Here is a 230,686-nt window from a genome sequence, read left to right as displayed (position 1 = left end):
AACGCCGAGAGTATTGGTCAACAACACTTAGGGCATATTATCGAGAATCGATTAATTCAACTGGCGTTGTGGCAAGTAGCGCAACAGCATCCCAATATTACTTTACTGTGCCCTGAGCAGTTAAAAGGTATTGAACAATTAGATGACGAGGTTTTGGTTGCCTTATCGGAACGCAGTTTTTCAACCAAGTTATTGTGTGCCTGCGATGGCGCTAATTCTCAAGTTCGTCAGTTAGTGAATATAGGCTTAACAGGGTGGGATTATCAACAATCCGCGATGTTGGTCAATGTTAAAACTGAGCATGAACAGCAAGATATTACTTGGCAGCAATACTTGCCTACAGGGCCAGTTGCTATGCTGCCAATGCCGGGACAGTACGCATCTTTAGTTTGGTATCACCAACGCGAAGAAATTAAACGCTTACAAGCGTTGCCTAATAAACAATTGGCTGAGCAGATGATGGCGGTATTCCCTAAACGCCTTGGCAGTATAGAAGTAATCGATAAAGGTGGCTTCCCATTGACTCGCCGTCATGCCAATTACTATTTCAAAGGCAACGTTGTGCTCTTAGGTGATTCTGCCCATACCATTAATCCGATGGCGGGGCAGGGCGTTAATTTGGGCTTTAAAGATGTTAAGGCACTGCAATCTGTTATCGCAGAGGCTATTGCTGATGGTAAGTCTTGGCACAGTGAAAATGTGCTACAGCGTTATGAAAAGAAACGACGGGCAGATAATTTGTTGATGATGTCGGGCATGGATGCTCTGTACAAGGGCTTTTCTCAACCATCGCCGATCATTAAAGGTTTACGCAATATCGCATTGGCTGGCATCAACAAAGTACCATTGGTTAAGAATAAAGTGCTGGCGTATGCCTGTGGTGTCGAATAGCAAATATCGTGAATTAAACAAACAAGGATGTTTAGGTGTTGAAACGCTTAGACGCTGAAACACTGTGGTCAGATAGTTATTAGGAAAGATCGAATAAAAAGAAGAAAAAAATGGTGGCTACACCGAGATTTGAACTTGGGACCCCATCATTATGAGTGATGTGCTCTAACCAGCTGAGCTATGTAGCCAAAGATTACTTAATGCCAATTTTTACATGTTAAAATTAGTGGCTGGGGTATGAGGATTTGAACCTCAGAATGACGGGATCAAAACCCGCTGCCTTACCGCTTGGCTATACCCCAATAAATATTAATATGCAAAGGTATTAAATATTTGAATTGCTGCTATTTGATTTAATAGCATGGTACGGGAGGAGAGACTTGAACTCTCACATCTTGCGATACTGGAACCTAAATCCAGCGCGTCTACCAATTCCGCCACTCCCGCAGAGTATAATTAACAACGACTTGTTACTAATTATGAGGCTATCACCTTAATCATAAAATTAAAGTGGCTGGGGTATGAGGATTTGAACCTCAGAATGACGGGATCAAAACCCGCTGCCTTACCGCTTGGCTATACCCCAGTAGGTATATTCGAAACATGTTGTTTGCCATTTTCTATTAATGATTAAGAGAAAATGGCTGGGGTATGAGGATTTGAACCTCAGAATGACGGGATCAAAACCCGCTGCCTTACCGCTTGGCTATACCCCAACAATGTTTCTTTCTATCACAACTAATGTTGTAAGAAATGGTACGGGAGGAGAGACTTGAACTCTCACATCTTGCGATACTGGAACCTAAATCCAGCGCGTCTACCAATTCCGCCACTCCCGCAGAACTATACTTTAAGAAAGAATGGTGGCTACACCGGGATTTGAACCTGGGACCCCATCATTATGAGTGATGTGCTCTAACCAGCTGAGCTATGTAGCCTTTCCAATCTTGCCTCTCAGCAAGTGGCGCGTATTATGCAAATGTAGCTGAGCTTCGTCAACACCTTTTTATAAAAATATTACCAGTTTTTGTTTGTTTGGATAAATAGGCAACAATTTGGCTAATTGCTATTCGAAACATCTATTGCCAGTCGACTAAAACAGCGTTTAAAGGGGCAAAACCTATCGTTAACAACAGATTAAATCTCGTTGAGTTAAAACGTGTTTATAGTATCTGAACGGTTAATGTTACCTATATTCTTGTCTGTGTGGTTATCTAGCGTGAAAATAAGGCATTAAAAAAGCCGTCAATCGACGGCTTAATCATTTATATCGTAAGGTTATTAAACGTTAAAGCGGAAGTGAACAACGTCGCCGTCTTTAACCAGATAATCTTTACCTTCTAAACGCCACTTACCAGCGTCTTTAGCACCAGACTCGCCATTGTATTCAACAAAATCGTCAAAGCTGACAACTTCAGCGCGAATAAAACCTTTTTCAAAGTCAGTGTGAATCACACCAGCGGCTTGCGGCGCAGTTGCGTTTTGCTTTACGGTCCAAGCGCGTACTTCTTTTACTCCTGCTGTGAAGTAAGTTTGTAAGCTTAACAAACCGTAACCTGAGTTGATCACGCGGTTAAGGCCAGGCTCAGTTAAGCCCATTTCTTCCATAAAGATCTCGCGATCTTCTTCGTCCATTTCAGATAGCTCGCCTTCAATTTCGGCGCAAACCGGCACTACTACAGCACCTTCTTGGGCGGCAATTTCGCGCACTTGATCTAAGTAAGGGTTGTTTTCAAAGCCGTCGTCATTGACGTTAGCAATGTACATGGTCGGTTTAACGGTTAAGAAGTTTAAGTACTTAACCGCGGCTAATTCTTCTTTAGCTAGTTCTAAAGAGCGAATCATGTGGCCTTCTTCAACGTGCTTAAGAATTTTTTCTAGCACAGGTAACTCAAATTTAGCGTCTTTGTCGCCGCCTTTGGCTTTTTTGGTTTGACGTTGAATAGCGCGCTCGGCGGTATCCATATCGGCAAGGGCAAGTTCCGTGTTGATAACATCAATATCTTCAGCAGGGTTTACTTTACCTGAAACGTGAACGATATTTTCATTTTCAAAGCAGCGAACAACATGGCCGATAGCATCTGTTTCGCGAATATTGGCTAAGAATTTGTTACCTAAGCCTTCGCCTTTTGATGCACCAGCAACAAGACCAGCAATGTCAACGAATTCCATGGTAGTTGCAATAACGCGCTCAGGGCTAACAATCTCAGCAAGTTGATCAAGGCGTGGGTCTGGTACCGGCACTACGCCAGTATTTGGCTCTATGGTACAAAAAGGAAAGTTTGCTGCTTCAATACCCGCTTTAGTCAATGCATTGAATAGGGTTGATTTACCAACGTTGGGCAAGCCAACAATACCACATTTGAATCCCATAATTAGTTACCTTACTTGCTTAATCGAGCGATTAATTTATTGTGCTTTAAATGAATGTAGGCGACTTTGCGCTTTTTTGACGCCGTCTTTTTGCCAAATTTCGAAACAACGGCTCGCTTCATCGATACTTTGGTCAATGAGTTGTTGTTCGTTGGCGGGTGCTTTGCCTAACACGTGACCGGTTACGCGATCTTTGTGGCCGGGATGGCCAATACCGATGCGCAAGCGATAGAAATCTTTGTTGTTTGCCATTTTGGCAATAATATCACGCAAGCCATTGTGGCCGCCGTGACCGCCGCCTTTTTTAATTTTACTCACACCCGGGTCAATATCCATTTCGTCGTGAGCGACTAAGATGTTATCAACGGCAATGCGGAAAAAATTCGCCAATGGGGCAACTGCTTGACCACTGCGATTCATAAAGGTGGTTGGAATGAGTAAATGTACAACTTGGCCGTCGATAAGGCCTTTGCCATAGAGGCCAGAATATTTCTTCTCTGGTCTTAGCGAGATGTTGTAACGGGCTGCGAGTTCTTCAACAAACCAAACTCCAGCATTGTGGCGGGTTTTTGTATATTCGGGGCCTGGATTACCCAGGCCCACAACTAACTGAATGTTTTCAGTAAGCGTCAAGGAATTATCCTCGCCGATTATTCTTCAGTAGTTTCTTCTTCAGCAGCTTCATCGCTACCACCTTTCGGTGCATTAGCGGTAACTACTGCTTGGTCGTGGCTCTCACCTTTAGCTAATTCGTCAGAAGTAACGCCTTCTGGGAATTTAACGTCAGATAAGTGAAGCGTTTGACCAACTTCTAAGTCAGCAACATCAACTTCGATGAACTCAGGTAAGTTACCTGGTAAACAAGTGATAGCAATCTCAGAGATGTGGTGAGCAACGGTAGCGCCTTTCTTAGCTACTGCTTCTTCGTTTAAGAAGTGAACAGGAACGTTTGTATGAACAGCGTGAGTTGCGTCAATGCGCATGAAATCCATGTGCATAACTAACGGCTTGTAAGGGTGACGTTGCATGTCTTTTAATAAACACTCAACTTTTTCACCATCAACGTTTAACGTTAATACGTGAGAGTAGAACGCTTCTTCTTCTTGAGCACGGAACACTTTGTTGTGCGCTAAAGTTAAAGAAACAGGCTCTTTGCCTTCACCGTAAAGGATAGCTGGAACTTTGTTCGCGTGACGTAGGCGGCGGCTCGCACCTTTCCCTAAGTCAGTACGTACTTCAGCATCCAAAGTAAAAATATCAGTCATTTTTATATACTCTATTTTAAAAATTTAAGGGTTGTTTTTTGCGACCAAAAACAACTATTTTGTTGCCTTTTTTATTCAACTCTATGCGAGTCGGTTAAAAAAGGCGCGGCATGATAACATTGCCGCAGTGAAACAACAATTAAAATGTCGGGCAACAAACAAAAAAAGCGCACTAGGCGCTTTTTAAAATAGATGATGTTACTAATCTAAGCCTTGAACTAGGCGTTGTCGAACATTGCTGAAATTGATTCTTCGTTGCTGACGCGACGAATCGCTTCTGACAACATACCGCTTAAGGTTAATTGACGAACCTTCTTCAATTTCTTAATTTCTGGTGATAGTGGAATTGAGTCGGTGACAATCACTTCATCAATCACTGAATCTTTTAAGTTTTGCGCGGCATTGCCAGAAAGTACTGGGTGAGTAGCGTAAGCGTAAACGTTTTTCGCGCCGTGCTGTTTTAATGCTTCAGCAGCTTTTGCTAACGTACCGCCAGTGTCAATCATGTCGTCAACAATAATACAGTCGCGACCTTCAACGTCACCGATAATGTGCATGACTTGGGCGACGTTTGCTTTTGGACGACGTTTGTCGATAATGGCAAGGTCGGCATCGTCAAGTAACTTAGCAACTGCGCGGGCACGAACAACACCGCCGATATCAGGTGATACCACAACTGGGTTGTCTAAGTTCTTTTCTAACATGTCTTCTAATAAGATTGGCGTACCGAAAACATTGTCTACTGGTACGTCGAAGAAGCCTTGAATTTGCTCAGCGTGTAAATCAACGGTAAGTACGCGATCAACGCCAACACTTGATAAAAAGTCGGCAACGACTTTTGCCGTAATAGGAACACGAGCACTGCGCACGCGGCGATCTTGACGGGCGTAGCCAAAGTAAGGCATTACTGCCGTAATACGACCAGCTGAAGCGCGGCGTAAGGCGTCGACCATGACGATTAATTCCATTAGGTTATCGTTGGTTGGCGCGCAAGTTGATTGAATGATAAATACATCGGCACCACGGACATTTTCAGTGATTTCAACACTGATTTCACCATCGCTAAAACTGCCTACTTTGGCATCGCCCAAAGAAATGTATAGGCGATCTGCAATTTTTTTAGCCAGTTCAGGGGTGGCGTTACCCGCAAAGATCTTCATGTCAGGCACTGTCGGTTCCTCAGAAACGTTCGACATTAATAGTTGTGTCATATTTCAATCTGGGAGAGATAAAACATAACTGCTTATTTAATTTGTTTGTTAATTTTTTAACGTTAAATTAGGGGGAATCAGTCGATGATAATTGGACCATTTGGTCAACTAACGGGGAGTGATTGAGCCCTTTTGCCACGAAAGACTCAATACCGGGAGGAAGAAGCTTTTCAACCTCTCGAGCAGCCTGCTCAGTTTCGAAATAAGAAAAAATACAGGCACCAGTACCTGTCATTCGAGACGGCGCGTATTCTATCAACCAAGCGTATAAGTTGGCAACCTCAGGATAGTGTTTTGTTACCATAGTTTGACAATCGTTATGGGTGTTTGCCATTGACCACTCACTTGCCGATATATGAGGGGTGTTGCGCGGCAAATCTACTGAGGTAAAAACACTTACAGTACTAATACTGACCTTAGGTTTAGTGACTAAATACCAATACTCAGGCGGCGCTACTGGTGTAAGCTGCTCACCAACACCTTCAGCAAAAGCAGCGTAACCGTGAACAAAAATAGGGACATCAGCTCCCAACGCTAAGCCAATATCGGCAAGCTCTTGCTTGGAATAATCGAGCTGCCATAATTGATTGAGCGCGACTAAAACTGTTGCTGCATTTGATGAACCACCCCCTAAACCACCACCCATGGGCAGTTTTTTTTCGATACTAATTTCTGCGCCTAATGAACAATCAGCAGCGGTTTGTAATGCTTTAGCTGCTTTGATGATCAGATTGTCTTGCTCGGCAACCCCTTCGAATTTGGTTAGTAAAGATAGCTTGCCATTTTCGGTGGGAGTAATGGTAATTTGATCGCCGTAGTCGAGAAACTGAAAGACGGTTTGTAAATTGTGATAACCGTCGGGACGTCGGCCAATCACATGGAGAAACAAGTTGATTTTTGCCGGCGAAAAAAATTGATAGCTCGCTGAATTCATATAGTTATTCGGTCATTAGTAAAAGAGTAAATAAGAACAAGGCAGTGAAATCACCACTAAACCTGCCATTGGTTTAAGCTAATTTTTATGGTCAGTTCACCTTGTTCAATGGTCATTTTTGTTGGCAATACGTAGCCGTTAAACTTGCGATAAACTTGATAGCGAATTTGCCAAATCTTTCCGTTAATCGCACTACTGATTGATTCAGCTAACTGATTATCTGCTTGATAGCTGACGATATCACGATAACGGTAGGGAATGCCTTTTAACCAAAAAGCTAGGGCTTCGGCGGGTAAATTCAAGCCAGTGAGCTGGGTAATAAGGTCTGATAAGTTTTGGCCTCGGTACAGTTTGCCATCAACCTCTATTTGATGTTCACCACTCATTGAACTTACTTTTAATACATTTATACCTAAGTAAGTGGTTAAATTGAGCTGTTGCTGGCCAATACTCTCGTTCATTTGCCAATTCAGGTTTGCTCGTTGGCGCTGCTGTGGCGTGATAAAGCCTATTTTTCCGGAAACTCGCCATTTTGTTAATTGAGCAATGTTAGTTTGGTGATCATTGCTTACCAACAAGGGCTCTGGTGCTGGTTTATCGGTCAATGCACTACAAGCGCTAAGCACTAATACGGTTATCAGAACAGCGAGACGCTGACAATATTTAGCGGAAAATGAGTAAAAATTAGCTAACATGACATTTTTGCCATAAGAAATTGATAGTAATATTTGAACACAAGCACTATGGTGCTTTCAATCACCTTGTTTATCTCGTAAAATTAGCGCCAATTTTTTGCCGAGAAAAACCATCTCAAACGAAAAAACGAAACGTTAACTTGTCAGAATAGGGGATAGCTCCTGCATTATTGCTATTTTAGCTATTGCAGCAATCGCTTAATTCACTTGGTTAGTTTTTTCAGCAAGCGTCATAATAGTTAATGAATAAATTCTGTTTTATTAATCATTAGTCTTAATTTATTGGTTTTAGCACAAACGGGTGAACGACACTTCATGTCCATAGTTACAGTAGGGATAAATCATAAAACCGCGTCAGTTGCGGTGCGTGAAAAAATTGCCTTTAATCCTGATCAACTGAGCACTGCATTGAACGACATGCTGAGCTCAGTGGGTTGTAAGGAAGCGGCGATTTTGTCTACTTGTAATCGCACTGAGCTGTACTTAGTGCAAGAAGGTGAACTAGAGCAAACTAAAGACAAGCTAGTTGATTGGCTTGAGCAACATCATGGCGTGCCAGCTAGTACGATTGTCCCTAGTTTGTACACCCATCAAGATCTCGGTGCAGTTAATCACATGATGCGCGTTGCCTGTGGCTTAGATTCATTAGTACTTGGTGAACCACAAATCTTAGGCCAAATGAAGCAGGCATATAGCCAAGCAAAAGCGGCCGGTTCGTTAGCCTTGATTATGGATCGCTTATTTCAGCGTACCTTTGGTGTTGCTAAACAAGTGCGCACTGATACCGATATTGGCGCCAGTGCCGTATCTGTTGCATTTGCTGCGGTTAATTTAGCCAAGCATATTTTCGCTAGCTTGAAAAAAGCGCGCGTATTATTGATTGGCGCTGGTGAAACCATCGAGCTAGTTGCTAAGCACTTGTACGAAAACCAAGTCGGTAAAATTACCGTTGCCAACCGGACTTTGTCGCGGGCTGAAGCGGTGGCCGAGCAAATTGGCGGTGATGTGATTACCCTTGCTCAAATTCCTGAACATATGGCACAGGCTGATATCGTGATTAGTTCAACCGGTAGCACTTTGCCTATCATCGGTAAAGGGATGGTTGAGCGAGCCTTGCAGCAACGTAAACATCAGCCAATTTTTATGGTGGATTTAGCGGTACCGCGTGATATTGAAGAACAAGTCAGTGAGCTTGAAGACGTGTTCTTGTATACGGTAGACGATTTACAAGGCATTATCGCGAAGAATATCGAAAACCGACGCAAAGCGGCCGTTGAGGCTGAAAGTATTGTCAACCAACAAGCCGATAGTTTTATGGCTTGGCTTCGTGGCTTAAATACTCAAGATACGGTAGTGAGTTTTCGCAATCAGTGTTTATCTGAGCGCGATCAATTGTTGGAAAAAGCGAAACAGCAACTTGAAAACAACAAGAATCCAGAAGCAGTATTAGCCGAGCTTGCCACTAAACTTACCAATAAATTAATGCACGCGCCTACCAGTGCCATGCAAAGAGCAGCACAGGGTGGCGAGCTAGACAAGCTGATTTACCTGCGTGATGTTTACGATCTAGATAAGAAATAGCGAGCTATAAATAGCTGCCAATAGTCTCAGCGTTAATGCTGGCGAGATAAGGTCATAACCAGACCGATTGAAAGATTAAAATAAAGAATATAAAGAGCATAAAATAGAATGAAAGCATCTGTTTACCAAAAACTAGAAGGTTTAGTTGAGCGCTTTGAAGAAGTGCAAGCCTTGTTATCTGATCCTGAAACCATTGCCGATCAAGACAAGTTCAAAGCGTTATCAAAAGAATTTTCGCAACTTGAAGAAGTCACTAAAGCGTTTAATGACTACAAAACTGCCGAGGATGATTTAGCAACGTCAGAAGAAATGCTAAAAGATGATGATCCTGATATGCGTGAGATGGCGCAAGAGGAATATAAAGCAGCTAAGCAAGCGGTTGAAGACTTAGCTGGTGACTTACAAATTTTATTACTGCCGAAAGATCCAAATGACGACAACAACTGCTTTGTTGAAATTCGCGCCGGTGCTGGTGGTGATGAAGCCGCTATTTTTGCCGGTGATATTTTCCGCATGTACAGCCGTTACGCTGAGAAAAAAGGCTGGAAAGTCGAAGTCATGAACATGAACGAAAGCGAGCAGGGCGGCTACAAAGAAATTATCGCAAAAGTAAACGGCGATGGTGTTTACGGCGAAATGAAATTTGAGTCAGGTGGTCACCGCGTTCAGCGCGTACCTGAAACTGAATCACAAGGTCGCGTTCATACCTCAGCCTGTACTGTGGTAGTAATGCCTGAAATTCCTGAGTCTGAAGCGATTGAAATCAACAAAGCAGACTTAAAAGTTGATACTTTTAGAGCTTCTGGTGCTGGTGGTCAGCACGTTAACAAAACTGATTCTGCTATTCGTATTACTCATATTCCAACGGGTATTGTTGTAGAGTGTCAAGATCAGCGCTCACAGCATAAAAACCGCGCACAAGCGATGTCGGTACTACAAGCGCGCTTGCAACAAGCCGAAGACGACAAACGCCGCAGCGAAGAAGAATCATCGCGCCGTAGCTTAGTGGCCAGTGGTGATCGTTCAGAGCGCATTCGCACTTACAATTACCCGCAAGGTCGAATGACAGATCACCGTATTAACTTAACTTTGTATCGTTTGAATGAAGTGATGGAAGGTAACTTGCAGTTGGTGATGGAGCCAATTATGCAAGAGAACCAAGCTGATCTATTAGCGGCACTGTCTGACCAAGGCTAATGGCATTTGAGCGATAGATTGTCAAAAACACTTGGTGTTGATGGTGGCGCTAGCAGCAACCTTAGTATTGCTGAGTTGGTGGCTGCTGGCAGAGAACAACTCGCAAACTGCTCTGATAGTGCTAAGCTTGATGCCCAAATATTACTGAGCTTTGTCCTTGATAAACCGACTAGTTATCTGTTGGCGTGGCCTGAAAAATCAGTAAGCGCTGAGATAGTCGAGCGCTTTATTGAACTCGTTGAGCGTCGCCTACAAGGTGAGCCAATCGCTTATATTATTGGTGAGCGCGAATTTTGGTCACTGCCGTTAAAAGTTTCGCCAGCAACCTTGATTCCAAGACCAGACACTGAGATTTTAGTTGAGCTGGTGCTCGATCATTACTCTGCTAAGTCATCGGCTCACTCAAACTTACGCTGTCTAGACTTGGGCACAGGCACCGGCGCAATTGCTTTGGCTCTAGCCATTGAGCAGCCTAATTGGCAAGTGGAGGCCATTGATTTCAACCCAGATGCCGTTTTATTAGCGCAAAGCAATGCGAAAAATCTAGCAATAGCTAATGTCGAGATTTATCAAAGTGATTGGTTTTCTGCGGTTAACCCAGCAAAAGTGTTTGATGTAATCGTTAGCAACCCACCGTATATCGACCAAGATGATCCCCATTTAAGTCAAGGTGATGTCGTTTTTGAACCGAACAGCGCGCTTGTTGCTGCTGATAATGGCTTAGCAGATATTCGTCACATTGCCACTCAAGCTAAATCCTATTTAATCGCCGGTGGCCGTCTTTATATCGAACACGGTTATCAACAAGGCCACGCAGTAAGAAATATTTTACTTGAGCTTGGCTATCACGATGTGGTCACCGCCAAAGATTATGGCGGTAATGATCGCATTAGTTATGGTACTTTTACTTAAATTTTCTTTGGCCTAATTTTTCTTTTGATTACACTGTTTTAGCGGCTACCCTTTTCGCTTACAATATTTGACGTCTTTCTAATCATTTTAACGCAGCACTTTGAAAAATAAGGTGTTGTAATAGGTAGCCTATGAAACATTTACATATGACACTAGCGGTATTGAGTATCGCTTTATTTAGCTTTCGCTTCTTTTTAACTCTCGCCAATTCGGCAAAGTTGCAGCAAAAATGGCTAAAGATCACGCCCCATGTTATCGATACCTTGCTACTTGCGGTTGGTATTGGTATGGCGGTTAAGCTTGCGCTTAATCCATTTGAGCAGCTTTGGTTAGGGGAAAAATTATTAGCCATTGTTGCGTACATTTTTACTGGTTTTTACGCGCTTAAATTTGCCCGCAATCGCACCATGCAAATCTTTGGTTACGTCGGCGCGGTCGGCTGGTTTATGTTGGTAGCTCGTATTGCCATGACTAAAGAAACCTTTATTTTTTAATTTTTTAATTACCGTTTAATCTAATAAGGATTTTTAATGAGCACATTACTCCGCTTCGCTGCGGTTATTTTACTGTGTCTAGGATCGCCTGTTCAGGCACAAAAACTGCCAACTGAAGCTTTTGCAAGCTTACCCGATGTTAGTCAAATAAAATTATCACCCGACGGCAAACAAGCGCTTGTATTGGTGAAAGTTGAAAACCCAAACGCGTCGGGTAATTTAATTCGTCTATTTGATTTGGAAAAGCGCGACATCAAAGATTTGATGTTTTCCGATAATGAAAAATACAAGATCACCAGCCTAGAGTGGGCAAACAATAAGCAAGCCCTGTTGTGGGCACATTTCCCCGCTGTTCGTTACGGTACTCCGGTCATTGAAACACGTATTTTGCGCTTAGATGTTAAAACAGGTGAAACCTTACATATATTGCCGCAAAAGTTTATGAAGCGTTTGAAGTTTATTCCAAATATTATGTCGAACGTCGTCGATATGTTGCCTCATGACGACGAACACATTTTGATGTCAATGGCTGGCTTATCTGAAAATTTAGACACCGCGGTTATTAAAGTTAGCTTGCGCGGCAAAGGTCGTGTGAAGGTCATTCAACATCCACGTACAGATGTTTACCAATGGCTAACCGACAGTCAAGAAAATGTTCGTATAGCAATAAAGCGTGAAGATAATGAAACTAAATTCACTATTTTAGAACAAAGTGAAGCGGGTGCTGATTTACGTGAGCTTTGGCAGTTCGAAGCATTTAGTGATCAACAAGTTTGGCCGCTTGCTTTTGGTAAAGATAAAAATATTCTTTATGTTGAAGCGTTATACAAGGGTAAAAATGCCATTTATAAAGTCGATTTAACTGACAAGTCGCTTACCAAAGAGCTGGTTTATTACAATAGTAATTACGATGTCAGTACTGATATTCGTCGTTCACATAAAACCGGTGAAGTCGTGGGTGTTGGTCGCGAGTTTTGGCAACCTGAGTTGAAACAATTACAAGCAGAACTCGATCAATTGTTGCCAAATACCGATAACTACTTGACCAGTTTTAGCGCCGATGAAAATCGCTATATTGTTATTTCAACTAGTGATACTGATGCCGGTAGTTTTCTGATTGGTGATAAAAAGGCTAAAAGCTTAAATCATCTGGCCTACCGCTATACTGCATTAGCACCAAATTTAATGGCTAAAAAGCAGCTTGTTAAATACGAAGCTCGCGACGGCTTGGAAATTGAGGGCTATGTTACCTTACCGCAAGGTGAAATTATGGATTTACCAACCATTATTTTCCCTCACGGTGGTCCAATTAGCCATGATACCGATGGTTTTGATTATTGGGCACAGTTTTTGGCCAATCGTGGTTATGCAGTATTTCAAATGAACTTTCGCGGCTCTTCTGGTTATGGTCACGACTTTATGGTCCAAGGTTTAAATGGCTGGGGCCAAGCGATGCAAGATGATGTTGAAGACGGCACCCGTTGGCTAATTGATCAAGGTATCGCTAATAAAGATAAAATTTGTATTGTTGGTGCGAGTTATGGTGGCTATGCGGCACTTATGGGCAGTATTAAAACACCTGAACTCTATCAATGTGCGGTTAGTTTTGCTGGAGTGACAGACATAGAATACTTAGTTGATTCACGAAAAGGTTTCAGCAACTATGAAATTGTCAAAAAACAACTTGGTAGTGACAAAAAATTGATGCGTCAATATTCACCTATCAACCACGTTGAAAAGATTACTAAGCCTGTTTTGTTAGTGCATGGTAGCGATGACAGGATTGTTAAAGTGAAGCATAGCCGGGCAATGGAAAAAGCGATGAAGCGTGCTGATAAATCAGTTCAATATGTTGAAATTGATGAAGGTGATCACTTTTTGTTGAATAATCAACACCGCCTTGCAACGTTTAAAGCAATAGAGCAATTTTTAGCGGAGCATTTACCCGCAGGTAATTAGCAGTATTAGGTCAATGTAGATATAAAAACGGCGAGCAACAATAGCTCGCCGTTTTTTGTTTAAATTTGTAACAAAATTGTTATATTATTTAATACAGTCATCAAATTAACAAACCTCGTTGTAATAAATAAGGTTTTATAGGGAATATAATGAGAAGCTACTTATTTAATATATTGTGTTTACTGACTTTGTTAGTAAGCAAGACCAACGCTCAATCCTTACCAGTAGAAGCATTTGCCAGTTTACCTGACGTCAGCAGTGTTGCGTTGTCTCCTGATGGTCGCAAGGTCATTTCACTTGTTAAAATTGAAACCAGAGAACATTCTGGCAAATTGATCAACTTGTATAACGTCGAAACTAAAAAGTCTAAACCACTTGTTTTTTCCGACAACCAGAAATACGTAGTAACTCAAGTTTATTGGGCAAGTAATGATTATGTCTTGATTGAAGCTAAATTTCCTGCCTCGAGATATGGCGTACCTGTCACTGAGACTAGGCTATTAAAAGTTGAAGTTAACTCCGGTAAAGTTTCTTCTCTGTTACCAAGGCACTTTATGAAGCAACTTAATTATATTCCTAATATTATGTCAAACGTTATAGATTTGATGCCTCATGATGACAACCATATTTTGATGTCAATGGCGGGGTTTGGTAGTGACGCGTCTGAGTCGGTAATAAGAGTAAGTTTGTCTGGTCGCGGTCGTACTCGCGTAATTCAAAAGCACCGCAGTGACGTCATGGATTGGTTGACTGACTATCAGTCTAATGTTCGTATTGGATTCAAACAAAAAGGCAGTCGCTACACTATTTTTGAATATCACGGTAAAGAGCGAAAATATCGTGAATTGTGGCAGTTTGAAGCGTTTAGTGAAGACGCTGTATGGCCTCTTAAGTTTGATAAGGACCCGAACATTCTATATGTTGAAGCTCACCATAATGGTAAAGATGCCATCTTCAAAGTTGATTTAAGCCAACCGGAATTGAAAAAAGAGCTTGTCTATTTTGATGACGAGTACGATGTCGTGGGTAATTTGCGGAGATCACCAAAAACAGGCGAAATCATTGGCATCGGTAGTCATTTTTGGCACCCTGACTACCAAAAGTTGCAAAAAGGTATTGATCAAGCATTACCCGATACGTACAACTATATGTTTGGTTTAAGTGATGATGAATCTCGTTACCTGTTGCTAAGCACTGACGATACTGATCCAGGTATGTACTTGATTGGTGATAGAAAAGCCAGAACAGTGAATTATATTGCCGCTAGGTACCCCAAGTTAACGCCAGAAGTATTGGCTGATAAAGTATCGATTAGCTACAAGGCAAGAGATGGTCTGACAATTGAAGGCTTTTTAACAACACCAAAGGGAAAAAGTGACAAAAATTTACCAACGATTATTTTTCCTCACGGTGGACCAATTAGTTATGATGGCGACGGTTTTGACTATTGGACTCAGTTTTTAGCTAATCGCGGCTATGCAGTTCTGCAGATGAACTTTCGTGGTTCATCTGGTTATGGTCACGACTTTATGAAGCAAGGCCTTCAAAGTTGGGGGCAGTCAATGCAAGATGATGTTGAAGATGGTACTCGGTGGCTAATTGACCAAGGTATAGCTGACAAAAACAATATTTGTATTGTTGGGGCTAGTTATGGCGGTTATGCTGCATTGATGGGGGCAGTCAAAACACCGGATCTTTATCAGTGTATCATCAGTTTTGCCGGCGTTACTGATGTAGAGTACTTGGTCAAATCTCAGCGTCGATTCACCAATTACGATATCGTTAAAAAACAAATTGGCGATGATTATGATCAGCTGTGGCAAGTTTCTCCATTAAAGCATGTGGATAAGATCACTAAACCTGTTTTGTTGATTCATGGTAGCAAAGATCGGGTCGTCAGAGTCAGGCATAGCGATAAGATGGCGTCTAAATTGAAACGCGCTGAAAAACCGGTTCGATACATAGAAATAGATGGTGCCGATCACTATTTAAGTAACAATGAGCATAGACTTCAAACGTTCAATGAGATCGAATCATTTCTCGCGAAACATCTTAAATCAGACTCAATAAAAAAATCATAATGTCGATTTTTTTATTGATATTCTTTATTCAATGAATATGGCTATAGTTCGGTAAACAACGTTAGGAATAATATGCGATTGTGAAGCAAGTAGTACTTTGGGCTTTGTTGGCCTTGAATCTATTATGTGGTTTTGTTTTTCAATCTAGTGCAGGAAAATTGCCGGTAGAAGCATTTGCCAGTGTGCCTGACGTTGACCACGTTAGCTTATCGCCAGATGGTAATAAGATTATTTCACTGGTTAAATTCACCAGTGAAAATCGCTCGGGAAAGTTTGTTAACCTTTATGATCTTGCTACAGGCAAAGCAAAAGCACTATTGTTTTCGGACAACGACCGATATGTGATTACTGATTTGGCTTGGGCTAACCGTAAAAAAGTGTTGGTGTGGGCGAAGTTTGCTGCGGCTCGCAATCGGGTCTTGACCACTGAAACTCGAGTTGAAATCCTCGATATTGACAGCGGTAAAGTATCGCCTATTGTCTCTCGCAACTTTATTAAACGACTGAGTTATTTGCCCAATCGAATGGACAATGTTATCGATATCATGCCCAATGATGACAATCATATTTTGATGTCGATGGCGGGTGTTGAGTCCGGCGGCAGTCATTCTGTGGTGAAAGTTAATTTGAATTACCCGGGCAAAGCTAAAGTCGTGCAAGCACCACGCAGTCATGTTATTGACTGGTTAAGCGACTATCAGTCGCGCGTTCGCATTGGTATCGCGTTAGACGAAGATCAATACACTATTTTCGAGCTAGGCAAAGGCAACGGTAAACGCCGAGATTTGTGGTCATTTGAAGCATTTAGTCAGCAGCAGGTTTGGCCATTAGCATTTGACCAAAATCCAGATATTCTCTTCGTAAAAGCGCTATATCAAGGTAAGGATGCTATTTATAAGGTCGATTTGAACGAAAAGACCTTGGCGAAAGAGTTAGTCTATTTTGATCCGTACTACGATGTTAGTGGTGATATTCATCGTTCACCAAAAACCGGTGAAGTTATTGGTATTGGCAATCATTTCTGGTCACCGAGCTACAAAAAGCTCCAAGCTGGCATTGATAAGGCATTAGCTGATACCAACAATGCTTTAATCAATTTTAGCCATGACGAAACTAAGTATTTATTGCTTAGCACCAGTGATAAGGAGTCAGGGCTTTATTTAATTGGCGACCGCGTTGCCAAAACCGTCGATTTTGTTGCTGCTCGTTACGAGCAGCTCGCGCCGGGGCTACTGGCGGAGAAAAAGGCCGTTAGCTATCAAGCGCGCGACGGCCTAGAAATTGAAGGTTTTTTGACTTTACCGAAAGGTCAACAAAAGAACAACTTACCAACAATTATTTTTCCCCATGGCGGTCCTATTAGTTACGACGGCAATGGTTTTGACTATTGGACGCAGTTTCTGGCTAATCGCGGCTACGCGGTATTTCAAATGAACTTTCGCGGCTCTTCAGGCTACGGTCATGACTTTCTCAAGCAAGGCCTGCAAAACTGGGGACGGGCGATGCAAGACGATGTTGAAGACGGTACCCGTTGGCTGATTGAGCAGGGGATCGTGGATAAAAGCAGAATTTGTATTGTTGGCGCCAGCTATGGTGGTTATGCCGCGTTAATGGGGGCAATAAAAACACCAGATTTATATCAATGTGTCATCAGTTTTGCCGGTGTCACTGACTTACCTTATCTGCTGAGTTCACAACGTTTCTATCACGGTTTTGAATTGGTAAAAAAACAGCTCGGTGATGACCAAGCGCAGCTACTAAGTGTTTCTCCCGTCGAGTTTGTCGACAAGATTAACCAGCCAGTGCTGCTGATTCACGGCAGCAAAGACCGAGTAGTAAAAATGCAACACAGTTATAAAATGGCAAGCCGACTTAAAGCGGCCAACAAGCAGGTTGATTACCTTGAACTTGAGGGAGCCGATCATTACCTGAGTAACAACGAACACCGACTGCAAACCTTTAGCGCCATCGAGGCATTTTTAGCAGAACATTTAGCTGACAAATAATCATGCTAGCCCTTTAAAAATGATTATTTGTCCCCACTTCATCAGTTTGTCGATTAAATGCTGATTTGTTTGTTGAGAATCTACCTAGTTAGTGACAACTAAGATCAAAAGTAAATCAGCGAATTAGTATAGTGGTTTTGTAGTTTTAATGAACGATTTGTTGTTGTCAGAAATTAACGCAGAAGAAATAGACCTGTTACAAGCAGTCGCGTTAATTGAAGAGTTTATTTTTGGTGAGCCGGTCGACGCGCTTGAATATGCCAAACAGTTGAGTGATTACTGTCAATCAACGGTGAGTAGCTTAACCGACGAACTCGATAAAGCTGAACAACTGATCAACGAACTCTATGTTCATCAACTATTTATCGATATCCACCGCCAAGTTTGGCCAGTTGTTAGCCACCAGCTTTCCCACGCACTCAGCTATCGCATGTTGGCGCCAATGCTAAAATGCATTCTGCTCAAACACATTATAAGTCACTGTGGTTTTGACACAGAAATTGTGTTTGTGCCAGAAAAAGTGATGCTGCGGATTATTTGTGAAAATGACTATGCGATTATTTTTGATCCGGTCACTGGCGAGTCATTAACTTGGCACGACTTAGATCAAAGGCTTGACGAATTAAGCGGCGACCCAAGTCAGCAACAAGTAGAAGTTATCGCTGACCGAGACGTAGTATACAAATACATATCTTCGATGAAAAATGCGCTGATTGCCGAGCAGCAATTCGATCACGCGCTAAAGTGTATTGATATCTTATTGGCAATGAGACCTGACGATCCATTTGAAAGAAGAGATCGCGGATTTTTGCTACATCAACTTGATTGCTTTAAAGTAGCTTACGATGATTATCGCTATTTCATTGAGCAATGCCCGCAGGACCCGGCAGCGCAACTGTTAAAAATACAATTAGATAATATAAAAATAGCTAATACAGTTTTGCATTAATCAGCAGCACGTTTATCGTCGATTGCTTTTGATACCTTGGGTATGACAACGTCTGCTCAGTGTTTTCTAGAGCCTAATGTCGGCGCAAAATAAAGGACGATTAATACTCAACTGATTTTAGGGGAGTTAGAATGGAACATTCACCATTAATTACCAATGATGCCACCATACTCGGCATTTTAGCCATTATGCTCGGCAGTGTTTTTTACACCGCTAACAGTACTAGTCCAATCTGGAAAAAGTTCTATACCATAGTACCTGCAGTGCTGGTGTGCTACTTTTTACCGTCATTACTCAATACCTTTGGCATTATTGACGCAAAAGAGTCCAACATTTATTACGTTGCTTCGCGCTATTTACTACCTGCATGTCTTGTCTTGTTGACCCTAAGTGTTGATTTGAAAGCCATTTCTCGTCTTGGTTCCAAGGCTGTTATTTTATTTTTAACCGGTACGCTTGGCATTGTTATTGGTGGTCCAATTGCGCTCTTAATCGTTGCCAGTTTTGTCCCCGATTTACTCGGCGTGAGTGGCCCTGAAGCCGTTTGGCGCGGTATGACTACGGTGGCCGGCAGCTGGATTGGTGGCGGCGCCAATCAAGCGGCGATGAAAGAAATATACGGTGCTGGCGATCAAATTTTTTCAGCCATGGTCACGGTTGACGTCATTGTTGCCAATTTATGGATGGCGGTGCTGTTAATTATGGCAGGTAACGCGAAAGCTATTGATGCCAAAAGTGGTGCTGATACTTCGGCAATTACTGAGCTTAAAGAGCGCGTTGAAAACTTTCAGGCGAAACACGCGCGCATTCCCCAGCTCAACGATTTAATGGTCATGGCGGCAATTGCCTTTGGCGTTACTGGTTTTGCCCATTTATTTGCCGATACCGTTACGCCATACTTTGTTGCTAATCATCCTGAATTAGCACGTTTTAGTTTTCACAGTAAATTCTTTTGGATGATTGTTTTTGCAACTACCGTTGGTATTGCGTTGTCGTTTACCAAAGCAAGAGAACTAGAAGGTGTTGGCAGCTCCAAGCTCGGTTCAGCATTTTTGTATATTTTAATTGCATCTATTGGTATGAAAATGGATGTCACCATGATCGCAGAGGCACCCGTTTACTTTATTATTGGTGCTATTTGGATGATCATTCACGCTAGCTTAATGCTGATTGTTGCTAAAATGATTAAAGCACCATTGTTTTATATGGCGGTGGGTAGCCAAGCGAATGTTGGCGGTGCAGCATCGGCACCTGTGGTCGCTTCAGCATTTCACCCGTCTTTAGCGCCAGTTGGCGTATTGTTGGCAGTACTTGGTTATACCGTAGGCACCTACATGGCATGGCTGTGTGGACAAATTTTACAGACCATCGGTTAAGATCAGCAGTTATATTTTTAAAAGGCTAAATAAATGAGTTTACAAACCATTAAATTGGATAACATTGAAGTCGCAAACGACAAACCGTTTGTGCTATTTGGTGGCATGAATGTGCTTGAATCACGCGATTTAGCGATGAAAATTGCCGAGCACTATGTTGAAGTGACCAATAAACTCAATATTCCTTATGTATTTAAGGCGTCGTTCGACAAAGCCAACCGCTCATCGGTGACCTCTTATCGCGGGCCTGGTTTGGAGCAAGGGTTAAAGATTTTTGAAGAAATCAAACAGACTTTTAACGTACCTGTGATTACCGATGTGCACGAGCCACATCAAGCTGCGCCGGTAGCCGAAGTTGCTGATATTATCCAATTACCCGCGTTTTTGGCGAGACAGACTGATTTAGTCGTCGCGATGGCAAAAACTGATGCCGTAATCAATGTTAAAAAGCCACAGTTTTTGGCCGCTCATGAAATGCGTCACATCATTAAAAAGTTTGCTGAGGCGGGTAATGAGCAAGTGATTTTATGTGAACGCGGTAGTTGTTTCGGCTATAACAACTTAGTGGTAGATATGCTGGCGATGGACGAAATGAAAAACTATGCACCAGTGATGTTTGATGCAACTCACGCGTTGCAAAGACCTGGTGGGCGCAGCGACTCTGCTGATGGCCGCAGAGCGCAAGCAGCTCAGTTAGCACGCAGTGGCATGGCATTGGGTATTGCAGGCTTGTTTATTGAAGCACACCCAGATCCTGATCAAGCGAAATGTGACGGTCCGTGCGCGTTGCCTTTAGATAAATTGGAACCGTATTTGGCTCAAATGAAAGCGGTAGACGAATTGGTTAAAGGTTTTGAGCCACTGATTACCGGGTAAATTAGGCTTTGGGGCAGGTGCGTTCTTCTTCACGTCCGTAAATGTATGCGCTCTTTGCCATCTGACATACATGGACGTATTAACGGCTTGAGAGCCACAGATGGCGTAAAAGGCCATGGCACTGCGTTATTGCCGAGATGGATGTCGGTACTTAGTTTTTGTCTGGAACAAAAAAACTGACCGTTCATCCTGAACATAAAAAAGCCGGGTTAGCTATTCGCTAAATCCCGGCTTTATTTTGCGAGCATTTTGTTGTTTGACAACAACATATTATTCAGCAAATGTATCGGCTTGTGCCAATTGTGCTGTTTTTTGAGAAGCAAGTTGGTAAGACTGCTTAACAAGGATTTTTTGAGCTTGTTTAGCTGTGTTGTCAACTTGAATCGTTAAACTAGTCATTGCAACGGTTAATTCTGCTTTAACGCTTTCATTTAAAACGTTTTTGTTTAACTGTTCAGCTTTAACCAAAGCGTTAGCTTGAACTGACATTGCGCTGGTTAATACAGCAATAGCTGCTAAAATTTTTACTACTTTCATTGTGCCTAATCCTATTTAGAGGTTACTACTAATACCCAAAGATAGATGTAGGACTTGCTTCTTTAGCGGTTGACTGCTGGTTGGGGGGACAGTCAATGACACTCTCATTCTGCAACGCGCTAATACCCTTGTCTCAATAAGTAGCCGTTAGCGGGTTTGGTTTGAGTTCAAGATTGAGTCCTCAATCTATGCTGCACATTCTAAAGAAAAGATGGCGTCTTGAGAAATGACGATTTATAATGTTATTCATTAGTTTTTCTAATGAATAAAAGCATGACGTTTAACGCTGATTTCACAAATCTGTCATTTTGTTTAGGTTACATAATAAGAATGCCACAGGGGAATTAACTTGGCTGCTAGACTCCCACCACTAAATGCGCTTAGAGCTTTTGAGGCCTCGGCGCGACATTTGAGCTTTACTAAAGCTGCTGAAGAGTTGTTCGTTACTCAAGCGGCGATTAGTCATCAAATAAAATCGCTGGAAGAACATCTTGGCTTAAAACTTTTTATGCGAAAAAATCGCGCTTTGTTATTAACTGAGGAAGGCCAAGGTTATTATCTCGATATCAAAGATATTTTTAATTCCCTGCACGATGCAACCGAAAAACTATTAGCGCGAGGAGCAAAAGGGGCTATAACTGTTAGTTTACAACCTAGCTTTGCGATCCAATGGCTAGTTCCCCGTTTAAATGAGTTTAATCGCTTGCATCCAGAGATCGATGTTAGGATCAAGGCGGTCGACCAACCCGACAGCTCATTGACTGAAGATGTTGATGTCGCGATTTATTATGGACGAGGCCGCTGGCCAAATGTTCACGCCGATAAATTACACACAGAGTATTATGTACCTGTGTGTTCGCCGATGCTATTAGCTGGTAAAAAACCGTTGTTAACGGTACAAGACTTGGCTAACCATACCTTATTACACGATGAAACCCGTCGCGATTGGAAGCGCTGGGTAAAAGACGTTGGCGTTAAGGGAATAAACGTTAACCATGGCCCGATCTTTAGTCATTCTGCGATGGTGCTACAAGCGGCAATTCACGGCCAAGGGGTTGCGATAGCGAATAGTGTTTTGGCAAAGCCGGATATCGACTCTGGTCGCTTGGTTTGTCCGTTTGAAGAGGTGCTCGTCAGTCGCAGCGCCCGTTACTTAGTTTGTCGTGAAAGCCAAATTGATGTCGGTAAAATATCGGCTTTTCGCGATTGGGTACTAACCACGGTGGCACAAGAAGAAGTAGCCAATGGAGATAATGCGTGATTGATGATGTTAGCTTAAATAATTTAGCCAAAGATATCGGCGTTAAACTCGACCTTGTCGAGCAAGCCAAAGCACTGATTGTGTTTAGCCATGGTGCTGGTGCCGATTTAAATCATGAATTTATGTCTAGTTTTAGCCAGTTGCTGAATCAGCAGCGGTTGTCAGTATTGCGCTTTAACTTCCCTTACATGGATAAAAGAGCGCAAGACGGTAAGCGAAGACCGCCGGATAGAATGCCCAAACTCATTGCCCGTTATCTTGAAGTGCTGAGCGCTGTTGACACTAAGCTACCTATTTTTTTGGTCGGCAAGTCAATGGGCAGTCGTGTTGCGGCAACCATAGCCAGTGATTTGTTACACGATGAACTGGGTGAGAAAATGTTATCTCAACTTGGTCAAGACAGCTGTATTACCGATATTGAAACGCTAGCGGGCAAGGTTAGTGGTGTGGTTGCCTTGGGCTATCCGTTTCATCCCATCGCTAAACCAGAAAACACCAGACTGGCGCCGTTGCAAGAAAGCTCAAAGCCAGTGCTTATTTGCCAGGGGCAACGAGATAAGCTCGGCAGTCAAGAAGAGATTGAAACGTACCCTTTACCAGCCAGTTGCCGCGTTGAATATTTTATTGATGGTGATCACGATCTCAAGCCAAGAGTTAAATCAGGGTTTAATCAACAGCAGCACTTAGACAAGGCAGCAGTGCTGATATCGGAGTTTATTGATGAACACAGCTAATATCAGTTCGGCAACTAATACCGACGTAATACACGCGCGTTATGGCAAAATCAGCGCCTTTTTAGTGTTTTTTGTTAGCGTCAGCGGCGCTTTTTCTGTACTATTCGGCGCTTGGTTGGCTCATGGTGGCCAAAGTTTAGCGGCTGAGCTGCTCTTTCGGTTAGAGCAGGCACACAGTTACCAGTTTTTACACACACTAGCACTAGCTGCTGCGATTATCGCTTATAGAGTCACTAAGCAACATTTATGGCTTATCCCTGCACTTGGGTTTTGTTTAGGTATGCTGTTATTTTGTGGCAGCTTGTATTTTAAAACACTGCTCGATATCGCATGGCTCAGTAAGTTTGCACCTTTTGGTGGCTTAACGCTTGCCATTGCTTGGCTGACGTTAGCTATTCCCTTGCTAAAAACACGCTAGCAAGTAAAAGTAATTGTGTAAGCAGCCAACAGCATTGAATTAAAAGAGTTTAGAGAAAGGTTATGACCGCGATCGTTTTGTATTGTCGCCCCGGCTTTGAAAAAGAGTGTGGCGCTGAAATTCAAGAAAAAGCCGCTTGGAATGAAATTTATGGCTATATAACCTTAAATAAAAACCAAGGCTTAGTGTTTTTTCACCTGCATAACCCAGAAGATGGCGAAGTGCTTATTGAGCGTTTGCCGCTAAAGCGTTTGATTTTTGCTCGCCAGTGGTTTTTAACGCTGACCGATAAAATAGAGCTGCCGGATTACAATCGAGTAGAAGCAATTGTTGATGCGCTAGGCGGTGATTGGCAGTACGCCGATTTACGTATGGAAACCACTGATACTAACGACGGTAAAGCACTGTCGAAGTTTTGCCGCAAGTTGGCCGTGCCACTGAGACAAGCGCTGCGCAAAAAGAAAATACTGACCGAACAAGGTGATGACTTTGGTGCTAACCTTCACGCGCTGTTCTTTAGTGGTCAAGAAGTTATTTTAGGCTATTCGCTCGGCAGCAATAGCTCAAAACACGTGATGGGTATTCCAAGGCTCAAGTTTCCGAGCCAGGCACCAAGTCGCTCAACCCTTAAGCTCGATGAAGCGTTTCTCTATTTTATTCCGAAAAAAGATTGGGACAGCCGCTTAACGTCTGGCCTCAATGCGGTTGATCTTGGTTCAGCTCCCGGTGGCTGGACCTATCAGCTGGTGCGTCGTGGCATGATGGTTTCTGCAGTTGATAATGGCCCGATGGCTGAATCTTTGATGGAAACCGGCCAAGTTAAGCATTATCAAATGGACGGTTTTAAATTTGTTCCTGCCAAACAAAATGTTTACTGGTTAGTTTGTGACATGATTGAAAAGCCGCAACGAGTTGCCAAGCTGATGATGAACTGGCTGTTACACGGCTACTGTAAAGAAGCCATGTTCAACTTAAAACTGCCAATGAAAGGTCGTTACCAGCAAGTGATGGATGACTTGCAAACCATTAAAGATGGTTTTGCCGAGCACAATGTTAAATACGAGCTTTACGCCAAACATTTGTATTACGACAGAGAAGAAGTGACGGTACACGCACGCCTGTTGTCACCGCCGCCATTGGCTAAATAATATTTGTAGCAACTCGTGTAGAGAAGTGGTTGTGAGACTTAAATCAGAGTATTGTAGATAACATTGCAATTCAGAGGGATGAGATGATGATGTTAACAAACAAACTGTCAAAGGCGCATCTACCTCTTATTTTTTTACTCCTGATATCTGGTTTTTGGAGTTACTACTATTTATCGAGTAATGCGCTTAATGATTATGGCAGCTACAAACCAGAATGGCTGTTAATGATTGATGGCTTTTTAGTGCTGCCTGTCTTGTGTTTTTTGTGTATAAAAGACAAAAAAGAGGCAGCGATTAAAGCCTTGGTATATAGCAGCCTAATTGTTTTGTTGGGCAGCTGGGTTATTCCCCAACATTCAAAAATGCTCTGGTCTTATTTTGAATCTGGCCGTTATTTGTTATTAGCGATTTTTCTAGTTGTTGAACTTGTCTCAATAACAACAGTGATTCTGGCAATAAAAGCGCGATTTAACCAAAATGTTGACCCTGATTTTGCAATATCTCACCCAGTAGAAAAATACTTGGGAAAAACCATTACCAGTAAACTAATTTGCTTTGAAGTGAGAGTATGGAGTTATTTACTGTTTGCCAACCGAATAAAGTCGAATCAGTTTATCGGAGGTCAACACTTTAGCTACCATAACAAAGATGATACTAAGACCAATTTACTTGGTTTTATCTTAGTTATTGCCTTTGAATTACCGATAACCCATCTACTTATACATTTTATTTGGTCGCCAATAGCAGCCAATGTCATTAGCGGGCTGACACTATTGAGTTTAGTGTTTTTTATCGCGGAGTACCGCGCGGTATCTCGCAGACCAATATCGATAACACCGACAAGCGTTTTAATTCGTTTTGGCATCTACAACAGTCGTGCAGTTGATTTTGCAACCATTGAAACCGTGCAAGTGAATCACCAACGCATTGCTAGAGCTAGTTATATCAAGCGCTATAACTTCTTTGGTCATCCCAATGTTCGTCTTAAATTGAAAAATGGCAACTTAATTTATCTTGGCCTAGATCAACCAGAGCAGTTTATCCAAGTAGTAAAGCGTCAATTAGAAATTAACCAAAGTACTCAGCCTTAGCTTGATACGCTTGCCTGATGTGCTCGATTAATTGGGCAATTTTGGCCGGTTGGTGTTTTGTGTAAGGGTAGAGGGCGTAAACGCCGAGTTCACGCGCTTGGTAGTCAGGCAATAGCTGTACTAATTTTTCAGCTTGTAGATCTTCATATACGCAACATTTAGGTATGTAAACAATACCATAACCGGCCAGCGCGGCTTTGCGCAGGGCTTGAGAGTTATTGGTCGAATAGTTACCCGAAATTCTAATGATCTGCTCTTCGGCTACTTTGCTTTTAGCGCTAGCGTTAACTTTGGCTTTAAAGCGCCAGTCATAGGAGCCAGCAGCTTGATAGGTGTAGGCTAAACAGTTGTGCTGGGTCAAGTCCTCTGGTTTGGTCGGGCTGCCATATTTAGCAATGTAGCTTGGCGCGCAGCAAACCACCCATTTTGATTGAATCAATGGTTTGGCTATCAAGCTTGAATCTTCTAAGATCCCCGTTCGTATTGCTAAATCCAAACCTTCTTTGACAAGATCGACAAAATCGTTTTCAAGTCGCATATCTATGGTTAGTTTCGGGTGCTGCTGACAAAAGTCTCCAATCGCTTCTGCTAGCAACAATTCACCTGAAATCGTTGGCACCGTCATTTTGATAGTACCAGTGAGACCCTCACTAAAACTACTGACCGCACTTATCGCGGTATTTACTTGCTGGCTAATCGCTTTACTGTGCTGGTAAAGCATCTCGCCAGCTTCCGTTAAGCTCAATCTGCGTGTGGTGCGATAGAGTAATTGTACGCCTAGTTCGCGTTCTAATTTTGTGATCTTCTTGCTCAAGGCTGGTGTCGATAAATCGGCGAGTTGGGCCGCTTTATTGAAAGACTTTGCCTCTACCACTAGGGTAAACAAGGCGAGATCATTGGCGTTAGGCATAGTGTTATTGCAAGTTCAAAAGGTTAATTCAACAATCGTTAAGTCAATGACAGAATATTGGCTTTATTAGGTTGTTTTAAGAAATAATAATTTAATTTAATCACTATATATTAATAATCGAATTGGCGCTACAGTGTTGAACCTATAACAATAATAACCAAAATTATTTATCGTCTCTTCCAGCCGTAAGCCAGCAATAAGTTGCCGCTTGAAGACGAATATCATTTACAACAGAGTTGAGATCATGAAAGACTATTTTGATGCCAGATATCCAGATGTTAGCGACTTAAAAGCCCGCGCTAAACAACGTATGCCTAAGTTTGCCTTCGATTATTTAGTCGGCGGCTGTATGGAGGAAATTAGCGTTGCTCGAAACCGCCAAGATGTTGAAGCCGTGCAGCTACGCAGTGAATTACTGAAACCCTTCGACGGCAGCAATTTAGAAACTGAAATATTTGGTCATAAATACAGTGCACCATTTGGTATCGCGCCGGTTGGTTTACAAGGTTTAATGTGGCCCAAAGCACCTGAAATTTTGGCAAAGTCGGCGAAAGAGAAAAACGTGCCTTACATTTTGAGTACGGTGTCATCGGCGAGTTTAGAGTCAATTGCTGAGATCTCTGAAGGCCATGCTTGGTATCAGCTTTACAATCCTACTGACGATGGCATTCGCAACGATTTGCTAAATCGCATTAAAGCGGCGCAATACAAAGTGTTAGTGGTTACCGTAGATGTGCCGACCTTTGGTTATCGACCACGCGATATTAAAAACGGCTTGGCGATGCCACCTAAAATGACCTTAAAAAATATTTGGCAAATGGTCACTAGCCCAGCTTGGTTTGTTGAAACTGCACTGGCGGGTAAGCCTGAAATGCAAACCCTTAAGCCTTACATGCCGAAAAATATGCCAACTGACGAATTAGCGGCATTTATGAATAAAACTGTGATGGGGCGCGTTGATATCGAAGGTTTAAAACCAATTCGCGATTTTTGGCAAGGCCCTCTGGTTATCAAAGGCTTAATTAACGAAGCCGATGTTGCCAAAGCCGTTGAGTTAGGCGCAGATGGCGTGATTATGTCAAACCACGGTGGCCGTCAGCTCGATGCTGGTGAGTCACCGATTAAGCCATTGCAAAACGTATCGGAAAAATACAAAGGCAAAATTAAGATTATGATGGACAGCGGCCTGCGCAGTGGCACCAATATCGCTGGTGCGTTAGCCAGTGGCGCCGACTTTACCTTTTTAGGGCGACCGTTCGTTTATGGTGTTGGGGCACTGGGTAACAAAGGCGGTTATCACGTGATTAACTCGTTAACCTTACAGCTCACCCAAATTATGAATCAACTTGGCTGTAGTAGCGTTGAAGACTTGCCCAATTACTTAGTTAAATAATCCAATCTAAAAAGCGCTGATTTTCAGCGCTTTTTTGTATTTGCAATCAATGATGACTTGGTTATCGGCTCGATAAAAATAGGATAATATAGCCATGTCTAATCGTTGCTGAGGTATCTACATGCCAGCTAAACTCAATATTAATTATCGCTTGCAGTTAATCACTATTTTGCCGCTAGTTATAGCACTAGCAGCCGTGCTTACCGCGACTCAGCGCGAATTTAAAGCACTAGCCGAACAGGCAGAAACAAGTTATCGACAAAACGTTATTGACCATCGCCAACAAGAACTCAAAAACTATGTCTCGATTGCTCGCGGTGCTATAGATCATCTTTATCAAGGCCAAGAGCTCAGTGAACAAGATTATCAGCAGCAGGTTAAACGAGTTTTAGCTGATATGCGTTTTGGCGTCGATGGTTACTTTTTTGCTTATGATTACGATGGCGTGAACTTGGTGTTACCTGGCCAAGAGTGGCGTATTGGTCAAAACTGGTATGAAATGGAAGACATTAACGGTGTTATGGTTATACAAAGCCTAATTGAACAGGGCAAAGCGGGTGGTGGCTTCTCTCGTTATGTATTTAATCAACCTTCTCGAGACCATGAAATCGGTAATAAAATGGCTTACTCTGAAGGGCTAGATAATTGGCGTTGGGTTATTGGCACCGGTGTTTATATCGACGATATCGATGAGCAAATATCGGTACTCAATACCGCGATGAGTACACACATTAGTAAAGCTTGGCGAATGACCTTGTTTATTGGTGCTCTCGCCATTGGTGTTGTATTTACCTCGGGATTGTTTATTCGTTACAGTGAAAAACGGTTGGCGAACAAAAAGCTCAGAGAGCTTAATGAGCGCATATTCCAAACCCAAGAAGAGGAGTGTAAGCGCTTTTCTCGGGAGCTTCACGACGGTATTAGTCAAACGGTTGCTGCGGCAAGGTTTTCACTGGAAACCGCACAACTAAAACACCAACACAAAGACGATGCCAGTCAAGACATTGATCATGCGATGACGCTAATTCGCAAAATTATGGTTGATATTCGCAGTATTTCTCATCAGTTGCACCCCGGAATTCTCGAAGACTACGGCTTAGGTGCAGCACTCGATGATTTAGGGCAAGAATTTAGTAAACGCACGGGGATAAAAGTTGAGGTCAAGCGACTATCAGTGCGCAATGTCCTAACAACTGAGCTAAAAACAACGCTGTATCGCATCGCTCAGGAAGCTATTACCAATATCGAGCGTCACGCCAATGCCACCGAGGTACTTATTTCGTTGAGCTTAGCCAATAATTGGTTAGTGCTGGAGATTACTGATAATGGCCAAGGTTTTGATTATGACTCAGTACAAAAATCCACTAAGGCATATGAAGGTATCGGCCTGCGCAATATGAAAGAGCGTTTGCACTTTTATCAAGGTAAATTAGAAATCACCTCGAACGTGCGTAAAACTAGTGTATTTGCTTATATTCCTAAAAGTCAGTTGCGCTATAATGCCGATGTTGACGACAGCATAAAGAGTTAGAGAATTGCTATGATAAAAGTGCTATTGGCGGACGATCATCCTTTGTTTCGCGAAGGGCTCAAGTATCGGCTCAGCCTAGAGCCTGACATTGAGGTCGCGCAAGAAGCCGAAAACGGCAAACAGGCACTTGAGCTATTGCAGCAGCAGTGTTTTGATCTTGTTTTGATGGATATTAATATGCCGGAAATGGACGGCATGTACGTACTTGAATTAATTCGTGAGCAAGAACTTGATTGTAAAGTGCTGATGCTGAGCATGCACGACAATAAAGAATATATTTTGGCGGCGATGCGCCACGGTGCCAATGGCTACATTTTGAAAGATGTGCCAGGGAATGAATTGATCGCCGCGATCAAAAAAGTTGCCAGCGGGAAGTCTTATTTTAGTTCTGAAGTTACAGAAATACTGTCAAAAGAATTGGCTGGCGAGCAGCGAGGTGTTGTTACTCGTCGCGAACAGTTAGTGCTCAGGCTAATATCCCATGGCTTAAATGACAAACGCATTGCCCAAGAGCTCAACGTTAGTGTTAGAACCGTTGAAACACACAAGCGCAATATCAAACAAAAACTCGGCATTGACTCTACGGCGGGTTTGGTTCGCTACGCTATTGACTACGGGTTAGATAAATAGTTTAGTAGGTCATCAAGTTTCACAGGACGTTTATTGATATGGATAATAAAAGTAGTGGTTTAGTTTTTTCAGCATTACTTGTCGCAAGTGGTATTGCTAGCGCAGGATATTTTATTAGCGAAACACTCTATAAGTCGAGGGTCGCGCTAAACACTGCAGTAGTAAAAGGCTTGGCAGAGCGCAAGGTTACCGCTGACAAAGCATTTTGGTCAATTAGTTACACCGTTACCGGCAGTAAATCCGACGACATAGCGCAGCTTTATCGCGACAGTGAATCTGATCAGAAAAAAATCGTAGAGTTATTAAAACAAGTTGGCTTTTCGTCTGGCGAAATCAAGCTAGGTGTTATCAATTACGTCAAAGAAGAGTTTCGCGATGAAAACCAAAAACTCGTTGATGAAAAGCACGTTTTAGTCGGCGAAGTTGAGGTGCAAACCAATAACGTACAGCTGGTTTCTCAGGGCAGAGCTAAGTTAAATACATTAATCGCTCAAGGATTAGATTTAAAAAACTACGCTCCGACTTACCACTTCACCAAGCTTAACGATATCAAACCTGAAATGCTAAAAGAAGCGACAACCAATGCGAGATTGGCAGCCAACGAATTTGCAACCAATGCTGGTGTTAAGGTTGGTGGCATCAGAAGTGCAGTTCAAGGTGGCTTTGTCATTAGAGATATTGGTGAGAACTACGGCGATACTCGCAAGATTGAGAAAAACGTTCGCGTTGTCACCAATGTTACTTTTCTACTAACCGATTAGTCTGAAAGTATGTTTAAACCAGCAACAAAAAGAATCGAATATGGCTTTTTGTTGCTCGTTTTTAGTTACTGAGCTGTAAAAATATATCAGTTATAAAACTCGGCACTCGACCCGACAATGACGGCGAATAGGGTAAAGTCTATACCCTCTGTGTTACATACTTTGGCTAAGCTCGTCTTCGAGTGAAAAGCGGACGTCTACTCATTCATTATTTGCTGCGTTTCAGTAAACCTCTCAATTCAGCAACTCTATACCGACTAACGGGGATTTTTTCTTGATTTGTCATTTCTAGCCAATACTTACTGCCTGGAGCTGACTTTAAGGTTCTAACCACGTTTAAATTTACAGCGAAAGACTTATGAACCCTAACAAAGTTAGCTGGCCCTGTATTCATAATTGCGCCCAACCCGTTTTGGTGTAAATATGTGCTACCATCTAATAACATTACTAAGGTATAGTTACCTTCCCCTTTTAGAGCGTAACATTCAGAGACTCGAATTACTTTTTCTTGACCGGCATCCTTTATGGTGAACTGCTGTAATTCATCATCAGCGTTTTGAGCACCAGCTTGGTTTTTTGTATCAACATAGGACCACCCCCAAGCACCACCAATGAGAATCAACGAGCCAATAAATAGGAAGCTATCAAGGAATAGACCGATGGATGATTCTATTGAAACTACACTGGCGATACAAAAAATGGGAAGTGTAGACAGATAGCCGATTCGTTTCTTTAATGATAAAACCGCAAATATAAGTGAAGGAGCTAACACCAGTAAAATAAAACTCTTTGCTAGTTGTAAATCTTCACCGTTAGTTGGTAAGTAATTGTTTATTAGCGAAATTAAAGCCCCCAATACAAGTGGTATTTTTGCAAACTTCGCGTCAATTACCTTGTAACAGGTGTATATTAAAGTTAATCCCGCAGCCATTAGCCCAAGCCACCCAACAACACTTCTTAATTCATGGTAGTGGTAGGGGTAGTTAATAATAGCTCGTGATACTTCTGCCAACAGTACAACGATGATAAATAAGCCATATCCTCCAAGGCCTGTGTGCATTATGTTGCCGGCGCTTCGTCCAATGCGAAGACTTTGTATACTAAGGAGAATAAGACCACTCAGAATGAGCAGTGGTGCCACGTAATATCGCAAATCACGTTGTCCGTCCTTACGGTACGGAGTTAACCAAACATAGTGCAAAATAGAGCTGTCACTCATTAACAAGTGTTGAGTTGAAAGTCGAAGCTCAATTAGGTGAATACCGGGTTGCAATAATCTTGGAGGGACAAATGAAGAGAAATCGATTGGCCCTATCGTTTCCTCATTAATAGTATTTCCTGCGCTTCCTTTGTTACCTATATTTTCCCCATCCCAAAATATTTCTGCACTAAAAGGGCCTCCTATCATTAAGCTAATCGGCTGTTTCCATTTTTCAGAATCATCAATATGTATGGTAAAGCGAATATTTTGAATCTTTTCATTATCACCAATCTTCATTCTATTGCTGTCTACCCAAGTTCCTTGATCGTTGAGAGCTTGAAGTTGATAACCAGACCAAAATATGGTTTCAAATACAGTTGTACGATGAGTAATAAATAACCCTACCGCGTACACTATTGTTATAAAAAGAAAAAATTGCCAAACGCTCATTGCGCTTTTGAGCTTTTTATCTGAGCTACTCATCAATTTCCTGAGCTATTCATTCATTTATTGTTGTCTATAAGCTTCCATGTTGCATATTACTCGGTATAGCAAGACAGGTACAGGCGCTCGACATGTAAACAGTTCCAAATACTGTTGAGTATGTTGATCAATCGCTATAAATCTCTGTTTTGGACTTGCGTACTGTAAAGGGTGATCAGTTTACCCATAGACGTTATTCAACTTTAACGCTAAAAGTAGCGCACAACTTTTAACCTAAAAAGGCACGTGGTTCAGGATAACTTTAATCAAGTAACTAAACGTCTCTTACACATAAAATACGGATTACAAATGCTTAAAAAACTATTAATTAGCATGGTCACTTTCGCTATTACTTTATCGACTAAGGTAGTAGCAAGCCCTAATTTGAACGCGAGTACTTTAAATGAAATGGAGTCAATTCGCTCAGAATATAATTTACCGTCATTGTCTGTTGCCATAGGTATCAAGGATGAAATAGTTTTTGCTCAGGCGATTGGATATGCTGATATCAATAATTCACGACTTGCAAGTAAGGACACTCAGTACTCTATTGGTAGCCTGGCTAAGCCAATGACAGGCTTGGCTCTGGCCAGTTTGATAGACTCAGAAAAGATTAGTTTAAAGTCACCTGTTAGCTCCTACGTGAAAACGCCAAAATATACCGAACTTTTTAATGTCGAAGAATTAGCTGCTCATTTAGCTGGTATTCCTCATGATACACCAGAGCGGAATATTGCAGAGTTTGAAGAGGTGAAAGATCATAAAAAACCTATAGATGCTTTTTATGTATTTGATAAACACCCGTTACTTTTCGAACCCGGCACCGATTATAAGTATTCATCCAATGGGTATATCCTTTTATCCGCGGTAGTCGAAGCAGCAGCAAATACAGATTTTGTAGGCTTTTTACAACAATCTTTATGGTCTAAATTTGGTATGGAAAATACAGAACTAGATACTTCAGTTGCGGGTCTGAAGAACGAAGCAATGTATTACTCAGATTACAGTAAAAACGGGACATACATCGAATCCGTTAAGCATAGAGACCGAAGCTTTCTCTTCGGTGGTGGTGGCTTTATCTCTACTCCTTCTGATTTAGTAAAAATGGCTCAAGCCACGTACGATAACAGCTACCTTTCATACAAGGTAAAAAAATTATTGGTAACACCAATAAAAATGAGAAACGGGAAGGTAAATTCAGAAAACTACTCGCTTGGTTGGCGGGTTGGAAAGATAAAACTAATGGACACAGAAAAACGTAAAAGAACAGTTTTACATCATGGAGGTGTAACAGATAGAGCATCCAATGCCTACTTATTGGTTATTCCTGAATGTAAAGCTTCAATTGCTTTCGCGACTAACTACGTGCCAAATAATTTCTGGCGAATACGTGGGAGAATGGCAAAATTACTTATAAGTAATATTGATGCAAATACCTGTTTAAATTGAGTGCCAGCTTCTGGCACAAAAATAGACCTAAGGCGCAGGCTCATTTAAGAGCGAGAAGCTGACTCTACGTCTGGTTTATACACAAAGCGGATGGTTATAGTTATATTTTTAATCCAAATTGTTGAAAACAAAATCGAATCTACGATTGTTAATATAACGGTTAGGGACAGCAAGCTTAGCTTTAAAGTCAGGGCTTTGTTAAGCGTCAGATTCCAGTTTCAGTCTTAATTCGTTTAAGTATAGCTGGAGTGCTTTAGACGAATTGTTTTCATGCCATGCTGCGCCAATAGTTGGTTGGTTATTTTCAAAATTGAATGGTTTGTGAACGAGTCCTGTGGGTAAATCGGAAACCACATAGTCAGCAACTATAAATGCCGCAGATTCATTGGCAACCATGCGCAGCGCTGTGCTCACTTGTTTTGGTTGCAATATTATATCAGCTGAAACCCCGGCGTTATCAAATTTTTTCATCCACCACTGATACAGTTGCGGATTCATGGCTTTATTAAAAAATACGCATGGCAGGTTATTGATATCCTTAAGAGAAATATTTTTTTGCTGTGCCAATGGATGATTGGCAGGCAGTACAATTCCCCACTTGCCGCTGACAATAGGCCTGTACTTTAAGGTAGGATGAAGAGCGGGTAATAAGGCAAAACCAATATCAATCTCACGCTCTTTTACTGCATCGAAGATCCTGTGTGTAGGTAAATCCAGTTGTTGAATAACAATGTTAGGATGTACGGCTTTTGTTGCTAAAATACTGCTCAGCACAATATCTAAATTAAGGTATTCTGCAAAACCAATGGTTAACTTCGGTTGCGTAATTTCACTCTTTTCTTGTGTGGTGCGCTCTAAGGTATTGAGGTCTTTAATTATCTTTTGGGCGCCTTCGTAGAAATACTTACCTGCCTCAGTCAATTTAACACTGCGCCTGTCCCTTTCAATCAATTGCACATTCAATTGAGACTCTATTGACTTTAGCTGATACGAAAGAGCCGGTTGAGTAAGGTGCAAGCGTCTAGCCGCACGTAAAAAGTGCAGCTCCTCAGCAAGGGCAATGAAATATTTAAGCTGTCGTATTTTCATATGCTCTTTATAAAAAAATTTATAAGAAGTACAACTGTATTAATTGGCTAATTAGCGCTAAGTCAGAAAAAATCGCAGGGTCTTGTTATGAGAATGTCACTATGAAAAAAATAGCTACAACCAGGGGTGCAGCGTTTATCACAGTATTGCCCATACTGTTTGTTCTTGAACCTAGAATATTTGATTGGCCTGTCGCGCTAAAAGCACTGATTGTTTCGGGCATCATGGTTTTGACAATGACGTACATTACCATGCCATTGATCACGTGGTTGAAAAAACTGTTAGGTCTCTCAGTTAAATAGCGTGTTAAAAAATATTTGCTATACAATGGCTTACCGATGTTGCTTCAGTCTATGAAGACATGGCCTTAAAAAAACAGTGTTTAGACACGTGAGTTTTGTTAACGAACTTTGCTAAAAGCATTAGTTCTGAAGGAGGAACTTTGAAAATATTATTACATGCTTTACTTTTGTTTCCATTTACCTTATTTGCATCTGAAAAAAGGCTCGTTGAAGTAAATGGGTTTAATGTCGAATACCAAGTTGCAGGCTCGGGGGAACATGTAGTGGTTTTAGAGGCTGGTGGAGGCGCTTCTTTATCCGATTGGGATCCAGTGTATGAAACGATTTCTTCGATGTATAAAACAATCCGTTATTCAAGGGTTGGTAATGGCAAGTCCAGTAAGACTGACCGACACTTTACTTCAGATTTATATGCTCAACATTTAAAACAACTTCTAGACATATTGGATGTAAATTCACCATTCACGCTCGTCGCTCATTCATACGGTGGAAGCATTGCAAGGGATTTTGCAGCGCTATATCCAGAGAAATTAAGTTCTTTGCTTTTAGTTGAACCTTCATCAAAACATGATGTGGATATTCTTCGAGCTATAGATCTCGAAAAAGGTAATAAAGAAATCGAACAAATAAAACTCGACGACATGAAGAATGGAATGTCTAATATATACTTGGATTTTTGGAGTAAGCGCCCTTTACCTGATTATCCGCACATTCCTGATATACCATTAACAGTCATCGTATCTGTCAAAACAATGAAACCCCGCCAAACCTATTCTTTTCATACTCTGGCAGGAGGATGTGGGGAGAATTATGGAAGAATTGGGCGAGCCAATTTCCTAGGGGAGAAGTAGTTTTGACAACATTGAGCGGTCATCATGTACAATTCGACGAACCAGAATTGTTGATTAAGGAGCTAAAAAAGCTCATACACAGAACGTATGAGTACTAAGAAAAACAATTGTCTGTGGGATGTTTTCGCTTTCACTATTTACTAGTTTGCTTCTGAAACAATAAGTCCGCTTAACGTACAAAACTTATTAACACATATAGAAATTAGAAAGGCTGTTTTTGGTATGAGGCAGAATATCTGCCTCATTTATTTATACATCAAGCGGGTGTCGCCGAAGTCCGCTTTTGATACAAAACGGACATTTCGCCTTGAAAGTCCTAAAGACTTGTTAAACGATAAATTTATTAATCGCGCCATTTAACGTGCGGTTACTATCAGCCAACTCTTGATTACTGGTCATAGACTGCTCGCCGTTTTGATATAAATCGGTGACAACCATCTGAATGTTATTCATATTACCGCTAATTTCCTCGGTCACTGTACTTTGTTGCTCAGCCGCCGCAGCTATTTGTGTGTTTAAGTCGTTCACTTCGGTGATTGACTGTGAAACTTTGGCCAAGCTACTAGACACTTCAAAGGTATTGTCGGTGGCTAATTGACAACTGGTTTGCGTTGCTTTCATTGCCTGTACGGCAAGCTCGGCATCGGTTTGTACCTTGCTCAGAATTTGATTAATTTCTTCTGTACTGGTTTGCGTACGAGAAGCAAGTGCACGCACTTCATCAGCTACTACTGCAAATCCTCGACCTTGCTCGCCAGCCCTTGCAGCTTCAATTGCCGCATTGAGGGCGAGTAAATTGGTTTGCTCTGCAATTTCACCAATAACTGCCAGCACGTTGACGATTTCTTGGGTGTTGTCATTCATTGTATTGATGCTTGTTGCCGCTTGCTCAATTTCTGTTTTAAGGGTTTCAACACTTGCGGTGGTGGCATCAACAATATGTTGCGCTCTATCAGCGTCTTGATTGGCAATTTGAGTGGCCTGTGCCGACAAACTCGCACTTTCGGCGACACTTGCTGCCGTTGCACTTAATTCTGTAATTGCGGTGACCACTTGCTCGGTTTCTTGGGCATGGCTACTGAGCGCTTGATGATTGTATTGAGCCTGTTTACTCAAGTTGTCTATATTGTGATTGATTTGCCCTGATGAAGCCGTTAACTCTTGTAATATTGCCTGCAAGTAGGCAATAAACTTATTAGAAGCATGAGTAATTTCGGTAATTTCGTCTTTGCCCTCAACAGACAACCGAGAGCGCAAATCAGCTTGCCCGCTGGATAGGTTAGCAATGCGTTCTTTAAGTAAGTCTAACTGGCTAACAATTTTATTAGTAAGCCAAATGAATAGCGCAATGCTCGATAAGGTAATAAGGGCTAGTAGAACAATGCTCTCGGTGGTTTTTTGGTTAAAAATCGTTTTAGTTGCTTGGGTTAACTGCTGTTGCGCGGTTTTTATATCGCTTTCATAGGTGCCGGTGGCAATAATCCAGCCCCACTGAGGAAAAATTTTACGCGCGTAAGCAATTTTGTTTTCTGTTTGATTAGTTGCTGGGTTGTTAAACGCCATATCGACAAATGCATCGTCTTTACCCAAGATTAAACGAGCGACTTTTTCAGTGTTTTTTATACTCGTACCAACAATTGCTTGTTTGGGATGAGCGAGAATAACACCGTTGTGATCTTGCACCCAAAAATAACCATTATCGCCAAATCTCGCTTTGGTTAACATAGTGAGTGCGTCGGCCTTTTTGCTCTCTTGTAAGGCTTTTATATAGTCGCCGGTGGCGATAATAATATTCAATGGCTCAAAGTACATTGAGGCGGTAATCTTACTCTCAATATTGCCTGATTTAGGGTTTTTAAACGCGTACTGGCTAAAGCCTATTTCAGTGTTTTTAGCTGCTTTGACAATTTCCTGTGCGAAGTAAACGCCATTGATATCGGTAGCGTTTTTAGCTTCAGTACCAATAGCAGCAGGGTTCAAACTGTGATGGCGATAAACCAAAGAGTTAGCATCATAGCTAAAAACGTAGCGATCTTTACCCCATAAGTATCCATTTAAAAAAGCGTCAATGTATTTTGCTGCAAGCGCTGAATTGGGCTCATTGTGATATATGGTATTTGCTGTTTGCCATATTTTGGTGAGCTCGGCGCTGAGCTCTTGTTTAATGTTTTCTATCTGTGCTTGTTGGTAGAAAATATCGGCAGACAGCGTTGCGGTATCTATTTGCGACTTGAGGTTGCGTTCTAGTGTGCTTTTAACAGCAAGGCCAACGTTGTCAAACTCGGTTTTTAGCACTGTCTTTTGCGTAAACAATGTTTGCCCGATAAATACCGCGCCAAGCAATAATAACGATAGGCTAGCGAGCAATATCAGCTTTGCTCTAATGGTCATGTTCATGTTTATTTCCTACTCCTAAATGATAATAAACGGCTAAAAACAAAATTAGCCATGCTCTAAAAAGAGGATGGCTAATGAGAAAAATATACTTTTGTGACAGATAGTTAATTAATCACCATAGATGATTGACGGCAGCCACAGTGCGATATCCGGATAGATGATCAATAAGGTCAAACCGAGTAGTTGCAGTAAAATAAACGGCACAACACCTTTGTAAATATCTGTTAGTTTTATATCTGGAGGACATACGCCTTTGAGATAAAACAGGGCAAAGCCAACAGGTGGTGTTAAAAATGATGTTTGCAAAGTCAATGCTATTAGCATGACAAACCACACCAGTGTCGGTTGGTCTAATACGCCGTAACTGTCAACGTTAAAGGTTAGTTCGGCAATTACCGGTGCTAACAATGGCAATACAATTAACGTGATTTCAATCCAATCAAGTAAGAAACCCAACAAGAATACAATCACAAGTATCGCGATTAACACGCCGTAGTCACCAAACGGTAAGCTGGTTAGTGCCTCAGTAATCAGTTCGTCACCACCGAGCTCTCTAAGAACAAAAGAGAAAATGGTGGCACCGATGAAAATAGCAAAAATATAAGCAGTGGTTTTGTATGAACTCATTAGCACTTCTTGAAATACTTTTAAGTTTAAGCGCTTGTTCCACCACGCCAGTAATGTCGCGCCTAGTGCACCAATACCACTGGCTTCTGTCGGAGTTGCAACACCTGCAAAAATAGAACCTAAAACCACGATAATTAATGTAATTGGCGGGGCAATCGCTTTAAGTACATCGACAATAACGTGCCAATCTAATTCACGACGATCTTCAGACAAAGGCGCAACTTCAGGCTTGAAAAAGGCCATTAATAAAATGTATATCAAATATACCGCGCCTAGCATTAATCCAGGGAACACCGCAGCAGTGAACAAATCACCTACCGACAGTGCTAATTGGTCAGCCATGATAACCAACATAATACTCGGTGGAATTAAAATGCCCAGACAACCCGCGCTACAGATGATGCCGGTTGAAAAGGTTTTCGAGTATTTTTGCCTCATCATTGCTGGTAGCGACATTAAGCCAAGCAAGACGACTGACGCCCCAATAATGCCGGTTGATGCGGCGAGAATAATACCGATTAACGTGACTGTAATACCCAAGCCGCCGCGCACTCGGCCAAAAAGTTCTTGCATCGCGAGCATCATGCGCTCGGCAACACCAGACTTATCGAGCATTAATCCCATATAAATAAACATGGGCAGGGCGACCAAGACCCAGTTTTCCATCAGTGAGAAAATTCTCGATACCGTGATCCCCATTACATTGAGATCAAGGCCAGTAAAGGTCTCTAAATAAATATCTGAAAAGTAACCGATGGCGCCAAATAAAACGCCAATACCGCCTAGTACATAAGCAATAGGAATACCGGTGAACAAAAAGCCAATGAAAGAAACAAACATGGCGATGACTAAAATTTCATTAAATTCCATGTTTAATTCTCCGTTTCTAAAAGCTGAATAACATTGCGAATCATGCGAGCAATAACCGCTAGTGCCAGCATGATAAAACTGCTTGGGATAACGGCTTTAATCAGCCAACGATATGGTAAGCCCAAAGGGGATACTGATGATTCGTTGAGTCGATAGGCGGTGGCGACATAGTCGATGCTGTTATAAGCAACCACGTAGACCATAGGCAGAGCAAAGAACAGGGCACCAAAAATTTCCCATTTGATCACTGTGCTTGGTTTTAAACGAGATGCGATAACATCAACCCGTACTTGTGAGTTAGTGATTTCGGCGTACGAGAGGCCAAACATGATGCCAATGGCGTAAAGGTGCCATTGAATTTCTTCAAATAAAATGAGGCCATTGTTAAAGCCATAGCGCATGACAACATTAACAATGATGACCAGAATAAGTAGTGCTGACGACCAACAAAATAGATTTGCACTAGCAATGATAAGTTTTTCGAGCTTGTTGGCTAGCGATAAACTGGCGTGTTTCCAGCCAGACGTTTGCGCGGTAAGCATTGCGAAGTCCTCTTAAAGTAAAAAGGCCCGAGGTAGTAGCTGAGGGGCGCTATAAACCTCGGGCAAAGGCAGTAAAAACTGCTTAGGTTGGCGTTACAAACTCGGTTTGGCGCGCGGTAAGAAAGCGTTTGATTCCCACAAATCGTACTCTTTTCTAAACGCCGCTAGATCTTGATAAATTCTCTTGAAGTCAGGGTCTTGTGCAGACTGCTCGGCAACAACTTCACGCCATTTGCTGTCAAAGGTTGCCAGCATTTGATCTGACCAGTATTTGTTAATAACACCTTTTTCAACATTTTCTTTGATAACCGGCGCTTGAATCGCTTCACCGTAGGCGAGGGCGTCTAAGGTTGCTGATTTACAAATGTGCTCAATTACCGCGTGTTGACGTTCACTCATTTTGTTCCAAACGTCTTTGTTGATGATCAGTTCCATCATAGTGGCTTGCTGATGCCAGCCAGGGAAGTAGTTGTATTTTAATAACTTATTTAAGCCGATACGCTTATCGACAACTGGCATTGAAAACTCAGTCGCGTCGATGACTTTTTTCTCTATCGCAGGGAAAATTTCGCCACCCGGCAGGCCAACAGTACTAACACCAAGTTTTTCCATCACTAGCGCACCTAAACCAAAAAAGCGCATTTTTAAGCCTTTTAAGTCTTCCGGTGAGTTAATTTCTTTACTGAACCAGCCAGATGTTTCTGGTGGCAACATACCGCAAATTTGTACTTTTACGTTGAGCTGTTTGCTGTCGTAAAGTTCTTGGTGCAATTTGTTACCGTTACCTTGGTAAAACCACGCTAAGTATTCTGGTGCTTCTGGGCCAAATGGAATTGACGAAAACAAACGCGCAGCGGGGATTTTTCCGCCCCAGTTACCGGCAGTAGCAAAGCCAGCTTGAACTTTACCGGTAGAAACGGCGTCGAGAATTTCTTTAGGGTTGACGAGCTTATTTGGCTCGTAGATTTTCATCTTAATACTTTTGCCGCTTAAGGTTGTGATGTTGTCAGCAACGTACTTAATGGGTGAACCAAGTCCGGGCAAAACTGTGTTGTAGTAAACTGGGATTTTTAACAGTACGCGTTTCTCAGCAAGTGCTGAGCCAGAAAACATACTAAGTGCAAGTGTGCTAAATAAAAGGGTTTTTAATGGTTTCATTGTGATTCTCCACAGCAGGCATTAGGCCTGCTGGCTAAATTAGGTAAAATTAAAGAACGTATTTGGCTGATAGCTGGAAGTAATCTGAGTCTCCAGATTCGGTTTTGTAGTTACCTAACTCACCGCCGACACTGAAATGAGGGGTAATGCTTTTGATCAGGTTAACGCCCCAGTGTTTGCGGTCTGCGCCAATTTCATCAATTTTTACTGCACCGTAATACGCACTTGAGCGCCACGATTCATTCCAAAAATGTCGATAGGCAAGGGTATACGCTTGAGCTTCGTGGATATCACCGTTAGTGGCTAAGTCGTTGATGTTAGCGGCAGGGCTAACGTAGCGGCCTGAACGGCCATCGCTGTATGAAAAGCGAAAATCGTCTTTGCCGAAGGTTTTGATGCGACCGTGAACGTTGTAGGCAAACTGTGTACCGTCAGCGGCGGTAACATCGTCATTGTTGTCTAAGTTACGCATTAAACCAGCGAATGCGACCTGGCCCCAGTCACCTTTGAAAGTATAGCGGGCAACAACATCTGGAATGGATTGGCTTGCGCCCGATTGCGTTGATGGATTCTCCAAAGCTAACTCAAGGCCACCGTTAGTGTAGCGAATTTGACTTTGACGGATAAATACTTGGCCGACATGGGCACCACCAAAATCAAGTGCATCAGCAATTGATACCAATGGCATAAAGGTTGACCACGTTTGGCCTAACGTCCACTTGTCGTATTCAACATAAGCGTGGCGTAAACGCAGCGAATGACCACCAGTGACCGTTTCAGAAGCGCCAGTAGGTTGTTGGTCGTCGTAGAAGTCCCACTCGAGAACTGCTTTGATTTTAGTGTTTAGGTACTTGATGTTAAAACGAGACTCTCGAACGTTGAAGCGAGTTTCATTGGTGTTAGGTTGTACGCGATTGTTGCCAATCCAGAAATCTAAGTAAGCTAAATCGCCCTGAACGTTGCGCAAATCCGCTTTAAAGTAACCACCAAAAGACAAGGTATGGTCTTCGTTAATATCTACGCTATATTCGGCGTTTGATGCTGTGCTGGCCAGTGCCGAACAAACAGCTAAAGTAATTGCTAGCTTTTTCATTGTTTCACCTATTTGTATTATTTAGCACTGCAACAGCGGCGGAGTTTTTATAGTTGAGCCACGCAAACAGTACTGTCCCCAAGTCGAGGTAAACAATAAAGCAGACGCCTAGTAGGTAAAATCCGGAATACTACGGAGTTTTTCTACGGGTTTTCCCGTAGTTTTTTAGTGAAAAAGTGTAGGTGAAATAAGTGAAAGCTAGATGCATTGGGAACTAGCGCGAGTTCGAGTAAAAGATGAAGCCAACTTACTACTTTAGTCGTAAATTTGCCGATGTTGTCAATTTACTAATGCCAATGTTACTAAAAATACGTGTGAAGATATTTTAGATACAACTGTTTACCGCGGAAGCATCAATTTCTAGCGAGAATATACTTTTAATAGATAAATAAAATGCTTTATGGTTGGGCTTTGCTGCGAATTTACTGGTTAATAAACGGTCCTAACCAGTAAATTATGATCAGTTTAGAGCTCTGAAATTAAGTGCTATGAGGCAATTGATATGTTGCTTGAGGCGAGCTCTAGGTCTGTATCTTGGGCAGTGATATCACTGTCGTTATCACTCGCTCTTTTTGCAATGCTATCTAACTTTACGGTGTCTTTGGCAGGTGTTGAAGTGGCTTTAGGTGCAGCGCACGCCATTAACGTATACGGCGAAAAAATCATGGTGTTTACCTTACTGTATGGTGATCAATAACGGTGACCACATCAACCAATTGCTGATTATTGATTGCTTGTTATTGATGTCGCGAGCTAATTGTGATTTTGCCACCTAGTTTTCGGGCGCGATTTTAGAGTAAAAACTCATTTTCTGCAACGTTGAAGCTAATAAATTGTTTAAAAAATTAGCATTGTTAGTCCGAATAATGGCGCGCTTGACTCGATATAGCTTCATCGTAAAAGGGTAAAGTAAACTTAAGTGTTTTAAGGCGGATAGCGATGCTTAGCGTAGCCTTGGAGTTAAGCACCGCTGATATCAATTTTACAAATTCAAACGCTTTGCCTTAATGGTCAACATTTATCACTGGCAAGTGTGCAACGCATTTTGGTTTGTGTACGCACTAAACTACACCATTTACCTTTTTTGGTTTTGCAAAAATCATTTTCAAAAGGATCATCAACTTCATGACAGCACTTGTCGTTGCTGAGTGCGAGGAAGCCAACTTTCTTGGCGGCACTAATGGCTTCAGCAGCATTGCAGCCTACTTGGTCACTAGAATAGCTAAATAACTGTTTTATTGTAATGTCACCAGCTTCTTGAATTAAGCATTTTAGAATAAGGAATACTTCTTGGGTGGGGGCTGCGTCAGCTAAACTATCAAAAATTGCTTGATCAGGAATGTTTTCTGCTGGTGTACTCGTTTTAGGGCAGTTACATGGGCTTGCGCTAGCGGTTGTTGGCCTTTGTTCAAGTTGCTCAACTTTTTGCATTAACGCACCAATATCTTTGCCCAATTGATATTCGTTCATGGTTTGGCTCCTGTTGATCTTATTGAGTTGCCAAGGTTTCTCTCGCGATTGCGGTAAACCAACAGCTAGCAACAGGTAATTAATACTCTCTTAGTATAGCCAATACGTGCTATGGTAGGCTGATGAAATATAACATTAGAAAAATGGACTGGGCCAAGCGTAGGCCTAGCGATGAAAAACCAACGATTATTGATGTAGAAGTAGAAAATTTAAAGCCAGAGCACAACCACTTTTGTCAAATGATAGTGACTTATCAAAACGGTGACCAACAAACTTTGTTTAGCAGAGTCTTGTATAACGAAAAAACCGGTAAGTGGAGTTTAGATGGGATGCACGTGGTGTTAGATATCATCGAGTTTTAGCGGTAGCGGTTTCGGGTGTTTTAGATTGAAGGGCTGGCTATACCGTTCGTCCTCGGGTCTGGCATCCTGCTTTGCTCTACCTCGTATATCCATATACTCGTGAGCATAAAAAAGCCATCGCAATGCGATGGCTTTTTAGTCTTTACAAAATAGGTAAATCGTTTATAAGCGTTCTAAAACAGCATCAGTAAAGTCTGTTGTACCGTGGCTGCCGCCTAAATCGCGAGTAGTGCGATCACCAGACTCAATAACGTCTTTAATTGCGCGACGGATATTGTCTGCTTTATCGGCCATGCCTAAGTATTCAAGCATTTGAATTGCCGCTAAAATCACTGAAGTTGGGTTCGCTAAGTTTTTACCAGCGATATCTGGCGCACTGCCGTGAACTGCTTCAAAAATAGCACAGTCTTGGCCAATATTGGCGCCTGGTGCCATACCTAAACCACCAACGAGGCCAGCACATAAGTCAGATAAAATGTCACCAAATAGGTTAGTAGTAACAATCACGTCGAATTGCTCTGGGTTCATTACTAACTGCATACAACAGTTATCAACGATCATCTCGCTTGATTCGATGTCAGGGTATCTTTCGCCAACTTCACGAGCAACTTTTAAGAATAAACCTGAGGTTGATTTTAAAATGTTAGCTTTGTGAACAGCGGTAACTTTTTTGCGACCTTCTTTACGGGCAGTCTCATAAGCAAACTCAACGATGCGCTCTGCACCTTCACGAGTGATTTGGCTCATTGCTTCTGCAGTTTCGCCACACTCAGAAACGGTTTGACCTAAACCAGAGTACATACCTTGGGTGTTTTCACGAATGGTAATAATGTCGATGTTGTCGTAACGCGCTTTAGTACCTTTGAATGAAAGTACTGGACGAACGTTAGCGTATAACTGAAATTGCTTGCGCAGGGTTACATTGATTGATGTGAAGCCTTCACCAACGGGTGTCGTTAATGGACCTTTTAGGGTGATTTTGTTCTTTTCAATTAACTTTAACGTTTCTTCAGGAACTAATTCACCGTGGTTTTCTAAAGCAGTTAAACCTGCGTCAGCAAATTCGTAGTCAAAGTCACAGCCAGCTTTGTCTAAAACTTTGATGGTTGCATCGATAATGCTCGGGCCAATGCCATCACCAGGGATGACCGTAATGGTTTGTTTTGCCATACAATTTGCTCTTTTAAATGATGTTCATAAACTAAGGTGATCGGACTTTAGCCAATCACAGGGCGCAATATTATACACTAGAGCAAGGGCTTGCTCTAGCTGAAAGCTATGATAAAAGCTTTTAAGGCCTCAATCATAGCTCGACTTTAGTCGTATCAGGGTAAAACAGGAAGGTTACGGTTGTGTGAACTTTGAGCAGGTTGAGGCTAGCCTAACTCGACAAAACGCTGATAAGCCGACTGACCAATGCCCATCAGTACACCGTTGACAAATAACAGTGCGGTACATTCATCTTGCGTGGTAATACCATCAGACTTCATGTGCTGAGTGCGATAGAACATCACTTGATAGTTTTGGTTATCCACCTTTTTAGCTTCGGTAATGTCTGGGCTACCTAACTCAGTCAACGCTTGGTCAAAGGTAAAATTATCGAGTTGAAGTTTGGCGATGTATTGTTTGTTGTAGGCCTCTCGATCTTCCCATCTCATTTTGGCGGGATCATCATCGTAGAGCACCACAACTAGCACCACAAAAATTGCGTAAGCAGCTAATGCCAGAAAAATAAAAGAAAGTACTTTTTTGTTCATATTTGATTTTAATACAACGTTAATAGCTTAATAATAACGAGCATCAAGCTTTTTTAAAAGAGTGATTCATCGGTTTTTTATACCACTACAGCTTTATCGTAACCTTAGTATTTAAGGCTTTAGTATTTAAGGTTTTAGTATTTAAGGTTTAGTGCTCAAGGCTTTGCTCTACTTCCATTTCACTAGCGGCAGGTTCTTGCGCTAAACGGATGTCTTTTAAGTTAAAGCCAAGCGGAATATCCTGTTTTAAGGTCAGTAACTGCCTAGTTAATTCAATTTGCTCATTGGCTTGTTCAAACTTGGTTTTAACACTGGCCTTGAGGCTATCACAAGCTAATATCGCCCCAAGTGAACCGTGTTCCTTCAATAGCTCTGCCGCTGTGATTTGACCAATACCGGCAACACCGGGAATTTTATTGGTGGTATCACCAACCATGGTCCAAAAGTCGAGTAGTTGACTGGCGTTGACTTGAAACTTTTGCTGTACGTAGTCTGCATCTAAGTAACGGCGATTAAAATAGTCGTATACCTTGATATGTTCAGATAACAAGCTCAAAAAACATTTATCAGTCGAGATAATCGTCGTGTATTGTGCTCTAAGTGCCACTTTTACTGACAGGGTTGCAATCAGATCATCGGCTTCGTCTTGCTCTGACTCTAAGGAGTCGACCCCTAAATTCATAAAGCTATCTTGAATTTCGTTTAATGCTTGAGCGAGGTGCTCAGGCATTTTCTTGCGACCTTTTTTGTAATCGGGGTAGAGCTGATAGCGCCAACAGGGTTGTTGACTGTCAAAGACCGCTAGCGCGTGACTGGGCTGATGAATATCAATAATGTTAGAAAGTGCTTGTAAGCAAGCTTGTTTGGTATTGTGAACTACTTGTTTTTTGGTGTTTTCAGCCAGCTCGTGATTCAGCAAAAACGGGCGTTCCTGAACCGCGTAAATACGCCGAATCAGGTTGAGAGCATCGATAAGTACTAAATGAGCTGGCATGATTCCCCTTGTTCTTAGAACGCGTTTATCTGTCGTTATTTGTTGCTAATGATGTAGCAAGGTACGTATTTGCTGCCCGGTAACTTCATTCTTTGTTGGTCTACAAAAGAGCTCAGCAGTTTATCCATCTTAGCCATAATATAGTTTTCACCGCTAAGTTCAAACGGGCCGTGTTCGCGAATGGCTTTTATCCCTTGCGACTTAACATTACCTGCAACAATCCCTGAAAAAGCTCGGCGCAAGTTGGCTGCTAACTCGGCGGTATCAAGTTCGCGACTGAGCACTAAATTAGACATATTGTCGTGGCTCGGTTCAAACGGTTGTTGAAAATCAGACGCAATTTTTAGTGACCAGTTAAAGTGGTAGCTATCGCCAGTATCTTTTCGATAAGCCATGACTTGCTCTAAATCAGCCTTAAACGTTTTGGCAACATGCTCAGGATCGTCAACAATAATTTGGTAAAGCTTTTGTGCTTCACTGCCAAGGATTGAACCGATAAAGTTATCAATTTCCTCAAAATAAGCAGCGCTCTCTTTTGGCCCAGTAAGAATTATCGGCAGCTTTTGTGCTTTATTGTCACTGTGTAGCAAAATACCTAGGATATATAACAACTCTTCTGCGGTACCAGCGCCGCCAGGGAAAATAATAATACCGTGCGATAGTCGAACAAATGCCTCAAGGCGTTTCTCGATATCCGGCATAATCACCAACTCGTTAACAATGGGGTTTGGCGGCTCGGCGGCAATAATGCTCGGTTCAGTTAAGCCTATATAGCGGCCATCATTGTGGCGCTGTTTAGCATGGCCGATAGTCGCGCCTTTCATAGGGCCCTTCATAGCGCCAGGACCACAGCCCGTACAAATATTAAAGCCGCGCAAACCAAGTTGGTAGCCGACTTCTTTCGTGTACTTGTATTCTGTTTGGTTAATTGAGTGACCGCCCCAACAAGTAATTAAATTGGCATCGGTATCAGGCTTGATCACTTCGGCGTTGCGCAAAATATCAAAGACGATATGGGTAATTTGCTCACTGCTGTACTGATTTGTTGAGTAAGCCTCACTGTAGCGACTATTGGTAAACAAAATATCGCGAAGCACTGCCGATAGATGTTCTTGAATGCCGCGAATCATCTTACCGTCAACAAAGGCGTGTTCTGGCGGATTTTTTAAGTCGAGTTTAATGCCTCGCTCGCGAGGTTGTACTTCGATGTTGAAGTTGAGATATTGTTGATAGATTTCTTCGGCGTCGTCGGTATGACTACCAACGTTTAATACCGCAAGTGAACAGTTTCGATACAGTGTGTATAAGTCACCTGTGGTTGATGATTTTAGTTGGTCCACTTCAAGTTGTGACAATAAATTCATATTGCCAACAGGGTTGATTTGAATATCCATAAGCGCACTCCTGTTTATACTGATTGTCAAGCTATTTAAAGCATTGGGCTTTCCATGAATAACAATAGCTGATGAGAATAGCGACGGTAGTTATGCGTAAACCACCGTATTTTTTCCTTCTTTTTTCGCTTGGTAGAGGGCTTCGTCAGCGCGCTCAAAAGCGAGGTGAACATTGTCGTTATTGTTGATGTGGGTGGCTCCGACAGAAACCGTAATACTGACCTTATTGTTTTTAAATTTAAACGGCAGTCGAGCGATTTTGGTTTTTAAGCTATTTAACGTTGTTGTTAAGGTGTCTTGATCAACGCCTGAAAAAATAAGTACGAATTCTTCGCCGCCATAACGAGCAATAAACGCTTGTTCGTTAAGTTGTTTTTTCATGGTGTTGGCAATCACTTGAAGTGTTTTATCACCAGCTGTGTGGCCATAAGTATCGTTAATGCGTTTAAAGTCGTCCAAATCTAGCACCACTAATGCTAAGTCAAACGGCTTGTTTTGGTAACGTACCATCTCTTTGGCAAAGTGTTCGTCAAAGGCGGCGCGGTTGTTGAGTTTGGTCAGGCCATCTTGGCTGCTTTTAACCAGCTGCTCATGTAAGCGAGCTTCAAACTGTTTACTTTCTTGCTCCAACGACTTTATTTTTGACGACATTTGATTGAGCTGAGTTTCTAACTCTGCCTGCGCATTAGATTCGTGAGCCATTTTTTGCTCGAGAATTTGAGTAATTTGCTGCAGTTTATCGTTGATATCGTTTTTCACTTCAGTCAGTGAATCGGCGCTTTCAACGGTCGCGCTCATCTCGGCAAACTGCTGCTGCAGCTGGTCGTTAAAGTCGTCGTGTTGTTCTTTGTTTTTAGCCGACGACTGCAGTGAACTTTTAACAGCGAACTGCGCTGTTTTTAGCGTTTTACTCAGCGATGATAAAAAGTTTTTCGCAGTGTCGCGCTCTTGCTTTAAGTCGGCAGCAATAATCTGGAAGACTTCGAGCAAATTGCCTTGTAAATCGTCAAAGGTTTTACTTTGGCTAATTTCGACTTTTAGGCTAACGAGCTTAGTTTGGTGACGCTCAGACAGTTTTAAGTGGGTGAGAATGGTTTCAACACGCGCTAAAAATTCGCTGTCCAAGGCACCTGACGCTGTCAGCTTTTCAATGTCGACGGCCAACAGGGCATTGTCGGCAATATTGGCATTGTTCTTCACTGCTGAATCGTAGATTAGTAACAATTCAGTGAGCAGTGGAATATATTCAATTTGCGTATCTTTCGATTGTTGATTGCTATTGAGCAGCGATCGCAATTCTCGTCTTACTTTGTCTGGCAAGCCGTTGGCTTTTTGCAGGCCTTTACCTGCTTGAGTAAATTGCTGATGCAGAATTCGAACGTTAACGTCATTTTTTTGCGTATACTGTTGTAGTAATTGAGAAATGACATCAATTTGTTTTTCTATGTCGCTAAACGAGGCTGACTTAGTTAAGTTGGCGCGCAAAATCGCAAGCTTGTTATCAAGCTCAATACTCATCCCTTTGCACACTAATGAAAACTTACTAATAAATTGCAAAAGTAGGGAGGATTGATGTTTTAGATCTTCTTCAACCGCCGCTCTAGATTGTATGGCGTTATCGAGCTTTTTTTGTAAGGTTTGCAACTGTTTTACTGCAACAGAGTCATTACTCATAAAGTTATTGTCCATTAATCCATTGGCTAGCGCATCGCGAGAAAATAAAGGATAAAGCCGCGCTAGTTAATAATCCTCTAGTATATGCCAATTCACCTGATAACCAAGGATTTTTTCAGTAATTCTAATGAAATTTTTTGTCTGGGCTTACCAAAGTTTAAGCGAGCGGTTACACTGATAGAAAATAGTTATATGTAAGTTTTTATGTCTTCTTTAATTTCTCATTTCTCTTTACCTCGTGCTGTTAGTAAGTCGCTTTCTGCACTTATCTTGGCAGCGTCAAGTTGCACGTCATTAATCGCGTATGCTGAGAAAACAAAAGTTAATATTAATATTGACCAAGCTGAACACCATTTGGCAAAAGTCAGCATAGTGTTGCCGTCTGAGCAGCGCGGTAAATTAACTGTTAAGTTGCCGACTTGGCGTACAGGCCGCTACGAAATTTTAAATTTGGCCAATGGTGTTAGGCACTTCAACGCTCATGACAGTAGTGGTCAAGCATTAGCTTGGACTAAATTAGACAAAGATACGTGGCAAATCGCAACCAATGACGACAAGCCAGTTAAAGTTAGCTATCAGCTTTACGCCAACCAGTTGGGTAAGCGCACTCGCCATATTGATGATAGCCATGCGTTTTTAGATGCTTCTGCAGTGGTTATGTACAGTGATGAATCACGCGAGCAAGAACATCTTGTCAGTTTGCAGGTACCTGAAGGTTGGCAAAGTGTCAGTGGCCTAGCCACGGGTGATAAACCGCATCAATTTATCGCACCAAACTACGACGTGCTTGTGGATTCGCCGATAGAAACCGGTGATCTTGAAGTCCACGACTTTGCTGTTGATGGTCGCGATTACCAATTGGCGATTTGGGGCAAAGGCAATTACGACAGCGAGCAAATGGTTAAAGACTTAACTAAGTTGGTTCAAACGGGGGATCACATTTGGTCAAGCTATCCTTACGAGCGCTACGTTTTTATGGTCCATGCAACCAGCGGAGCACGCGGCGCTACCGAGCATCTGAACTCAACCATTATTCAGCGTTCACGTTATAGCTTTTCTGATCGCAAAGACTACTTGAGCTTTTTGTCGACGGCATCGCATGAATTTGTTCACACTTGGAACGTAAAACAGTATCGCCCAGAAGGATTAGTGCCTTACGATTACCAAGGCGAGAATTACTCGAATTTGCTGTGGTTGTCGGAAGGCTCCACCAGTTACTTCCAAAATCAGTTGTTGTTTAAAGCCGGCATCATGACTTCTAAAGAGTTTTTAGAAGATCTTGCCAAACGAGTTGACCGCTATACTCGAAAACCAGGGTTAGACAGTCAAACCGTTGCAGAAACGAGTTTTAACAAGTGGATAGAGCAAGGTGGCGATTATGGTCACAACCACGGTGTCAATATTTACAGCGAAGGCTATTTGGTGTCTTGGTTATTAGACTTTGATTTGATTGCCGATACTAAAGGTAAAAAGTCTTATCGCGATGTTCACAACGAGCTTTATCGCAACTACAGTATTCCAAAAACCTTTAATGAAAAAGACATGCTGTCGGTGTTGCAAAAGGTTAGCGGCAATTCTTATCAAAACTGGTGGCAGCAGCATGTGCACGGCCATTTAGCACCAAATTTTGATAATTTGTTGGCAAATGCGGGGTTGAAAATTGTTTACGGCGTCAAAGCCAAAGCCGATGCTAAACTAAAAGCTTGGTCTGGTTTATCAACTAAAACCGACAGTATGGGCTTAAAAGTCATTTTAGTTGAGCGCGACAGCCCAGCATGGCAAGCGGGGATGACCACTGATGACATTATTGTCGCTGTTGATGGGTTGCGTATGGTTGATAAAGACTTATCAAAACGGATGAAAAACTTTAAACCGGGACAAAAAATTACCGTTAGCTTTTTCAGGCGTGATCAGCTTGTTACCAAAGAAGTCACCTTGTCCGGCTTACCTAAAGATAAGCTCAAAATCGTGCCAGTGGCTAAGCCAACTCGTAAGCAAAAAGCGTTTTTTAAAGCGTGGACGGGCGTAGAGTTTCCGGAAGCTAAATAACGGATAGCGACAAAATAAGATATCGCCGAGCTTCGGCGGTATCATGTAGCAAAGCACAAATAAAAAAAGAGGTTCGTTACTAGCAATCTAGTAAGACCTCTTTTTTTATTGCCGATACTTTTACTACAGAAACTAGGTGTAAATTACTGGCGCAAGCCTCTGGCATTTGGCGCGCTGATATTTTCCGTTGAGCGAAACGGGTTAATATCTAAACCACCGCGTCTGGTATAACGGGCGTATACAGTTAGTTGTTGTGGTTGGCAATACTTTTGAATATCACAAAAGATTCGTTCAACACACTGTTCGTGAAATTCGTTGTGCTGTCTAAATGAGATCAAATACTTAAGCAGCGCTTGTTGATTGATTTCTGTGCCGCGATAACTGATATACACGCTGGCCCAATCCGGCTGGTTGGTGATTAAACAGTTAGACTTTAACAAATGGCTAACCAGTGTTTGTTCAACAACCGCATTATCTTGCTCGCTTTGTGAAGGCGCACTCTCAGCCAAATGTTCAGGATTGAACTGGTAGTCGTCAATAGTGATATCAATATCGTCAATGCATTGCCCTTCGAGCGCTGCTATGACGAGCGCAGGGCAATCGTCTACTTTTGATAAAGTCACTTGTGCCGGCGCTTCAACAAGCGCTGATAAATCGCTAATCAGTGTTTCTTGAACTTGTTGCCAAGAATCAAAGCGCGACTGGTTAAAGCTGTTTAAATAGAGCTTAAATGACTTAGACTCAACAATATTGACACTGCTGCACGGGAAGCGAAACTCTGCTACCGCCACAACTGGCTTGCCCGACGGCGTTAACCAAGAAAGCTCATAACCGTACCAAACATCTTCGCCATAAAAAGGTAAGTTATCGTTACTTAACGCTAAGTCGTCACGATTTAAACTGCGGGGTACTGCTTGAAGTAATTTTGGGTTATATTCGCTGCTATATTCGGTTGTTTGGCCTAAGGTCAAAGACTTAAGGGCTTCAGCCCCTTGATATGTAGACATATTTTTTGGCAATTAATTAATAGTAATTGATAAACGGTTACTATTTTATAGGAAAACACCTCTCGATGAAATCTTCAGCTCAGCAAGTTAAACAAGCACTACTGCAATTTGCTAACCAGTACACGTTGGCACACCGTGAAAAGCACGGCCAATTGCCAACCATTGAGCGCGACACAGATTGGCCATCGCCTTGTTTACAAGGGCAACAAGATAAAGATAACGATTTTTGGCAGCCGGTTGAAGTGAATGACGGTCTCAGTTTTGACAACGTAGAACAAGCACTTGAAATGGAACTTCATCAAGACTTTAAAGCCTACTTCACTAGTATTTACAGCGAAAGTTTAGCGGCCACGTGTGAGCACGGCGGCTTAGAGTTGTTATTTATTTGGAGTAAAGATGACTTAGCCCGTTTGCAAGAAAATATCATCGGTCATACGGTGATGAAACGCCGACTAAAACAACAAGTTTCGCTATTTTTTGCGGTAACCGATGAAGAAGATAATATTCTTGTCCTTAATAATGAAACCGGTGAAGTATTTGTTGAACAGGTGGGTCGAGAGCCAAGCAGGAAATTAGCTGATTCATTGGCCGAGTTTATTGAACAGTTAACGCCCGTGGTTTAATTCAAATGTTTAATGCTAATCTCGAATGGTGATGTGAATACTCGATTGAATAATTGTTTGATTGATAAAATGGAGTGAGAGATGAATTTTAATACGAGATTGTTGTTATCGACGTTATTGGTGTCTACGCTAGCTTTTTCTGGTTTTTGCACTGCACAAACAGGTGATTCAGCAAACCAAACGGCCGGGACTGAATCACAAGCTAAGGCGTCTGAACTCAATATCGATAAACCGCTCTACAAGCCATTTATTGAGCGTTATATTCTCGATGAATTAAAACAGTTACGCCAAGATCAGCAAGCGATGCGCGCCGAATTAACGGATAAAGTCACCAATGCGCGCTTAGATGTTTCTGATCGCGCAATCCGCTACACAGCCGACACCACTAATAACGTTTTTTACATCATCACTACGGTTGCAACGCTTCTGGTGTTATTGGGCTGGAAGTCCCTCAAGGATATTAAGGACAACTTAGTGTCAGTGACTGAACAGCGACTTGAGCGTATGACCCAAGAGTATGAAAAAAGGCTCAATGCAATTGAATTAGCGTTAAAAGAGCGCTCAGATCAAATCGTCGCCGCTCAACAAAATATCTCCGATAATGCACTGATTCACTCATTGTGGATGAGGGCAGGGCTGGAAAAGAGTGAACACGAGAAAATTAAGATTTACGACCAAATTTTAGATGTAAATCCCAACGACGTTGAAGCGCTTACCTACAAGGCTGACACTTTACTCGATTTAGACGAAGACTCATGGGCACTATCGCTCGCTAACCAAGCCATAGAAAACGACAGTGATTACGCATTGGCTTATTGGCAAAAAGGCTGTGCCCAAGCCAAGCTCGGTTTTGAAAATGAAGCGGTTGCTGATATTAAAAAGGCAATAGAATTGTCGCAATCGCTGCAATCAGAGTTGCCTATTGAGTCGTATTTTGAAAACTTAAAAGAGCATCCTGAGTTTTCAAAACTGGTTGAATCGAGTGTCGTCGCGGAAGAGCAAGCGTAACAAGCGTAAATAGTTTCACATTACTCATAGGGATATTTGGAGAACAAAACCTTTCGTCTAGCTCATTGGTGGATTTACTGTTTATGTGGGTTGGTATAGCACTTACCAAAAATACTGGTATGTAAGTGAACAAAATATCTTGAGACAATGTTCCTCGCCAAAACTGAAAGGAACATATACCGTCATCTTTACTTTGAATTACGGAACCCTAAAAGCTAAATCCAGATAAATTAGAGTTTACTTAACCATTCTCGTAATGATCCAATCATACAAGCGATCGCCGCCCCATTTTCTAATAAACATGATAGGTTTAACCATAGCGCCACCCGCATATCGTGGTTTAGGTCGCTTAGCTCGAATAGCCTTTAATACAATATTTGTGATCACTGATGGTGGCGAACTGTTTTTGTTGTCTTTTTCAGCATCTCGTGAAAAATCAACTAACGAATTGACCATTGCGCTATAAGGACCATTTCCATATTGTTCTGCGAGTGGGTTGATTGATACATCATTAAACTCAGTTGATATTGCTCCAGGTTCAATAATGACAACATCAATATTAAAAGGCTTAAGCTCGACACGAAGGCTATCGCTCCAACCTTCCAGTGCATGTTTAGACGAAACGTACCAAGCGCCCATTGTAAAGTAAACCTTGCCTGCACCTGACGAGATATTGATGATCTTGCCAGACTTTCGCTCTCTCATACTTGGCAACACTTTCTGAGTTAACATACCCAAACCAAATAGATTGACTTCGAACATACGTCTAGCTTCGCCAATAGGTACTTGCTCAACTGGCCCTTGAGTAGCATAGCCTGCGTTGTTAATTAAAATATCTATGTGACCTTCTAACTTAATAATGTGGTCCACAACCTTATTTATGTCTTCTTCCTTGGTTATATCCATGCCCAAAGGAAAACCGCCGAGCTCAGCTAAATCAATCATTTGCTCTACTCGGCGTGCCACTGCATATACCTTAAAGCCAGATTTAGTTAGTGTTTTTGCCGTTTCTTTGCCAATGCCTGACGATGCACCTGTGATAAGCACAATTTGTTTTTTGTTCATAATATCTCTCTAAGCGTTTTAACCTTGTTTGAATTCAAAATGGTTACGGCAATTAAAATTGACCGTACCAATCAACCATTTGCTTAGGATTTTCGGCGTGATAGGTATAACCTCTAAAACGTTGCTTAGTGCCTTCTATCCAATACAACTTCTTTTGCTCTGCTGGAATAGCATTAAATATTTGTTGAACATCATCTGAAAAGGTAAATGAATCATCTTTTACCTGCGTTACTAGCGTTGGAATTTGTACGACTGCGGCATCAATAATTGGCGAAGAGTCTTCAATTTGATAACCCCAAATTTCTCGGTATTTTTGCTCAAATGCTCTGTAGCCTTTTTCTCCTAGCCACATATTTTTACTCAGGCGCCGGATAAGCGCTTCGCCAGAAATTGGCTGTACCAGCATCATGGCTTTAATATCTTTGAAAGCTTCAGGCTTTTTATTCATCGCCACTAACGTTGCATTGGCACCTAAACACATACTATGAAGGTAAACATCCATGCTCTTGGTCGTTGCACGGCCTTTAATAAACTCCAAAGAACCCAACACGTCTTTATATTCGAAAAACTTAGGGTTATAACCGCCATTTTGTGAAGGCGCACTGAAACCATGATTTCTTAAGTCATAAGCTAAGATGTTATAACCTGCTTCATGTAACGCTTTGTATTTAGGTAAAAAGTTTACTTCAAACCCACCGGCATTTTTCCAAGGTTTAATATGGCCTGCATAGCCGTATCTATTGCCCGATGAGAAGTGATTACAAATCACAACTTTATTAGACTCGACTTTAGCAGGTATAAACCAACCTTCTAAATTAACGCCATCTTCAGCTGGAAATGAAACATCTTCGTACTCCATCCCATACTCGTCTGGTCTTCTTAAGATAGGGGTTCTCGGTACTTGAGCAATCACTTTTGCCACTTTACCCATTAGAAATTCTGAGATCATAAATAACTCCATCATCGACTTCACCCATCATTAGGATGGTGTGCGTTTGTTAAGATGGATGCAGTTTATAATTTGTTTAAAAAATCGACTTAAACATATTCAGAAAAAAATTATACATTTTAATAAGTCGACCATTTAATGATAAATAACTTATAATTTACAGTCACTTATAAGAATGTATACGTGTAAGTAGAATATGTATACGCAACTTATTAGAGACAAAAATATACTGCCTACATCGAGTTAACTTGAAGAGGTAGAAACTATGCCAATCACACCTATTGCCGGCTTATTTGAAATCGCGCTTTCTGTTAGCGCTTTACTAGGCCACAAGTCAGTCAAAGCTGAAATAATCATCTCATCTGAACCAGAAGTCGTATGGCAAGTTCTAACGGATCTTGAGTCATATCCCCAGTGGAATCCAGTATTTGTGGTTCTAGACGGCGAGTTCAAACAGGGTGGTAAGGTGAGCTACCAAGTGACTGAAGCAGAAAATAAATCAGCAACTATTTCCGCAAGTGTAAACAAGATTGTTCCTAACAAATTGATTAATCAATCTGGTGGTCTTTGGGGCGTCATTACATTTGATCATACTTACACTCTTACTGAAGTAGAACAAGGCACGAAAGTGACTATTTATGAAGAGTACACTGGTGCCTATGTTCATTTTTGGGATGAGAGCCAAATTGCTGAACAATACAAAAAACTTGCCCAAGCATTAAAAACCCGAGTTAATGAGTTAAACTGAAATGTATAACCTAGTCAAAAGTGCAGGACAGATGAAAAATATTGTTCATATATCAACTATATCTGAGGTACATCAGGCACTTGGTTTACCATCACCAAAGCATCCACTTGTTTCAGTTATTGAAATTGACAAGGCTGTGACAGGTTATGACTATGGCGATCATACCTATATATATGGCTTTTATCAGGTAGCGTTTAAAGCGGGTATAAAAGGCGAAATTATCTATGGCCGTAATAGTTACGACTTTGAGCAAGGTAGCTTGGTTTTTAGTAAGCCTGGTCAAGCTCAAAGTTATGCTGAAACCGAAGAAATGGAAGGAGAAACAGGCTGGGTATTACTGTTTCACCCCGATTTAATTCGACGCTTTGATGTTGGAAAAAATATTGAGCAATACTCCTTTTTTTCATACGAAACACATGAAGCATTGCATGTTTCAGAAGATGAAAAAAAAGTTCTACAAGAGCTAATTAGTCAAATTGAAAAAGAGTACTGCAACAATATCGATAAACACACGCAAAAGCTGATTGTGTCGAATATTGAATTAATTCTGGACTATTGCACCCGTTTTTACGACAGACAGTTTTACGTTCGCGCCAATCATAATCTCGATATGTTAGCAAAGTTGGACAACCATCTAAAAGACTACTTTGACCAAGAAAAGTCACTCGAACTAGGCTTACCTACCGTTAAATACTTTAGCGAGCTAATGAATATGTCTTCTTCATATTTAAGTGACATGTTGAAAAATGCAACAGGGCGTCATGCTCAACAGTATCTACAAGATTATTTACTAGAAAGAGCAAAAAACCAGTTACTGGCCACAGATGATCAAATAAGCCAAATTGCATATGGCTTGGGCTTTGAATATCCGCAGCACTTCAGCAAGTTATTTAAATCAAAAGTTGGGTTAAGTCCTGTCGAATACAGAAAGATAAGCTAAGTATAATAGTCAGTAAACGTCATATATAAGACTGTCAGATTTGCTAGAGTATTACTAATCAAACCTGACAGTTTGATTTAACTATATTTTGTGCGAGTTGATGCGTTGTTCTAACTTTTCTTAACCGCAGTGCATTCTATTTCAACTTTTGCACCAATGGCGAGGCCACTTGCCGCAAAAGTTGTTCTGGCTGGATAGGGCACAGTAAAGTGACTGCGGTAAACTTGGTTTAAGTCTGCAAAGTCTTTCATATCGTCCAGTATCACCATGCATTTGACGACATCACTCATTTGATAATCGTATTTATTTAAGGTTTGCTTAATATTTTTTAGCGCCTGATCTGCTTCGGCTTTAATACCACCCGCAGGCAATTTTCCGGTACTTGGATCAACGCCGAGTTTACCAGCAAGATATAAAGTGTCCCCCACTTTAACTGCTTCAGAAAAAGGTGAAGTACTTTTACTGCCTTTATTGAGAAATGTCACTTGCTCAGCCGATGCACTGCCGAGCGAGCTAAGTGCTAATACCGATGTTGCCAGTAACGTCATTGAGAGTTGCTTAAGTGTTTTCATAGCTGCCTTCTTTATTGTGATTTTGTTTGGGCTAGAGTTGATTGTTTTGCCTAACGTACTCGTTATTTGAGCGACTTACTAAGACCTGAAATTACAACTTTTAGTTCATCAATTTCACGCTGTAATGGCGTGATCAGTTCCGTAATTTTATCGTTAACCGCTTGATCGATTAATTGCTGTAATTGCGCTTGGTCACTATTGAGCGCTTTATATTCATTGGTTAACTCATTATTGCCTTTGGCAGGCGCAACAAAGTCAGGTTCGTGTTGCCAAACTTTCAAGGTCTTAATTATTACGGGCAGTGGAGTCGGTTCCGTCAGTTTTGTTTTTACTAAAGCAACCGTTGGCTTTTTACCTTGGTTGGCAAGCTGGTTTGCTATGATGAAAATTTGCTCATTGGTGGTCATTTTGCTTAAAAACCTTTTTTGAAATTAACTAGATATTAGCGCTTTCAACTAAGCTTGTCTCGATAAAATTAACTGAATCCAAAATTATTTTAATAAATTCAATTGTTTATGTTTTTGGTTTGGCTTTTGCTATTTCAAAAGCAAGTTTCAACTAATTGTTTTAGATAAAAATATTCATTGAGGGAGTTCATCATGAAAAAAGTTTTATTAGCGAGTTTAGTCGCATTGCCATTAGTCACTGGTTTAACTGGCTGTGTTATCGCTGTTGGTGGTGATGACGAGCGCGGTCACTACAGTTATAACGATCACGATCGCGCTTACAAAAACCGCCAAGCGATCAGCAAAATTAGCTTGGGCAGCAGTTTTGCCGATACCCAAAACCGTTTAGGTGTTGCAGACTTTAACGAAACCTTTAAAGAGGGCGACGATTTGGTCAAAGTATTGTTTTATCGCACTCACCGCGTTCACAAAGACGACTTAACCACCAAAGACGAATGTACTTACTTAAAGTTTGTTAATGGTGAGTTAGTGAGCATTGGCGCTGGCGAAGAGTTCGCAAGAGGCTAACAGCTTTACGCTTTTAAGGAAAAAATGTGATTTAACGCAAAGCCAGTGGTTATTACCACTGGCTTTTTTAGTGACTAATTTTTTAGTGCTAGAGTAAGTAGCGCTTGGTCAGCTAACTGCATTTTGCTAGTGTTTCTTTGGGAGCGTTAGTGATTAAGCGAACGTCTAAGAAGCTTATGGTAAACTTGCCTTCAGTCGCGAGTACTAGTGGCGCACTAATTTTACTGAGGTCTGCGCCAGCTTTGTCAAAACACGATAAATTGACACTAATTCTAACCCATTGATTTAACGGTAATGATTGAAAGAGTTTAGTCATATCCATGCTACCGGCGCACGGGTAGCCACAATCCATTTTTAAATCAACTTTCTTGCTTGGCTTTTGTTCAACTTTCAGCGCCATCGTGATAGCACCGTTTTGGTCTGACAATGCTTGATAGTCTTTGGGCTCTGCACTTTGCCAAACAAATTGGCCGAGCTGGCCGCGCCATTCTATTTTCAGGTGATCGCCTATTTTACTGTCTTCTTGTAAGCTCACAGTCACTTTTTCGCCGTCTACGGTTGATGTTTGTGGATCGTAGTGGGGCACCATCCAATTTTCAGCACTGCCAACAAATGGTTGCCATGGCGCAAGGCTTTGCTTGGCAAAAATAATACTTTCTGACGGTGTTATTGGAGGATAGCTGACTTTTTCGTCGTCGGCGTAGCTCAGCAACGACCAACAAGCTGATAGCAGTAGTAATGTCGTAGCTACAATTTGTCGGTGAAAGCGTGCAACTGTAGTCGTTTGGAAATCAATCTTCTTCATGTGTAGCCTCTGCCTTTAGCGTATTTTTATCTCTGTTTTTTTAGAATGAGCACTAATACTTCAAACCAAAACCATGCGGAAATAGATAATCAGCATCGCAGGTTTGATGTCGTGAGCTCATTGCTTGTTTGTTGGTTTTTGGCCAAGAAAAACTCAATTTACCGTGGAAGTTGTAGTCACCAAAAAGAACATCCGCGACGCCTTGGCCTTCAGAGCCCGGTAGCCAAGCAGCGACAAAAGCATCGGCAATAGCAAGTTCAGGGTTAATAACTAAAGTACGGCCTGAAATTAGCACCACAACTATTGGAATTTTTTTAGCGTGAATACTTTCAATTAAGGCGAGATCTTCTGGGTGTAGCTGAGATAATTCAAGACTTTTGCCGTAAGCTTCAAGTACCTTTAATTGGCCCTTAATTTGAGAGCCTGCTTCGATAATGACATCGTCGTTTTGTCGAATATCACCCATGCCTTCGGCGTAAGGTGTTTCACCAATAACTACAATGGCAACGTCGTGTTTACTGGCGTCGGCCTCGATAGCTAGTGGGTCAGTGCTGAGTTCTGCGTGAGGAGCTAGCGCTTTTATCCCTTGCCAAATTGAGCTGCCACCTTCTATTTTTTCGTTACTATCAACTCCTTGCCAGTCTATGGTAAAACCGCCGCACTGATGGCCGGTATTGTTGGCATTTTTTCCCGCAACCAATACATTAGCGTGTTTACTCAGGGGCAAAACGTCATTGTCGTTTTTTAACAGAACTAATGATTTACGCACCGCTTCTTGTGCGACCGCTCTGTGCTCAGCACTGCCGAAGCTTTCACTGTTAGCGTGTTTTCGCTGTGCCGGGCGTGGTTTATCAAATAGACCATAGGCGTATTTAACCGTTAAAATACGCCTTACTGCATCGTCTATTCGGCTGATATCAACATTGCCAAGCTCAACGTGTTTGATCAGATGCTCAATAAAAAGTTGCCAGTTTTCCGGCACCATAAACATATCAATACCAGCGTTAACACCGAGAGCGACGGTATCAAAATAGTCTTTGGCGAGGTAATCGATGCCGTCCCAATCGGATACAATAAAGCCGTCAAAGCCCATTTCACCTTTCAGTACTTCGGTCAGCAGATAATAGTGTCCGTGGCATTTTTCGCTGTTCCAACTGTTAAACGATGCCATGATCGTCAAGACACCGGCATCGAGCGCTTGGTAATAAGGCGTAATATGAGTATTGCGTAAATCTAGCTCAGGCAAGGTGGTTTCACCTTGATCAATACCATTGGTGGTGCCGCCGTCACCAACCCAATGTTTGGCACAGGCGATTACTGAGTTGTCGTCTAAATTTGCTTGTAAGCCATTAACAAAAGCTTTGGCGTATTGACTAATTATTTCTGGGTATTGCGAGTAGCTCTCGTAAGTGCGACCCCAACAGTTGTTTTGTGCTACCGCCAGTGTTGGCGCAAAAGTCCATTCAACACCTGTGGCGAGCACTTCTTTAGCCGTTACTTGAGCGATGCGTTTTAGTAAGTCCACGTCGTGGCTTGCGCCCAAGCCAATATTATGGGGGAAAACGGTAGCACCGCGGACATTGTTATTACCGTGAATAGCATCGACACCGTAAAGCAACGGGATGGCAAGGTGATCTTGGTCTTGCTCCATCGATGCCGCCCAATATTCATCGTTGGTGTTAACCCAGTCTTGCACGGTATTGTCGCCGGGACACGAACCGCCACCGCTTAAAATTGAGCCTAAGTGGTATTGTTTTAACTGAGCTGGCGAGCAGGTCAAACGCTCAGCTTGAGTCATTTGACCAACTTTTTGCGCCAAGGTCATCTTACTCAGCAGTTGTTCAACTTTGGCTTTAATATCAGCCTTGTGTAAATTTGCATATGACATAGTAGTGTTTGACCTTGGTTATTGCATTAAACGTTGAGTTAACGACAAGTACTCAACGAACTGGGCTCAACGACTTACGCTCAACGAACATAAAATGGAATATTGGCGTGCGCGGCGTGACCTTGACCATCGTAGGCATACACAAATAGTCGATAGGCGCCCGATTTTTTTGGCGCTTTTAGGGTAATTTGCGCTTGCTCATCCTTGTCAATTAGCCCCGTTAACAATGGCGGGATTTCTTCTTTATCACCGCCTTCTTGCTGACTTTGGCTTTCTGGCCGAACTTGCCAAAGGTAGCTAATGTTATCGCCATCGGGATCTTTAACCACAACTTTAGCTGGATAGTTTTTATTGGCTTTGAGTTTAATGTTGCCGTAAGCGTTTTTACCGGCTAGCTCCATTTTTAGCAGTTTTGGTGTTCTGTTATTCGGCCACTGGTTATTCCAAATATAGTGCATAACATCAATGGTTTCAGTGGCCTCGCCAGTGTCGGTAAACATGCCGTACCAAGTTGGCGTGCGCTCTTGCTTTTGTCCCCAAAGAAAAACATATGAACCCAGAGCCTGCTCGGGAAATGGTTTGATAACTTGGCGGTAACTTTTTAAATAATTAGCCGCTTTTTGGCTGCTGTTTTGTTCAATTGGTGCGCCCCATGAGGTTTTGCCGACTTCCCAATGACCAATGGCACCCCATTCAGTAATAAAATACGGCATAGTGAAATTGTCGCGTCTAATGTAGCGCGGCAGGTTAATCAGGTCGCCGTAAAGCTGAATGCTAATAAAATCTAACGCCGGGGCACGGGTTTGCAGCAGTTCAATAATTTCTGGGCTGTAGCCAGCAAGAGTGGTGGTGGTTGGATGGTTGGGATCAACCTGTTTGATCATCTTGGCAATGTCATTGACTGCGTCGTAAACCTTCGGATTTTTGTAGTTGTAGTTGAGTTCGTTACCGATTATCCAGGTGAGTAATGCTGGGTGGTCTTTGTATTTTAAAACCTCTTGTTTTACTCGCTCAAACTGGGCGGCAACTTTGGCCTCGTCGTTGTAATCAAAGCCCCAGCGCTCTGCCATCACGAATAAGTTTAGTGAAACGGTTAGGTCTAACTTGTGTGCTTTGTCTAATAATTCACGGCCTGAAATTTCTTCGGTGTCGGTATTCCAAGTTCGAAAAGAATTGCCGCCGTTTGCAGCAAATGCTTCAAGCTCGCCAAATTCAATACCAGCTCCTTTAACCGCGTAGGGTTTACCACCCCTGAGTAACTGATATTTGCCATTACTACCGACAATTTCAACCTTGATTGCTGAGCTTTTTTCATCGGCTGCCGCGTTATTGGCAGCAACAACTGCAAATAAAGTAACCGTTGATAAGAGTAGGGCGGTAATGGTTCTCATGGTTTATTCCTAGTTTTCAGTTAGGGTAAATTCAACATAATTTGTGCTTGCTGAGTCACCGGCGATCCAAAGCTGAAAATCGCCAGCTTCTGTCACTAGTTGCATTTGGCGGTTGTAAAAAGCTAGCTCATCAGTATTGATTTCAAAGACAACTGTTTGACGTTCTTTGGCGGCTAGTTTTACCGTTTTAAATGCTTTTAGCTCTTTGACTGGTCGAGTGACGCTGGCGACCAAGTCACGGGTGTAGAGCTGAACAACTTCTTCCATCTCTCGACTGCCAGTATTGGTTATTTCAACACACGCTTTAACAGTGCCGCCAAGGCTCACGCTTGGTGTCAGTATGGTTAGATTACTGTATTCAACAGTGCTGTAACTGAGGCCAAAGCCAAATGGAAATAGCGGCGTGTAATGAGTGTCGAGATGCGACGCGGTCATGCCCAGCGATGTTTGCGGCGCTCTTGCTTCGATGTCATTCATATGAATACAAGACGCATCAGTCACTGGGCGCCCAGTATTCTTTTGGTTGTAATAAATCGGGATTTGCCCCAATACGCGAGGGAAAGTGACCGGCAGTTTGCCCGATGGCGCAGCTGTGCCAAACAGCAAGTCAACAATTGCTGGGCCGCCCATTGAACCGGGATGCCATGCGTATAAAATAGCGTCTACTTTGTCGATGATATTACCTAACGTTAACTGGCGACCGGCCATAATTACGAGTACAATCGGTTTCCCTGTTGCGCTAATTGCCTCGATTAACTGCTCTTGAGCACCGGGTAAATCGATAGTCGAGCGCGAATGTGCTTCTCCCGATAGTATTGATTCTTCGCCAAGTACCATGACCACGGCATCTGATTGTGCCGCGCAATTTACCGCTTGTTCAAAGCCATCGCAGCTTGTCGTTCTTGAGTTTTCAACACCTTTGGCAACATGCAAAGTAAGGTCGGTATCAGTATCAGCAATAAGCTGTTTGATTGCCGATAAACAAGTTTGACTGTGTTGTTCTTCACCGTCGAAGATCCAAGTGCCGAGCTGTTCGTAACCGTCGTCGGCAAATGGACCAATCACCGCTAGAGAATTAAGTTTGTCGAGGGACAGTGGCAATAGCGGTTGGCTGAGCTTACTGCCCGTTTGACCTTGGTTTTTCAATAAAACACAGCTTTTAATGGCGGTTTCTTTGGCGAGCGCAAGGTGTTGTGGATTAACCAGTTCTGGCAATTGCTCTGGGTTAGTAAATGGCTGCTCAAACAAACCTAAGTCAAATTTTAGTTTGAGAATACCACTGACCATATCGTCAATTTGTGCTAACGATATTTTGCCTTCACTTAGTAAGGTCAATAAATGGTCTTGATAGGTTGAACTGGCCATTTCCATATTAATACCGGCGTTGAAGCCGGCCAAAGCCGCTTCTTTGTCGTTAGCAGTAAAACCGTGCACGCTGAGCTCTTTTATCGAGTCCCAATCACTGACCACCATGCCAGAGTATTGCCACTCTTCTCTGAGCACGGTTTGCGTTAGCCAGTCGTTGCCTGAGGCAGGTACGCCGTTGAGGTCGTTAAATGCGGTCATAAAGGTTGCAATACCATGGTCAGCAAGCGCTTTAAAGGGCTTTAGGTAAACATTGCGCAGCTCATTTTCAGGTATGTTGGTGGTGTTGTAGTCGCGACCACTTTCGGCGGCGCCGTAACCGACAAAGTGCTTGGCACAGGCGGCAATTGCGCCTGTGTTTGCTAAATCTTCGGTTTGATACCCTTCACTCATGGCAACACCCAAGACACTGGTTAGATATGGGTCTTCACCAAAGCTTTCGGCAATACGGCCCCAGCGCGGGTCTCGGCTTATGTCGATCATTGGCGCAAACGTCCAATTGACGCCAGTGGTTGCTGCCTCTAAGGCACTGACATGCGCCGCTTGGCGAATCAAATCGGGTTGCCAGCTTGCCGCTTGACCAAGTGGAATCGGGAAAATAGTTTTAAAACCGTGAATAACATCGCGACCAATCAGCAAAGGTATACCAAGCCGTGATTCTTTGGTGGCGACGTACTGCATCGCATTTACCGTATCTAAATCGACCTCGTTAATAATCGAGCCAATTTTTCCAGCTTTAATATCGGCGGCCAGTTCGTCGGTTAACCAGCCCGCATAGCTTTGCACTTGACTCATTTGGCCTATTTTTTCTGCTATTGTCATTCTAGACAATAGGTTTTTTACGCGTTGTTCTGTAGGCATTTTTTCATTGTCGACTAAATGTAAGTTAGGACTCAATGACATCTGTAACTATCTCTTATAACCGCTGAATTATCTGATGCGCTGCTAGCTGTCACCATCTATTGGAGGTGCTGACGCGTTTTAGTATCAGATCTTCGATAACATAAACTAATAGTGCAAAGATAAGGACTTGGGTATTAGTTACAATCTAAACGAGATAAAGCGGATTCGAACTGAGATAGCAGGGACGGAACATAGCCAATCAAGGACAATAAACCTTTTGGTCGTATGTGTGGGACTTTTGGCCGTATGCTTCTTGTTTGCGCACAAGTGCCGAGTAGGCTGGTGGTAAGCACTATCACAATAAGAAGAATTTATTATGTCAGATCACCTTGCTTCAGCATCAAGTAATGAGGCCAATGACCCGTCAATCGCATCTGATATTGGTGTGGCCAGCGATGAACTAGCCATTCATCACGAAACAGCAGAGCGAGATAAAATTCCGTTTATCCAAAAAGTGATTTATGGCTTTGGGGCGTTCGTCAATAATTTACTGGCAGCGGCAATTGGCGGCATGGCGATTATTTTAAACCTCGGTTTGGGGATGAATCCGGCGCTTGTGGGATTATTGGGCGCTTTACCTCGGCTTACCGACGCCTTAACTGACCCGTTAATGGGCTATATTTCAGACCATACTAAATCTCGTTGGGGCAGAAGGCGCCCGTATATTTTTGTTGGTGCAATCGCTGCGGGTATTGTCTTTGCACTGCTCTGGCAATTACCTAGAGGAGAAAGTGAAAGTTATTATTTTTGGTTTTTTCTGCTCGGCTCATTTTTGTTCTACCTCGCCTACACGGTCTTTGCGACCCCATGGGTGGCTTTGGGCTACGAGCTAACAACGGATTATCACGAGCGCACGCGCTTAATGGCGGTGCAAAACTTTATGGGGCAGCTAGCTTATTTAGTGTCGCCGTGGTTTTTGTGGTTTATGCAATATCAAGTGCTCTTTGATGATTTGTTAACAGGGGCGAGCTGGCTAGCCATTATTATCGGGGCTTTCACCATTTGTGTTGGCGTGTTACCGGCCATTTTCTTAAAAGAACACTTTCAACAAGAGGCGAAAACAACGGTAACTGTTGACAAAGACAAGGCTCCAACAGGCGATGAACAAGCGGTTAGGCCGCACGTAAATGAAGGGTTCCCAACTGGTGTCGCGGGTTTTTTTCGCGGTTTTGCCGCTACGATAAAATTCCGGCCATTCCTTTATTTATGTGCGGCAACTTTTTTGGTGTTTAATGGCTTTATGTTGGTCTCGTCATTCCAGTTTTACGTGATTATTTACTACGTGTTTGCCGGCGACCAGTCACTAGGCGCAGAATACGCTGGTTGGGCCGGAACTTTATCGGCGATATCGACCTTTTGCGTTATTTTTATTGTCACTAAACTCTCGAGCAAGCTAGGTAAGCGCAAGGCATTCTTTGTGGCAATATCAATTTCAATGGTTGGCTATGGCCTAAAATGGTTTTGTTACACCCCAGAGCAGCCGTGGTTACTATTGCTACCAACGCCATTTATCGCCTTCGGTTTAGGCGGCTTATTTACCTTAATGGGGTCGATGATTGCCGATGTTTGCGATTACGACGAATTGCAAACCAATGAGCGCCGCGAAGGGATGTTTGGCTCCATTTATTGGTGGGTAGTCAAATTGGGTATGGCTGCGGCACTTGCTGCCGGCGGTTTCTTACTCAATGCCACGGGCTTTGACGTCGCGCTTGGCGGCGCACAATCAGATCAAACCCTGTTCTTAATGCGTTTATTTGACGTGGTTGTGCCGCTAGTCGCCTCAGCGATCGCGATTTGGATGATAGCTAAGTATCCGATTTCTGAGCAAAAAGCGTATCAAATAAGAGCTCAGTTAGAGCAGCGAAAAGCGAATTAATCGAATTGAGTAGCCTATCTGCGATAGGCTACTAGTGTTCTATTTCAATATTATCGACACAGCTCTTTTTCTAATGCCTCGAGGCTTTTCCCTTTGGTTTCTGGCAGCCATTTTAGGATAATCAATAGTCCAAGCGCGGCAAATATACCATAGCCAGCAAAGGTCCATGCTGCGCCCAATTGCGCAAGTTGCCAAGGAAATAACAGCTGCACTAAAAAGCTTACCGCAGAGTTAATTAAACCAACCAGTGCAATCGCGATACCTCGTATTTGATTGGGGAATAACTCCGAAAACAATACCCACATTACCGGGCCGAGTGAAATCGCGAAACAGGCGACAAAAGCTAAAATGGCCAACAAAATTAATTGGCTATTAATAGTAATCGCCGATAAGGTCAGCTCTGATTGATATTGTTGAAACTGCTCTTGATTAAGGACAACTAACAAAGCTTGCTTAAATTCCTGCTCTTGGCTGAATGTTTGACCTACTAGCGCTAGTAACGATTGTTGAATTTGCTCGGGGAGCGGCGCAATTAATTCGGTTGTCAGTTGGTAGCTTGCTGAGTTAAAGCCGTAAGCTAGGGTGAACATACAAAGTGCAATGCCGCTAACACCAATGACCAGTAACGGCTTGCGTCCCAATTTGTCGATAACGGCGATCGCCACTAGGGTAAAAACAAGGTTGGTCAATCCGACGTAGACAGCTTGCATAAAGGCTGCATCAGTCCCCAAGCCGGTTTGCTCAAAAATCATTGGCGCGTAGAAAAACACCGAGTTTATGCCTGTGATTTGCTGCAAAATAGCGATAGCAACACCCACTAACAGCACTAAACGCAGCTTTGGTGACAGCAATTGTTTTACTGATTCTGTTAGCGCCAATTGCTGGCTATTTTTTTCGCTATTGAATTGGTCGTTAGTACTAATTTCGCCAATCAGTTGCTGAGCTTCGGTAGCCGTTAGTGTCTTGCGTAAAGTCTCGGTTGCAGCGCCTACTTGCTGATTCATCATTTGCCAGCGCGGGCTTTCAGGAACAATAAATAGCGCCAGAAAATAGATGATTGCGGGGATAAACTCGACCCCAAGCATCCATCGCCATTGGTATTGACTTAGGTTCAGCGCGACGAGCCAATCAGCACTTGAATTTGCCAGCTGTAAAATAACATAGTTACTGAAAAACGCTACCGAAATACCAATCACGATATTGAGTTGGTTAAACGACACCATGAAACCGCGTTTTTGTGCTGGGGAGATTTCGGCAATATAGATTGGAGCAATGATTAAGGCGGCACCAACACCAAGACCGCCTAGCATACGGGCGATGACTAAAATAACAAAAGACGGTGCCAGTGCCGATAACAACGCCGATAAGGCAAATAGTATCGCAGCCAGCTGTAAAACCCGTTTACGGCCGATTTTGTCGCTTAATGGCCCTGAAACCAGCATGGCAAAGGTCGCGGTTAGTGCCAGCGAAGCCACTGACCAACCAAGCTCAATTTTACTGAGTTGAAATTCGGGTTCTATAAATTTAACAACGCCGGAAATCACCGAGGCGTCAAAGCCCATTAAAAATCCACCCAGTGCGACGATTAGGGCAACCCGTATCGTATAGAAATTAAGGTTTGCGCTTTTTTCTTGATTTACAGCATCTGACTCTGTGTTCATGTTTCACTCGTTTATTGTTATAAGGCGAACTTGCCGTGCGCTTGTTAAATAATCTTAGTTCGCGAAGTGCGCCAATTGTATTAATTAGCTTATAAATTAGTGCTTTGATAACAACTGAGATGCGTTTAAGTGGACTCGCTGTGCGTCCGTCGGTGCCAAAACTCAGTGATTGTATAACGATAAGATCAGACCAAGTGGATTGCTGTCGAGATAAACGGGATTAGCATTGCGCTTGCGAGCGACTTTGTCCTGTACTATAAAAGACCTGTAAATATTAAGGTGTTGAAATGTTTGATAAAACAAATAATAGAATATGGTCTTTGCCAACCAACGCTCATATTGTCCAGTTTTGGTACATGCAAGGCGTGTTTTGGTTTGGGCTATCTGTTATTTCGTTTTTTACCTTAACCGTTTGGTATCACCAAGTCAGTTTGTTACATGTTGGCCACACCTTTTTACAGGGCGTTTTTGGCGTGTTGTTGTCATTACCTCTGTATCTGATTTTTATGCGAACGTGGGAATTGCCTTGGCTTAAACGCGGCGTGATTGCCTTTAGCTCTGTCCTCGTTTTTTCGGCGTGCTGGACGCTATTGCGAATGCTGATGTTTATTTGGCTGACTGCAGAACAAGGCATTTGGCAAGATTTCGGTGGCTGGTACTTCGGCAGTATTTTTATTTTTTTGTGCTGGAGCTTTTTGTTTCACGGCATTCGCTATTACCAGCTACTGCAATTTGAACATCAGCAAATGTTAGAGGCTGAGGCGTCTACTCGAAAACAACAATTAAAAGTGATTCAGGCGCAAAATATCGCGCGTGCCGCTCAGCTCAAAATGCTGCGCTATCAACTCAATCCCCACTTTTTGTGTAATACCTTAAATGCGATTAACGCCCTGATTGAAGTTGAAGAGCCGGATAAGGCGCAAAAAATGACGGTGCAATTAAGCCAATTTTTGCGTTATTCACTGGATAACAACCCAGACGTTAAAATTCCGCTGGCGCAAGAGTTCAAAGCACTAGTGCTTTATTTGGATATTGAAAAGACCCGATTTGGCAATCGCTTGCAGTTAGCGTTTTCAATCGAGGAACGAGCTAAAGCCGCTTTAGTGCCAAGCTTGCTCTTACAGCCATTAGTTGAAAATTCGATTAAATACGCGATTGCCAAAAGCGAGGCCGGCGGCACCATCAGTTTGGCTGCTCGGGTCGAAGATTTTTCGCTATATTTAACGTTAAGTGACAGTGGTGCGGGCAACAAGGTCGCCAGTAGCAAGATTAAAAGCACCAATGGCCGAGGTGTTGGCTTACACAACACTATTGAGCGCTTAAAAAACTTATACGAAGCGAGCTACAGCTTCGATTTAGACTTTCAACCAAGTGGCGGATTGGTCGCTAAAATTCGTATACCTTTTGAATTAAGCAACACTAATAACTAAAGCAACAACAATAACTAAAGCTATAAATTATGACTCAATTGAAAACTGTTATCGTCGACGATGAACCCTTGGCGATCAAATTACTTAAATCGAAATTAAGCAGCATCGCGGATATTGATGTAGTTGCCGAGTGTGCCAATGGCCGCGAAGCGATTGCCGCGGTCTTAGCGCACACGCCCGATTTGGTCTTTCTCGATATTCAAATGCCCGGCATGAATGGTTTTGAAGTGGTGAAAAACTTACAGGCAGATGTCTTGCCTTTAATTGTCTTTGTTACTGCTTATGAAAAATACGCACTTGATGCCTTTGATTTGCACGCCGTTGATTATGTTTTAAAACCGATTGATGCCGAACGAGTTGAACGAGCAGTGCAAAGAGCCTTAACTCGTTTACACGGCGAAAATATTGACGCAATTCGAAAAGAATCTGTGATTGGTGCCATTGATAAAATTGCTCAAAAGGTCAATCTCGATGAAGACAGTGAACCTGAGCAAAGTACTAATTTTTCAAGCTTGGGCAGCAATAGCCAAGAGCGCAAAATTATTGTTAAAGACCGAGATGCCATAGTGTTACTTGAGCAAAAAGACATTGAGTGGATAGATGCCGCCGGTGATTACATGTGCTTACACGTTGGCGGTATCACTCATATTATGCGCAGCACCATGAAGCACTTGCTCGACGAATTAGATCCTCATATGTTTAAGCGTATTCATCGCTCGACCATAGTTAATTTGTCGTTTATCAAGCGGATTATTCCGCACACCAAAGGCGAGTGCTTTTTAGAGCTAAATGAGTTTGATCGAATAAAAGTTAGTCGCAACTATCGCGATGTGATTCAGCAGTTTTTACTGGAGAATCCGAGCTTTAAATAGCTTAATTAATGATGATTGAGTTAACCGAATCTCGAGTGTTCTTGATACTGTTTGTTGCTTTTCTTTTGTGTTTTGGGCTCTATGAACACTTAAAACGCAAAGGGAAAACGCTGTTTGAGTTGCGAGACAATCGATTGTCTATTCATCAAACCAAAGAGTTTTTATTCAGCTTTGAAGAAGGTGTTAAAATACCGATTGACCGAATTTCACACGTCCAAGTTGCCAGTAACTGCCTCAGTATTTTTGAGCACGGCGGCACTGCTCACGATGTATGGCTGAAGAAAAAGCATCGAGACCAGGCTATTCTAGAGCTAAAACCTTTATTGCCTGATGTTGACTTCGTTTATCTCTAATCCATTAATTTTAAATGCTTTATAGCTTTCAATGGCAGTATTTCTGTAAGACTTATACGTCAAAAGCTGCAAGCTTTTAGCACCACGTAATAAACATTTTTTCCTATCGTTTTCCTGCCATTTTACCTGCTGGGCTTAGCTCAAGTCCTTTTGGGCTTATTGAACTTGTTTGACGGGCGGCAGCTGTTAAAACAAACAATAACCAAATTTAATTAATTTGGTTTGGCTAACACAATGTCAGTATTTGTTAGTGGGTATGAATCTTTATCACATGTTTCGCGTACAGATAATCGAAGTAAAAGTAAATATGTGCCTGTGATAAAGCATTCAGTTATGTCAAACCTGGGGGCTAGTATGAGGATTTTGCAATACAAACAGCTATTGCTAAGCACGTCTATGGCAATAACCGCGATGAGTTTAAGCGGTTGTGGCGGTAGCGGTAACGATAACGAAATTATAGGCGGTTCACTCGCCAATCCACCTGCGCCAACCTCGGCGCGTTTCGAGCTGGTGTGGAGTGATGAATTTGACGGTGCGAGCTTAGACACCACCAAGTGGGATATTCAGCTTGGCGACGGCAGCTCTGAAGGTATTCCGGGTTGGGGTAACAACGAGCTTCAATATTACACTGCCGACAACATTTCGCTAGTTGATGGCAACTTGGTGATTACCGCTAGAGTGGGGGACTCACCAGATCCTAACTTTGATTTTACTTCGGCTCGAATTAGAACTCAGGGTAAATTTGATTTTACCTACGGCCGGGTTGAAGCCAGCATCAAAATGCCTGAAGGACTTGGTCTGTGGGGCGCTTTTTGGATGTTGGGCTCAGATCCTTCGCCGTTTGGTGCCTGGGCTGCTCGCGGTGAGATCGATATTGTTGAATCGTTCGGGCAGGCTACTCAATTTGCTCAAGGTGCCGCTCATTTTGGTATGCAGTTTCCACTTAACGAAACCGTCCATAAAATTCGCGACGACGTCGACCCAACCGATGGCTTTCATCAGTATGCCATTGAGTGGGATAGCGAACAAATTCGCTATTTTATCGATGGTGATCATTACTTCACAATAAAAGCTGAAACCTACTGGAACTATTTTTACGAGGATAGAACGCAAGGTTTTATCTCTGGCGGTGACAATGCACCGTTTAATGCTGACCAGCACATTTTATTAAATTTAGCCGTTGGTGGTAATCCAGCTGGTGTGCCAAATGCCAGTGATACAGACGTTTTCCCAGGTGAAATGCTGGTCGAATACGTGCGTGTCTATCAATGCCCGCTAGATGCTAGTACTGGACTTGGTTGTGAAGACTCTATTGACCAAGTTGACCCATTTGTTATAACCCAAGGTGGCGATGGTACGCCGCCGCCACAAGATGTTGCCCGTGTCGTGTACGATTTATATACCGATGCACCGGGCACTTTGTTTGCAGGCACCAACGGAGAACGCCCGTTGGGTTTTGGTGTCTTTGACAATGATGGCGCTTTAGCATTAACCGAAGTCGAAGTGGCTGAGCGCGGCATGGTGATCGACGTATTAAGCACCGGCGGTGGCAATATTTCGATTAATGATCCCAACCAAACAACCTTTGAATTATTTGGTATGGGCAGCGCAACCGACCCAGCATTTTTCGGCGGTGAGTTGAAGTTTGACGTTCGCGTGATCAGCGGTGATGACACCGATGCCAGTGGCGCTTTACAAGTTAAAATGGACAGTGGCTTTCCAGATGTTGGCTTTTTAGAGTTGCCGTTAAGTACGATTCCCGCCGATGAGTGGACAACAATATCATTGAGACTAAGCGAAGTGATTCGCGGCGGTATTGGCACCTTTGGTGGTGGTCCGCTTGATATCACCGAAGTGCTGAATTTGATTGTCTTCGAGCCAACCAGCAAAGCACATTTGCAATTTGACAATGTTCAATTGGTTTGCGGCGCACCTGAGTCACGGCCATGTGGCATAGTGACTGTGCCAACGGTGCCACAAAACGTATTTATTGATCAGGTTGATGAACTTTGGACCGTTGGTATCGGTGCATCTGACAGTGGCTCGGGTTTCCAAGACTACACTGACGGCACTAACCCTAACGGCACCAATAAAGTTGAATGGCGCGAGCTTGCCGACGAAGACACCGCTAGAGGACAAGTGATTGAAGTCACCTTTAACGACAGCGCTGAAACCGGCGTTTGGTTTATTCAAAGCAGTGAAGTTGTCAATTTAGCCGGTTACGGCGATGGCGCAGTCGTCTTTGATTTAAAAGTCATTGATTATGGTAACAATACCAGCGGTATGACCATGAAAATTGACTGTGTTTTCCCTTGTACCAGTGGCGATCAAGCCTTGGGTGTAGTGGCTGATGGTGAATGGGAAACCATTGAAATTCCTGTGGCACAGTTGGTTGATGGCGGTTTGAGTTTAAGTAGTGTAAACACTGGGATTGTCTTACTGCCCACTTCACAAAGCGGTAATATTACCTTCCGCGTTGACAACATTCGTTGGGAGCCGACAACCACTGTGGTTATTGGTCCGGCGCCTATGTTGAGCTATAGCGCAGACTTTGAAGCGTCAGACCCAGCTGCCGGAACAATTGGCGACGGTTGGACCAGCTTTGCCAGTGTTTTTGATGCCGATGGTAACTTTCTCTACAACTACGGTACCTTTGATACGCCAAATGGTACCAATGCTTTTGCCGGTATCGCAAGCGGTGAAGGCGGTCCAGCGCAAGGTAATCAGCACCTCAGTATTTTTAGTGATTACAACAACGGCGATCACGGCAACAGCCTAACCATTGAAACGCTGAGCTTCCAAGAGCGCACTTTGACCGAGCAAGATTCGGGTAACTATCGTTTTACATTTGACGCGAAGGCACCTAATGATGGTGGCATTGCGCCACCTTCAACCGCACTGGCGTTTGTTAAAGTGTTAGATCCAAACGCCGGTTTTAGCACCACGATTAATGTTGAGTTAGATTTATCCAATGTCACTAGTGCCGATTGGACAACATATAGTCTTGATATCAATTTGGATGGTGCGGCGTTAGCGGGACAGATTTTGCAATTTGGTTTTCAAACCCGCGCGACCGACTTTAACCCATCGGCCATTTTGTACGACAACCTAGATTTCAATCTCGCGGCTGGAGGTATTAGTTACAGCGCTGATTTTGAAGCATCGAATGCTAGTGCTGGAACCATAGGCGATGGTTGGACGAGTTTTGCCAGCGTTTTTGATGCCGATGGCAACTTTGTTTACAACTATGGCACCTTTGATACGCCGAATAACACGGGCGGGTTTGCCAGTATTGCGACCGGCGAAGAAGGGCCAGCGCAAGGTACGCAATACCTCAATGTCTTTAGTGACTATAACAATGCCGATCACGGTAATGGCCTTACGATTCAGGCGTTGACCTTTCAAGAGCGCACCATTACAGCAGCCGATGGCGGTACTTATCGCTTGAGCTTTGATGCGAGAGCGCCTATGACTGGTGGTATTGCCGCGCCAACAACCGCGTTTGTGTTTATCAAAACACTCGATCCGGCAACAGGTTTTGCCACTACCACTAATGTCGAGCTTGATATGTCATCGGTCAGCAATACCGAGTGGGCGAGCTTTACTTTGGATTTAGCGATAGATGCGACAGCACTTGAAAATCAGCTATTGCAATTCGGCTTCTCAAATTCGGCGACGGGTTTTAATCCATCGGGCATTTACTACGACAACATAGAGTTTGGCTTACTGCCATAGCCTGGTCAGGCGCTGATTAACAACTTGTTGTTAATCAGCGCTATTGCAAGCGGATATGCTACTGACCACTTGGTCTTTTGCACAGTCCACATCAGCTTGTCTAAATTGCCGATGCGCGGGTGTTGTGAAAAGATAAAGTAAGCAAAAACAATATAAAAATTAAGATTATAGCTTCGGCTACTAATGAGTCATTAAAGCTATAGCAATAATAAACGCTGAATTGGTCCTTGTGACCAATAAGTAGGAAACTATGAAAAATAATCACAGAGTTGTGGGGAAGCTAAGCAGGTTATATTTGCTGTTAGCAACAGCTGCTGCTAGCTCATTTGCATGGTCACAGGAAGCAGAGCCCGATAAGGAAGACGAAACCGAGGGCATGGAGGTCATCGAAGTAACAGTTGAACGTCGTTTAACCAGTTTACAAGATCTCGCCGGTACAGCGATGAGTTTTAGTGGCGATGACTTAAAACTGCAAGGGGTACAAAATTTAACGGACTTGAGTGAAAGTTCACCGGGATTAGAAATTAACAATAGCGGCGGCAACGTCGAGGTCTGGATTCGCGGTATTGGTTCTTCAAACAATACTGAGCTTGGCGACCCTGCTGCAGCCACACACCTTGACGGTGTTTACATTCCAAGACCCAGCGGTATCGGGTCAATGTTTTTTGATATAAACCGCGTTGAAGTCAACGTTGGTCCACAGGGCACGTTAAGAGGGCGTAATGCCACTGCTGGTTCCGTTAATATTATCCCTTGGCAACCAGTGTTAGATAACTGGGAATACGCCCTAGAGCTTGAGTCGGGCAACTACGACTTGATTTCTTATTCGGGGATGGTCAATGTCCCAATCGGTGATGATATGGCATTTAGATTTGCCGGTAAAATTTTAGAAAATGATTCCTACTACAACGATGTTGGACCATTGAATTTAGGTACTGCCGAAGCACAAGACAACACGGGGTTACGGGCGCAATTTTTATATGAGCCCGATGATGACCTGCGGATACTGTTGTCGGCTGACTATGCAACTGAAAAAGGTACGGGTTATACCGGTACTAACTTCGCCAACCCTCTTGGCAATGATATTGACCCAGACACCATAGATGATCCTCGCGATGTTATCGCGCGGGGCTTTGAACCGAGACAAGATACCAAACACTGGGGCGCTAAACTGCAAGTGATCTATGATTTAGGCTTCGCTGATTTAGAGTACAACCTCAGTTATCGCGACTTGCTTTATGATTATGAGGCGGCAACACCACTAACACCTGATTATCAGGGGGTGCTTGAAACCTTTGATAATTTAGAGCAAGCGTTAGATGACTTTTCTCGTTTTCAGTTTATTACTGATTCAGAGTCAGTGATTCACGAAATTCGCTTAGTATCACCTGAAGAAGAAAAATACTACTACACCGTTGGCGCTTTCTTCTTTAAGGAAGATCAACGTACTTTCTTAGCATCGGCCGGTGATCGCGGCGGTTTTTTCCAAGGCGCTGAGTTTAACCAACCCAACACTGACACCGATTCTTTCTCTGTTTATGGTGACTTTACCTACAAGCTTAACGACAAAACCCGTTTGACCTTTGGTTTGCGATATACCGAAGATGAAAAAACGCGCCAAGGGGTTAATGCCCGTTACGCCTTTGCACTTGGTGGATTTGATACTAATACAGGTAATCAGTTTGGTTGTTGTTTAGGTGTTCGAGTTGGTACTGAGGGCTTCCAGTTTGCCGGCACCAGCCGAACTATTTACGATCCTGACACCGACGGCGATGGCACTATCAGCGACGCTGAGTTCTTAGCTTTTTACTTCGACGGTATCGCAAGTTTCGGTGCACGCGATAACATCGATGACATTTTTGCTAATGGTCCAGTACCAGGTGGCTCAGAAGTACGTCCTGAATGTCTAGATACCGATACGACAGACGATCTCATTTGTAACCAAGATGGTACATTCTCGTTTGCGGTGCCGATCTCGCCAAACGACTCAATCACGGTTCAAGATGGTCGTATTGAAAACGACTTTATCGACTGGCGTTTGCGCCTTGAGCACGATTTAAACGACGATAGCTTGGCTTATTTCTTAATTGCGACAGGTCACAAATCAGGTGGTTTTAACGATTCGTTCAGAGACCCAGATATCGGCATTAACTTAGCGCCCATTTACGACACTGAAAAAGTTACGTTTTACGAGCTTGGTTGGAAAAATGAATTCAATTGGGGCGAAGTACCATCGCGACTAAACGCGTCGGCTTTCTACTACGATTACACTGACCAAGTCTTCACATCACTGTTGTCAGTGCAACAAGCGTTGGATTTTAACGCCGGTGGTTCAGGCGCTGTTGACCCAGATGATGTTGCGCCGGGCGCGCTAGTGGTTTCGTTCAGCTTTAATGCGGCAGATTCAGAAATTTACGGTATGCAGCTCGATGGCCAATTCGACTTGCCTTATAACGTTAACTTCAAGTGGACGGCGTTATGGCTTGAAGCTGAAATCAAAGAAGCAGAAGATATTCAAGACTTCCGTTTCCAAGCTGATGTTGCACCAGAAGAGGCGGTATTTAGACCGATTACCGGTAATCGCTTACCTCATACACCTCGTTTTCAGTTGAACGCTGCGCTTTCTCAATACATTGAACTTGATAGCGGTGCGCTTGATTACGTTGTATCAGTAGGCTGGCGAGATAGCCAATTCTTGACTATTTTCAACAGCATTGATTTTGCCCAGCCTGACGATCCGAGAAGACGCCTAGACGATACCGTTGATGCCTATTGGACTGTGGACGCTGGTATTGGCTACAGTCATGGCGATGGCCGCTTGAGATTCGAGGCTTATGTTAACAACTTGTTTGATGATGTTCGTACTGCTGCCAACATTATCACCCAATTTGACAACACTCGTTTCTTTACCCGCCCTAGAACTTTTGGTGTTCGGGTTAGGTACAATTATTACTAGCCTTTGCCTTGGTTTTGACCAAAGCCCCAACGAAGTAACTGAGTTGGGGCTTTTTTGTCTCGATAACTTTTTGATTGGCAAGACTTGCTAATCAAACGCGCGCTGATTATGGTAGGAGCATTATTAGAATAATTTGAGTTAACTTGAATTTATTATGCGGTTGAAGCCTTACTTACTGCTTTCTGCGTTGTCTTTTTCTGTTGTGATGTCGGCAATATCAGCTCATCCTGCCGCGGCTAGCCAAGATTTGTTTAGCGCAATTAAAGATTCGGCACTGAAAAATTGTTTGCTCAAAGGTGCTAACAAGCACAATTGGCAGCAAGCGAATCAAGTGACAAAAATTAAGTGCCACGGCAAAAAAATCAATAGCTTACAAGGCATTGAGCAATTTACTGAATTAACCTATTTGTCTTTGTTTAACAACAATATAGCTAGTGCCGATTTAACCCCATTGAGCAAACTCGAATACCTTAATCTGGCCAGCAATCGTTTGTCTTCATTACAAGTTGCAGGCTTATCTCAACTATCAACCTTGTATTTGTTTAAAAATAAGCTGAAAACCCTAGATATGTCGGGCTTAGCGCAAGTAAAGAAATTGCGACTGACCAATAATTTACTGACCGAGTTAGATATTCAACCGCTGTTGGCGTTAGAAAAAGCCTATTTGTTTGACAATAAGTTGGAAGATCTCACTGTTAAAGGCTTAACTAAGCTGACCTTGATTGATTTGAAACAAAATCCGATGCCGGACGAAGTGTACGATCGCTATGATCAAATCGACGGCATTACCATTATTCACGATGGTAACGCCGAAGACTGGCAATAAAACGTTACTCACCAGACTTAACCGTGCACGTCGATATGGAACGCACATAGTTTCGATCGTTAGAACTTATAACTAATCGAGCCAAACGTTGTGCTGACATCGTCATTGGCGCGGTTGAAACTGGTCAAGCCATCAATGCTGTTGAACCTTGCATATACCAGCCTTGCTTGCCAATGGCGATTAAAGCGGTAGGCAAGCTCTAAATCGATTTCTGTGCCTATGTGTTGGTCGCCAACATAGCTATTAAAGTTGTGAAATCTTACTCGCCATCTCAATTTTTTATGGCGGCCGCGATAGCTGAAGTTTTGCTCTTTTAAGCCTTGCTGCATGCCATAACTGGAAAATACATCGGTCCAGCCCTGAAAGTTGTGGAAACTGGCGAGCGGCGTAATAAAACCGGCATTATTTGCCGCAGAAAACATTTCTTGAGTAAATTCAAAGCGATGACTTTTGTACTGAAAACCGAGATTTAGCTCGTGATAATCGGCGCTGTAATCAAGCGGGTTCGCTTCAATATCCCGTTGCTTGGCGTAATGCAGGCGATAAAAGTACTTAATGCGAGCGGGCTTGACCTCACCACTTAATATCAATCCTTGGGTGTTGATTGAGAACCGAGCAAAGTCTTGATTATCAACCCAGTAATTGTAGGCACTGATATTGAGTAAGTCTTGCCATTGGTAGTCGACGTTGAGTAAGTGGCCGTCGAGTCGATGAACACCAAGTTGATTGGCTGGTCTGATTGTTTGCGCCGGAAAGCGAACGTCATTTCTCGACAATTGCGCTTTTGCCCGCCGGCTAAAAATGCGATGAACTTTACTAGTGTAGTGATAGTTTATTTTAAAATTCTGATAGTTGTCGTAGTAAAAACTCGCAGCGTCAAAGGTTTGCGGTGTTTGCCAAAAATCGTGACTGCCGATAATGCGCTGGTTGTTAAAGTCGAGCTTTTGGCGGCCAATGGCAAGTGACCAATAATTTTGGCTGTCGTATTTGGCATGCCACTGGTGCAAGCTTTGGTTGGCGGGGTCAGCAATTGGCGCGGTTGGCCGAGCAACCGCCATCGAGTTATAACCATTTTTGTTGGCCGCTACAACAATATTCGCTTTGGCAAAAAGCTGCCAATTGCGCTTGTCGTCTAAATACCAAGTAAGCCCTGGCGCTAGCCTGGTGGTAAAGGCTTGGGCATCACCTAGGTTATTGTCCTTAATTTGGTGGAACCGAGTTCTTGCATTAAATTCTGGTTCAAGCTCATTCGCATTGGCAAGTTCAGCAGAGGCCAGCGTGGCCAATGGCACAATGGCAAGCGGTGTCAGTGCTTTTTTCAATGGCTTACGTGAAGCTGGAAATAGTGCTTTTGGTCTCGAGTTCATTGAATATTATTTCCTTTGCTGCTTATGATTATTTGTTGTTTCGCCTCAACAGCGGACTAGGTGCTCGCCTGACGCCAATCAGTAAGACGAACACATAAACCCCGAGAAACAACATCGTCACTTGGCTCACCAATTGCGGCACCGCCTTTTTCCTCTAGCGTAACAATGAGTGAATGTGAGTCTTTAATCAGACGCCACTGTGCATCCGATAGCTGCTGTTCAACAATTTCTTGGCCTTGAGGAAGTACACCTAGGCTGCGCGCTTGTTGATCGGTTTTGGAAATAACCCAAAGCTCAAGGTCTTGTTCTTGATCTAACGGTGTCGATTTCACTATGTTGAGCACCAGCTTTTTCGACTCGCCATAGGTGCTAGCAACTAAGTGAGCATCGTCTTGTTGGTTTTCCAATACCGCAACATAGCTCAAAGGATCGGCACTGTTAAGCGGGTTAACGACCAGAAAACTAATTAACGCGACAAAACTAAACATAAAGCTGGTTAGTACTAATCTCGGTGTGGTTAACCATTCACCAAACTGAGATAACAGGCTTCTCGGTTTGGTCGCCGAATGGGGTTTAACAAAGCCGAGTTGCTGTTCGATTTGCTGCCAGTTTTGTTCATCGACATCGAGCTCTGGTGTTGTTTCGTCAAAGCTAACAAAGCGGTTTTGCCAATCGTTAATCGCGTATTCTAAGGCGAAGTTTTGTAGTCTTAGTCGTTCAACACGTGCCCGCACTCTTGCCGGCAGCGCACCAATCACGTATTGACTGGCTAAGTGCTCAATAATTGTTGGATTTTGGTATCTATTTAGCTGTTTAGACATAACTGCAACCTCCCTAAACCGCGTTTCAGCCAAGATTTAATCGTGTTTACTGGGCTGTTAAAATGTTTGGATATTTCTTCACGGCTGTAGCCGTACAAATAAGCCATTAAAATCGATTGTTTTTGACTTTTTTCGAGATTGTCTAAACAGTGTTCGAGGGCTTGAGATGTGTGTACTTGATCTTCCGTATTGAGTAACTTTTGCCATGGCGAATGGGTGTCGAGTTCATTGAATTCGACACTGTCGTACTGATGGCGACGCTGCTCGGCTCGCACTTTGTCGTATGCGCGATAGCGAACAATGCTGGCGAGCCAAGTAAAGACTTCGCCTTTCATCGCCTGATATTCTTGTTTGTTTTGCCAAATTTGAATAAATGCTTCTTGTAAGACTTCGTTGGCGCTTTCTCGGTTATTGGTAATTCGATAAGCAATGCCATTTAGTCGTGCTGCGGTCAGCTGATAGAGTTTGGCAAAAGCCGCTCTATCGCCAAGCTGGCAAGCACTAAACAGGGCAAATAAATGATCTTTAGCATGTTCCATGTGAGTTACTCATTTTATCAATAACGGGTCAGTTGACCGTGCTAGTAACAAATTTTGTTTTATTAATTGGTTGAGTGTATTGGGCGTATTGATCTTTCAGGATTGTTTTGCAGTAGTCTGTTTGGTTTTTATACAAGGCGGAGCAGATGTTGTGTAGTTGTTCTACACAAATTCTGCGACAACGCCGTAGAAAAGCCAAACAGGTGCTGCCCTGCGGGTTCATCTAAACGCTTCCTGCTCATTGTTGCTCGGTTTTTACATAGAATAACTATGTTACAGCCCGAGCGCCGCGATCAGAAAGCGTTTAGATTGAACAAAATTCAATCTCGAAAGAGCAACACGCCCTAAACCAACGTTAAAACATTTTGCTATAGATAACTACGCCTGTTAATAGTGAAAAGTTGCAGCAATTTAAAATAACTTCACTTTTGGGTTAAATTTCACCGCATTGTTTGATTGGTGAGCTTTGTCGGGGCGAAATAAAATCGATGGTCGGGAATCTGAATTTTTGTTGTACAGCGCGAAGACCTTTTACAGCTTTAATAGGGTATTGAGTTGGTTGACAATAGGTAACCAGTTTGAGTCACTTTGTTGAGCGCTTCGAAGGAACTTCTTTTGCGATGGTGACCAAAATTTGGCATCGACGATATTAATGTCGTCTTCTCGGTGTTTGTTGCGATAAATAAATTCACTAATCGCTTGTTCGTCATTAGCTAAGCCGAGTTCGGCAAACAAGGTAGCTAGCGTATACTTTTGAGTATCCATTGTCAGCCTCGCTGGAATAGGAATACTTTAGCTAAATTATATCTGTAGTTTAAAAAATCACCATCTCAAATATTGATCTCAATGTCAGATCCTTTTAATGTGAGAATAACGCTTTTTTCAAAAAGGCGTTGAGACAAATAAAAAATAAAATAATAAGTGGTTGCAACCACAACATACTCAATCATTCGCAATGGGGAATAATGATGAATAGTGTTAGCAGTGAAGCGTTAGACAGTGAGGTTAGGGCAGCGTATTTGAGCGCAGAAGATTTAAAGCTTGCGGCATCTTTGTTATATCAAGCCTATCATGACGATCCGGTTTTTTTGTCGATTTTTGATGGTGAAAACGAAGACTATGAACAAAGGTTACGAGCTTCTATTCGAGAAGAGCTCAGCGCCTTTTGGCAGGCCAAACAGCCAATGGTAGGCCTTTATTTGGGTGAAACTATGGTTGGTGTTGCTTGTTTAAACAGTCCTAATGATGGTGTTACTTCTGGGCGATATTGGCACTGGCGACTTAAAATGTTGCTCAGCGCAGGGTATTTCAGCACCAAACAAATGATTGAAAAAGAGCAGCGTATACTTGATGCGGTGCCACTTAAAAAATTTCATATGTTGTCTTTTATTGCTATTCACCCATTACATCAACACCACGGCTTTGGTCATTACCTGATGGCTGCGGTTAATACTGTGCTAGAAGAACACCCAGATAGTGAGGGCGTTGCTGTTTACGCGACCTCTGAAAAATATCGAGCTTTTTTCCAAGACACCGATTATCAATTAATTGAACAGTTGACAGTAGGTGATGTCAGTGGTGCTTTGATGATCCATTATCGCGAGCAGGGCGTCTAGCCAACCTAAGTTGTGTTGATGATTTTAATAGATGTGTCAGTGCCTTATTTAGGCCAAGTTGTCACTGATAACATCGCTATAGTTGAGATTTAATCAATTCGTAAAAATAACGCCTTACTTACATGGATGTAGGTATTTAGGTATTGTCACGAGCATATATCGGTGTTAGTGACTGATCGTATTTTGCCTGCGTTAATCATTTAGCCAATCAATTGCCACTAATCGGGAGCTTGAAGTTATGCATCAGCAATCACAAGATAACGTTGAACAATACAAAAGCTTTAAAGAGTTTTATCCATTTTATCTTTCCCAGCATCAAAACCTGTGGTGTCGACGTTTTCATTATTTGGGCAGTACAATTGCGATAGCTTTTATCATAGCTGCGTTTTACTTTAGCAATGGCTGGTTCTTACTTTATGCTTTATTAGCTGGTTATGGCTGTGCTTGGGTTGGTCATTTCTTCTTCGAGAAGAATCGACCGGCGACATTTAGCTATCCTATTTACAGTTTTATCGGTGATTGGAAAATGTTTTTTAATAAAATATTTAACATAAAATCATAGGGTTATAATTTTTTATCGAAAAAATTTAGAAAAATAGTAACCCGGCCGCAACTTTTCAAAACTCCGTGGCGTAATCCCTAAAAACAACAGCAAATTCGCTAATTTAGGTGAAAACGGAGAGAACCATGAAAAAAACACATCTGTCTATTGTCCTCACTGCACTTATGCTAAGTGCTTGTGGTGGCAGCAGTAATAATGCTGCACCGACGCCAACCCCAAGTCCAACACCTGCTCCGGCTCCAGCACCTGCTCCGGCGCCAGCACCAACGCCAACAGCGTCAGTATGTCCTGTTGTTGGTAATTTAACGCCAGTTGCTCTAGAACAACAGGGCGATCGCAACAAATGTCAGTTAAGCGGTGTTTTGACTGAAGACGGTGCGATTAGCGCAGAAAATAATACAGACTGGATGTTAGAAGGCTTACTGCAAGTAGGTAACGCCGCTAGCACAGCAACCTTGACTGTTGCTGCCGGTACTAAAGTATACGGTGACAATGAAGGTGAGGTTGATCACCTGTTCGTTTACCCTGGCTCAGGCATTCAAGCATTAGGTACTGGTGCAAACCCAGTTCAGTTTTTATCTGACGATGATAACACCGACGGCAGTGGCGAGTGGGGCGGTTTGTTCATTCGCGGCGATGGTGACAACTTACTTGACTATGTTGTTGTTGCTGAAGCAGGCGCAAGTGTTGAAGTTGCTGGCACAACATATAGCGATAACATTGTCTTGAACGGCGTGAGTGAAGACACTCGTTTGACCTTTGTTCAATCACATGACTCAGCCCGCGATGGTATTCGCATTCAAAACGGTAATCCGCGCATGAGCTGGATTCTTGTTACGGGTGCTGAACGCGACGGTATTTGGTATCGCGATTTCAACGGTTTGATTAAAGATCTAATGGTTATTCACCGTCCAGACAGCGGTCGTGCTGGTATTTATGCTAGTGAAACCGTCGATGGCAATTCAAATCCGCGCATTGTTAACGCAACCTTAGTTGGTCGTGACGGCGCCAGTGAGAGTGCTGCCTCTGATACGAGTGCTCGTGAATTCGGTATTCTTTTCGCCGACAACACAGATCAAGGCCGCTTTGGCAATATCTTAATTAGTAACTTTAGAAATGGTTGTTACGAAACCTCTGCTGATGCCAACCTAAGTGGTATTCCTGCAGTTACCGGTGGACGTTTAGGTTATATCAGTGGTATTCACTGTGCTAACGAGGCTGGTCGCAATCCAAACTTTGCAGTGCTGCGCGATGGTACCAACGGTTTTACCGTTCAAGGCATTGGCAATGGCGAAGGTATTCGTTATTACAACGGTGAGGCTCAGCCAATTACCTTCACGGGTGAATTTGCCGATAGAGGTTTTACCGCAGGTTGGTATTTGGCACAAATTGGCGCGATTACTAATGGCTTAGCGGCCGATGCCAATGCGCTAGTTGGCTTTAACGGTGGCGATACTAACAACGATGGTGTTGTTGATGCCAGCGATATTGGTGCATCTCCATTTTTAGGTAATGCGGGTCCTAACGACTTTAACAATGATGTTGCTGCCGATACTGGCGGTTACGACCTTACCCATATTGGCGCCGTGAGAAGTGGCAGTGATGCCAATGCAGCCCAGTTTAACAACTGGACGGTATCTACTGCTGCTGGCCAAGGTTTCGCAGTGCCAAATAGCGGCGTTGTTTTACCAACTGCGCCAGAAGTGGTTGCCTCGACTTGTCCTCAAGTGGGTAACTTAACGCCAGTTGCACTTGATACAGTTAATGGCCGTAATGTTTGTCAGTTAAGTGGTACTTTGACGACTGATGCCAGTATTGACGGTACAGTTAGCTGGCAATTAGAAGGCTTGCTACAAATTGGTGACGCGAGCAACACTGCGACGCTAACCATTAGTGCAGGTACTGATATCTACGGCGATAATGTAGATGCGGTTGACCACGTTTTTGTTTACCCAGGTTCTGGTATTCAAGCTTTAGGTACAGGTAGCCAACCAGTGCGCTTTATGTCTGATGACGCCGATCAAAATGGCAGTGGCGAATGGGGGGGGTTATTCATCCGCGGTAATGGTAATAACTTACTCGACTACGTCGTAGTTGCTGAAGCAGGTGCTGATACTTCAGTTGCTGGCACCACATACAGCGATAATATTGTACTGAACGGCGTGACTGAAAACACTCGCTTAACCTTTGTTCAATCACACGACTCAGCACGCGATGGTATTCGCATTCAAAACGGCAACCCTCGTTTAAGCTGGATTCTAGTAACAGGTGCAACACGTGACGGTATTTGGTATCGCGACTTTAGCGGTTTAATCAAAGATCTGATGGTTATTCACCGCCCAACAACTGGCCGTGCAGGTATCTACGCAAGTGAGACTGTTGATGGCGACTCTAACCCGCGTATTGTTAACGCTACGCTAGTCGGTCGAGATGGTGCTAATGTTCCTGTTGCAGACCCAGCGCAAAACACAGACGCTCGTGAAATGGGGATCTTATTTGCTGACAACACAGACCAAGTTCGCTTTGCTAATATCGTTGTTGCTAACTTCCGCAACGGTTGTTACGAAACCACTGCTGGTGCTGACTTAAGTGGCTTAGATGCAAGCTTACCAGGCCCAGTGTACTTAGACGGTATTCACTGTGCTAATGAAGCAGGTGCAAATGGTAGCTTTGGCGTAGTTCGCGCAGGTTCAACAGGTTTAGGTAGCTTACAAGGTATTGGCAACGGTGACGGTTTCCGCTACTACAATGGTGTTAACAGCCCAATAACCTTCACAGGTGAAAATGCACCACGCGCCTTTACTTCTGGTTGGTACTTGTTCCAAATTGGTAACATTAGCAATGGTTTAGCAGCAGATGTTAACGCATTAAATGGCTTTAACGATGGTGACACCAACAACGATGGTACTGTTGATAGCAATGATGTTGGCTTCTCAGTATTCTTAAACATGACAGCGAACGCTTTCAACAATGATGTTGCAGCTGATACTGGTGGTTACGACTTAACTCACGTTGGTTCAGTTCGCTCAGGTTCAAGAACTTCAGCAATGGCTCGTCAATTCGACAACTGGACAGTGCAAACAGCTGCAGGACAAGGTTTCGCAGTACCAGCACCAGCTCAGTAAGCCATAACAAACAATACTTAACTCAGTTAAGTTAAAGCCAAAGGCCAACTCGTAACGAGTTGGCCTTTTTTGTTTTTAGCGTCAGGTAATACGAAATTTTATCGATAATACCGTGCAATAACCTGGTGGTTAACTATCTCTTGGCTGTTGTGCTCATATCCTGAGCGTAATACCTTTTAAACCGCTTGAGATGAAATAGTCATTTTTACCTAACCGTGTAAGACATGTCTTACATTGCTGTGAGAAAATATGGCAAAAAGTGTCAGTGATAAATTTTGTTCTTATTTAAGGTTTTGATTTTTTATGGTTTTTATTCGTTTTTATAATTATTTCAAATTTGTGATGAAATTATTTTTTCATTTCGTCGGTAAGAAAATTTTGAAAATTGTTTAATATTAATCATGTCAGGACGACAGAGGGCAGGAAGCTCTTAAGTAACGGAGCTAACAAATTAAGGAAGACTTAAACACTTGGATGTGGTTTCAGGATGAAACATTAAGGACTATATCACAAGGATTAGGAAAAGGGAGCAAGGATAGGACAATAGTGAGATAGGAAATCACAAGTGGCAAGGAAACCTCGTTGGAAATAATGGATGTGTTAGGGATAACCAACTAAAGGAATAAAGGATAGGATGCGAAAGGACGCAAACTAAGGACAGTAACTCTAGCAAAGAGTGTTATAAGGATAGGAAAGGCATGGATGTTTGACCAGGACGGTCGAAGGGACGGCTTTTAAGCGTTCGTACTTCAGGGGCGGAGTATGAGCACGGAATGCAAAGGAACACCATGGCGGTAATGGATAAAAACATTGGATGTTACTCTATGGAAGGTGATTTAAGGATAAACTGAGAGACACTGAAAGTATGCAGGATGCCATAAAGCTAGTTAAAGAAATGCGGCTCTGATCAGCCGCATTTTTTATGTCTGAATTTTTTATAAATCATTGTCAATGATAAGCCTGTTTCCATCCAGTACAACTTAAATAACTTGTGCTATGTAGAAGAACTGCTAACTATTGTTGCGCCCGGACAGTCATTCTTTACTATCAATAAGTGGTATTAAAAAACCTAGTAATTGGCATCTCAATTGCCCGCCATAATTGATAATCAATTTCCATCACCTAAAAATAGATTGATTTGATTTTCATCGAATAAACATTAGCCGACTTTAGTTGTAAAAGTGATATTGAAACGCCCTTTAGGTTTGCGAATACAAATTTTATTTGTCACTTTGTCGGCATTTTCAGTTCAAAGCACTGAGATGAACATAGCATCAATAGCATAACTCAATTACTTTCATCTATTTGGCTATTAGAGCATTTATTCCCATTGCTCAAATAATGTCAAAAATTGATCTATCTCAAACTCTTGTATCTTTATCGAACACTGGTAAAATGCGCTGCGATTTTTACTTGCAGGAACTGTTTATGTCACACCACGAAGATTTTCAAGATAGCTCATCACTAATGCACTTGTTTTTAGCACTTGTTGCGATGGTTTCTATGCCTTTACTACCTATGTTAATGGGCTGGTTTACTGTTTTGTCTTAATAGTAGCAATTCTTGTAATTACGCTGGTTGTTACAGCAACTAGCGTTAAAACTCTCACTTTATTTCCCCATAATTTAATTTGTAACCCTCTCGTTCACAGTATATCTGCCGAATTATTCAACATTCGCAACACATAAATTAATTTAACTCTTTAAAAGCTATTTCTGCGCTATAAAATTGGTAAAAATTGCTTTATCCTTTAGCCATTCAAATTTTTTAATATTGTAAAATGATTTCTGAGCAAACCTTAATTCTTAAAAACGCCGTACACACTATTCCTAACTATCCTGTTGAAGGAGTCATGTTTCGTGATGTAATGGGCATTTTAGAAAATTCTGAAGCCTTTAAGTTAACTATCGACTTACTAGTCGAAAAGTATAAAAATCAGGGTTTTACTAAAATTGTCGGTACTGAAGCACGCGGTTTTTTATTTGGTGCACCGTTGGCTTATGCGTTAAATATCGGTTTTGTACCTGTGCGCAAACCTGGCAAATTACCAAGAGCAACATTTCAAGAGTCTTACCAGTTAGAGTACGGTCAAGACACCTTAGAAATTCATCAAGATGCACTGACTAGTGAAGACAAAGTGCTTATTATTGATGACTTGTTGGCAACAGGCGGTACGATTGAAGCAACCACGAAACTCATTCGACGCCTTGGTGCAAGCGTTGCCGATGCTGCATTTGTCATTTCTTTACCCGATCTTGGCGGTGAGAAAAAATTAGCTGACCTATCATTATCAGTGCATTCGTTATTGCAGTATGAAGGTGAATAACGCGTTGATTTATAAAGCGTAAAAATAGGATTTAAATGAGCTATCAAGTTCTAGCGAGAAAGTGGCGTCCCAAGTCATTTCAAGAGTTGATGGGGCAAGAGCACGTTGTTAATGTCTTGACCAATGCCTTGGCACAGCAACGTTTGCATCACGCTTATTTGTTTACCGGCACTCGTGGCGTCGGTAAAACGACTATCGCTAGAATTTTTGCTAAAAGTTTAAATTGTCAACAGGGCGTTTCGGCAACCCCTTGTGGCCAGTGTGATATTTGTCAAGATATCGATCAAAGCCGCTTTATCGATTTACTCGAAATTGATGCTGCATCAAGAACAAAAGTCGATGATACTCGCGAAATTCTCGACAATGTTCAATATGCGCCTAGCCGCGGTCGTTACAAAGTCTATTTAATCGACGAAGTACATATGCTCTCGCGCAGTAGTTTCAATGCTTTGTTGAAAACATTAGAAGAGCCCCCTGAGCACGTTAAGTTTATTCTTGCCACCACAGATCCTCAAAAACTGCCCGTTACTGTCTTGTCTCGTTGTTTGCAATTTCATTTGAAGGCATTGACAACAAGTCAAATTAAGCAGCAACTAGAGATTATTTTACCGCAAGAGCAAGTGACTTTTGACGATACTAGCTTGTTGCTGTTAGCGAAGGCGGCTAAGGGTAGCATGCGTGATTGCTTGAGCTTAACCGATCAAGCGATAGCGCAAGGCCAAGGTCAACTGATTGCTGACAATATTCAGCAAATGCTCGGTGGCGTTGATCAAAACTGGTCATTTAACATCTTGCTAGCACTGGTCAAGCAAGACAGCCAAGGCTTAATGGCGTTGTCACAGCAAATTGCCAGTTACGCGCCCAATTATCATCGATTACTAGCTGATTTGATTCAGTTATTGCATCAAGTCGCCTTAGCACAAATTATTGAGCACTCGTTTGATTTGTTACCTGAGCAAGAAAAACTGTTTACCAGCTTTTGTCGCGCACTAAGCCCAGAAGATGTTCAGCTCTATTACCAAATTGCTTTAAACGGTCGTAAAGACATGCCTTACGCTGCTGATGAGCAAGCCGCGTTTGATATGGTGTTATTGCGAATGTTGGCATTTGAGCCGATGACGCACAGTAATCGTCAGCGTCAAACAGCACAAACTGAGAACTCGGCTGATAACTCAAAAGTACAAGCTAACGCTAAGCCTGAAGTTACAGATGATTTAACCGAGCTTTCACCAATAGGGAGTTCAGTATCGAATTCGTCATCGGTCAGTGAGCACAATCGTGCTGACCAAAATACGGGTGAAAAATCAGTAGCTGGTCCTAACATTGAAGATATTAAGCATTCAGCTCAAGATTTGACGGCACAACAACCAGCCGAAAATCAGCCTGAGCACGTTGTTGAACAAGACAGTGCAATAGTTGAGCGCCAAGAGCAGCAACATCAAGAGGTTTTAGCACAAGAATTAGCCGCAATTGAGCAAACAGCGGCATCGATGATACAAAATGATAACTTGTCATCGACAAGTGTCGGTGATAACAGTGAATTGCTCGATACGCAACAAACAGCAGCTCAGAACTCGGTTGCCCAAGAACCGTTAATGCTGGCATCATCAGTACAAGAGACCGATGTTGAATCAAACGCCAGTATTGCTAGTAACATTAGACAGCAATCTTCAGTATCTGATGTGCAAGATAACGATGTCAGCTCACCTGTTGAACAGATACTTGCTTCTCGCAATATGCTCAGAAGCCGAAAGAAACAGCTGGAGCAGCAACAAACAAAAAAGCCTAGTGGCGCAGCGGCGCCAACCCAACAAACCGTTAATGTTGATACGCCGCAAACCCCACAATCAATTGATGAGCAAAACGGTGCAACGGTTGAACCGACACCAGAGCCAATCAATATTGCTGAAATACCTGAACAGGTCTATCACCCTGAGATTATCGATCCGGCCAAGATCAGAAATGCCAATCAAATTGATAAATGGGCGAGTATGATCGACGCAATGGCGTTGAATGGTCGAATTCGTCAGCTTGCTATTCACGCGACAATTTCAGCTAACTCGACCGACGACCAACTTGTTTTGTCGCTTGACCAATCAACTAAACATTTACAAAGTGAAGCGGCGCATCAACAGCTTGAGCAAGCAATTTGTCAGTACTTGAATCGCCCGATAACAGTGGTGATTAATGTTGTTGAACAAACAATTGCTGACCCTTATCAAATTCAAAATGATATTAACGACAAGCGTTATCAGTATGCAAAGCAAGTACTTGAGCAAGACGATATTGTTGTCGCTTTTCAGCGAGACTTTCAGGCCGAGCTCGATCCTGAAACAATAAAGGCCTTATAGCAGTGCAGCTGAGGCTAAGTTAACTAATTTTGATCAGAACTTGCTTTTTTTATTGTGAAGTTCTATCGTTGCCGCAAATAATTTTGGAGATGTCATTATGATGAAAGGTGGTATGGGCAACCTGATGAAGCAGGCCCAGCAAATGCAAGCAAAAATGCAGCAAGCACAAGAAGAAATCGCCAATATGGAAGTCACTGGTGAAGCGGGTGCAGGTATGGTTAAAGTCACTATGACGGGTAATCACAGTGTGCGTCGTGTTGACATCGATGAAAGCTTGATGGAAGACGACAAAGAGATGGTTGAAGACCTAGTTGCCGCCGCCTTTAATGATGCTGTTCGTCGCGTTGAGCAAGTCAATAAAGAGAAAATGGGCGCGTTAACAGGTGGTATGCAAATGCCGCCGGGTTTCAAAATGCCATTCTAAGTAATACTAAAACGCCCGGTTATCCGGGCTTTTTATTTTTAAAACCCCGTTCATTAGTGTTAGGCTATAGTTTTGGACAATAGGGCAGTTAATAAAATAGCGTTGTGATTGGTTTGTTAAAGTTTACTAGGTTATTACTAAGCTTGTTGTTTTTATTGACAGCGCCATTGGCCATGGCAAATCAATGGGCAGGGCAAAGCATCCAAATTTGTGATGATGGTGCTGAGTTTGCGCCATTAACTTACTATAAACGCGATGGTGGTGATAAGACCAAAGAGCTGATTGGTTCAACGGTTGAATTAATCGATTTGATTTTCCGCAAACACAATATTCGTTATCAAATCACTTTATTGCCCTGGAAACGTTGTTTACACGAAGTAAAATATGGCAAAAATTTCCAGCTGATATTAAATGCCGTTCACACTAAAGAGCGAGCTGAAAATTACCTACTCACCCAGCCTCACTTTGATAGCAAAAAACATTACTTCTACAGTAAATCAAAGTATCCACAAGGTATTACAATCAATACTAATCGAGATTTTGAACAGTATTCACTCGGTGGTGTTCGCGGTTACGCGCAAACTGTTTTTGGCGTTGAAGATGGTCAGGTTGAATTTTATACCCACTCTTACGGCAATTTAATTGAAATGATGTACCTTAATCGCTTTGATGTCTTTTTAGCCGGCGAAGAGTTGTATTTTTGGCTACGTTTAACGCGCCCAGATCTAGCAGTAAACAATAAACTTGGCTACGGCGCTATTAATTACTTGCCAGACACCGACTATCACATGCTTATCTCCAAAGGCTATTCAAAAGCTGAAGAGCTTAAAGAATTAATTGATCGCGAGTTAGACTTAATGCGCGAGAGTGGTCAATTGCAAGGGCTGAAAGAAAAGTACTTTCACTAGTCTGGCTCTTTTTTACTTTTTACAAAGCTAATACATTCATTTATTTGTCAAATTACTTGGTTAAATTAGCGGGCAATTGGCTCGCATTTTAAAATCTGTTTAGTTTGGTCATCAATATGTCTAAGTTGGTTAACTCTTTTCATCTATTTTTAGCGCTTCTGTTGTTAACTGCTTGTAGCCAAACATCGAACACTGGCAGTGCTAAAACACATCGCGAAGTTGTCGCTCAGATTGGTTTAAGACCGCTTTATCTCGTTGAACAATTACCGACAGGCCAGTTAAAAACTGAACTTGAACAGTGTCGTGGCAATCAACTTTATCGTCATGATTTTTCTATCGGCCATCGCGGTGCGCCATTACAATTTCCTGAACACACGAGAGAATCTTATCAAGCGGCGATTGATTCAGGTGCCGGTGTTTTGGAATGCGATGTTACTTTTACCAAAGACCAAGAGCTGGTCTGTCGCCACTCACAATGTGACTTGGCTGAAACCACCAATATACTTGATATTCCTGAATTAGCGGCCAAGTGCCGTCAGCCTTTTGAACCGGCTGATCCAGCACTAGGTAGGCAAGCTAGTGCTCAATGTTGTACTAGTGATATCACCCTTGCTGAGTTTAAACAGCTCAAGGGCAAGATGGACGGTGTCAATCGACAAGCGACCACAGTCGCAGAGTACCTGAAAGGAACACCGAATTGGCGCACTGATTTATACGCAGCCACTGGCACTTTAATGACTCATCGCGACAGTATCGAAATGTTTAAAGCGGCAGGAGTTAAAATGACACCTGAGCTTAAAGCGCCAATGGTCACCATGCCGTTTCATGGTTTTAGTCAGCAAGACTATGCTGACAAAATGATCAATGAATATCGACAGCAAGGCGTTGCGCCGAGTCGTGTTTATCCGCAGTCGTTTAACTTGAAAGATATCCAATATTGGCTCGCGAAGCATCCGAGCTTCGGTGCGCAAGCGGTTTACCTCGATGACAGGTATGAACATAACGAAGCGGGTGTCGCCGTATTTGATCACATGAACCCACAAACTTGGTCACCCAGCATGACTGAATTGGCCGAACAAGGGGTTACTATTTTAGCGCCACCACTTTGGGTGTTGTTAACCACAAACGACAATGGTCAAATTGTACCTTCAGCCTATGCGCTTGCCGCAAAAGCCGCGGGGTTAGAGTTGATTAGTTGGACTTTAGAGCGTTCAGGTCAGCTTAGTCAGCAGCAGGGCGGTTGGTACTATCAAAGCATTCATAAAGCGATAAATGGCGAAGGCGATACCTATCAAGTACTCGATGTTTTGGCCCGTCAAGTCGGCGTTAGTGCGATCTTCTCCGATTGGCCCGCTACCGTTACTTACTATGCTAACTGTGTTAATCTACCCGCTAAATAAGCTGTTCTGAGTGTGTTTGTGTTTACCCGTTTGCCGATTAAAATAGTCAGTTGCCATCTACTGTGTTTTATTTTCTTAATGTCTGTTCCTATTACCGCACAAGCACAGTGGTATCAACACAGTTTTGAAGTAATGGGCACGCAAGCCCACGTCGAATTTTGGTTAGAAAGTGAAACATCAGAGCAAGTAGCTATAAAGGAAGTGCCACTAGCAGCACGCAATATTATTGACAGTGTTGTCGCTGAAATGCAACGTATTGATCAAGGTATGAGTCCTTACAAAGCAGACAGCGAATTGTCTAAACTGAACCGTTTAGCTGCTATGCGACCGGTAGTGATCAGCCCAGAACTATTTGATTTACTGAAAAATGCCGAAAAAATTGCCGAACTTAGCGACGGCGCTTTTGATATTACCTATGCTTCCGTCGGTTACCAATACGACTACCGCAACAAACAAAAACCTAGCCAAGCGCAAATTGAGCAAGCACTTCCGGCGATTAATTATCGTGGCATAGTACTCGATCAATCAAACAATTCCGTTCGCTTCAATCATCCTAAAATTAAAATTGATTTAGGGGGAATCGCCAAAGGTTACGCAGTAAAAAATTGTTTGGCCTTGTTAAAAGCGGCTGGCGTTAAACATGGCTTAATCAGTGCCGGTGGCGATACAGGCCTGTTAGGGGATCGCCGCGGTCGACCTTGGCTAGTGGGCATTAAACACCCAAGAGCAGAGCAAAAAAATGCCGTGCACTTACCACTTGCCAACGAAGCTATTTCAACCTCAGGTGACTATGAACGTTACTTTGTCGAAGACGGTACTCGCTACCATCACATTATTAACCCCAAAACAGGTAAATCGGCGTGGCAAGTAGTCAGTGTTTCGGTGATTGGCCAAGACCCAACCTATGTCGATGCTTTGTCTACCACCATTTTTGTCCTCGGCTTAGAGCGGGGCATGGCGTTAATTAATCGCCTCGACGATTATGAAGCGATTATTATTGATAATCAGCAAACGCTGCACTTCTCTCAAGGTTTACAGCAAAACTAGTAAGGTATTTTGAGCATTTAAATTTGGTTTAAGGTGCCGCTAACAATTGGTTGAAATGCTGTCAGTGAGTCAATTAAGGCGCTACTACCAAGGCCTTGGCCAGGCACTAGCTGACTAAATTGACCTTGTTCGCCGTGCAGTGCTAGGTAATTTAACAGCACGGTTTCCACCAATAAGTTGACATTGTTGGCTGAAGGGGCCGAAGCGGTGTCAACAGAGGCATCAGCGCGCATAAAGCCAATTTGCTGATGGCGCGCTGCTTGTTCAGGAGTTGCCCCCATTAATGCTGGTCTGCCATTGGGGTTGTAAACTAGGAAGAATGAAGCGCCAGTCGATGAATTATCACCAGTCCATTCACCTTTACCACGTCCTTCTATTGAATCATCAATACGGCCGTTACTGGCCACTGAACCATCGCTGAATACGTACATCATCAAGGGCATATTGCGTCTGGCGGCATATTCTAAACAAGCGCCCATACAGCGACCGGCGCGCAAGTCTCTGAGTTCTCCCGTTGCTCGTTCACCCGTGTGATAATCAAAGCCGCCCATGGTCACGGTGCCAGCACCAGAAAAGCCGTTGACCACTAGTTTCATTATCGACGAGGTCTTGCGAAATTCGCTGTCGCCGTCAAACTCCGCCAAGCTAAAAATACCACCGGGGCCAACGATATCAGGGTCGAGCAAAGGATTTAAGGTCGCTGGATTACCGAAACGGTCGGCCAAGTCAGCACTTTTGACATAGCCGCAATTCACTAAATCTTTAATTACGTCATCTCGAGTGACTTGGGTATTTACCTGTGCCATTTTTTGCGCACTGACCCGTTGAATACTTTCCATAACTGCCACAGCGTCGGCTTGTGACAACAAGCTAAACAGGTCGCCAGTATCCACTAAGCCGGTAACATCACTCGGCCGGTCAATTTTGGTTGGTCGCTTGCTTAGGTCGGTGAATCGCGTCGGTGCCATCGAGTTTCCACCTGAATCGGTATTGCGCGAACCAGATAACGTCATCAATGAACCATCAGCACCAGCACTGGCAATCGCGTACATCGGGTTATGCGGATTGTTACTGGTATCGTTGTCGGAACGACACGGAATAACTGCACCATTGATGCGGCTGCGGGTATCGGCAGAAGTGCGCTCTAAAATCCCCCGTAAAAACGCCGAATCTGAGTGAAACGCCAAACCGAGTTCGGTGTTGATAAAATCGGATTGCCCCGAAGCTGGGTTGGCAATTGACGGTGCCATATCACCCGGCAAACCGAGTTTGTTATAACCGCCCGTTGATAAAAAGTCCAGTTGGCCGCCAGCGCCACCCACTAAGACATTCGAGCCAGCGATATTGGCACCGCCGGCTAAATCAAACGAGATAAACGGAATTTTGCCAGCACCTTGTACATTGATTCCACAGGAGCTGCGCAATGCTTCTAAGTCAGCCGATAGCGTCGCATGCGCTTGGTTAGGTTTGTTAAACATGCCAAACAGTGACATACCACCGACGACACCAGCGCCTTTGCGCAGCCCAGAGGCGATAAAATCACGTCGGCTGACTGGCTTTTGATGATCAGCAAATAACAAGGGTGTGTCTGGATGGTAGTGTGAAGGTTTTTTCATTGTCTTATCCTGATTTCTGAACCCATGTTATTGAACGAGTGTCACAGCACTGGCAAGTACCGCGGCACAGCTCGATTTGGCGATGGTGCGAGTTCGCTGTTCGTCACAGCTGACACCGTTACACTGACTCAAGCGGTCAATTAAGTTGCCTATTTCAGTGCTTACTTGACTCTTCATCGGTTGGCTGCTCGGTTCAAGTGGCATTAACCTGTTGAGCAACGGTTCAACAAATTGGTTTCGAGTACTCGGCGCGAAGGCGCTGGCAGGCGCTTGGCTAAAGTCGAGGTTGGGGAACCAAGCGCTGCGCAGGCTGTCATTTTCAATGGCGCTATCACAATAAGCGATTGCTAGCTGTGTAATCGCCATTTGTTGGGCTGAAATAAAGGTTTCGATGTTGTCTATACCCGGTAGCTGACGCTGAATAACTCGATAAACATCAAATACTTTGCCGTTGTTTTGCGCTACACCAGTTAACGCACTCATCGAGGCAAAAATTTCAGCAAAGTTGCGAATACCAATGTCTGCGCTGTTGCTGCTATCAAAAGTCTCTGGCGTCAGTACCAAATCAGCTTCAACTTTAATGTTGCTGTGCTCACCCAAACGCTCGAAAGATAAGAAAAACTCATCTTGCTCTGGGCCTTTTTCTATTGGGAAAATAGTGCCAAGTGGTGATAACGACAGTGGCGTCGCTAACGACGTTTGGCCAGCAATGGTTTGCTCAAAATTGGCATAGGCTTGGCCTTGCTGACTTTCCTGACCGTTGATCCCTATGTTAATGCCTTGAATAGCCAATGGTTGGGCGAGGGCTTGTTGGTCTAAATTGACTAAGGCCGGTTTGCTAAACAAATAGCTGAAGCTGTCAAACTCACTGACTTCAAACATTAAATAGGTGTTGGCCAAGTCAATTAAATCGCCAATGCTAAACAGCAAGAAGAAGCGCTCGCCGACGCCAATCTCAAAGTTTTGCTGCACTTGTTCTGTTGTCAGCGCCGCATTGTAGATTGCTAGTAAGCGAATGTTACCTTGCCAAACGTGATTGTTTGACGCTTCGCGGCCAAGAATTAAGGCAAAACTGCTATCCCATGAGGCCAGTGGACTTATTTCATCATCACTAACCTCAATCAAGTTGCCATTGACATAAATACGGCGACCATTGGCTTGGCTGTAGGTTAAGGTGACGTGCTGTAAGCTGGCCTGCAGTACTTCATCGGCATCGGGTGTACTCAGCGCTGGCTCGCCGTTAACCGACGTTGCCGCTGTTCGCAGCATAAAATCATAGTTGTACTGGCTTTGACCTAAAGTAAAATTGCGCTGATCATCACCGGCAGAGTAGCTAATAATGCGTGCAGGTCCTTCTTGCACAACATTAGCGGGAGTAAGCCAGGCTTCAACGGTAAATTCCCCCGTTGCGGTAATTAAATCGTGAAGCTTTTTACTGGTAGCTGTGCTCGCTTGCGCCTTACCGTTGTTAAACACTAAGCCACCACTGCCAAGCCAGTCGATATCGCCGGTTAAGGTCAGGTTAGCAGCAGGGCTAACGCCAGAAGTATCGTAAGCAATATTGCCACTACCGGTTTTAAACTGGTAAAGGGCAATCATATCACTTTCAAAACGACCGCCATTTGATGCGACCACGCCGTCGGTTAAACGCAGTGCCTTTGAGGTCACCATCGCCTCGTCGACTTGGCTCAGTGGAATTTGCTCGCGAAAGGCGTTAATTGCCTCGCGCATGGTGTTACTGTTATTTTGGCAGTCACTCCAACAATTGTGAAATTCACTGCCGAGTCTAACCACTAAACGAGACAGCTCGGGTTGGTCCAAATTTATCACCCGCGTTGCCGCTTGGTAGGCACTGGCTAAGTCGCCGCTCGCGAAAAATGGCGATTGCGCCGTTGCTGAGGTTTCGTTGTGACAGTCGGCGCAGTATTGTTGAACAACTGGGTAAACGTGTTGATTAAATAAACTCGCGTCTTGTGGAAATACGCGGCTACTGCCAGGTTCTCGAATCACAGGTGCAGTCAGCTCAATGGTGGTGGCAACACTGACCCGATCGTCAGACCACTGCTTTATCCATTGAGTCATGGTATCGGCGCACGCTTGATCACTGCCAAGCCAACAGTTGTGACCTGAGCCCACTTTAGTCACTAAGCGCGATTGGCTTGGCTGACTTAAATCTACTAGCGGTTGGCTAGCAGCGTAGGCTAAATTAACATCGTCAAAGCGAGCGAAATAGGGCGCTTGATCATCGGGTTTGTGACAACCACCACAACGCTCACTAATGGCAATATTATCAAATAATGCCGTTCTAAATTTTTGAATATCTTCAGTTTGTGGTGCCGGGCCAGTGTATTCTTGGTTAGTTGCTGTAGGCGGTGCAGGGGGATTAGTTTGTACCTCGCTCTCACCACAGCCAGTTAATAAAACCGCTGTGCTGATGATACCAGCCCAGAACACCTGCTTTTTAGTTGAAAAGCGGCCTGTAGAATGCCTTGCAAAATCAGTTATTATCGACATCGTTATTTTCTCGTGCACAACATCACTCTCCCATGCAGTAGTTGCCAAGCTCAGCAAATACTCGCTTGAGTTGATAGCCGTTTTGTTTAAATGATGCCGTTGTACTGGCAAGTTGATTAATATCGGCATCACTTTCAGCCGAGCGTAAACAGACGTTTTTGAACACTTTTTTCACTTGGCACTGGGCAAATGCTTCGCTGTTGGCAAGCTCTTGACCGAGCGATTTAAGACCTGCACCTGAACCTGTTAACGCAGGATCCCAACCTAAACTGCGGTTGTTACCGCTGCGCCAATAGTTCTGCCATTGGTCATTAGTCGTGGTGAACCCGAGTGGAAAGGTGGTGTTGTTATTAAAGTATTTAGCTTGTACTCGGGTGCCGGTAACTGGGTCGGTAGTGCCAGTTTGATTGTAGGCAATATTACCCGCATCGCCCTCGGGGTCTGCGTCTTGATTAAAGTCGTAATCGTAATAGGCAAACGCTTGTGCCAGTGGGTCCATACCGCTGTGGCAAGCCAAGCAGTTGTTAACAAACAAGCGACTGTCGCCACCTGGACTGCGACTGACATCTTGGCGAATGCGATCTGGTGGTAAGGTGTTGTCTTTGATCGGCTCTAAATCGGTACACAGGTGATTGATCAAAGTGAATCTCAACATAGCGCGGTTAGTGCCAAGATAGAAAAACGCCTTGGCACCGGCTCTACTGGTTAACACACCAGCAGTTGCCTCAGTGGGCAAACCGTTTAAGCTCGATTGTGTGACTTGTACTAAATCTGCTTGCAAATCAATAGCATTATCTTCAAGAGCTTGATAATGCTGATTGTTATTGATGTTATAAGCGGGCAAATTTAATGTCGGCCGGCCGACATAGGCAATGTCTGCTTGCAAGAGTTGGCGAAAGTCTAAATCGTCGCGCACCATGCCAATTACCGTCGCACTGTAGTCGTTAAGCGGTAGAAAAATATCTTGGTCAATATTGGTCCACGGGGTTGAAAATAGCTTTAACGTGGTGTTGTAAAAGTGCTTTGACTCCATCGCGACATAGGCGGCATCAAGTCCGTTGCCTTGATCAATCAAGTCGCGCATTTGGCCTAACGTCGAGGCATCAGCAGGGACGCCGGCAAGGCGATCGTGCAAACGCTTTGCTTGTTCCAGAGAGCCTGCCCAACTGGTGTTTACGTTGATCAAAAGGGCTGCGGCTAACAGTTTTGCTAGCGTAGAAAAACTGTTTTTTGCGCTCGCTTTGCTGTCGATTACTTTGTCGACAACCGCGACTTTTTGGCCGGTGCTTTTTTGGTTGGCACACTTTTCATTGGCACTGCGGTTATCGCAAGTACGACTGGCTTGTTCACCGTTACAACTATCTTGGTGATAATGTAACACCTTCATACAACCCCCTTGAAGATGTTTAGCGATTCGCTAAGGTCTAATTTTATTTGGCTTTGATTAAACACCATTATCGAGTGTCAGAAATTTTTACAATAAATTCAATTTAAAACAAGTGCTTAATTGTTTTTGTGTAAAAAATTCTGACATTTTAACGGTGTTTTTAGCTTAAAAAACGAGCTAAAAGCCATCTCCTTTTTTAGGTTTAAGCCATTTTAAAAGGCTTGTAAACCGTTTTTTGTTTATTTCGTTAAAATAATCATTTTTTAAAAATAAATTAAAAACTGGTTGTAATTCGATCGTTTTATGTATTATTGTAAAAAAAGCTGACACAGCTTGACTACTAAGACACGTAATTAACACTTTTGAGTAAGAGCTTTGTTAATTCGGTCTTAGCTGTAAATATCAACTCGTGTAACAGCATTGAATTAATAATGCGTTTAGTAAAAATGGAAACTTGTATGAATCCGAAGATGTGTTGTAGCGGATTTACTGGTTTGTTTTTTCTTACCAGCTTACTGATGAGCGGTTGCAATTCAGAAAGTTCGTTAACGGAAGATAGATCAGATCCAGTGTTGGAAGAATTCCCTGTGGTCTACATAGAACGTAGCCTACAAGCCAATTTTGCTGAGCAAAATTCAGAAGCTGTTAGTTTTCCCATAACCCAGCCAAGTCGTTTTAACCCCGGCGCTAGATTAGTGTTAAAAGCTAACGCGACCGCAAATGCCATTCAAACAGATTTAACCGCAGGCTTATTTCAAAACGCTGAGCAAGAAGGTGATTCTGCGAACACAGATGCCAACGCCAATGCCAACCAAAAACTACCATCACGCATTGATATTAGAGATTTGTCAGTATCGCCAGATGGCCAAGAATTTTTGGTGTCGATTAGAGCACCTGAGCAGCCAGATCTTGATGAAGACCAACAACCACGTTGGAATATTTGGCGCTATAACCGCGAAGATAGTCGTCTTTCGCGTTTAATAACAAGTGATATTATCGCAGAACAAGGCGATGATTTAATGGCCTCGTTTTTACCCGACGGCCGGATAATTTTTGCGTCAAATCGACAACAACTGTCACGCGCGATTTTACTCGATGAAGGCAAACCTCAATATCAAGCCTTAAATGAACGCGGCAACCAAGCAGCGTTTAATTTACACATCAGCGATAGTGATGGCACTAACATTCGACAGTTGACCTTTAATTTGAGTCACGATTTTTATCCCTTGGTACTTCAAGATGGTCATATTTTGTATAGCCGCTGGGACGCCATGGGGGGCGACAATCGCATTAATTTGTACAAGATGCGCCCAGATGGTACTGAAAACCACTTGGTTTACGGCTGGCATTCACACCAGTTGAGTATCAATCAATCCGCCCCTTCACAGAGCGATAGTTCTCAAGGTGATCAATCGCAAACCACAACCGCTATCGTCGATTTTATCAAACCTCAGCAGCTCCCAAGCGGCGATATTTTATTACTGCTCAACAGTCGTCAACCAAACGTTTATCAGAAGCGTCCACAAGTCATCAATATTCGTGACTTCACCGATCAAAACCAAGCCATTGCCGCTAATAATCCCAGTGCATCGTCAGCATTGTCTGATCTGTTTGACCGTCAGCAATTTGATTACAGTTTTTCCGAGCAAGTCTCGCCAAGCGGTCGCATTAACCATTTATTTGCCTTGCCAGATCAAAGCCAACGCTACTTAGTCAGTTGGGATTTGTGCCGTGTCATCATTGATCAGCAAGTAAGAGCCTGTGGTCAACTGAGCGCAGAGCAACTCGCTGATCCTGAGTTAGTGCAAGCGACCCCGTTTTATGAATTGTGGCTGTTTAATCAAGTGAACAATACCCAGCAACTAGTCGCGAGTACCAGTGAAGGTAACTTCATTACCGAAGCGATTGTGATGCAAGCTAGCACGGTCGCACCGAGTTTTGTCGCCGACAAAACGCCGGGTAATGAGCTCGATAGCGATTTGTTCAACCAACAAGCGGGTGCCATTCACATTCGCAGTGTTTACGACTTTGCGGGCGTTGACAGTACTGCCCAAGGTCTTGAGCAGCTTAAAGATCCCAGCCAGACGAGCGCCGCACAAAGACCGGCGCGCTTTTTGCGATTGGTCCGCGGCGTGCCAATGCCGCCAGAAGAGGTTCGCGAAATAGAGAATACTGATTTTGGTCGTAGCCGCGATCAGTTAATGCGCGAAATCTTGGGTTATACGCCAATCCAGCCAGACGGCTCAGTTAAAGTGAAAGTACCTGCCAATATTCCTTTTGCCTTAAGTGTTGTCGATCAAAATGGTCAACGCATTGGTGGTCGTCATCGCCAATGGTTAACTGTACGTCCGGGCGAAGTGATGCAGTGCCAAGGCTGCCATACTCGAAACAGCGAAGCGGCCCACGGTAGACCTGATGCTGAATTAACCAGCATTAATGTTGGCGCGCAAAGCGATGGCGTGCCGTTTAACAATACCAACCCAAGCCTAGTACCTAGTTTTGGTCAAACCATGGCTGAAACGGCAGAGAAGACCTTAGGACTGGCCGAGCTTAGCAGCGATTTAAGTTATACCGATATTTGGACCGACCCAGCCCGTGCGCCATTAAATCCATCGACTAATCTGAGCTACCAAGCTCTGACCACGGCGGTGCCCAATGGCGTGAGTTGTTTCACTAATTGGACGGCATTTTGTCGCTTGCAAATTAATTACCTAGAGCATATTCAACCGCTGTGGCAACAGTCGCGCTTGGTGCTTGATAGTGTCACTGGCGAAACCTTGCAAGATCAAACCTGCACTAGTTGTCACAACACTTTAGATAGCGATGGCACTGCGCAAGTACCCGCAGGGCAACTTGATTTAACGACTGCGCCATCAAGTGATGAACCTGCACATACCAATGGCTACCGAGAACTGTTTTTTGCCGATGTTGAACAGGAGCTAGTTGAAGGTATTTTAGTTGACCGCCGCGTACCCCTGTTAGATGACAATGGCAATCCCGTTTTTCAGTTAGGTCCTGATGGCGAGTTACTGATCGATGAAAATGGTCAGCCAATTCCAGTATTAACCACAGTACCGGTTAACAATATTTTGTCGACTGCCGGTGCCCGTGCCAGTGCGCGCTTTTTTGAGGTCTTAAACAATGCCAATCACAGTGGCGCGCTCAGCGTTGACGAAGCTCGCTTGATCAGTGAATGGCTTGATATTGGCGGCCAGTATTACAACAACCCGTTTTATCAGGAGGCGCAGTAATGACTAGCCGACTGAATAAGCGCATGTTAGACACTGGCTTTGTCACGCTAAAGACTTTGTTAATAGTTCTGTTTACGGCTTTATCGACGGTATTAGCTCCGACGAGTGCCAACGCCAGTTTTTGGTCAGAACAAGAATTGGTCAACATCACTATTGAAGCGCCATTTGTTGAATTGCGTTCAGGTCCTGGCCGAGGTTTTCCGATTGTTCATGTGGTTGAACAAGGCGAACAGTTAACTGTGGTGACCAAGCGTACCGCCTGGTTCAAAGTCATCGACAAGCGCGGCAATCAGGGCTGGATCAATCAAAAACAACTTGTTCAATTTAGTTTCAATCAAGGCGCTTTAGCGACTGAAGAGCAAGACCAAAATGACTTTCAAAATCGCCATTGGGAAGGTGGTATTGCTTATGGCGAGTTGGAAGATGCAAACTTTTATCGCGTCAGCCTCGCTTATGCCTTTAGCCCTGTGATTAGCAGTGAAGTTTCTTTTGGTAAAGCCAGTGGCAGCATTTCAGACAGCGATTTAGTTGAACTTAGTTTACTGGCACAACCCTTTCCCGAATGGTTAGTGAGCCCTTATTTATCGGTTGGCGGCGGTTTAATTGAAACTACGCCAATTAGCGTTTTAGCCGACGCTGAAAGTCGACGTGACACCCTTATTAGTGGCGCACTTGGCGCTAAGTATTATTTGACCCGCAACTTTGTGCTGCGCGCCGAATACAAATATGCCTTGGCCTTAACCGACCGAGATGACAACGAAACCTTGAGAATTTGGACCTTGGGTTTTAGCGCATTTTTTTAATGTGCTAGCCAAGTGCCAAAAGCGAACAATTTGATCTGGAGAATTGACCATGAACAAGCAAATCAGCAATCAAAAGCAACTCGCTAGCGTGACCAAGGTTTGGGTGCGAGCACTTACTGCTTTATTGGCATTTGCATTGACGAATACAGTTTACGGACAAACAGAAACAAATAGCGAGCAACCCCTTGAAGCCGCAACTGAACCTCAAGTTAAGCCTCAAGTTGAACGCCGCCAAGTACTGGAAGATTTACTCGACAGCGAAAACTTTGAATTTGGCGTGAAAGTTGGCTTGATTAGCATCGAAGACTTCGAGTCAAGTACGTGGTACGCGGGTCACTTTGCTTATCACATTAGCGAAGATTTCTATCTAAAAGCCGAATATGGTCAAGCGACCGCTGGTACCAGTAGCTTTGAACGACTTGCCAATACTGCGCCACTGCTGACCGAAGATCAGCGCGATTTAACTTACTACGGTTTGAATCTTGGCTACAACGTCTTACCGGGCGAGGTTTTTCTAGGTGATGACTTAGCGTTTAACAGTGTTTTTTCCGTTGAGCTTGGCGGCGGTACCACAGAATTTGCTGGTGAAGATCAATTTACCATTAATTTTTCCACCAACTTTCGCATTTTTATGAATGACTGGATTGCGTGGGATATTGGCGTCACTGATTACGTTTTTGACAATCAAATCACCGGGGAAAACAAAACCACCCATAACTTAAATTTTACCACTGGGGTCTCGTTTTATTTTTAAGGTCCTCCCGCTATTTAGCGAGTAAACCTGAGTTTGGTGGCGACTAGTGAAAAGCTAATCGCATACACAGCAATGATGGAAATCACGATGAAAATACACAGCACATTCAAGAAAATAAAGTTAATCGCCGCAAGTTTAGCCTTGCCGCTAGCCTTGTTGCTCAGTGGGCATGTCCAAGCGTTGTCGGCTGCACAAGCTGCGCCAGACTTTACCTTAAAGTCGATGGCGGGCGGCAATTTTAATCTTGCTGAGCAACGCGGCAATATCATCATTATCAACTTCTGGGCGTCATGGTGTGGTCCGTGTCGTATTGAAATGCCTGTTCTGCAAGAGCTACACAACAAATATCAAGATCTTGGCGTTGCCGTTTGGGGTGTTAATGTCGAGCAAGAAAATCAAGCAGGTCGCGATTATATCGCGGAAATTGGCGTTGATTTTCCGGTTTTCTTCGATGCGAGTAATACAGTCTCTGCCGCTTATCAAGTCGAAGCGATGCCGACCACTGTGATTGTTGATCGCCACGGTAAAGTGCGTCACGTTTTTCGCGGCTATAAAAAAGGCTACGAAAAGAAATACGCCAAAGCTATCAAGCAGTTGATTAGGGAATAACGGGTGATTGAATTAGTTAAAAGACGCTCGGCGCGACCTTTGGCTTTGACGTTAGCTTTGGCAAGTGTCATTGCACTGTCTGGTTGTGCTCAGCTCGGCGTTAAGCCTTGGGTAAAACCATACGAGCGCCAACGTTTGGCAGATCCGATTATGTCGGCGAATCGCCACGATATTGCCAACCGTCATGTTGCCCATGTTTACGAAGCGCGTGAGTCTGGCCGCGGTGCTGAAGGCGCAGGAGGTGGCGGTTGTGGCTGTAATTAAATCGATCACCGAAACAACCCGTGAGAAAAAAGTAAAAGTATTACCCATGAGTGGTGTCAGCTGCCAAGAGCAGGAGCAGTTTCAAGCAGTTTATAAAACGAGCACACGCAGTAAAGTGGTTGCAGTTTTAGTCTTGGTCGCCGCGGTTATTTTACTGATTATTAGTAAGTTAACTTATGGTGCCGTCCTCGACCCAGATAGAGCCGATGTACTTTATCACAGCTATCAAGGTGGCGGGATGAAAATTGACGGGCCAGCGGTGTTAATTCGCAAAAAGGCCAATGACAATGTCGCGGTATCTGCCTATTACTACGTTGATACTATTTCGTCCGCCTCGGTAGACGTGTTAAGTACTGCCAGCCCTTATAGCGAAGAGCGCAAAGAGTTCCAATTGGGCGCCGAATATCTGCACGATAAAACCGTGATTGCCGTCAATGTCGGTCAAAGTGATGAAAGTGATTATTTGGCCAAATCGGTAGCGCTTAACATTGCCCACGATACCTTTGGCGATTTAACCACGGTTAGCTTAGGTGTGGTATATGGCGACAACGAAATTAAGCGCAACGGCGATGACAACTTCCTTGAAACGAGTCAGCAGTATCGAATTCGCGCCGGTATCAATCAAATACTGACACCGAGTTTGACTGCCGGTATCAATATTGAAGCGGTTGCTGACGAAGGCTACTTAAACAATCCATATCGCACGGTTCGCTTTATCGATAACAGCAATGCTGCTGGCGTTGGTTTTCAGGGTGAAGTCTATCCAGATACCCGCAACTCGTTCGCGGTAAAATTGTCGTCGAGTTACTACTTGCCGTATCGCGCTGCACTATTCGCCAATTACCGTTATTTTACCGACAGTTGGGATATTGAATCGCAAGATTTTGAACTCGCTTATCGCCAGCCGTTTTGGGGTGACAAGTTCGAGCTAGAAATGAAGGCGCGGGTTTATCAACAAACCGCGGCTAACTTCTACAGCGATTTATTTCCATTTCGCGACGCGCAGAATTTTCTCGCCCGAGACAAAGAGCTTAGCGACTTTGACGATTTAACCTTAGGGTTAGGGCTTACCTATAAAATTCCAAGCGCGTGGTCGCCATTTAACTGGCAATCAGAAGCCAGCTTTCAATGGGATCACCTCAGATTTAACTACAACAACTTTCGCAATCCTAACGATCCTGGTGGCGTTGGTGCTGAGCCGTTATACCGCTTTTCAGCTAACGTGGTTAGGGCATTCGTCAGTGTTTATTTTTAGCCGATTAGCGCCAAAACCAATGCTTATCGCTAGCGAGAGTATTACCAAAGAAAGGCAATAGAGGAAGAGTTATGAAAACAACGATAAGTTCAGGGTGCCGCATTGCCTTAGCATTTTTATTTGTCGTCTTTGTCATTGGACAAGCGTCTGCTAACAGCCAGAAGGAAGCCGGTCAAATGAGTAAAAAATCAAACGCGAGTCAGCAAAGCGTTAGTTTGAAAGAGAGTGGTTCTAATGACACTAATGCCAACGACACTAATTCTAATGACACGAGTGCAATTGCCAATGAGCTTGCCAGTATCAAACAGCAAGTGCTGAAATTGAATCGAGATCTTTTCATTTTGGAAGAAGACTTGCTGTTTCCCGCTAGTAGCCAAGTGTCAGTATTTGTCTCGGTCGACATTGGTAAGTTTTTTAGCCTAGACAGTGTTGAATTAAAAATTGATGGCAAGAATGTCGCGGGCTTTCTCTACACCGAGCGTCAGCGCAAGGCGCTAGAGCAAGGCGGTATTCAGGGCTTGTACCAAGGTAATATCAAAAAAGGCGAACATGAGCTAACTGCGATTTTTACTGGTTTTGACAATGAGCAAAGACCGATTAAACGCGCGGCCAACTATCAGTTTAGCAAAGATGATGAAGCTGTCATGATTGAGCTTAAGCTTGAAGATCGAACTAACAACTACCGCGCTCAGGTCGTGGTTGAAGAGTGGTTGCTGTAAACCATGATGATGCGCTCACTACGATTCGTCCCGTTGCCAACTGTCGCAAGTGCAGTGCTCGCTGCCGCCTTGATATTTTCTGCGCTAAGCATCGCGGTAGTAGGGAATAGCATAGCGGCAGAGGGAGATAGCGAAGCGACAGCAGGAGATAAGGTAGCGGTAGACAAAGATGCTGTCGCCACTAAGTATTATCAACGAGCGTTATTTTATTATTTTCAGCAGCAACCTGAACTTGCCTTGAGGCAGCTAGAATACAATGAAACCCGTTTGGCTGAGTTAGCACAGCAAGACGACGGTACCTACAATAACGCCTTGTTATTTAAAGCGGGCTTGCAAGTGCACCTTGGTTTACACCTCGACGCCGAACGTAACCTAAAAACGCTAATTAGTCGTTTGTCGAGCCATGCTAGCGCTAGTGATATTAATAGTGATGGTCAATTATCGAATCAGCAAGCGAATAAAAAGCAACACACACCTGAACAACTGGCTGAGGTTAGGCTAAAACAACAAACATTATTAATGGTCGCGCTGCTTCAACTTGCTGAACAACAAATTAATCAAGGTGCACAGCAATTAGCTCAGCAGACCTTAGCGCGGATTAGTTTTACATCCGATTATGATGAATATTATGGCCAATATTACACGCTGATGCAGCTTGCTTATTGGCCGCAATCAGTGCCTGAACAAGCATTATTGTCGATGCCTGCACCTTTTTCAAAAGCCTTAAATGCAGCTCTAGACAAAGACTCAAGCGCTGGCTTAGATATTAGCTCAATTGATTCAATCAGCTCAAACAAGAGCACCAGCCATAACAATATCAATCAGCAACTGGCTTATATTTTGGTGAATAGAGCCCTTAGCACTATAGAAAGTCTCAGTGTTGATAATGACTCAAAGGCTTCCAGCCAAGCTCAAGCTGCCCAATTTACTCAAATCACACAAGCTAAGCAGGATTTACAACGGGTTAAAACATTAACTTGGCAGCGCACCGAACAAAGCTTTTGGCAACGCTTATTTCAGTCTGAAAACGATGACAGTGCCACAGCTAAGGCGACAGGCAATAACCGCGAGGTTACTCAATCGTTAAAAGACTACGCGAGCCTGCTGCTGGCACAACTTTACGTCAAACAGCAAGACTTTGACTTGGCGTATCAAGAGTTAGCGCAGTTTCCAGAACATAGCCCGTATCGGCAACAGGCAATGTTTCTATTTGCGTTGTCAGCGCTTAAAGTTGAAGATTATGACAGCGCTCAAGCGATTTTTCATTTATTGGTTGAGCAATATCCAAACAGTTATTTAGCTTGGCAATCGAGTGGCTTATTGGCAAAACAGTTTGCTTTACAAAATCAACTCGAACAAGCCTACCAGCACTATCAAGTGATTGAAGCTGACTATCAACGTCAGTTGACCGATATAACTGGCTTATCAGGGCAATTAAAACAAGTGGTTGAGCAGCTTCAGCGCCAAGCTCAAGGGCAGTCGTTAAATAAAATCCTTCGTGAACCTGCTATTCTCGCTAGGTTTAGCGCGGGAGAAAAAACATGGCTTGAACAAGCGCTACTCGAGATAAATCAACGGGGTTGGCAGGGGCATCAGCACGATTTAAGGCAATTGACCGATGACATTACTGAACTGGACAGTAAGCAACAATGGTTGGGTAATAGTTTGGCGCTTAATCAAAGTCGGCTAACTAAAATAAAACAACAATATCAACAAGTAGATTTCCAGCAGCAAATTGAGCAGCTCAGTGAAGTGAAAGATGATTTGACCGCATCACTAGAAATCGCTCGTCATCAACAGCTATCACCACGCAGTGCTCAGCGCTTTGCCAACCAGCAAGAACAAACTTGGCTCGATAGAATCGAGGCGAGTAACAAGGTTCTTAGCATGATGAAAAACTTTAAGGATTATCAATCTAGAGTGCAGAGTTATCAAGAGCGTCTTGAGCGAGTCAGCGGTGTCTTAAACTGGCGTTTACAACAGCAGTTCCCCGATCGTTTATGGCGGCAAGAATACCAAGTTCAGCAGCTTAGTAAGATTATTACTGATGTTGAGCAGCAAGCGGATCGAGTATCGGAATTACAGCAGCGCAGCCAACAGAATCCACTACTTGAACAGCGTTATCTCAATATTGTCGGGCAACAACGGACCTTGTCAGCTCGTGCACAACAGTTGAACCAAGTGATGTCGCAAGATTTTGAGCAACAACTGGCGGGTTTTATCGAACAGAAACAACAACAGTTGAATTATTACCTTCACCATAGCCGCCGCTCGATGGCAAATGTACTTGAGCGTTTAACCGCACAAACAGATTCGGACTCAGCTTCGACACTCTCAACCACTAAAGACTTTAATGCTAAAGGCTCTGTGGTTGATAAAGCACCGATACTAGCAGCGGGGCACGAATAGATGATGGCGAAACATGATTCCAAAACTAGCTTTTCAGTAAAACCTTGGTCGCCAATATTGATATTGGCCGTGAGCTTGCTGACAGGATGTCAGCTTATTGATAATCGAGCTGATGATGATCAAACAAAAGACACAGAAAAGCAAAGCGCGAATAGTCAAACTAGCAGTAGAACAACTCTCGCTCAGCTCGCTCGCGACAACCGTTACCTTGTTAAAACTCGGGGCAATGATAGCACTGGTGCTAAAGAGGCTATCATTAATGAGAGTAGAGCGCAACGCAGTACTAAGCTCAGAGCGATTTATCAAACCATGCTAGCGATGGAGCCGAGCGAAAATGTTAGGGCGCAGATGAAATATCGTTTAGCAGAGCTAAATACCGAGTATTTTGAGCAGCAAATATTGCCTGCTGAAAACTCTCGGCAACTGGCTAATGTCGATTTTGAACTTGATAGACTGATCACTAGCTATCAGCAATTATTAGCGGATTATCCAACACGCGCTGAAAACGAACAAATACTTTATCAGCTCGCCAAAGCCTTTGAGCTTAAAGGTGAACTCGATAACAGTTTAACCGTTAATCAAACACTGTTAGATCAATTTCCAGCAACCCGTCATCGCGCAGAGTTACTGTTTCGACAAGCTGAACATTATTACAATTTACAAGATTATTCAGCAGCGTTGGCCTTGTATCAAAAAGTGCTCGATGCTCCAGAAAACCAGAACTACCAGCTTAACAGCCGCTACATGTCTGGTTGGGCCTTGTTTAAAGCCAATCGCTTAACCGAAGCTAATCAGATGTTTATTCAGGTATTGGCGCGTTTGGTAGCGACAAGTTTGACAAGAATAGGTCAAGAGCAGGTTGTTGCTGCGAATCAACAGGGTACTGATTTAGCTTCCGAAACTCTAGCCACTGATAAACCTACTTCTGATATTCTCGCCTTTGAAATGCTTGAAAAAGCACAGCAAAGTTTAGCGCGCGACACCCAACGCATTTTAACAATATCACTGAGTCAACAAGTTCAGGCGAAAAGTCTCGTCACCTTGCTTGACGATTATTATCGTCAACATTCCGTTGCTAGTGAATTAGCTGGCTTGGCAAGCATTGAGCATGTTTTGTTTCAAGGTTTAGCGCGGTTTTTACAAGAAAAACAGTTGGAGTACGACGCCGAAAAAGCCTACTTAGCCTATATTGAACGACGTCCGAAAAACATTTGGGCAAGTCGTTTTCAGCTGGCGTTAATCGATTTGGCTAATCAACGAGGCGATTACCCTAAAGTACGAGAATTACAACAGAGTTTTGTCAACAACTATGGCTTAAACAGCGAATTTTGGGCTGATATTTCGCTTGAAGATCGAGTCAGTGTACTGCCCAAATTATTAGACTTTAGCTATCAACACGGTCGCCGTTTATATGCGGCAGCACAAGACATTGTGCAAGGCTTAACTCAAGACAAGGCTCAAGCCTCTAATGAGAATAACCAGCAAAGTAATCAGCCAAGTCAACGTCAGCTTGCCTTTGCAGAAGCCGCGCGGTGGTTAGCGCAATACTTGGCAAGTGCAGCTTATGTTACAGAATTAAGTGCAATAGATGTAAACGTTAAAAAACTATTGGCGGAGCGAGATTTATATCAAGATCGCTATTTGTTTGCTGACGCCAGTTACGAAGCCGGTGATTACCAAGCGGCGCTGACAAATTATCAACGTTTGGCTTACAGCCTTGAGCCACAGAATAGCCTTGAGCAAGTTAAAAGCCCTGAGCACCTAAAAATCAAGCGTGAATCTGCCTACGCAACCACGTTAGTTATTCGAGATTTACTGGCACAGACACAACAAAAAAGTGAAAAAGCCAATGGTTTTGTTGCTTTGGAAAACCAGCGCAACCAACTTGATCGTCAATTTATCGATAGCTATCCAAGCGATGAACGCGCCCATGTTTTAGCCAGTAAAGCGGCGCAAGACGCTTTTGAGCGCAAAGATTATGAGGTGGTTTTTTACTACAGTGATTTTTTACTGACCGCACATGGCATTAACCAAGCCGACGCGCTAGCCAAAATCAATCCGCGAGCAAACTTCACTAATCGCACTGAACAGCTGAGTTCTGCTGCGCTTAAACAAGTGCAAATTGCTAACGAGCTAATCGCCAATAGTCACTATCAACAAGGGGCTTATCAGCAAGCAGAGCAGAGTTATTGGCTGGCGTTAAGCTACTTACCTCGAAAACATCAAAATGCGGCAAATAAGCGAGTAGAAATCAAGGAGCTGATCGCGTCATCAATTTATCAACAGGGTGAAGCCTTAAAGTCTACTCAGCCATTACAAGCGGTTGAGCAATGGCTGCGATTAACTAAGTTGATGCCCAAATCGAGATACCGAATCAATGCTCAATTTGACGCAGCCAATTTGTTATTGGCAGCTAAAAAGTGGCAAGCGGCTAATGAAGTATTGTTGAGTTTTCAACAGAGCTTTCCAAAACATGAGTACAGCGACAGTATTCCTGCAAAACTCGCTAACAGCTATCAGGCGCTTGGTCAGTTTAACGAAGCCGCCAAGCAGCTAACGGTGATGCAAAAAGCGACTAAAGACCAAGCATTGAAGCGCGAGCTTCAGTACGAAATCGCCGACAATTATTTAAAAGCCGGTGACTTGGCTCAGGCGATTATTCAGTTTCGAACTTATGCCCATAGCTACCCCGAACCATTTGCTATCGCCCAAGAAGTGCGCTTTAAAATGTCGGAATTTTATCGTCAGACCAAAGAGCCCAACAAACGCTATTTTTGGTATCGAAAGTTACTCAGTTTTCATCGCAAACAAGCAGATAAACAAAGCGTAAAAGTTCAAGCGCGATCAACCTATTTGGCCTCGTTATCGGCACTTGAATTAGGGCAAGCTCATCAGCAAAGCTTTGCTCGCGTTAAACTTAAATTGCCACTCAATAAAAGTTTGAAACAAAAACAAAAGTCGTTAAAGCAAGCGCTTAATTACTATCAGCAAGTATTTGATTTGGCTTTGGCAGACTTTGTCCCGCAAGCTAACTATCAAATTGCCAACATGTACCAGCAACTGGCTAGCGATGTTTTGCAATCGCAACTGCCTAAAGGCTTAGATGAGCTGGCGCAAGAAGAATACAAAATTTTGCTCGAAGAACTCGCTTATCCGTTTGAAGAACAAGCGATAACACTTCATCAAACCAATGCTGAGCGCGCTTGGCAAGGGCTTTACGGTGACTGGATTGCCAAAAGCTTTGCGGCATTAGCCAAATTAGAACCAGCAAAGTATGACAAAACTGAACAACGAGAAGCGATTATTTATGAATTATTTTAGTTGTTTAAAGGGAATTCAAAACACAGTGTTGTCATCGCGAAATGCCTTGTCGGTAGTTTTTGGCACAGTAGTTTTACTCGCCAGTGGTTGTAGCCAGCTAAAGCAAAGCAAACCAGTGGCAGCGAATGACTCGGCTTTGACTTCAGCAGCATCAACGTCAGCACCAATGACTAATGCGCCAAGCGCACTGCCTGAACAAAAAAGTGAGTATTTAGTTGCTAAAGAACAAGCGCTGGCCAATACCTCAGCCGAAGTACAGGCGCGATATAAAGCGGGTGTTGAAGCGATGGAAAGCCAACAATGGCAATTAGCTGAACAAATTTTTACCGAGCTTGTTCTTAGTGAGTCTAGGATTACTGAGGTTAGCGCTGGGCAAGGTGATTTGGCGCCATCATTTGCTGGCGCATATTTGAACTTAGCGATTATTGCTGAGCAGCAGGGAGACCCGCAGCGCGCGCAAGCATATGTTAATCAAGCGCTAAAAGCGAACCCGTTAAACCCTTACGCCCACAACTTTAATGGGGTATTGGCGCGCCAGCGCGGTGATTTTGCCTTGGCACAAAAAAGCTATCAGCAGGCCTTGAGCAGCATGCCAAATTATCAGCAAGCCCATTTAAACTTAGCGATTTTAGCCGAACTTTACCAAGGCGATTTTGTTTTGGCAAAGCAGCATTATCAGGCTTATTTGGCGATTGTTTCTGACGATAAAAAAGTACAGCGCTGGCTGGCCGTACTTGAGCTTAAACTCGATAAATTAGCCAATAAAAGCAATGGGAGATTGTGATGAATAGCGGCGCAAATAACCCGTATCAAAGAAAACCGAGAGGTTTGGTTAAGCGCTTGCACGCTTGCTTATTTGGTGTAATCGCTTTGAACAGTGCAATTAATCCTGTTTACGCGCAGCAACAAGAGCAAGAACAGGAAAAAAGCGAAGTTAGCCAAGCAGTCAAGGTGTCAGGTTATGTTATTGAAAGCCAAGTACAAGGCTCGCAAGAGCAACCAAAAGTGCTTTATATCACACCTTGGCAGGAGTTGGCGTCGGTGGTTGATATTGACGATCCAGAACTGGCGATTCGCTTACCTGCGTTTAAGCCAATTATGCCTAAAGCCTTTAAGCAAAAAGTGCAGGCGTATTACAGAGAGCAAGCTGAATCAAAATAACCAATTTAGCTGTTTTTACTGACAAATGGGCGCAATTTAAAGCGCGCAAAACAATACGTAAACCAATAACAGAAAAACAAAATAATTTTTAACCCACTCAATAGGCATAGCCTTAGCAGTTACGAGTAAGGAATAAAACATGTTCGATACAATCATAGCTTTTTTACAAGACGGTGGCGCATTTATCTATCCAATCGCCTTAGTGTTGGTCGTTGGTTTGGCGATTACGCTAGAGCGCTGGTGGTTTCTCACCTCAACCTTAAACGCCAATAAAAAAGCACTGACCAAAGTGCAAAAAGCCTTGAGTCAAGGCCAATTGTCGCAAGTCAGTGAAGCCGCGAAAACTGACAAAGCACCTATTTTGTCGGTATTGCAAGCGGGGATTAACCGCTCAAGTCAATCTCGCCGTCGTGAAGACGTCGAGTATGCAATGGAAGAGACCTTGATGGAGCACATGTTGCGCTTAGAAAAGCGAACACCATTTCTCGCGACATTGGCCAATATCGCAACCTTGCTTGGCTTACTGGGTACCATTATGGGTTTGATCGCGGCGTTTTCTGCGGTCGCCAGTGCCGATCCGGCGGAAAAAGCAAATTTGTTGTCAGCTAGTATCTCAGTAGCGATGAATACCACCGCCTTTGGTTTGATTACGGCAATCCCGCTTATTTTGTTTCACACAGGTCTACAAAGTAAAACTGTGTCGATTATCGACTCGTTAGAAATGGCTGGCCGCAAGTTATTAAACGCTTTGGCCGCTGATAGTCAGCGAGGATAGAGCAATGAAAGGCTTACGCCGCTCTAGTCGGCAAGGGCGACAGCAAGAGGCTGAACTTGATATCACGTCATTTATGAATTTGATGATAGTGTTAGTGCCAGTTTTGCTGCTGAGCCTAGTGTTTTCACAAGTGAGAATTTTGAATTTACAGCTGCCGATTTCATCGGGTGAAAACCAAACCGATAGTCCTGAGCAAAAACAGCTTGAGTTGATCATTAATCAAGACGCCATGGTGCTCAATTACCCCAGCGGTGTCTTGCTGAAAAGCTTTACGGTTGAGCAATCGTCTGTTCAAAAGACAGCTGTTCGACAGACGAGTGATCAGCAAATCGCGCCATATCAATACGATTTTCAAGGGTTATCGCAGTATTTGCAGGACTTAAAACTGACTTTTCAGCAAAAAGAGATTGAGAAGAAAGATATTGTTTTGCTACTTGGTGAAGATGTCGATTACCAAACTATCGTCACGGCAATGGACACAGTGCGCTCGTTTAAAACCGTCGTTGCTGCCAGTGTCGTTGATGCCGAGCTTTTTCCCGATATTTCTCTTGGTGATGCGCCACCAGTTACTGTTAAGACTCAGCTTAGTGCTGTGACAGGAGGCTGATATGAAACAATCTGCACGAGCAAAGCGTTTGGCACGTCATCATCGACGACTGGCCGGTGCTAGCAAGCTCAACTTAGTCTCCTTGATGGATATTTTTACTATTTTGGTGTTCTTCTTAATTGTCAATCAGTCTGAGGTCAGGGTGTTACAAAATGCCGAACAGCTCAATTTACCGGTTTCAATTGCCGATGAGCTACCAACAGAAAATATCGTGGTTTCGGTGTTTGACAATCGCGTTATGGTGCAAGAGCGCGCGATTTGGCGAGCGACAGATGCTGAAACGAGCAGTATCAGTGAATCACTTAACGTCGCTAGTGACCAACAAGAGTCGAGTTTAATTGCTGCGCTAAAAGCCGAACTTGCTTATCAAGCCAGTAAACGACCTGAGTTAACTGAGCAAGAGCAGCAACTGGGCCGGGCAGTTACTATTTTAGGCGACGCCGGCGTTGAGTACCGTGTTTTGAAGCAAATTATGGCGGTGTGTGCTGAAGCAAACTTTCGCAATATGTCGCTAGCGGTTGAGCAAATAGCCGCGAGCGATTTAAATGCTAGCGCGTCAGGCACAGGAGGTTAGTTGATGAGTGCAGCAAACCTTATCGTCGATAATCATGGTCGTAAGTGCTATCAGCAAGGCGCTGATAGCTCTTACGACCGTTATAGCGACAATTTCAACGACAAGCTCAACGACAGTGCCAAACAAGCGCTTTCGGGGTTGGCGGCGAATCTTTCACAGTACAGTAAACAGGACAAAATGTTTGTCCGTATTCTGATTGCGTTAGTCATTGTCTATTTAGCTATCGCCGTGATAGTGCCCTTTATCGAACGGGTTGAACAAACCCGGGAACTAAAAGAGCAAGTACCACCAGAGCTGACGCGAGTTGTTTTAGAGCGAAAACAAAAACCTAAACCACCACCGGAGCCGAAGATAGAGGAAGTAAAACCTGAGCCGAAACAAGAACCGAAAAAACCACCAGAGGTCAAAAAGCCGAAGCCTGAGCCAGTAGTCAAGCCAAAGCAGCCGTTAACCAAGCGGCAGGCCGCCAAGCAAAAAGCACAGTCTTCAGGGCTTGCGGCGATGAAGGATGAGCTACTAGCGATGCGCGAAGTCTTGGTCACGGCACCAGTTGCTAGCCAACAGTTGGCCAAAGGTGAGCGCGATCAAAATCGCGCGCAGCGAAAATTGCTCGCGGCCAAAGCCGATCAACAAAGTGTTCAATTGGCCAAAGCGAAAGTGAGCCAGACAGTTTCAAGCGATGCCTTGAGTAGCCATAGCAGTCAACGGATTAGACTATCTGAGCAAGAAGTTTTGGCGAGCGGCAATGGCGAAGCGAAATACGCCGATGTAAAAACACTCGATAACTTACGTTCTGAATTGAGTATTAGACAAACCCTAGAGGCAAGTAAAGCAAGATTGTACGCTTTGTACAATCGCGCCTTACGCAAAGATCCTTTGTTACAAGGGAAGGTAGTGTTTAACATTGAAATTCAACCCTCTGGCGAGATTAGCCAACTCGATATTGCTGTTAGTGAGCTAAATAATGCCAAGTTAGAGCGACAACTCTTGGTAATTTTGCGCTCGATTAACTTTGGTCAAGAAGACGTTGATGTGATGGCTACTGCTTGGTCAATTGAGTTTTTGCCAAGGTAACCGAGACAATGTGTAAATACGGTATTTTATAGAGCGATAATTGAACAAAACTATTCACCCGATTGTGTTATTTCTTTGAATAGTCTTGTCGGCTAATACCGTATTTTTTCATTCTTGAGGCCAGCGTTGTTGGCTTCATACCTAGCAATTCCGCGGCACCATCTGTGCCGTAAATTTTACCCTGGCAACGCTGTAATGCCGCTTCAATGTTTTGTTTATCCCGCTGTTTTTGTTGTTTGTGAGTCAATAACTCAGCGTTTGGTTTTGCTGTTTGCTGCGAGTTAAATGCCGTATTGTTTTGGTATTGCCGCTCTTGGCTGAGAAAGCTAAACGATAGCTTGTTGTCTTTAGCTAAAATAATTTGTCGCTCGATGATATTTTCGAGTTCGCGAATATTACCGGGCCAATGGTATTGATGAAGGTGCTGCATCTGTGCTAATGACACTTGTGGGCTTTCTTGGTTAATGCGGGTGCAAACTTTATTGATAAAGTGTTGAACGAGTAATGGCAAATCGTCGAGACGCTCGCGCAGCGGCGGCGATTGAATCGGAAAAACATTAAGTCTGAAGTATAAGTCCTCTCTAAATTTATTAGCTTTAACACTCTGGACTAAGTTTTTATTGGTGGCGGCGATGACTCTGACATCAACTCTCCGAGTAGTTGACTCACCAACCCGTTCAAATTGTTGCTCCTGTAATACTCTTAGTAACTTACCTTGTAAATTCAGTGGAATTTCACCGACTTCATCGAGAAAAATCGTACCGCCATCGGCGAGTTCAAAGCGGCCGATGCGATTGCTTACCGCGCCAGAGAACGCACCTTTAACATGGCCGAAAAACTCACTTTCAAACAACTCTGCCGGAATCGCAGCGCAGTTAACGCGGATCAGCGGCCGCGCTTTGCGCGCACTTTCTTCGTGAATGGCGCGGGCAATGAGCTCTTTGCCGGTGCCAGACTCGCCTATGACTAAGACGTTGGCACTGGTTGCCGCGACTAACTCAATTTGATTAACCATGTGCTGTATTTGATGGCTTTGGCCAATAATTTGATGATGGTTAAAGTCGGCGTTGATTTCCTCTTGCAGGTAAGCGTTTTCTTGCTCTAAGCGCTGCTTGAGTTGGTCAACTTGCGCCAATGCTTTGATCAATTTTTCTTGGGTGCGTTTGCGCTCGGTAATATCGCGAAATATGACGACAGCGCCGATTAATTCACCGTGTTCAGTTAGCGGTGTGCTGGTGTATTCAACCGGCACAGGTTGTCCTGATTTCGACCAAAACACTTCGTCGTCAACCGTGTGCACTTTGCCGTCGCTAAAAGCGGCGTAAATAGGGCAGTCGTGAACGTGATAGTGGCTGCCGTCAAGATGGGTGTGATGCATGATGTCGTGAATTTTTTTGCCAATTAGATCGTCTTTTTGCCAACCGACGATTTGTTCTGCCGCGCTGTTAACAAAGGTAGTACAGCCTTGATTGTCGACACCATAAATACCATCGCCAACGGCGCCAAGTAGCAATTTGTTGTGGCGTTCAATCTCTTCAAAAACGGTCTCGTTTTTTTGCCAGTGAAATAGCCCTGAGCGAAATTGGTAATCAAGATTGGCTTTATAGCGCTGCTCAAAGCTGATTAAGCTATTTTCACAGCAAAGTAGGAGATCATCGTTAACCTTATTGGCTTTGATTTCTAGTGGAACGATTTTTTCGCCTACAGTAATGGCGAGATTTTCATTCCAACCGTAGCCCAAATAAAGCACCTGTTGGGTAAAGTTAAAGAGCTCGGCTTTGTCGGTGAAGAGCTCGCTGGCGCGCTGGTTTTTAAGTTGTTCGGGGGCGATGGCAAAAAGTTGATAAGCCGCTTGGTTCATGTTTTTAACGAGATCTCGAACTGGATCTATGTGCACGATTGCTGTTGGTGCTAGCTGGTAGAGTTGTTGCAAATTTTGTTACTCATGGTCAGTGATAGCCAGTGGCTGCGTTGCGCTAGCCAATAGCTAATCAAGTATCAAGCCAACCAACGAGTTTTCGTGAATAAGCAACGAAAACTCGTTAATCACGATTTTACGTTGCTTTTTTATTTTTTATAAATTCCATTAAAAGTAAATTAATTCAATTGCTTAAATTTGTTTTATGGCTTGGCATAGTTGTGGCTATCACAGAGGTTAACTTTATTAAGTTACTTCACCGTTAGTGGCTTGCTTTGTTCAGTGTGGTCTGTTGCACCATTGTCGATCAAGGTTTGCCCTAACAACTAAGCAACAACTTTAGGAGGCTTTATGAATAAGCTGGATGTAACCGAAGCGATTTTCGCGATTAAAAAAGAGAAGGGGCTAAGCTGGCAGGAAATAGCCGACGGTATTGATATGTCGATAGTGTGGACAACCTCAGCCTGTTTGGGCATGAACAGCTGTCCGCCTGCAGCAGCCAATAAACTGGTGAGTTTTTTGGGGTTACCGACAGAAGCTGTGGCTGTGCTCATGGAATATCCAACTAAAACTTGGGATCAAGCCGTGCCACAAGATCCATTGATTTACCGTTTGTACGAAGTGGTTGGCGTTTATGGCGACACCTTAAAAGAAGTGATTCAGGAAAAATTTGGCGACGGCATTATGAGTGCCATTGATTTTTCGATGGAAGTCGACAAAGAAGAAAACCCAAAAGGCGACCGCGTTATTTTAACGCTAAACGGTAAGTTTTTACCCTACAAAGCGTGGTAAGACTCCGTTTTATGACCATACCAGTAGTGCGGTTTTTTGGTGCGGACAAGTATCACCTAGGTGCACCAAAGTAAAAATCGACGAATACAAGAATATAAAAAACCAATAATATTAATTAGTTAACGTTTTGGTGTTGTTTTTGCTGAACACTTTATAGGTAGAGTATTAACACTAAAAAGACGTTAGGGAGAAAAGTTTATGGCTTACATCGAACCCAGTGAATTTGTCAGCAAAATGGTTGACGCTGGCGAACAAAAAGTATTTATGTCAACCAAAGACACCTTAATTCGCGCCTTTATGGCGGGCGCAATATTAGGTTTGGCGGCAATCTTCGCCATTACCATTGCCATTAAAACCGGTAGCCCATTAGTGGGCGCAGTGTTGTTCCCGGTTGGCTTTATTATGCTGTATTTAATGAAGTTTGATTTGTTAACGGGCGTATTTACCTTAGTGCCTTTGGCTCTATTTGATAAACGGCCCGGAGTTACCTTTAATGGCGTAATGCGCAATTGGGGCTTGGTCTTTGTCGGTAACTTTGCTGGTGCATTAACAACCGCGTTCTTTATGTCTTTTATTTTAACTTATGGTTACTCGATTGACGGCGGTGCTATTGCTGAGAAAGTAAGCGCCATTGGTGAGTCGCGTACAGTCGGTTATCAAGAGCATGGTGTTGCCGGTTGGTTTACTATTTTTATTCGCGGTATGTTGTGTAACTGGATGGTGTCAATGGGCGTTGTTGGTGCCATGATTTCAACCTCAGCAGGTAGCAAAATGGCGGCGATGTGGATGCCAGTCATGTTGTTCTTCTTTATGGGCTTTGAGCACTCAATTGTTAACATGTTCTTGTTCCCGTTTTCAATGATCATGGGTGGTGACTTCACGGTTGCAGATTACTTATTGTGGAACGAATTGCCAACGGCATTAGGTAACCTAGTGGGCGGTTTGTTATTGGTTGGTGTGCCACTGTATTTCACCCATGTAAGAACATCACCAGAGCGCAGAATCGCTTAATTGAACTAATCAGTTAGCGCGCACAAACAAGCTCTCTTTCGGGAGCTTGTTTGTTTTTAGCGTGTTGCTTTTTTATCAGAGGCTGTCGCCATGTCACAACCACTTACTTTAACCATCGGTCAAGCTAGTAGCCAAGGTGTTAAAGCGATTAATCAAGACACCATAGGTTATAAGGTGCCGAAAGAGCCTGAACTCAGTGCTAAAGGCGCGGTACTGGCGATGGCCGATGGTATTAGCTCAAGCAAGGTTAGCCAAGAGGCCAGTCAAACGGCGGTGAACAGTTTTTTGCAAGATTATTACTGCACGGCTGAAACGTGGTCGGTAAATACCTCAGTGCAAAAAGTGATGAAATCGATCAATTACTGGCTTTATGCACAAACCCGTAACAGTGAACATCGTTACAACAAGGATAAAGGTTACATTACCACCTTTAGTGCCTTGGTGTTGAAGTCAAATACCGCTTATTTGTTTCATTGTGGTGATACTCGCATTTATCATTTTGCCAATGACAAATTAGCGTGCTTAACCAAAGATCACCGCAGAGTTGCTTCATCCGAAGTCAGTTACCTAACTCGCGCCCTGGGTATCGAACAATTACTAGAGCTTGATTATCAGCAACAACAACTCGCCCTTGGCGATATTTTTGTGCTGGCAACCGATGGCGTTTATGAATTTGTTGATGATCAGGTTTTTGCACAGGCGATCACCGATAGCGCAAGTTTGAACCAAGCGGCTGAACACATCATTGAGCAGGCGCTTGCTAATGGTAGCGATGACAATTTAAGTGTTCAGTTAGTACGAGTAGAAAGTCTGCCGAGTTATCAGCTTGATGAAATTCAACAAGCGGTGACAAGCTTACCGCTGCCGCCAAGACTGAAAGCGCGCATGCACTTTGATGGCTATCAAATTCTACAAGAATTACACATTACCAGCCGCAGCCATGTATTTTTAGCATTAGATACTGTTAGCAATGAAAAAGTGGTGATAAAAACGCCATCGACTGAGCTTGCGAACGACAGCGATTACTTGGAAAACTTTGTTTTAGAAGACTGGATTGCCAAGCGAATTAATAGCCCTCATGTTGTTAAGGCTCATGCGCCAGAGCGCAAGCGAAACTATTTGTATTTGGCGACTGAATATCTCGATGGCTGCTCGTTGCAACAATGGCTGATTGATAATCCCAAACCGTCGTTGAATCAAGTGCGGGATATTATTAGCCAAATTGCTAAAGGGTTACAGGCATTTCATCGGCGAGAAATGTATCATCAGGATATCCGTCCGCAAAATATTATGATTGATAGCAAAGGTACGGTAAAAATTATCGACTTTGGCTCAACCTTTATTGCTGGCGTTACGGACGCTAGCGCTGAGCAGGCGGTGCGCGGCACCATGCGCTACGCCGCGCCAGAGTACTTTTTGGGGCTGCAGGGCAGCCAAAGTGCAGATATTTATTCCTTGGCGGTAATTTGTTATCAAATGCTCAAAGGGGATTTTCCTTATAGCCATAAATTAGTGCAAGAGCGCAGTTTATCAAAGCAACGAAAATACAATTACCAGCTGTTAGTCGATGATGACAGTGAATTACCCGTTTGGCTAGATGACACCCTAGCGCGAGCATTGGCAATTGAACCCTATAAACGCTATCAAGAATTATCTGAATTTGTTCGCGATTTGCATCAGCCCAATCGTCACTTTGTCGCTAGCAATAAACCGCCTTTAATGGCGCGTAATCCATTGTTATTTTGGCAGCTAACTAGTTTGTTTTTACTTTTAATTGTAATCGGCCAAGCGCTTAGTGATTGATGCTCGACAATGGCTAGGATTAACAGCAACAAAAATGCTGTGCTACACTAGCGCGCTAAAATACTCTTTGTTTACCTAAAGCGATGTGTGAAGTATGAAGTTTAGCCCGTTAGTTCAGCAGTTGATTGATTCTTTTAAGTGTTTACCCGGTGTTGGCGCAAAGTCTGCGCAGCGGATGGCGTTTCATTTGTTAGAGCGCAATCGCCACGGTGGTGAAAAGCTGGCACAAGCACTCGGCAAAGCGATGGTTGAAATAGGGCATTGTCGTCAGTGTCGAAATTTTACCGAAGATACTTTGTGTAGTATTTGTCAGAGCTGTAAACGCCAATACGCCGAGCAAATATGCGTTGTGGAATCGCCGGCTGATGTTATCGCCATTGAGCAAACCGGTGATTACCAAGGTCGTTACTTTGTCTTGATGGGGCATTTATCACCGATTGACGGTATTGGCCCTGAGGACTTAGGGCTAGATTTACTAGCGAAACAGCTCAAAGGTGGTGAAATTAAAGAGGTGATTTTAGCCACTAATCCGACTGTTGAAGGTGAGGCGACCGCTCATTATATTGCTGAGCTGGCAAAACAATACAATGTCACTATTTCACGTATCGCTCACGGTGTTCCAGTTGGCGGCGAGCTTGAATACGTTGACGGTAATACTCTTTCTCATGCTTTAACGGGACGTAAAAACTACCAGCTTTAAATAACCTTAAATACATAAATGTGCAGATGACCAGCATCTGCACATAATTCGAGCTTATAGATTATTGTAAAAAAATTAATGTTAAAACTGCAATTAAAGTTAAGCTGAACTCAACTAGGTTTGCACCCTCAAGCCAAATAGTGAAACATACTACGATCCCAAGCGTTGCTATACCAAACATAAACTTTCTCCTGTTTATTTAAAGTTATAAGTTTCAATTTCAGTTTACTCATTGCTCGCAAAGCCATTGATCAAGATTTTTTATTAATTAGTGCAAAATCTCGACCTTGTGTAATTTTATAAAAGGATTTTGTTCAATTTAAAAATTTTTTCTTAAAATTTTTTCTTAAAATCTTTTCTTGAAATCCTTTTCACTATCCCCACATCAAGAACAAGTCTTTAGTTGAATGCCGACACGGTCAGCGATTCAACCCGATACGTTAAATTGATATTTAAAGGAGATGTTTCAGATGGCTGAAACTGGTCACCAAGAAACTCATGGTTTTCAAACCGAAGTGAAGCAACTGCTTCAACTTATGATCCACTCACTTTACAGCAACAAAGAAATTTTCTTGCGCGAATTAGTGTCTAACGCGGCTGATGCCTCTGACAAATTGCGTTTTAAAGCGCTTTCAAATGCCGATTTATACGAAGGCGACGGCGATTTACGCGTTCGTGTAAGTGCTGACAAAGACAACAATACCGTCACTATTTCTGACAACGGTATTGGTATGACTCATGATCAAATCATTGAGCATTTAGGTACTATTGCCAAATCTGGCACCGCTGAATTCTTCTCAAAATTATCAGGTGACCAAGCGGCTGACTCACAATTAATTGGTCAGTTTGGTGTTGGTTTCTACTCAGCGTTTATCGTTGCTGACAAAGTCACCGTGCGTTCACGTGCTGCTGGCGTTGCTGCTACTGATGCCGTTGAATGGTCAAGTGAAGGCGAAGGTGAATTCACTGTAACGGCGATTGAAAAATCAAACCGCGGTACTGACATTATTCTTCACTTAAAAGAAGACGAAACTGAATTTGCTGACGACTGGCGCTTAAAGTCAATCGTGACTAAGTACTCTGATCACATTTCTGTGTCAGTGGAAATGTTAACGCCAGAAGTGCCTGCGGTTGAAGCGCAAGAAGAGCAAAAAGATGACGAAGGCAATGTTATCAGCCCAGCGATAGAAGCGCGCGATGCAGTGCCAGCGAAATGGGAAGCGGTTAACAAAGCAACGGCCCTTTGGACGCGTGAAAAAGCAGACGTTTCAGAAGACGAGTACAAAGAATTTTACAAGCACGTTTCTCACGACTACGCTGATCCACTACTTTGGGAACACAACAAAGTAGAAGGTAAAACTGAGTACACCTCATTACTTTACGTACCGAGCAAAGCGCCGTTTGATTTACACAACCGCGAAAAACAGCACGGTTTAAAACTTTACGTACAGCGCGTATTCATTATGGATGACGCTGAGCAGTTTATGCCAACTTACCTGCGTTTCGTTAAAGGTTTATTAGACTCAAACGATTTACCACTAAACGTATCGCGTGAAATTTTACAAGACAACAAAGTCACTCAAGCGATTCGCAAAGGTTGTACTAAGCGCGTCTTGAAAATGCTTGAAAAGCTTGGCAACAAAGACAAAGAGAAATACCAAAGCTTCTGGAACGAATTTGGTCAAGTGCTAAAAGAAGGTCCAGCAGAAGATTTTGCCAACAAAGAAGCAATTGCTAAGTTACTGCGTTTTGCCTCAACTAATGAAGATTCAGCGGTACAAAATGTATCACTACCTGAATACCTTGAGCGCATGAAAGAAGGTCAAGATAAGATCTACTACGTGGTTGCCGATAACTTCAATGCTGCGAAAAACAGCCCGCACTTAGAAGTGTTCCGCAAGAAAGGCATCGAAGTATTATTGCTTTCAGACCGCATCGACGAGTGGTTAGTTAGCCACTTAACCGAGTTTGATGGCAAGCAATTGCAATCTGTTGCTCGTGGTGGTGTTGATTTAAGTGATTTAGACGACGCTGAAACTAAAGAAGCGCAAGAAAAACTTGAGCAAGAGTTTGATTCAGTGGCTAAGCGCATGAAAGACGCGTTGGGCGATAAGGTGAAAGAAGTGAAAATCTCTAACCGCTTAACTGACTCACCAGCGGTTGTTGTTACCGACGACAATGACATGAGCGTGCAAATGCAAAAATTAATGGCATCAGTGGGGCAAGAAGTACCTGAGTCACAGCCAATTTTTGAAATTAACGCTGAGCACGAGTTAGTGAAGCACGTTGCTGATGAGCAAGACGACGCTCAATTTAACCAATGGGTTGAAGTGTTATTTGACCAAGCGATGTTAGCAGAGCGCGGCAGCTTAAAAGATCCAGCCGCTTTCGTTAGCCGCTTAAATCAATTAATGCTCAGCTTAGCCAAGTAACAGAAAGCTAGTAAAAGCTAGTTAAGTAAAATGATACAAGGGCGCTCAATTGAGCGCCCTTGTTGTATTGACAAGTTTTATTATTTCTTAAATTTAATTTTTTAGGTTTGTCATGAAGCAGTTTAAACTCCAAGCGTCTAATGAACAAGATGAGCATTTAGGCGAGATTATTGTCGATATTACTGAGGATGAAAGCTTCGTCTTAAGCGAGTATTTAGAGAATTATAATAAGCTTTTAAAATGCAAAATATTAGAGTCACCATTTCCTATGATTGAAGAATTTAGCTTTAAGAATGGGAGCCTATCTATTAAGGTCACAGAATTTGAGTATCGAGATTTATATGAACTATTGCATCTTTCAAGACCTCTATTCCTTAAAAAAGAACCTGCATCTTTTGAAAAGGTCTGTAACATTTTCGGGAAAAAATTTGCTCGAACCGTATTTGCGAAACACATTAAAGATGTGAGACTTTTATTTCGACATGGCGAACACCGCCAATTTATGCAATTTTCAATAAACGGTATAAATTTGTTCGATGAAAAAATAATAGACCAATGGTTAAATGGTATGGAGTACCATCATGACCCTGAAAAAAAGCAATTTATTAAAGAACTTGAATCCACTTTAGGCGAAGAAGTAGCTGTAGGTGTTTTTGTTTCAATTCTAAAAGGTAGATTAAGAGCTTTAGGCCATATTGCCCACTTAGCAAAAACATGTACAAGTTAAAAAATTAAAAGGTATACCCACTTCTTATCGCAAAAAGCTGATTGGTAGAAAAGTCACTTCACTATTTTCCATGTGCATCTAGCTTCCTTGGTAATTAAGGAATTATTTTTGCCTGAACTGTCGTTACACAAATACTGCTTAGGTTTATATTCTCTGCGAATGTGAATTTTGCCGCCGTAGCGAATATAACAGTCGTGCTTAGCGCCTTTTTCATCTTACAAGCCTTGGTAAAGAGTCAGTTTTGTTTTTTAGTTTGCTCGAGCGCAAGATAAAATACTTTTGTTTTAGTTCTGGCTCTGTTCCCACAGGTACCGTTGTAAAAATAATTAATATTCAACTGCTTATGAGGGTGAAAAGGGGGCTGTAAATGATATGCAAAAGCGATTTTTAGTGAATATTTTGCTTGTCTTTTTGACAACAATACGGGCGTAACCGTTTGAGTTCGCGTTCAAATTTTTCTATTGAGTGTCTAGCTTTTGCGACAAAGAATTGGTCACCTTGCTGTTTGAAAGCTTGCCATTTTTCGTCAATTTTAACTGTAGCCATAGCAATGGCAACCGAGTGGTCAATGGCACTGCTAGAAGTCATGTCATTTGCTTTGATTACAAAGCTTAGGCAATTTTGGTAGCTCCTTAATACTTTGTCGTGTGATTCAATTGCCAAATATCCGTCAGCCAAGCTAAAGTAGCTAATTACAATAGTTGCGATTGCTTTTTGAATATCACCTACAGCAACTTGGCTAAATGCACGACTTGCCATGGTTAGGGCTTGGCCGCTTAGTTTTATCGCCTTGTCAAACTGTTGTTTCTCAAAGGCAAATTGCGCTTGTTTAATCTTGTTTTCCCAATTGTCCATGTTAAAAAGTTTTTAAAGACCAAGGTTGGCTAGGGTAAGCCCGATAGATTGTCTTATATCGGGCACTGGGTATTCGTTATTAAGTGATTATTGCCCATACAGTACAATTTCTGCTTTAGCTAACATTGCCTTTATCTGTTTAGCCGTTTTTGCCACTCGCTACCTTGTGGGTAGGTGTATGCGGCAATTGAATCGTCAAACATTTTTATGCTGTAGCCCGGCTGCGTTGGCGCGGCATAGGCACCGTTCACAATTTTACACGGGTTTTCGAAATGTTCGTGTAGGTGGTCGACAAACTCAACCACTCGATCGGTTAAATCAGCTGATATTTGCACGTAGTCAATCATTGATAAATGTTGTACATATTCGCATAAACCAACGCCACCTGCGTGAGGACAAACAGGTTTGCCGTATTTCGCGGCGATCAGATACACGGTTAATATTTCGTTGATACTGGCGAGGCGACAAGAGTCAATTTGTACGATGTCTAACGCATTATTGGCTATAAACTGTTTGAAAATAATCCGGTTTTGACAATGTTCACCCGTGGCAACTTTTACCTTGCCAATATTGTCCTTGATTTTTTTGTGACCGAAAATATCGTCTGGGCTTGTGGGCTCTTCAATAAACCACGGATTTGTAAAGGCGAGTTCGTTAATCCAATCGATAGCTTGATCGACTTCCCAATTTTGGTTGGCGTCAATCATCAGTTTAACGTCATTGCCAATTACTTCACGGGCAATAGTACATCGACGAATATCTTCTTGTAAGTCGACACCAACTTTGAGTTTGATGTGCTTAAAGCCTTGACCTACTGCTTCTTTGGCCAGTCTTTTTAGTTTTTCATCACTGTAACCCAACCAACCGGCAGATGTGGTATACGATGGATAGCCGTTTTCTTCAATATACTTGATACGCTCGTTTTTGCTCGCTTGATTTTTTTTCACCATAGCCAGCGCTTCTTGTTTGGTTAAGACATCGGTAACGTATCTAAAGTCTAAACAATTGATGAATTGCTCGGCACTCATATCGGCCAGTAAGCGCCACAAAGGCTTTTGTTCTGCGCGAGCCCACATATCCCATGCCGCGTTAACTATCGCTCCAGCAGCCATGTGAATGACACCCTTTTCAGGGCCTAACCATCTTAACTGACTATCCGCTCTTAGTGAGTCATAAAATTCACTGATATTAGCTTTGATATCGCTAAAATCGTAGCCAACGACTAAATGTTTCATACTTTCAATGGCTTGGCAGCAAATGTCATTACCACGACCTATGGTGAAGACAAGGCCGTAACCTTTATCGCCTTGTTCGGTTGTTAACTCGACGTAGGCTGCAGAGTAATCGGGATCTTTGTTGATAGCGTCAGAGCCGTCTAAGTTTTCTGAGGTTGGAAATCTAACATCATGAGTTTTGAGGGTAACAATTCTATTGGTTTTCATTTTTTGTTCCGTTCTTTTAAATGTAAAACTTGGTTTTATATTTAAAAGATAATGAAATTGATTTGTATTTGCAACGTTGTTTTATGGTTTTTTTTACAGCGCATTGATAATGAATACTTTTAATTTTACAGCTAAGCCTCTTAAGCTTATGTGATTTAGCGTATTTTTATGTAAAATCTAAACTCTCGTTTAGTGATAAAACTTGAGGTAAGAACATGGCAAAATTTCTCGTTTACGCAACCGCAGTGGTCTTCTTCTTCTACGGTTTTTTATTTGCTATTTTTTCTGCTGAAATGTCGGTGTGGGCGACGGGAGCTAGTCCAAGTACCCCATCTGGTATGATCGATCTTAGAGCCACCTATGGCGGTGCGCAAATGGCAATAGGCGCGGTACTACTTTACTTGGCTGCGGTAAGAAAAGAGTTAGACACAGCGTTAGTGATGGTTGCTTTTGTCTTATTGTTGATGGCAGCGAGCCGAACGCTAGGCATATTCACTGATGGTGAGCCAAATATTTTAATGTACGTCTTTTTGAGTACAGAGGTTGGTTTTGGCGTGTTGGCTTTGATCGTTAGAGAAAAAATTAGCGATTAACAGCAATCAGCATTTAAACGCTCTTGTGCCATGCATTTAAAAAATTAACATAGTACTAAATGAACTATTCTTTGCTTGCCTATCTGCTATGATCACTGGGCTAATAATGTTTCCGTTATAGAGGTCAACTTGAGTATTACCGTTGAAAAACAACTCGTGACATTAAACCAAGATATTGCTGGTCAAGAAATTGGTATCCCGGTCTATCGCATAGCAGACTCGTCAAAACCTGCTAGTACCCAAGTTTATATTCAAAGCGCAGTGCACGCGGCAGAAATGCAGGGCAGTGCGGTTATTTTTAAGTTGATTAAACAATTACAAGCACTTGAGTTAAATGCCGAGTTTGTTTTGGTGCCTAATTGTAATCCGTTTGGCCGAACGCAGCGAGCAGGCGAGTATCTGCAAGGTCGTTTTGACGCAACGACAGGTAATAACTGGAATCGCTTTTATCATTACGACCAAGCAGACGCAGAGAGCTTTGTTGAGGATAACTTAGATGAAATAGCTCACTGGAGTGAAGCTGAGCTTGTTAGTCGCTTTAAAGCGCATTTGAAACGCAAGCTGACCGAGAAAGTTGACCGTGAATGGGGAGTGAATACCGCTCAGTTTTTAAATACGACATTGCAGCAGCTAGCGGTGAACGCTGATCTCGTCCTTGACCTGCACACTGGGCCATCGTCAACCCGCCACATTTATGCGCCGGAATTTTTGGCTGAGCAAGCTCAGTATTTTAATATTGAAAACATTATCTCTATTCCAGTGTCATTTGCTGGTGCCCTTGATGAAGCGAGTTTTACCCCTTGGGTTGATTTGGCTGAGTTACTTTCACAAAAAGGTATTGAATTTAGCTACCGAGTCAAGGCGTTTACCGTTGAACTTGGCTCACAAGAGAATATTTGCTTAACCCAAGCTAAGCAAGACAGTTTGGGGGTCTTGAATTATTTGCAACAAGTTGGTTTAGTTGATGGCTTTGCTGGTGTCGAGTTAACTGAAATTACCACGACCTTGTTAAAAGACTATAAAACCTTATTTTCTAAACACGCGGGTATGGTTGAATACCTTGCTAAAGCGGGTGATAAGGTTAACAAGGGGCAAGTCATTGCTCGGGTTCTAAATTCACTGGAATTTGATAACGATAGTGCAATTACTGAGGTTATCGCACCAGCAACTGGTACGGTAATTTTGCACTATCCGTCAGCCGCGGTGCAGGTCGGCACCCAATTATATAAAATAGCCATTGATAGCTAATATATGCGGTGCGCACTGGCAATTGAGTGTTCAATTGCTAGCACATCGATTGTTTAATTGTTATCTACTTTGACTTGTTCAAATTCAGTTAAACACCATTGGATTAATGCCTTGGTGTAGTCATCGCCAGCATCTTCCGCGCTAAAATGCGAAGCATTGTCAAAAATCTTTTTTTTACTGTGCGGGATATGCTCGGCCAAGTAATCAGCATTACTTGCATAGACAAAAGGGTCGTGTTGGCCCCAAGTCACTAGGGCTGGTACTTTTAAATTGCTTAAATGATTACCAATCCAGCGCAGTTCTTGCTGATATGAACCGAAAAACGCAATGGAATTTTGATGAGCTTGCTGGTCATGGGTGATCTGATAATACTCTTTTGTTGCTGTTTTGGTTGGTCGGTAGTGATGATAACCATCGCGAATTGCCGCCATAAAATTGGTTTTCATGATCGCTTTTTTATTGATACCTGCCGCTAACCACCGAACTAAACGAAAGTTAATCACTGCCTTGAGAATTGGTGACATAGCTGGCGGAAAGTGGCCAGGTCCGTCAAAAATATTGATGCTGTGCAATCGCTCAGGGTGGTTGATCGCCGTTGCTAGCGTGATTGGCACGCCAACGTCAGGGCCGACAAGGTGAGCTTTATCAAAACCGAAGTGATCGAGAACGTCAATAACAATTGCACTGAGCTTGCTTGGGCTCATATCACTCGGTGAGGCACTGCTGAGGCCAAAACCGGGAATATCAAAAGCTAACAGGTTAAAATGCTCAGTCAGCGCTGGCCACGCGCTTTGCCACATTCTAATACTTTGCGGAAAGCCGTTGAGTAGCACAAGGTTAGGTGCGCTTTTCTTTTCACTGAAAACATAACGAACCTTGAAACCTTTGATATCGGCAAATTGTGGCTCAAAAAGCTGATCTGAAGCATCGATGTCGTTTGACGTGTAACGAGTTAAGGCATTACTTAGCAATTGTTCTGTCATTTTGGTACTCTATATAGTGTTAGTTACTAATGTATACTAAGTTAATGCATTTAATAATTTGGCACAAGAAGGCAGGATTTTCTGCCTAGGTTACCTTTTGGTAACTGATATAGCTAAATCATGATGGCTTTTAGAAGGTAGAGAATAGACAAGATGGCAGCAGATAAAGCACAAAAAAGAAGAATCTTCGTCAACGATGAAAATTGTCCCATTCGCAATGTTGTTAGTCACATTGGCGATAAATGGTCATTGCTTATTTTGTTTAGTCTGGTTGATGGCGCAGATCGATTTAATTCAATAAAAGCACGCGTTGAAGGTATCTCGCAACGGATGTTAACGCAAACCTTGCGCGACTTAGAGCGCGATGGTTACGTTAATCGCACGGTATATCCAGAAGTGCCGGTGAAAGTGGTTTATGAGTTAACAGACTTGGGCAGAGGCTTGGCAAAACCGGCATGGGGACTGGTTTCATGGGCTAATCAACACTTGGAGCAGGTTAAAAACGCGCGTGCTCAATATGATCAAGAAAGCGAATCTTAACCTATTATAGTGCGTTCATTGGGGTTAAAACGGTGCCTTTGCAGTTATCACTAAAAGTTAACTGCAAAGGTAAATAGAGGTTTTAGCTCTTGTACTTTATTGAACAGCCGTACGGTGGCGTTAGCTTTTTCGCGATAGTTTCGCCTTTGGCTAGGCTCGCCATGCTGGCATCAACATAGTTAGTTGCTTTGGCAATATCTGCCGGGTTAGCTGACTTTATACTATCGATAGCGCCAGCATAACGTAATGTACCTTGTTGATCGACAATATACATGTGTGGTGTTGTTTTGGCGCCGTACAACTTGCCTATTTCGCCGCTTTCATCAAATAAAATATGACTTGGTGCGGCATTTCTGCTTTTACTGAGTTGTTCGGCTTTATCAGGGCTGACATGACCTTGTTTACCCGGAGCTGAGGAAATTATAGATAACCAGACGACGTCTTGGTCAGTGTATTTGCGCTGTAACGCTTGCATATTATCACTGTCGTAGTGCTTTTTAACGTAAGGGCATTGATGGTTGGTCCATTCAAGCACAACATATTTACCGCTAAAGTCGGCAAGTGACACTTGCTCGCCCTGACTATTGGTTAACTGAAAGTTTGGTGCCGCTTTATCAACCTTTACGGCCGCCGTCGCGGTCAATGATGCCATTGACACTAGGGCAATGAGCCAATATTTACTGCTGTACCACTTATTGGTATTCCGTCTATTTGTTTGCATGGTTAAGCTCCTGTTGTGCTTGCTTTATCGCGTTTATCACGATTTCTGGTGTTAGTATTTGCGGCAGTATGCGCGCTGACTTTGAACCAGCGTATACCACGTATAAAGGTACTCCAGATCGTTGATATTGGTTTAAGTACTGCAAAATAGTGTTGTTTTTGTTGGTCCAGTCGCCGACGAGGTAGTGAACGTCTGACTGTTGCAGCAGTTGGTTAAGTTGTGGGTCTTTAAAGGCGACGTGCTCGTTAACTTTACAGGTTATGCACCAGTCTGCGGTCATATTGACGATAACGACTTGTTGCTGGTTGCGCAGTTCACTGAGCAGTGTTGGATCGTAAGGTTGGCTGTTTTGTTTCGCCCTTGCTGATGGTAGCTGCTGATTTGTAGCGTTTTCATTGACCTTATTGTTGGCACTAACACTGATGTAAATGGCGGTTATTACGGCAAGTATTAGCGCTATCAATGACTTCTTACCGCGGCTTTTGTGAGCAAACCATATCAGTAAAGTAAACAACAGCAAGCCGCAGAGCAATATCAGTTGTGCCAAGCTATTGGTTTGCCCTAAAAATACCCAAACTAGCCACACTACTGTTGCCAGCATGGGAAAGGCAATAAACTGTTTAAATGTTTCCATCCACGGGCCCGGTTTGGGCAGTGCTTTGGCAAATTGTGGCGATAAGCTCAGAAGACTCAGAGGCAGCGCAAAGCCCAGTGCTAGCGCGGTAAAAATTAACAAGGTATCTAGCGCAGGACTGACCATGGCTACGCCTAACGCTGTTGCCATAAATGGCGCGGTGCAAGGCGATGCCACAATAACAGCCAGCACCCCGGTAAAAAATTGGCTACTAAATCCTACCCCTTCAGTGAGTTTGTTGCCCAAGTTGGCAAAACCAGCGCCACTTGGGGCTATGTCCCAGAGCATTAGCGCAATAAAAACAAATAAAAAGGCAAGGGCAGCAATGACAGCAGGTTCTTGCAAATGAAAACCCCAGCCAATTGCGTTGCCGCCTGATTTCAGAACCAGAATTAAACCAGCAAAGAGCCAAAAACTCGCTAAAATACCAAGCAAGTAGCCCCAATGGCTGAGAGAACGGTTTGAATCATGTTCGTTGTTGGCGTGGTGAGCGAGCGCCATTGCTTTTAGTGATAGCACAGGCAACACACAAGGCATAATATTGAGTATTAAGCCGCCAATGAAGGCAAAGGCTAATAATAGCCATATAGGCGGTTTGTAAGCACTGTTAGTTACTGAAGGGCTTTGGTTATAGTGAGCGGTTAGGTAATAACCATTGTTGCCATCAGTCATTAAAAACTCTAGTGGTTCATCGACCACTGAAAAATAATCAGATTTCGCTAGCAATACGTTGGCGCTATTGCTGTTGTTATCGGCTAACCACTGTTGTTTTTGATTGTGTTGGACTAAGTCAGCCCGCAAAGGCATTAATTGCCAATTGGCTGAATGGGGAGGCTCTACCGATAACGTCAGAAATTGTTCGGTAATTTCATATTTTCCGTTTAACTTTTGGGGGGCAGGTAGTCGCTTTCTGGTTTGTTGAAATAACCCAGCATCGACACTCGTATGGTTAGTTACAGAAATCGGTAGTTCGATAGTTAAGGTTGCCCAACCCGGAATACAATCTTCTTTACAGACCAACCATGACAGTTCGGCGCTAATTCTAGCTGTGGTGGCATTTTCAGTTGTCGCATTTAAAGTGTCGATCGAGTTTAACGTTATCGGCACCATCAGAAGTATATCGCCACTGTAGCCGTAATTAACTAAGTGAGCGACAGGAATTTGTTCTGGAAGTGGCCATTGAATTTCGCCAAAATTGATATCGGCATTGGTTTGCCAGCTAACGTTAGGGGCCTCGCCTGAATCACCAGCATTTCGCCAATAGGTATGCCACTCAAGCTCTGGCGATAATCGAATACCAAGCCATTGTTGCTGACCAACCACTAAGCTTTGATGCTCAGATAACAAAGACACGCGTATGTGTGGGCCGCTTGCTGAATGCTGGTTGCCAGCAGCAACAGTGCAAAACGACAACAGTAGCAGTAGCGATATAACGCGAACAATTGCAGTAGTCATACCATGAGTCAGTGGTCGAAATTTAATCCATATTACCCTACGGCAGAACTAATTTTGAAGATCACAGGCTGCAACTGAGCTTAATTATTAGGCAGTTCGTATCATCTAGTTAAAATTTAGTTTTAGATAATGGTAAACGACATGGCCTATCAAAGATTATTGACCTCATTAGCAGTAACAACTTCAGCGCTGGCACTGTCGGGCTTTATCTTGATAGAGCAAGTAGCAGGTGTTGGTGGACAAATGACAGCTGATCAGCAAAACACTGCCGATCAGGCCAATCACTTGTGGCGTCATCGACTTTTGCTGGTTAAATTAGCCGACAAAGAGCAATTGCAACCGTTAATTGATTCGCTTAAAAGTATTGAGCAACAGCAAGCGTTAAGTGAACGCAAATTGATCATTTACACTGACATAGATAACAAATATTATCAATTACTTAACCAAGGGCAGTTAATTGAAATGTCGTCGCTTTCTACAGAAGTGCAAACCAAGTTAGCCAGTGAACAAGGCGTTCGATTAGTGGGCTTAGATGGCCGCGTTAAAGCCTATTACTCAGCAAGCGAGTTTAACCTTCAAGCAGTGATTGCTTTAATTGATACTATGCCTATGCGCCAAGCAGAAATAATAGTTCAAAGCGCTCAGTGACCCTTGCAGTGAATTGAGATAGCAAGTCAATTATTAAGCAAAACGCCAACGCAGGCATAGCAAGCGTTGGCGTTTTCAGTGAGCGATTAATAACTCGTATGACGAGTTTTAAGCGTTTTTGGTAGTGTCGATATATTGATTAACCATGTCTTCCAAAACGTTCAGTGGCACTGGCCCTTGGCTTAGAATCACGTCGTGGAATTGGCGAATATCAAATTTATCGGCAAGCGCATCTTTTGCTTTTTGACGCAACTCTAAGATTTTCAACATGCCGACTTTGTAGGCGGTTGCTTGGCTTGGCATTACGATGTGGCGTTCGACCATTTTAACCGCGTCAGACTTTGCATTCGGTGTGTTGCTCACGTAGTAATCAATACCTTGTTCACGCGTCCATTTTTTGCTGTGAATACCTGTGTCGACAACTAAGCGACACGCGCGCCATAGTTCCATCGCCAAACGACCAAAGTCATCGTATGGGTTTTGGTAGAGGCCAATTTCTTTTGGTACCAATTCCGAGTACAAACCCCAACCTTCGGTGTAAGCCGTGTAACCACCGAACTTACGGAATTTTGGAATGCCTTCGAGTTCTTGTTTTAATGCGATTTGCATATGGTGGCCAGGCACCCCTTCGTGGTAAGCCAAGGCTGCCATTTGGTAGGTCGGCATAGCTTCCATTTTGTAAAGGTTAGCGTAATAAATACCAGGGCGGCTGCCGTCTGCAGCAGGCTGGTTGTAGAAAGCTTTACCGGCAGATTTTTCTCTGAATGCTTCAACGCGCTTAACTAATAACTCAGCTTTAGGTTTAGTTAAAAATAACTGGTCGATACGGGTTTTCATATCGTCAATCAGTGCAGTCGCTTCAGTTAGGTAGCGCTGACGACCTTCTTCGGTATCAGGGTAGTAGAACTGCGGATCATTGCGCATAAATTCAAAGAATTCATTTAAATCACCTTTAAACTCAACTTGTTTCATAATTGCACGCATTTCGTCGTGGATGCGGGCAACCTCATCTAAACCAAGCTGATGGATTTGCTCTGAGGTTAAGTCAGTGGTTGTGGTGCGGGCTAGCGCATTGTTAAAAAATGCTTCGCCGTTTGGCATTTTCCAAACACCATCGCGGGTATCGGCTTTTTTCTCAAGTTGTTCAACGTAAGTAATTAGCTTGCTGTAACCCGGTTTAACATTTTCGATGAGTGCTTTTTTAGCGTCTTCTATCAAGGTCGCTTTAGCGCTGTCGTCGAGCTCAAGTTTTTCTACCTTGCGTTTAAAGTCAGCTAATAAAGTGCTGTCGTCGCCATCGGTGAACGGCGCACCATTTAAAATGTTTTTTGAGTCACGAATCACATGAGCAAAGACAAACTTAGGGGCAATAATGCCTTTTTGTTCGCGTATTTTTAGTTGCTCAATTAATTGGTCAAATAACGGGTTAATACCATTGAGACGAGAAACATAAGCTTGTGCATCACTTAACTCAGTTACTCTGTGCTGGTTGATTAACAAGGCTGGAATTTGCGCATGTAAGCCGCGCATTTGGTTAACTGGGTAGTTGTGATGACGCCATTGGTGGTCGCTAATTTGATTTTCTAAACGCTGCACTAGTAAGTGATAACTCACCAATGTCTGTGGATCTAGCTTAGAGGTGTCAAGCTGCTTCACTTTTGCTAAATCTTGTTTGGCAATCGCTAGTTCTTTTTCAGCGTTTTGCTCTGAGATATCGTTCCACTTGTCGTAGTCTTTTTTCAAACCGAGATAAGTTTGCCAAATTGGGCTGCGATCAACACCTGCATCAAAAATTTGGTCAAATAACTGATTAGCGCGCTCTGATTCTGATGCAACAGTTGTAGTGCTCGACTTCGCTGGAACTTCTGAACTGGCAGGTGCTGGCGAAGTTGTGGTTTGCTCACCGCAAGCAGCGAGTAATACGCTTGATACGGCCAAAGCAATAATGGACTTTTTCATGACGGTTCAACCTTTTTACGTGTCTTTTTAGGTTATTGTTTAATTATTGTTAGATTTCTGTGATCTTCTCAGTCATTTTGCCCTTAAGCATGGTGTAGATGCAAATAGGGCAAGGTGAAGTGCAATTAATTCAGGGTGAATGTGCGTTCGTTATTGGCTGCTTGAAGATTTGTTGAGGTGTTCGAACAAGCCTGATTGTTCAATACAAGTGTTAAGCGCTTTAATGAGCTTTGCTTTGTCGTGATGGTGTTTGACTTCATCACTTTGTAAGTCGTGGTGTACCACTCGTGTTTGTTCTGACGACAATTGGTTATCATTTGTCAGCACACAGTCTATTGGCATACAACCAATGTTATCGGCAAGCCAGTCGAGCTTTTGATCTAAGCTAATGTTCGAAGCAGGGCTGTTTTCAGCGACTATGTTGTCGATATAGACACAGTGTCCCTTGCGCTTATTCAGAGCTTTGGCGATATCGCGTACCAGCAGTGGTGGGACAACACTGGTCAAAAAGCTACCCGGTCCTAAAATGATTAAGTCCGCTTGTTCAATGGCGCTCGTTACTTGTGGCAAAGTTTTCACTAAAGGAGCTAACATTAAGTTCTGTGGCATAATCGGCATTTCATCTACCGACAGTTCACCGACGCGACAGCGACCTTCAGGATAAAATGCCATTAAATCTGTTGGAGTTTCTGACATCGGTAAAACTTGAGTTTTTACCCTCAAAATCCTGCGTACTAGTTTAATAGATTCAAGCGGCCTCGATTGAATTTGTCCTAGTGCATATAAAACTAGGTTACCTAAGTTGTGACCACCCAGCTCATCTTGGCCATCAAAGCGAAAATTAAATAATTGACTACCTACTGAGTCAGGATCGACAAGTTGCGTTAAGCAATTGCGCAAATCACCCCAAGCAATTGTGCTACTGCGCTTGCGCAAACGGCCGGTTGAGCCACCGTTATCTGTTGTTGTCACTATACCTGTGAGTTGATTGCCTAAAAAAGAGAGGGTACATAAAACTCGTCCTAAGCCGTGACCACCACCTATGGCAACAACATTGAGGTTTTCTAGTTGCATTGAGTTATTGTTCTAATCATAAGTGTTTTTACCTTACCTAGAATTAATCGAGAAATAAAGCGAGTTAACCAATTAGTAAAAGTTCTCGGTTTATTTATGCGTGTTAGTTACTGACAAGTTCCTTACTATAGCCGTTGATATTGCTGTAAATTTGCTCAGCTAAGACCTTGATAACCCAAAAAATAATCATTTTGGTGGGATATTGAACGTTCAGGTAAAAAGATCACAAAAAAACACTTTTTTTTCGAAATAATTGTTGACACTAGAGCAGGGGGTGCTTAGAATGCGCCTCGCTTTCAACGAGTACTAGGTCACTCACTGAAAGTACCTGTAAAAGGGGCCATAGCTCAGCTGGGAGAGCGCTTCGCTGGCAGCGAAGAGGTCTGCGGTTCGATCCCGCATGGCTCCACCATTATTACTCTTTGAGTGATTTTGAAATAACAGTGTCCCTATCGTCTAGAGGCCTAGGACACCGCCCTTTCACGGCGGTAACAGGGGTTCGAATCCCCTTAGGGATGCCACTTCTTCGGAAGTAAAAAGAAAATGAGTAACGTGTATCTAAGCCAGTACACAATTGAGATTAATTAGGCCATTAGCGCAAGCTTTTGTTTAATCTTAATCACTTATTTAAGAATATGCTTAAGTAAGTAAATTGTGTCCCTATCGTCTAGAGGCCTAGGACACCGCCCTTTCACGGCGGTAACAGGGGTTCGAATCCCCTTAGGGATGCCACTCATTTTACATTGTTGGGAAAAGTGTATCTGAGCGAAAGCAATATAGTACACAATTGAGATTAATTAGGCCATTAGCGCAAGCTTTTGTTTAATCTTAATCACTTATTTGAGAATATGCTTAAGTAAGTAAATTGTGTCCCTATCGTCTAGAGGCCTAGGACACCGCCCTTTCACGGCGGTAACAGGGGTTCGAATCCCCTTAGGGATGCCACCAACAATTAAAATTTATGTTTAGTGATGTACAGGTCATTAAGCAGACACAAGTTTGTGTCCCTATCGTCTAGAGGCCTAGGACACCGCCCTTTCACGGCGGTAACAGGGGTTCGAATCCCCTTAGGGATGCCACTAAATTTGGCGTTGTTAATGCTAAAGAAAAAAACCGACGCAAGTCGGTTTTTTTTCGCCTGTAATTTAATATCTAATGTTACTTCTTTATCTCGAACCTTTATTGCAGTTATTTAGCTGTCAGTAAAAATAGCAAAATGTTCGATATTTACCGACAGCTCAAGTGCCTGAAGCTGAATCTATTTGATCATTGCCATACTTTCTTCAGCGAAACCAACACCGGCTTCGGTGTAAAAGTTGAAAACTTTATCGATCCCCAAGGCTTCTAGTTCTTGCCTCTCATCGTCAAATCGGGCAATAGCGGCGGTTTGGCCACAGTAATTTGCTTTTTTGAGTTGTTTATTAATATTAATCGTATCTTGTACTTTCGGGACTGCGATCAAAATTAACTTTACTCGGGTTAAATCAACATTCTCCCAAAAGTCGCGATCTTCCGCATCGCCCAAATAAGCTTGGAAGCCTCGGCTATTTAACCAGTCAATTTTAGTTCGCTCAGCATCTAGCCCCCACACCTGTTTGCCGACCTGTTCAGCAAGTGCTTGGTATGCACCCATACCAACTCGACCTAAACCAACCACGACAATAGGTGAGTCACACGGTTGATTAAAAACGTCTTCCGCTAGGCGAGTTGAACGCTCTGCGCGTTTCAAACTGCCTTTGCAGTGGGCAAAAATACTATCTGCGTATTTATATAAAACATTGGTCAAGACAAATGACAGTGATACTGCCAATGCTAAGATCACCAACCATTCTTTGGTTAGCCAGCCGGCGGTAACACTCAGTGAAGCGACTATCAAACCAAATTCACTGTAGTTGCCAAGGGCAAGTGCGGCGAGAAAAGAAGTACGCGTTTTTAGCTTTAACGCGCTAAACAGCAAATAAAACCCAGCAAACTTAATGGGTAACACTAACGTGAGTAGTGCCGCAATAGACAACATTTCTAGCGTAGGTAATGCGGTAAAGCCAATGAGTAAGAAAAAACCAATTAAAAATAAGTCTTTAAAATTGAGTAGCGATTTATTGATTTCGCTTGCTTTTGGATGTGAAGCTAACAACATACCGATAATCAAGGCACCCAAATCGCCTTTTATTTTTACCAACTCGAATAATTCGTATGCCCCTAGAGCAAGGAGAAAGCCAGTTAATGGAATTAGTTCTCCGTGACCTACTTTATTGATTATTAGTGAGACAAGTGGGCGAACAAACCACAAGCCAATCAAGGCCAACGCCCAAACAGAAGGTGTTTTACCAGTTGCTAACACTAAAAATGCCACGGCAACAATGTCTTGAATAACTAATACACCAATGGCGAGTTTACCGTGGCGGGTGCGCATTTCCCCTTGTTCTTCAAGCAGCTTCACAACACATACGGTGCTGCTAAAACTCAATGCAAAACCAATTATTGCGGCATTAGCCAGCGATAGGCTGGCAAACTGGCTTAAGCCAATAATGGCAAATAGTTTCACTAACACTAGCGAAAAGATAAGCCATAAGCTCGAGTGGCTTAATGCGCCGCCCCATACTTCGGTTTTAATCAAATCTTTAACGTTGAGTTTTAAACCAATAGTAAACAGCATTAGGGTAATTCCTAAATCTGCTAGTGTCTGTAAGTTAGCGTCTGGGTTAAAACCTAAAAAATGCAGAACAAAGCCTGCGAGCAGGTAGCCAATAGACGGCGGCAGTGACACGACCTTAGCGGCCAAGCCACAAACAAATGCAAACAGAATCCAAATAAATTCCATATTACGACTTCCTGTACAAGAAAATTAGACAGCACTTGTGGTTGAGCGCTGACACTTTTAGCATTAATGCGGGATTATTTCGGCCAATTGATCTTTCATAATATCGACAATCAGCGGTTGAGCTTCAACGGTTGGGTGAATACCATCTGCTTGCATCAGCTCAGACTTAACCGCAACCGACTCGATGAAAAACGGTAACAATTGCACTTGCTTTTCTTCGGCGACTTGCGCAAATACATCACCGAACATTTTGTTGTACCTTGGTCCGTAATTTGGCGGAATGCGTATATTCATCAGGAAAACTGGCACTTTTGCCGCATTAGCCAGGTCGATCATTTGTAACAAATTGTTTTTAATCAAGTTAGGAGGGAAGCCTCGAAGGCCGTCATTTCCGCCTAGTTCAATGATTAAATAGTCGACTTTTTGTTTCGATAATATGCCCGGTAAGCGAGATAAACCGCCGCCTGTGGTTTCACCACTTATGCTAGCATTGACAATAGTGTATGGTTTCTCTTGGGCTTCAAGCTCTTGATTAAGCAAGTGAGCCCAGCCCTGATTTTGTTTCATACCATAGCTTGCGCTCAGGCTATCACCTAGTAATAAAATAGAGGCTTTAGCCCAAGCGTTCGCTGCGAACAGGGTGTTGAGCAGCAAAATTAATAACAGAAAAGTATTCTTTATCATGAAATTAGCTTCCGAAAATATATTGTCATTGCGCGAACTCACTAAATCAGTTGAGCTTGATGGAAAATCGTTAAATATCTTACAACCTATATCCTTAGATGTTAATGCCAGTGAGACAATTGCCATTGTAGGCGCGTCGGGTTCGGGTAAATCAACGTTATTGTCGATCATTGCTGGCCTTGATACACCAAGCACCGGCGAGGTTTATTTAAAACATCAACCTCTGCACCAGTTAAACGAAGAGCAGCGCAGCGCCGTCAGAGCAAAATACGTCGGCTTTATCTTTCAGCAGTTTTTGTTGGTAAATAGTTTAACCGCGCTAGAAAATGTCATGCTGCCGGCTGAACTGGCCAATATTCCTAATGCCGAGCAAAAGGCGAGGGAATTATTAGCACAAGTTGCCTTGGCTGATCGGGCAGATCATTATCCGTCTCAGCTGTCAGGAGGTGAGCAGCAGCGGGTTGCTATCGCTCGCGCCTTTATTTCTCAGCCAGATATTTTGTTTGCCGACGAACCAACCGGCAACCTCGACACTCGCACTGGGCTTCACATCGCAGAGTTGCTGTTCGATATGAATAAGAAATTTGGCACTACCTTGGTATTAGTAACTCATGATCCTAAACTCGCTGCCCGTTGCCAACGTCAAGTGGTGATGGATTCTGGCCAGTTAACCGAATCTTCTGCCGAGTCCTACGATAATCAGGCATCAGACCTAGCCAATGTTGCGCAAGTGAGCTAAGGGAATCAATCGATGTCGACGAACACTTCTTTGAACAGCTCTGGCAGTCAATCAGTTGAAAGTAGTAGCAAGGGCAATAAGCACTGGCTAAAACACGCACTATTGTTATTAAAACACGAGCTCAAACGCGGTGAATTGACCATTATTTTGCTCGCCATCGTGCTAGCGGTGTCGGCGGTGTTTTCACTGTCGGGCTTTTCAAGTCATATCAAACGTGCGCTGATAAATGAAAGTACAACTTTTATTGCTGCTGACCGAGTGTTGGAATCATCAAGGCCAATAGCGCCCGATATTTTGACCGAAGCTGAGCGTAATGCTGTGGTTCATGCTCAGCAGCTAGAAATGTCTTCAATTGTCTTTGCTGGCAACAATATGGCTTTAGCTGATTTATCAGCAGTGTCGGCAGCTTACCCGTTAAGAGGGGAGTTACTGGTAAGCGACAGCGCCGATTTAGCCGACGCAAAACCCGTTAATGCACCGGCGCGTGGTGAGGCGTGGATTGCCGTAAATGGCTTAAAGCAACTTGAAATTAGTGTTGGCGATGAGATTGAAGTGGGGGGTTCCACTTTTAAAGTGGCAGGCGTGATTAGCCAAATTCCTAATGCTTCATTCAGTGTCTTTACCTCTGGACCACAGGTTTTTATCAATATTGACGATATTGCCCAAACCGAGCTGGTGCAGCCGGGCAGCCGTTTAAGCTACAGTTATTTGTTTGCCGGTGAGCCGTCAGCGATTGAGAGTTTTGAAGACTGGCTTAAACCTCAAGTTAACGAAACCCAACGTTGGATTGATATCGAATCTGGACAGTCGCCATTGGCTGGCGCGTTAAATCGGGCGCAAAAATACTTATCTCTTGCCAGTATGTTGGGGATTGTATTGGCGGCTGTGGCGGTAGCGGTCGCCAGCAGGCGTTACAGTCAGCGCCATCAGCCCAGCGTTGCTATTTTTAAAGCCATGGGGGCATCAAAAGCTTACATCACCAAACTGTACTGTTTGCACTGGTCGCTGCTTAGTATTGTCAGTATTTCGATTGGTTTACTCGTTGGCTATGGCATATTACAGGTTGGTCTTAGCGCCATGGCTGAGCAGGTAGAACTCGATGAAAACTACTTTGCTTGGTATCCATTTATTGTTGCCATTATTACTGGATTAATTTGCGCCTTGGCATTTGCCATTGAACCACTGAAAAGTTTGGTTGCGACTAAGCCTTTGAGTATCTTGCGCGGTTATCAAGACGAAAATCGCAAGGCGTGGTTGAACTATTTACCGGCTTTTGTTGCCTTGTTTACGTTATTGTTTGTCTTTAGTCGCGATTTAATGCTCAGTGTCGCGCTGTTAGCGGGCGGTTTAATCGTGGTGGGCATTTTACTTTTGTTCAGTCGAGTATTAATTAATGCAGGTCGGCGAGCTGGTAGCCAAGCGGGCAAGTCATGGCACTTGGCTATGGCTAATTTGCAAAGACGAGCGAAAGAAAACAGTGTTCAACTGATCAGTTTCACCATTGCGATTAAGTTATTGCTACTGATAGTGGTCATGAAAAATGCCTTGATAGATGAGTGGCAACAGCAGTTACCCGATAATGCCGCCAACCGTTTTTTAGTTAATATTTCCGGTCAGCAAATTGACCGTGTTAACGAATTCTTATCTGACAATAATATTGTTTCTAGTGGTTTGTACCCAGTTGTTAGAGGTCGTTTAACCGCGATTAACGACGAGCGAGTCGCGCGCAGGGTAAGCAAGGAAGAAGATGAAGAAGCCGATAACGGCCGCCGTGGTGTCGGTCGTGAGTTAAATTTGACTTGGCGGGCATCATTGCCAACTGAGAACGAGGTGATTGACGGCAGCTGGTGGTCTGAACAAGACCAAAAAACACAAGTGTCGATTGAGCAGGGCGTCGCTGAAAGATTGGATATTGGTGTTGGCGATACACTGACGTTTCAGCTAGGCAGTGAAGAGTTCAGCGTGCCCGTTACCAGTGTACGGGAAGTAAACTGGCAAGCACTGCAACCAAATTTCTTTATGATTTTTAGTCCGCAAGTGCTGGCGGATTTTCCCGCCACTTATATTACTTCGCTGTATGTTGAACCGTCGAAAAAAGAGCTACTGCAAGACTTTCTCAGCCAGTATCCAACCATCAGTATGATTGATGTTGATGCCCTGATTAACCAATTACGCAGTGTTATTGACAAGGTTTCAATAGCCGTTGAGTTCATTTTAGTACTGGTCGTTTTGGCGGGCAGTTTAGTGTTAGTGGCACAAGTACAAGCGAGTATGGAAGAGCGCGAGCGCGAGCTGGCAATATTGAGAACACTTGGCGCCAAGGGCAGTTTACTGCGTAATAGCGTTTTGTTCGAGTTCGTCGCTCTCGGCGCATTGGCAGGTTTTATGGCAAGTGTCGCCATGGAAATTGCGGTTTATGTCATTCAAAGCCGAGTGTTTGATATGACCGTGAGTTTACACTTGCCTTATTGGTTACTAGGCATTGTTGCTGGCGCCAGTTTTGTTGGTTTTATTGGTTTACTCAGTTGCTGGCGATTACTCAATTTGTCGAGTGTCACCCTTATTCGTCGAACCATGTAAAACTTCGAGCTTTTTGAATTAACTGACTGACAAAACACCTTTTTATTGATAGTAACCCGAGCCATTGTGCTCGGGTTATTTTTATTCTGACGACTGATATCTTTTAACACGTATTCACGTCAGCATTTTGCTAGCGAGTATTTTGATAGCTAGTACTTTGATATAAGTGGCGAAAGCTACTCAGTTGTCTTTGTTTGTCGTATAGTAGCGCTATTGCAATGATATGGATTGATTATGGGAAAAGTAAACACGAGTAGTGTTTTAAAAGCGTTAGTTGTTACCGCGGCGCTTTTTGTTATTTTTGCAGGCATTAAAACTGCAACCAATATTTTAGTACCGTTTTTATTGTCGGTGTTTATTGCCATTATTTGTAATCCTCTAGTGGCTAAACTAACCAGTTATCGGGTGCCAAAAGGGCTTGCTGTGATTTCTGTCATTGTCATTTTCGTAGCAATTGCCTTGTCGATAGCCGGTTTAGTGGGTAACTCACTCTCACAGCTCTCACAGTTACTGCCTGAGTACCGAGCACAGCTAACCGAGCAGTTTACTTGGTTAACTGAAAAACTTGCCGAGTACAATATTCAGGTGTCGACCGATTTGTTGTTTGAATATTTTGATCCTGCCGCCGCAATGGGGCTCGCCGCAACTATGCTCAATGGGTTAGGTGGAGTGATGGCTAATTTATTTTTAATCATCATTACCGTCATTTTCATGCTATTTGAAGCCTCTTCATTGCCGAAAAAAGTACACTTAGCGTTAGATGATCCTGAAATGCGTTTAAACCAAATTGATCGCTTTTTGAGCTCAGTTAATAACTATCTCGCAATAAAAACTTTAGTGAGTTTGGCAACCGGTGTTTTGGTGTCGACTATGCTATGGGCGATGAATTTAGACTTTTTCTTACTTTGGGGCGTACTAGCATTTTTGCTGAATTACATTCCCAATATCGGCTCTATCATTGCTGCGGTACCTGCAATGTCGCTGGCATTGTTACAGCTTAGCCCTGCCGCTGCCGGTTTAATTGGTTTGGGTTACCTCGCCATTAACACCGTAATGGGCAATGTCGTTGAACCGCGTTATTTAGGGCGAGGCTTAGGCTTGTCGACATTAGTGGTGTTTTTATCGTTAATTTTCTGGGGCTGGCTGCTGGGAACTGTCGGTATGCTGCTGTCTGTACCATTGACCATGATCATTAAAATCGGTCTGGAAAGCTCTGAAGAAGGGCGTTGGTTTGCGGTAATGCTTTCGGGGGATGACGACCCTAAGCAGGCCTAAGTTATTGAGTGAACACAGTGCGCTTCAGAAACTATTAGTGTTTCTGAAGCTCGTCAATGCGCTCTTGGGTTAAACGAAGATAACACTCTTTGTAATAGAGATTGGCATCGTCGTGTGGCAAACGCTCTAAATAGTGCCAGCGACAATTGTTTTCGCGATAATTTACAAAACTCTTTTGAGATTTGTTGAACATATTAAGCGCTGACTTTCTACCTGTTGATTTGACGGTTTCTCCCAATTCAAACACGTGATTATTAACCCAAGTAGTTAACAACCTATCGAGTTTTGATTTCTCGTTATCAAGACAACGACCGTATTCTATTGGCTTTTTTGGATCGCGCTGACAAGTTTGCATCATCATCTTTTTATCGTGCATTTGCATTGTTTTATCGCCAGCCATCATTTCTTTTTTTTCCATTGATGACTGGGCAGCATAAGCAATTGCCGAATTTGCCAGCAGGCTTGTTAGTACCGCAAGTTTAGCGAAGCGAGTGATGTAGCTAGCCATGTTAATTAAGCCGGTAATACTTTTTTATAAGGTTTAACCGAGACTTTTTGATAGACGCCAGCGTCGACATAAGGGTCTTGGTCTGCCCATGCCTGTGCATCTTCTAGGCTGTTAAATTCTGCAACAACCATTGAACCGGTAAAACCAGCTTGTCCTGGGTCTTCACTGTCAATGGCAGGACATGGACCGGCGATCACTAAGCGACCTTGATTTTGCAATTCAGTTAAACGAGCAAGGTGAGCCGGTCTTGCTTCCATTCTCAGTGGTAAGCTGTTTTCAATGTCTTCGCTGTAAATTAAATAAAGCATTTAATCATCCTATTGTTTTGGCGTTTGTATTGGCGATTAGTATGGGTAATTATTCGGTTTTATCTGATTCTTCGTCTTGCGGTAAGTATTTGTACAGAGACAAGACCGAGCCAAGTGCGAAGACAAACGTCATAATGGTTAAACCAAACACTTTAAAGTTGACCCAGATTTCTTGTTCGAAATTAAACGCAATATAGAGATTTAAACCACCACACAAGACAAAAAAGCTCACCCATGCAAGGTTAAGACGACGCCAAATTGGCTCCGGTAGTGTTAACGATTCGCCGAGAAATTGTTTGATTAAGTTTTTCTTAAAAACAAAATCTGACACTAATAATGCGATGGCAAAAACGCCATTAATCAATGTTACTTTCCATTTGATAAAGGCATCGTCATGAAAAAATATGGTTAAACTGCCAAATACCGCAATCAAACCGAAGAATATCCATTGTCTTGTCGGCACTGGCTCTTTTTTAATGAGGTAGTAAAGAATTTGTAGGGCAGACGTGACTATGAGTGAGCCTGTTGCCCAATAAATGTCTGCAAATTTAAAAACAACGAAAAAAACAATAAGGGGGATGTATTCGAAAATGGCGTGCATATTCAGTTGAAACTACTATGTGGAATAAATAACTAGCGCTGATTCTATCGAATGTAGAGAAAATATCCACTGTATTTGTTATCATAGCAGCGCCTTGGAAGAACAGTATGGGATAGATGGAAGAGTAGTTTATTTTACGTTAGGTAATCGCGCAGTGTTTCGACAGTTAACCGTATTCGCATTAGTAGTTTTTAGCATAGTAAGAACCGCAGTGGCTGAACCACTAGATATTGTTATTTCAAGCTATCCTCCCTTTAGTTATCAACATGCACCAAATTCCTCTGAAAGCTTTATCACTAAAAAAATAATTGATGCCTTTGCCGCGGTTGATATCGAAGTGAATTTTCACTTTGTCGATTGGTCAGAAAATATCGAATCTGCGCGAGGTGGCGTGTATGACGCCAGTGCCTTTTGGTTTTGCGACCAGCAGCGACAACAACAATTTATTTGCAGTGAGCCGCTTTCTTTTGAAAAAATTGTCTTAATGCATCGCAAAGGTGAGAGTTTAAACAACTGGCATAGCTTGTTAGATTTATCTGACTATCGCATTGGTGCGATACGCAGTTTTACCTACACCAGCGAGTTTTGGTCGCTTACCGATCGTTCGATGTTGGATATTCGATTTGCCGACTCCGACCAAGAAAACATTAAGCGTTTGCTAAACAGCGATGTCGACGTTATTCTCGTCTCGGAAATAGTCGCCTCATATTTACTTGATCAAGAATTTAATTCTTCGCAACGCGAGCGGTTGGCAGTGCACTATCGACCGTTTATCCGAGGTACAACGCATTTGTTATTCCCAAGAGGTAATGCAAAGAGCGAAGCTTTAGTGGCTTTGTTTAATCAAGGCTTACAAACCATAAAGTAAGCTGAATAAAAATATATAGACACTCTGCAGGTAGTAAAGTGACAGAGCACAAAATTAGCGTCAAACTAAGTTATCGCAGCGCACAGCCGCAAGATATTGAGTTTTTATTGAATTTGCGCAAGCTTTCAATGAACGATCACCTGAACAAAGCCGGTTTTGACACATCAGATCAATATCATCTATCACGGATTCACGAGAGTTTCGGCGATTCATTGATTATTGAAGTCAACGGGAATGCCGTTGGCTTGTTAAAGTTGGCGCGATTTAGCGACCGTTTACACATTCGCCAGTTCCAAATTTTACCCAAATTCCACAACAAAGGTATTGGCGCTAAGGTACTCAATTCGGTCAAGAACAAAGCGAATAGTTTAAAGCTGCCAATTACCTTAAACGTGTTGTTCGACAACCCTGCACGCAGTTTATATTTGCGCCATGGTTTTGAAGTCATTGGCCAAACGGAATTTGAATTTCAAATGCGTTATCAAAATGCATGACATTAACAAATTGGCGCAGTTTATATTCGTTATATTACTGCGCCACAGTTGGTATGGGATAGTGGGGCTCTCTAGCGTTTTTAGTTAAAAGGCGTTCTTATGTATTCAAAGCCAAATAAGCTAGTTTTGGTTTTCTTGTTGTAGTATTGGCAATAGAGTTTCTCGCCGCCTTTGGGCGCAAGCATACTTTGCTTAGCTAAAACAGTTAACATCGTTTTACCGCGGCTGTCTAACACATCATCCCAAGCGCGGCTGCGCGAGCCATTAGAACCTTCTGCACAAGCTTCGACGTGTTCTTCACTGTGACCACAGTGCAGCATAATATCTTTACCTGCTAAGTAGGTGACTTTAACTGGATATTCACTTCTCGCCTCTTTCAAAACGCCTTCCTGCGGCTTGTCTGAACGTACACACTGCATCGTCCAGTTGTAGCCCATGTCATCGTATTTTTCGGTATCGACTTCCATATAAACCACTTGCAGAGGCTTTAACGATGGCAAAATACAGTCGCTCGACACTTGGTGCTTACTTCGATTAACAAGGCCTGAACGTTCTTCGGTAGAGAAACCTTGTTGGAAAGTGTAATCGCCGTATTCACCGACCATGACATTACTTAGGTCAAGACCAGCACACTTGGTAAACTTAGTTAAATTTTCACTTGGGCCATCGCCCAAGCTAATAGTTTGGTCACTATTTGTTGCTGTTGCCGAAGCTGTGGGCTGTGCAGGTGCGGATGGCTGTTTTTTGTCGCCTTGTTTGATCAGTTTTTTAGCTGCTTGTTCTGATTTATTTTTTAGCTTATCAAATAAGTCAGCGTGCGCTATTGATGTAGTTGTTAAAAAACAAACGCTTAACGAGATAAGTAACGATTTTTTCTGCATGTTGTTTTCCTATTTTATACTCAATTAGTTTTTTGATGGGCGACCAGCATGTTATGTCCATAGCGCAGGCTTTCGTGACAAAATCATACTTTAGTAGTAATGATTTTTATTTAGCTGTCGTTTGCTGGTATTGTTAGAAAAAACAGAGCTAGAATAGTTTTGCTATCACTTGGGTTTAATTGCACTGTGAAAATACTTAATTTAGATGACCACCCGCTGTTTAGTAGTGGCTTGAAAGCATCCTTGTTGTCTTCTGAGCACAAATTTGATGTTGTAGTGATGGAAGATGCTCATTGTGCGTTGAGCTATTTAAATCAGAATCATGATGTCGATTTAATTGTCTTGGATATAGCAATGCCTAATATGGACGGTATCTCGTTTATGCGAGCATTGCTCAACAGAGATATTTACGTGCCAGTTGCTATTATGTCGGCAAGTGAAAATATTCAGCAACTCAAGCAGGCGTTCGAGTTGGGAGCGCTGGGCTTTCTGCCAAAATCTCTATTACCTGAAGAGCTTGTTAATGCCTTGCTCACTATCTATCAAGGTAATACTTTTATTCCGCCCAAATTGAAAGCCGCACTCAACAATATGACTAAGTTTGCCGAGGAAAATACGCAAACGGTATTGAGTAATAGGCAGTTAGAAATTTTAACTATGGTGCAGCAGGGACACTCCAATCAAAATATTGCCAATGTTTTGTTCATCAGTGAAACTACGGTTAAATCTCACTTACAAAGCATTTTTAAAATTATTGGTGCAAAAAACCGCGTTGACTGTGTGCAAAAGTCTGTTGAATTAAAAATTCTATCAACCGGTTAGCTCTGAAATAACTTTCTTTGTATCACTGCACGTAGTTGCGCTGGCTTTACAGGTTTATGGAGCAAGGTGTAGCCGCTTGCTTTTACTTGGTCGATAACTTCTGGCGCTGTGTCCCCACTAATGATGATGCTAGGAATATGAGTGGTGCCATAGAGCGCCTGTAAGTTTTCGATTGCTTCGACACCAGTGCAGTCGACTAGTCTATAATCCGACAGCACGATGTCGGGTTTAGGTGCCTCTATCACCAACTTACCTATATCTGCTTCCGACTCTGCGGCTAGCACTTCCATGCCCCACAAAGCCAATTGTGAACACAAGGCTTCTCGAACATTTTTGTTATCTTCAATCACTAACGCACAAATATTGTTTAGATCACTATCAAAGAGTTTTTCTTGTTGAGTCGGTTGAGGTGCTGTCGCTGGTTTGTCTGCCTTTGGCAGGACCAAACTAAACAGAGAACCAGATTCTGGGTGAGAATCGACCAAGATATTGATATTCATGAGCAAGCAAATACGTTTCACAATTGACAGGCCAAGGCCAACACCATGTTCGCTATTGCGTTCTTTATTGCCAACTTGATAAAACTCATCAAAAATGTGCTGTTGTTGCTCGTCGCTAATACCAATACCTGAATCTCGGACAGAGATTGAAATAGCCTGTTCACTTTGCTCGTCAACTGAAACCGCTACTTGACCTTCGACGGTGTATTTAATGGCATTATCGATCAAATTTGCTAGAGCGCGCTCCAGTAAAACTTTGTCAGCACATACCCAGTCCTTGGTTTTAGGTATAACAAGCTCTATATTCTTTTTCTCTGCTGCATGGCTAAATCGTTCTTTTAGTTCGTCGAGTATGTTGTCAATGGCAATTGGTTGGATGTTGATTTCAACAGAGTCGGCATCGAGCGCTGAAACATCGAGCATATGATTCAATAGCGCATTGAGCGAGTGGGTGCTAGATTTCAGCTGTTTGAGTATTTGTGTGTTGTCGCTTGAGCCATTGTTCAATGCAGACAAAAATAGGTTTAGAGCTTGTAAGGGTTGTCGCAAATCATGACTCGCCGCGGCTAAAAAATCGGTGCGTGATTTTGCTAAAACCTCGTTTTGTTTTCTTAGCAGTAAGTTTTGAATATTCCCTTTGTAGGCGACGTAAACAACTTTCGACAAGTACAAAGTAAAGGCGAGAAATATTGCCGCCAGTAAAAAGTTTGGCTCTGGTACCCCCACTAAAAAGGCAACCATAAACACAGTCATAAACGTGACGGTATAGGTTAAAAAGTAGCTTAACCAATAGCCACCAATACCAGTACTGCCAATGCCAATGCCTAGGTTTATGGTAATAAGAAATACAGACTCTTGCGGGTATTGTTGAAAGTCGAGATAAAACGCTGAAGCCCCCCACAGTAAGCTATTGATAAAACACAAGCACAAAGAAAGCGTTGTAAATGTTTTATTTAAAACAGTTGAACCTTTGATTTGAAAATACCAATGAGTCAACGCAAAGCGCATAGATAGCACAAGAAACTGTAGCGACAGCCAAATGAGAATAATACCGCGGTCAACGACATCGGCAAAAACCCAAGCACAGGCGATGATGAAAATTGCCTGCATCATTAAGGTTTGCTTGTGAATGGCAACAACGCGTTGTGCTTTTTCACGCTCGATAAAGTTGTTGACTTCTACTTGGTGAAAACCGAGGGATTGAGCTGCGTCTTTGTACATTGAAGATAGTTGAGCTTGGCGATAATAAGCTATCTAGCGTACTACATATTACTCTTTAGGTAAGCCTACTAAAGTATGATTTTTATTTCTTACAGTGATGTTGTGCCGTTTTTTTAGCTGTCGTTTTGTATACAAGTTTCGCAGTTTTGTGCACTGACTTACTAGACCTATTCAACAATAATGAACCCCATAAAAAGTCCTTCGCTGTTTAAGCACTAGTTGACATTGATTAGAGCATTCAAACAGAAGGTTAGTTGAAACAGCAGAGGCTGTGCTCTGCGACTATCGCAATCCGTCAAAGCATATAACGTTGCATACATTGCTCAACAGATATGCTTTAAACCAAAACTAGAGGTGTTATATGAATATTAAGAGCGTAACGTTTAAATCATTTGGTGTTGAATTAGTTGGCAACTTATATCTACCAGAAGGCTTTGATGAGAACAAAAAATACAAAGCGATTGTTGGTGCTAGTCCGTTCCCGCAAGTTAAAGAACAAGTACTCGGTACTTATGGTCCAGAAATGGCAAAAAGAGGTTTTGTCTTTTTAGCGTTTGATTATCTGGGGATGGGCGATTCGCCAGTATTAGCCGGTGAAAACAAGCAATCTCGTTACATGTTCAGACTGATTGAAAATACTTGGGATGCGGTTTCATACTTAGGCACTCTGCCGTTTGTTGATGATATTTATGGTCTTGGTATCTGTCAGGGTGGCTCGATTATTTCGTCAGCGTCTGTTACCGACCACCGTATTAAAAAGCTAGCAACTGTTTCAGGCATGATGGCAGCAGACCCATTTCAGTGGACAGACAAAACAGTTGTACATCAAATGATTGCTGCGGCTAACGCGTCGAAACAGAAAATTTACGCATCTAACCAAGCTGACTATGTTGCGCCTTTTGGCCTCAACGACGAGCAATCACGAGAAGAGTTTACTGGCACTGCTGATTTTCCTGAAATGGCTGGTGAAACTTACGACTATTATGGTCGAGATGGTGTTAAAGGCCCTAAGGCAGTCGAGAATTTCACCAATATGCATATTGGTGACCAGGCCATGCAATCGCTATTTTCATTGTGTGAACACTATGCCGATAAAATTGTTCAACCAACACTTGTTGTTTACGGCAAAGATGCGCCAACGGCGATTTGTTCGACAGCATTTATTGAGAAGCTGACCAATAACCCGGAAGTGCTAGCGGTATCTGGTTTCAGTCACGTTGACTTTTACCACAATCCTGAGGCAGTCAAAGTATCCGCAGATGCATTAGCGGAATTTTTTAACAAGTAGTTATTCAAAACAACATTAAAGGCAAGATTATGGGACTAAGAGTATTGATTACCGGAGCAACTGGCTTTCTCGGAGGCGGAGTATTACAAGAGTGCCTTGAAAACGATCAAGTTAGCTCTGTGGTCAGTATAAGTCGTAGCTCGGTAAATATATCGTCAGACAAACTCGAAGAAATAATCTTGCCTAATTTTTCTAATCTCTCTGCAATAGAGCAAAAGTTAGAAGGCTTTGACGCATGCTTCTATTGTTTGGGCGCTTCCTCAAATGGTATGAGCGAACAGGCATATCGAAGCGTGACCTTAGCGCTATCGCAGACATTTGCTGACAAAATACGGCAACTGAACCCCGAAATAAGCTTTAGCTTTATATCGGCTGAGGGTGCGGACATTAATGGCAAAGCTATGTGGGCGCGAGTTAAAGCAGAAGCAGAACAGGCGATCCTTAACACGGGCTTTAAAAGCGCTTATGTTTTCAGGCCTGCGATTACTTACCCTGATAACAATGTTGAAATTAGGTCTAAAATGAATCGATACGCCACTTATGTGATTAAACCTTTGTATCCGCTATTGAAGCGTTTGATACCCAATATGGTAACCACAACCAGTAAATTCGGCAAAGCGATGATTCATGTCACCAAATTTGGCTTTGACAAGCAGGTACTGGGTTGTAAAGAAATCAACCACCTTACTCAATAGTTATAGTGCTTGGCTGCAAAAGAAACACTGATATGTATACAAATCTTGTAACTTTGTTTAACGACTTGTGAGTTGTGTTTCTTTATCCTTTAGCTATTAATAAATTCTTAATTATTCAGGTGAGTTCATGAAAACTTTGCTCAAATTAACACTACTCGCCATTGCGGCAGTAGCCATAGTCGGTTGCACGCTGCTGAATAGCGAAAATAAAGCACCTCTGTATCAATCGCCTGATTACTACAACTATCTCCAGTCGTCTTACAGTGATTACTTAAAATCGACAAAAGCTTGGCTTGAGATCAACAGAGACTTTATTAGTCCGGACAGGGAAAAAGAGTTGGCGATGAATATGCCATTTGAGCTCGGTGATAAAAGTGCTAGCGAAAAAGCTATTTTGCTCGTCCACGGTTTAGGTGATTCACCTTTCAGTTTTTCTGACTTAGCAAAGTCACTAGCAAACCAGGGTTTCTATGTGCAAACCTTGTTATTGCCTGGTCATGGCAGTAAACCAAGCGATTTAATGTTGCCTACTTATGCCGATTGGCAAGGTATTGTCGACCACTATGCAAGTTTGTTGAAACGCGACTTCGATAAAGTGTGGTTGGGCGGCTTTTCAACAGGAGGTAATTTAGTCACTATTCACTCGCTTGAACAAGGTGATGTTGACGGCTTAATGTTGTTTTCTCCAGGCTTTCAATCTAAAACGCCAAAACTTGAACGGTTAGCGCCATTTGTCGCTTTATTTATTGATGGCTATGAGGCTGAGGAAAAAAATTTAGCTCGTTACACGTCTGCGCCGTTAAAAGGAGCTATTGCGTATTCAGACAGTGCAGTGAAGCTGCGCAGTTTATTGAACTCGCAAACGTTGTCGATGCCAACGTTAATCGTACTTAGTGAAGCCGATAGCGTTGTTGATCCTGAGGCAGTAAGAAGTTTGTATCAAACACGCTTTAACAACCCTAATAATCAATTGATATGGTATGGCGAGTCGACATTTGACGATAAATCGATTCAAACTTTGACCATGAAATTAGCGTCGAGTAGGGTGAGTACTGGCTCTCACATGAGTCCGTTGTTTGCAAAAAACAATTCGTATTACGGTGTTAACGGCGAGCACTTGATGTGTATGAATAGCTTTGATGATGATGCCAATAGCGCTTGTGAAAATGGCGCTGAAGTGTGGTATTCGGCATGGGGCTATGAAGAGCAAGGCAAAATCCACGCGCGATTAACGTGGAATCCGTATTATTCTGCTTTAGAGCACACGATGGCAACTATTGTCCAGTAATGCTAATAAAAGCCTCAATAGCAACAGCCTCCAATGATTGGTCGCTGTTGCTTAATGATTCTCAGTGTTTAGCTTACCAAGACCCCGTGTTTTCCATGCTCAACCAAGGCTCTTGAGGTGGTAATGGCTCACCGGCTTGCAACAGCTCAATTGAAATGCCATCAGGACATTTAACAAACGCCATGTGACCGCAGCGCGGTGGTCGATTAATGACAACACCTGAGTCTTGCAACTGTTGGCAAAGCTGATAAATATTTTCAACGCTAAATGCAAAGTGACCAAAGTTTTTACCTTGGCTATAGGCTTCAGTTTGATCCCAGTTATGGGTAAGTTCAATTTCTGCTTCGCCTTCAGCGGTAGCAAGGTAGATGAGGGTAAATTTACCTTGTGGGTAGTCTTTGCGGCGAATCTCGGTTAAACCGAGTTTGTTAACGTAAAAGTCGAGTGATTTGTCAACGTCTTGCACTCTGATCATGGCGTGTAAATATTTCATTGTTAAATCCAGCTATTTTTTCTTTTTGCTCTGTTCTTTTAATACTTGATTAATAAAGCTTTTACGACCAAATTTTTGCGTGATAATACATTTATCTAGCGAAAACCCACGGGCGGGGCAGTACTCGCGGCCGTAATAGATAATTTGTAAGTGAAGGTCGTTCCACTTTTCTCTTGGAAACAGGCGCTTACCGTCTTTTTCGGTTTGCTCAACACTTTTGCCATTTGACAAGCCCCAGCGATACATCAGGCGGTGGATGTGAGTATCCACTGGAAATGCTGGTACGCCAAAGGCTTGTGCCATCACTACCGATGCTGTTTTGTGGCCAACGCCTGGCATCGCTTCCAGCGCTTCAAAGTCTTGCGGCACTTCACCGCCGTGCTGTTTGATAATCATGTCAGACAGGTGCCAAATGCCTTTCGACTTCATCGGCGATAAGCCACAGGGCCGAATGATTTCTTTAATTTCATCGATGCTCAGTAACACCATATCAAAGGGATTGTCGGCGCGGGCAAAAAGCTTAGGAGTAATTTGGTTTACCCGCTCATCAGTGCACTGGGCTGACAACAAAACGGCAACGAGCAGGGTGTAAGGATCTTTGTGATCTAGCGGAATAGGAACTTCGGGGTACAACTCGTCCAGAATATCGATTATCGCCTGAACTTTTTCTTTTTTAGAAATCGGTTTGCTGAGTTCATTCATCTTGATGTATCTATCTTGGGTCAGTTATCTCGTTGGCTTTAGTTTTCTTAGGAGGCGTCGAAGTTCACTCTGACACGCTCAATGGCTTTTTCTTCAGGTTTAGGCTGGCGCTCTGCTATTTTGCTGTCAATGGCATTTTTAATTGCGATTAAAAAGCCCATCGCAATAAACGCGCCGGGCGGTAGTATTGCCAACAAAAACTGATTGTCTAGATTGAGCACTTGAATTCGTAAGCCGCTCGCCCAGTCGCCAAGCAATAACTCAATACCATCAAACAAAGTACCTTGACCAAGTACCTCACGAATAGCCCCCAAGACAACGAGTATTAGCATAAAACCGATGCCCATCATTAAACCGTCAAAACTCGCTTGTGCCAGTGGATTTTTTGATGCATAAGCCTCTGCGCGACCAATAATGGCACAGTTGGTGACAATTAATGGCAGGAAAATCCCCAGCGCTTGATATAAGCCATAAGTAAAGGCATTCATTAGCAATTGCACACAAGTCACAAATGCGGCGATGATTAATACGAAAATAGGAATGCGAATCTCTTTCGGCACCCAGTGTCTGATCAAAGATACGGTCGCGTTAGAACCAATCAGTACCAACAAAGTCGCCAGCCCCAATCCCAATGCGTTAGTAACGGTGGCAGTGACCGCTAACAGCGGGCATAAACCAAGTAATTGAACTAAGCCCGGGTTGTTCTTCCACAAACCTTGCCAAGCCAATTCTTTATACTCAGACTTTAGTGCAGCTCGCTGAGCTTGAAGCTCGTTATCAGCTGGTTCACTGTCGGCTAATTCTGGTGTTGCTACTTCTTGTGTCATAGGTTTTCTCGGCAACTGTCGGTGCGGCTAAATAATTCAGCTTTGTGCTGTTGAAAATACAATGCAGTGTTTTTCACGGCCTTAACTACGGCTCTTGGTGTAATGGTTGCGCCAGTAAACTGGTCAAACATACCGCCGTCTTTGCTAACTGCCCATTGATGTTGATTATCTGCGGTCACGAGTTTATCGGTAAAGCTGGTAATCCAATCGCTTTTTTTAATTTCAACTTTATCGCCTAAGCCGGGTGTTTCTTGGTGTTTAAGTGTTCGAACACCGCTGACTGTGCCGTCGTAGTTTAGTGCGACAATCAACTCTATGTTACCGCTGTATCCATCCGGCGCGGTGGTGGTAATTGCTGCCGCCACTGGTTTTTCGTCGTGTTTCGCTAGGTAAACCGTATGGGGCTCATTGTTGCCCAGTAGTTCGTCGGTGACTAATAGGCAGCTTTGATACAAATCGTTGTTAACAATTTCGGGATCAATAATATCGTGTAGCGTTTTAAGCAGCTGTGCTTGCTCTTGGCGCGCAATTTTTCCTTTGGTTAGTTCATTGACCAAACCAACTGTCGCTGTACATGCGATGGCAAATAAGGCTAAAATTCGTGCGTTTTTTTCAATTGCTTTGCGCATTGTATTTATGTTCTCGTCACTTTTTGCTTATGGCTGTTTTCTGCTCAAGGCTGTTTCAAATTGCTCAAGGCTGTTTAACACTATGGCCGTATGTTCTCGGTCTTGTGTACTGGTCAATTAATGGTGCTGCCATATTACAGAGTAATACCGCAAAGGCGACAGCATCTGGGTAACCACCAAATTTACGGATAATAAAAACTAAAAAGCCCGCTAATGCACCAAAAACGATTCGACCTTTGGTACTGGTGGCACCTGAAACTGGATCCGTCAAAATAAAGAATGCCCCGAGCATCGTCGCGCCAGATAACCAGTGAAACATGGTTGAGGCATTGCCGTCAGGGTTAATGCTATAGGCAATAAATGAGCAAACCAAAATACTTGCTAAGAAACTGAGCGGTGTTGCTAGCGGAATTGCCTTGCGTGCCAGTAGGAACAAACCGCCGAGTAAAAAGCCGGCATTAACCCATTCCCAACCGAGTGAAAAATGTTGACCAAATACTGGTTTAGTAATGCTTTCAGCAACGGTAAGTCCTTGTCCAATATCATTTTTAAGGCTATCGAGTGGTGTTGCCATGGTGTAGCCGTCGATATGTGTTCTCAATTGTTCAACCGAATAACCTTCAGAAGTAAAGCCGGTTAAAATCGTGGTCAGGGTGTTGAGAAAGTCGAGTTCGACTGACATTAGGCTTAACGGTGGCTGCCAACTGGTCATTTGCACCGGAAATGACACCAGTAACATCACGTAAGCAGCCATCGCTGGGTTAAAAGGGTTATGACCTAAGCCACCGTAGAGCTGCTTGACGATGGCAATAGCGAATAAGCTGCCAAGCACGGTTATCCACCAAGGCGCGAGCGCAGGTAAACAAATACCTAATAGCACAGCGGTCAATATCGCACTGCCGTCAAAAAGCTGTTTGCTAATCGGTTGTTCGCGTAGTGATAAAACAAAAAACTCAGCGACTAAAGCGGTAGCAACCGCTAAACCAATGTGAATTAAGTTGCCCCAACCAAAAAAGTACCACTGGGCAAAAATCCCGGGAATGGTCGCGTATATCACCAAACGCATCAATTTTGATGTTTGATTTTGCGTGTGGTTGTGAGGCGAACTTGCAATCCAAAATGCCATATTTTATTGAACTCTAGTGTTATTCGTTTGTTTGTCTTTGTTGTTACGTTGGCTGATTAAGTACTCGTTCAATCAGTTGTTTGCTCCGCACGCGCTTGCTTTTTTGCTTTGGCTTTTGCAATAGCTGCGGCAATTCGCGCTTTTTTATCGTCACCGGCAGTTGCGCTATCAGTGGATGCTATCTCACCTGTAGGCTCTGCGTTAACGGTCGGCGCTACTTGTTTAACACTGTCAGAGGCATCTGCTGCACTAATGTCAGTGTTAATTGTTGTTGCAGTACCGTTATTAGCGGCTAACTTTTTAGCCTTAGCTTTGGCAACCGCTGCCGCAATACGGGCTTTTTTGTCATCAGCCGTCGAGTTAGTAGCTACCGATGTTGAATCTTTCGTTGTACCTTGATCACCGTTAACCGCTGAGCTAGCGTTTTCGACTGCATCAGGTTTAGGAGATTTTTCTTGCTCGGGACTGTTGTTTTGCTCAGGGCTGTTTTCTGGCTCAGGGCTTATATTAGGCTCAAGGCTGTTGTTCTTCTTAGCAGCTTGCTTGGCTTTGGCCTTGGCGATAGCTGCGGCAACTTTTGCCTTTTTGTCATTATTGGCATCAGTTGGCGCAATTGCTGGTTGTTGCTGCGGCGAACTGTTTGTTTGAGCATTTGTTGCATCGCTTATCTGTGATTGGCTTTCAACATCGTCAACAGTTGCTTTTTGCGCCTGCTCTGGTTCAGCAGCTAAACGGGCATTGGCTTTTTTTGCCTTTGCTTTAGCGATGGCAGCAGCGACTTTGGCTTTCTTGTCATTGTTAGCATCAGTAGGTGTTATTGCTGGCGTTTTTTGTCCAGCGTCACTTTGTACTGGTGCTTGTTCAGCATTCGCCGCAAGTTTTTTTGCTTTTGCCTTGGCAATAGCTGCAGCAACTTTGGCTTTTTTGTCACTTACTTCACTAGTATCGATTTCTACTTGTTGCTGAGTTTCACCACCACTGCTACTTGCTGGCGTTTTTGTCGGCTTAGCTGTCTGTGAGGGGGCTGCTGCTGGCTGAGCGTGCTGCTGCTTTTCTTGCGCAGCAAGCTTTTTCGCCTTGGCTCGGGCGATAGCTTCGGCTACTTGCGCTTTTTTGTCGGCTGCTTTGTCTACGCCGGTTTGTGTATTTGTCGCTTGAGCAGGTTCAGCATCATTTGCCTGTTTGTTATCAGGTTGTGTGTTACTTGACTGGGCGGCAAGCTTTTTCGCTTTCGCTCGAGCAATGGCGGCGGCCACTTGACTCTTTTGATCGCTTGCTTGAATATTGTTGTTTTGTTGCTCTGGGCTACTGTTTTGCTCAAGGCTGTTATTTGGCTCAAGGCTGTTGTTAGCAGGAGCAGCGTTTTGTGCTGTTTGTGGTTGCGCTTTTTTCGCTTTAACACGGGCAAGCGCAGCTGCTACTGCTGATTTAGCATTAGCGCCTTCCGCCGTATTGGCGTTCATTTTGGCACGCCTTGCTTCTGCAGCGGCACGTTGTTTTTCTTCTCGAATCTTTTTCTCGCGCTCTAGGCGTGCTTTGCGGGCTTCAAACCGTGATTTTGCTTTTTCTGCTTTAATATCTTGCAGTTGTTGTTGCCTGATTTCTGCTTTGGCAACCCGATAATACTGCACTAGTGGTATTTGGCTTGGACAGACATAAGCACAGGCGCCGCAGTCGATACAGTCGAACAAGTTGAGTGCTTTTAGTTGATCGTAGTCTTTTGCCTTTGCGCTCCATTGCAGCTCTTGCGGCAATAATTGGCTTGGACATACTTCGGCGCACTGGCCACAGCGAATACACTCAACTTCTTTGCTGTCCGCCGGTATTTCTTTTTCACTCGGCGCTAAAATACAGTTGGTGGTTTTAACGATTGGCACTTGGTCGGTTGCTAAGCTAAAGCCCATCATTGGACCGCCCATAATCAAATGCTTTTTATCGCTAGCTTGATAACCGCATTGCTCCAACAAAAAAGCAACGGGAGTACCAAGTAGCGCCCATAAATTTTGCGGTTTATTAAGGGCTTGACCAGTAACGGTAACCACTCGGCGCAGCAGAGGAATATCGTTAATTACTGCTTCTGCAATGGCGAAACAAGTAGCAACGTTTTGCATAACCACACCAAGTTGGCTGGGTAAGCCGCCGCTGGGGACTTCTTTACCTGTGAGTGCTTTGATTAGCTGTTTTTCACCGCCCATTGGATAAATGGTTGGGACAACACAAACTTTGACTTTGTCTAAGTGCTCAGTTGCTTGTTGTAGCGCTTTAATTGCTTCTGGCTTGTTGTCTTCAATACCAATCAGGATGACTTCAGGCAAAAGCAGGTGGTCGAGAATCTTGATGCCATCGACAATGGTGGCGCTGTGCTCGCGCATCAATAAATCGTCAGCGGTAATGTATGGTTCACATTCGGCAGCGTTGATGATTAGAAAATCGATTGCCGGTTTTGTATTGACTTTGATGCTGGTTGGGAAACCTGCGCCGCCCATACCAGCAATGCCAGCATTGGCAATTTTACTGACGATTTGCTCTCGTGATAATTGATAAAAATCAGGGCAAATGTGGCGTTCACGCCAAGAGTCTTCGCCATCTGGCTGTAAAAATAAACACAGCTCTTGCATGTTTGATGGGTGAGCAATGGTCGCGGGTTTTACCGCGAGTACTGTGCCACTTGTTGGTGCGTGAATAGGCACCGCCATCGGGTGTAGGCTGCGGGTAAGCGCCTGACCTTTGAGGACGTGATCGCCCGTTTTTACCAGTAGTTCACCCGCTTGGCCTATGTGCTGCTGAAGCGGGATAACCAACTGTTCAGGTAAGGTCAATGGTCGAATAGGTTTATCCGTGGTCAGGAATTTTTGCCCCGGCGGGTGAATACCGCCGTGGAATTGCCAAAATTGGCCGCGTTCAATTCTCGATAAAATATTTTCCACAGTTTTACTTATTCCGCTGACTAATTTATTTGAGCTAATCTATTTGAGTGATGGCGATGCTATCGAGATCCCACTGCCAATTGTGGGTTGTTTGAGCGATTGGTAACATCTTAATACAATCGACAGGGCAAGGTGCGACACACAAATCGCAACCTGTGCACTCATCACTAATAATTGTGTGCATTTGCTTGGCAGCACCAATGATGGCATCAACAGGGCAGGCCTGAATACACTTAGTACAGCCAATACAGTCTTCTTCAACAATAAAGGCGACTTTTGGCGTATTGTCTTGTTCATGGCTGCCGTCCATCGGTTCAGGCTCTACGCCCATCAGATCGGCAATTTTCTTGATGGTATCGTCGCCACCCGGCGCACATTTATTAATAGCTTCGCCATTTGCCATAGCTTCGGCGTAGGGTTTACAACCGGGGTAACCACATTGACCACATTGAGTTTGTGGCAATAGTGCATCGAGTTGTTCTACTAACGGGTCGCCTTCCACTTTGAACTTGACTGAGGCAAAGCCAAGCAGGGCACCAAACAATAGGGCAATAATCCCTAATACTAAAATTGCGATAATTAGGTTCATTTTACCAGCCCAGTAAAGCCCATAAATGCCAGTGACATTAAACCTGCGGTGATCATCGCAATCGCTGAGCCTTTAAATGGTGTTGGTACATCGGCATTGGCGAGTTTTTCGCGCATGGCGGAAAACATGATTAAGACAAGTGAAAAACCAGCAGCTGCGCCAAAACCATAAATAACCGACTCAAAAAAACTGTGCTGTTCGTAAATGTTAAGTAGTGCTACCCCTAACACTGCGCAATTGGTAGTAATTAATGGCAGGAAAATACCAAGCAAACGGTAGAGATTAGCACTGGTTTTGTGAACCACCATTTCAGTGAATTGCACTACCACGGCGATCACTAGAATAAAGGCCATGGTGGTTAAATATTCTAAACCAAACGGTGCAAGTAAATAATTATTGACTAAATAACTCAGCACTGACGCTAAAGTCATAACAAAGGTGGTCGCGAACGACATACCAATAGCGGTTTCCGTGCGCGACGAAACCCCCATAAATGGACATAAGCCCAAAAATTTTACTAAAACAAAATTGTTAACCAGTACAGTACCGACTAACAACAGTAAATAATCAGTCATTTAACACACTTGCAATGTTACCCAAGCGGTTATTATCCGTTTTTATTTACCAATAAACAACCTGATAGCAGTACGGGAATTATTATTAGCGTAAAGATTGCGCAGCACAGTATGTATGGGTGTATGAGAAAGAAATAAAAAAGGTGCTGATATTAGGGCGTGTTGATCTTTCAGGATTGTTTTTGCAGCAGTCTGTTTGGTTTTTATACAAGGCGGAGCAGATGTCGTGTAGTTGTTCTACACAAATCCTGCGACAACGCGGTAGAAAAGCCAAACAGGCGCTGCCCTGCGGGTTCATCTAAACGCTCCCTGCTCATTGTTGCTCGGTTTTTACATAGAACGACTATGCTACAACCCGAGCGCCGCGATCAGAAAGCGTTTAGATAGAACAAAATTTAATCTCGAAAGATCAACACGCCCTAGCACCTTTGTGTTTTTATGTCTTGTTATGGCTGTGTAGCGGTTACATAGGCTTTGGTTTACCAATATAGAAACCTTGGCAACCATCGACGAATAACTTCTCAAGCGTATGCTTTTCTTCGAGCGTTTCAACACTTTCAGCCAACACACTAATACTCAACCTATGGGCTAAATCAACCATCACTCGAATAAAGTATTGATTGTTTTTGTCTTCGTCGATATCGCGTGTGTAGCTGCTGTCCATCTTTATAAAATCGGGCTTTAAGTCGCGGAAGAATTTAAACGAGGTTAAGCCGACACCAAATCTTTCAACCGTTAGGCGAGCGCCAACACGGTGTAGCATTTCGATAAAGCGCTTACTGGTTTTGATGTTTTGCTGTAAACCGTACTCAGTAATTTCAAAGACAATATGCGGTGCGATATCGGGTTCACGCAACAGTTTGCGCTCTAACCAAATGACAAATTGTTGGTCGTGAATACTGCGAGGGCTGATATTAATACCAAAGTGGTTGGCTTGTAAGTTTTTCTGCTTAATTTCGCTAATCGCTTTACTGATGATAATCTGATCAATAGCAGTGATTTTGTCGAGCTTTTCAGCCATGGCAATAAATGACGCTGTTGGCAGTAACTCGTCGCTAGCATTGAGAAAACGCGCTAGTACTTCACCATAAACCTTGCTGTTGCGGGTGTTAGGTTGAATTGATTGAACCAATAACGACACGCGTTGGTTCTCAATAACGTTTTCAATTTCTTGACGCCAGTTTTGGTTGCCGTAGCCCGCGCTAGCATTGTCGAGAATGTCTTGTTCTTTTTGTGAATACCAAGCGTTAACCCGTTGGGTTTGAGCGACACTAATACCTGTGTCGGCAAGGGCGAGTATTTCACCCAGTGGTTTTTTCTCGTCAAATGCTACTAAACCCGAGTAGGCGACCGAATCTAAATCAGCAGCCTGTTGAAAGTCATTAAATTTAAGCGTTAACTCTTGGGCGTATTTTTCAGCTTGTTGCAATGTGGTGTTCGGTAACAAACTAGCAAAGTCGGAGCTGTTTAAACGGTATAATTCACCGCCTTGATAACGAGCAATTTCGCCTTTCATTATGTTGGCAACGTTTTTAATGTAGTCGTCGCCTTCGTTATAGCCTCTGACCTGATTGATGGTTTGCAACTCTGAGCAGCGGGTAATTAACAGAACGCCAAAGACTTTTTTATCACTTTGGTGAATTTTCTGCTCAAAGTGTTTAATAAACTGATTGCGATTTGCCAAGCCCGTTAAAGGCTCTGTGTATGCTTCGCGTTCTAATTCAACGCTATCTTGTTTTTGTTCGTCAATCAGTGATTTAATTTCTTGTAAGCCCGCTTTTAAATCGGGAATATCGAACAAGTCTAAATCTGATTGCGCTTGGGTGTTTTTTTCATCGGGGAGAATAAGCGAGAGATCTTTTTTAATCTGCCAGTTAATCGCGTTAAAGAAAGCTTTGTAGCGGCGAGTACTGGCAACACCTGCCACGATAATAAAAAAGGCGGTTGCAGCAACGTATAATAGAATTAACTGAATAGCCAAGTTAGCTTCTTTGTCACTGGTCACTTGCATGGTAATAATAGTGTCGAGGGCAGGCAGGCTAATTTCTGTTGTCTCAGGTGAAATAATCCCACTTAACAAGGCAGAACCCGGCTCAGTGAAGTGGTAGAGCTGTTCACCGGCTTGAGTCGTAATGGTAATTCGTTGGTAAGCGTTCTTTTTTCTCAACACTTGGCTGAGGGTTTTAACGTCTTGGTGGCTAATAATTTGTTCTGCCAAGGTCGTAACAACTTGCTGCTGTTGCTCTTGTTTGTCAGAGACATAAAGGCGAAACATAAATATCATCAGCACGGCGCTGATAAGTGAGAATAACAAGCCTAAAATGGCGTTTCTAATCAGTAATTGGCTAAAAGTGTACATGAGCTGTAAGTAAGCCTTCCCTAATAGATCAAAGTATAAGTCAACATCACAACTAACGGACGAGTGCTAGCGTTTTGATAGTATTTTTATATCACGAACAAAATCAATATTCTAACTGGCTTTGTGTTAATTGTAGATGAATATTTTCCGGTTTAGTAAATAAGGTATTAATAAGCGACCGCGATTATAGAATTTTTACTCACTGAAATTGTTATAAATTGTTGCCAGTCTTTGACTTGGCTTTGGTATCATGGCGCTTTTTTCAAGAGTATTGAGTATGTCTGAGCCCACAGAGCGAAATATCGCCAACATTGCACTTATTGTTGATGACTATCAACGCGCCATTGAATATTACACGCAATGTTTACCCTTTGAACTGGTTCAAAACGAAGACTTGGGTAATGGCAAACGCTGGGTAAGATTGCTTCCCACTAATAGCTTTGGGGCCGGGTTAATTTTGGCCAAGGCAACTAATAGCGAACAACAACTAGCGGTTGGTAACCAAGCGGGCGGCCGGGTGTTTTTGTTTTTGCACACACAAGACTTTTGGACCGATTACAAAAGCATGCAAGCCAACGGTGTCTGCTTTCTCGAACAACCCCGCGAAGAGCCCTATGGCATTGTTGCTGTATTTGAAGATTTATATGGCAATAAGTGGGACTTGATGCAATTGAATTAGTCCATGATGTGGCCGAGATTGTACTTGCTAAGCACGGATAGTCGCTATATAATTTCGCGGTCTGAATGTTGTTGGTATGCACTGAACAGTTTTTTATCGCGATTTTATTGAAGATAAAACGGTTAAAAACACTGATACGGCAACATAGTGTTACATCAAATAAGCATGCTAATGCTTTAATGTGTAACTCGCACAAAGGGTTTCAGTGATTCAGGCCCCTGTGTTGGGGCTTTTTTGTATATTTTCGAATAAAATATACAACAGCATGTTTATTTACGCTGGGCTTTATGCCCTTTTTTTGTTTCTGGAGAATGTGATTGGCTAAATTTGAAGACAAATTAACCGAGATGTTACGCCCTGCGGTTGAAGAAACCGGTAAGGAGTTACTTGGTCTTGAGTTTATTGGTGCCGGCAAACACTCGGTATTGAGATTATTTATTGATCATGAAAATGGCATCACGGTTGATGACTGTGCTGAAGTTAGTCGTCAGGTTAGTGCCTTGTTGGATGTTGAAGATCCAATTAGCACCGAATATAACTTGGAAGTTTCATCACCAGGTATGGATAGACCACTATTCACTAAAGAGCATTACCAAGCGGTAATGGGTGAAACCATACAAGCAAAAACAGCGATGCCAATTGATGGCCGTCGCAAATTCAAGGGTGTCCTTGAAGCGATAGAAAACGATACTTTGCTGGTTGTTGTTGACGGTCAAACATTTATGTTACCGATTACTAATATCGACAAGGCCAATCTAGTTCCAAATTTTGAAGATTAATGAGAAAGGCTTAAAACATGAGTAAGGAAGTATTACTAGTTGTAGATGCCGTTTCAAACGAGAAAGCGGTTCCGCGTGAAAGCATCTTTCAGGCGATGGAAACAGCTTTAGAAACTGCCACTAAAAAGAAATATGAAGGCGATATTGCTGTTCGAGTATGCATTGACCGCAAAACGGGTGAATTTGACACTTTCCGTCGTTGGTTAGTGATTGACGATACTCAGCAAGAAATGGAAAACCCATTTGCTGAAATCAGCTTAGCGGCGGCTCAATACGAGGATCCAGAGCTACAAGCTGGCGATTACGTCGAAGAGCAAATCGAGTCAGTTAAGTTTGACCGTATTACCACGCAAACAGCTAAGCAAGTCATTGTACAAAAAGTTCGTGAAGCAGAGCGTGCTTTAATTGTTGACGCTTATCAAGACCAAGTTGGCGAGCTAATCACAGGTGTGGTTAAAAAGGCGAGCCGCGATAGCGTGATTTTAGACTTGGGTAACAACGCTGAAGCAATTGTTTACCGCGATGACATGTTGCCACGTGAAGTATTTCGTCCGGGTGACCGCATCCGCGGTTTACTCTATGCAATCAAACCTGAAGCACGTGGTGCTCAATTGTTTGTTAGCCGCACTAAGCCTGAAATGCTTATTGAACTATTCCGCGTTGAAGTGCCAGAAATTGGCGAAGAAATGTTGGAAATTAAAGGCGCCGCTCGCGATCCGGGTTCTCGTGCCAAAATTGCAGTTAAGTCTAACGATAAGCGCATTGATCCTGTAGGCGCGTGTGTTGGTATGCGCGGTTCTCGTGTACAAGCGGTTTCTGGCGAATTAGGCGGTGAGCGCGTTGATATCGTCTTATTCGACGACAATCCTGCGCAGTTCGTTATCAACGCCATGGCACCGGCTGAAGTTGCTTCAATCATTGTTGATGAAGACAAAGGCACTATGGATATCGCGGTTGAAGAAGGCAACTTAGCGATGGCGATCGGTCGCAGTGGTCAAAACGTTCGCTTAGCAAGCCAACTTACCGGTTGGGAGCTAAACGTGATGACTGTTGATGACATGAATGAAAAGCATCAAGCTGAAAACGACAAAGTGATGAACCTATTCACTGAGAAGCTTGATATTGATGATGACTTCGCAACTTTATTAGTTGAAGAAGGCTTTACGTCATTAGAAGAAATTGCTTACGTACCAGTTGCTGAATTGTTAGAAATTGACGGCATGGACGAAGACATCGTTGAAGAATTGCGTGAGCGCGCGAAAGGTGCATTAACCACGCAAGCATTGGCGAGTGAAGAAACGCTAGAAGGCGCTGAGCCAGCGGAAGACTTATTAAACCTTGAAGGTTTAGACAAGCACTTGGCATACGTACTAGCGAGCAAAGGTGTTGCAACCTTAGAAGATTTAGCTGAACAAGGTGTTGATGACCTTGTTGAAATTGAAGAATTGGATGAAGCGAAAGCGGGTGAATTAATCATGGCCGCACGTAACATCTGTTGGTTTAACGAAGAGTAGTAATCGCCGGGAGAAATAATTAGATGGCAGAAGTAAAAATTGAACAACTTGCCAATGAAATCGGAACACCGGTCGATCGCCTAGTTAGCCAACTAGCTGACGCAGGTATTACCAAATCAGCGTCTGATTCTGTGACTGAGCAAGAAAAAGAAACCTTGCTTGAGCACTTGAAGAAACAGCACGGTGACGACAGTGCCGCCAAGCCGAGTAAGATGACTTTAAGCCGCAAGAAAAAAACTACCTTGTCTGTAGGTAGCGGCTCTAAAGCGAAGCAAGTTCAAGTTGAAGTACGCAAAAAGCGTACTTACGTAAAAGCAAGCGATTTAGAAGAGCAGCAACAAGCAGAAGCAGAAGCGAAAGCTCAGGCAGAAGCTGAAGCCCGAGCGGCTGAAGAAGCTCGTCTACAAGCAGAAGCTGAAGCAAAAGCCAAGGCAGACGCCGAAGCGAAAGCAAAAGCTGACGCTGAGCGCAAAGCTAAGGCCGAAGCTGACGCTAAAGCAAAAGAAGCGGCGAAAGCGAAAGCTGCTGAAATTGAAGCGCAAAAAACACCAGAGCAAACGGCTGCAGAAAAAGCAGAAGCTGATGAAGCCGAGCGCATTCGCGTGCAACAAGAGCAAGAAGCTGCTGCAAAAGCTGAAGAAGAAGCCAAGCGCAGTGCTGAAGAAGCTAAGCGCTTAGCGGAAGAAAACGAAGCTCGTTGGAAAGAACAAGAAGCTGAGCGTATTAAAAAAGAGCAAGAAGTTGTTCATTTAACTTCTTCTAAATACGCACAAGAAGCGGAAGATGCTGTTGACTCTCAAGAAGAGAGCAGTGGTCGTCGTCGCAAGAAGAAAAAAGGCGGACAACAAGACAAGCAAGCTCGCGGCCGTGGTCGTGGTAAGCAAACGCTTTCTGCACCGCAAAGCTTAAAGCACGGTTTCCAAAAGCCAGCTGAAACTAAGCTACAAGATGTTCGCATCGGTGAAACAATTTCTGTTGCTGAATTGGCAAATAAAATGTCAGTTAAAGGCGCGGAAGTAGTTAAAGTGATGTTCAAAATGGGCGCTATGGCGACCATTAACCAAGTCATTGACCAAGAAACCGCAGCACTGGTTGCTGAGGAAATGGGGCGCAATGTTATCTTGGTGAAAGAAAATGCCCTTGAAGAAGCGGTATTGTCTGATCGCGGTGATGCCGGTGAAGCGATTACTCGCGCGCCAGTAGTGACCATTATGGGTCACGTTGACCACGGTAAAACATCATTACTTGACTACATTCGCGAAGCTAAAGTAGCTGCTGGCGAAGCAGGTGGTATTACTCAGCACATTGGTGCTTATCACGTAGAAACTGGCCATGGTATGGTGACTTTCTTAGATACTCCAGGTCACGCCGCATTTACCTCAATGCGTTCACGTGGTGCTAAAGCAACCGATATCGTTATTATTGTTGTTGCTGCTGACGATGGTGTCATGCCACAAACAATTGAAGCAATTCAGCATGCTAAAGCTGCTGATGTGCCAATTGTTATTGCAGTTAACAAAATGGATAAAGAAACCGCTGATCCAGACAGAGTTAAAACTGAATTGTCACAGCACGACATTATCCCTGAAGATTGGGGTGGTGATACTCAGTTCGTTCACGTATCAGCTAAATCAGGTTTAGGTATCGATGACCTACTTGACGCTGTCTTATTGCAAGCTGAAGTACTTGAATTAACAGCGGTTGTCGACAAAATGGCAAACGGTGTTGTTATCGAGTCTAAACTTGACAAAGGCCGCGGCCCAGTGGCAACAGTACTTGTTCAAGAAGGTACTTTAAACCAAGGTGATATCGTACTTTGTGGTTTGGAATACGGCCGTGTTCGCGCCATGCGCGACGAGCTTGGCAAGCAAATTAAGTCTGCTGGCCCATCAATTCCAGTTGAGATTTTAGGTTTAAGTGGTGTACCACAATCAGGTGATGAAGCAACTGTTGTAAAAGACGAGCGTAAAGCACGTGAAGTTGCCTTATATCGTCAAGGTAAATTCCGCGACGTTAAACTTGCTCGCCAGCAAAAAGCTAAGCTTGAGAACATGTTCTCTGATATGGCTGATGGTGATGTTTCTGAAGTTAATGTGGTATTGAAATCTGACGTACAAGGTTCACTTGAAGCGATCTCAGATGCCTTAGTTAAGCTTTCAACAGACGAAGTAAAAGTGAAAATTATCGGCTCAGGTGTTGGTGGTATCACTGAAACTGACGCGTCACTTGCTGCGGCGTCAAATGCGATTGTTGTTGGTTTTAACGTTCGTGCTGATGCTTCTGCGCGTAAAGTGATTGAAACAGAAGGCGTTGATTTGCGTTACTACAGCGTTATTTACGACCTAATCGACGAAGTTAAACAAGCGATGAGCGGTTTACTTGCGCCTGAGTTCAAACAAGAAATCATTGGTCTTGCTGAAGTTCGCGATGTATTCAAATCACCTAAGCTTGGCGCAATTGCCGGTTGTATGGTGACTGAGGGTATTATCAAGCGTAACAACCCAATTCGCGTATTACGTGAAAACGTGGTTATTTACGAAGGTGAGCTTGAGTCACTGCGTCGCTTTAAAGACGACGTACAAGAAGTTCGTAACGGTACCGAATGTGGTATTGGTGTTAAGAACTACAACGACGTGAAAGTTGGTGACCAAATCGAAGTATTTGAAGTGGTTGAAGTTAAGCGTACGCTTTAATCTTTAAAAGCTTATAAATAATAAAATGGGGGCCTAGCCCCCATTTTTCTCTGAAAAAAGAGGTGTTTTATGGCCAGAAATTACGCGCGAACTGATCGCGTTGGTCAACAAATTCAAAAAGAAGTGGCAATGATTTTACAGCGTGAAATCAAAGATCCACGTTTGTCTATGGTGACGGTTTCCGCGGTTGAAGTTACCCGCGATTTAGCCTATGCCAAAGTCTTTGTCACATTTTTAAATCAAGATGAAGACGTTAAAGTATCACTTGAAATCTTAAACGAAGCGTCGGGCTTTGTTCGCGGTTTGTTAGCTAAGCGTTTAAAGGCTCGTATTATGCCCGAGCTGCGTTTTGTCTACGACCAATCAATGGTTGAAGGTGTTCGCATGACGTCACTGGTTGACCAAGCCGTGGCTGAAGATCAGCGCCGCGCGAGTGAGTCAGAAGGCAATGAGTCAGAAAATAACGACTCGGAGAGTAATTAAGCGATGGCAAAGCGCAGAAAGGGTCGACCAATAAACGGTATTTTGTTGCTGGATAAGCCTTATGAGTTATCGAGTAATCATGCCTTGCAGCAAGCTAAGCGCATTTATTTTGCGCAAAAAGCTGGTCATACAGGTGCTTTAGACCCACTAGCAACCGGCATGCTGCCAATTTGCTTTGGTGAAGCAACCAAGTTTTCTCAGTTTTTACTCGATACTGATAAGGTCTATCAAGTCACGGCTAAGCTCGGTATTCGCACCACCACCAGCGATGCCGATGGCGAAGTGGTGAGTGAAAAGCCAGTAAATATTGACGAAGCTCAGTTAATGTCTGCGTTAGAGCATTTTCGCGGTGACAGCAAACAAGTGCCGTCAATGTATTCAGCCCTGAAGCACCAAGGTCAGCCACTGTACAAATATGCCCGTGAAGGTATTGAGGTACCGAGAGAAGCGCGTGATATTACGGTTTTTCGTCTTGATGTTTTGCGTTTTGAAGGCGATGAAGTTGAGATGGAAATTCACTGCTCGAAAGGTACCTATATTCGCACTATCGTTGATGACTTAGGTGAAGCGTTAGGTTGTGGTGCTCATGTTGCCCAGCTGCGTCGTGTGGCTGTTGGTCAGTATCCTCGAGATAAAATGCTGACCTTAGATCAGTTAAACGTTTTACTTGAGCAGGCTCGTGAGGACGGCATTACGCCATCTGAAGTGTTAGATCCTTTGCTAATGCCAATGGAAACCGCCTTAGTGGGTATTGCGAAAGTCGAAGTTGATGCCATGTCAGCAAGTTACTTGCGCCATGGTAACCCGGTAAAAGCGGCCAATGCACCTGCTAACGGGACCGTTCAAATCTTTATTGACGGCGACGAAGCTAACGCCGGCGAATTTATTGGCGTTGGTGAAATTAACGACGATGGCTTAGTCGCGCCAAAACGCATTGTGGTTAAAGAACAACAGCAATAACCATAGCGCCATAAATACACAGCCATTTTTTAAAGCCAAGTAGAACAACTACTTGGCTTTTTTGATTTGAATTGAATTTAGTCTGACTTTGGCAGTGTACAGTTATCTTAACTTTCCTTTAATAAAATTATCAATTTCAACAAGTCACTTGAGCTCGTTTTGTGATATTATCACACTATGTTGCGCTGAAAATTACTTCTTGATAACACTTGGTTTACTTTTATACGGCACTGAGGGTAACCTTTAGTCTATGTGGCATAACCTAGTTCGCTTTTTGTTAAATATTTGTGCAGTACTTCCTGCAGTATAATGCGTACAAAAAATCGGCAGCACAGAAATGCTTGTTGCAAATTACATAAAAAAATAAAATCAAATGGAAACCTGATTATGATAAATAAACGTATGTTCAAGGCGCTGGCTTTAGCATCATTATTCACCTCTGGTGTCGCACTTGCTGATGAAGGCATGTGGCAACCTCATCAATTACAAGAAATTAGCGGTAAATTAAAACAAGCGGGATTGCAGTTAGATCCTACTCAGATGGAAAACTTAAATCAGTTTCCAATGAACGCCATCATTAGTTTAGGTGGTTGTACTGCTTCGTTTTTGTCTGAGCAGGGTTTGGTGGTGACCAATCATCACTGTGCTTATGGCTCTATCCAATACAACTCTACAGAAACCAACAATTTACTGGAAAAAGGCTTTGTTGCTCAATCTCACGCTCAAGAGCTACAAGCCGTGCCAGGTTCTCGGGTTTATGTCACCGAGTCATTAACCAATGTGACTGACTTAATCACAGGGACAATTCCTGAGTCAGTTAAAGGGCAAGCATACTTTGAAGCAATCGAAAACAATGAGAAAAAGCTGGTTGCTGAATGTGAAACATCACAAGATTATCGCTGCGAAGTCTACAGCTTTCACGGTGGCCTTAAATATATCTTAATTAAGCAGCTTGCGATTCGCGATGTCCGTTTAGTTTACGCGCCACCAGCGAGTATTGGTAAATTTGGCGGTGATACCGACAACTGGATGTGGCCTCGTCACACCGGCGATTGGGCATTTTATCGCGCTTATGTTAACAAAGATGGCCAACCAGCTGATTACTCAAAAGACAATGTGCCATTTAAACCTAAAGCGTTCCTCAAAGTGAATGCCAATGGTGTTGAAGAAAACGATTATGTTATGGTGCTGGGTTACCCAGGTCGCACCAATCGTTACCGCATTGCTAGTGAAGTTGAGAACCAGTTTAACTGGGTTTACCCAACGGCTAAGCGCTATCGCGAAGAGTATATTGACGTGATTAAAAATACCGCGCTAGAGGGCAGTGATGCCAGAATTAAGTATGAAAGTACAATTGCAGGCTTAGCTAATTATGCTAAAAATTACGGTGCTATGGTGGAGAGCTTTAACAAAGGCAACATGCTTGCTCGTAAGCAACAAGAGTTAAAAGCACTACAGACCTGGATTAACGCCTCGAAAAAACGTCAAAAACAATATGGTCAGGCATTGGTGGAGTTAAATCAATTGATTGCGCTTAGCCAACAAAACCAAGCCCGAGATTTGATCTTGTCGTATATTGGTCGCACAAACCTGATGCGAGTCGCGAAAGACTTATATTACCTTGCCAACGAAAATGGCAAGCCAGACGCCGAGCGTGAACAAGGTTATCAAGAGCGTGATATGAACCGTTTTACCCAGAAAATGAAACGAGTGAATCGCCGATATGATGCCGAAGTTGATAAGGCGATCTTGATGCACTTTATTAGCCAATACGCTCAATTACCTGCACCTGAGCGCAATCTTGCCTTTGACAAATTCTTTGGTTTAGACCAAGGCTTTGACGCTAAAAAGCTTGCTAAACAACTCGATAACATGCACGCAAACACTGAACTCGATCAAGAAGCTGTTCGCTTAGCTTGGATGAAAAAGCCGGTGCAAGCATTTAAAAATAGCGACGACCCGTATATTAAGTTTGCTGTTTCGCAGTACCCACAGTTAATTGCTCAGGAAAAAGAAGACAAAGCGCTTTTCGGCAAGCTTGCTCAAGTAAGACCTGCCTTTATGGCGGCAATGATTGCCTACAAAAAGAGTAAAGGCGAGCCTGTTTACGCTGACGCCAATAGTTCATTGCGCATTACGTACGGCAATGTTAAAGGCTATTCACCACAAGACGGTTTAACGGCACAGCCATTTACTACCCTAGAAGGCATGTTGGCTAAGTACGTTGCTGGTGATGCAGAGTTCGACTTGTTTGACAATATTCGCACGGCAATCGCAACTCAAAATTACGGTAGCTACGCTCGACAAAGTTTGGGGTCAGTGCCAGTAAACTATTTGTCGACGGTTGATATTACTGGTGGTAACTCAGGTTCACCAACACTCAATGCCAAAGGTGAATTTGTCGGTTTGGCGTTTGACGGTGTCTACGAGTCGATTATTGGCGATTGGGATTACGATCCTAACTTTAACCGCGCTATTCACACCAGTGTGCCGTTTATGCTTTGGACGATGGAGCACATCGACGGAGCAAAAAACATTGTCGATGAAATGACCGTGGTCAAATAACCGATTGGTTATTTGAATACGAAACTTGAGGCCGAGTATCGTCAATACTCGGCCTTTTTCTTTTGTGATTTAGTCGTTGTAAGATTCGGCCAAAGCGGGCGACTAACGCACAATATTTAGCCCCAGGCCACCGATTAACACTTGAAATAATCGCCTTGGCTGTTAGAATACGCGCTCTTTAATGCCCTAGGTATTAAAGAGATAACACAGAACGTTTTGCTGATTTAGTGTTCGGCTTGACGCGATTTTTAACACACTAAAATGATATAGGTATTTTATTATGTCTTTAAGCGCTTCTCAAAAAGCAGCTATCGTTGCTGAATACGCTACTAAAGAAGGTGACACTGGTTCTCCAGAAGTTCAAGTTGCTTTGTTAACTACACAAATCAACCACTTACAAGGTCACTTCAAAGAGCACATCCACGATCACCACTCACGTCGTGGTCTTTTACGCATGGTTAGTCAACGTCGTAAGTTACTTGACTACTTAAAGCGTAAAAACGTTGAGCGTTACTCAAGCTTAATCGCTAAATTAGGTCTACGTCGCTAAGACTAAACCTAATTGCATCAAAAGGAGCCTCTGGCTCCTTTTTTGTTTTTTGTGTTATGGTATTGCAAAAAACAGGGCAATAAAGGTTATCTTGTTGTCACTGTTGTTAAAATAACAACGAAAAATGAGTTTAAGCAATGAGCCATAAGAATAATATATCAGACATTTTTGTTAGCTATACCGCTAATATTAAACGATATATTAGTCGCATTGTGCACAAGGAAGACTTAGACGACATCGTTCAAGAAACATTTGTTAAAAGCTACGAAGCCAGTTTGCACAAAGAAATTAAGTACGCGCGTACTTATATGCTACAAACGGCGAAAAACTTGGCGATTAATCATGTGGCAAAATGGGATAATAAATTTGGTGAATCAATAGAGGATTTTGATGAACTACCTGTTGATCTAAGTAGTCAAAGCTTTGAAAAGGAGTTTGAGAGCAAAGAGCGCTTTCTTCATTTTTGCCGTGCTGCGGATCAGTTATCGGGTTCGGTGAGAAAGTGTTTTATCTTAAAGAAAGTTTATGGTCTTAGCCAAAAAGAAATTAGTCAGTATTTAGGGTTAAGCGAAAGTACGGTTGAAAAACACGTTGCCAAAGGTTTGTTGCATACCGCCATGTACATGGAACAATTCGACAAGAGCGACAAAGCATTCGATAGCGATTTAGCTAATTTTCCGCGTCAGCGACGCAAGTAGAGTTTGTAATTGATGTCAAAGATTTCTCAATTTAACAGCAAAGAAGATATTCTCGAGCAAGCGAGTCTGTGGGTGAGCAGAATGGATCGAGGACTTACAGGTGCTGAAAAACAAGCATTGCAAACGTGGATCAAAGAATCAAAAGCTCATGAGCAAGCGCTAATGAAAATGGCCTCGCTATGGGATGATTTAACTGTACTCGAAGAATTAAAAAGCTTGTTTCCACTGGCTAAAGCGAAATCTAAACGACAAGTTTTGTTACCGTTGGCGATGGCGGCAAGTGTTGCGCTAGTTTCACTTGTTAGCATGAATGTATTTTTTGATGCGACACCAACGCAATTATGGACTGCATTTAATAGTACAGAGCAAAGTCAAAAGTACCGTACTGAAATTGGCGAGCAGTCGTCGTTTTCGTTGCCAGATGGTTCGGTATTACAACTCAATACTAACAGTGTTGTCACCATCAGTTATGCCAACGATAAACGTTTGTTAACGCTAGAGCAGGGCGAAGCGAACTTTGATGTTGCCAAAGACAAGTCTAAACCTTTTGTCGTTAGTGTTGGTAACAAATCATTCACTGCACTAGGCACTGTTTTTAATATTCAAAAAACGACTGAAAGCGATATTGAGCTCACGGTTACCGAAGGCCAAGTACTGATTAATCAGTCGACTGATATCACCGAGACCTTGCAAGACATCAGTCAGCAATTGCCGATAGCCGACCTTGAGGGGTTATTGGTACAAACTGGTGAAAAAGCAGTCATTGAAAACAATGCGCCAACCCCTGTTGAAAAGATCAGCGAAGAGCAAGTTGAGCGCGACTTAGCCTGGCAAACGGGTAAACTTATTTTTGATGGTGAGTCTTTATCTGACGTACTAAAAGAAGTGAGTCGATACAACGATGCTAACTTTGACGTGATTGATAGCCAGTTGAACGAATTAAAAATATCAGGCTATTTCAAAGCGGGTGACATCAATGGTTTACTGGAGTCGTTGAGCTACAATTTTGATATTGATTACCAAAAAAAATCTAATGGTATGATTGTCTTACGCCAAGCTAAAGCGAATATTTAATTGGCTTATTAGCTGTGTTCAGCACCCTATATCTTTGCCTTCTTTAAGCAAGATTACTGCCTGCTTAATAAATTCGTTAATGCGGGTTGTAGAAATATCCTTTGTTTTGGTAAAACGGATGCAACCTTTGCCAACGCTTAATCCCTTTAAAAGTTCTCCCTCTGGATCTATCTTGTTGGTATCACCACAGTACAAACTTACGTACCCTTTTTGGGCGTTCAAGTGAAACAGTACAGATTCATTTAATGTGAAACAGAGCATTTTGTAGCTAATAGTCTCCTGAATAGCTGAGTCTTGCTGAAGAATCATTTGCCTCAATTCTTGCAACTTGTCTTTTCTCCAGTCTATGTCAAGAGACTCCATATACTCTAAGGGACTACTAACATCATATTGCATTTGAGATTTCTCCATTTTGTCGCCAATGCTTTGCTGAGAAAGAAGTAAATTTCTGGTTAAAATATGTAGCGAAGCAAAACTGAGCTAAGTTCGTGCAGTTTCATCTTCTAACAGTTTGTTGATTTACACTTGAATCAATATTAGAGAAAAAGCACTTAGCCAAAGCAATTTAACCCAATACGATATGCGCTGATAGTAACCCGTTAACCTTTTCTTTTTAACCGCTTTAGCCATTTTTACAAGGTAATAGACTGCTAAAATAACAGTGACGACTGAGGTAATCCGAAACCAAAACGGGACATAAATAGAGCTGGGACTAAACGCGATTACTATTGGTGCTATCAAAAGTGACAACAACATTACGAAACCAGCCCAAGAGTGAATTTTACAGTTTAATGTAGGGGACTTGGTATATGGATCTTTATCCATAGGGTAGTAACCCGCAATCCAAGTTCCTATGCCATGAATAATTATTAGTAAACCTGATATTGTTATAGCTTGATTTGAATGATTGAGTTGAGTTAACGCCCAACCAAATAAACAGAAAATGACACCTAAAGGGTAATTGTTGATAATAGGTGAAATTTTTTGCGTTGGGCTCCCTGCCGCTCCCAGTTCACTGCAAAATTGATTCGCATGATCATAATTAGGATAAAACTTAGCAGCGACGTATACCCCTATTGAAATCCAAATAGTCGCTATAAATCCCGATAAAGTAGCAATACTTTCAAGCAACTGGGTGCTCCTTGTGTAAACTAACAGTATATTACGTAGACGCTTTGGCAATATTCGACTACGATTTTATCTTTAAATTACCATAAACCTTCAATAATTCAATTTGTTAAGAACGTTATTGGCAACTTGTACAGCCAACAACAAGATATTGCTGATACTGCTCAACAATAACCATAGTCGCGTGAGCCTCTAATTTTTGCGTAATCAATTTCGATTTTGTGAGCGAACAGGTGCTGTCTAACGTTTTAAACTCCTGAAAAATATGAGCTGTTGGCTCTCAACAAATTGTGTTTACTCGTTTTTATTCGCTAAATTTCAATTATTTTCATATTTTCTGATAGTCTATAGAGGATTTTTTATTCTGAGCTGTTTATTTATGTTGCATGGTTGGCAGAGTTTGTTTTATTTAGGTATCAAGTGCTTGCGCAGTTGTACGATGACTATGCGAGTCCTAGTAGTCATGTCTGGACTCGCTGCTTTTAGCATCCAAGCCAATGAACCTATTTATTTCAACATAGAGCAACAGCGAGCGGATAAAGCGTTAATTGAGTTTGGGCAACAAGCTAATAAAACCATTTTGTTTTCATTTGGTGTTACTAAGCTGCACGTTGCTAATAAACTTGAAGGCTATTATTCAGTTGAGTTGGGCTTGAGAAAGTTATTGCTCAATACTGATTTAGTCGCTGTTGTTCACGATTCTGGCCAGCTGAGCATTAAACCCAAGAAACACAATGGAAAAAATGCAATGAATAATAAAAAAACAGCAATTGCCACTATCATCCCACTCTTGTTGGGAGCGTCAAATCAAACTGCGTTAGCTCAAGAAAATCAAAGTACTATTCAAGAAGATCAAGTAGAAAAAATATCGGTAGTCGGTAGCCGCGTTGCCGGACGCTCAGCTGATGATTTACCGGTTCCGGTTGATTTGTTATCGGCGGAAGCATTAGCCAATACAGGTCAGACAGAAGTTGGCCGTATGCTACAAGCTATTGCGCCGTCGTTTAACTTTTCTACTTCTGCAATCAGCGATGGTACCGACGCCTTGCGCCCTGCAACACTACGTGGCTTAGGTCCAGACCAAACATTGGTATTGGTTAACGGCAAACGTCGTCACCAAGCCAGTCTAATTCACATCAATACTTCAGTTGGCCGCGGTACCGCGGGTACTGATATGAATGCCATTCCTGCTGCTTCTATCAAGCGCATTGAAGTACTGCGCGACGGCGCTGCAGCACAATACGGTTCAGACGCTATCGCAGGTGTTATCAATATTGTATTAAACGACAGTGATGAAGACGGTAAAGTTGCTTTGTCTTACGGCCAATACTCAGAAGGTGATGGTGAAACGGTTAATTTTGATTTATCAAAAGGCTTTGCACTAGGGGAAAACGGTTACCTAAATACTACGCTAAACATTCGCGATCGCGGTACAACTAATCGCGCAGGCTTGCACGGCTCATGTCAATTTGCCGGTTGTACAGAGCTTGCCAATGGCAACTTTTTATTAGGTGACCCACGTGAGGCAACGGCACCGCGCACTACCTTTAGAATTGGTGATGCTGATTCTCAGCAATTAGCGTTAACGGTTAATACCGGTTATGAACTGGGCGACGGTGAGCTTTACGGTTTTATCACTTACTCTAAAAGAGATAATGAATCAGCGGCTTTTTTCCGCCACAACAATAACACTGGTGGTAACGCGCCATTGCAAGACGGTGATGCGACCATTCCTGCCGGCTTTTTGCCGAAAATAAACTCTGATATTCGCGATGTTTCGTATAACTTTGGCTATAAAGTTGAGTTTGACAACGATGCTTCGTTAGATTTGTCATACACCTATGGTGAAAACAATATCGACTATGTCACTAGCGATACCATTAACTCATCATTTGCTAACTCACTGCGTTTTAACGGCTCGGGGTTATCTGCTGATGAAATTCGCGCGCGGGTACCACGTGAAGCGTTTGCTTATGGCTTAGAGTTATCACTACAAACACTAAACCTCGATTACACTAAAGCGTTTGATACCTTCTCACTGGCAATGGGGGCTGAAATCAGAACGGATGAATACCGCATTCGCCCGGGTGACGAATATTCTTACCGCGACTACGATACTGAAAATGGCGTTAGTCTGTTTGACGCCGATAGAAGTGCGGGCACTCAGGGCTTTGGTGGTATTGCACCGGTGTCTGAAGTTGATGAAACTCGCGATGTTATTTCTTTCTATATCGATGCGGAAACTGAACTTAGCGATAACATCATTTTAAGTGGTGCATTGCGTTACGATGACTACGATGGTTTTGGCGATAACACCAGCTTTAAGTTAGCAGGTAACTGGTCGGTAACGGATAATTTTGCCTTACGCAGCGCAGTGAGTACTGGTTTCCGCGCACCGTCGATGCAGCAATTGTTTTTCAACAATATTAGCACTCAGTTTGTTACTAATCCTGACGATCCTGCGGGCGACCAAATTGCAATTCAGGTTGGTACTTTCAGAAATGACAGCGTTTTAGCACAAGCTGTTGGTATTCCTCAGTTAAAAGAAGAAGAATCAACTAACTTTAGTTTTGGTACCGTTATTCAAGCTGCCGACAACATCAATATCACCATCGATTACTACACCATTGATATTGATGATCGCATTGTTATCAGTAATCGCTTAGGTACTGGCTTATCAACGGCTCTTGATTCAGCCCTAAGATCTTCTGGTGCCGGTGCTGCCCAGTTTTTCTTAAACGGTGCTGATACTGAAACAGAAGGTGTTGATATTATCGCAACTTGGAATACTGAGCTGCTTGGTGGTGATTTAGATTTAACCTTTGCTGCTAACTTTACTGAAACGGATGTTGTTGAATTGTTTACGCCAGCGGGTAGTGCACTTGATGGTATTGCTGCCAACCAAGTGTTTTCTGAGCAAGACATTTCAATTATTGAAGAATGGCAGCCGGAAGATCGCATTAGTTTAAGTGGTTTATACCGCATTGGTGACTTTACCATTAATTTGGCGTTTAACCGTTATGGAGAGTACACAGTCACTGACGGTGGCCGTCAAACCTACGGTGCTGAGGTGTTAACGGATTTACGCGTTCATTATCAAGTAAACGACAACTTATCGTTTAATGTTGGTAGTAACAACCTGTTTGATGTTTACCCAGATGAAAATGAAATTGGTAATTCACGCACAGGTACTATCGTCGATGCCAACGGCAATGTCGTTGTTAGCAGCCCGGGTGTTTTCACTTATTCAAGACGCTCAGCGCCATTTGGTTTTAATGGCGCATACTACTATGCAGGACTTGAGTACAAGTTCTAATGCTAGCTGACCTCTCATTTTTAGCCAGGGGGCAGGTTGATAAAAAAGGCTAGTAGCAAATGCTACTAGCCTTTTTATTTGTTTAGCTAGCACAGAGCTAGCAGGAAGGTTTTTATGTGCTATTACGAACGCTGATTAATTAAATCGTCTAGCTGGGCAGCAAGCTGCTTGAGTTGGTCGCTTTCACTTGCAGTCTGATTAATATTGCTCAGTAACACTGTGCTATTGTTGAGTAATTGGTTAATACTGTTGACTGAGTTGCTAAGCGTAACAATCTGCTGTTCAGATGCAGAAGCAATTAAGCTGTTCATATCACTTAAATTATTAAGTTCTATACTGATTTGCTCAAACGTGGCTACTGCCGCTTCAGTGTTGTTAACCGTCACTTTTACTTGCTCACTGCTTTTGTTCATTGCACTGGTGGCTTGTTGGGCATCAGTTTGCAAGTTTTGGACGAGCTGATTGATTTCACTAGTCGCTTCTTGCGTTCGTTTTGCAAGTTGGCGCACTTCGTCTGCTACTACGGCAAACCCACGACCTTGTTCACCTGCGCGAGCCGCTTCAATTGCAGCGTTTAATGCCAGTAAGTTGGTTTGTTCAGCAATTCCATCAATGGTGCTAACAATGCCGCCAATGCTGTCGCTTCTTTGGTCAAGTCGTTCGATAACGACATTGGCGTTGGTGACATCTTGGGTAAGGGCGTGAATTGTTTCGGTAACCTGTTTAATTTCACCTTGGCCGCGCCTAACTGAGTTGAGCATAGACTGAGTTGTTTCTGAAGTTTTAATGGCTTGCTCAGAAATCTCTAAACCAGCTTGTTCGAGTTGGCTCATCTCTTCACCTACCGTCGCTAACATAGTTTGGTTGTTGTTGATACCTCGTTGACTGTGTTCGGCAATCTCCGCAGTACTATTGGCCAGCGTCGATAACTGGTTAGAGCCGTGACTGATGGTTGTCATCGTCGACTTGAGCTGCTGCGCTAACAGTTTAAAACCATCGGCAAGCTTAGCGAGTTCAAATTTGTACTCTTGACTGTCGTTGGTATCAATACGGTCGAAATTACCTGTCTCAATCTGCTCTGATAAACGCTGCGTGTTGTTGGTGAGCTTTTGTAGTGGCGATGAAACGTTGCGGTAAAGCAGGGTATACACAAGTACGACCACGATAAACACAATGCTGACTACAACAGCGGTTAAGAATAAACCATGGGTTCTTGCTTCAGCGAGCTGATTGCTAATATCACGTGTTACGGCTAAGCCGCCAAGTAGTACTGAATCAGACGGAGAAATACCATGACAGTTAGCACAGCCGGGGTGCATATCACTGGTCAGTGGTACCGCAATTTTATACATGGCATCGTTTTGCTCGACTAAAGGTTTGCGATTGCCACTAACAAAGTAATCTAAGGCCTGATATTCAAAGTCAGTGGTTGCTTGTGTATCAGAACCACCCAAAGGCGCAAGACCGAGCTTATTGGCATCAGCAATCAGTCGAACACGGCTGAGTTTATCACCAAAGTCGTGTGTTACGGCCTGATCGACCGCAGTGATTGTTCTGCGCCAGTCCGCCAGTATTTTAAGTTTTTCTTGCTCATCATTGGTGTTGGTGAATTCTTGATTAAATTTCACCGTTGAGACCATAAACATTTGCGCTGTGCGTTGGATAAGCTCGCCACTATGAGTTTGAATTTCTTCAATTGCTTTTTCTTTGGTAATTGAAATGGTTATTGCGGCGAAAATGGTGGCTGCGATAAGCCCTGTTACCGATAGCCAAAGTAGTAGATTTTTGTTCAGTTGATTGCTATTCACAAAAGAATCCCTGTTTCTCAATGTTGTAATCGACAAAAGGAACTGTGAACAGTTCGCCAATTCCTTTTGCGCTTCGTATTAAGTTGTTTTTAATTGTTATTTTATGTGCTTATATTTTTCAAACAGAAGCATAACAACATTGCTAGACAAATGAAAAGGACAGTTGCTCAATTATTGATATCAATCAAGCTAGTTAAGGCAAAATTAACAGAGTCGGGGCTAGCAAAAGTAAAATGTCTCAGTATAATGTCGAGCAAATTTGTATTTGTTTGAACGGGCTGTTTAATTAGGTAATTCATCGCACCGGATAACAGAAGCAAATTGACTGAATTTTTCATCTAAGACTGAAGCAATCCAAACTGTATAATTTTTTGTTTTGTTTAATTTGCCATTAAGTTCAACAGTGGACGCGGCGTAATAAGAGAATAAAAAATTGTACAGATTGGTTGAGGTCTTAACAATTATAAGGAACACAAATAGTGTTGAATCCAATCACTAAAACTTTTGAATTTGGCCAGCATAAAATCACCTTAGAAACTGGTGCTATTGCTCGTCAAGCGACTGCTGCTGTTATGGCAAGCATGGACGATACTAGCGTTTTAGTATCTGTTGTTGGTAAAAAAGAAGCGGTCCCAGGCCAAGACTTTTTCCCATTAACGGTTAACTACCAAGAAAAAACGTACGCAGCGGGTAAAATCCCTGGTGGTTTCTTCAAGCGCGAAGGCCGTCCTTCTGAAGAAGAAACGCTAACAGCTCGTTTAATCGACCGTCCAATTCGTCCGTTATTCCCAGAAGGTTTCACCAACGAAGTACAAGTTATTATCACTGTAGTTTCAGCTAACCCTGAAATTGCACCAGATATTATCTCATTACTTGGTACTTCTGCTGCATTAGCGATTTCTGGTATTCCATTCAGCGGTCCAGTAGGTGCTGCGCGCGTTGGTTATACTGACGGCAAGTACGTACTTAACCCACTTCAATCTGAGCTGGCAACCAGCCAATTAGACCTTGTTGTTTCAGGTACTGAATCAGCGGTATTAATGGTTGAGTCAGAAGCTGACGTGTTATCTGAAGAAGTGATGCTAGGCGCTGTTGTATACGGTCACGAGCAAATGCAAACCGCTATTAAAGCGATTAACGAGTTTGCTGCTGAAGTAAATACTCCTGCTTGGGAATGGGCTGCGCCAGAGAAAAACGTTGCGCTTGCTGACAAAATTGCAGAATTAGCCACTGAACAATTCAACGAAGCTTATCAAATTACTGAAAAAGCTAAGCGTTACGAAAAAGTGGGTGAAATCAAATCAGCTGTTTTAGCACAATTAAACGAAGCCTTAGCTGAAGGTGAAGAGCTTGACGAAGGTGAAGCAAAAGACTTGCTACACGACTTAGAGAAGAAAGTTGTGCGCGGTCGTATCACTCAAGGTTCTCCGCGTATCGACGGTCGTGATCCAGAAATGGTTCGTGCATTAGACGTTATGACTGGCGTATTACCGCGTACTCACGGTAGTGCGGTATTTACTCGCGGTGAAACACAAGCATTAGTAACAGCGACATTAGGCACGCAGCGCGACGCACAACGCGTAGAAACTATTTTAGGTGAGAAGACTGACAACTTTATGTTGCACTACAACTTCCCTCCGTACTGTGTTGGTGAAACTGGTTTTGTCGGTTCACCTAAGCGTCGTGAAATCGGTCACGGTCGTCTTGCTAAGCGCGGTATTATGGCGGTTATGCCTTCAGTTGAAGAGTTCCCGTATGCAGTTCGCGTAGTATCTGAAATCACTGAATCAAACGGTTCAAGCTCAATGGCATCAGTATGTGGTACGTCATTAGCACTAATGGATGCCGGTGTACCGATTAAAGATTCTGTTGCTGGTATCGCGATGGGTCTAGTAAAAGAAGGCGACGACTTTGTTGTTCTTTCTGACATCTTAGGTGATGAAGATCACTTAGGTGACATGGACTTTAAAGTTGCCGGTACTAATGGTGGTATCACTGCATTGCAAATGGATATCAAGATTGAAGGTATCACTAAAGAGATCATGCAAATTGCGTTAAACCAAGCAAAAGCAGCGCGTATCCACATCTTAGGTGTGATGGATCAAGCGATTAACGCTCACCGTGAAGACATCTCTGAATTTGCGCCGCGCATTCACACCATGAAAATTGCTGCAGACAAGATTCGCGAAGTTATCGGTAAAGGTGGTGCAACTATTCGCCAGCTTACTGAAGAAACAGGCACCACTATCGAAATTGAAGACGACGGTACTGTTAAGATTGCTGCTACAGACGGCAACCAAGCAAAAGATGCCATTGCTCGCATTGAAGCATTAACCGCTGAAATTGAAGTAGGTAAACTTTACACCGGTAAAGTTGTTCGCATCGTAGACTTTGGTGCTTTTGTTAATGTATTACCTGGTAAAGACGGTTTAGTACATATTTCACAAATCTCAGAAGAGCGTGTTAACGCCGTTTCTGATGTCTTAAGTGAAGGTCAAGAAGTGACTGTTAAAGTACTTGAGATTGACCGTCAAGGCCGTGTTCGTTTAAGCATGAAAGAAGCGGTTGAAAAACCAGCTGAAGCAAAAGCTGAAGAACCAGCGGCTGAGTAACTCATCCGTAGCGCTTAGTTGACATCTATTACCTTATTATTAGGGGCAATTATGTTAGCTAAGCACTAAGGTATGGATTGAGTATCAATAGCGATATGTGTTAAGTTGGACTGCTAGCACATGAGCACTGATAAAAAGGAGCGTATAGCTCCTTTTTATGTTTTAACAGAATAATATTGAAAGATATTTTCCAATTTTCAACTGTGCTGAACAAGAGTTGTCGTATCATTTACCTCAAGTGTTGAGTATTAATGAGCGAACACCATTTTCTGTTTTTGAGTGAGACTTTCCGTGAAATCTATAGTGAAATTTACTGGCGTAGCATTATTTGCTGTTTTACAAGGTTGTGCCAGCTTATCAACTGATGTTCCTCGTTCGGCAATGAACGGTTTAATTATTGCTGAGCCATTACCGGTTGATTTTAAAGATGAGGTTGTCATTGCCCGTTTATCTGACGCTTTGCTCAGAGCAGAATTAACCCAAGAGCAACGTGCAGAGCTTTTTTACAAACGCGGTTTAAGCTATGACAACGTCGGTTTATACAACCTAGCACGACAAGACTTTAACAGAGCCTTGCGGTTAAAAAATGACTTGGCTGATGCGTATAACTTTTTAGGAATTCAATTAACCCAGTTACAACAATTTTCGGAAGCTTACGAAAAGTTTGATTCAGCAATTGAACTTGAACCAGAGCACGAATTTGCTTATTTCAATCGCGGTATCGCTCTGATGTACGGTGACCGAGCTAAGTTAGCTGTTGATGATTTAACCACCTTCTACCAGTATCAGGCCAACGACCCATTTCGTTTATTGTGGCTTTATTTTGCCGAGCGAGAAGTTAACGCTGAACAGGCGGTGGCTAACTTAGCCAAAAGAGCAGAACTTATTGGCGACGATAATTGGGCTAAAAACATAGTTAAGCTTTATTTAGGCGAGTTGTCACAAACACAGTTTATTAATGCTTTAGCTGATAATGTTAGCTCAAACCGAGAATTGACTATGCGTCTGTGTGAAGCTTATTTTTATCTCGGCAAGTTCAATAAACAGTTGGGCAACAGTAAAATTGCTGAGAACTACTTTAAGCTATCTCTGGCGACTAACGTTTATGAATACGTTGAATTTCGTTACGCGCGTGTAGAACTTGATATGTTAAAGCAAGCTAGCACTGATATAGAGATAAAGCGTTAGTATTGAGTCAAGTGCTTGTTGCACTTAGTTGCATTTAGAAGCGCTTTGTTAGGCCGATAAACGCGCTAACAAAAGGCGAAAATAAAAGACGATAAAATGAAAAAGTCTTTGTTAATTATCATTATTATGAGCTTGTCGATATTGCTATCGACAAGCTCATTTTCTTTTCAAGATTATTTTTCTGCATTGTCATCACCCGATGAACGATTGTTTGACTATGCTTACCAACAGCAACACACCAGAGCCATTCGTCAAAAGCGCAGTCGGCAGCCACATGATAGTGCCGCATGGTTAATGTACACTCGAACGTTGGCGCAAACAGACCCCACAGAAGCATTAGCGCTTGCTGAGTACTATCAGCATAAACCTGACTCCTTATCTGAGTTGGCCAACGTTGATGCGATTAGACAGGCAAGCAAATGGTATCAGCACGCGCTTGCATTGGTGATATCTCAGTATTGGTTGCAGAGACACTTGCCTCAGCAGCAATACGGAGCGTTCAAGCAGCGTTTATATCTGCGGGCGGCAAGTTTTTATTTGAGCCAGAATCAATCGACTAGCGCTTTCGAGTTGTTATTAGAAATTGCCGATGTTAACCAATCAGCATTATTAATGGCCTTTGATTTGGCAATGGGCTTAGGGCGGGCCGATGAACTTTCACAATACCAGCACTTACTTGAGTTAAGTGATAAAGGCAAAGCACATCATGCCTTACTCGAACGATACCAAGTGTTTAACCTCTGGTATCAAACTTTGCCCGAACAAGTAATTTCATCGAGCAAGCTAGCACGAGCTAATCGCGTATTATGTTCTAACAGCATTCAGTTTTTGTCAGCGACATTAGCAGGTTTGCAACACGCAGAACAGCTGATTGAACAGTTCCAATCACACCCGCTTGCTGAGCAAGTTTGCTTTGAAACGCCAAGGTATTTGCCACCCAAATATTTTGATTGTCAGACAAAGCAGGGCAGTGCCATCAATTGTAACCTATTAGCACTTAGTGAAATTACGCCTAACATAGAAAGCCGTTATTTGGCATTTGTTCACTCAGATGGCGGCGCTAATGTTCACTACGGTAGCCTGCACCTAGCACTTGAAGATAATACACAAGTTTTTGCTCATGAGCTGAGCCACCTACTCGGTTTTGGTGATGAATACCAATTAAGAGCCGGACACAAGTTATGTCGACCAGAACATACCCAGCAGTCACAAGTTTACAACTTGGTAACTTGGCCCGTTGATGAATTAGTTGTTTCATCGCGGGCGTCAGAGCAGACATCAGCAAACTTTTCGATAGCCGAGCGCCGTCAGCAACGCATTGGGATACTTGCCAAGCTGCCTTGGGGTAAGTTAATTGATGACAACACACCTATTTGGCGGAAAATAGGTCATCGCTGGTACTTGGGAACACCCGACACACATCGCGGTAAAGTTGGACTGTTTCGCGCGGAAAGCTGTGATGCAAATCCTGATGTGCAAGCGTTCAAGCCTATTCACGACTTTAATCAACTGCGCTTTTTCGAACTGGACTTTCCACAGACATACTTAAAAATAAAAGCATTACAACCTAGCAAATATTTAATGCCAAGCTTCCACTACAACCTAGCATTGGAGTCGTTTTGGCAAAATGATATCGAGCAGGCAAAGGATTGGTTGAGGCGCGCGGCACAACTTGAACTCGATGATAAGCGCAAAGCAAAGGTGTTAGCTGGAGATTACTAGGTGATAGGTAACAGCCAGAGTGTAATTCAATACACACTATTGCTAAAGGCAGCCGCTACCACAAACAACTGCTGCCATTGAATGAACTAAGCGTTCTTGTGTTTCAATATTATTGGCGTCGTTGGCGCTTCAAATATAATCATTTGCGTGCCAACGGGTTTAACCTTACCTGTTTCTAAACTAGAGCGAGTTTTGGCGATTGGCCAGATATCGCTGTTCAGTTTATTTTCATTGTTGTTTGTAGCGACCTTGCTAGCTTGTTTATTGTTGTTTTGGTCGAACCACGAGTAAAGCGTCATCTTGATGATCCTGATATTCCAAGTGTCAAAAGCATAGTCGAAAATTCAAATTTAGCGAGTAAAGCTATAGATTTTCTAGCCAAAACTGTAATGAGACAGTCTATTTTGTGGCTAATGTACGATATAATTGTGTCATCTTGATGATATTGCGATATTAATTTGCTTTATGTTTGATCGTTTCAACCAACAATTTTCAAAGGTTTTTCCAGTGCTTCACTCGTCAGCAGCAACGAGTGATGAAGTAAATAATAACGGCAAAATCGTTTATTTTGACAATGCTGCCACCACCCAGAAACCTAAAGCAGTGATCGATGCGGTTAGCAACTTTTATCAATTCAGTAATGCCAATGTTCATCGCGGTGCTCATCAACTTAGTCAGCGCGCGACGCAAAACTTTGAAGCTGCAAGAGAACAGGTCAGAAGTTTTGTTAATGCCAAACGCCTAGAAGAAATCATTTGGACAAAAGGTGCAACTGAAGCGATTAATTTAGTTGCTTATTCGTGGGCGGCAACAAGATTACAGGCAGGGGATGAGATTGTCGTTTCTTATGCTGAACATCACGCCAATATTGTCCCGTGGCAAATTGTCGCTGAGCAAACCGGTGCGACCATCAAAGTATTGCCACTAAATGCTCAAGGGCAGATTGATATCAAGGTATTAGACGATGTCATTACCGCCAGTTGTAAGCTTGTTGCGGTTAATCACATTTCTAATGTTATTGGTAAATACAACCCGTTAACTGAACTGATTACACGAGCAAAATCTGTTGGCGCGCTAACGCTGGTTGATGGTGCGCAGGCAGCCGCTCACCAACGTATTGATTTACAAGCACTGGACTGTGATTTTTATGTCTTTTCTGGTCACAAAGTTTATGGTCCAACCGGTATTGGTGTGCTGTACGGCAAGTATGAGCATCTTGCTCAAATGAGACCGTATCAAGCTGGTGGTGAGATGATCAAAAAAGTGAGCTTTTCCGGTACTACTTTTAACGATTTGCCCCACAAGTTTGAATCGGGCACGCCGAATATTTCAGGTGCCATCGGCTTTGCACAGGCGCTGAGTTTTCTCAGTCAAATTGATCAGCAACAGTTATTAGCTTACGAGCAGTATTTGACTGAGTATACATACAATGCGCTGGCGCAAGTGCCGGGACTGAGCTTTGTCGTTCAAGTGCAACCAGATATTCCTTTGTTTAGCTTTGTTATTACCGGCCATCATCACCAAGATATTGCCGCTGGCTTAGATAGTTTCAATATTGCCATTCGCAGTGGCCACCACTGTGCTATGCCTCTTATGGAATATTTACAGCTCGACGGTTGTTTGCGTGTGTCTCTGGCACCATACAATACCACAGAGGAAGTTGATTATTTGGTTGTTTGTTTGGCAAAACTTATCGGGCAAACCCTCGAGGGTGAACCTGTGTTAGCAACCAATAGTTCCATGCAAACAGAGCAAGCACTGACACCGGCTAAGTCAGTCAGTGAAATTGAAAATCTGTTTGCCAATAGTAAAGGTTGGGACGGTAAACACCGCACTATTATGCTCTTGAGTAAGTTATTAGAGCGTTTGCCTAAAGAACATCGACGTGCAGAGAGTTTAATTACTGGCTGTGAGAGTGATGCATGGCTCGATTATCAACTCAGTGATAATTATTGCATCAGCTTTATCGGTGATAGCGATGCTAAAGTTGTCCGCGGTTTAATGGTGGTGGTATTGGCGGCGTATCAAGGAAAAACCGCCAGTGAAATTGTTGAGTTTGATATTGAGCAGTATTTTACTGAATTGGGCTTGATTAACCACTTGAGCCCGTCACGAGGTAATGGTGTCAAAGCGATAGTTGAACGAATTAAATCTATCGCTTATCAGCAGCTCGATAACTATTCTGCATAGCTAACTGAGTACTCGAGTACCTACACACTTGGATTTAGTACTAAGATTGTTGTTTACTTTGCTTTTTAATCAGTTTACTAATGGCGCGGCTAACCGCGAAAAACGCAAATGATGCGGTGACATGAGTGACCGCGCCAAAGCCATTGTTGCAGTCTAAACGCATACTGCCGTCTGCTTGTTGCTTAGCGTGGCAAACTTCGCCGTCTTGATTTGGATAGACCAATTGTTCCGTTGAAAACACAGCATCAATGGCAAACTTGCGCTTACTGGCTTTTTTCTCAGTGTCTTTTGGGAAGTTATAGTCTCTTCTGAGTTGATTTCGCACTTTCGCCAACAGTGGATCTTGATAGGTTTGGCTCAGATCACTAATTTGGATTTGTGTTGGATCAATTTGCCCACCAGCACCACCTATAGTCACTAATGGAATTTTTTGCCGCTTGCAGTGGGCGATTAGCATGGTTTTGATATTGACCGAATCAATGGCGTCAATCACATAGCTAAAGTGCTTAGTGAGCAAATCAGCTAAATTGTCTTCAGTAACAAAATCTTCAATGGCATTGACGCGACAATCAGGATTAATCGCGTTAATTCGTTCGGCCATAACTTCAACTTTGCTTTCGCCAACGGTCGAGGTTAGGGCATGGATTTGTCGATTAGTGTTAGTCGTACAAATATCGTCGAGATCTATTAGGGTGATTTCGCCAACGCCTGTTCTGGCCAGTGACTCAGCCGCCCAAGAACCAACGCCACCGATACCGATAACACAAAAATGAGCGGCTTTAATTATTTCAGCGCCTTGACTGCCGTATAAACGTTGAATGCCACCGAAGCGTTGAGAGTAATCTGACATGGTACCTAGCTTTGCTGTTAAAAAGCGACATTATACTGATTCCCCGTTCAGATGCGAACGCAAGCTGCTGATTTCGCGCAAGCGTTCGCAGACTCTTATTTTCTGCGAGAGTTTTCTACGAGTGCTGTCTGCGAGTGTTATCGTTGACATGACAACGGACAATACGCAGCAAGCTTGAATTTATTGGTGCTAGCATTACTAGTTTGGTTTTGTAATTGGTGCTGTAAACTTTTATTCATTTGATGGTCGGCGAATAAGTAGGTTACTGAGGCTGATATCAACATCAGTGGCCAATAAATAAACATTTGCGTGATGCTAAGTTCTAAAAACAATGGTGCAAGCATCAATAAAATGGCAAAACCGACAAAAACTAGGCTCATGGTGTGTTGTAGTAAGCGAATTATGTAGATCATTTTGTCTCTCCTCTATAGCGTAAAGCTATATTAGCGCTTGTTAATCAAGATTAATGGTGGCATATTTGACATTATACATGTTGAATGTGACAGGTCTTTCTATGAAAATACAAGTATTAGCGACCAACAATTGTATGGTTTCAGCGGTCTACGGCTTATTAGATGTCTTTTATGCCGCCAATTTTTGTTTAAATAATCGTTACCAAGGCAAGCAAACCAGTCATATTGATTGCCAAATTGTCACGATAAACAACCAACCCGTGGTCGGTTACAACGGTATTAGTGTGGCGCCAACTGCACAAATCAGCAGTTCAGATTACCCCGATATTGTTATTGTTTCATCGACTGTTGGTGTTGCCGTAAGTGGTTGTGGCGGTGATATTGATGTCCCAGATCAAGCAAAAATAAATCATTGGCTTAACCAATGTCATCAGCGACAAACACTGGTTGCCAGCTACTGTACTGGTAGTTTTGTACTGGCCTCTGCTGGCCTATTAAAAAACAAAGTCGCCACTACTCATTGGCGCAGTGCAGGGCTTTTTAGTCAATTGTTCCCCTATGTAAAGCTCAGTAGTGATAAGATGATTGTTGATAATGGTGATATCGTTTGCTCAGCTGGCTCGATGTCTTATATTGATTTAGCATTACATTTAACAGAAAGGTTTTACACGCGAGAGCTTGCTTCCGATTGCGCCAAATTGATGGTTTTTGATCCGGTACGCGAGAAACAATCACCCTATGTTTCATTTCGCGGGCAAAAGAACCACGATGACCAAGCCATTTTGAGCGCACAAGAGTGGTTGGAAAGTCATTACACAGAGAACATTGTTATTGAGCAACTAGCGGATTTAGTGAAATTAACTCCGAGAACTTTCAAACGTCGTTTCAAACAAGCAACTGGCGAAAACGCCATTAGTTACTTACAGCGAATTAGGGTAGAGCACGTAAAAGACAAACTAGAGCACACCACCAACAGCATTAATAATATAATTTGGTCGGTGGGCTATGAAGATATCAGTAGCTTCAGACAATTGTTTAAGCGCTTTACCGGATTAACGCCAAAAGACTATCGGCAAAAGTTCACTAGTTCAGTTGAGTAATAGGTTTATTTACGCCAATAAAAAAGGCCAGCATAATGCTGGCCTTTGTCGTATTTAAAATAAACAGTTAATTATCTGTCTTTTAATGGCGTGAAATCGCGGTCAACTTCACCAACGTAGTTTTGGCGAGGACGGCCGATTTTGTGGCCTGGTTGTGAAAGCATTTCATCCCAGTGAGAAATCCAACCAACCGTACGTGACATCGCGAAGATAACAGTAAACATGTTTGTTGGAATACCGATAGCTTTCAAGATAATACCTGAGTAGAAATCAACATTCGGGTAAAGTTTCTTCTCGATGAAGTAGTCGTCTTCAAGCGCTACTTTTTCAAGTGCCATTGCTACGTCAAGCAGTGGATCTTGAATGTTTAACTCTTTTAATACTTCGTGACAGGTCTCACGCATTACAGTTGCACGTGGGTCGAAGTTTTTGTAAACGCGGTGACCGAAGCCCATTAAGCGGAATGGGTCGTTCTTGTCTTTCGCTTTCTTAACAAATTCGTCAACGCGAGAAACGTCGCCAATTTCTTCAAGCATGTTCAAACACGCTTCGTTAGCACCACCGTGAGCAGGGCCCCATAGTGATGCAACACCGGCAGCGATACACGCGTAAGGGTTAGCACCTGAAGAACCAGCTAAACGAACGGTTGATGTTGAAGCGTTTTGCTCGTGGTCAGCGTGAAGCGTGAAGATACGATCCATTGCTTGTGCTAATACAGGGCTTACTGTGTATTCTTCTGCTGGTACAGAGAACATCATATGTAAGAAGTTTTCCGCGTAAGTTAAGTCGTTGCGCGGGTAAACAAATGGTTGGCCAATGCTGTACTTGTATGCCATTGCTGAAATAGTTGGCATTTTGGCGATTAAGCGATGAGCACTGCGCATGCGTTGTGCTGGATCGTCAATATCTAAGTCACTGTGGTAGAAAGATGACATAGCGCCAACAACACCACATAACATTGCCATTGGGTGAGCGTCTGGTAAGAAGCCTTGGAAGAAATGAGCAAGCTTTTCATGAACCATAGTATGGTTAGTGATGATGCTCTTGAATTCGTCGTATTGCGACTTAGTTGGTGCTTGACCATTTAACAAGATATAACAAACTTCTAAGTAGTCTGCTTGCTTCGCTAGGCTATCGATTGGGTAGCCGCGATGTTGTAGTACACCTTTTGCTCCGTCAATAAAGGTAATTTCTGATTCACATGACGCAGTTGCTAAAAAACCAGGGTCATAGGTGAAGTAACCAGCACCGCCTAGAGTGCGAATATCGATTACATCGTTACCGGCACTACCCGATAAAATCGGTAGTTCTGCAACGATTTCACCATCAACACTTAATGAGGCTTTTTTGTCAGCCATAAAATATATCCCCTATTAATGACGCCAATTAATGCAATGTTAATCAGCTTTTTTAAATATAATTGCACGGTATTCTAATCCAAAGATACCCCACAAAGTCAATTCAAATGTGCGTTTTAAACTATATTCTTTTTGAATAATGGTTATTTTCGTCTAAAAAACAAACTCAAGTCTTTAATACTTTAGTGGAAATTGTAATTCAAATATAACGGCGATATAATCGGGAGCATCTGAGTTTAGTTGGCTTTTAGTTACTCGGCTCAGATAGCTTGGGGGGTTACTCAGGTCAAAGTGAGTGATTCATGAGGAACAAAAAGTAGAAGGCTCTATAAGAGCTCTTTAGGCACAATTGTGAAAAAACAACGTCCTGTAAACTTAGATCTAACCACCATAAAAATGCATCCAGCAGCAAACGCATCAATTTTGCATCGCATCTCAGGTGTTGCAATGGTGTTTGCCATCGGCATTTTATTGTGGGCTTTAAATTTATCTCTATCTTCTGCTGAAGGTTTTGCGCAAGTCGAAGCTATGCTTGACGGCGTATTCTTCAAGTTAATCATTATCGGTATCATCGCTGCGATTACTTATCACTTGTTAGCAGGTGTTCGTCACTTGTTAATGGATATGGGTCACTTCGAAGAAATCGGTTCTGGTAATGTTACCGCCAAACTAGTGATTGGTTTGTGGGTTGTTTTAACTGTTATCGCAGGAGTTTTAGTATGGTAAACAATGCAGCTACTGTTGGTCGTAGTGGTGTACATGATTTTATCTTGCTTCGCTCAACGGCTATTATTCTCGCACTTTATACGTTATTTATTGCGGGCTTCTTTCTTACCACACCTGATGTTACCTTTGAAATTTGGCAAGGTTTATTTGCCAATACATTGGTCAAAGTCTTTACTATTTTAGCCGCGCTTTCTGTCATGGTTCACGCTTGGATTGGTATTTGGCAAGTGCTATCAGACTATGTAAAACCAGCGTTTTTACGCGGTGGCTTACAATTTGTTTTCTCTGTTACCTTAGTGGTTTACTTCGTAACAGCTTTATTAACTGTGTGGGGTGTGTAAGTGAGCATTACTACTCGTGAATTTGACGCCATCGTAATTGGCGCCGGTGGTGCAGGTATGCGCGCCGCATTAGCAATTTCTGAATCGGGCCAATCTTGTGCACTGATTTCTAAAGTTTTTCCAACACGTTCTCATACTGTATCTGCGCAAGGTGGTATCACTGTTGCACTAGGCAACGCGCATGAAGACAACTGGGAATTCCACATGTACGATACCGTTAAAGGCTCTGATTACATCGGTGACCAAGACGCTATCGAATACATGTGTAAAACGGGTCCAGAAGCGATTATCGAAATGGAGAACATGGGTTTACCTTTCTCTCGCTTTGACAATGGTAAAGTTTACCAACGTCCATTTGGTGGTCAGTCTAAAAACTTTGGTGGTGAGCAGGCTGCTCGTACTGCTGCCGCAGCTGACCGTACTGGCCACGCTTTACTTCACTGTTTGTACCAACAAAACGTTAAAAACGAAACTAACGTTTTTTCTGAGTGGTACGCACTAGATTTAGTGAAAAATGCCGACGGTTCAATTGTTGGTGCAACGGCTATTTCAATTGAAACGGGTGAAGTATGTTACTTTAAAGCCCGTGCAACTGTACTTGCTACAGGTGGTGCAGGCCGTATCTTCGCTTCAACAACGAATGCTCACATTAACACGGGTGACGGTGTTGGGATGTCTTTGCGCGCTGGCGTGCAAATGCAAGACATGGAAATGTGGCAGTTCCACCCAACCGGTATTGCTGGCGCGGGTACGCTAGTAACTGAAGGTTGTCGTGGTGAAGGTGGTTACCTACTTAACAAAGACGGTGAGCGCTTCATGGAACGCTACGCACCAAACGCTAAAGACTTAGCTGGTCGTGACGTTGTTGCTCGCTCAATGATGACTGAGATTCGTGAAGGTCGTGGTTGTGACCATCCTCAATACGGTCCGCACATCAAGCTTAAGTTAGACCACTTAGGTCGCGAAACACTTATGCAACGCCTTCCTGGTGTTTGTGAATTGTCAGAAACATTTGCTCACGTACATCCAGCAGATGAGCCAATTCCAGTTATTCCTACTTGTCACTACCAAATGGGTGGTGTGCCTTGTAACGTTAACGGTCAAGCAATTAACTTCAACCCTGAAACGGGTGAAGAGAAAATCATCGAAGGTTTATTCGCTGTTGGTGAAATTGCTAACGTATCAGTACACGGTGCAAACCGCTTAGGTGGTAACTCATTACTTGACTTAGTTGTCTTCGGCCGCGCCGCAGGTAACTTCCTTGGTACTTACTTAGCAGAAACTCAATCAGGTCGCGACGCTTCATCAGATGATCTAGATGCAGCAATGGCTCGTTTTAACCGTTGGGAGTCTTCTGACAAAGGTGAAGATCCAGTTCAAATCCGTAAAGATCTACAACAGTGTATGCAGCTGAACTTCTCGGTATTCCGTGAAGGTGAAGCAATGGCGCAAGGGATGAAGGAACTAACTGAAATCCGCGAACGTCTACAACACGCTCGTTTAGATGACAAATCAAGTGAATTCAACACTCAACGCATTGAGTGTCTTGAGCTTGACAACTTAATGGAAACTGCGTTCTGTACAGCGAAAGCGGCTAACTACCGCACTGAATCTCGCGGTGCTCACTCACGTGAAGACTACTTAGACCGCGATGATGAAAACTGGTTATGTCACACAATTTACACGCCTGAGACAGAAGACATGTCTAAGCGCGATGTAAATATGAAGCCAGTACATCGCGAAGCGTTTCCACCTAAAGTTAGAACTTACTAAGGAGTATTGACAGTGAAACAAGTTTTCTCAATCTATCGATACAATCCAGATGTAGATAACGCGCCGTACATGAAAGATTATGAGCTGGAGATCCCTGAAGGCTCAGACATGATGGTGCTTGATGCGTTGATCTTGTTGAAAGAGCAAGATTCATCATTGTCGTTCCGTCGCTCTTGTCGTGAAGGTGTTTGTGGTTCAGACGGCCTTAACATGAACGGTAAAAACGGCTTAGCGTGTATCACGCCGTTATCTGCATTAAAAGCGAAAAAGATCGTTTTACGTCCATTGCCAGGTTTGCCGGTAATTCGTGACTTAGTCATCGATATGTCACAATTCTACACTCAGTACGAAAAGGTTAAACCTTACCTGATCAATGACGGTAAAAATCAACCTGAGCGCGAGCATCTTCAGTCACCTGACGAGCGCGAGCACTTAGACGGTTTATACGAGTGTATTTTATGTGCTTGTTGTTCAACCTCGTGTCCTTCTTTCTGGTGGAACCCAGACAAGTTTATTGGACCTTCAGGTTTGCTACACGCTTATCGCTTCTTAATCGATAGCCGTGATACTGCAACTGACGAGCGTTTGAATGACCTTCAAGATGCCTACAGTGTATTTCGCTGCCACGGTATCATGAACTGTGTTGATGTTTGTCCAAAAGGATTGAACCCAACTAAAGCAATCGGTCACATCAAGTCGATGCTATTAAATAGAGCAGTATAATAATTTTTTATATTTAATATAACTCAGTAGTAGCGCTATGCTACTACTTTGTTATAGTATTAAAATTCGTTTAACTGCATATTTCATTGCTTTACAACAGCATAGGAACTCACAATGCCCGAAGGTGTTATGAAGGCTTGGCTAGAGTCTTCTCATTTAAGTGGTGCTAATGCTACTTATATTGAAGAATTGTATGAATCATACCTAGCAAACTCACAATCTGTTCCCGCAGAATGGCGCAATGTTTTTGAAAACCTACCAAAAATTGAAGGTGCTGATATTGAATACAAGCACTCTGAAATTCGCGAAGAGTTTAAAGAACTCGCCAAACAACCTCACCGACATGTTGTCGTCTCTGGTGGCTCTGATGCCAAACAAGTCAAAGTTTTACAGCTCATTAATGCATTCCGTTTTCGCGGGCATCAAAACGCTAGCCTCGACCCATTAGGTTTGTGGCAACGCGACAAAGTACGCGACTTACAGCTGTCACATCACGACTTGTCAGAAAACGATTTCGACAAAGAATTTAACGTTGGTTCTTTTGCCATTGGTCAAGAATCAATGAAGTTAGGTGATTTATACAAAGCCCTTAAAACAACCTACTGTGGTTCAATTGGCGCTGAGTATATGCACATTACTTCTACGGAAGAAAAACGCTGGTTACAAAAGCGTTTAGAATCTGTGCAATCACAAGCTAAATTATCAGTGGCTGAAAAAGAAGAAGTCTTAAAAGGCTTAATCGCAGCCGATGGCCTAGAAAAATACCTAGGTGCAAAATTCCCTGGTGCAAAGCGCTTCTCACTTGAAGGTGGTGATGCTTTAGTACCTATGCTAAAAGAAATTATTACCCGCGCAGGCAGCTTCGGCACTAAAGAAGTTGTTGTTGGTATGGCTCACCGTGGTCGCCTAAACGTACTTGTTAACGTCATGGGTAAAAACCCGTCAAAACTTTTTGAAGAGTTTGCCGGTAAGCACGATGAAGCCTTAGGTTCTGGTGATGTAAAATATCACCAAGGTTACTCGTCAGACTTTACAACGCCAGGTGGCAATGTTCACTTAGCGTTAGCGTTTAACCCGTCTCACCTAGAAATTGTTAACCCAGTGGTAATGGGCTCAGTACGCGCCCGTTTAGACCGTCGTGGTTCAAATAATGGTGAACTGGTATTACCTGTGACTATTCACGGTGACTCGGCTATTGCCGGCCAAGGTGTGGTGCAAGAAACGTTCAACATGTCGCAAGCGCGCGCCTTTAAGGTTGGCGGTACTATTCGCATCGTGGTTAACAACCAAGTTGGTTTTACTACCTCGAAGCAAGAAGATACTCGCAGTGGTGAATACTGTACTGATATCGCAAAAATGGTACAAGCACCTATCTTGCACGTTAACTCTGACGATCCAGAAGCTGTAATCTTAGCAACCCAAGTTGCACTAGATTTCCGTAACACCTTTAAGCGCGATGTTGTTATTGATTTAGTTTGTTACCGCCGTCACGGTCACAACGAAGCGGATGAGCCAAATGCGACTCAGCCGTTGATGTATCAAAAAATTAAGAAGCACCCAACGCCTCGTCAAATTTATGCTGACAAACTTGTCGCAGAAGGTAGCTTTAGCGCCGATAAAGTTAACGATCTCGCTAACTACTATCGCAAGCTACTAGACGAAGGTCAGTGCACGGTTGAACAGTGGCGCCCAATGACTGAGCACTCAGTTGATTGGACTCCGTTTATCGGTCACGATTGGGATGATGCTTACGATAACTCCATGCCACTTGATAAGTTAAAGCAGCTTGCTAATACAGTTGCTTCTTACCCAGAAGAGCATCCGGCACATTCTCGTGTCAAAAAGATTTACGACGATCGCAAGAAAATGGCGGCCGGCGAGAAGTTACTCGACTGGGGCTTTGCTGAAAACTTGGCGTATGCGTCAATTGTTGACGACGGCCAACGCGTGCGTATTACGGGGCAAGATGCTGGTCGTGGTACTTTCTTCCACCGTCATGCGGTTGTTCACAATCAAAATGATGCTAGTACTTACTTGCCGTTGCAAAATATTCGCGAAGGTCAAGGTGCATTCGACGTTCACGATTCTGTATTGTCAGAAGTGTCAGTACTTGCCTTTGAATACGGTTACACCACGGCAGAACCAAATGGCTTAACCATTTGGGAAGCGCAATTTGGTGATTTTGCCAACTGTGCGCAAGTGGTTTTTGACCAATTTATTTCTTCTGGTGAGCAGAAGTGGGGCCGTTTATGTGGCTTAACGGTATTGTTGCCGCACGGCTATGAAGGTCAAGGTCCTGAACATTCATCTGCGCGTTTAGAGCGTTACTTGCAACTTTGTGCCGACCACAATATGCAAGTGTGTGTACCGTCAACGCCAGCTCAGGTTTACCATATGTTACGTCGTCAAGTGGTGCGCCCAATGCGTCGTCCACTGATTGTTATGTCACCTAAATCGCTATTGCGTCACCCATTAGCTGTCTCTTCACTTGATGAGTTAGCCGGTGGTCAGTACCAAAACGTGATTGGCGAAGTTGACGAAATCAATCCAAAAGACGTCACTCGCGTGGTGTTCTGTAGCGGTAAGGTTTACTACGAGCTATTAGAGCAACGCCGCAAGCAAGAATTAAATCACATTGCCATTATTCGTATTGAGCAATTGTACCCGTTCCCAGAACAAGAACTTAAACAAGAGTTAGAGAAATACGCTCATGTTAAAGATTTTGTTTGGTGTCAAGAAGAGCCGCAAAACCAAGGCGCTTGGTATTGTTCTCAGCATCATTTCTGGGCGGTTATTCCGCAAGGTAGTTCACTGACCTACGCTGGCCGTGCAGCATCAGCCGCACCAGCAGTGGGTTATATGTCAGTTCATGTTAAAGAGCAACAGAAGCTAGTTAACGACGCGCTAGCGGCTAAATAAAGCCGCCTTAGTGTAAAATTTTGTAAGTAAGGAATTAAATAAATGACAACCGAAATTAAGGTTCCTGTTTTACCTGAGTCAGTAGCGGACGCCACTGTTGCTACTTGGCATGTAAAAGTTGGTGATAAAGTTTCACGCGACCAAGTATTAGTAGATATTGAAACTGATAAAGTTGTACTAGAAGTACCTGCTACTGCTGACGGTGTTATCACTGAAATCAGTCAAGACGAAGGTGCTACGGTATTAGGCGAGCAAGTGATTGCTATTTTAAGCGAAGGCGCAAGTGCAGACGCAGCACCAGCGGCTGAAGCACCGGCAGCAGCGCCAGCGGCTAGCGGTAAAGTAATCGATGTTGTTGTTCCAGTATTACCTGAGTCAGTAGCAGACGCGACTGTTGCCACATGGCATGTTGCTGAAGGCGAAGCTGTTACTCGTGATCAGAACCTTGTTGACATTGAGACTGATAAAGTTGTTTTAGAAGTTGTTGCGCAAGAAGACGGTGTGTTAGGTAAAATTATCCACGCTGAAGGCGACACAGTATTAGGCGAGCAAAAAATTGGTGAGCTTAACGCTGGTGCAAGCGCTAGTGCAGCTGCTCCTGCCGCGTCAGCACCTGAAGCAGACGCTGGCGAAGGTGTAGCATCACCATCAGTACGTCGTTTGCTTAACGAAAAAGGTTTAACTGAAGCTGATGTTAAAGGCACAGGTAAGGGTGGTCGCATCACGAAAGAAGATGTTGAAGCGGCGAGCAAGCCTGCTGCACCTCAAGCAGCAGCACCTGCGGCAGCGCCAGTAGCTGCTGTTGGCGAGCGCAGCCAAAAACGCGTACCTATGACTCGCTTGCGTAAAACAATCGCTAACCGTTTATTAGAAGCGAAAAACTCTACTGCCATGTTAACTACGTTTAACGAAGTTAACATGAAGCCAATCATGGACTTGCGCAAGCAATACAAAGACGTATTCGAGAAAACTCACGATACTCGTCTTGGCTTTATGTCTTTCTACGTGAAAGCGGTTACTGAAGCATTGAAGCGTTTCCCTGCGGTAAATGCCTCAATTGATGGCGACGATATTGTTTATCACAACTTCTTTGATATTTCGATTGCGGTATCAACGCCACGTGGTTTGGTAACACCAGTACTGCGCGACGCTGACCAATTAAGCATGGCAGGTATCGAGAAAGGTATTAAAGACCTAGCGATTAAAGGTCGTGACGGCAAATTAACCATGGACGACATGCAAGGTGGTAACTTCACTATCACTAACGGTGGTGTCTTTGGTTCATTACTTTCTACGCCAATCATCAACTTACCGCAAACGGCAATCTTGGGTATGCACAAAATCCAAGATCGTCCAATGGCGGTAGACGGTAAGGTTGAAATCTTACCTATGATGTACTTAGCGCTTTCTTACGATCACCGTTTAATCGATGGTAAAGAATCAGTTGGCTTCTTAGTAACAATCAAAGAATTGTTAGAAGATCCAACACGTTTATTGTTAGATATTTAATCAGACAGTAAGCACAACAACATTCGACCTAAGTATGAAGGTTTGGGGGTATCACCTCTAGAGCTTTTGTACTATACTTGGTCGGCATTTTAACTGGCAGTCAAGATTTTCGAGACTGCCATTCTTATATACAGATAAGTGGAAAAAACACCATGAATTTGCATGAGTATCAAGCGAAGCAATTATTCGCTGAATATGGTTTACCAGTTTCTGAAGGTTATGCTTGCGATACCCCTCAAGAAGCTGCAGAAGCTGCTGACAAAATCGGCGGCGATATGTGGGTTGTTAAAGCTCAGGTTCACGCTGGTGGTCGCGGTAAAGCGGGCGGCGTTAAGCTAGTTAAAACAAAAGAAGAAATCAAAGATTTCGCTCAAAACTGGTTAGGTAAAAACTTAGTTACTTACCAAACAGACGCAAACGGTCAGCCTGTTGCTAAAATCTTAGTTGAAAGCTGTACTGATATTGCTAACGAACTATATTTAGGTGCAGTTGTTGACCGCGGTACTCGTCGCGTTGTATTCATGGCTTCTACTGAAGGCGGTGTTGACATCGAAACTGTTGCTGAAGAAACACCACACTTAATTCACAAAGCAGCTATCGACCCATTAGTTGGTCCTCAAGCTTACCAAGCACGTGAATTAGGCTTCAAATTAGGTTTAAACCCTACTCAAATGAAGCAATTTGTTAAGATCTTCATGGGTCTTGGCAACATGTTCATCGATCACGATTTCGCACTTCTTGAAATCAACCCACTTGTTATCACAGACGAAGGTAACCTTCACTGTTTAGACGGCAAAATCGGCGTTGACTCAAACGCGTTATACCGTCAAGCAAAAATCCGTGAAATGCACGATCCATCTCAAGAAGATGAGCGCGAAGCACATGCGGCACAGTGGGAACTTAACTATGTTGCACTAGACGGTAACGTAGGTTGTATGGTTAACGGTGCTGGCCTTGCTATGGGTACTATGGATATTGTTAACTTACACGGCGGTAAGCCAGCTAACTTCCTAGATGTAGGTGGTGGCGCGACTAAAGAACGTGTATCAGAAGCATTCAAAATTATCCTTTCTGATGACAACGTAAAAGCAGTACTAGTAAACATCTTCGGTGGTATCGTTCGTTGTGACATGATCGCTGAAGGTATCATCGGTGCTGTTAAAGAAGTAGGTGTTGAAGTACCAGTTGTTGTACGTTTAGAAGGTACTAACGCTGAAGCAGGTCGTGAAGTACTAGCTAACTCTGGCCTAGATATCATCGCTGCTGAATCATTAACTGACGCTGCTACGAAAGTTGTTGCTGCTGCGGAGGGCAAATAATGTCTGTATTAATTAACAAAGATACTAAAGTTATCTGTCAAGGTTTCACTGGTGGTCAAGGTACTTTCCACTCAGAGCAAGCTATCGCTTACGGTACGCAAATGGTTGGTGGTGTATCACCAGGCAAAGGCGGTCAAGAGCACTTAGGTCTTCCAGTATTCAACACAGTACGTGAAGCCGTAGAAGCGACTGGCGCAACAGCAACAGTTATCTACGTACCTGCGCCTTTCTGTAAAGATGCTATCTTAGAAGCTATCGATGCTGGTATCGAGTTAATCGTTACCATCACTGAAGGTATCCCAACGCTAGACATGCTTGACGTTAAAGTTAAGCTTGAAGAAACTGGCGTTCGCATGATTGGTCCTAACTGTCCAGGTGTTATCACTCCGGGTGAAACTAAGATCGGTATCATGCCAGGTCACATCCACAAGCCAGGTAAAGTAGGTATCGTATCTCGTTCAGGTACATTGACTTACGAAGCAGTTAAGCAAACAACTGACGCTGGTTTCGGCCAATCAACGTGTGTTGGTATCGGTGGTGACCCAATCCCAGGTACTAACTTCATCGACGTGCTAGAAATGTTCGAAAACGACCCACAAACTGAAGCAATCGTCATGATTGGTGAAATCGGTGGTACAGCAGAAGAAGAAGCAGCTGAGTACATTAAAGAAAATGTCACTAAGCCAGTAGTTTCTTACATCGCTGGTGTTACTGCTCCTCCGGGCAAGCGTATGGGTCACGCTGGTGCGATTATCGCTGGTGGTAAAGGTACTGCTGACGAGAAATTTGCTGCACTAGAAGCAGCTGGTGTTAAAACTGTTCGTTCACTAGCTGACATCGGTGTTGCACTTAAAGAGAAAGCGGGCTGGTAATAGCTTTTGCTTATTTCTTGATAAAAGGTCGCTTCGGCGACCTTTTTTATGTCTGATTGTAAATGCTAGTGGTAAAGGTACTGCTGACGGCTAATTCAAGTAAAGTTGCAGCACTAGAAGCGGCTGGTGTTAAGGCTGTTCATTCACTAGCTGATATCGATGTTGTTCTTAAAGAGAAAGCGGTTTGGTAATAGCTGCTTTTTTGAAGTGATTTGAAAAAACCGCCATTAGATGGGTTTTTTATAAATTATCATCAAGATTTTTAACATTTTCATAAGAAGTAATAAAACTACTAAATCGTATTACTTCTTTGAGGTACTCTTTTAAAAATGTTTTCTTAATAACTTGGATATTAATCGTTAGGTTACTTTTTCTCCATGGGGTTTTGATATTTACAGAACCCCATTTTTCTTCAGTGATATCTAATTCACCTTGATTGTTCATAGTAGCAATAAATAAAGGAGCGTCGATAACTAACGTTGGTATTGTTAATTCATAATATTTTTTTGAATTATTTCGTTTAAAGTCCAGATCATGTTGTTTGTCATAATATTCGTAAGCATTTGCTAATCCAAGTAAGTTTTTGTACCAACGATGATCTGAGTTATTTAAAGCTTGAACAAGTGAGTACCCTTCATTTATTAGTTCAACAAATGAGCCTATTTTATATGCTAGCTCGTTTTCAGATAACTCATTACAAGCAAATAAAGAAGCCAGAAATAACCCGTTTTTGGCTTTGTTAATCGGGAATCCACCTATTATTGAATTGTAGCGTGTTACTTTCTGGGCTTCGCTAGAAAGTATTACAATGGGTTTTTCTGATTTCTTGCATTCAATTAATAGCTGAAGTGCAGAGTGATAATTTTCTGATGTGTCTGGAAGGTCTTTAATTGCAACTATGTCTATTTCTCTAGCTATTTTAGTTTGCTCATCTGTATAGTAGGGAGACTTCTCACAAATAAACCCTTCTTTGGCTAATGCCTTATAAGCATACATTTCAAGGGGATATCCGCTTTTATCAAACCAGTTAGATATTTTATTTGTCAGTTCTGCGCTCATATATTCGCTTTTTTGTGTATAGAAGTACTTATATTACAAGGTTTATTCACTATGATGATAGCTGTGTTTTTAGAAATAAATGCGGTTGTTGATTTTAAGCAACATTGTCGCGTTGGCGACGGCAACCAGAGGGGCGTAACGCGACGCCCCTCTGGACTCCCCCGCGCTGCTAATAAACACTGTACTGAATTTCAAACGAATCATTTCGACGTACCAGCATTGATAACACATCCATGTGCAACAATGCTTTTGTCATCATCCATGATGACGAATACGTGATGATGTCGTGTTAAATTCAGGTGTTTATTCAAGCAGAACAGGGCACTTGCTGATCATGTATCTGGCTATGTTGAGTTGGTTTGTTGTTGAGTGTCGAGCAGGACGAATTCTCGCGATGAAAAACCCGCCAGTTGGCGGGTTTTTATTGTTGAACAAAACTAAGGGCAAAGCTTGCGTTATTAACCGAGTTACATGGCCGCGGCAAATATCCCTTTAATTTGCTCATGGTTAGCTTGAATAGGGTTGGTTAAGCCACAGGCATCTTTTAAAGCGTTTGCTGCTAAGGTGTCAAAGTCACTTTCCTTTACATCAAGTGCTTGTAAACCAGCGGGAATATTGACATCTTTCGATAGCGATTTAATGGCTTCAATTGCGGCTTGTGCCCCTTGCTCTGGCGTTAGTTTGGCTACATCTACCCCCATTGCTTGGGCAATATCGGTTAATCGCTCTGGGCAAACTTGGGCGTTAAAGTTTTGCACATGCGGCAGTAAAATCGCATTGCATACGCCGTGGGGTAAGTCATAAAAGCCACCTAGTTGGTGCGCCATTGCGTGGACATAACCAAGTGAGGCGTTGTTAAATGCCATACCCGCCATAAATTGGGCATAGGCCATTTGCTCACGCGCTTCAATATTTTGTCCGTTGTTCACGGCTTCACGTAAATGCTGTTGAATTAGGGTAATAGCTTTTAGTGCTACGGCATCAGTAATTGGGGTGGCGGCGGTTGACACATAAGCTTCTACCGCATGAGTTAACGCGTCCATGCCTGTAGCAGCAGTGAGTGATGCAGGTTTTTCTAGCATTAAACTCGGATCGTTGACTGACATAATCGGCGTTGTGTTTTTATCGACAATCGCCATTTTTATATGGCGTGCTTCGTCGGTAATAATGCAAAATAATGTCATTTCAGAGGCTGTACCCGCAGTGGTGTTAATCGCCACTAAGGGCAATTGTGGTTTGCTCGATAAGTTAACGCCTTCATAATCTTTAATTTGCCCGCCATTAGTGGCAACTAAGGCAATACCTTTGGCACAATCATGCGGTGAGCCACCACCTAAGCTGATGACAAAATCGCAATTATTGGCGGTTAATATCGCTAAGCCATCTTCGACATTTTTAGTTGTTGGGTTAGGCTGGGTGCCATCAAATACTACTGTTTCAATTTGCTTTTCTGCTAATAGTGCTTGTACTTGTGAAACCATACCAAGGTTAACTAGTACTTGATCGGTGACAATAATGCCTTTTTTGAAACCGAGTGCTGCAGTGTTTTCGATTGCTTCAGTTAAGCAACCTTGGCCAATAAGGTTTACTGAGGGAATATAAAAAGCTGACATAGTTAGTCTCCATTTCAAGTTTATGTCGAAGTGCACTCATAGGGTGTAAGTACAAGTAGGGAGATAATAGTGGCTTTTGTTATAGTTGAGATTGATGTAAATCAATATGATGACTGACGTCATTTATGTTTAATGATTTGACCTTTAAGTGCGTTAGCTTTTCTTACCGGGCTTGTTTCAGTAAAATATTGGGTTTTAATACATACAAATAGGTTATCGATGAAACGCGTTGTTTTATATGTCTCAGATAAATGCCCCCATTGCCGAGAGGCGAAAAAGTACTTAGATGACAATGGTATTCAGTACCGATTAACCAATGCGAAAATGCAGCGCGGCAGAAAAGAGCTCGACGCCATTGGTGCTCGTTCGGTGCCTGTACTTAAAATCGGTAACGAAGTGATGATTGGTTGGAATCTTAAAAACTTCAAAAAGCTCTACGGCGCAAAGTAAAACGCTATTCACCCACTTTAACAGCTTTCAATCACAATAAACTTGAACGTTAGTGCATTCGATATTTATTATTTTCAATAAACTGTTGACCCTAACCCTAGGGGATACTCGATGATAAAACGGTTGATGGTGAGCAAGTTAAAAGGAAAAAGATGAATAACGGTAAGTTGTATAGTGTTAGCCAAGTGAGCAAGTTGGCAGGTGTTAGTGTTAAAACTTTGCATCATTACGATGACAAAGGCTTACTAGTGCCAGATCGCCAGCCTGACAACGGTTATCGGGTCTATAACCAAACTCATTTGGTCCAGTTACAGCAAATACTGATTTATCGCGAGTTAGATTTTAGTATCGAAGATATTAAATCTCTACTGCATTGCAACGGTGATAAGTTACTCGATAGGTTAACTCATCAAAAAGCCTTACTCGTTGACCGTCAACAAACATTGTCAAAAATGATCAACAGCATTGAGGTCACTATGGAAAGCATTAAGGGGAAAGAGCACTACGATATTTTGTTTGAAGATATCCCCAAAGAAAAAACTGAGCGTTGGGATGGTTTAGCACAGCAACGTTTCGGCCAAGAAGAAATAGACAAAGGTATGAGTCACTTGGCTAAGGTGACAGAAGCACAAATGCGAGCTTTTAAGGACGACAGCGATCGGGTAACAATTGCATTCGCTAAAACCATTGGTCAGCCACACGATAGTGAGCTTGTCCAGCAGCTTACCGATGAACACTATCACATGTCTAATGATTTTAGTCGGTTAGTCGCACAAGCTAATGGTAAAATGGACGTACCTGACTTAAGCCGTGAAGACTATATTGCTATGGCAAATACGGTTGATCACGTTGAGATTAACGAGCTGTGTGAACACTTTGGCGATGGTTACGCTGAACATGCTCGCAAAGCAATGATTTATTATGCTGAACGTCATCTAGCATCCGCTTTATAGCAATTAAATGTAGATTCATTGACCAACTCAATCTCACTTACTTATATGGCGCTGTTTTCATCGGCGCCATTTTATTTTTTACGTTTAATTCAACGTTGAAATATTCATTATCTTTAGCAATTATTTTATCAGTTTGTTGGTAGACGATAGGGTTATTTGATTGACGCTAGAATAGTTTTGTAATCAACTAGGTCTGTGTAAGCGAATTTATAATTAATAACTAAAAAAGAGAATAAACATGAATATTGATACGCAAATTGTTGCCCCAGTCATTGTTTTAGTCGCTTGGTCTATGGTGATGTGGTTGTGGATGTACGCGACTCGGATTCCGGCGATTCAAGCCTCGAAGATGAAGCTTGACCCTGAAATTCCTGTCGGGCAACAAATGTCGACATTACCGGCATCGGTGCGCTGGAAAGCCGATAATTACATGCATTTAATGGAACAACCGACAGTGTTTTACGCCTTAGCATTGGCATTGGCAATGCTTGGTGAGGGCACGGGTATTAATCTTTATTTAGCGTGGGCTTATGTCGTTTTGCGTATCGTTCACAGCTTATTTCAATCTTTGGTTAACAAAATCGAATTGCGTTTTGTGATTTTTGTTTTGTCGAATATTCCATTGTTTTGGTTAACCGTAAACGGCTTAATGGCTGTTTTGTAATCACAAGACTTTTGTTGCTAATGCGGTAATATTTCACCATGAGTTATGGTTAATATTTGTTAGATCAATTTGTTAATTCATTCGACAGAGCAGACAATGGTTTTCTGCATTAGACATTAGTCGAAAAAAGCAGCGTAAATGCTGCTTTTTTTTATATTACAGCAGGATGACACTTGTTTGCGTACAAGTGAGATTGTATAGTGTCATCAATTTAATTTTGTTCAAAAATATTACACAAGGCGACAGCTCTATGCGCATTATTTTGTTAGGTGCACCGGGTGCAGGAAAGGGTACACAAGCACAATTTTTAATGGCTAAATTTGGTATCCCACAAATTTCTACCGGTGATATGTTACGTGCTGCAATTAAAGCAGGCACTGAGCTTGGTAAAAAAGCGAAGGAAGTAATGGACGCTGGTCAACTAGTGTCTGACGAGCTTATTATTGGTTTAGTAAAAGAGCGTATCGCGCAAGACGACTGTAAAGGTGGTTTCTTACTAGACGGCTTCCCACGTACAATTCCACAAGCAGACGCAATGAAGCAAAACGATATAGCCATCGATAGCGTCATTGAATTTGACGTACCAGACGAAGTTATTGTTGAGCGTATGGCTGGTCGTCGCGTTCATTCAGGTTCTGGCCGTGTTTATCACGTTGTTTACAATCCACCAAAAGTAGAAGGTAAAGATGACGAGACCGGCGAAGATTTATCTATCCGCCCTGATGATGAAGAAGCAACAGTACGCAAGCGTTTAGGCGTTTACCACGAGCAAACTAAGCCACTTGTTGACTACTACCAAAACGAAGCGGGCGAAGGTAACTGTCAGTACATTACTATCGACGGTACTCAACCTGTTGAACAAGTGAGCAACTTACTTGCTGAAAAGCTTGCTTAATTGATTCACTGATAATCAGTTCTTTATAAAAACCAGTAGCTTGCTACTGGTTTTTTTATACATGGAAGTATTTATCCAGCGGTGCCATGGATGGCAAAGAGCGGATTTTTATATGGACATACTTATCCAGCGGTGCCAAGGAGGGAAGTTTATGAGCTCGTGTGGGCTAATGGATGACAGTAAGATCAATATCCGTTATCGTAGTAATTGTTTAATCAATACTAACCCTATAAAAAATAAGGATTAAAATGTTATCCCTACCAATTACAGCACTGTATGGCAGTTTGTTAGCGATTATCTTAGTCGTATTAACCGTTTATGTTATTCGTCAACGATTAACCTTAAAAGTCGGTCTAGGAGATGGTGGGCAACCAGCGTTAATGCAAGCGACTCGTGCGCACGGCAACTTTGTTGAGTTTACCCCGTTCATGTTGGCGTTATTGGCTATTTTTGAACTTAATGGCGGTTCGGCGCTTTGGCTTTATCCACTAGGAGCAATCATTGTCTTAGGCCGTATTTTTCATGCAATTGCGATTATTCAGTCAACTAAGCCGTCGCTTTATCGCATGCTTGGTATGAATGGTACCTTCATTCCAATTATTACCTTGGCAGTGTTAAATTTGTTAGGATTTTTAAAGATCAACTTGTTGGGTAGTTATACCTGGTAAGAAACTTGAGGTTAAAGCCTGTGATGCACAGGTGCGAATTTCAGGCTTTAACTCGTTTCATTCTTCGTCGAGATACTTTATTTCACTCAGGTCGCTTTGATCATGGCGATATGCTCAATACCATCCTCTAAGTACATTTCAGAAACAGTTTTGAAGCCGTGACTTTGATAAAACGCTTCCAAATACAGTTGAGCAGATATCTTAATACGCTCGTTGGCAAAATACTGTTGGCAAATCGACAAGCCACGAGTCATCAACTGATGACCTAAACCACTACCACGAGCTGTTTCAGCAATGGCAACTCGGCCTATACTGATGTATTCAACATAACTTGTCGCTTTCGGTAGCACGCGCAGATAGCCGACCAAACTGTTGTTTTGATAGGCCAATAGGTGCCTGGTTTCTGGGTGTCGATCTAACTCGTCTAGCTCAGGGTAATAACAGGTTTGTTCGACGACAAACACGTCAACGCGAAGTTTGAGTAAATCGTAAAGCTCGTCAGTTGACAGTTCAGAAAAAGTTTTTACCGACCAATTAATTGCGCTCATAGCACTCGTATAAACAAGAAAATATATTCGTTATTGTTTCACGACATTCACTGTGCGGCAAGCAGCGCCATTACCATTAGGCTAGCTTTCGGCAAGAATTTCTAAATAACCTTGGTAGCGCTTTTCATCGAGGTAGTTAACCATTTCATTTTTGTACGTAATAATACAAAGCTCTGGGAACTCGACTGATAGCACACGGGTTAATTCATCTTTGGCGAGGAACAAAAGATAACCAAGTGGTAAGAAGTCTGGGTTGAAACCTTTTTGATAAATAGTTGAACGAATTTGACTAGCGCTATAGTGCTGTTGAACGCCATAGCGGGCGATAAGAGTAGGTAGCAGTTTACTGCCATATTTTTTGATTGCTAAATATTTAAGCACAATGTCATTCCTTTTAACCAATTGATTAAACATTTAAGGCAGGGATTATACGCAAGCATAATTGGTTTTCAAGCACAAAAAATAGCCACTTTTACCCATTAGATAAAAGTGGCTTTTAAAAAGTATTTAAGTGTTTGATGAGATTACTTTTTGTGGCGGCTCTCGAGAACAGCCATTACTTCAGAAAGTTTGACCTCTTTGTCTTGCAGTAATACTAAAGTGTGATAAAACAAATCGGCACACTCACCAAGTAGGTCAGCTTTAGTTTCTGCTACGGCTGCTAAAGCAACTTCAACGCCTTCTTCACCGACTTTTTGCGCAACTTTTGTCGTACCTTTTGCCAGTAATCGAGCGGTATAGCTTTCTTCAACCGGATCGTTTTTACGTTGGTCAATATAGCGTTCTAGGTAGCTCAAAAAGTTTTGCTGGGTTAATTGTTGCTCGGGAAAACAGCTTTCAAAACCCAAGTGACAAGCGGGGCCAATAGGGTTAGCGGCAATCAAAATACTGTCGTAGTCACAGTCGGTCAGTACTTGTTGCACCAACAAAAAGTTACCACTGGTTTCGCCTTTTTGCCAAAGACGTTGCTTTGAGCGGCTAAAAAACGTTGCTTTGCCGCTTTCAAGCGTCGCTGTCAGCGCTTCTTGGTTCATATAGCCCTGCATTAGCACGGCACCGGTAGCATGATCTTGAACAATCGCCGGAATTAAATTGTCCATCTTTTGCCAAGCTAGGCTGTCTACATTATCTAAGGTTACTAACATGGTCTAATCTCAATATTTTGATCGCGCAGGCTTTGTTTCAGTTGGTCCATGGCGATAACACCTTTGTGAAATACACTGGCGGCAAGCGCGCCGTCAACATCGGCTTGTTTGAATACTTCGGTAAAGTGCTCAATGACACCGGCGCCGCCTGAGGCAATTAACGGAACTTGGCAAACGGCGCGCGCTTGGCTTAGTTGAGCCAAATCGTAGCCTTGTCTAACACCGTCTTGGTTCATGCAGTTAAGCACTATTTCACCAGCGCCTAAGCTTTGCACTTTTTCAATCCAGTCAAAGGTGGTCCAAGTGGTTTTTTGGGTACGCGTTTCATCGCCAGTAAATTGATACACTTGATACTCACCAGCACCGCCGTTGGCTTCGCTATTAAAGTAGCTGTCGATACCAACGACCACACACTGTTGACCAAAATGGTCGGCAAGCCGTGCAATCAGTTCTGGATCTTGCAGGGCCGGCGAGTTGATACTAATTTTATCGGCACCCATCATCAGTATTTGTCTGGCGTCGGCTTCGGTTTTTATACCACCAGCGACACAAAACGGAATGTCGATAACTTCAGCAATGCGGCTAACCCAGCTTTTATCGACAACACGGCCATCAGAGCTGGCGGTAATATCGTAAAACACTAACTCGTCGGCACCTGCTTGCGCGTATTTTTCGGCAAGTGGGACAATGTCACCAATAATCTCGTGATTGCGAAACTTGACCCCTTTAACGACTTTGCCGTCGCGAACATCAAGGCAAGGAATTATCCGTTTGGCCAACATGCAATTGCCTCCTCTAGGGTAAATTTACCTTCAAGTAACGAGCGACCTAAAATAACGCCGCTAACACCGGTTGGAATAAGTGCTTTAATGTCATCAAGGCAGCCAATACCGCCAGATGCTTGCCATTGAATTTGCGGGTAATTGGCGCAAAGTTCACTGTACATTTGAACATTGCTGCCCGATAGCGTACCGTCTTTGCTGATGTCAGTGCACAAGACGTGAATTAAACCAGCGGCGATGTAATCGTCGAGTAAGCTTTCGAGGTTTACGCCACTGTCCTCAATCCAACCGTGAGTTGGTAAGGTTTTATTGCCGTCTTGATCTATTTTTACATCAAGGGCTAAGACAATTTTTTCACCGCCGAACTCAATCAGCCATTGTCTGACTAATTCAGGGTGCTTGATTGCTAGACTGCCAATAACAACGCGATCAGCGCCGAGCTCAAGCAGTTGCTCAACGTCTTTTTTGTTGCGAACACCGCCGCCGACTTGAATTGTCATGGTCGGGTGTTTCACCAAAGTAGAAAGTAAATCTAATTGGCGCTCGTTGCTGTTTTTGGCACCGTCTAAGTCAACAAAGTGCATAACGGTTGCACCGGCGTTGGCATAGAGGTCTTGGCGCTGCTTAGCGCTGTCTTGATAATTGGTTTTTTGTTGGTAGTCGCCTTGGTACAAGCGCACGACTTTACCGTCAATTAAATCTATCGCAGGGATCATCATAAGCGATTTAGCTCCGCCCGTTATAATTCGAGAAAGTTCTTAATAATTTTGCTACCAGCACTGCCTGAGCGTTCAGGGTGGAACTGACAACCAATAAAGTTGTTATGAGCAATAGCCGCTGAAAAGTCGCTGCCGTATTGGCAACTGGCAACCGTGTACTCGCTAACTGGTGCGGCAAAGCTGTGGACAAAGTAAAAATACTCACCGGGCTCGATACCAGCAAATACCGGATGGTCAGTGACTGTCGTCAACGTGTTCCAACCCATATGCGGCAAGCGCAAGCCGTCGGCTTCGAGCGGTAGCACCTCGGTCGGGATGACATTAAGACAGTTGATAATTTCGTTTTGATCAGACAATGAGCTCTCGCTCGATGACTGCGCCATCAATTGCATACCCAAACAAAACCCCAGCACCGGTTGTTCAAGCTGTTGCAAGGTTACTACTAAGTCTTTTTTCACGATATTTGCCATCGCGTGTTTGGCATTGCCAACGCCTGGTAAAATGACTTTGTCAGCACCTTTGATGGTCTCTAAGTCGTCAGTAATCAGCGCTTTAAAGCCCAAGCGCTCAACGGCAAACTTTACTGAAGATAAGTTGGCGCAACCCGTGTCGACAATGACATTGCTGTTTTGGCTAACCGTATTGGCCATTTACAGGGCTCCTTTTGAGCTGGGAAGTTCGTTACCTTGCACCGCAATCGCTTGGCGCAAAGCACGGCCAAACACTTTAAACAAGCTTTCTACTTGGTGATGACAGTTGCCTTCAGATGTTGATAAGTGCAGGGTAATTGCCATGCTATCAGCCAATGAGCGGAAAAAGTGCCCAACCATTTGCGTTGACATAGTGCCGACGCGATTATCGGTAAACTCAGCGTCAAACTTTAACCACGGACGCCCCGACAAATCTAAATTGCACTCGGCGCGACATTCGTCCATGGGTAAGACAAAACCAAAGCGGCCAATACCGCGTTTGTCACCCAAGGCTTGCTTCAATGCTTGGCCTAATGCGAGCGCGGTATCTTCAACGCTGTGGTGTTCGTCAATGTGATAGTCGCCTGTAACGCTGCACTGCAAGCTAAAACCGCCGTGGGTGGCGATTTGATCGAGCATGTGGTCGAAAAAGCCAAGGCCGGTATCAATTTTAGTGCCTTTACTTGAGTCTAAATTGACCTTAACCGTGATGTCTGTTTCTTTCGTAGTACGAGTTACGCTTGCCGTGCGCGGGTTTTGCACTAACAGTTGATCGGCAATTGCCAACCAATTGTTGTTGTCGCGGTCGTACTTGATACCTGTGATACCCATATTGTCGGCAAGTTGAATATCGGTATCGCGATCGCCAATGACAAATGAATTGGCAAAGTTAACTTTACCTTGTTTGAGATAATCGCTGACCAAGCCGAGTTTCGGTTTGCGGCAACTGCAGTTTTCGTGATCAAAGTGAGGACAAAGTAAGACATCGTCAAAAATCACCCCTTGTGAACTGAACATGTCCATCATTTTATTGTGGGGCAAATCAAAGTCTGCTTGCGGGTAGCTGTCGGTGCCTAAACCGTCTTGGTTACTGACCATGACCAAGCGATAACCTTTCGCTTGCAGTTGCAGTAATACCGGAATAACTTGCGGTTCAAACACCAGTTTTTCCAAACTGTCGACTTGTTTATCTGTGATCGGCTCTTCGATTAAGGTGCCGTCTCGGTCGATAAATAGAATATTTTGCGATTGGGTTGTCATCAAACTTCTCTTAACGTCTATTTGTGCTGTTTTTTCTTGAATTAGATTAGCGGTTAACAACTAACTGCTGACTAATAATTTGTTTTACTAAGTTTAGCTCGCGCTCACTGCCAATACTAATGCGCAGACAATTGTCTAATTGCAGTTGCTTTGATTGGTCGCGAATTAAAATGCCTTGGCTGAGCAATAGCTTGAAAATATCGTCTTTGTAGTCGGTGCGAAACAAAACAAAGTTGGCATCACTTGGGTAGACCTTTTGACACCATGTTTGGCTCTCCAGCCAAGCACTCAGCGAAGTCTTGAGCTGGTTACTTTCTTGAGCGCGTATTTGCGTTTGCAAAAGTTGCTCTGGTGCTAAGGCATTAATGGCAATTTCAGCCACCGGTGCTGGCACTGGATATGGGGCAATAACTTTGCTCAGCAGCTCAATAATATTGCTGTTGGCTAGGGTAAAGCCGCAGCGCAAGCCCGCCAAAGCAAATGCTTTTGACAGTGTTCGCAGTACCACTAAGTTATCGTATTGGTCGATTTTGTCGGCAAAACTGTGCTCTGGTGCAAACTCGATATAGGCTTCGTCAACGACGACGATTGCACTACCTTTGAAGGCAGTGATCACAGTTTCAATGTCGCTTGCGCTCAATAAATTGCCGGTCGGATTACCCGGTGAGCATAAAAATACCACCTTAACTTTGCCAACCTGCTGGCAAATAGCATCAACATCGAGCTGCATTTCACCCTGGTCGCTGTTAATCAGCGGCACTTTAATAACATCTGCGCCGTGGTTTTCTGCGCTAATGGCGTACATGCCGTAAGTTGGCGGGCAGATTAATATGCTGTCTTGGTAGGCTTGACAAAAAGTGCGAATAACCAGCTCAATACCTTCGTCAGCACCTCGGGTACAAAGTACCTGATCCGTGTTGAGGTTGGCGTAATCGGCGTAACCTTGAATCAAATCGTCAGGCTGAAAATCAGGGTAGCGATTAATACATTGACCACTGAGCTGATAAAGCCCGGGCCCTGAACTTTCATTGGCATTTAGCCAAATTTTGCTACTCGCTCCAGTATTACTTTTACTGGAGAATAAGCGGCGTGCCGACTGATATGGCACCATATCTAAAAGTTCAGTGCGGGCGATTAGTTCGGCACTGCTCGCTGGTTGAGATTTGTTATTTTCAGGCACGTTACTATTAGACATTAGTATTTTCCTCTAAGCGAATAGTCACCGCGCGTTGGTGAGCGTCTAAACCCTCAGCGTCAGTTAACTCGATTAAGCACTGCGATAAGTTATGTAAGCCTTGACGACTGATTTCTTGCACCGTGTAACGTCGAGAAAAATCAGCCAACGACAAGCTGCTAACCACTTTCGAATAACCATAAGTAGGCAATACGTGATTTGTTCCACTCGCATAGTCACCGGCAGATTCAGGTGTGTATTTGCCAACAAAAATAGAACCAGCATTGCGTAGCTGGCCGAGTAAGTCGCTGGCGTTATCGGTTTGGACAATTAAGTGCTCAGGGCCGTACTCATTTGATACTGCAACGGATTGCGCAATTGAATCAGTAAGAATAAGTCGACTTTTGCTGAGCGCTTGTTCAGCGATTTCTGAACGGGACAGTGCTTTTAATTGCTCGCTGAGCTGCACAGTAACTTGCTCTAGCAGTGTGCGATCGTCGGCGACAACGACAACTTGGCTATCTGGGCCGTGTTCTGCTTGTGATAATAAATCGGCAGCAACAAAGGCGGGATTTGCGCTTTTGTCGGCAATCACTAAGACTTCTGATGGACCTGCTGGCATATCAATGGCAAAGCCTGGAATTTGTTGTGACAGTTGCTTTTTCGCTTCAGTTACAAAGCGATTGCCCGGGCCAAAGACCTTATTGACTGGTGCAATGGTTTCGGTGCCATAGGCAAGCGCTGCTATCGCTTGTGCGCCGCCAATAGTGTATATCTCATCTATCTGACAAAGCTTCGCTGCGGCCAATACTTCGTTGGCGAGTTTGCCATTTTTATCTGGCGGACATACTAACACCCGGCGGCGACAACCGGCGAGTTGCGACGGTACGCCAAGCATTAATACCGTTGATGGCAACGGGGCACTGCCGGCGGGAATATACAAGCCAACACTGTCAATGGCTTCTGTTTTTAAGGTACAAACAACGCCCGGGCTGGTTTCAATTGAAACGTCTTGAGGTTGTTGGGCGCTGTGAAAGCGCTTAATGTTTTGATAGGCAAACTCGATGGCAGCTAAGCGCTGTGGCGATAGTGCGGCAACAGCTTGGTCAACGGTTTCAGAGTCTACCTTTAAGGTCTTGAGTTTAATGCCGTCGAATCTTTCTGTTAGCGACTTGAGCGCTTGATCGCCACCGCTTTTAACTTGCTCAACCAAGTTGGAGACTTGTTCCGTCAGCACTTGGTTATCAGCAATAGCTGGTCGCGCGAGTGCTTGCGCTTGCTCGCCTTGGCTAAGTGCTGACCACTCAATTATTGGATTAATGTTCGCGTTTGTTTTTGTCATTGTCTTTGTCACTTTTCGGCTCAAGTTAGCTCGGTCTAGCTTAAGTTGCCCAGTTTAGCCCATCATTTTTTCAATTGGCATGACCAAAATTGAATTACACCCCAGTGCTTTTAGCTGCTCCATGGTTTCCCAGAAGAAGGTTTCAGTGGCGACAACGTGAACCGCAACCATGTCTTCTCGACCGGCTAATGGCAATACAGTCGGCGTTTCTTTACCCGGCATCAAACTGCTCACTTGTGCGACCTTATCTTTTGGCGCGTGCAACATGATGTATTTACTTTCTTTTGCTTTCATCACCCCGTAAATACGCGGTAATAAAGTGTCGAGAATGGCTTGTTTTTCTGACGACAATGACTCAGCACGTTGAATAAGCGAAGCTTTTGAGCGAAATACTTCCGCCACTTCCTTTAAACCGTTGGCTTCAAGGGTTGCGCCCGTTGATACTAAGTCACAAATACCGTCGGCTAAGCCAACGCGAGGTGCCACTTCAACTGAGCCTTTGAGTAAGCAGAAGTCAACTTCGATGCCGTTTTCTTGAGCAAAGCGTTTTAACAAATTGGGGTAGGTGGTGGCAAAGCGCAAACCATTTAAGCTTTGTAAACCTTTGTATTCGAACTCTTCTGGCATCGCCAGTGAAAATCGACAGCCACCAAAGTTGAGGGTTGTTGTGCGCACGTAAGCATTGGGTGTACCCATGGCTGCACGTGCCAATTCTTCTTCTTCTAAGGTGTTATCGCCAACAATACCTAAATCACAAATGCCGTCCATTACCAAGCCGGGAATATCACTGGCTCTAACGCGCATAATATCGATAGGCATATTGGCGACATGAGCGAGCAGGCGACGGTCGGCAACATTTAATTTAAGGCCGCAACGTTTTAGTAGCGCTTGGGTGTCTTCACTTAAACGTCCAGATTTTTGCATTGCAATACGTAAGCGAGGTTCTGTATTCATGGCTGTTGTCCTATCAATAAATTCAATCTAATTGAAATTAAAACTAAAATTTAAAACTAAAAACCCCCGAGAGAGTTGACTCTTTCGGGGGTTTGGAAACATGCATGAGTATTTCGCTTACCGCTGAAAGAGTACGACCTCTCAGCGAATAAACCTGAGCGGTCAATCGGTATGATGATGGTGATGAAGGTTGCTCAAGTTAATAATCATGGTGTTTTCTATCTCTATTCGTTGCCAGTAAATCTTTTTATTTTTTGATTTACTTTGTTTATTCAGTGTTGAGGATAAAATTATTGATGAGTTACCGCCCTGAGTCGCTGTCATCTATACTAAATGTTAGCTCAACAATTCAATGAGTGTTACCTTACTGAGTATTGTTATACTCGGCAAGGGCAAAATTAGCTTTTCTTATGCCTATTTGGGCTAAGGTAGTCAATATTTTGCATATGCATGTCAAGTTTTCGCATAAAAAGCCGATAAACTATACATCTTTATTTTTTAGCGCATTGAAACAGGAGATAAGTATGGACATTTTTACGACACAGCTTACTCGTGTTGTGCCCAATAAATTGCAGCCGAGCAAATTGAAAGTGCGGGCATTGAGTAAAAATGAGCAAATAAACCCCTTGCTTGACGATGAGCCAACACAAACACCAGCACCGCAAGGAAAAACGCCAGCAACCGACGCTGAGCAGGTGACAGAGCCCAGTACTACCGCTGTTGATATTGACGATGATGAGCCACCGCACCAACTGGACCTTTATGTTTAATTGCAACTAAATAAGCACCTTGATGTGGCTTAGGTATATTAGTTATTTCGCTTTGAAGTGGCAGCGCTATCAAAGTATGATATTGCCACTTTTCCCCGTGTAGTATCGCTATATTTAATGAATTCCGTTGAACGAGCCTTTGCTGAAAATGGCTTATTAGCCAAAGTCATCGAAGGTTACGCCCCGCGCCAACCCCAAATTGATATGGCATTAGAAGTGGCTGATGCTATTGAGCACCAAGCCAGTTTGATTGCTGAGGCGGGTACCGGAACCGGTAAAACTTTCGCCTATTTAATTCCTGCCTTACTTTCCCAGAAGAAAGTGATTGTTTCGACCGGGACTAAAAACTTACAAGACCAACTTTTTCACAAAGACTTACCCCTGATTCGAAAAGCGATTCAAAGTGCTGCCAGCAAACACTCACAGGTAGCGTTACTCAAAGGTCGCGCTAACTATTTGTGTTTATACCGCTTGCAAGATTATCAACACAGTCGCGGCCAGCTCGATGCTCAAATGCTGCAAGATTTGGTTAAGATACGCACTTGGGCCAATAGCACACAATCTGGCGATACTGCCGAGTTAGTCGATGTTGCCGAAGATTCTGCGATTTTCCCGTTAGTCACCAGTACCGTTGATAATTGTTTGGCGAAAGATTGTCCTAATATCGACGATTGTTATTTGGTTAAGGCTCGTGAACGCGCCATTGATGCTGATTTAGTGGTGGTTAATCATCATTTGTTTTTCGCCGATATGGCATTGAAAGACACTGGCTTTGGCGAATTGATCCCAAAAGCTGAAGTGGTCATCTTTGACGAAGCACACCAAATTCCAGACATCGCCAGTGAGTATTTTGGCGAAGCTTTTTCAACTCGTCAGCTAACCGAGCTTTGCTCTGATGTTGAGCAAGTCTATCGCACCAGTTTGACTGATATGAAACAGCTCGGCAAAGCGGCGGAAAAGCTCAATAAGAGTTGTGCTGAATTTAGGTTGTTATTTCCGCTCGACAATGAACGTGGCAATTGGCGACAAAAGTTACAAGTCAACCAATATCGCCAAGCTTACAGCCGTATTCAGCAAGATTTAGACTTTCTCTATCAAGTGATTAAATTGGCGATTTCCCGCCATGAGTTAATCGATAATTGTTTTGAACGAGCGGTGGCTTTGCTGGCAAAATGCGACCTGATGGCCAATGTCGATGTTTTTGATATTAGCTTTTGGTATGAAACGAGCCGTCGTCATGTTGTGCTCCATCAAACGCCGTTGAGTATTGCCGAGAAATTTAGCGAACACATGGTCAGTGCTAATGCTGCTTGGATTTTTACCTCTGCTACTTTAGCTGTCGATCAAGGTTTTGAGCATTTTGCCGCTCAGCTTGGCATTAATTTAAGTGGTTCTCAAAACAAAAAAGCGGCAAGGCAACTATTGTTAGCCAGCCCATTTGACTATCAACAACAATCGCAACTGTTATTGCCTCGTTATCTTCCCGATGCTAATCACCCCAGTCGCGCTCATGCACTTGCCGAGTTGGCTGTACCCTTAATTACCGCCAGTCAAGGCGCATGCTTCTTTCTGTTTACTAGTTATCGAATGATGAATATGGTGGCAGATATTCTGACGGAACACTTTGACAGTGAAACAGAACAAGGCGCTGATTTTAGTTTGTTGATCCAAGGTCAAATGGGCAAGCGCAAGCTACTCAATGAATTTATTAGCCGCGATAACGCCGTATTACTTGCTACCCAGAGTTTTTGGGAAGGGGTTGATGTTAGAGGTGATAAGTTAACTTGTGTTATCATTGATAAATTGCCGTTTGCCTCGCCAGACGACCCCTTACTACAAGCTCGCAGCGAAGATGTGAAACGGAAAAATGGCGACCCGTTTAGTCAGATTCAACTGCCGCAAGCCGTTATCACCTTGAAACAAGGTGTCGGACGTTTAATTCGAGATCAGCAAGACCAAGGAGTACTGGTGATTTGTGACGACAGGTTGGTGAACCGTCAATACGGTGCGACTTTTTTGAAGAGTTTGCCGGCGATGAAACGAACTCGTGAATTGAGCCATTGTGTCGATTTCTTAAACCAGTTATCTGAATTAACGCGAAGCCAAGGCTAAAAAGTAAGCAAACGCCAGAACTGACATAACCAGAATATATTATTTAAAGAAACCAAGCAGACGACTGTTCCGTATTTGAGATATTATGAATTACTTAGCTATTGATGCTTCAACTGAAGCGTGTTCCGTTGCCCTTGTCTACAACCAACAGACTTATCATCATTTTGAACACTGTCCGCAGTCTCACAGCTTATTGTTGTTACCTATGGTGGATAAGGTACTTCAGCAAGCAGGTTGCAAGTTAACGGATTTAGACGGATTGATTTTTGGCCGCGGACCGGGCAGCTTTACCGGTGTTCGCATTGGCATTGGTGTTGCCCAAGGGTTGGGTTTTGCCAGTGATTTACCCGTTGTTGGGGTGTCAACATTACAGGCCATGGCACAAACCGCGTATCAACAACATCAGCAGGCATCAGTTATCGCGGCGATTGATGCGCGCATGTCTGAAATATATACCTGTGCTTATCAAGTGGATGAACATGGCATTATGCAGCCTTTGTTGGCAGAAGCGGTAATGCCGCCTGAGCAAGCACAAGCACATTATCAAGATGTGATCGCTAAAGCCTACGCTGTTGGCACCGGTTGGGGCAGTTACAGTGAAGCCTTGTCTGGTCTGTCGGTACAAGAACAAGTAGATATCTTGTACCCAGACGCGCAAGCAATGCTGTTAATTGGTGCCAAAGAATTTGAACTTGGTAATGCCGTTAGTGCCGAACAAGCACAGCCGGTATATGTTCGCGATACCGTTTCTTGGAAAAAATTACCTGGCCGCGAATAGTTTTCTGGGGCGGTCAGGTCTCGATTAGATATAAATTATACCTTTGTGGCGTTTTATTTTTGAGCAAATTTTGCTACATTAAGCATTATGCAAATACCTAATTCGACAATTAACACAGCGCAGCTTGCCAATAATGCAAGTGCAAGTGTTCAAAGCGTTAACGGCACTAACCAAGTTGGTGCTGAGCAGTCGCGCGTTCGTCAATTAGAGCAAAATGAAACTCGCCGCCAAGGTATTCAACAAGAAAATCGTCAAACCCAACAAAATCAGCAGCAGCGTTTAGACATTGATCAAAATGCAATTGCTGCGGTTGAACAAGAGCGTCAGGCTCGCCAGCAACAAGCACAACGGGAACAAGCCGCTCAACAGCAAATCCGAGAGCAGCAAAGTGCTCAACAAAGCACTCAGCAACAAAACACTCAAAATGAGCGTTTACAACAAACGCAACAAAGCGCTGATCAAGAACAAATTCAGCAACAAGCTATCGAAGCTGAACGAGAAGATGTCACAGTCCAACAATCAGCGCGGGCGACAACTGAAGAGCAACAAGCGCAAACGGGTCAAGTACTAGGGCAACAAAATGCCAATGTTCAAGAACCGAGCATTCAGGAACAGGTTGTTCAACAACAAGGTGTTCAGGGGCAAGCCGCAACAGGCGTTGATAACCTATCAAATTTAGTTGAGCAAAACGACAACCGAGAACTAGATAGCAATCAACAAAGCCCGCAAACTCAGCCGGTTACGGCAAACCCAAGTCAGGTTGCGGAAAACCCAACTAGTGATAGCAGTGATAGCCGAGTTGAGACAAACGCTCAAGGGCAAACTGCATCAGGAAATGCTACTGAGTTTAATGGGCAAGCTCAGACTCTCGGACAACAAGCCGAGCTTGCTAGTCGTAACCAAAACAGCAATCAAGAGACACTTAGCGTTGAAACAGCTGCAGTTGCAGCCCAGAGTAATGTTGCCGTAGGTGCTGCTGCGCCAGCAAATGCTAATGATGTTACTAGTGGCGAGTTCATCGCGGCTGACAATCAAGTGGCTATCGCCAGTGCGAATGCTTCCGAGCAAGTCGTAGGAGCTAATCGCTTTGCAGTCGAGCGCGGTAATGAACGCAATCAAACCGCCATTGATTTATATCAAACGGTTGGTAATTTAGCTCAGCGAGAATCTGTTCAGCAGCTATTTGGTGTCAATCTCACCGCTTAATGAGTCAGATCAGTAATAAACTTCCTAAAAAGTCTTATTTTTGGCTACTTTTGCTAGCCGCAATTATTATTCATCAAATCCCCATTATCTCAGTACCATTCAAATGGCTTGAGAGTTATTTTCACGAAATTAGTCATGGCTTGGCGGCTATTGCGACGGGCGGCAGTATCGTTCGCATTGAACTTTTCGACAATGGCGCCGGCTTGTGCACTACCATTGGCGGAGTGCGTTTTGTGGTCGCGTTTATGGGCTATGCTGGCGCAACGCTATGGGGCGTGTTGTTATACGCCTTGGGCAGCAGTAGCAAAAAAATAGCGATGTTGGGCAATGGCTTAATATCGGTATTACTCGCATTGACTTTATTACTTTGGGTGCAAGACTTGCGAACTTTTATCATTATCGGTTCATTAGTTTTACTGTTTGTCATCAAGCTTAAATTTGGCCAACTATTGGCGTTGCCTACTATTTTTCGCTTAACAGGCTTGTTAGTATTACTCAATAGTATGTATAGCCCGCTATACTTATTAGATGGCCGCTCGCTTGGCGATGGCGCAACATTGGCGCAAATTACCTTGATTCCTGAATTGATCTGGGTCTTACTCTGGTCTGTATTAGCACTGGCGAGTCTTTATACAATAGGAAAGAAGTCATGAAACGTTTTATTTCTCTGTCACTGATCAGTTTGTTAGCAGCGTGTTCATCGGTACCTGATAAGCTTGCGGTTAACGATGGCCAACTATTGACTAATTTTGCCAATGAAGTTGCTAATCCGGGCAATAACCAAGGCGATTTAGCACGCTGGGGTGGTGTTATTGCCAAAGTTGAAAACAAAGCCGAGCACACTATTATTGAAGTCGTTAACTTCAAACTGACGTCCTCCGCACGGCCTAAAAAGTCTGATGAAACGCTAGGACGTTTTAGAATTCGCTATCAGGGCTTGCTTGACCCAGTTATTTATCAAGAAGGTAAAAGTATTACTGCGGTTGGTAAAATTGGGAGCGCTGAACAAGGTGTTATTGGCGAACACGAATATAACTTTCCAGTATTAGACGCTAGTGCCGTTCACCTTTGGAGAGAGATTAAACAAGTAGACCGTCAGATTATTTTTGACCCATTGTGGTATTCACCGGCGGGCTATTGGCGTTATCCATACCACGCAAGAACGCGTGGTGTTGGCGTCGTCTATCGCAAGAGTGGTAATGCAAATACTAGCGCCAATACAACGGGTAGCAAATAAGTTACTGTGCGTTGGTTTGATATAAAAGAATTTGAAAAAGGCCTCTATGAGGCCTTTTTTGTTTTCTTGACAGCTAAACCACCTACTTTAGTAGGTGGTCATTGTTAAAAAGGCTATGCCTGAAATATCTACTCATGTTACATCCCCGTTTGATTTTTAGCGAAGTCAAATAGGAGACTAACATGAGT

198 protein-coding genes and 12 tRNA genes (1 of these 210 cut by a window edge) are annotated in these 230,686 nt (G+C 43.1%); 122 read left to right on the top strand and 88 right to left on the bottom strand.

All coding sequences use genetic code 11. The annotated features are described in order from the left end of the window. Positions 1 to 891, top strand: the 3' portion of a protein-coding gene (locus J7384_RS01040; protein ID WP_209110329.1) for an FAD-dependent monooxygenase. The gene continues 282 nt to the left of window position 1, outside the view; 891 of the gene's 1,173 nt are visible here — the last part of the coding sequence; its start codon lies off the left edge, out of view; the stop codon is at positions 889 to 891. A gap of 111 nt (positions 892 to 1,002) precedes the next feature. Here J7384_RS01040 and J7384_RS01035 read toward each other — a convergent pair. The 13 genes from J7384_RS01035 to lolB form a co-directional block, all read right to left on the bottom strand. Beyond that, positions 1,003 to 1,079: transfer RNA gene (locus J7384_RS01035), tRNA-Met, on the bottom strand. A gap of 39 nt (positions 1,080 to 1,118) precedes the next feature. Next, positions 1,119 to 1,193: transfer RNA gene (locus tag J7384_RS01030), tRNA-Gln, on the bottom strand. Positions 1,194 to 1,253: 60 nt separating this feature from the next. Next, positions 1,254 to 1,338: transfer RNA gene (locus tag J7384_RS01025), tRNA-Leu, on the bottom strand. Positions 1,339 to 1,402: 64 nt separating this feature from the next. Next, positions 1,403 to 1,477: transfer RNA gene (locus tag J7384_RS01020), tRNA-Gln, on the bottom strand. Positions 1,478 to 1,532: 55 nt separating this feature from the next. Beyond that, positions 1,533 to 1,607: transfer RNA gene (locus J7384_RS01015), tRNA-Gln, on the bottom strand. A gap of 38 nt (positions 1,608 to 1,645) precedes the next feature. Then, positions 1,646 to 1,730: transfer RNA gene (locus tag J7384_RS01010), tRNA-Leu, on the bottom strand. 22 nt (positions 1,731 to 1,752) lie between these two features. Beyond that, a tRNA-Met gene (locus J7384_RS01005) sits at positions 1,753 to 1,829 on the bottom strand. Positions 1,830 to 2,172: 343 nt separating this feature from the next. Further along, positions 2,173 to 3,264 (bottom strand): redox-regulated ATPase YchF, encoded by a 1,092-nt coding sequence (ychF, locus tag J7384_RS01000; RefSeq protein ID WP_209110327.1) that lies wholly within the window; start codon positions 3,262 to 3,264, stop codon positions 2,173 to 2,175. A gap of 36 nt (positions 3,265 to 3,300) precedes the next feature. Next, positions 3,301 to 3,897, bottom strand: a complete 597-nt coding sequence (gene pth, locus J7384_RS00995; protein ID WP_209110321.1) for an aminoacyl-tRNA hydrolase — start codon at positions 3,895 to 3,897, stop codon at positions 3,301 to 3,303. Positions 3,898 to 3,914: 17 nt separating this feature from the next. Beyond that, the gene (locus J7384_RS00990; protein WP_209110319.1) at positions 3,915 to 4,529 is read right to left on the bottom strand and encodes a 50S ribosomal protein L25/general stress protein Ctc; all 615 of its coding nucleotides are present in this window, start codon (positions 4,527 to 4,529) and stop codon (positions 3,915 to 3,917) included. A gap of 218 nt (positions 4,530 to 4,747) precedes the next feature. Next, positions 4,748 to 5,698, bottom strand: coding sequence for a ribose-phosphate pyrophosphokinase (locus J7384_RS00985; protein ID WP_209111252.1), 951 nt, complete (start codon positions 5,696 to 5,698; stop codon positions 4,748 to 4,750). A gap of 109 nt (positions 5,699 to 5,807) precedes the next feature. After that, positions 5,808 to 6,674 (bottom strand): 4-(cytidine 5'-diphospho)-2-C-methyl-D-erythritol kinase, encoded by an 867-nt coding sequence (gene ispE, locus J7384_RS00980; RefSeq protein ID WP_209110317.1) that lies wholly within the window; start codon positions 6,672 to 6,674, stop codon positions 5,808 to 5,810. A gap of 56 nt (positions 6,675 to 6,730) precedes the next feature. Continuing rightward, on the bottom strand, positions 6,731 to 7,369 hold the full coding sequence (lolB, locus tag J7384_RS00975; RefSeq protein ID WP_209110316.1) for a lipoprotein insertase outer membrane protein LolB: 639 nt from the start codon (positions 7,367 to 7,369) through the stop codon (positions 6,731 to 6,733). Between the two features lie 315 nt (positions 7,370 to 7,684). Here lolB and hemA point away from each other — a divergent pair, with 315 nt between their 5' ends. From hemA to kdsA, 10 genes are all read left to right on the top strand, one after another. After that, complete coding sequence (gene hemA, locus J7384_RS00970; RefSeq protein ID WP_209110314.1) at positions 7,685 to 8,950, top strand: glutamyl-tRNA reductase; 1,266 nt, start codon at positions 7,685 to 7,687, stop codon at positions 8,948 to 8,950. 108 nt (positions 8,951 to 9,058) lie between these two features. Then, on the top strand, positions 9,059 to 10,147 hold the full coding sequence (prfA, locus tag J7384_RS00965) for a peptide chain release factor 1 (protein ID WP_209110312.1): 1,089 nt from the start codon (positions 9,059 to 9,061) through the stop codon (positions 10,145 to 10,147). A 6-nt stretch (positions 10,148 to 10,153) separates the two neighbouring features. Further along, entirely contained in the window at positions 10,154 to 11,059 is a 906-nt protein-coding gene (prmC, locus tag J7384_RS00960; RefSeq protein WP_280636281.1) for a peptide chain release factor N(5)-glutamine methyltransferase, read from the top strand. A gap of 131 nt (positions 11,060 to 11,190) precedes the next feature. Further along, entirely contained in the window at positions 11,191 to 11,553 is a 363-nt protein-coding gene (locus J7384_RS00955) for a SirB2 family protein (RefSeq protein ID WP_209110310.1), read from the top strand. Positions 11,554 to 11,589: 36 nt separating this feature from the next. Continuing rightward, on the top strand, positions 11,590 to 13,512 hold the full coding sequence (locus J7384_RS00950; protein ID WP_209110309.1) for a S9 family peptidase: 1,923 nt from the start codon (positions 11,590 to 11,592) through the stop codon (positions 13,510 to 13,512). 149 nt (positions 13,513 to 13,661) lie between these two features. After that, positions 13,662 to 15,593 carry a S9 family peptidase gene (locus tag J7384_RS00945; RefSeq protein WP_209110307.1) on the top strand — a complete coding sequence of 644 codons (1,932 nt, stop codon included), beginning with the start codon at positions 13,662 to 13,664 and terminating at the stop codon, positions 15,591 to 15,593. A gap of 80 nt (positions 15,594 to 15,673) precedes the next feature. Beyond that, complete coding sequence (locus tag J7384_RS00940) at positions 15,674 to 17,599, top strand: S9 family peptidase (RefSeq protein ID WP_209110305.1); 1,926 nt, start codon at positions 15,674 to 15,676, stop codon at positions 17,597 to 17,599. A gap of 148 nt (positions 17,600 to 17,747) precedes the next feature. After that, positions 17,748 to 18,548, top strand: a complete 801-nt coding sequence (locus J7384_RS00935) for a tetratricopeptide repeat protein (RefSeq protein ID WP_209110303.1) — start codon at positions 17,748 to 17,750, stop codon at positions 18,546 to 18,548. Positions 18,549 to 18,679: 131 nt separating this feature from the next. Then, positions 18,680 to 19,924 carry a DUF819 family protein gene (locus J7384_RS00930; RefSeq protein WP_209110301.1) on the top strand — a complete coding sequence of 415 codons (1,245 nt, stop codon included), beginning with the start codon at positions 18,680 to 18,682 and terminating at the stop codon, positions 19,922 to 19,924. Positions 19,925 to 19,957: 33 nt separating this feature from the next. Next, positions 19,958 to 20,800, top strand: coding sequence for a 3-deoxy-8-phosphooctulonate synthase (gene kdsA / locus J7384_RS00925; protein ID WP_209110299.1), 843 nt, complete (start codon positions 19,958 to 19,960; stop codon positions 20,798 to 20,800). A 270-nt stretch (positions 20,801 to 21,070) separates the two neighbouring features. Here kdsA and J7384_RS00920 read toward each other — a convergent pair whose 3' ends face one another. After that, positions 21,071 to 21,337 (bottom strand): hypothetical protein, encoded by a 267-nt coding sequence (locus J7384_RS00920; protein ID WP_209110297.1) that lies wholly within the window; start codon positions 21,335 to 21,337, stop codon positions 21,071 to 21,073. Between the two features lie 349 nt (positions 21,338 to 21,686). Between J7384_RS00920 and J7384_RS00915 the strand changes: the two genes are divergently transcribed. The 5 genes from J7384_RS00915 to J7384_RS00895 all read left to right on the top strand — a co-directional run bounded on the left by J7384_RS00915 (position 21,687) and on the right by J7384_RS00895 (position 25,989). Next, positions 21,687 to 22,598 carry a transcriptional regulator GcvA gene (locus J7384_RS00915; protein WP_209110296.1) on the top strand — a complete coding sequence of 304 codons (912 nt, stop codon included), beginning with the start codon at positions 21,687 to 21,689 and terminating at the stop codon, positions 22,596 to 22,598. Beyond that, complete coding sequence (locus J7384_RS00910; RefSeq protein WP_209110294.1) at positions 22,595 to 23,332, top strand: alpha/beta family hydrolase; 738 nt, start codon at positions 22,595 to 22,597, stop codon at positions 23,330 to 23,332. Before J7384_RS00915 ends, J7384_RS00910 begins: the two co-directional genes overlap by 4 nt. Beyond that, entirely contained in the window at positions 23,319 to 23,750 is a 432-nt protein-coding gene (locus tag J7384_RS00905) for a DUF423 domain-containing protein (RefSeq protein ID WP_209110292.1), read from the top strand. The genes J7384_RS00910 and J7384_RS00905 overlap by 14 nt, the downstream gene beginning before the upstream one ends. Positions 23,751 to 23,812: 62 nt before the next feature. After that, positions 23,813 to 24,898 (top strand): 23S rRNA (cytidine(2498)-2'-O)-methyltransferase RlmM, encoded by a 1,086-nt coding sequence (gene rlmM / locus J7384_RS00900; protein WP_209110290.1) that lies wholly within the window; start codon positions 23,813 to 23,815, stop codon positions 24,896 to 24,898. An 83-nt stretch (positions 24,899 to 24,981) separates the two neighbouring features. Beyond that, positions 24,982 to 25,989 carry a hypothetical protein gene (locus J7384_RS00895; protein WP_209110288.1) on the top strand — a complete coding sequence of 336 codons (1,008 nt, stop codon included), beginning with the start codon at positions 24,982 to 24,984 and terminating at the stop codon, positions 25,987 to 25,989. On the opposite strand, the gene J7384_RS00890 is transcribed toward J7384_RS00895, so the two are convergent. Further along, on the bottom strand, positions 25,967 to 26,899 hold the full coding sequence (locus J7384_RS00890) for a LysR family transcriptional regulator (protein ID WP_209110287.1): 933 nt from the start codon (positions 26,897 to 26,899) through the stop codon (positions 25,967 to 25,969). The genes J7384_RS00895 and J7384_RS00890 overlap by 23 nt on opposite strands. 244 nt (positions 26,900 to 27,143) lie before the next feature. Between J7384_RS00890 and J7384_RS00885 the strand changes: the two genes are divergently transcribed. The 4 genes from J7384_RS00885 to J7384_RS00870 all read left to right on the top strand — a co-directional run bounded on the left by J7384_RS00885 (position 27,144) and on the right by J7384_RS00870 (position 31,214). Beyond that, on the top strand, positions 27,144 to 28,292 hold the full coding sequence (locus J7384_RS00885) for an alpha-hydroxy acid oxidase (protein ID WP_209110285.1): 1,149 nt from the start codon (positions 27,144 to 27,146) through the stop codon (positions 28,290 to 28,292). 121 nt (positions 28,293 to 28,413) lie between these two features. Continuing rightward, entirely contained in the window at positions 28,414 to 29,823 is a 1,410-nt protein-coding gene (locus J7384_RS00880; protein ID WP_209110283.1) for a cache domain-containing protein, read from the top strand. A gap of 9 nt (positions 29,824 to 29,832) precedes the next feature. Continuing rightward, complete coding sequence (locus J7384_RS00875) at positions 29,833 to 30,453, top strand: response regulator transcription factor (protein ID WP_209110281.1); 621 nt, start codon at positions 29,833 to 29,835, stop codon at positions 30,451 to 30,453. 38 nt (positions 30,454 to 30,491) lie between these two features. Then, positions 30,492 to 31,214, top strand: coding sequence for an SIMPL domain-containing protein (locus tag J7384_RS00870; RefSeq protein ID WP_209110280.1), 723 nt, complete (start codon positions 30,492 to 30,494; stop codon positions 31,212 to 31,214). Positions 31,215 to 31,422: 208 nt separating this feature from the next. Here J7384_RS00870 and J7384_RS00865 read toward each other — a convergent pair whose 3' ends face one another. Then, the gene (locus J7384_RS00865) at positions 31,423 to 32,898 is read right to left on the bottom strand and encodes a LytTR family DNA-binding domain-containing protein (protein ID WP_209110278.1); all 1,476 of its coding nucleotides are present in this window, start codon (positions 32,896 to 32,898) and stop codon (positions 31,423 to 31,425) included. Positions 32,899 to 33,207: 309 nt separating this feature from the next. On the opposite strand from J7384_RS00865, the gene J7384_RS00860 reads away from it, so the two are divergent. After that, the gene (locus tag J7384_RS00860; protein WP_209110276.1) at positions 33,208 to 34,347 is read left to right on the top strand and encodes a serine hydrolase domain-containing protein; all 1,140 of its coding nucleotides are present in this window, start codon (positions 33,208 to 33,210) and stop codon (positions 34,345 to 34,347) included. A gap of 198 nt (positions 34,348 to 34,545) precedes the next feature. Here J7384_RS00860 and J7384_RS00855 read toward each other — a convergent pair whose 3' ends face one another. Next, positions 34,546 to 35,436 carry a LysR family transcriptional regulator gene (locus tag J7384_RS00855; protein WP_209110270.1) on the bottom strand — a complete coding sequence of 297 codons (891 nt, stop codon included), beginning with the start codon at positions 35,434 to 35,436 and terminating at the stop codon, positions 34,546 to 34,548. A 442-nt stretch (positions 35,437 to 35,878) separates the two neighbouring features. Here J7384_RS00855 and J7384_RS00850 point away from each other — a divergent pair, with 442 nt between their 5' ends. After that, positions 35,879 to 36,589, top strand: a complete 711-nt coding sequence (locus J7384_RS00850) for an alpha/beta hydrolase (protein ID WP_209110268.1) — start codon at positions 35,879 to 35,881, stop codon at positions 36,587 to 36,589. Between the two features lie 327 nt (positions 36,590 to 36,916). On the opposite strand, the gene J7384_RS00845 is transcribed toward J7384_RS00850, so the two are convergent. The 5 genes from J7384_RS00845 to J7384_RS00825 form a co-directional block, all read right to left on the bottom strand. After that, positions 36,917 to 38,986, bottom strand: a complete 2,070-nt coding sequence (locus tag J7384_RS00845; protein ID WP_209110266.1) for a methyl-accepting chemotaxis protein — start codon at positions 38,984 to 38,986, stop codon at positions 36,917 to 36,919. 108 nt (positions 38,987 to 39,094) lie between these two features. Continuing rightward, a complete protein-coding gene (locus tag J7384_RS00840) occupies positions 39,095 to 40,483 on the bottom strand; it encodes a TRAP transporter large permease subunit (RefSeq protein WP_209110264.1) in 1,389 nt (462 codons plus the stop codon). 2 nt (positions 40,484 to 40,485) lie between these two features. Continuing rightward, positions 40,486 to 41,025: a TRAP transporter small permease subunit gene (locus J7384_RS00835; protein WP_209110263.1), complete on the bottom strand. Its 540-nt coding sequence runs from the start codon at positions 41,023 to 41,025 to the stop codon at positions 40,486 to 40,488. A gap of 93 nt (positions 41,026 to 41,118) precedes the next feature. Beyond that, on the bottom strand, positions 41,119 to 42,183 hold the full coding sequence (locus J7384_RS00830) for a TRAP transporter substrate-binding protein (protein WP_209110261.1): 1,065 nt from the start codon (positions 42,181 to 42,183) through the stop codon (positions 41,119 to 41,121). Between the two features lie 49 nt (positions 42,184 to 42,232). After that, a complete protein-coding gene (locus J7384_RS00825) occupies positions 42,233 to 43,276 on the bottom strand; it encodes a DcaP family trimeric outer membrane transporter (protein WP_209110259.1) in 1,044 nt (347 codons plus the stop codon). A gap of 502 nt (positions 43,277 to 43,778) precedes the next feature. Here J7384_RS00825 and J7384_RS00820 point away from each other — a divergent pair. Next, a complete protein-coding gene (locus J7384_RS00820) occupies positions 43,779 to 43,973 on the top strand; it encodes a hypothetical protein (protein WP_209110258.1) in 195 nt (64 codons plus the stop codon). A gap of 314 nt (positions 43,974 to 44,287) precedes the next feature. Here J7384_RS00820 and J7384_RS00815 read toward each other — a convergent pair whose 3' ends face one another. After that, entirely contained in the window at positions 44,288 to 44,746 is a 459-nt protein-coding gene (locus tag J7384_RS00815) for a hypothetical protein (protein ID WP_209110256.1), read from the bottom strand. Positions 44,747 to 44,868: 122 nt separating this feature from the next. Here J7384_RS00815 and J7384_RS00810 point away from each other — a divergent pair, with 122 nt between their 5' ends. After that, complete coding sequence (locus tag J7384_RS00810) at positions 44,869 to 45,108, top strand: hypothetical protein (protein WP_209110254.1); 240 nt, start codon at positions 44,869 to 44,871, stop codon at positions 45,106 to 45,108. Between the two features lie 162 nt (positions 45,109 to 45,270). Here the strand turns inward: J7384_RS00810 and J7384_RS00805 are convergent, their stop codons facing one another. The 5 genes from J7384_RS00805 to J7384_RS00785 all read right to left on the bottom strand — a co-directional run bounded on the left by J7384_RS00805 (position 45,271) and on the right by J7384_RS00785 (position 50,927). Beyond that, on the bottom strand, positions 45,271 to 46,278 hold the full coding sequence (locus tag J7384_RS00805) for an isocitrate dehydrogenase (RefSeq protein ID WP_209110253.1): 1,008 nt from the start codon (positions 46,276 to 46,278) through the stop codon (positions 45,271 to 45,273). 206 nt (positions 46,279 to 46,484) lie between these two features. Then, positions 46,485 to 46,865: a DUF3192 domain-containing protein gene (locus J7384_RS00800; RefSeq protein ID WP_209110251.1), complete on the bottom strand. Its 381-nt coding sequence runs from the start codon at positions 46,863 to 46,865 to the stop codon at positions 46,485 to 46,487. A gap of 148 nt (positions 46,866 to 47,013) precedes the next feature. After that, positions 47,014 to 47,859 (bottom strand): flap endonuclease Xni, encoded by an 846-nt coding sequence (gene xni / locus J7384_RS00795; protein ID WP_209110250.1) that lies wholly within the window; start codon positions 47,857 to 47,859, stop codon positions 47,014 to 47,016. A gap of 35 nt (positions 47,860 to 47,894) precedes the next feature. Continuing rightward, entirely contained in the window at positions 47,895 to 49,253 is a 1,359-nt protein-coding gene (gene ppnN / locus J7384_RS00790) for a nucleotide 5'-monophosphate nucleosidase PpnN (RefSeq protein WP_209110248.1), read from the bottom strand. Positions 49,254 to 49,343: 90 nt separating this feature from the next. Next, a complete protein-coding gene (locus tag J7384_RS00785) occupies positions 49,344 to 50,927 on the bottom strand; it encodes a diguanylate cyclase (protein ID WP_209110247.1) in 1,584 nt (527 codons plus the stop codon). Between the two features lie 204 nt (positions 50,928 to 51,131). Here J7384_RS00785 and J7384_RS00780 point away from each other — a divergent pair, with 204 nt between their 5' ends. Further along, complete coding sequence (locus tag J7384_RS00780; RefSeq protein ID WP_209110245.1) at positions 51,132 to 52,976, top strand: PDZ domain-containing protein; 1,845 nt, start codon at positions 51,132 to 51,134, stop codon at positions 52,974 to 52,976. A gap of 143 nt (positions 52,977 to 53,119) precedes the next feature. Here J7384_RS00780 and queF read toward each other — a convergent pair whose 3' ends face one another. Continuing rightward, complete coding sequence (gene queF / locus J7384_RS00775) at positions 53,120 to 53,983, bottom strand: NADPH-dependent 7-cyano-7-deazaguanine reductase QueF (protein ID WP_209110243.1); 864 nt, start codon at positions 53,981 to 53,983, stop codon at positions 53,120 to 53,122. Positions 53,984 to 54,048: 65 nt separating this feature from the next. On the opposite strand from queF, the gene syd reads away from it, so the two are divergent. Together syd and J7384_RS00765 are read left to right on the top strand one after the other, a co-directional pair. Continuing rightward, on the top strand, positions 54,049 to 54,606 hold the full coding sequence (gene syd, locus J7384_RS00770; protein WP_209110241.1) for a SecY-interacting protein: 558 nt from the start codon (positions 54,049 to 54,051) through the stop codon (positions 54,604 to 54,606). Between the two features lie 81 nt (positions 54,607 to 54,687). Then, on the top strand, positions 54,688 to 55,614 hold the full coding sequence (locus tag J7384_RS00765) for a tetratricopeptide repeat protein (protein ID WP_209110240.1): 927 nt from the start codon (positions 54,688 to 54,690) through the stop codon (positions 55,612 to 55,614). 237 nt (positions 55,615 to 55,851) lie between these two features. Here the strand turns inward: J7384_RS00765 and J7384_RS00760 are convergent, their stop codons facing one another. Together J7384_RS00760 and J7384_RS00755 are read right to left on the bottom strand one after the other, a co-directional pair. Continuing rightward, positions 55,852 to 56,679: an oxidoreductase gene (locus J7384_RS00760; protein WP_209110238.1), complete on the bottom strand. Its 828-nt coding sequence runs from the start codon at positions 56,677 to 56,679 to the stop codon at positions 55,852 to 55,854. A gap of 52 nt (positions 56,680 to 56,731) precedes the next feature. Further along, a complete protein-coding gene (locus J7384_RS00755; protein WP_209110236.1) occupies positions 56,732 to 57,628 on the bottom strand; it encodes a hypothetical protein in 897 nt (298 codons plus the stop codon). 265 nt (positions 57,629 to 57,893) lie between these two features. Between J7384_RS00755 and J7384_RS00750 the strand changes: the two genes are divergently transcribed. Further along, positions 57,894 to 58,376, top strand: coding sequence for an SRPBCC domain-containing protein (locus J7384_RS00750; protein ID WP_209110230.1), 483 nt, complete (start codon positions 57,894 to 57,896; stop codon positions 58,374 to 58,376). Positions 58,377 to 58,407: 31 nt separating this feature from the next. Then, entirely contained in the window at positions 58,408 to 59,316 is a 909-nt protein-coding gene (locus J7384_RS00745; RefSeq protein WP_209110228.1) for an AraC family transcriptional regulator, read from the top strand. Positions 59,317 to 59,426: 110 nt separating this feature from the next. On the opposite strand, the gene J7384_RS00740 is transcribed toward J7384_RS00745, so the two are convergent. Beyond that, the gene (locus J7384_RS00740; RefSeq protein ID WP_209110226.1) at positions 59,427 to 59,888 is read right to left on the bottom strand and encodes a Rid family detoxifying hydrolase; all 462 of its coding nucleotides are present in this window, start codon (positions 59,886 to 59,888) and stop codon (positions 59,427 to 59,429) included. A gap of 62 nt (positions 59,889 to 59,950) precedes the next feature. Continuing rightward, positions 59,951 to 60,295 carry a hypothetical protein gene (locus J7384_RS00735; RefSeq protein WP_209110224.1) on the bottom strand — a complete coding sequence of 115 codons (345 nt, stop codon included), beginning with the start codon at positions 60,293 to 60,295 and terminating at the stop codon, positions 59,951 to 59,953. 192 nt (positions 60,296 to 60,487) lie between these two features. Here J7384_RS00735 and J7384_RS00730 point away from each other — a divergent pair, with 192 nt between their 5' ends. Further along, positions 60,488 to 60,862 carry a DUF3192 domain-containing protein gene (locus tag J7384_RS00730; RefSeq protein ID WP_209110223.1) on the top strand — a complete coding sequence of 125 codons (375 nt, stop codon included), beginning with the start codon at positions 60,488 to 60,490 and terminating at the stop codon, positions 60,860 to 60,862. A gap of 112 nt (positions 60,863 to 60,974) precedes the next feature. Here the strand turns inward: J7384_RS00730 and J7384_RS00725 are convergent, their stop codons facing one another. The 4 genes from J7384_RS00725 to bglX all read right to left on the bottom strand — a co-directional run bounded on the left by J7384_RS00725 (position 60,975) and on the right by bglX (position 67,214). Further along, entirely contained in the window at positions 60,975 to 61,667 is a 693-nt protein-coding gene (locus J7384_RS00725; protein WP_209110221.1) for a putative glycoside hydrolase, read from the bottom strand. Positions 61,668 to 61,719: 52 nt separating this feature from the next. Next, positions 61,720 to 63,555, bottom strand: coding sequence for a glycoside hydrolase family 3 protein (locus J7384_RS00720; RefSeq protein WP_209110219.1), 1,836 nt, complete (start codon positions 63,553 to 63,555; stop codon positions 61,720 to 61,722). A gap of 80 nt (positions 63,556 to 63,635) precedes the next feature. Next, positions 63,636 to 64,946, bottom strand: a complete 1,311-nt coding sequence (locus J7384_RS00715; RefSeq protein WP_209110217.1) for a glycoside hydrolase family 2 TIM barrel-domain containing protein — start codon at positions 64,944 to 64,946, stop codon at positions 63,636 to 63,638. Positions 64,947 to 64,955: 9 nt separating this feature from the next. Further along, positions 64,956 to 67,214 (bottom strand): beta-glucosidase BglX, encoded by a 2,259-nt coding sequence (bglX, locus tag J7384_RS00710; protein WP_209110216.1) that lies wholly within the window; start codon positions 67,212 to 67,214, stop codon positions 64,956 to 64,958. A gap of 316 nt (positions 67,215 to 67,530) precedes the next feature. Between bglX and J7384_RS00705 the strand changes: the two genes are divergently transcribed. Next, positions 67,531 to 69,090 (top strand): MFS transporter, encoded by a 1,560-nt coding sequence (locus tag J7384_RS00705; protein WP_209110214.1) that lies wholly within the window; start codon positions 67,531 to 67,533, stop codon positions 69,088 to 69,090. 50 nt (positions 69,091 to 69,140) lie between these two features. Here the strand turns inward: J7384_RS00705 and J7384_RS00700 are convergent, their stop codons facing one another. Continuing rightward, positions 69,141 to 70,751, bottom strand: a complete 1,611-nt coding sequence (locus J7384_RS00700) for a sugar porter family MFS transporter (RefSeq protein WP_209110207.1) — start codon at positions 70,749 to 70,751, stop codon at positions 69,141 to 69,143. Between the two features lie 287 nt (positions 70,752 to 71,038). On the opposite strand from J7384_RS00700, the gene J7384_RS00695 reads away from it, so the two are divergent. The 6 genes from J7384_RS00695 to J7384_RS00670 all read left to right on the top strand — a co-directional run bounded on the left by J7384_RS00695 (position 71,039) and on the right by J7384_RS00670 (position 80,923). Next, positions 71,039 to 72,181: a histidine kinase gene (locus tag J7384_RS00695; RefSeq protein ID WP_209110205.1), complete on the top strand. Its 1,143-nt coding sequence runs from the start codon at positions 71,039 to 71,041 to the stop codon at positions 72,179 to 72,181. 29 nt (positions 72,182 to 72,210) lie between these two features. Beyond that, positions 72,211 to 73,053, top strand: a complete 843-nt coding sequence (locus J7384_RS00690) for a LytTR family DNA-binding domain-containing protein (RefSeq protein WP_209110203.1) — start codon at positions 72,211 to 72,213, stop codon at positions 73,051 to 73,053. A gap of 8 nt (positions 73,054 to 73,061) precedes the next feature. Continuing rightward, positions 73,062 to 73,406: a hypothetical protein gene (locus tag J7384_RS00685; protein WP_209110202.1), complete on the top strand. Its 345-nt coding sequence runs from the start codon at positions 73,062 to 73,064 to the stop codon at positions 73,404 to 73,406. Between the two features lie 354 nt (positions 73,407 to 73,760). Continuing rightward, the gene (locus J7384_RS00680) at positions 73,761 to 77,141 is read left to right on the top strand and encodes a glycoside hydrolase family 16 protein (RefSeq protein ID WP_209110200.1); all 3,381 of its coding nucleotides are present in this window, start codon (positions 73,761 to 73,763) and stop codon (positions 77,139 to 77,141) included. Positions 77,142 to 77,436: 295 nt separating this feature from the next. Further along, the gene (locus J7384_RS00675) at positions 77,437 to 80,097 is read left to right on the top strand and encodes a TonB-dependent receptor (RefSeq protein ID WP_209110198.1); all 2,661 of its coding nucleotides are present in this window, start codon (positions 77,437 to 77,439) and stop codon (positions 80,095 to 80,097) included. Positions 80,098 to 80,251: 154 nt separating this feature from the next. Beyond that, on the top strand, positions 80,252 to 80,923 hold the full coding sequence (locus J7384_RS00670) for a leucine-rich repeat domain-containing protein (protein WP_209110196.1): 672 nt from the start codon (positions 80,252 to 80,254) through the stop codon (positions 80,921 to 80,923). A 59-nt stretch (positions 80,924 to 80,982) separates the two neighbouring features. Here the strand turns inward: J7384_RS00670 and J7384_RS00665 are convergent, their stop codons facing one another. The 4 genes from J7384_RS00665 to J7384_RS00650 all read right to left on the bottom strand — a co-directional run bounded on the left by J7384_RS00665 (position 80,983) and on the right by J7384_RS00650 (position 84,415). Beyond that, complete coding sequence (locus J7384_RS00665) at positions 80,983 to 82,290, bottom strand: hypothetical protein (RefSeq protein WP_209110194.1); 1,308 nt, start codon at positions 82,288 to 82,290, stop codon at positions 80,983 to 80,985. Positions 82,291 to 82,346: 56 nt separating this feature from the next. Next, positions 82,347 to 83,111: an anti-sigma factor gene (locus J7384_RS00660; RefSeq protein WP_209110193.1), complete on the bottom strand. Its 765-nt coding sequence runs from the start codon at positions 83,109 to 83,111 to the stop codon at positions 82,347 to 82,349. Continuing rightward, a complete protein-coding gene (locus J7384_RS00655; protein ID WP_209110181.1) occupies positions 83,096 to 83,650 on the bottom strand; it encodes a sigma-70 family RNA polymerase sigma factor in 555 nt (184 codons plus the stop codon). Before J7384_RS00655 ends, J7384_RS00660 begins: the two co-directional genes overlap by 16 nt. Positions 83,651 to 84,181: 531 nt before the next feature. Continuing rightward, positions 84,182 to 84,415, bottom strand: a complete 234-nt coding sequence (locus J7384_RS00650; protein WP_209110179.1) for a DUF2789 family protein — start codon at positions 84,413 to 84,415, stop codon at positions 84,182 to 84,184. Positions 84,416 to 84,615: 200 nt separating this feature from the next. Between J7384_RS00650 and J7384_RS00645 the strand changes: the two genes are divergently transcribed. The 10 genes from J7384_RS00645 to J7384_RS00605 all read left to right on the top strand — a co-directional run bounded on the left by J7384_RS00645 (position 84,616) and on the right by J7384_RS00605 (position 97,409). Continuing rightward, positions 84,616 to 85,266: a GNAT family N-acetyltransferase gene (locus J7384_RS00645; RefSeq protein ID WP_209110178.1), complete on the top strand. Its 651-nt coding sequence runs from the start codon at positions 84,616 to 84,618 to the stop codon at positions 85,264 to 85,266. A gap of 238 nt (positions 85,267 to 85,504) precedes the next feature. Continuing rightward, positions 85,505 to 85,828, top strand: a complete 324-nt coding sequence (locus tag J7384_RS00640) for a DUF962 domain-containing protein (protein WP_209110175.1) — start codon at positions 85,505 to 85,507, stop codon at positions 85,826 to 85,828. 125 nt (positions 85,829 to 85,953) lie between these two features. Continuing rightward, positions 85,954 to 88,953: a hypothetical protein gene (locus J7384_RS00635; RefSeq protein ID WP_209110174.1), complete on the top strand. Its 3,000-nt coding sequence runs from the start codon at positions 85,954 to 85,956 to the stop codon at positions 88,951 to 88,953. 1,428 nt (positions 88,954 to 90,381) lie between these two features. Further along, positions 90,382 to 90,504, top strand: a complete 123-nt coding sequence (locus J7384_RS19485; RefSeq protein ID WP_280636278.1) for a hypothetical protein — start codon at positions 90,382 to 90,384, stop codon at positions 90,502 to 90,504. 229 nt (positions 90,505 to 90,733) lie between these two features. After that, a complete protein-coding gene (apt, locus tag J7384_RS00630; RefSeq protein ID WP_209110172.1) occupies positions 90,734 to 91,279 on the top strand; it encodes an adenine phosphoribosyltransferase in 546 nt (181 codons plus the stop codon). 35 nt (positions 91,280 to 91,314) lie between these two features. Next, positions 91,315 to 93,630, top strand: coding sequence for a DNA polymerase III subunit gamma/tau (dnaX, locus tag J7384_RS00625; protein ID WP_209110171.1), 2,316 nt, complete (start codon positions 91,315 to 91,317; stop codon positions 93,628 to 93,630). Positions 93,631 to 93,727: 97 nt separating this feature from the next. After that, positions 93,728 to 94,054 carry a YbaB/EbfC family nucleoid-associated protein gene (locus J7384_RS00620; protein ID WP_209110168.1) on the top strand — a complete coding sequence of 109 codons (327 nt, stop codon included), beginning with the start codon at positions 93,728 to 93,730 and terminating at the stop codon, positions 94,052 to 94,054. Between the two features lie 143 nt (positions 94,055 to 94,197). Beyond that, entirely contained in the window at positions 94,198 to 94,962 is a 765-nt protein-coding gene (locus J7384_RS00615) for an ABC transporter substrate-binding protein (RefSeq protein ID WP_209110166.1), read from the top strand. Between the two features lie 116 nt (positions 94,963 to 95,078). Continuing rightward, a complete protein-coding gene (locus J7384_RS00610; RefSeq protein ID WP_209110165.1) occupies positions 95,079 to 96,362 on the top strand; it encodes a glycerophosphodiester phosphodiesterase family protein in 1,284 nt (427 codons plus the stop codon). Between the two features lie 12 nt (positions 96,363 to 96,374). Beyond that, positions 96,375 to 97,409, top strand: coding sequence for an FAD:protein FMN transferase (locus J7384_RS00605; protein ID WP_348523831.1), 1,035 nt, complete (start codon positions 96,375 to 96,377; stop codon positions 97,407 to 97,409). 17 nt (positions 97,410 to 97,426) lie between these two features. Here the strand turns inward: J7384_RS00605 and J7384_RS00600 are convergent, their stop codons facing one another. Genes J7384_RS00600 through J7384_RS00590 form a run of 3 tightly spaced genes read right to left on the bottom strand, consistent with a single transcriptional unit; the run spans position 97,427 to position 102,926 of the window. Further along, on the bottom strand, positions 97,427 to 99,025 hold the full coding sequence (locus J7384_RS00600; RefSeq protein WP_209110159.1) for a general secretion pathway protein GspF: 1,599 nt from the start codon (positions 99,023 to 99,025) through the stop codon (positions 97,427 to 97,429). A 27-nt stretch (positions 99,026 to 99,052) separates the two neighbouring features. Continuing rightward, a complete protein-coding gene (locus J7384_RS00595; RefSeq protein WP_209110157.1) occupies positions 99,053 to 101,668 on the bottom strand; it encodes a LamG domain-containing protein in 2,616 nt (871 codons plus the stop codon). Beyond that, the gene (locus tag J7384_RS00590) at positions 101,562 to 102,926 is read right to left on the bottom strand and encodes a hypothetical protein (RefSeq protein ID WP_247741557.1); all 1,365 of its coding nucleotides are present in this window, start codon (positions 102,924 to 102,926) and stop codon (positions 101,562 to 101,564) included. The genes J7384_RS00595 and J7384_RS00590 overlap by 107 nt, the downstream gene beginning before the upstream one ends. Before the next feature lie 458 nt (positions 102,927 to 103,384). On the opposite strand from J7384_RS00590, the gene J7384_RS00585 reads away from it, so the two are divergent. The 15 genes from J7384_RS00585 to J7384_RS00515 all read left to right on the top strand — a co-directional run bounded on the left by J7384_RS00585 (position 103,385) and on the right by J7384_RS00515 (position 120,502). Next, a complete protein-coding gene (locus J7384_RS00585) occupies positions 103,385 to 106,177 on the top strand; it encodes a PD40 domain-containing protein (RefSeq protein ID WP_209110155.1) in 2,793 nt (930 codons plus the stop codon). After that, the gene (locus tag J7384_RS00580) at positions 106,177 to 106,980 is read left to right on the top strand and encodes an SH3 domain-containing protein (RefSeq protein ID WP_209110153.1); all 804 of its coding nucleotides are present in this window, start codon (positions 106,177 to 106,179) and stop codon (positions 106,978 to 106,980) included. Before J7384_RS00585 ends, J7384_RS00580 begins: the two co-directional genes overlap by 1 nt. A 49-nt stretch (positions 106,981 to 107,029) precedes the next feature. Next, positions 107,030 to 107,734: an outer membrane beta-barrel domain-containing protein gene (locus J7384_RS00575; protein WP_209110152.1), complete on the top strand. Its 705-nt coding sequence runs from the start codon at positions 107,030 to 107,032 to the stop codon at positions 107,732 to 107,734. An 87-nt stretch (positions 107,735 to 107,821) separates the two neighbouring features. Further along, a complete protein-coding gene (locus tag J7384_RS00570; protein ID WP_209110150.1) occupies positions 107,822 to 108,343 on the top strand; it encodes a TlpA disulfide reductase family protein in 522 nt (173 codons plus the stop codon). 3 nt (positions 108,344 to 108,346) lie between these two features. Beyond that, on the top strand, positions 108,347 to 108,607 hold the full coding sequence (locus tag J7384_RS00565; RefSeq protein WP_348523830.1) for a DUF4266 domain-containing protein: 261 nt from the start codon (positions 108,347 to 108,349) through the stop codon (positions 108,605 to 108,607). Beyond that, entirely contained in the window at positions 108,594 to 109,862 is a 1,269-nt protein-coding gene (locus tag J7384_RS00560) for a DUF3570 domain-containing protein (RefSeq protein ID WP_209110148.1), read from the top strand. Before J7384_RS00565 ends, J7384_RS00560 begins: the two co-directional genes overlap by 14 nt. 71 nt (positions 109,863 to 109,933) lie before the next feature. Continuing rightward, on the top strand, positions 109,934 to 110,581 hold the full coding sequence (locus J7384_RS00555; protein ID WP_209110146.1) for an AraC family transcriptional regulator: 648 nt from the start codon (positions 109,934 to 109,936) through the stop codon (positions 110,579 to 110,581). Between the two features lie 3 nt (positions 110,582 to 110,584). Beyond that, the gene (locus J7384_RS00550) at positions 110,585 to 112,990 is read left to right on the top strand and encodes a hypothetical protein (RefSeq protein ID WP_209110144.1); all 2,406 of its coding nucleotides are present in this window, start codon (positions 110,585 to 110,587) and stop codon (positions 112,988 to 112,990) included. Beyond that, the gene (locus J7384_RS00545; protein ID WP_209110142.1) at positions 112,991 to 116,311 is read left to right on the top strand and encodes a tetratricopeptide repeat protein; all 3,321 of its coding nucleotides are present in this window, start codon (positions 112,991 to 112,993) and stop codon (positions 116,309 to 116,311) included. It begins immediately after the preceding gene. After that, positions 116,298 to 117,095: a tetratricopeptide repeat protein gene (locus tag J7384_RS00540; RefSeq protein ID WP_209110141.1), complete on the top strand. Its 798-nt coding sequence runs from the start codon at positions 116,298 to 116,300 to the stop codon at positions 117,093 to 117,095. Before J7384_RS00545 ends, J7384_RS00540 begins: the two co-directional genes overlap by 14 nt. Next, a complete protein-coding gene (locus tag J7384_RS00535; protein ID WP_209110139.1) occupies positions 117,095 to 117,472 on the top strand; it encodes a hypothetical protein in 378 nt (125 codons plus the stop codon). The genes J7384_RS00540 and J7384_RS00535 overlap by 1 nt, the downstream gene beginning before the upstream one ends. Before the next feature lie 139 nt (positions 117,473 to 117,611). Beyond that, the gene (locus tag J7384_RS00530) at positions 117,612 to 118,247 is read left to right on the top strand and encodes a MotA/TolQ/ExbB proton channel family protein (protein WP_209110137.1); all 636 of its coding nucleotides are present in this window, start codon (positions 117,612 to 117,614) and stop codon (positions 118,245 to 118,247) included. Positions 118,248 to 118,251: 4 nt separating this feature from the next. Continuing rightward, positions 118,252 to 118,854: a biopolymer transporter ExbD gene (locus J7384_RS00525; protein ID WP_209110135.1), complete on the top strand. Its 603-nt coding sequence runs from the start codon at positions 118,252 to 118,254 to the stop codon at positions 118,852 to 118,854. 1 nt (position 118,855) lies between these two features. Continuing rightward, positions 118,856 to 119,428, top strand: a complete 573-nt coding sequence (locus J7384_RS00520; protein ID WP_209110134.1) for a biopolymer transporter ExbD — start codon at positions 118,856 to 118,858, stop codon at positions 119,426 to 119,428. 3 nt (positions 119,429 to 119,431) lie between these two features. Further along, positions 119,432 to 120,502, top strand: a complete 1,071-nt coding sequence (locus J7384_RS00515) for an AgmX/PglI C-terminal domain-containing protein (RefSeq protein ID WP_209110132.1) — start codon at positions 119,432 to 119,434, stop codon at positions 120,500 to 120,502. Between the two features lie 67 nt (positions 120,503 to 120,569). Here the strand turns inward: J7384_RS00515 and J7384_RS00510 are convergent, their stop codons facing one another. After that, positions 120,570 to 122,435, bottom strand: a complete 1,866-nt coding sequence (locus J7384_RS00510; protein ID WP_247741556.1) for a sigma 54-interacting transcriptional regulator — start codon at positions 122,433 to 122,435, stop codon at positions 120,570 to 120,572. Between the two features lie 336 nt (positions 122,436 to 122,771). On the opposite strand from J7384_RS00510, the gene cynS reads away from it, so the two are divergent. The 6 genes from cynS to J7384_RS00480 all read left to right on the top strand — a co-directional run bounded on the left by cynS (position 122,772) and on the right by J7384_RS00480 (position 129,885). Continuing rightward, positions 122,772 to 123,212, top strand: a complete 441-nt coding sequence (cynS, locus tag J7384_RS00505) for a cyanase (RefSeq protein ID WP_209110120.1) — start codon at positions 122,772 to 122,774, stop codon at positions 123,210 to 123,212. A gap of 198 nt (positions 123,213 to 123,410) precedes the next feature. Then, positions 123,411 to 124,223 carry a formate/nitrite transporter family protein gene (locus J7384_RS00500; protein ID WP_209110118.1) on the top strand — a complete coding sequence of 271 codons (813 nt, stop codon included), beginning with the start codon at positions 123,411 to 123,413 and terminating at the stop codon, positions 124,221 to 124,223. Between the two features lie 90 nt (positions 124,224 to 124,313). Further along, positions 124,314 to 126,026, top strand: a complete 1,713-nt coding sequence (locus J7384_RS00495) for a bifunctional protein-serine/threonine kinase/phosphatase (RefSeq protein WP_209110112.1) — start codon at positions 124,314 to 124,316, stop codon at positions 126,024 to 126,026. 94 nt (positions 126,027 to 126,120) lie between these two features. After that, complete coding sequence (recR, locus tag J7384_RS00490) at positions 126,121 to 126,726, top strand: recombination mediator RecR (protein ID WP_209110110.1); 606 nt, start codon at positions 126,121 to 126,123, stop codon at positions 126,724 to 126,726. Between the two features lie 470 nt (positions 126,727 to 127,196). Next, complete coding sequence (gene htpG / locus J7384_RS00485; RefSeq protein WP_209110108.1) at positions 127,197 to 129,158, top strand: molecular chaperone HtpG; 1,962 nt, start codon at positions 127,197 to 127,199, stop codon at positions 129,156 to 129,158. 112 nt (positions 129,159 to 129,270) lie between these two features. Next, positions 129,271 to 129,885: a hypothetical protein gene (locus tag J7384_RS00480; protein ID WP_209110107.1), complete on the top strand. Its 615-nt coding sequence runs from the start codon at positions 129,271 to 129,273 to the stop codon at positions 129,883 to 129,885. A gap of 387 nt (positions 129,886 to 130,272) precedes the next feature. Here J7384_RS00480 and J7384_RS00475 read toward each other — a convergent pair whose 3' ends face one another. Together J7384_RS00475 and J7384_RS00470 are read right to left on the bottom strand one after the other, a co-directional pair. Continuing rightward, positions 130,273 to 130,740, bottom strand: coding sequence for a hypothetical protein (locus J7384_RS00475; protein ID WP_209110092.1), 468 nt, complete (start codon positions 130,738 to 130,740; stop codon positions 130,273 to 130,275). 131 nt (positions 130,741 to 130,871) lie between these two features. Beyond that, on the bottom strand, positions 130,872 to 132,182 hold the full coding sequence (locus J7384_RS00470) for an L-fuconate dehydratase (protein ID WP_209110090.1): 1,311 nt from the start codon (positions 132,180 to 132,182) through the stop codon (positions 130,872 to 130,874). Positions 132,183 to 132,397: 215 nt separating this feature from the next. Between J7384_RS00470 and J7384_RS00465 the strand changes: the two genes are divergently transcribed. Beyond that, a complete protein-coding gene (locus J7384_RS00465) occupies positions 132,398 to 132,775 on the top strand; it encodes a DUF4345 family protein (protein ID WP_209110088.1) in 378 nt (125 codons plus the stop codon). A 129-nt stretch (positions 132,776 to 132,904) separates the two neighbouring features. Then, positions 132,905 to 134,023 (top strand): succinylglutamate desuccinylase/aspartoacylase family protein, encoded by a 1,119-nt coding sequence (locus J7384_RS00460; protein ID WP_209110086.1) that lies wholly within the window; start codon positions 132,905 to 132,907, stop codon positions 134,021 to 134,023. A 53-nt stretch (positions 134,024 to 134,076) separates the two neighbouring features. Here the strand turns inward: J7384_RS00460 and J7384_RS00455 are convergent, their stop codons facing one another. After that, positions 134,077 to 135,006, bottom strand: a complete 930-nt coding sequence (locus J7384_RS00455) for an alpha/beta hydrolase (protein WP_209110084.1) — start codon at positions 135,004 to 135,006, stop codon at positions 134,077 to 134,079. Positions 135,007 to 135,159: 153 nt separating this feature from the next. Between J7384_RS00455 and J7384_RS00450 the strand changes: the two genes are divergently transcribed. Beyond that, the gene (locus J7384_RS00450) at positions 135,160 to 135,546 is read left to right on the top strand and encodes a helix-turn-helix domain-containing protein (RefSeq protein WP_209110082.1); all 387 of its coding nucleotides are present in this window, start codon (positions 135,160 to 135,162) and stop codon (positions 135,544 to 135,546) included. A gap of 82 nt (positions 135,547 to 135,628) precedes the next feature. Here J7384_RS00450 and J7384_RS00445 read toward each other — a convergent pair whose 3' ends face one another. Together J7384_RS00445 and J7384_RS00440 are read right to left on the bottom strand one after the other, a co-directional pair. Beyond that, positions 135,629 to 136,267 (bottom strand): redoxin domain-containing protein, encoded by a 639-nt coding sequence (locus J7384_RS00445; protein WP_247741555.1) that lies wholly within the window; start codon positions 136,265 to 136,267, stop codon positions 135,629 to 135,631. Beyond that, on the bottom strand, positions 136,254 to 138,356 hold the full coding sequence (locus J7384_RS00440; RefSeq protein WP_209110081.1) for a protein-disulfide reductase DsbD domain-containing protein: 2,103 nt from the start codon (positions 138,354 to 138,356) through the stop codon (positions 136,254 to 136,256). The genes J7384_RS00445 and J7384_RS00440 overlap by 14 nt, the downstream gene beginning before the upstream one ends. A gap of 141 nt (positions 138,357 to 138,497) precedes the next feature. Here J7384_RS00440 and J7384_RS00435 point away from each other — a divergent pair, with 141 nt between their 5' ends. Further along, on the top strand, positions 138,498 to 139,004 hold the full coding sequence (locus J7384_RS00435; protein WP_209110075.1) for a DUF4174 domain-containing protein: 507 nt from the start codon (positions 138,498 to 138,500) through the stop codon (positions 139,002 to 139,004). 108 nt (positions 139,005 to 139,112) lie between these two features. Here the strand turns inward: J7384_RS00435 and J7384_RS00430 are convergent, their stop codons facing one another. Further along, complete coding sequence (locus tag J7384_RS00430) at positions 139,113 to 140,963, bottom strand: DUF885 domain-containing protein (protein WP_209110069.1); 1,851 nt, start codon at positions 140,961 to 140,963, stop codon at positions 139,113 to 139,115. A 150-nt stretch (positions 140,964 to 141,113) separates the two neighbouring features. Beyond that, on the bottom strand, positions 141,114 to 142,037 hold the full coding sequence (yvcK, locus tag J7384_RS00425; protein ID WP_209110068.1) for a uridine diphosphate-N-acetylglucosamine-binding protein YvcK: 924 nt from the start codon (positions 142,035 to 142,037) through the stop codon (positions 141,114 to 141,116). Positions 142,038 to 142,373: 336 nt separating this feature from the next. Between yvcK and J7384_RS00420 the strand changes: the two genes are divergently transcribed. The 5 genes from J7384_RS00420 to J7384_RS00400 all read left to right on the top strand — a co-directional run bounded on the left by J7384_RS00420 (position 142,374) and on the right by J7384_RS00400 (position 143,116). Beyond that, positions 142,374 to 142,449 (top strand) — tRNA-Ala (locus J7384_RS00420). 33 nt (positions 142,450 to 142,482) lie between these two features. Beyond that, positions 142,483 to 142,558: transfer RNA gene (locus J7384_RS00415), tRNA-Glu, on the top strand. Between the two features lie 135 nt (positions 142,559 to 142,693). Next, positions 142,694 to 142,769 (top strand) — tRNA-Glu (locus tag J7384_RS00410). A 137-nt stretch (positions 142,770 to 142,906) separates the two neighbouring features. Next, a tRNA-Glu gene (locus J7384_RS00405) sits at positions 142,907 to 142,982 on the top strand. A gap of 58 nt (positions 142,983 to 143,040) precedes the next feature. Further along, positions 143,041 to 143,116: transfer RNA gene (locus J7384_RS00400), tRNA-Glu, on the top strand. A 179-nt stretch (positions 143,117 to 143,295) separates the two neighbouring features. Here J7384_RS00400 and J7384_RS00395 read toward each other — a convergent pair. Together J7384_RS00395 and J7384_RS00390 are read right to left on the bottom strand one after the other, a co-directional pair. After that, the gene (locus J7384_RS00395; protein WP_209110063.1) at positions 143,296 to 144,858 is read right to left on the bottom strand and encodes a cation:proton antiporter family protein; all 1,563 of its coding nucleotides are present in this window, start codon (positions 144,856 to 144,858) and stop codon (positions 143,296 to 143,298) included. 63 nt (positions 144,859 to 144,921) lie between these two features. Then, on the bottom strand, positions 144,922 to 145,542 hold the full coding sequence (locus J7384_RS00390; protein WP_209110061.1) for an arylesterase: 621 nt from the start codon (positions 145,540 to 145,542) through the stop codon (positions 144,922 to 144,924). Here J7384_RS00390 and J7384_RS00385 point away from each other — a divergent pair. From J7384_RS00385 to J7384_RS00375, 3 genes are all read left to right on the top strand, one after another. Then, positions 145,541 to 146,281 (top strand): ABC transporter ATP-binding protein, encoded by a 741-nt coding sequence (locus J7384_RS00385; RefSeq protein WP_209110059.1) that lies wholly within the window; start codon positions 145,541 to 145,543, stop codon positions 146,279 to 146,281. The genes J7384_RS00390 and J7384_RS00385 overlap by 2 nt on opposite strands. Before the next feature lie 12 nt (positions 146,282 to 146,293). After that, positions 146,294 to 148,861, top strand: a complete 2,568-nt coding sequence (locus tag J7384_RS00380) for an FtsX-like permease family protein (protein ID WP_209110058.1) — start codon at positions 146,294 to 146,296, stop codon at positions 148,859 to 148,861. Positions 148,862 to 149,095: 234 nt separating this feature from the next. After that, positions 149,096 to 150,136: an AI-2E family transporter gene (locus J7384_RS00375; RefSeq protein WP_209110056.1), complete on the top strand. Its 1,041-nt coding sequence runs from the start codon at positions 149,096 to 149,098 to the stop codon at positions 150,134 to 150,136. Between the two features lie 34 nt (positions 150,137 to 150,170). Here the strand turns inward: J7384_RS00375 and J7384_RS00370 are convergent, their stop codons facing one another. The 3 genes from J7384_RS00370 to J7384_RS00360 are packed head-to-tail and all read right to left on the bottom strand — an operon-like array spanning position 150,171 to position 151,553. Continuing rightward, a complete protein-coding gene (locus tag J7384_RS00370) occupies positions 150,171 to 150,644 on the bottom strand; it encodes a lysozyme inhibitor LprI family protein (protein ID WP_209110050.1) in 474 nt (157 codons plus the stop codon). Between the two features lie 5 nt (positions 150,645 to 150,649). Continuing rightward, positions 150,650 to 150,952 carry a YciI family protein gene (locus tag J7384_RS00365; RefSeq protein ID WP_209110048.1) on the bottom strand — a complete coding sequence of 101 codons (303 nt, stop codon included), beginning with the start codon at positions 150,950 to 150,952 and terminating at the stop codon, positions 150,650 to 150,652. Positions 150,953 to 151,001: 49 nt separating this feature from the next. Continuing rightward, positions 151,002 to 151,553 carry a septation protein A gene (locus J7384_RS00360; protein WP_209110046.1) on the bottom strand — a complete coding sequence of 184 codons (552 nt, stop codon included), beginning with the start codon at positions 151,551 to 151,553 and terminating at the stop codon, positions 151,002 to 151,004. A 154-nt stretch (positions 151,554 to 151,707) separates the two neighbouring features. Between J7384_RS00360 and J7384_RS00355 the strand changes: the two genes are divergently transcribed. Further along, positions 151,708 to 152,421 (top strand): transporter substrate-binding domain-containing protein, encoded by a 714-nt coding sequence (locus tag J7384_RS00355; RefSeq protein ID WP_209110044.1) that lies wholly within the window; start codon positions 151,708 to 151,710, stop codon positions 152,419 to 152,421. Positions 152,422 to 152,459: 38 nt separating this feature from the next. Next, entirely contained in the window at positions 152,460 to 152,915 is a 456-nt protein-coding gene (locus J7384_RS00350) for a GNAT family N-acetyltransferase (protein WP_209110042.1), read from the top strand. Positions 152,916 to 152,995: 80 nt separating this feature from the next. On the opposite strand, the gene J7384_RS00345 is transcribed toward J7384_RS00350, so the two are convergent. Beyond that, entirely contained in the window at positions 152,996 to 153,796 is an 801-nt protein-coding gene (locus J7384_RS00345) for a hypothetical protein (protein ID WP_209110040.1), read from the bottom strand. A 186-nt stretch (positions 153,797 to 153,982) separates the two neighbouring features. Between J7384_RS00345 and J7384_RS00340 the strand changes: the two genes are divergently transcribed. Beyond that, complete coding sequence (locus J7384_RS00340; RefSeq protein WP_209110039.1) at positions 153,983 to 154,618, top strand: response regulator transcription factor; 636 nt, start codon at positions 153,983 to 153,985, stop codon at positions 154,616 to 154,618. Here the strand turns inward: J7384_RS00340 and J7384_RS00335 are convergent. Further along, positions 154,615 to 156,339 carry a hybrid sensor histidine kinase/response regulator gene (locus tag J7384_RS00335; RefSeq protein WP_209110037.1) on the bottom strand — a complete coding sequence of 575 codons (1,725 nt, stop codon included), beginning with the start codon at positions 156,337 to 156,339 and terminating at the stop codon, positions 154,615 to 154,617. The genes J7384_RS00340 and J7384_RS00335 overlap by 4 nt on opposite strands. Positions 156,340 to 156,700: 361 nt before the next feature. On the opposite strand from J7384_RS00335, the gene J7384_RS00330 reads away from it, so the two are divergent. From J7384_RS00330 to J7384_RS00320, 3 genes are all read left to right on the top strand, one after another. Continuing rightward, on the top strand, positions 156,701 to 157,627 hold the full coding sequence (locus J7384_RS00330) for an alpha/beta hydrolase (protein WP_209110035.1): 927 nt from the start codon (positions 156,701 to 156,703) through the stop codon (positions 157,625 to 157,627). Positions 157,628 to 157,656: 29 nt separating this feature from the next. Beyond that, positions 157,657 to 158,322: an NAD-dependent epimerase/dehydratase family protein gene (locus J7384_RS00325; RefSeq protein WP_209110033.1), complete on the top strand. Its 666-nt coding sequence runs from the start codon at positions 157,657 to 157,659 to the stop codon at positions 158,320 to 158,322. A 127-nt stretch (positions 158,323 to 158,449) separates the two neighbouring features. Beyond that, positions 158,450 to 159,610 carry an alpha/beta fold hydrolase gene (locus J7384_RS00320; RefSeq protein ID WP_209110031.1) on the top strand — a complete coding sequence of 387 codons (1,161 nt, stop codon included), beginning with the start codon at positions 158,450 to 158,452 and terminating at the stop codon, positions 159,608 to 159,610. Positions 159,611 to 159,683: 73 nt separating this feature from the next. Here the strand turns inward: J7384_RS00320 and J7384_RS00315 are convergent, their stop codons facing one another. From J7384_RS00315 to J7384_RS00275, 9 genes are all read right to left on the bottom strand, one after another. Then, positions 159,684 to 160,103: a VOC family protein gene (locus J7384_RS00315; RefSeq protein WP_209110029.1), complete on the bottom strand. Its 420-nt coding sequence runs from the start codon at positions 160,101 to 160,103 to the stop codon at positions 159,684 to 159,686. 12 nt (positions 160,104 to 160,115) lie between these two features. Continuing rightward, positions 160,116 to 160,805, bottom strand: a complete 690-nt coding sequence (gene nth, locus J7384_RS00310) for an endonuclease III (protein ID WP_209110027.1) — start codon at positions 160,803 to 160,805, stop codon at positions 160,116 to 160,118. Positions 160,806 to 160,852: 47 nt separating this feature from the next. Then, positions 160,853 to 161,632: an electron transport complex subunit E gene (locus tag J7384_RS00305; protein ID WP_209110025.1), complete on the bottom strand. Its 780-nt coding sequence runs from the start codon at positions 161,630 to 161,632 to the stop codon at positions 160,853 to 160,855. Beyond that, positions 161,629 to 162,261, bottom strand: a complete 633-nt coding sequence (gene rsxG / locus J7384_RS00300; RefSeq protein WP_209110023.1) for an electron transport complex subunit RsxG — start codon at positions 162,259 to 162,261, stop codon at positions 161,629 to 161,631. Before rsxG ends, J7384_RS00305 begins: the two co-directional genes overlap by 4 nt. Positions 162,262 to 162,325: 64 nt before the next feature. Next, on the bottom strand, positions 162,326 to 163,387 hold the full coding sequence (rsxD, locus tag J7384_RS00295) for an electron transport complex subunit RsxD (protein ID WP_209110021.1): 1,062 nt from the start codon (positions 163,385 to 163,387) through the stop codon (positions 162,326 to 162,328). A gap of 68 nt (positions 163,388 to 163,455) precedes the next feature. Next, a complete protein-coding gene (rsxC, locus tag J7384_RS00290; RefSeq protein WP_209110019.1) occupies positions 163,456 to 166,314 on the bottom strand; it encodes an electron transport complex subunit RsxC in 2,859 nt (952 codons plus the stop codon). Between the two features lie 34 nt (positions 166,315 to 166,348). Next, complete coding sequence (rsxB, locus tag J7384_RS00285; RefSeq protein ID WP_209110017.1) at positions 166,349 to 166,903, bottom strand: electron transport complex subunit RsxB; 555 nt, start codon at positions 166,901 to 166,903, stop codon at positions 166,349 to 166,351. Continuing rightward, positions 166,900 to 167,478 (bottom strand): electron transport complex subunit RsxA, encoded by a 579-nt coding sequence (rsxA, locus tag J7384_RS00280; protein WP_209110016.1) that lies wholly within the window; start codon positions 167,476 to 167,478, stop codon positions 166,900 to 166,902. The genes rsxB and rsxA overlap by 4 nt, the downstream gene beginning before the upstream one ends. A 463-nt stretch (positions 167,479 to 167,941) precedes the next feature. Further along, positions 167,942 to 169,837: a GGDEF domain-containing protein gene (locus J7384_RS00275; RefSeq protein ID WP_209110014.1), complete on the bottom strand. Its 1,896-nt coding sequence runs from the start codon at positions 169,835 to 169,837 to the stop codon at positions 167,942 to 167,944. 277 nt (positions 169,838 to 170,114) lie between these two features. On the opposite strand from J7384_RS00275, the gene J7384_RS00270 reads away from it, so the two are divergent. From J7384_RS00270 to J7384_RS00225, 10 genes are all read left to right on the top strand, one after another. Beyond that, the gene (locus J7384_RS00270; protein ID WP_209110012.1) at positions 170,115 to 170,516 is read left to right on the top strand and encodes a VOC family protein; all 402 of its coding nucleotides are present in this window, start codon (positions 170,115 to 170,117) and stop codon (positions 170,514 to 170,516) included. Positions 170,517 to 170,833: 317 nt separating this feature from the next. After that, positions 170,834 to 171,295 (top strand): ribosome maturation factor RimP, encoded by a 462-nt coding sequence (gene rimP, locus J7384_RS00265; RefSeq protein ID WP_209110010.1) that lies wholly within the window; start codon positions 170,834 to 170,836, stop codon positions 171,293 to 171,295. Between the two features lie 17 nt (positions 171,296 to 171,312). Beyond that, positions 171,313 to 172,809, top strand: coding sequence for a transcription termination factor NusA (gene nusA, locus J7384_RS00260; protein ID WP_209110008.1), 1,497 nt, complete (start codon positions 171,313 to 171,315; stop codon positions 172,807 to 172,809). 23 nt (positions 172,810 to 172,832) lie between these two features. After that, positions 172,833 to 175,502: a translation initiation factor IF-2 gene (gene infB / locus J7384_RS00255; RefSeq protein ID WP_209110006.1), complete on the top strand. Its 2,670-nt coding sequence runs from the start codon at positions 172,833 to 172,835 to the stop codon at positions 175,500 to 175,502. A 69-nt stretch (positions 175,503 to 175,571) separates the two neighbouring features. Then, positions 175,572 to 175,985, top strand: coding sequence for a 30S ribosome-binding factor RbfA (gene rbfA, locus J7384_RS00250; RefSeq protein ID WP_209110004.1), 414 nt, complete (start codon positions 175,572 to 175,574; stop codon positions 175,983 to 175,985). Positions 175,986 to 175,988: 3 nt separating this feature from the next. Then, positions 175,989 to 176,945 carry a tRNA pseudouridine(55) synthase TruB gene (gene truB, locus J7384_RS00245; protein WP_209110002.1) on the top strand — a complete coding sequence of 319 codons (957 nt, stop codon included), beginning with the start codon at positions 175,989 to 175,991 and terminating at the stop codon, positions 176,943 to 176,945. A 387-nt stretch (positions 176,946 to 177,332) separates the two neighbouring features. Next, positions 177,333 to 179,510 (top strand): S46 family peptidase, encoded by a 2,178-nt coding sequence (locus tag J7384_RS00240; RefSeq protein WP_247741553.1) that lies wholly within the window; start codon positions 177,333 to 177,335, stop codon positions 179,508 to 179,510. Between the two features lie 280 nt (positions 179,511 to 179,790). Next, positions 179,791 to 180,060 (top strand): 30S ribosomal protein S15, encoded by a 270-nt coding sequence (gene rpsO / locus J7384_RS00235; protein WP_209110000.1) that lies wholly within the window; start codon positions 179,791 to 179,793, stop codon positions 180,058 to 180,060. A 137-nt stretch (positions 180,061 to 180,197) separates the two neighbouring features. Then, positions 180,198 to 180,758: a sigma-70 family RNA polymerase sigma factor gene (locus J7384_RS00230; RefSeq protein ID WP_209109998.1), complete on the top strand. Its 561-nt coding sequence runs from the start codon at positions 180,198 to 180,200 to the stop codon at positions 180,756 to 180,758. A 12-nt stretch (positions 180,759 to 180,770) separates the two neighbouring features. Next, positions 180,771 to 181,832, top strand: a complete 1,062-nt coding sequence (locus tag J7384_RS00225; RefSeq protein ID WP_209109997.1) for a FecR domain-containing protein — start codon at positions 180,771 to 180,773, stop codon at positions 181,830 to 181,832. 18 nt (positions 181,833 to 181,850) lie between these two features. Here the strand turns inward: J7384_RS00225 and J7384_RS00220 are convergent, their stop codons facing one another. Next, a complete protein-coding gene (locus tag J7384_RS00220; protein WP_209109995.1) occupies positions 181,851 to 182,243 on the bottom strand; it encodes a DUF1801 domain-containing protein in 393 nt (130 codons plus the stop codon). Between the two features lie 108 nt (positions 182,244 to 182,351). Then, entirely contained in the window at positions 182,352 to 182,963 is a 612-nt protein-coding gene (locus J7384_RS00215; RefSeq protein ID WP_209109993.1) for a DUF998 domain-containing protein, read from the bottom strand. 460 nt (positions 182,964 to 183,423) lie between these two features. On the opposite strand from J7384_RS00215, the gene J7384_RS00210 reads away from it, so the two are divergent. Next, on the top strand, positions 183,424 to 186,276 hold the full coding sequence (locus J7384_RS00210) for a TonB-dependent receptor (RefSeq protein ID WP_209109992.1): 2,853 nt from the start codon (positions 183,424 to 183,426) through the stop codon (positions 186,274 to 186,276). 122 nt (positions 186,277 to 186,398) lie between these two features. Here J7384_RS00210 and J7384_RS19635 read toward each other — a convergent pair whose 3' ends face one another. Continuing rightward, positions 186,399 to 188,084, bottom strand: coding sequence for a methyl-accepting chemotaxis protein (locus tag J7384_RS19635; protein WP_209109990.1), 1,686 nt, complete (start codon positions 188,082 to 188,084; stop codon positions 186,399 to 186,401). 479 nt (positions 188,085 to 188,563) lie between these two features. Between J7384_RS19635 and pnp the strand changes: the two genes are divergently transcribed. The 3 genes from pnp (at position 188,564) to J7384_RS00190 (ending at position 193,606) form a co-directional block, all read left to right on the top strand. Next, positions 188,564 to 190,696: a polyribonucleotide nucleotidyltransferase gene (gene pnp, locus J7384_RS00200; protein WP_348523829.1), complete on the top strand. Its 2,133-nt coding sequence runs from the start codon at positions 188,564 to 188,566 to the stop codon at positions 190,694 to 190,696. 291 nt (positions 190,697 to 190,987) lie between these two features. Then, positions 190,988 to 191,884 (top strand): lipoprotein NlpI, encoded by an 897-nt coding sequence (gene nlpI / locus J7384_RS00195; protein ID WP_209109988.1) that lies wholly within the window; start codon positions 190,988 to 190,990, stop codon positions 191,882 to 191,884. A gap of 96 nt (positions 191,885 to 191,980) precedes the next feature. Beyond that, positions 191,981 to 193,606 (top strand): hypothetical protein, encoded by a 1,626-nt coding sequence (locus tag J7384_RS00190; RefSeq protein WP_209109986.1) that lies wholly within the window; start codon positions 191,981 to 191,983, stop codon positions 193,604 to 193,606. 86 nt (positions 193,607 to 193,692) lie between these two features. Here the strand turns inward: J7384_RS00190 and J7384_RS00185 are convergent, their stop codons facing one another. After that, complete coding sequence (locus J7384_RS00185; RefSeq protein WP_209109984.1) at positions 193,693 to 193,905, bottom strand: hypothetical protein; 213 nt, start codon at positions 193,903 to 193,905, stop codon at positions 193,693 to 193,695. Positions 193,906 to 194,113: 208 nt separating this feature from the next. Here J7384_RS00185 and J7384_RS00180 point away from each other — a divergent pair, with 208 nt between their 5' ends. Next, a complete protein-coding gene (locus J7384_RS00180) occupies positions 194,114 to 195,796 on the top strand; it encodes a SufS family cysteine desulfurase (protein ID WP_348523828.1) in 1,683 nt (560 codons plus the stop codon). A gap of 40 nt (positions 195,797 to 195,836) precedes the next feature. On the opposite strand, the gene tcdA is transcribed toward J7384_RS00180, so the two are convergent. Continuing rightward, positions 195,837 to 196,646 (bottom strand): tRNA cyclic N6-threonylcarbamoyladenosine(37) synthase TcdA, encoded by an 810-nt coding sequence (tcdA, locus tag J7384_RS00175; RefSeq protein ID WP_209109975.1) that lies wholly within the window; start codon positions 196,644 to 196,646, stop codon positions 195,837 to 195,839. Positions 196,647 to 196,783: 137 nt separating this feature from the next. Beyond that, positions 196,784 to 197,059 carry a hypothetical protein gene (locus tag J7384_RS00170; RefSeq protein WP_209109973.1) on the bottom strand — a complete coding sequence of 92 codons (276 nt, stop codon included), beginning with the start codon at positions 197,057 to 197,059 and terminating at the stop codon, positions 196,784 to 196,786. 101 nt (positions 197,060 to 197,160) lie between these two features. Here J7384_RS00170 and J7384_RS00165 point away from each other — a divergent pair, with 101 nt between their 5' ends. Next, positions 197,161 to 198,159 (top strand): helix-turn-helix domain-containing protein, encoded by a 999-nt coding sequence (locus tag J7384_RS00165; protein ID WP_209109971.1) that lies wholly within the window; start codon positions 197,161 to 197,163, stop codon positions 198,157 to 198,159. Positions 198,160 to 198,230: 71 nt separating this feature from the next. Here the strand turns inward: J7384_RS00165 and J7384_RS00160 are convergent, their stop codons facing one another. Continuing rightward, a complete protein-coding gene (locus J7384_RS00160; RefSeq protein WP_209109969.1) occupies positions 198,231 to 199,517 on the bottom strand; it encodes a citrate synthase in 1,287 nt (428 codons plus the stop codon). Between the two features lie 351 nt (positions 199,518 to 199,868). On the opposite strand from J7384_RS00160, the gene sdhC reads away from it, so the two are divergent. The 9 genes from sdhC (at position 199,869) to J7384_RS19480 (ending at position 209,890) form a co-directional block, all read left to right on the top strand. Continuing rightward, positions 199,869 to 200,243 carry a succinate dehydrogenase, cytochrome b556 subunit gene (sdhC, locus tag J7384_RS00155; RefSeq protein WP_209109962.1) on the top strand — a complete coding sequence of 125 codons (375 nt, stop codon included), beginning with the start codon at positions 199,869 to 199,871 and terminating at the stop codon, positions 200,241 to 200,243. Further along, positions 200,237 to 200,584 carry a succinate dehydrogenase, hydrophobic membrane anchor protein gene (gene sdhD, locus J7384_RS00150; protein ID WP_209109960.1) on the top strand — a complete coding sequence of 116 codons (348 nt, stop codon included), beginning with the start codon at positions 200,237 to 200,239 and terminating at the stop codon, positions 200,582 to 200,584. Before sdhC ends, sdhD begins: the two co-directional genes overlap by 7 nt. Continuing rightward, on the top strand, positions 200,585 to 202,357 hold the full coding sequence (sdhA, locus tag J7384_RS00145; RefSeq protein WP_209109959.1) for a succinate dehydrogenase flavoprotein subunit: 1,773 nt from the start codon (positions 200,585 to 200,587) through the stop codon (positions 202,355 to 202,357). 6 nt (positions 202,358 to 202,363) lie between these two features. Beyond that, positions 202,364 to 203,080, top strand: a complete 717-nt coding sequence (locus tag J7384_RS00140; RefSeq protein ID WP_280636276.1) for a succinate dehydrogenase iron-sulfur subunit — start codon at positions 202,364 to 202,366, stop codon at positions 203,078 to 203,080. 114 nt (positions 203,081 to 203,194) lie between these two features. Further along, positions 203,195 to 205,999 carry a 2-oxoglutarate dehydrogenase E1 component gene (gene sucA / locus J7384_RS00135; RefSeq protein ID WP_209109955.1) on the top strand — a complete coding sequence of 935 codons (2,805 nt, stop codon included), beginning with the start codon at positions 203,195 to 203,197 and terminating at the stop codon, positions 205,997 to 205,999. A 42-nt stretch (positions 206,000 to 206,041) separates the two neighbouring features. Next, a complete protein-coding gene (odhB, locus tag J7384_RS00130; RefSeq protein ID WP_209109953.1) occupies positions 206,042 to 207,508 on the top strand; it encodes a 2-oxoglutarate dehydrogenase complex dihydrolipoyllysine-residue succinyltransferase in 1,467 nt (488 codons plus the stop codon). 152 nt (positions 207,509 to 207,660) lie between these two features. Next, complete coding sequence (gene sucC, locus J7384_RS00125) at positions 207,661 to 208,827, top strand: ADP-forming succinate--CoA ligase subunit beta (RefSeq protein ID WP_209109951.1); 1,167 nt, start codon at positions 207,661 to 207,663, stop codon at positions 208,825 to 208,827. Beyond that, positions 208,827 to 209,699, top strand: a complete 873-nt coding sequence (gene sucD / locus J7384_RS00120; protein ID WP_209109949.1) for a succinate--CoA ligase subunit alpha — start codon at positions 208,827 to 208,829, stop codon at positions 209,697 to 209,699. Before sucC ends, sucD begins: the two co-directional genes overlap by 1 nt. A 62-nt stretch (positions 209,700 to 209,761) precedes the next feature. Continuing rightward, positions 209,762 to 209,890 (top strand): hypothetical protein, encoded by a 129-nt coding sequence (locus tag J7384_RS19480; RefSeq protein WP_280636275.1) that lies wholly within the window; start codon positions 209,762 to 209,764, stop codon positions 209,888 to 209,890. A 49-nt stretch (positions 209,891 to 209,939) separates the two neighbouring features. Here J7384_RS19480 and J7384_RS00115 read toward each other — a convergent pair whose 3' ends face one another. Together J7384_RS00115 and yiaY are read right to left on the bottom strand one after the other, a co-directional pair. Then, on the bottom strand, positions 209,940 to 210,758 hold the full coding sequence (locus tag J7384_RS00115) for a hypothetical protein (protein ID WP_209109947.1): 819 nt from the start codon (positions 210,756 to 210,758) through the stop codon (positions 209,940 to 209,942). Positions 210,759 to 211,225: 467 nt separating this feature from the next. Next, positions 211,226 to 212,371, bottom strand: a complete 1,146-nt coding sequence (gene yiaY, locus J7384_RS00110; protein WP_209109945.1) for an L-threonine dehydrogenase — start codon at positions 212,369 to 212,371, stop codon at positions 211,226 to 211,228. 219 nt (positions 212,372 to 212,590) lie between these two features. Here yiaY and J7384_RS00105 point away from each other — a divergent pair, with 219 nt between their 5' ends. The 5 genes from J7384_RS00105 (at position 212,591) to J7384_RS00085 (ending at position 216,001) form a co-directional block, all read left to right on the top strand. Next, positions 212,591 to 212,821 carry a glutaredoxin family protein gene (locus J7384_RS00105; RefSeq protein WP_209109943.1) on the top strand — a complete coding sequence of 77 codons (231 nt, stop codon included), beginning with the start codon at positions 212,591 to 212,593 and terminating at the stop codon, positions 212,819 to 212,821. Between the two features lie 152 nt (positions 212,822 to 212,973). After that, positions 212,974 to 213,774: a MerR family transcriptional regulator gene (locus tag J7384_RS00100; protein WP_209109941.1), complete on the top strand. Its 801-nt coding sequence runs from the start codon at positions 212,974 to 212,976 to the stop codon at positions 213,772 to 213,774. A 238-nt stretch (positions 213,775 to 214,012) separates the two neighbouring features. Then, entirely contained in the window at positions 214,013 to 214,438 is a 426-nt protein-coding gene (locus J7384_RS00095) for an MAPEG family protein (RefSeq protein WP_209109939.1), read from the top strand. Positions 214,439 to 214,688: 250 nt separating this feature from the next. Further along, positions 214,689 to 215,333: an adenylate kinase gene (gene adk, locus J7384_RS00090; RefSeq protein ID WP_209109937.1), complete on the top strand. Its 645-nt coding sequence runs from the start codon at positions 214,689 to 214,691 to the stop codon at positions 215,331 to 215,333. Positions 215,334 to 215,581: 248 nt separating this feature from the next. Next, positions 215,582 to 216,001, top strand: coding sequence for an MAPEG family protein (locus J7384_RS00085; RefSeq protein WP_209109935.1), 420 nt, complete (start codon positions 215,582 to 215,584; stop codon positions 215,999 to 216,001). 86 nt (positions 216,002 to 216,087) lie between these two features. Here J7384_RS00085 and J7384_RS00080 read toward each other — a convergent pair whose 3' ends face one another. The 10 genes from J7384_RS00080 to hisG all read right to left on the bottom strand — a co-directional run bounded on the left by J7384_RS00080 (position 216,088) and on the right by hisG (position 224,395). Continuing rightward, positions 216,088 to 216,549 carry a GNAT family N-acetyltransferase gene (locus J7384_RS00080; RefSeq protein WP_209109933.1) on the bottom strand — a complete coding sequence of 154 codons (462 nt, stop codon included), beginning with the start codon at positions 216,547 to 216,549 and terminating at the stop codon, positions 216,088 to 216,090. A gap of 81 nt (positions 216,550 to 216,630) precedes the next feature. After that, complete coding sequence (locus J7384_RS00075; RefSeq protein ID WP_209109931.1) at positions 216,631 to 216,930, bottom strand: DUF6559 family protein; 300 nt, start codon at positions 216,928 to 216,930, stop codon at positions 216,631 to 216,633. Between the two features lie 143 nt (positions 216,931 to 217,073). Beyond that, positions 217,074 to 217,694 carry a bifunctional phosphoribosyl-AMP cyclohydrolase/phosphoribosyl-ATP diphosphatase HisIE gene (hisIE, locus tag J7384_RS00070; protein WP_209109929.1) on the bottom strand — a complete coding sequence of 207 codons (621 nt, stop codon included), beginning with the start codon at positions 217,692 to 217,694 and terminating at the stop codon, positions 217,074 to 217,076. Further along, positions 217,688 to 218,476 carry an imidazole glycerol phosphate synthase subunit HisF gene (hisF, locus tag J7384_RS00065; RefSeq protein WP_209109927.1) on the bottom strand — a complete coding sequence of 263 codons (789 nt, stop codon included), beginning with the start codon at positions 218,474 to 218,476 and terminating at the stop codon, positions 217,688 to 217,690. Before hisF ends, hisIE begins: the two co-directional genes overlap by 7 nt. Further along, positions 218,458 to 219,195, bottom strand: a complete 738-nt coding sequence (hisA, locus tag J7384_RS00060; protein WP_209109925.1) for a 1-(5-phosphoribosyl)-5-[(5-phosphoribosylamino)methylideneamino]imidazole-4-carboxamide isomerase — start codon at positions 219,193 to 219,195, stop codon at positions 218,458 to 218,460. Before hisA ends, hisF begins: the two co-directional genes overlap by 19 nt. A gap of 20 nt (positions 219,196 to 219,215) precedes the next feature. Then, positions 219,216 to 219,845 carry an imidazole glycerol phosphate synthase subunit HisH gene (hisH, locus tag J7384_RS00055; protein WP_209109923.1) on the bottom strand — a complete coding sequence of 210 codons (630 nt, stop codon included), beginning with the start codon at positions 219,843 to 219,845 and terminating at the stop codon, positions 219,216 to 219,218. Then, positions 219,846 to 220,925 (bottom strand): bifunctional histidinol-phosphatase/imidazoleglycerol-phosphate dehydratase HisB, encoded by a 1,080-nt coding sequence (gene hisB / locus J7384_RS00050; protein WP_209109921.1) that lies wholly within the window; start codon positions 220,923 to 220,925, stop codon positions 219,846 to 219,848. A gap of 46 nt (positions 220,926 to 220,971) precedes the next feature. Next, positions 220,972 to 222,120 (bottom strand): histidinol-phosphate transaminase, encoded by a 1,149-nt coding sequence (gene hisC, locus J7384_RS00045; RefSeq protein ID WP_209109919.1) that lies wholly within the window; start codon positions 222,118 to 222,120, stop codon positions 220,972 to 220,974. Next, positions 222,113 to 223,441: a histidinol dehydrogenase gene (hisD, locus tag J7384_RS00040; protein WP_209109917.1), complete on the bottom strand. Its 1,329-nt coding sequence runs from the start codon at positions 223,439 to 223,441 to the stop codon at positions 222,113 to 222,115. The genes hisC and hisD overlap by 8 nt, the downstream gene beginning before the upstream one ends. A gap of 54 nt (positions 223,442 to 223,495) precedes the next feature. Continuing rightward, on the bottom strand, positions 223,496 to 224,395 hold the full coding sequence (hisG, locus tag J7384_RS00035) for an ATP phosphoribosyltransferase (RefSeq protein WP_209109915.1): 900 nt from the start codon (positions 224,393 to 224,395) through the stop codon (positions 223,496 to 223,498). A 524-nt stretch (positions 224,396 to 224,919) separates the two neighbouring features. Between hisG and J7384_RS00030 the strand changes: the two genes are divergently transcribed. From J7384_RS00030 to J7384_RS00005, 6 genes are all read left to right on the top strand, one after another. Further along, positions 224,920 to 225,165, top strand: a complete 246-nt coding sequence (locus tag J7384_RS00030; RefSeq protein WP_209109913.1) for a hypothetical protein — start codon at positions 224,920 to 224,922, stop codon at positions 225,163 to 225,165. Positions 225,166 to 225,282: 117 nt separating this feature from the next. Continuing rightward, positions 225,283 to 227,277 (top strand): ATP-dependent DNA helicase, encoded by a 1,995-nt coding sequence (locus J7384_RS00025; protein ID WP_209109911.1) that lies wholly within the window; start codon positions 225,283 to 225,285, stop codon positions 227,275 to 227,277. Between the two features lie 85 nt (positions 227,278 to 227,362). Continuing rightward, positions 227,363 to 228,055: a tRNA (adenosine(37)-N6)-threonylcarbamoyltransferase complex dimerization subunit type 1 TsaB gene (tsaB, locus tag J7384_RS00020; RefSeq protein WP_209109909.1), complete on the top strand. Its 693-nt coding sequence runs from the start codon at positions 227,363 to 227,365 to the stop codon at positions 228,053 to 228,055. An 87-nt stretch (positions 228,056 to 228,142) separates the two neighbouring features. Further along, entirely contained in the window at positions 228,143 to 229,261 is a 1,119-nt protein-coding gene (locus tag J7384_RS00015) for a hypothetical protein (RefSeq protein ID WP_209109903.1), read from the top strand. After that, positions 229,261 to 229,914, top strand: a complete 654-nt coding sequence (locus J7384_RS00010) for a M50 family metallopeptidase (protein ID WP_209109901.1) — start codon at positions 229,261 to 229,263, stop codon at positions 229,912 to 229,914. Before J7384_RS00015 ends, J7384_RS00010 begins: the two co-directional genes overlap by 1 nt. Continuing rightward, on the top strand, positions 229,911 to 230,498 hold the full coding sequence (locus J7384_RS00005) for a Slp family lipoprotein (protein WP_209109899.1): 588 nt from the start codon (positions 229,911 to 229,913) through the stop codon (positions 230,496 to 230,498). Before J7384_RS00010 ends, J7384_RS00005 begins: the two co-directional genes overlap by 4 nt. Positions 230,499 to 230,686: the final 188 nt, after the last annotated feature.

This window comes from Endozoicomonas sp. G2_1, from assembly GCF_017744155.1.
In the GTDB taxonomy this organism is placed as follows: Bacteria; Pseudomonadota; Gammaproteobacteria; order Enterobacterales; family Alteromonadaceae; genus JAGHQT01.
The sequence above is the reverse complement of the archived record's forward strand: the minus strand, read 5'-3'. Positions and strand labels throughout refer to the sequence as shown.

Coding starts and splice junctions, on each gene's coding strand:
- J7384_RS00755 (WP_209110236.1), bottom strand. CDS start 57,628: ATGATCTCAGAATTTCTAATGGGTAAAGTGGCAAAAGTGATTGCTCAA.
- J7384_RS19485 (WP_280636278.1), top strand. CDS start 90,382: ATGTCACACCACGAAGATTTTCAAGATAGCTCATCACTAATGCACTTG.
- J7384_RS00700 (WP_209110207.1), bottom strand. CDS start 70,751: ATGAACACAGAGTCAGATGCTGTAAATCAAGAAAAAAGCGCAAACCTT.
- J7384_RS00805 (WP_209110253.1), bottom strand. CDS start 46,278: ATGGCAAAACAAACCATTACGGTCATCCCTGGTGATGGCATTGGCCCG.
- J7384_RS00170 (WP_209109973.1), bottom strand. CDS start 197,059: ATGATCTACATAATTCGCTTACTACAACACACCATGAGCCTAGTTTTT.
- J7384_RS00380 (WP_209110058.1), top strand. CDS start 146,294: ATGTCGACGAACACTTCTTTGAACAGCTCTGGCAGTCAATCAGTTGAA.
- J7384_RS00855 (WP_209110270.1), bottom strand. CDS start 35,436: ATGAAAATACGACAGCTTAAATATTTCATTGCCCTTGCTGAGGAGCTG.
- J7384_RS00860 (WP_209110276.1), top strand. CDS start 33,208: ATGCTTAAAAAACTATTAATTAGCATGGTCACTTTCGCTATTACTTTA.
- J7384_RS00305 (WP_209110025.1), bottom strand. CDS start 161,632: ATGACACAAGAAGTAGCAACACCAGAATTAGCCGACAGTGAACCAGCT.
- xni (WP_209110250.1), bottom strand. CDS start 47,859: ATGCCAGCTCATTTAGTACTTATCGATGCTCTCAACCTGATTCGGCGT.
- J7384_RS00385 (WP_209110059.1), top strand. CDS start 145,541: ATGAAATTAGCTTCCGAAAATATATTGTCATTGCGCGAACTCACTAAA.
- infB (WP_209110006.1), top strand. CDS start 172,833: ATGGCAGAAGTAAAAATTGAACAACTTGCCAATGAAATCGGAACACCG.
- J7384_RS00480 (WP_209110107.1), top strand. CDS start 129,271: ATGAAGCAGTTTAAACTCCAAGCGTCTAATGAACAAGATGAGCATTTA.
- J7384_RS00680 (WP_209110200.1), top strand. CDS start 73,761: ATGAGGATTTTGCAATACAAACAGCTATTGCTAAGCACGTCTATGGCA.
- J7384_RS00390 (WP_209110061.1), bottom strand. CDS start 145,542: ATGATAAAGAATACTTTTCTGTTATTAATTTTGCTGCTCAACACCCTG.
- sdhD (WP_209109960.1), top strand. CDS start 200,237: ATGGTAAACAATGCAGCTACTGTTGGTCGTAGTGGTGTACATGATTTT.
- J7384_RS00010 (WP_209109901.1), top strand. CDS start 229,261: ATGAGTCAGATCAGTAATAAACTTCCTAAAAAGTCTTATTTTTGGCTA.
- J7384_RS00870 (WP_209110280.1), top strand. CDS start 30,492: ATGGATAATAAAAGTAGTGGTTTAGTTTTTTCAGCATTACTTGTCGCA.
- J7384_RS00160 (WP_209109969.1), bottom strand. CDS start 199,517: ATGGCTGACAAAAAAGCCTCATTAAGTGTTGATGGTGAAATCGTTGCA.
- hisIE (WP_209109929.1), bottom strand. CDS start 217,694: ATGTTAGTAACCTTAGATAATGTAGACAGCCTAGCTTGGCAAAAGATG.
- J7384_RS00240 (WP_247741553.1), top strand. CDS start 177,333: ATGATAAATAAACGTATGTTCAAGGCGCTGGCTTTAGCATCATTATTC.
- J7384_RS00830 (WP_209110261.1), bottom strand. CDS start 42,183: ATGAAACCATTAAAAACCCTTTTATTTAGCACACTTGCACTTAGTATG.
- J7384_RS00845 (WP_209110266.1), bottom strand. CDS start 38,986: ATGAACATGACCATTAGAGCAAAGCTGATATTGCTCGCTAGCCTATCG.
- J7384_RS00645 (WP_209110178.1), top strand. CDS start 84,616: ATGATGAATAGTGTTAGCAGTGAAGCGTTAGACAGTGAGGTTAGGGCA.
- J7384_RS00955 (WP_209110310.1), top strand. CDS start 11,191: ATGAAACATTTACATATGACACTAGCGGTATTGAGTATCGCTTTATTT.
- J7384_RS00785 (WP_209110247.1), bottom strand. CDS start 50,927: ATGAGTAATGACTCTGTTGCAGTAAAACAGTTGCAAACCTTACAAAAA.
- hisF (WP_209109927.1), bottom strand. CDS start 218,476: ATGTTGGCCAAACGGATAATTCCTTGCCTTGATGTTCGCGACGGCAAA.
- J7384_RS00750 (WP_209110230.1), top strand. CDS start 57,894: ATGCCAATCACACCTATTGCCGGCTTATTTGAAATCGCGCTTTCTGTT.
- rsxA (WP_209110016.1), bottom strand. CDS start 167,478: ATGACTGATTATTTACTGTTGTTAGTCGGTACTGTACTGGTTAACAAT.
- hisB (WP_209109921.1), bottom strand. CDS start 220,925: ATGACAACCCAATCGCAAAATATTCTATTTATCGACCGAGACGGCACC.
- J7384_RS00575 (WP_209110152.1), top strand. CDS start 107,030: ATGAACAAGCAAATCAGCAATCAAAAGCAACTCGCTAGCGTGACCAAG.
- J7384_RS00370 (WP_209110050.1), bottom strand. CDS start 150,644: ATGGCTAGCTACATCACTCGCTTCGCTAAACTTGCGGTACTAACAAGC.
- J7384_RS00525 (WP_209110135.1), top strand. CDS start 118,252: ATGAAAGGCTTACGCCGCTCTAGTCGGCAAGGGCGACAGCAAGAGGCT.
- J7384_RS00990 (WP_209110319.1), bottom strand. CDS start 4,529: ATGACTGATATTTTTACTTTGGATGCTGAAGTACGTACTGACTTAGGG.
- J7384_RS00585 (WP_209110155.1), top strand. CDS start 103,385: ATGAATCCGAAGATGTGTTGTAGCGGATTTACTGGTTTGTTTTTTCTT.
- adk (WP_209109937.1), top strand. CDS start 214,689: ATGCGCATTATTTTGTTAGGTGCACCGGGTGCAGGAAAGGGTACACAA.
- recR (WP_209110110.1), top strand. CDS start 126,121: ATGAAGTTTAGCCCGTTAGTTCAGCAGTTGATTGATTCTTTTAAGTGT.
- bglX (WP_209110216.1), bottom strand. CDS start 67,214: ATGTCATTGAGTCCTAACTTACATTTAGTCGACAATGAAAAAATGCCT.
- ychF (WP_209110327.1), bottom strand. CDS start 3,264: ATGGGATTCAAATGTGGTATTGTTGGCTTGCCCAACGTTGGTAAATCA.
- J7384_RS00650 (WP_209110179.1), bottom strand. CDS start 84,415: ATGGATACTCAAAAGTATACGCTAGCTACCTTGTTTGCCGAACTCGGC.
- J7384_RS00720 (WP_209110219.1), bottom strand. CDS start 63,555: ATGTCATATGCAAATTTACACAAGGCTGATATTAAAGCCAAAGTTGAA.
- J7384_RS00365 (WP_209110048.1), bottom strand. CDS start 150,952: ATGCTTTATTTAATTTACAGCGAAGACATTGAAAACAGCTTACCACTG.
- J7384_RS00930 (WP_209110301.1), top strand. CDS start 18,680: ATGGAACATTCACCATTAATTACCAATGATGCCACCATACTCGGCATT.
- J7384_RS00450 (WP_209110082.1), top strand. CDS start 135,160: ATGGCAGCAGATAAAGCACAAAAAAGAAGAATCTTCGTCAACGATGAA.
- J7384_RS00345 (WP_209110040.1), bottom strand. CDS start 153,796: ATGCAGAAAAAATCGTTACTTATCTCGTTAAGCGTTTGTTTTTTAACA.
- syd (WP_209110241.1), top strand. CDS start 54,049: ATGAAATCTTCAGCTCAGCAAGTTAAACAAGCACTACTGCAATTTGCT.
- J7384_RS00445 (WP_247741555.1), bottom strand. CDS start 136,267: ATGCAAACAAATAGACGGAATACCAATAAGTGGTACAGCAGTAAATAT.
- J7384_RS00730 (WP_209110223.1), top strand. CDS start 60,488: ATGAAAAAAGTTTTATTAGCGAGTTTAGTCGCATTGCCATTAGTCACT.
- J7384_RS00320 (WP_209110031.1), top strand. CDS start 158,450: ATGAAAACTTTGCTCAAATTAACACTACTCGCCATTGCGGCAGTAGCC.
- J7384_RS00950 (WP_209110309.1), top strand. CDS start 11,590: ATGAGCACATTACTCCGCTTCGCTGCGGTTATTTTACTGTGTCTAGGA.
- J7384_RS00670 (WP_209110196.1), top strand. CDS start 80,252: ATGCGGTTGAAGCCTTACTTACTGCTTTCTGCGTTGTCTTTTTCTGTT.
- hisC (WP_209109919.1), bottom strand. CDS start 222,120: ATGTCTAATAGTAACGTGCCTGAAAATAACAAATCTCAACCAGCGAGC.
- J7384_RS00025 (WP_209109911.1), top strand. CDS start 225,283: ATGAATTCCGTTGAACGAGCCTTTGCTGAAAATGGCTTATTAGCCAAA.
- J7384_RS00905 (WP_209110292.1), top strand. CDS start 23,319: ATGAACACAGCTAATATCAGTTCGGCAACTAATACCGACGTAATACAC.
- J7384_RS00115 (WP_209109947.1), bottom strand. CDS start 210,758: ATGAGCGCAGAACTGACAAATAAAATATCTAACTGGTTTGATAAAAGC.
- J7384_RS00085 (WP_209109935.1), top strand. CDS start 215,582: ATGTTATCCCTACCAATTACAGCACTGTATGGCAGTTTGTTAGCGATT.
- J7384_RS00210 (WP_209109992.1), top strand. CDS start 183,424: ATGTCTGGACTCGCTGCTTTTAGCATCCAAGCCAATGAACCTATTTAT.
- J7384_RS00880 (WP_209110283.1), top strand. CDS start 28,414: ATGCCAGCTAAACTCAATATTAATTATCGCTTGCAGTTAATCACTATT.
- rpsO (WP_209110000.1), top strand. CDS start 179,791: ATGTCTTTAAGCGCTTCTCAAAAAGCAGCTATCGTTGCTGAATACGCT.
- J7384_RS00495 (WP_209110112.1), top strand. CDS start 124,314: ATGTCACAACCACTTACTTTAACCATCGGTCAAGCTAGTAGCCAAGGT.
- apt (WP_209110172.1), top strand. CDS start 90,734: ATGATTTCTGAGCAAACCTTAATTCTTAAAAACGCCGTACACACTATT.
- J7384_RS00475 (WP_209110092.1), bottom strand. CDS start 130,740: ATGGACAATTGGGAAAACAAGATTAAACAAGCGCAATTTGCCTTTGAG.
- J7384_RS00715 (WP_209110217.1), bottom strand. CDS start 64,946: ATGAGAACCATTACCGCCCTACTCTTATCAACGGTTACTTTATTTGCA.
- J7384_RS00165 (WP_209109971.1), top strand. CDS start 197,161: ATGAAAATACAAGTATTAGCGACCAACAATTGTATGGTTTCAGCGGTC.
- J7384_RS00440 (WP_209110081.1), bottom strand. CDS start 138,356: ATGACTACTGCAATTGTTCGCGTTATATCGCTACTGCTACTGTTGTCG.
- J7384_RS00765 (WP_209110240.1), top strand. CDS start 54,688: ATGAATTTTAATACGAGATTGTTGTTATCGACGTTATTGGTGTCTACG.
- hisH (WP_209109923.1), bottom strand. CDS start 219,845: ATGGCCAATACGGTTAGCCAAAACAGCAATGTCATTGTCGACACGGGT.
- J7384_RS00595 (WP_209110157.1), bottom strand. CDS start 101,668: ATGCCGATATTAATCAACTTGCCAGTACAACGGCATCATTTAAACAAA.
- J7384_RS00745 (WP_209110228.1), top strand. CDS start 58,408: ATGAAAAATATTGTTCATATATCAACTATATCTGAGGTACATCAGGCA.
- J7384_RS00220 (WP_209109995.1), bottom strand. CDS start 182,243: ATGGAGAAATCTCAAATGCAATATGATGTTAGTAGTCCCTTAGAGTAT.
- nth (WP_209110027.1), bottom strand. CDS start 160,805: ATGAATGAACTCAGCAAACCGATTTCTAAAAAAGAAAAAGTTCAGGCG.
- J7384_RS00865 (WP_209110278.1), bottom strand. CDS start 32,898: ATGAGTAGCTCAGATAAAAAGCTCAAAAGCGCAATGAGCGTTTGGCAA.
- J7384_RS00820 (WP_209110258.1), top strand. CDS start 43,779: ATGTTGCTTGAGGCGAGCTCTAGGTCTGTATCTTGGGCAGTGATATCA.
- J7384_RS00895 (WP_209110288.1), top strand. CDS start 24,982: ATGATGATGTTAACAAACAAACTGTCAAAGGCGCATCTACCTCTTATT.
- ispE (WP_209110317.1), bottom strand. CDS start 6,674: ATGAATTCAGCGAGCTATCAATTTTTTTCGCCGGCAAAAATCAACTTG.
- J7384_RS00550 (WP_209110144.1), top strand. CDS start 110,585: ATGATGATGCGCTCACTACGATTCGTCCCGTTGCCAACTGTCGCAAGT.
- J7384_RS00105 (WP_209109943.1), top strand. CDS start 212,591: ATGAAACGCGTTGTTTTATATGTCTCAGATAAATGCCCCCATTGCCGA.
- J7384_RS00935 (WP_209110303.1), top strand. CDS start 17,748: ATGAACGATTTGTTGTTGTCAGAAATTAACGCAGAAGAAATAGACCTG.
- sucA (WP_209109955.1), top strand. CDS start 203,195: ATGCCCGAAGGTGTTATGAAGGCTTGGCTAGAGTCTTCTCATTTAAGT.
- rsxB (WP_209110017.1), bottom strand. CDS start 166,903: ATGAACCTAATTATCGCAATTTTAGTATTAGGGATTATTGCCCTATTG.
- J7384_RS00600 (WP_209110159.1), bottom strand. CDS start 99,025: ATGAAAAAACCTTCACACTACCATCCAGACACACCCTTGTTATTTGCT.
- J7384_RS00015 (WP_209109903.1), top strand. CDS start 228,143: ATGCAAATACCTAATTCGACAATTAACACAGCGCAGCTTGCCAATAAT.
- J7384_RS00190 (WP_209109986.1), top strand. CDS start 191,981: ATGAAAAAGTCTTTGTTAATTATCATTATTATGAGCTTGTCGATATTG.
- J7384_RS00840 (WP_209110264.1), bottom strand. CDS start 40,483: ATGGAATTTAATGAAATTTTAGTCATCGCCATGTTTGTTTCTTTCATT.
- J7384_RS00780 (WP_209110245.1), top strand. CDS start 51,132: ATGTCTTCTTTAATTTCTCATTTCTCTTTACCTCGTGCTGTTAGTAAG.
- J7384_RS00890 (WP_209110287.1), bottom strand. CDS start 26,899: ATGCCTAACGCCAATGATCTCGCCTTGTTTACCCTAGTGGTAGAGGCA.
- J7384_RS00360 (WP_209110046.1), bottom strand. CDS start 151,553: ATGCACGCCATTTTCGAATACATCCCCCTTATTGTTTTTTTCGTTGTT.
- J7384_RS00835 (WP_209110263.1), bottom strand. CDS start 41,025: ATGCTTACCGCGCAAACGTCTGGCTGGAAACACGCCAGTTTATCGCTA.
- hisG (WP_209109915.1), bottom strand. CDS start 224,395: ATGAATACAGAACCTCGCTTACGTATTGCAATGCAAAAATCTGGACGT.
- J7384_RS00500 (WP_209110118.1), top strand. CDS start 123,411: ATGGCTTACATCGAACCCAGTGAATTTGTCAGCAAAATGGTTGACGCT.
- J7384_RS00520 (WP_209110134.1), top strand. CDS start 118,856: ATGAAACAATCTGCACGAGCAAAGCGTTTGGCACGTCATCATCGACGA.
- J7384_RS19480 (WP_280636275.1), top strand. CDS start 209,762: ATGCTAGTGGTAAAGGTACTGCTGACGGCTAATTCAAGTAAAGTTGCA.
- odhB (WP_209109953.1), top strand. CDS start 206,042: ATGACAACCGAAATTAAGGTTCCTGTTTTACCTGAGTCAGTAGCGGAC.
- J7384_RS00275 (WP_209110014.1), bottom strand. CDS start 169,837: ATGTACACTTTTAGCCAATTACTGATTAGAAACGCCATTTTAGGCTTG.
- sucC (WP_209109951.1), top strand. CDS start 207,661: ATGAATTTGCATGAGTATCAAGCGAAGCAATTATTCGCTGAATATGGT.
- J7384_RS00705 (WP_209110214.1), top strand. CDS start 67,531: ATGTCAGATCACCTTGCTTCAGCATCAAGTAATGAGGCCAATGACCCG.
- J7384_RS00375 (WP_209110056.1), top strand. CDS start 149,096: ATGGGAAAAGTAAACACGAGTAGTGTTTTAAAAGCGTTAGTTGTTACC.
- J7384_RS00030 (WP_209109913.1), top strand. CDS start 224,920: ATGGACATTTTTACGACACAGCTTACTCGTGTTGTGCCCAATAAATTG.
- J7384_RS00535 (WP_209110139.1), top strand. CDS start 117,095: ATGAATAGCGGCGCAAATAACCCGTATCAAAGAAAACCGAGAGGTTTG.
- tcdA (WP_209109975.1), bottom strand. CDS start 196,646: ATGTCAGATTACTCTCAACGCTTCGGTGGCATTCAACGTTTATACGGC.
- J7384_RS00325 (WP_209110033.1), top strand. CDS start 157,657: ATGGGACTAAGAGTATTGATTACCGGAGCAACTGGCTTTCTCGGAGGC.
- ppnN (WP_209110248.1), bottom strand. CDS start 49,253: ATGGATATTCAAATCAACCCTGTTGGCAATATGAATTTATTGTCACAA.
- J7384_RS00885 (WP_209110285.1), top strand. CDS start 27,144: ATGAAAGACTATTTTGATGCCAGATATCCAGATGTTAGCGACTTAAAA.
- dnaX (WP_209110171.1), top strand. CDS start 91,315: ATGAGCTATCAAGTTCTAGCGAGAAAGTGGCGTCCCAAGTCATTTCAA.
- J7384_RS00580 (WP_209110153.1), top strand. CDS start 106,177: ATGACTAGCCGACTGAATAAGCGCATGTTAGACACTGGCTTTGTCACG.
- J7384_RS00815 (WP_209110256.1), bottom strand. CDS start 44,746: ATGAACGAATATCAATTGGGCAAAGATATTGGTGCGTTAATGCAAAAA.
- prfA (WP_209110312.1), top strand. CDS start 9,059: ATGAAAGCATCTGTTTACCAAAAACTAGAAGGTTTAGTTGAGCGCTTT.
- hemA (WP_209110314.1), top strand. CDS start 7,685: ATGTCCATAGTTACAGTAGGGATAAATCATAAAACCGCGTCAGTTGCG.
- sucD (WP_209109949.1), top strand. CDS start 208,827: ATGTCTGTATTAATTAACAAAGATACTAAAGTTATCTGTCAAGGTTTC.
- yvcK (WP_209110068.1), bottom strand. CDS start 142,037: ATGCAACTAGAAAACCTCAATGTTGTTGCCATAGGTGGTGGTCACGGC.
- lolB (WP_209110316.1), bottom strand. CDS start 7,369: ATGTTAGCTAATTTTTACTCATTTTCCGCTAAATATTGTCAGCGTCTC.
- J7384_RS00695 (WP_209110205.1), top strand. CDS start 71,039: ATGTTTGATAAAACAAATAATAGAATATGGTCTTTGCCAACCAACGCT.
- J7384_RS00315 (WP_209110029.1), bottom strand. CDS start 160,103: ATGAAATATTTACACGCCATGATCAGAGTGCAAGACGTTGACAAATCA.
- J7384_RS00735 (WP_209110224.1), bottom strand. CDS start 60,295: ATGACCACCAATGAGCAAATTTTCATCATAGCAAACCAGCTTGCCAAC.
- J7384_RS00810 (WP_209110254.1), top strand. CDS start 44,869: ATGAAATATAACATTAGAAAAATGGACTGGGCCAAGCGTAGGCCTAGC.
- J7384_RS00270 (WP_209110012.1), top strand. CDS start 170,115: ATGTCTGAGCCCACAGAGCGAAATATCGCCAACATTGCACTTATTGTT.
- J7384_RS00225 (WP_209109997.1), top strand. CDS start 180,771: ATGTCAAAGATTTCTCAATTTAACAGCAAAGAAGATATTCTCGAGCAA.
- hisD (WP_209109917.1), bottom strand. CDS start 223,441: ATGACAAAAACAAACGCGAACATTAATCCAATAATTGAGTGGTCAGCA.
- yiaY (WP_209109945.1), bottom strand. CDS start 212,371: ATGTCAGCTTTTTATATTCCCTCAGTAAACCTTATTGGCCAAGGTTGC.
- J7384_RS00875 (WP_209110281.1), top strand. CDS start 29,833: ATGATAAAAGTGCTATTGGCGGACGATCATCCTTTGTTTCGCGAAGGG.
- J7384_RS00185 (WP_209109984.1), bottom strand. CDS start 193,905: ATGACGCTTTACTCGTGGTTCGACCAAAACAACAATAAACAAGCTAGC.
- rsxG (WP_209110023.1), bottom strand. CDS start 162,261: ATGCGCAAAGCAATTGAAAAAAACGCACGAATTTTAGCCTTATTTGCC.
- J7384_RS00635 (WP_209110174.1), top strand. CDS start 85,954: ATGAAAAAAACACATCTGTCTATTGTCCTCACTGCACTTATGCTAAGT.
- J7384_RS00945 (WP_209110307.1), top strand. CDS start 13,662: ATGAGAAGCTACTTATTTAATATATTGTGTTTACTGACTTTGTTAGTA.
- J7384_RS00685 (WP_209110202.1), top strand. CDS start 73,062: ATGATGATTGAGTTAACCGAATCTCGAGTGTTCTTGATACTGTTTGTT.
- J7384_RS00395 (WP_209110063.1), bottom strand. CDS start 144,858: ATGGAATTTATTTGGATTCTGTTTGCATTTGTTTGTGGCTTGGCCGCT.
- J7384_RS00545 (WP_209110142.1), top strand. CDS start 112,991: ATGATGGCGAAACATGATTCCAAAACTAGCTTTTCAGTAAAACCTTGG.
- J7384_RS00690 (WP_209110203.1), top strand. CDS start 72,211: ATGACTCAATTGAAAACTGTTATCGTCGACGATGAACCCTTGGCGATC.
- J7384_RS00005 (WP_209109899.1), top strand. CDS start 229,911: ATGAAACGTTTTATTTCTCTGTCACTGATCAGTTTGTTAGCAGCGTGT.
- J7384_RS00660 (WP_209110193.1), bottom strand. CDS start 83,111: ATGTCTAAACAGCTAAATAGATACCAAAATCCAACAATTATTGAGCAC.
- rsxD (WP_209110021.1), bottom strand. CDS start 163,387: ATGGCATTTTGGATTGCAAGTTCGCCTCACAACCACACGCAAAATCAA.
- rbfA (WP_209110004.1), top strand. CDS start 175,572: ATGGCCAGAAATTACGCGCGAACTGATCGCGTTGGTCAACAAATTCAA.
- J7384_RS00725 (WP_209110221.1), bottom strand. CDS start 61,667: ATGAAGAAGATTGATTTCCAAACGACTACAGTTGCACGCTTTCACCGA.
- J7384_RS00465 (WP_209110088.1), top strand. CDS start 132,398: ATGGCAAAATTTCTCGTTTACGCAACCGCAGTGGTCTTCTTCTTCTAC.
- J7384_RS00230 (WP_209109998.1), top strand. CDS start 180,198: ATGAGCCATAAGAATAATATATCAGACATTTTTGTTAGCTATACCGCT.
- J7384_RS00740 (WP_209110226.1), bottom strand. CDS start 59,888: ATGAAAACACTTAAGCAACTCTCAATGACGTTACTGGCAACATCGGTA.
- tsaB (WP_209109909.1), top strand. CDS start 227,363: ATGAATTACTTAGCTATTGATGCTTCAACTGAAGCGTGTTCCGTTGCC.
- J7384_RS00640 (WP_209110175.1), top strand. CDS start 85,505: ATGCATCAGCAATCACAAGATAACGTTGAACAATACAAAAGCTTTAAA.
- hisA (WP_209109925.1), bottom strand. CDS start 219,195: ATGATGATCCCTGCGATAGATTTAATTGACGGTAAAGTCGTGCGCTTG.
- htpG (WP_209110108.1), top strand. CDS start 127,197: ATGGCTGAAACTGGTCACCAAGAAACTCATGGTTTTCAAACCGAAGTG.
- J7384_RS00655 (WP_209110181.1), bottom strand. CDS start 83,650: ATGGAACATGCTAAAGATCATTTATTTGCCCTGTTTAGTGCTTGCCAG.
- truB (WP_209110002.1), top strand. CDS start 175,989: ATGGCAAAGCGCAGAAAGGGTCGACCAATAAACGGTATTTTGTTGCTG.
- J7384_RS00825 (WP_209110259.1), bottom strand. CDS start 43,276: ATGAAAAAGCTAGCAATTACTTTAGCTGTTTGTTCGGCACTGGCCAGC.
- J7384_RS00610 (WP_209110165.1), top strand. CDS start 95,079: ATGTCTAAGTTGGTTAACTCTTTTCATCTATTTTTAGCGCTTCTGTTG.
- J7384_RS00095 (WP_209109939.1), top strand. CDS start 214,013: ATGAATATTGATACGCAAATTGTTGCCCCAGTCATTGTTTTAGTCGCT.
- J7384_RS00515 (WP_209110132.1), top strand. CDS start 119,432: ATGAGTGCAGCAAACCTTATCGTCGATAATCATGGTCGTAAGTGCTAT.
- nusA (WP_209110008.1), top strand. CDS start 171,313: ATGAGTAAGGAAGTATTACTAGTTGTAGATGCCGTTTCAAACGAGAAA.
- J7384_RS00665 (WP_209110194.1), bottom strand. CDS start 82,290: ATGAACTCGAGACCAAAAGCACTATTTCCAGCTTCACGTAAGCCATTG.
- J7384_RS00920 (WP_209110297.1), bottom strand. CDS start 21,337: ATGAAAGTAGTAAAAATTTTAGCAGCTATTGCTGTATTAACCAGCGCA.
- cynS (WP_209110120.1), top strand. CDS start 122,772: ATGAATAAGCTGGATGTAACCGAAGCGATTTTCGCGATTAAAAAAGAG.
- J7384_RS00590 (WP_247741557.1), bottom strand. CDS start 102,926: ATGAAGGTGTTACATTATCACCAAGATAGTTGTAACGGTGAACAAGCC.
- J7384_RS00540 (WP_209110141.1), top strand. CDS start 116,298: ATGAATTATTTTAGTTGTTTAAAGGGAATTCAAAACACAGTGTTGTCA.
- kdsA (WP_209110299.1), top strand. CDS start 19,958: ATGAGTTTACAAACCATTAAATTGGATAACATTGAAGTCGCAAACGAC.
- J7384_RS00555 (WP_209110146.1), top strand. CDS start 109,934: ATGAAAACAACGATAAGTTCAGGGTGCCGCATTGCCTTAGCATTTTTA.
- J7384_RS00330 (WP_209110035.1), top strand. CDS start 156,701: ATGAATATTAAGAGCGTAACGTTTAAATCATTTGGTGTTGAATTAGTT.
- J7384_RS00800 (WP_209110251.1), bottom strand. CDS start 46,865: ATGAACAAAAAAGTACTTTCTTTTATTTTTCTGGCATTAGCTGCTTAC.
- J7384_RS00335 (WP_209110037.1), bottom strand. CDS start 156,339: ATGTACAAAGACGCAGCTCAATCCCTCGGTTTTCACCAAGTAGAAGTC.
- J7384_RS00760 (WP_209110238.1), bottom strand. CDS start 56,679: ATGAACAAAAAACAAATTGTGCTTATCACAGGTGCATCGTCAGGCATT.
- J7384_RS00470 (WP_209110090.1), bottom strand. CDS start 132,182: ATGAAAACCAATAGAATTGTTACCCTCAAAACTCATGATGTTAGATTT.
- J7384_RS00570 (WP_209110150.1), top strand. CDS start 107,822: ATGAAAATACACAGCACATTCAAGAAAATAAAGTTAATCGCCGCAAGT.
- J7384_RS00620 (WP_209110168.1), top strand. CDS start 93,728: ATGATGAAAGGTGGTATGGGCAACCTGATGAAGCAGGCCCAGCAAATG.
- rlmM (WP_209110290.1), top strand. CDS start 23,813: ATGACCGCGATCGTTTTGTATTGTCGCCCCGGCTTTGAAAAAGAGTGT.
- J7384_RS00100 (WP_209109941.1), top strand. CDS start 212,974: ATGAATAACGGTAAGTTGTATAGTGTTAGCCAAGTGAGCAAGTTGGCA.
- queF (WP_209110243.1), bottom strand. CDS start 53,983: ATGTCTACATATCAAGGGGCTGAAGCCCTTAAGTCTTTGACCTTAGGC.
- J7384_RS00430 (WP_209110069.1), bottom strand. CDS start 140,963: ATGAAAAAGTCCATTATTGCTTTGGCCGTATCAAGCGTATTACTCGCT.
- J7384_RS00080 (WP_209109933.1), bottom strand. CDS start 216,549: ATGAGCGCAATTAATTGGTCGGTAAAAACTTTTTCTGAACTGTCAACT.
- J7384_RS00530 (WP_209110137.1), top strand. CDS start 117,612: ATGTTCGATACAATCATAGCTTTTTTACAAGACGGTGGCGCATTTATC.
- J7384_RS00455 (WP_209110084.1), bottom strand. CDS start 135,006: ATGACAGAACAATTGCTAAGTAATGCCTTAACTCGTTACACGTCAAAC.
- J7384_RS00435 (WP_209110075.1), top strand. CDS start 138,498: ATGGCCTATCAAAGATTATTGACCTCATTAGCAGTAACAACTTCAGCG.